This window comes from Gordonia hankookensis (genome assembly GCF_014673215.1).
GTDB lineage: Bacteria > Actinomycetota > Actinomycetes > Mycobacteriales > Mycobacteriaceae > Gordonia > Gordonia hankookensis.
The window spans coordinates 684689-914454 of sequence record NZ_JACWMS010000002.1; the positions used below are offsets into that span (position 1 = coordinate 684689).

Sequence of the window (229766 nt, forward strand, 5' to 3'; positions counted from 1 at the left end):
GGCGACGAGGCGCACCGTGACCGTGACGACGAGGAGACATCGGCCGGTCCGATCTTCGTCATCCAAGAACATCATGCGCGCCGCCTGCACTACGACTTCCGGCTCGAGCGGGACGGTGTGCTGGTCTCGTGGGCGGTCCCGAAGAACCTGCCCGACGACCCGGGTCAGAACCGGCTCGCCGTGCACACCGAGGACCACCCGATGGATTACGCCGATTTCGAGGGCGAGATCCCGCACGGCGAATACGGTGGCGGGCACGTGGAGATCTGGGACCGCGGCACCTACGAGACCGAGAAGTGGCGCGAGAGCGAGGTCATCGTCCGGCTGCACGGCGAACGGGTGCAGGGCCGCTACGCACTCATCAAGACGGGCGACAAGAACTGGCTCGCCCATCTGATGAGCGACGAGCCGCGGCCGATCCTGCCGGACAGTCTCAGGGAGCCACGACCGATGCTGGCCACCGATGAGTCGATCGACAACCTCGACGGACGCGACTGGGCGTTCGAGGGGAAGTGGGACGGCTACCGAATCCTGTTGCGCTACATCGACGGCGACTTCCGGCTGACATCGCGTTCGGGTATCGACATGACCGCCGACTTCCCCCGACTGCGCTCCATCGCCGACGATCTCGGGCTGATCGACGTCGTCCTGGACGGCGAGGTGGTCGCCCTCGATGCGAGCGGTCGGACCAACTTCACCTTGCTCGCCGCGCGCAACACCACTGACGAGGACCTCAACGTCAAGTTCTACATCTTCGACGTGCTCTTCCTGAACGGCACGTCACTGCTTCGTCGGCCGTGGTCACAACGACGGGAGCTGCTCGAGGAGCTCGCCCCGGCCTTCGCGCACTCGCCCTACGCCGAGGTCCCGCCTCTGCTCGACGGGCCGGGCCGTGCCGCCGTGGAGCACAGCCGCGAACAGGGCTACGAGGGTGTCGTCGCGAAGCGACGGACCTCAACCTATCAGCAGGGCCGGCGCACCACCCAATGGCGTAAACACAAGAACTGGAGCGACATCGAGGTAGTGATCGGCGGATACCGGCCCGGTCGCGGCAACCGGGCGGACACCATCGGGTCGTTGCTGCTCGGACTGCCCGAGGAGACCGGGCTGCGATATGTCGGACGGGTCGGCACCGGCTTCAGCGACGCCCAACTCCGTTCCCTCGCCGAAGAACTCGAACCGCTGCAGATCAAGACCTGTCCATTCGTCGACAAGCTGGACCGGCCGGTCGCGTCGAGCGCGGTGTGGGTGTTGCCCAAGATCGTCGGTGAGGTCCGGTTCATGGACTGGACCACCACCGGTCACCTGCGCCACCCGAGTTGGCGCGGCATCCGTCGTGACAAACTGCCCGGAGACCTCTGAGATCCGTCCACCGTGGAAAGGACAACCCTGTGCCGAGCGAGATGATCACGATCTCCACGCCGGATGGCGTGGCCGACGCCTATGTCACGCGTCCCGACGACGTTGCCGGGCCGCTGCCTGGTGTGCTGTTCGCCATCGACGCCATCGGGCTGCGCCCGCAGACCAAGCAGATGGCCGATCGGATCGCGTCCTGGGGATACGTCGTGTTGGCGCCCAATGTCTTCTATCGCTCCGGTGCCGCCACCGATCTCGAACCCTCCGCCGACCTCACCGATCCGACGAGCCGCGCAGACTTCTTCAAGGAGGTGATGCCGCGGGTGCGGGCACTCACCGACGACCTCTCCGCACCGGATCTGTCGGCCTACATCGACACCCTCCGCGGGCTCGAGGGCGTCTCCGACGGCGACATCGGGATAACGGGCTACTGCATGGGCGGACGCCTCGCGCTGCTGGCCGCGGCCACGCGTCCCGACGTGGTGGGCGCGATCGGCATGTTCCACACCGGCGGCCTCGTCACCGACGACGACAGCAGTCCGCATCGCCGTCTGCCCGACGTCCGCGCTGACGTGCTGGCGATCCATGCCGACGAGGATCAGTCACTGCCACCGGAGGCCGTCGCCGCGTTCGAGCACGCCCTCACCTCATGCGGTGTCACGCATTCGGCGACGGTGTACCCGGGTGCCCACCACGGCTACACCATGGCCGACACCGCGATCTACCACCACGAGGCCACCGAGAAGCACTTCGCGGAACTGCAGGAGCTGTTCGGCCGCGCGCTCCACTGACCGCCGACGATCACGCCGAGCGGGCACCGAATCCCGCTGCGCGTGCGCGCTACAGGTGTTGCCGCTCCCGCTGCGCAGCGACGAACTTCGTCGACAGCTTCTGCATCAGTCCGGGTGCGAGCCGGGAGAAGCGCCACGCCATCCGGGCCTGCGCGGGCACCACCAGCAGCGGCCGGTTGCTCTCGACGGCGTCGAGGGCCTCGGTCGCGAGCCGGTCGGCGTCGTAGGCTGTCCGGACACCCTGCCCGGACAGGTAGAAGGTCCGGCCGGTGAACCCGCCGACGCCGGGGGCATCGAGCAGCGGCGTCTCCACCGCGGCCGGGCACAACGCCAGCACGCCGACACCGTGCGCCGCGGCCTCCGACCGCAGCGCCAGGGACAGGCCGACGACCGCGTGTTTGGTCATCACATAGCTGGTGAGCAACCCGGCAGCGGTGAGCCCGGCCATCGACGCGGTGTTCACGATGTGGCCGGACCGCTGACGGATCATGTGCGGATAGGCTGCCGCCACACCGTGGACCACGCCGCGGATGTTCACGTCGATGATCGCATCCCATTGGTCGGCGGTGAGGAGTTCGGTGTTGCCGCCGAGCGCCATACCGGCGTTGTTGAACATGAGGTCGATGCGGCCCGTCGACGCCACCACCTCGTCCACCAGGTCACGGACCGCGTCACCGTCGGTGACGTCGAGGTACGCGGCACGGGCCGAGCCGGGCGCCGAACTCAGGCCGTCGACCACCCGCTGTGCCGCGTCGACGGCCCGATCGGTACACACCACGTCGGCGCCTTCGGCCACGAGCGCTCTCGTGAGCGCCGCCCCGATCCCGGAGCCGCCGCCGGTCACCACCGCGGTCGCACCCGCATATCGAGTCGTGTCCCGATCCCCGCCACCTCGTCGCCTCATCCGCCGACTTTCATATCTCCGACGACAACTGTCAACACCCGCCACGCGCGGCCGACCGGAGGGGGCAGGGCGCGCGCAGATTCGGGGGGCCTTGCCGCGCCGTCCGCGGCCGATGTGACTAGCCTCAGGTGAGTCCGTCATCGAGGAGCGCGTGTGTTCGTCGTCGCCCACATCAGCGACCTGCATTTCAACGGCACGCGGTACAACCGCAGCCGCATCGAATCGACGCTTGGCTACATCAACGCCCGCGCCGACGGCATCGACGCGCTCCTGGTGACCGGCGACATCACCGACGAGGGCAGCGAGTCCGAGTACCGCGAGGCCTACGGTGTGCTCTACAGCCCCCTGCCGATGCTCATCACCGCAGGCAATCACGACAAGCGGGAGACCTTCAACGCCCACCTGAGAGGCCGGACGACCGCTGACCCGGTCAATCAGGCGGCACTGATCGGCGGTGTGCTGTTCGTGGTCTGCGACAGTTCCATCCCCGACCGCAACGACGGTCTCCTCACCGACGAGACGCTCGCGTGGATGTCCACCGAGATCGCGGCCGCCGGCCCGACGACGCCCGTGCTGATCGCCTTCCACCATCCACCCACCACGTTGGGCATGCCGTTCATGGACTCCATCCGACAGACCGGCGAGGCGCGGCTGGCAGCGATGGTCGAGCAGCACCCGAACATCGTCGCCTTCCTCTGCGGCCACGCCCACACACCGTCGGTGACCACCTTCGCCGGACGACCACTGGCGATCGCGCCCGGAGCGGCGTCCACCCTCAACCTTCCGTTCGAGGGCACCGAGATCGTCAATCGCGGTCAGCCGCCGGGCATCGCGTTCCACTTCCTCGACGGCCTCGGCGGCCCGCCCGACGACTGGCGACTGATCACGCATTTCCGTTCGGTGATGTTCTGACCGAGAGGGTGAGCGACGGTCCGGGAACGCGCCGGACGATCAGGGCAGCGAGGTCTCCGCGCGCGCATCGGTGCCCGCGAGCCGGATCTCGGTGCCGGTGACCTCGAAGACCTGCGCGGTCGGGATGTCGAAGAACAGCCCGACGACTCGCAACCGCCCATCGGTGGCGGCACGTCCGACGACGGGGTCGCGCATGAGGTTCTCCACCTGCTTGGCCACATTGACCACGGCGAGCTGGTCGACCTCGGGGAACCCGCTCTCGGCGGCGGCCCGGCCGGCCGAATGGCCCAGGCGGTAGGCCGCCAGGCTGGGGATGGCGTGGCCGAGCCAGGAACCGATCTTGCCGTCGCCCGCGTCGGCACCGGCGAGCATCGCCTTCATCGCGCCGCACGACGAATGACCGCAGACCACAACCGAACTCACCCCGATCTCACCGATGGCGAACTCGAGTGCGGCGGCCACCGACGTGTCGGTGGACCCGTCACCGGGAACCAGGTTGCCGACGTTGCGGACGGTGAACAGGTCACCGGGGCCACTCGCCGTGATGATGTTGGGCATCAGCCGCGAATCGGAACAGGTCAGGAAGAGCGAGTCCGGGTCCTGGCCGTGGGTGAGGTCGGAGGTGGCCGCCCGCAGGACGTCGGCGTGGTCACGGTGGTACTCCGACACCCCGCCCATGATCGATTGCAGCGAGGCCGGGGTTCCGCCGAGGCGCTGCTCACCGCCGTTCCGGCGGCTACGCCACGGGGTGAGACCGATGATGCCGGTCGTGTGCCGGCGCGGCGGCGCCTCCCGCGCGTGATCGAGTCGTGCCTTGCCCCGTTCCAGTATCAGCACCGAGCCACCTGTCGCCTCGTGCGCCCACTTCCAGTCCTCGATCGCCTCGGTGGCGGCATGGTCGAGGAAGTCGACGTCGAGTTCGAGTGTGACGTGCGCGGATTCGGGCACCGCGGTGAGCGCCTTGTTGAGTTTCGGCAGTGAGAGGAAGCTGAGCGAGCCCCGGGCGCGGATCAGCCACTGGCGTGAGCCCTCGGTGCCGAACGGCTCCGAGGTGATCTCCGCCCGGACGACGCGCCACACCACCAGTGCGATCGCCAGTGCGAGGCCGATGGCGACACCCTCGAGAAGGTTGAGGAACACCACGGAGATCACCGTGACCGCGTACACCCACAGGTCGCCCGTCTTCAGCGCCGTCTTCATGTGGGCGAGCTTCACCAGCTGGATGCCGATGACCACCAGCAACCCGGCCAGAGCCGCGGTGGGGATCTGTTCGACAAGGCCGGTCAGCAGCACGGCGAACACGAGCACCCACACCCCGTGCAGTACAGCCGATGCACGGGTCTTCGCGCCGGTGGCCACATTCGTGGTGCTGCGGACGATGACGCCGGTGACGGGTAGTCCGCCGAGCAGCCCCGAGGTGATGTTCGCGCCGCCCTGCCCGAGCATCTCGCGGTTGAAGTCGCTGCGCGGGCCGGTGTGCATCTTGTCGACGGCGACCGCCGACAGCAGGGATTCGACGCTGGCGATCAGCGCGACGGTGATGATGCCCATGACCACGGCACCCCAGTTGCCGGTGGGCAGTTCGGGGAGTGCGATGGCCTCGAAGAGATTGCCGTCCAGAGAGATTCGTTCGATGTTCAGCCCCAGGATGACGGTCAGTGCGGTTGCCACGACGATCGCGACCAAGGGGCCGGGCACCTTGCGCACCGACACCGGAAGCATGGTCCAGGTCAGCATCATGACGATCACGAGACCGCCGATGACCGCACTCGCCCAGTCGATGTTCATCAGGTTGGCGGGCAGCTGGGTGACGTTGTCCCACGCGGTGCTGCCCGACTCACCGCCGAGCAGGACATGGATCTGTTGCAGGGCGATGGTGATACCGATGCCTGCGAGCATGGCGTGCACCACGACCGGCGCAATCGCCAGCGCTGCGCCTGCCTTCCTGCTGAGTCCGAACACGATCTGCAGGAGGCCTGCAGCCACTGTGATGAAACATGTGACCTTCCAACCGAAGTTGGCGACCAGTTCGGCCACGACGACCGTCAGGCCTGCCGCCGGTCCGGATACCTGGAGCGGACTACCTCCGATCAGACCCGCCACCACACCGCCGACCACTGCGGCGATCAGGCCGGCCATCACCGGCGCGTCGGACGCGATGGCGATACCCAGCGACAGCGGTAGGGCGACGAGGAACACGACCAGTGAAGCAGGGAGGTCGTATCTGAGGTTGGCGCGGAGTTCGCGCAAAGAGGACATCTCCGACATCTGCATGACTCGACCGTACCGACGGGATGTTAAGTCGAGCTTTCCCGAACGCTGTGAATCCTGTGAGAACGGACAACTACCCGGCCGCGATGTGTCTCAGTTCACCATCGAGCCGATCATCACTGAATCATGCATCGTTGCTTATGTTTTCGACGGCAATCACAGCCGGACCATTCAGTTGGCCTCCGACGATCCCGTCCCGAGCAAGGTCTCCAGCAGCTGTCCACCGAACTCGGTGATCAGCCCGGGCCCGGTGTCGGGGAGGTTCTGCGGAAGCGGAAGGCCGAGTTGTCGGGTGGCCGGGATCTTTGCCGTGCGCGTCGCCTCGAGCCGGATTCCCTTCTGCTGCTCGCGGGTCAGCGGCGAGGCAAACTTCGACAGATCCGTCGCAGTGGTCACCGTCGCGACGGTGCGGAGCCCGGCAGCGGCGAAATCTGCTGCACCACGGCGGATGTGGTTGGGCGAGGTGACGAGGATGACGTTGCTGATGCCCTGGCCGCGCAGGATCTCCGCGGTGTTCTGCGCGTTGGCGACCGTGGATCCGGATGCGCCCTCCTCGGTGATCCGAGCCGCGTCGACCCCGTTGGCGACCAACCACTTCTTCATCGCCGCGGCCTCGGTGACGCCCGCCTTGGGCACGCCTCCGGTCACGACAATCGGTGCGGTGGTGGTGGTTTCGGCCTGGGACTTGGCTGCCGTCACCCGCCGGACCAGTTCGGGAGCCATCCTGCCATCGCGATTGAGCCCGAACCCGAGGACCACGATCGCCGCCCGTCCGGCAACGGTCTTGGGCGTGGTGTCGGGGACGATCTGCGCGGCCGCGGCGACCCCGTCGTTGATGTTGCGGGCCGCGGTCGCCAGAGCGGGATTGACCCCGCGGAGCCGGGAGAGCGCAGCCTGACGCGTTGTGGCGTCGCCCGCCTGGTCGGACCAGACAGCTTGCAGAGCAAGAGCATCCGGGTCCACTGGAATGATGGCGAGCGCCTGCTTGATCGCATCGAGGCCACCCGGCACGTCTCCGGCGGCGAACTTCTGCTGCGCCGAGTTGTAGAGCGTCGCCGGGTCCACGGTGGTGGCCGCGGGCGCGACCGATCGCTCCGACACGACGGGCACCGCGCCGACGGCAACACCGCCGAGGCCGGCGAACGCGATCACGGCCAGCGCAGCAGCCCGGCGTTTAGCCACTCTGGTCACATTTGTCACTTGCGTAACACTAAGGTGCCCGCGCAACGCCACGGCACCTGTGTCATCCCAGATCGGTAACGACCGCACCCGGTGCGGTGGTCGAGATCAGGGCAGGATCGAGTCCACGTAACCGCCGTCGACCCGAACCGCTCCCCCGGTGGTCGCCGACGCGAAGTCCGAGCTCAGATACACGACCAGGTGGGCGATCTCCTCGGGCTCGATCAGGCGTTGGATCAGCGACTGCGGCCGATGCCTGCGCATGAACTCGCGCTGGGCCTCATCCCAGGGCAGATCGCGGTCGACCAGCGAGTAGACGAAATCCTCGACACCGCCGGTGTGTGTGGGTCCGGCGATCACCGAGTTCACCGTGACCCCGGTCCCCGCAGCAGCTTTGGCGAATCCTCGCGATGCCCCGAGAAGGGCTGTCTTGGAGGTGCCGTAGTGGATCATCTCCTCGGGGATCACCACGGCGGAATCACTGGCGATGCTCAGAACGCGACCCGCATTGCGCTCGATCATCCCGGGCAGATAGGTACGGATCAGCCGTACCGCACTGAGCACATTGGTCTCGAAGAATCGGCGCCACTCGTCGTCGTCGATCTGCAGAGCAGGCACCGCTTCGAAGATGCCCAGATTGTTCACCAGGATGTCCACCGACGGAAGGGTTTTCACCAGCTCGGCCACTCCACTGTCGGTGGTGACATCGGCGGGAGCCGGCAGGAGCTCGGCACCGGGTACGTCGCGCGAGATCCTTTCGATCGCGTCGGAGACGGAACCCGGAGACCTGCCGTTGACCGCGACACGGGATCCGGCACGCGCCAGTCCGGTCGCGATCGCCGCGCCGATGCCCTGTGTGGATCCGGTGACCAGTGCCGTCTTCCCGGCGAGATCGATGTGCATGTGCCCGCGTCCCTTCATCCATGTCCCGACACCACCACCCTAGCCACCGCGTGGGCCGAGAATCGGAATCCGGAGGGCTGCGCGGACGACGGGATGCCGCCGACGGTGACCGTCGGCGGCATCCCTTGCGTCACTGGATCATCGGCGCAAGCCGACCACCTTCAGCAGGCCCGGGCGACGCAGGATCAGCCCGACCCACATCAACACGCCGACGTAGACGGCGAACAGGGTGGTGCTGACCACCGGCGACTCGATGCGCATGTTGGCGGTCACGGCACCGCCGAGGTATGCGGTGATGCCGAGCGCGCCGAGCACAGCGGTACGCGGGATCGCGTACACCACAAGGCACACCAGCAGGACGGTACCCATGACGTAGGCCTGTTCGATCGGGAATCCGAGCTTGGCGGTGCCCTCGACGACGGCCTCGGGTTGCGTCAGCTTGCCGATGACGTCGAAGGCGAGGAAGGCGCCGATCACGACACTGATGACGACGCCAACGATCTGTCGCACGCCGCGGGCGCCGGCGATCTCGGGGGTGGTCGACGGGGTTGCGGTTGCGGTGACCATGACGAGCTCCTCGGGTGGTGGTGGGGTGGTGGTGTTGTGCTGAGATAGACACCACCCCCGCGGAAAACTCATCGCCGTCCCCCGGCGCCGTTGCCCAAGTGCTGTTGCCCAAGCCACCCAGAAACAGTCAATCCACCTTGGTTCAGAACCAAGGTGGATTGACCTACTGCGTGTATTTCGGCGCTGCGGATATTCGGCGCTGCGTGTGGTTAGAGCGCCTTGAGTTCCTCGATCACGCTGTCGACGCTCTTCTTGGCATCCCCGAACAGCATGCTGGTGCCGTCGCCGTAGAAGAGCGGGTTCTCGATGCCCGCGTAGCCGGAACTCATCGAACGCTTGAGCACGATGACCGAACGGGCCTCGTCGACGTTGAGGATCGGCATACCGTGGATCGGCGAACTCGGGTCGTTGCGGGCGGCCGGGTTGGTGACGTCGTTGGCGCCGATGACGATGGCGACGTCGGTGCGGTTGAACTCACCGTTGATGTCGTCCATCTCCTTCATCGCGTCGTACGCGACGTCAGCCTCGGCGAGCAGGACGTTCATGTGGCCGGGCATACGGCCGGCGACCGGGTGGATCGCGTACTTGACCTCGACGCCCTTGTCCTCGAGCAGTGCGGCCATCTCCTTGACCGCGTGCTGGGCCTGCGCGACCGCGAGTCCGTAGCCGGGTACGACGATCACCTGGTTGGCATATGCCATCTGGATCGCGGCATCCGCGGCCGAGGTGGCCTTGACGGTGCCGCCGGCATCTCCCGCGGCCCCGGCCGGTCCGGCATCGCCGCCACCGAACGAGCCGAAGATGATCGCCGGGATGGACCGGTTCATCGCCTTGGCCATCAGGTTGGTCAGGATCGAACCCGAGGCCCCGACGATCATGCCGGCCACGATCATCGCCTGGTTGTTGAGCGCCAGACCCGCGGCGGCAGCGGACAGTCCGGTCAGCGCGTTCAGCAGCGAGATCACCACGGGCATGTCCGCGCCACCGATCGGGAACACCACGAACAGGCCCATCACCCCGGCGATCACCAGCAGCAGCACGATCCAGAACCACGGCGTCGCCGACGTCGAATCCGCGCTGACGCCGATGTAGACGGCGATCGCGACCGCCGCGATGGCGAGCACGATGTTGGCGAACTGGAACCCCTTGGCCGCCTTGACGAGTGACTTCTCGAAGTTCTTGTTCAGCAGTTCCTGAAGCTTGGCGAACGCGACCAGCGAACCCCAGAACGACACCGAACCGATGATCGCCGCGAACAGCGACCCGACGATCACATGCACGTCCGGGGTCTCACCGACCGCGGTGAACCCGTCGGTCTCGATGTACTCCGACCACGCGATCAACGCGACGGTGCCACCGCCGACACCGTTGAACAGCGCGACCAGCTGAGGCATCGCGGTCATCTTCGTCTTGAGCGCCGGCGGGATGCCCAGCACCACACCCACGGCCAGCCCCACCGCGATGAGCACCCAGTTGACCGTCGGCACCCCGGCATCACCGGCGTTGTTGTAGACACCCAGCAGGGTCGCGATGATCGCGATCCCCATACCGGTCGCCGCGATCCAGTTGCCACGCACCGCGGTCTTGGGTCCGGTCAGACCCATCAGACCGTAGATGAACAACGAGAACGCGACGATGTAGAGGACGGTGACCCCGTAGCCGAGACCCGCCGAAACCTGTCCAGACGATTCCAGGGCGACGTTCAGGCTCGTTGACTGCAGGACGGGCGCGCTCACTTGGCGGTCTCCTTCTTACCCTTGAACATGCCGAGCATGCGGTCGGTGACCGCGAAACCGCCGACCACGTTGAGCGTTCCGAACACCAGCGCCACGAACGCGATGATGCGCACACCCCAGTTGGCGTCGGCGGGCAACGAGCCCAGGACCACCAGTGCACCGAGCACGACGATCCCGTGGATGGCGTTGGTGCCCGACATGAGCGGGGTGTGCAAGGTGTTGGGCACCTTGGAGATCACGGCGAAACCCACGAACCCGGCCAGCACCAGGATCGCGATGTTCGCGAGAAGTTCGTTGTACATCAGGCCTTTGCCTCCTCACGTGTGACACAGGCCCCGGCGAGTACCTCGTCGTCGAAATCCGGTGCGAAAGCACCGTTGTCGTCGAGCATCAACTCGATCAGAGCGAGCAGGTTCTTCGAATAGAGCTCGCTCGCATGCTCGGGCATCGTCGCAGGCAGATTCAGTGGCGACGTGATGGTGACGTCGTGCTTGACGACGGTCTCGCCGGGTTCGGTCAGCTCGCAGTTGCCACCGGTCTCGCCCGCCAGATCGACCACCACACTGCCGGCCTTCATGCCTTCCACCGCGGCGGCGGTGACCAGCCGCGGCGCAGGCCGACCCGGCACCAACGCGGTCGTGATGACCACGTCGAAACCCTTGATCGCATCCTCGAGAGCCTGCTGCTGGCGGGCACGTTCGTCGTCGGTGAGCTCACGGGCGTACCCGCCCTCACCGGCTGCGTCGATACCGAGATCGAGCCACTGCGCACCGACCGAGCGCACCTGCTCGGCCACCTCCGGACGCACGTCGTATCCGGTGGTACGGCCGCCGAGCCGCTTGGCCGTGGCCAATGCCTGCAGCCCTGCGACGCCCACGCCGAGTACCAGCACCGTGGCAGGTTTCACCGTGCCGGCCGCCGTCGTCATCATCGGGAAATACCGGGTGGACAGATCGGCCGCCGCGATGACCGCCTTGTAGCCCGAGACGTTGGCCTGCGAACTCAGCGCATCCATCACCTGCGCACGCGAGATCCGCGGGATCGCCTCGACCGCATACGCCTCCACACCCGCGGATGTGAGCGCGCCGATCTGGTTGTCGGCATTGCGGGGTGCCAGGAAGCCGATCAGCTTCTGCCCGCTGCGCAATCTGCCGATCTCGTCATCCGACGGTGGCGCAACCCGCACCACCACATCGGCCGAATACGGATCGCCGATGGTGGCGCCCGCCTCGACATAGTGTTCGTCGGGGATCAACGCCCCCAGACCGGCACCCGATTCGACGATCACCGGGACGCCCTTACCCACCAGCGAGCCGACCACCTTGGGGACCAACGCCACTCGGCGTTCGCCCGCGGCAGACTCGCGCACGACACCCACACTCATAGTTCTCACCCTGTCTGGTTCACACCGGGCAGACCGGACACCCCGCGGTCGATGCCTGCATCACGTCCGCGTCGGCCGTGATGCACCGGGAGCAGTGCATTTGTCACCCGGCTCACAAAAACGTGCGACGAACATAGCATGGGCTCACCTGAAGGGGGCGACGCAGTCAGATTGGTCACTTTCTCCTTGACCGAACATGTTCCACTACAACTGGACAGTTGTCCAGTCTCTTGTCCAGGTCGCACATCCGGGCCGGCAACCGCGGCTACTCCGCCGATGCGGTGAGCGAGGACGAACGCGACGGTCCGGAGGTGGCCTCGTCCGACTCCGACGCGCCTCCGGTCGACGTCGCGACCTGCGGCTCCGCGGATACGGCGTCGGGACCGTTCGTCGAACCGTCACCTGGTGACGACGTGTCGTCGACGTCGCCCACCGATGTCGGGTCCTCGCGCGCAGAGTCGGCACTCGTCGAATGCGAGGCCCGTGGGTCGTCAGCGGCGGACCCATCCGCCTCGGGTGCGGATCCGCTTGCGGCAGCTACGGTCACACCCGTCGGCGCGCCGGGTGCCGTCACATCCCGCTCCTGCGACCGCGACGACGACTCGGGTCCGGACACCGCGGCGACTCGTTCGACGCGGGACTGCGTCGTGACGGCGGTCGAGGACTGCGCCTCCAGCGCGTCCGGGTCGGTGACCGGGAGCTTCACACCGACGGCCGCGAAGATCTGCTCCTGGATCTCACGCGGGGTCGGCACGGCGAAGCCGGCGACCGTGCTCTGTTCACCCGGCATGGGCACCCTGACCAGCGCGCTGAGCACGGTGTCGAACTCGGTCGGCACCGGCACGCCGAGACCACGCAGCAGCATGCCCCACGGATTGCCTCCGTCGAGGACCACGTAGGTGGTGTTTCCCACCGTCCAACGATCGACCTCGGTGTACTGGTTCACGTAGTCGCCGTCGGCGCCGTGGATGTAGAAACCCGGCAACAGATAGAAGGCGGTCTCGAATGGGTGCACGAGCGGATTTCCGAGACCACAGGCCGAGTCGCCCCGAACGCAGTACGAGATCACCGTGACGCCGCCGGTGTCGCTCTCGTCGCGGGCGCCGTTGGTGTACAGACCGGGAATGAAACTCGGCACCACGACCTCCACACCGGTATTCGGGAATCGGGTGTCGGCGCCGAGAAGGACCACCATGTTCTCATCGGGAATCGTGCCGTCCTTGTGCAGGAGGTAGGCGGCATTCCATGCGATCGGGCCGCTTTGTGAGTAACCGTTCAGGACGAGCATCCGATCCGGATTCGCGGCGTAGGCGGCACGGGCCGCCTCGACGGTCCCGACCGTGCCCACATCCACCGATTCGTTGTAGGTTGCATCGCCGACGAGGTGGATCGGGATCCCGAGCAGGTCGAATCCGAACGCCGCCGGGTACGAGACGATCACGACCTTCCCGGCGTCATACTCGCCGGCGGCGGTGTCGTACATACCGATGTCGACGGTCCTGCGCCATTGGTCCGCGCCGTCCGCGTCGCCGGTGCCCGGCACCAGGATGACCGTCGCGTTGTCGCCGAGGCCGGTGGGCAACCACGCCGCCTTCGACCGGATCTGCGGGGCCTGGGGCCACGACGCCGGAACCTCGACGCCGGGCCGGGGCACGGGTTCGATCGACATGGCGTGCGCCGAGCCCACCTGACCCACCACCGCCAGGAAAACACAGAGCGACAACAGAACTCGACGCATGGTGACCTCGATCTCGGGAGGGTCGGTGCGCAGAGTTTAACCGTGTTCAATCACCGATGCAGCATAGTTCGACGACGCCGATCCACGTCAGTCGTCGCCGCTACCGGAATCGGACTCTCGCGACGCCGACTGCCCCGACGTCGAGCCTGTTGCCGAGGTGTCGCCTGTTGCCGAGGTGTCGCCCGCTGCCGAGGTGTCGCCGGATACCGAGTCGCTGTCCGCGCCGTTCGATTCGGTCTGCGAGGAGGTGTCGTCGGAGGCACGTCCCGCGGCGCCGTCGCCGGTTGAACCGGTCTGGTCGTTCGACGACTGGTCCTGGCCGGTCGACGAATCCTCCTCGGTCCGACCGGTGGGCGTCTCGGTGGCGCCTTCGGTCGGCTCTTCGTTCGGCTCTTCGTTCGGCTCTTCGTTCGGCACGTCGCTCGCGGTGACCGAGGACCCGTCCGGACCGTCCGATGACTCCGTCTGGCCTGCGGACTGCTGAGATCGGCCGTCAGTGTCGTCGGTGTTCGCGGCCGGGTCCGCACCTGCGCGTTCGCGCGCGTGGGTGGGCACGTCGGTCTTGTCGAGCACGTCAGGGTCGGTCGCCGGGACCGTCCAGCCGAGCCGCTGGTAGATCTGTTCCTGGAGTTCCCGCGGCGTCGGTATCGCATGGCCGCCGATCTCGGCCTGCTCCCCGGGCATCGGGACGGGGATCAGGGTGTTCAGCGCCTCGTCGACTTCCTCGGGTACGGGGATGCCGACGTCGCGCAGCATCATCCCCCACGGGTTGCCACCACCGTCGCCCTTGAGCACCACGTAGGTCGTGTTGCCGTCGTCGCTGTGCCAGGTCTTGATCGGGGTGTAGTCGTTGACATGGCTCTCGAGGAACGCGTGCGTGTAGAAGCCCGGAATCAGGTAGAAGAAGGTGCCGATCGGGTCGGCGAACGGGTTGCCGACCCCGCACGTGGCATCGCCCTGGACGCAGTAGGAGATGACCTTGATGTCACCGGTGTCGGCCGGATCCCGGTCGCCGTTGGTGTACATCCCGTCCATGAAGCTCGGGACGACGTTCTCCACGCCTGTGTGGGGGAATCGCGAGTCCGCCCCGACCACCACGACGACATTCTGATCCGGGATGGCGCCGTCGACTCCGCCGACGTAATCCTTGTGCAGTTCGTAGGCGATGTTCATCGCCACCGGCCCGCTCTGGGAGTAGCCGTTGACGATCACCGTGCCCTGTCGGCCTTGCTTCTGCCAGGCCGCGTAGGCATCTTCGACGCCCGTCGCGGTCCCGGCGTCGACCGAGTCGTTGAACGTCCCGACGCCGGCGAGATCGATCTGGAGACCGAAGACCTTGAGGCCGAACGCCGCCGGGTAGTCGACGGTGGTGATCGGGGGCGCGTAGTAACGACCGTCAGGTGCATCGTAGAAGCCGATGCCATCCGTTCGGGCCATCTGATCGGAGCCGTCGTAGTCGGTGGTTCCGGGGACCATGATCACCGACGCGTTCTCCCCGAGGCTGGGCGGCAACCAATCCGGCTTCGTGCGGGTCAGGTGCTGATCACCGATGGAAACCGGCGGATCGATGTCGGGGAACTGGATGCCCCCGATCCCGAGGGCATGCGCCGAGCCGGGCTGGAAACCCGGCTGGAGAAACAGCCCGACCGACGCAAACACCGTCAGCGACAACAGAACCCGACGCACTCGCCCTACACCCACTCGCCCTCGAACCACTCGCACGACACAAAGTGTGCAGAGTGTATCGGGCACGACCGACCGAATTGGTCCACTCGGGCAAATGCGCGGGGTCGTCATCCGCGCGGACTCGTCCGATCAGGTGATCGTGTAGGTCCGCGAGTCGAGTCCGGTGGCGCCGTCCGGGACCGGCGACGCGTACGTCTCGACCTGCGCGCGACCGTTCTTGTCGGTGGCGCGGCAGGTCACGGTGTGGTCACCCGGCGTCGCGTTCCAGGTGAACCGCCACTGACGCCAGGTGTCCACCGAGTATTCCTCTGCGAGTTGCGCGGGCTGCCAGGCTCCGTCGTCGATACGCACATCAACCGATGCGACCCCGGTGTGCTGTGCCCACGCGGTTCCGGCGATCACCACCTCGCCGCGCGCGTGTTCCGACCGGGAGTCCGGTCGGTCGATCCGGGATGCCAGTTTGATCGGGCCCAGGGCCGACCATCCGCGGGTGGTCCAGTAGGCCTTGGCGTCGGAGAATCGGGTGAGCTCCCAGTCGACCACCCATTTGGTCGCGGACACATAGCCGTAGAGGCCCGGGATCACCTGCCGGACCGGGTATCCGTGCTCGACGGGCAGCGGAGCCCCGTTCATCCCGATGGCCAGCAACGCATCTCGTCCGTCGGTGGCCACCGACACCGGCGTGCCGCAGGTCCATCCGTCGGCACTCGTCGACAAGAGCATGTCGACACCGGGCTGCACTCCGGCCCGGTCGAGAAGCGTCTTCATCGGCACTCCCAGCCAACGCGCGTTGCCGATCAGGTCACCGCCGATGACATTGGACACGCAGGTCAGGGTGACCATCCGCTCGGTCATCGGCATGGCCAGCAGCTCATCCCAACCGATCCGGATCTCGTTGTCGACCATGCCGTGAATCCGTAGCGACCAATCCCCGGTGGTGAGACTGGGGACCTGCAGGGCCGTGTCGATCCGGTAGAAATCGTCGTTCGTGGTGACGAAGGGCGTCGCGCCGGGGATCCGCAGATCGGCCGCGACGGGTACGGGTGGTGCCGCCGACCGCGGGACGGGCAGCAGCACCTTGGTGCGGTCGACGACAGTACGCGTGGTGTCGGCGAGGACACGCCTACCCACCACCCCGGCGGCAACGGCCAGGACGGCGATCCCGCCGGCGGCCAGGAGGAACCGACGGCCAACACCGTCCGGTGGTGACTGTTCGCCGACCTCGGCGCCGGTCGTGTGAGCGATGGTGTCCCCGGCCTTGCGCAGCATGCCGACCAGGATCCGCAGGACGATCACCGCCACGAGCCCTGCGACGACCGACGGGATCGCGAATGTCCACCGGGAGTCCGGACGCTCCAGAGCGGCGATGACCCCGACCACACCGAAGACGGCGACGATCACGGCACCGGTGGGCGGCCGAAGTCGTTCGGCGACACCGCAACCCGCAGCAATCGCGGCGATGATCACGCCCATGCCGACAAAGAGCGCGAGCTTGTCGGACGTTCCGAACGTACCGATCGCCCACTCACGTATCCCGTCCGGCGTGTGGTCGACGACCGCGGAGCCGACGGCGAAATAGGGCGAGGCGCCCGGAGCCACCATGACCGCGAAGAGTTCGCCGATCCCGAGCCCCGCGCCGACAGCGACAATGCCGGCCAGGGCGGCCGCCCAGAGGTGGGCGGATGAACGAGCGGTGGTGGTCACACCCCTTGATACCTCACGAGGCACACGTATGGCCCCGGTCGGACCGGGACGTCATCCTTCGGTCACAACCTCCGAACGGTGAGCCGCGTGCCGGCCGGCACGCCGGCCGAAATATGAGCCCTCTCCGAGCTGCGTTCCGCTCGCATAGCCCTTGCCGTCCTGAGCGAGATTGGCCGCGCAGGCACCCGCGGCGTAGAGCCCGGCGATCGGCGCGCCCTCGCTGTCGAGCACTTCGGCGTCGACCGACGTCGCCATCCCGCCGATGGTGAAGCACGAGTACATCGCCTTGCCGAGACTGAGATCGAAGGCACCCCACGGCCCCTGGTCCTGGGGTGCCAGGAATTCCGCCGACTTGTGGAAGTCCGGGTCCTCACCCTTCGCCGCATTCGCGTTGTACTCGGCGAGGGTCTTCTGGAGTCGACCTTCTGGGATGCCCAGGTCGGATTCCATCTCCGCGACCGTCTCCCAACCGTCGATGAGGTTGATCAGCGGGACCTCCGGGCGCTTCATGTGCGCTTCGTCGACGATCAGGAACGCGGCAGAATCCGGTTGATCCATCACGAATCCCGAGGTCCGCGAGTGGTAGGAGTCCTCGGCGACGAAGCGGTCACCGTTGCTGTTCACGACGATGCCGGTGAGCAGGATGCTCGGCGGGTAGATCGGCGCGGTGACGAACGCCTGGTCCATGTGCTTGAGCGCCGCCCCGACCGATTCGCCGAGCCGGATGCCCAGCCCGTCGTCGTAGGTGCTGCCCAGCGTGAACGGCTTCTCGGCGACATGCGGCACGTAGCGAGCCACCATCTCCTCGTTCATCACGAAGCCACCCGCGGCGATGACGACCGACCGCGCCCGGATGACACCTTCCTCACCGGGACGCTTCCACGTCGCACCGACCACGCTGCCCGACTCGTCGACCACGAGTTGCCGTGCGCCGGTCTCATAGCGGATCTCGGCGCCGAGCTCGGCGAGACGTTTGACCAGGAGGTCGACGACCATCGACGCACCGCCGGTATCGCCGGGTACGGGCACCTTGTGCCCCCGCGGGGCAGGCGTCGCGATGTTCTTGAAGGGCCACACCTTCTCGTTGCCGGTGAACATCAGCCCTTGTGTCTGTGGCTGGATGACGGCCTTCTCCGGGTAGAAGCTGCGCTCGAAAGCGAACCCGAGGCCCTCGAGCCAGTTGAAGTGCTCGACGCTGTCGAAGCAGTAGGCGTGGATCTTGTCCGGCTCGGGCTCACGGGACACCGCGGTGATGTACTTCTCCATCTCCTCCGGGCTGTCGTCGTGCCCGGTGGCGTGCTGCACCGCGGTGCCGCCACCCAGGTAGAAATGTCCACCCGCCATACAGCTGGTACCGCCTGCCGCGGCCGCGCGTTCGAGGACCAGGACCCTGGCCCCGGCTGCCGCCGCTTCCACCGCCGCGCTCCCGCCTGCGACACCACACCCGATGACCAGCACGTCGACGTCGTCGGAGAAGGACTCCACCGAGTCCAGCGCGATCGTGTCGGGGATCTCAGAACCTGCCATGCGCACAGAGTAGACGATGCACTAGAACCTGTTCTAGTTCTCCCCGGGTTCGGTGCGCGAGGGTCAGCGGGGATGAGGGTCAGCGGGGATGCGGACGGAAGCGTCGCAGTCGAAGACTGTTCGCCACCACGAACACCGACGACAGTGCCATCGCCGCGCCGGCGAGCATCGGGTTGAGCAGCCCGGCCGCGGCCACCGGAATCGCGGCGATGTTGTACGCGAATGCCCAGAAGAGATTGCCCTTGATGGTGGCCAGCGTGCGCCGGGCAAGACGGATCGCGTCGACGACGGCCCAGAGGTCGCCGCTGACGACGGTCAGGTCGCTCGCCTGGATCGCCACGTCCGTCCCGGTGCCCATCGCGAGTCCCAGGTCGGCCTGCGCGAGCGCCCCGGCGTCGTTGATGCCATCGCCGGCCATTGCCACCGAATGCCCCTGTGACTGGAGGTCTTCGATCGCGGACACCTTGTCCGCAGGTGAGACCTCGGCGATCACCCGATCGATACCGACCGCCCGCGCGACATGTCCGGCCGCGCCGGCATTGTCGCCGGTGAGAAGCACCGGTGTCAGGCCCATCCGCCGGAATTCGGCGATCGCCGCGGCCGACGACGGCTTGATGCGATCCCCGACGACGACGACACCGACCGCCCGGCCGTCGAAGGACACCACGACAGCAGTGGAACCGGTCCGGTGCGCACCGTCGACAGCACGGGAAAGTCGTTCGGGCAATGCATCTTCCAGGCGGCGCGGACTCGTGACCTCGACGCGGACACCGTCGACGAGTCCGACGACGCCGGAGCCCTCGGACGCCCGGAACCCGCTCACCGGCGGCAGCGGCGCCGACGACCGCTGCGCAGCCCCCACGACGATGGCGGTACCGATCGGGTGCTCCGAGCCCGCCTCGACGGCGGCCGCCGCGATCAGCACCCGATCCCGGCACAGCTGTTCGCCGGCATCCCCGTCGGCCACGGTGACGGATTCGACGGTCATCTCGCCCGTGGTCACGGTGCCGGTCTTGTCGAGCACGATGGTGTCGACGCGTCGGGTGGTCTCGAGTACTTCGGGTCCCTTGACCAGCACCCCCAGTTGCGCACCCCGACCGGTCCCGACCATCAGAGCCGTGGGCGTGGCCAGTCCGAGTGCGCACGGACAGGCGATGATGAGAACCGCAACCGCAGCGGTGAACGCGAATGTGACGCCGCCGGACCCACCCGACACACTGTCCGCTCCGAGCCAGAACCCCAGTGATGCAACGGCAATCGCGATGACAGCGGGTACAAAGAACGACGAGATACGGTCGGCCAGACGCTGCGCCTCCGCCTTGCCCGCCTGTGCGTCGGCGACCATCCTCGCCATCTGCGCGAGGGCGGTGTCCGCGCCGATCCGGCTCGCGCGCACCACCAGTCGGCCGCCGGCGTTCACCGTGGCGCCGGTCACGCCGTCACCTTCGGCGACCTCCACCGGTACGGATTCACCCGTGATCATCGACGCATCGACCGCCGAAGTGCCCTGGACCACCACTCCGTCGGTGGCGATCTTCTCACCCGGCCGGACGAGGAACTCGTCGCCGACCGACAACTCCGACACCGGGATTCGTCGCTCCACTCCGTCCACCACGACGGCGACATCCTTGGCCCCGAGGTCGAGTAGAGCCCGTAACGCATCCCCGGCGCGACGCTTGGCACGCTTCTCGAAGTACCTGCCCGCCAACAGGAATGTGGTGACGCCCGCCGCCGCCTCGAGGTAGATGTTCCCCGCACCGTCGCCGCGCGAGGCGATGAGGTCGAACCCGTGCCGCATCCCCGGCTCCCCGGCGGTCCCGAGGAACAGCGCGTAGAGCGACCATGTGAACGCCGCCAGCGTCCCCATCGACACCAGGGTGTCCATCGTGGTGGTGCCGTGGCGCAGATTGATCCATGCCGCGCGATGGAACGGATAGGCACCCCACACCACGACCGGCGCGGCGAGGGTGAGCGAGAGCCATTGCCAGTAGGTGAACTGCCACGCCGGCACCATCGCGAGGGCAAGCACCGGGACCGTGAGCACCGCCGACACGATGAGCCGCTGCCGCAATCCGCGGAGGTCGCGGTCCTCGGGACCGTCCCGCTGCGCGTCGTCGGTGGCGTCCGGCGGGTCCCCGAGGGCAGGGACCGGGGTCGCGTCGTATCCGGCGCCGCGGACAACCGTGAGGAGATCCGCGGAGTCGAGGGTGGACGGGAACTCGACGTGCGCCTGCTCGGTGGCGTAATTGACCGTCGCGCTGACGCCGTCGAGTTTGTTCAGTTTGCGCTCGATGCGATTCGCGCACGACGCGCAGGTCATGCCGTCGATGTCGAGGTCGATCCGCTCGATGGTGTCCGACATCTCGCTACTCCGTGTGTTGCTGGTGGACGCCCGGAGGTCCCGCGGGGGCGTCACCACCCCACGGATCGACCGCTCGTCCGACCCCGAACGCGACAGCGAAGACCGCCGCCATCGCGATCAGGAAGCCGACGATCCGGGTTCCGGTGGTCATGTGAGTCGGTAGCCGGCCTCGGAGACCGCGGCCGCGATCTCGTCCCGGTCCAGCACACGATCGCTGACGACCTCGACCGCACCGGTATCAAGGGTCACCTCGACACGATCGACACCGGAGATCTCACCGATCTCCTCGCGAACGGACGCCACGCAGTGTCCGCAGGTCATGCCACTGATGGTAAAGGTGCTGGTGGTCATGAAGAATCCCTCCTTGCGGTCGTGATGGCCGCGGTTGTGGTGGCCGGCGTCGTGATGGCTGCGGTTGTGGTGGCCGGCGTCGACGTGGCCCGGTCAGGACCGGACCAGGCGCGTGATCGCCTGCATCGCCTCGTCGACCTTTTCCTGGCCCGCGGCATCGCTCTCCTGTGCCGCATTCACGACACAGTGATTCATGTGCTCCTCGAGGAGGCCGAGTCCGACGGCCTGTAGAGCCTTGGTCATCGCGGAGACCTGGGTCAGGATGTCGATGCAGTAGGCCTCCTCGTCGACCATTCGCTGCAACCCCCGGGCCTGCCCCTCGATACGGCGAAGTCTCCGCAGGTAGTCGTCCTTGCGGCCGATGTACCCGTGCTGTGCATGCTCCATCGGTGCAATCCTCTCGACGTCGACGGGTTACCAATACCCCCTACAGGTATACCAGTCCGGGCCAGATACCGGTACCCCCATAGGGTATCCATCGATCAGCCCGGTACCGGCCGACCTCCACGGACGGCGTGTTCTATGCGTTACGCGATGCGCGCACTGCTGCGGCCAGGTTCTCCAGGGCTGCGGCGACCTCACTCAGAGCTGCGGCGAGATCGGTGTCACCCCGACCCGGCGCGGGCGTCGGCGACGTTGCCCGCGTGGCAACAGCGTGGGCGGGGGTCGCCGACGAGTCGGTCGGCTGAGACGTCGCCGCGGGCTTCTGGTCCGGCTCCTGTGCCTGAGCCGATGGAGAAGCGGGTGGCGGGGATGCAGGCGGCGGGGATGCGGGCGGTGGCGAAGCGGGCGGTGGCGACACCGACGGATTCGGGTTGAGCGGCGGACCGGCAGGCGATCGCGGCGATTGTGGAGTACCGGAGTCGGCGGCATCCGGCAGCCGGTGACGACTTCCCGGTCGGGGCCCAGCGGGGGCAGGCGGCTCGGCATCGGTGGAGCGGCGCCCCGGCCGATACCCGTCGTGCCGACCACCCGCGTTGGCGTGGGCGCCGGACACCGGGGCAGCGGGCCGCGAGGCCGGCCGTCCGCCCGTTCGGGCCGCGTCCTGCGACGGCGATCCCTGGGCGGCCGATTCCTGGCCGGCCGATGCCTGGTTGGCCGATTCGGGAGTCGCCGTCCGGACGACCGGGATATGGGTGTCGGTCGTCATCCGCATGCGGTCGGGTTGCTGCGGGACCTGTCCGGGATGCGTGGGTGGCGCGGGCGTCCGCGGCGCAGGAGGCCCTGGCCTGGGCATCGGCCGAGGGATCTCGCCGGACTGCCCGGGGCCCTGCGCCGGGGCCTGCCCCGTCGGCCGGGGTCCGCGAACCGCGGTCGGAGCGTGACCGTTGGACGGCGCGAAGAGATGCGCGCCGCCGTGACTCTCGAAGTACAGACACGCAGCACCCTGCGGCGACCGCACCGAGCACGGGTTGCGTTCGATGAGCGACTGCGCGTGATCGTCGAAGTCATTCCATTCGAGCCACAGTCGGCGGTCGGCCCGCGGACGGATGCTCGCGTCGGTCGCATGATTGCCCTGATGCCCCGCCGCGAGCCGGCAGTGCAGCAACCACTCCGACTGCCCCGTCAGCCCCAGCGCGGCACGCTCTGCGGGCGTGCATACGACCGTCGACCAGCAACCCTCGCCGTTCATCCGGCCTCTCCTTCGCGCTTCACGCGCATGTGCAATCGATCAAGACAACTTGCCCCCGTTTGTGACCGTGCCGCAGACGAGACGACTCTCGGCCAACGGTCCGTGCGCTCCCGACGCTTCCCCGGCGGCCAGTCTACGAAGGAATCGACCGTCCCCGCCATAGACGCGGCCCATGTCGCCGCGCCGGATGTCGGGCCGATGGTCACGGCGGCGGTCGATGGGGCACCACTGTCGATGGGGCACCACTAATGGTGTGCACCGATGAAGTCGAGCACGACCTGGGTGAAGGCGTCGTTGTCGTCGGCGGCGGCGGTGTGGGCGGCGTCCGCGAGTTCGATCACCTCGGCGGCCGGGACCACCTCGCGGAACCCGGCCACCGCGTCCTCGGGGACGACGTCGGAGAGCTTGCCGCGGATCAGCAGGATCGGGACCGTCAACGACGCGAGCTGCTCCTCCAGATGTTCGGCCCGCACGAATCGGTCGTCGCCCGGTTTCGACGTCACGAACGCCGGGTCCCAGTGCCAGTACCAGCGACCGTCCTCACCTGCACGCAGATTCCGTTTGAGGCCCTCCGGGTGGAAGGTCTTGGCCCGGTGCGGAAGATACGCGGCGATCGCGTCGGCCGCGTCCTCGAGCGTGTCGAATCCACCGACGTTGTCGGTCATGAAGTCGCGAATCCGGGCGCTCCCGGCCTGGTCGTAGCGCGGGACCACATCGACGAGCACCAGAGCGCGTGCTCTCTCGGAGCCGAGTTCGGCAGCCGCGCCGATGCTGCTGAGCCCGCCCATGCTGGCACCGACGAGCGTCACCGGCATTCCGATCTGCTCGACCACCGCGACGACGTCGCCGGTGAACAGTTCCAGGCTGTACCGACCGCTCGGCGACCAATCGCTGGCGCCGTGACCTCGCGTGTCGAGCGACACCACATGAGCGCCGGCAGCCGCCAGGAACTCGCCCGTCTGCTTCCACGAGTGTCTGGTCTGTCCGCCACCGTGCAGGAGCACGATCGTCGGGCCGGCCGCACCGGCGGCAGGCCGCCACTCGTCGGCTCGCAGCGTGATCCCGTCGACGCCGGTGAACGAGACCTGATCGGGCTGGACCACGGGACGCGACATGGGGTCGATTGTGCGCCGGGCCCGACCACCGGTGTGCCCCGGGGCACCGGACCCCGGTTTCACGAACCGAGGAAGCCGACGATGCGGCGATGCACCCGATCGCGCTGATCCAGATGGACGAAGTGGCCTGCGTGATCGATCCGGGCGACCTCACTGCCCGTCGGCAGCAACTCGGTCAATCCGTCGGTGAAGGCCACCTGCATGCATCCGTCCAGCACGCCGTGCAGGTAGAGCAGCGGTGTCCGAGGCGGCCGCAGCCAATCCGAGGCGTGGTCGGCATATCGGGCGTCGACGCGAGGTCGCAGCATGGCCCGGTAATACCCGAGGACCGCCGATCCGTGTGCACGGTTCGGCACCGTGGCCAGAGCGTTGTCGACGTCGTCGACGTCCGGGGACGGCCCCCACCGCCGCCAGAGGGTCGGGATGAGCCACCCGAGAACCCGCTCCGGGAGGAACGGGATCTGGTTGAAACCGATGTACCAGCTCATCGCCATCTGTCGTGGGATGAGACGCAGCTGCGCACGCACCGACGTCCCCGCCTGCCGCATGGCGGCGATCGGCGGCACGGCGATCGCGACGACGCGCCGGAACGGGTGGTCGTCGCGGGCGAGGATCGCATGCGCGGTGAGCGCGCCCCAGTCGTGTCCGATCAGGACCGCCCGATCGTCGCCGCCGAGTTCGCGATGCAGCGCGAGGACGTCGTGGGCGAGTGCCGCCACGTGGTAGTCGCCGTCGACCGGGACCTCCGACGGGGAGTACCCGCGGGTGAACGGTGCGACCACTCGATAGCCGGCCGCCGCGAGCTCGGGGGCGAGGTGTCGCCACGTCCACGCGGAATCCGGGAATCCGTGCAGGCAGATGGCGAGCGGCGCGTCGGGCTCCCCCCAGGCGAGGGCATGCAGACGGATGTGGCCGAGGTCGACGACGACTCGTCCGGGCGCGGTCATGGTCGCCGACGTTACCGCGACCGGTCGGCCGCCGGCTCAGGGCACCGGCACGTGGATGCGGGTGATGGTCTCGCTGCCGTCGCACTCGGTGAGCTCACCGTCGAGCCAGCCGAAACACCGTGTCCGCGCCTGCGGGTCGGTGTGCGGATGGTCGATGCGCGTGTGACAGCCGCGCGATTCGGTGCGCGCTCGCGCCGCCGCCACGACCACCGTGGCGGTCAACGTCAGCGCGGCGTCTTCGATGTCGGTATCGGTGATCGCCGCCCGGTCCGGGATTCGGCTCAGCGCCGTGGCGACGCGGTCGAGGCCATCGGCGTCCCGGCGCAGCGCGACGGATCGGGACATACTGTCCTGCAGCTCTTTCCGTGGCATCGTCGGGTGCATCCCCGGCATCGCGGCTGCGCCCTCACCGGCCCGCCTGCCTCGACGGCCGACGGCCACCGCGGCAGCCCGGCGGCCCATGACCAGTCCCTCCAGCAAGCTGTTCGACGCCAGCCGGTTCCCGCCGTGCAGCCCGGTCCGCGCGACCTCACCCGCGGCCAGCAAACCGGGCACGGCGGTCCGGCCGTCGACGTCGGTGAGTACGCCGCCGCACTGGTAGTGCGCACCCGGCACCACCGGGATCAGGCCGGCGGTCACGTCGAGCCCGGCGTCGGCGACGCCCTCGGTCACCGTGGGGAATCGGGTCGGGAAGTCGGCGATCGACCGGACGTCGAGATACACGCACGGATGGCCGGAGTCGGCGATCCTCGTCTCGACGGCATCGGCGACCACGTCGCGCGGCGCGAGATCACCCATCGGATGCACCCCGGCGGTCACCGGGTCGCCGTCGACGTCGACCAGACGGCCACCCTCACCACGCACGGCCTCGCTGATCAGCGTCCGCCGACCACGCGCACCCTCGACGAACAGCATCGTCGGATGGAACTGGATGAACTCCATGTCGGCGACGACGGCCCCGGCCCGCAACGCGAGAGCGATGCCGTCGGCGGTCGCGCCGGACGGGTTGGTTGTGGCGGCATAGAGGTGACCGCTGCCACCGGTGGCGAGCAGGACGGTCGGCGCATGGACGACGCGTTCTCGCCCCCGCTGCCGGTAGGCGACACCCACCGTCTGACCGTTGGCACGCAGGATCGCGGTGGCGACCGCGTCGTCGTGGCCGGTGATCGCCAGGGATCGGGACGCGGCCCGTAGCCTGCGCTCCAGAGCACGCTGCACCTGGGCACCCGTCGCGTCGCCGCCGGCGTGGATGATGCGGCGTACCGAGTGGCCGCCCTCACGGGTTCGCAGCAGGTCGCCGCCGGGCCCGCGATCGAATTCGGCACCCCAGCCGATCAGACCGGACACGGCAGACCACCCGTCGTCGAGGATGGGTCGGGCGATCCGCGAATCCGTCAGGCCCGCCCCGGCGCCCAGTGTGTCCGCGAGATGGAGGTCGACCGAGTCCGTCGGGTCACCGGGCTCGACCACGGCGATCCCGCCCTGCGCATAGAAGGTCGAGGTCGCCTGTTCGGCGCGATCGGGATGCCATGCGGGCCCCTTGGTCAGAATCACCACGCGCAATCCGGCCTCGGCTGCCCGCAGGGCCGCGGTCAGTCCGGCCACCCCGGCGCCGACCACCACGAAGTCGGCACGCGTCTCGTCACGCTGGTCACGGCTCATCTCGTTCTGGGCCATCTCGCACCTCTCGCGGGGGGAACGTCGATGTGAGGATCAACCACGGCGACCTGTTTTCGATTCCCAGTCGAAAACCATACGCCGTTCCATGCAGCGAGGGGAGCCGCGGTCAGTGCACCGACAGATCAGCCCGACGGAGCAGTTGCGCATTGAGCGCGACCACCACGGTCGAGACCGACATCAGGATCGCACCGACGGCCATGGGCAACACGAAACCGATCGGGGCCAGCACACCGGCTGCGAGCGGGACGGCGAGCAGGTTGTAGCCGGCCGCCCACCAGAGGTTCTGCCGCATCTTGCGGTACGCCTGTCCGGACAGGACCATCGCCGAGACCACGGTGCGCGGATCGTCGCCTGCCAGCACCACCCCGGCCGACCCGATCGCGACATCGGTGCCGGCACCGATCGCGACGCCGACATCGGCGCGCGCGAGGGCCGGTGCGTCGTTGACGCCGTCACCGACCATCACCACGGTGCTCCCCTCGGCCTGCAGGTCGGCGACGATGGACTCCTTGTCCTCGGGACGGACGCCCGCATAGACGCGCTCGATGCCGAGGTCGGCGGCCACCCGTTCGGCCACGTCGCGCGCGTCACCGGTGGCCATCACCGCTTCGACGCCCCGGTCGGCGAGCGCTCGGACCGCCTCGGCCGACTCGGGCCGCACCTCGTCGGCGAGCGCGATCGCGCCCACCACGACCCCGTCGGCGGCGACGTAGAGGACCGTGCTGCCGTGGCCGACGAGTTCGGCGGCATCGTCCGGCGCGGTGAGCTCACGCTCCACGAGCAAACGCGGTCCGCCCACCGCGACTTCACGTCCGTCCACCTCGGCGCGGACGCCGACCGCGGCACTCGACGAGAAGTTCTGCGCCGCAGGCACGATCACGTCGCGATCGATTGCCGCGCGTCGCACGGCCTTCGCGAGCGGATGCTCGCTGTCGGACTCGGCGGCCGCGGCGAGCGCGATCACCTCGTCCTCCGACATCGCCTGCCCGGTCACGACGCGAACCACCGCAGGCTCACCGCGGGTCAGGGTTCCGGTCTTGTCGAACAGCACCACGTCGGCGAGGCGCAAGGTCTCCAGCGCCACCCGATCGGTCACCAGCACTCCCATCGTGGCCGCCCGTTCGGTGGCGATGGCCACCACCAGGGGGATCGCCAGGCCGAGGGCGTGGGGGCAGGCGATGACCAACACCGTGATGGTGCGGATGACCGCGTTGTCGGACTGACCGACCGCGGTCCAGGCGATCGCGGTCACGAGAGCGGTCCCGAGCGCGAACCAGAACAGCCAACCCGCGGCACGATCGGCGAGACGTTGCGCACGGCTCGACGAGTTCTGGGCGTCGGACACGAGGCGCTGGATACCTGCCAACGCGGTGTCGTCGCCGACCGCACCGACCCGGATCCGGATGGCGGTGTCGGCACTGACCGTTCCCGCGACCACCCGGTCACCGACCGTGCGGCTCACCAGCGTCGACTCCCCGGTGATCATCGACTCGTCGACTTCCGCAGTGCCCGAGACGATCTCGCCGTCGGCGGGCACGCGTCCGCCGGGCCGCACGATGACCAGGTCGCCCACCCGGAGGTCGGCAGGCGAGACCGTCTGCACCACGTCGTCGACGACCCGCTCGGCTTCGTCGGGCAACAGGGCGGCAAGGGATTGCAGCGCCGAGGTCGTCTGCGATATCGACCGCATCTCGATCCAGTGACCGAGCAGCATGATCACGATCAGCAGGGCGAGTTCCCACCAGAAATCGAGTTCGTGGTGCAGCAGGTCGAGGGTGGCCCCCCACGACGCCACGAAGGCCACGCTGATGGCCAGCGCGATCAGCGTCATCATTCCCGGTGTCCGCGAACGTAGTTCGCTCACGGCGCCGGTGAGGAAGGGGCGCCCGCCCCAGACGAACATGATCGTGCCGAGGATCGGCGACACCCAGTCCAGCCACCCCCACGACGGCAATCCGTAGCCGATCAGATCGGCGAACATCGGACTCGCGAGCACCACGGGGACCGCGAGCACCGTCATGACCAGGAAGAGCCGTCGGAACATCGCGACGTGCTCGCCGTGACCGCCATGGGCTCCACCGCCGGAATGGCCGTCGTGGGAATCCGTGTGATGGGCGTGCAGGTCGTGGTCGCCCTCGGCGACACTGATCGCGCTGTGGTCGAGGTTGTGGTCCATATGCCCGTTTTATACCCCTGGGGGGTATCAGTCAAGGACGCGTCCGCCACCGCGAACAACGGAAGCCTCGGCGACTAGCGGTACGACAAGGCGTTCACGATGCGCCCACGGACGGATTGTCCAAGAACGCGGCGACCACCCGCGGCCAGGAACGGAGTCGGTGCGGGGTGTCCGCGACCGCCAATCGGGCAGTCGGCAACGTGTCGGCCAGGAGTTCTCCACTGCTCACCGGATGTGCATGATCTCCGGTCCAGCTCAGCACCAGCGTCGGGATCTCCAGGGATGCGAGTACCGAGGGCGCCGGGAGATCCGATTCGGCGGCCCCGCGCAGCACCCAGGGAAAGATGGACGCGCGCACGGCGATCGGGGCGACAAATCGCCTGGCCTCGGCCAGCGCGGGCGAGACCGGTTCGTCCGCACCCACCCGCTCGAAGGCGGCGAGACCGTGCCGATCGATCAGGTCTGCCGACTCGAGGCGCTCGGTGGCCATCGCGCGGCGAGTGCCCCAGATCGTCGGCGGAGTGACGAGGACGAGGCGCCGGAACCGATCCGGTTCGGCAAGTGCCGCATACACGATGGTCGCGGCTCCCATCGACGCCCCGATCGCATCGACGGGCTGGCCCGGCGCCGCGACGTCCAGCAGGCCCAGTAGATCGGCCCCCAGTTCCGGCCAGGTGTATTCGTGGGCCGCCGTGCCGCCCGTCGACCGCCCGTGGCCACGCGCGTCGTACCGGATGAGGCGACGCGTCGAAGAGACCGCCCGCCAGTCGAATTCGCCGGATGACTCCTGCCGGTAGGCACTCGAGCCCAGTCCATGAGCCCAGATCGCCGCGGGCCCGCGCCCGGTCTGGTTCCAGGCGATGCGGGCGCCGCGGACGTCGTCGACCCGGAACGGCGGGGTCATCGGCGGTCGGTGACCTCGACGGTCAGAGCGTCGCCGTGTCGATCACGAAGCGGTAGCGCACATCGCTCGCGACCACCCGGTCGTAGGCCTCGTTGATCTTGTCGGCACCGATCACCTCGATCTCGGCCCCGATGCCGTGCTCGGCGCAGAACTCCAGCATCTCCTGGGTCTCGGCGATGCCGCCGATCATCGATCCGGCAAAACTGCGCCGGTTGGCCGTGACCGCGAAGGCGGGCACCTCGATGGGGTGTTCGGGGAGGCCGAGCTCCACGAGCGTGCCGTTGATGGCCAGCAGTCCGAGGTACTGCTTGATGTCCAGGTTGGCCGACACGGTGTTGATGATCAGGTCGAACTCGTTGCGCAGATTCTCGAAGGTGTCCGGGTCACTGGTCGCGTAGTAGTGGTCGGCGCCGAGTCGCAGGCCGTCCTCCATCTTCTTGAGCGACTGCGAGAGCACGGTGACCTCGGCACCCATCGCGTGCGCGATCTTGACGCCTACGTGCCCCAGTCCGCCGAGCCCGATGATCGCGACCTTCTTGCCGGGTCCGGCCTGCCAATGACGCAGCGGCGAGTAGAGCGTGATGCCTGCGCACAGCAGGGGCGCGGCGACGTCGAGGTCGATGCCCTCGGGAATGCCGCAGACGTAGTTCTCGTCGACGACGATGCCGGTGCTGTAGCCACCATGGGTGGGCTCGCCGTCACGGCCCACAGCGTTGTAGGTGCCGGTCATCCCACGTTCGCAGTACTGTTCCTCGCCGCGGCGGCAGGGCTCACACTCGCGGCACGAGTCCACGAAGCAGCCGACCCCGACCCGGTCCCCCACACGGTGGCGCGTGACGTCGGAGCCGACGGCCGACACGATGCCCGCGATCTCATGGCCGGGGACCACCGGGAACGCCGTGCGACCCCACTCGCTGCGCGCGGTGTGGATGTCGCTGTGGCAGATGCCTGCGTAGGCGATGTCGATCGCGACGTCGTTAGTGCCGAGGTCACGGCGTTCGATGGTGGTGGGGCCGAGCGGCTGGTCGGCGGCGGTCGCGATGTAGGCGTTGACGGTGGTGGGCATGGAAGCTCCCTCGGTTCGACGTCGGATTCGCGGATCGGACGCGTGGTCCCGTGGTTCCGCTGCGGGTCGCCCCGCACCCCGTCCAGTGTTCCGGAGAAGCGCCGGCCTGTGGGACGACGGGCGAATAGATCACATTCGGGAATATTCATATGCGCATGGGTGCGCCGACCTGCTTCAGGTTCGGCTAACTTGCAAGTTCGGGTACCCGAACTTAGAGTTGGTCCATGTCAGCGGCCCGTCGGATCATCATCGCGACACTTGTCGTGGTCGCCGTCGCGTGCACGGCCTGCGACACCCGTGATGTCGCGGACCGCCCGCGGGTCCTGGCCACGTTCACCGTCCTCGCGGACATCGCGCGCAACGTCGCGGGCCACCACGCCGACGTCAGCTCCCTGACCAAGTTCGGCGCCGAGATCCATGGGTACGAGCCCACGCCGGGCGATCTGCACAAAGCCTCTGACGCCTCCCTCGTGGTGGTGAACGGCCTCCACCTCGATGACTGGTTCGAGCGATTCCTCGCCGACATCGACGTGCCGCGGATCGTCGCCTCCGACGGCATCGCGCCGCTGCCGATCAGGGCGGATCCGGGCGGTTCTCCCGCCACCGGTAAACCCAACCCGCACGCCTGGATGTCGCCGCTGGAAGCAAAGACGTACGCCGACAACATTGCTCGCGGGCTGGCCCGCATCGACCCCGGGCACGCCGATGCCTATCACGCCAACGCCGAACGCTATGACGCCCGCCTCGACGACGAGCGGGCTCGGCTCGTGACGGCCATCGATGCGCTGCCCGACAACGAGAGAGCACTGGTCACCTGCGAGGGCGCGTTCAGCTATCTCGCGCGTGACACCGGACTCACCGAGCACTACATCTGGCCGGTGAACTCCGAACAGGAGGCCACCCCACAGCAGATGCGACGCACTGTCGACTTCGTCCGGGACCGCCGGGTACCCGCGGTCTTCTGCGAATCGACCGTGAACAACGCGCCGATGCAGCAGGTTGCGCGTTCCACCGACGCCCGACTCGCCGGGACGCTGTATGTCGACTCCCTGTCGGAGCCCGACGGTCCGGTGCCCACCTATCTCGATCTGCTCCGGCACGACCTGACGACCATCATCGCGGGCCTCACCGGAAAGGACGCCGATCATGTCGTTCCCTGACCACCGCCCACCTCAGGACCGCCCACCTCGGGACGGCACACCCCGCGATGGCGCACCACAGGGTGATTCGGAACCGCCCGCCATCGAACTCACCGACCTCACCGTCCGATACGGAAGCGTCCTCGCCCTCGACAAGGTGTCCCTGACACTTCGACCCGGCCGGATCTGCGGATTGATCGGGATGAACGGCTCGGGCAAGTCGACGCTGTTCAAGTCGATCATGGGGCTCGTGCGCCCGTCGTCGGGAAGCGTGTCGATCGCCGGCGGGACCCCGAATCGTGCACGGGCCCGAGGACTCGTCTCCTATGTCCCGCAGTCCGAGGACGTCGACTGGGACTTCCCCATCTCGGTACGCGAAGTCGCGATGACCGGCCGGTACGGACGGCAGAACCTGTTCCGTCGGGCCTCCGCACGTGATCGGGCCGCCGTCGACGACGCGCTCGAACGAGTGGGGCTCACCGAACTCGCCGACCGTCAGATCGGCAAACTCTCTGGCGGACAACGCAAACGCGCGTTCGTTGCGCGGGGCATCGCGCAGGGTGCAGACATCCTCCTGCTCGACGAGCCGTTCGCCGGTGTCGACAAGCGTTCGGAGCGAACGATAGTGGACCTGCTCGTGGCGGAATCCACTCGCGGAGCGACAATCCTGATCTCCACCCACGACCTGTCCACCCTGCCATCGTTCGCCACCGAAGCCGTCCTGCTGATGCAACGTGTACTGGTACACGACACCCCCGAGGAGGCCTTGCGCCCCGAGCACCTCGCACTCGCCTTCGGCGTCGACGTCCTGGGTGGAGGCCGCAGCGAATCGTCGGCACCGCAACGTGATCCGAGCGGCAGTTCCGGGGTGGCACGATGATCGACTTTCTGGTCGAACCCTGGACGCTGTCCTTCATGCGCGACGCATTCCTCGCGAGCGGGGTCGCGGCCGCGGTGTGCGCACTGATCAGCTGCTGGATCGTCCTGATCGGCTGGTCGCTGATGGGCGACGCGGTCTCGCACGCTGTGCTGCCCGGCGTGGTGCTGTCCTACATCGTCGGGGTGCCCTTCGCGATCGGCGCGGTGATCTTCGGATTCCTCGCGGTCGCATTGATCGGAACCGTCCGCGACACGAGCCGGGTGAAGGAGGACGCCGCGATCGGCATCGTGTTCACCACCCTGTTCGCGCTCGGGCTGGTGCTCGTCTCGGCAACGCCGAGTCAGACCGATCTGAACCACATCCTGTTCGGGAACGTCCTCGGCGTCTCCGGCGCGGACCTGTGGCAGTTGCTGATCCTGGCCGCGGTGGTCGCGACGGTGCTGGTGGTCAAGCGGCGAGATCTGACGCTCTACGCCTTCGATCCCGTCCACGCACACGCGATCGGGCTGTCCCGGCGATGGCTCGGCGCCCTGCTGCTCGGTCTGCTCGCCCTCACCTGCGTGCTGGCGCTCCAGATCGTCGGCGTCATCCTGGTCGTCGCGATGCTGATCATCCCCGGAGCCTCGGCGCACCTGCTCACCGACAGGTTCGGTCACATGCTGCTGATCGCCCCCGCGATCGCCGTCGCGGCCACCGTCGTGGGCATCTACATCAGCTACGGCGCCGACGTCTCCCCGGGCGGAATGGTGGTGGTGACACAAGGTGTGATGTTCACCTTGATCTACCTCTTCGCACCCCGAAACGGGCTCCTGACCAGGTGGATCGACAGCCGCCGGACGTCGGCGACCGCCGCCTGAGGCGCCACGCCCCCGGTGCCGGACACGCTCCGTCGTTACACTTGCCGATGGTGACGATGCAGAACTCCGCAGACGACGACCTACGCAGACAGCTGCCCACGGTGTCGCCGATCGCCGAGATCACCCGATTCGGCACGGCGACGGCCCATACGGCGGCGGGCGTCGGGCGCTTCGTGTTCCACACCCTCGGTGACGCCGTCCACGGTCGCCGCCCGACCGCGCAGCGCGTCGCCCACGAGATCCGGACCACGTTCGAACATCTCGGCCCCACCTACGTCAAACTCGGCCAGCTCATCGCGTCGAGCCCAGGGGTGTTCAGCGAGACACTCTCGGCCGAGTTCGAATCGCTGCTCGACCGGGTTCGTCCCGCCGACCCCGCGGACATCCGGCGGCTGTTCATCGAGGAGTTCGGCCGCGGCCCCGAGGAGGTCTTCGCGGCCTTCGACGTCGAGCCGATCGCGTCCGCCTCGATCGCCCAGGTCCACACCGCGACCCTGCACAGCGGCGAAGAGGTCGTGGTCAAGATCCAGCGTCCGGGAATCACCGAGCGTCTCGCACCCGACGTCGCCCTGCTCGAGCGATTCGCGGGACTCGCGGAGATCTCCGAGTACGGCCGGATGCTGAGCGCCAGGCACGTCGTCGAGGACTTCGCCGACGGACTGTCGGCGGAACTCGATTTTCGCAACGAGGCGGACACGATGCGGGAATGGTACGAGTGCCTGCGAGACGGCCCGTACGGCAGCCGTGTCCGGGTTCCCGAGGTCCACGACGAGTTCACCACCTCTCGGGTGCTCACGATGGAACGGGTCTACGCGATCCGCATCGACGACGCCGAGGCCGTCCGAGGGGCGGGCCATGACGGTGTGGCGCTGTGCCGCAATCTGCTGCTCTCCCTCCTCGAGTCGGCGTTCCACGGTGGACTCTTCCACGGCGATCTCCACGCGGGGAACGTGCTCGTCGACGCGAACGGCACGCTTGTCCTACTCGACTTCGGCATCGTCGGGCGGTTCACCAAACGGACGCGACGGATTCTCCGCCAGCTCGTCGTCGACCTCATCGTGCGCGGCGACTACGAATCGGCCGGTCGCGCGATCTTCCTGCTGGGAGCCGTCCACAATCCGACGTCGTCGACCAGCCGCGGCGCCGAGGACATCAAACGGGTTGCGATGCCGCTCTCGTCGACCGATCTCGGGTCGATGTCGTATGGGGATCTCGGACGCCAGCTGGCCGCGGTCGCCAAGGCACACGACGCCCGACTGCCGCGCGAACTCGTTCTCGTCGGCAAACAGCTCCTTTACGTCGAGAAATACATGAAGCTGCTCGCACCCCGCTGGAAAGCCATGTCCGACAAAGAGATCTACGCATATATGGCCGGGATCATGAAAGAGGCCGAACGGGACAGGCGGTCCGATCGCAGCCAGTCGGGCTGACCGTCGGACGGCTGGGGGGAGGCGTATGGCACGGTCGTTGCCAGGAATGTCCGAGACCTCCGTCGGGTGACGGCACGGCGCCGCTACTGTTGTCACGTTGAGTCCGGATTACAGGAGTGGAGAGAATGAGACGACTTTGGCTGGCGCTGCCGGCGTTCCTCGGCGCCGCATGCATCGCCGCTGCCATAGCCATACCGCTGTTCCTCGTACCGCAGCTGCGCGTGGTGCCACTCGACCTGGACATCACGTCGGTCGCCACGACGGTGCCCGAGGACGGATCCAGCGGTGACCGGTTCCCCGCCGAGATCTTCGATCGCTGTTCGGTGAGTGAACGCAAGGCACGCGTGCTCGACGCCCATCTCACCCAGCAGCGCCGCTCGGTCATCGTCGACCCCTCGGACAAGCGCCAGGCGACCCTGCAGTCGGCGCAGACCGTCCAGATCGACCGTGTCCGCGACGCCGCGGGCAACGAGACCGATCCGTCGATGGCCGCCGCCGACAGCGAGCGCAAGTGCGACGACGGCCTGCTCACCGCGAACATCGACCGGGTGTCGGTGAATCGCAAGTCGTCGGTGCCGAACGGGACCGTCAGCTCGCTGCAACTCGAGGCCGCACCCGAAGGTGTGAACCCGAAGGACGTCTCGGTCGACCTCCCCGATCGCAAGGGCTTCCAGTACAAGTTCGGCTTCGATGTCGGCAAGCGCGCGTATCTCTACTACGACACGAACACCCGCCAGGACATCCCGGTCAACTTCAAGGGCGAGAAGAACATCAACGGGGTCACGACCTACGAGTTCGTCGGCGACGTGCCCGAGACCGACGTCTCGGGCCTGCCCAACGCACAGGGCGAGGCGGCGCTTGGCACGATGCTGACCATGCCCGCGAGCTGGTGGGGCATCAGCGGACGTGGTGTGAAGCCGAACGACAAGATCACGATGCACCGCTACGCCACCGCCACCCGGCACGTGTTCGTGGAGCCGAAGACCGGCACCATCATCGACGGTCTCGAGGATCAGCATCAGTACTTCCGGTCGCCCGATCAGAGTTCCGACACCCCGGCACCGGTGCGGGACTTCCGGATGGACGTCCTCAAGGCGCGATTCAAGTGGTCCGATCAGACGGTCAAGAACCAGGCCGAGAAGGCCGACCACTACAAGGGGCTGTTGACCCTCGGCAGTTTCTGGCTGCCGCTGATCCTCGGCATCGTCGGCGTGTTGCTGCTGGCCCTGTGGGGCTTCCTGATGTGGCGTGCCCGCCGCGACCGGGACGGCGACGACACCCCACCGGCCGACGACACGGCCGCATGGGACGAACCCGACACCACGGCGAACACCGGCGCGGGACGACATGAGGTCGATCCGACGGTTCCGGCCGCCGGGGCAGCCGGGGCGGCCGCAGGCGCCTCCCTCGACCCGTGGGACCGGCCGACCGAGCAGATCCCCCGAGTGGACCCGCCGGGCGAGTCTCCCGCCGACGACACTGCGACGCAGACGTTCACCCCGCCCACGGCGGACGACGACTCCGCGACGCAGACGTTCCGGCCCACCGACGAGTTCCGGCCGTCGGACGACGACGACACCCAGCACTTCCGTCGTCCGCCGGGCGAGTAGCCTGCCGTAGCTCTCCGCACAGGGCCCCCACCACACGCTCTCCGAGCACCTGGTGGGGGCCCTGTTCGTTCGGCGGGGCGGTCGGTTCGACAGGGCGGTCGGTTCGACAGGGCCGTCCTCGCCCGCCTTGCTTTCCCTCCCCGCGGGGTCAGGGCCGGTGGGAGCGGGGCCCGCGGGGTCAGGGCGGTGGGAGCGGGGCCGCGCGGGGCACCGGACGCAACGACAAACGCGGCCGGTGACCCTGAGGTCACCGGCCGCGTCGGTCGGAGATCAGTCCGCAGCGATCAGAAGAACGCCGGGCGGAACGTGGTGTTCCACGACTGCTTGAAGTCGTTCTGCCAGTAGTCCCACCAGTGGACACCGTCCGGGGTGACGTGGGTGGTCAGCTTGACGCCGGGGACCAGGGCCACGCGCGGGATGTACAGCTGGGTGCTGACCGACGCCGCGGTCTCCAGCGGAACCATCTGCGAGAACTTGACCGGGTCGAAGTTCGGGCTCGACGGGTTGACCGAGCTGTCGTACTTGCTGCCCAGACCGCTGCCGGACGAGAGATAGACATGCTTGCCGGCCAGATTGTTGGCGCTCAGGAACGGATCGTTCGCGAACCACTCACCGAACGGGAAGATGCCCCACATGTTGCTGGCATTACCACCGGTCTGTGCGACCGCGACCTGGATGCCCTGCGTGAAGCCGGGGGTGGTAACGGTCGGGTAGCCGCTGTACGAGGCGACCGCGTCGTAGAAGCCGGGATGGCGCGATGCGAGGTTCAGTGCCGAGGTGCCCGACATCGACAGACCGGCGATGCCGTTGCGGCGGTTGTCGCTGTTGTGACGGGCCTTCATGTACGCGGGCAGTTCGCGCGTCAGGAAGGTCTCCCACTTGTTGACGCCCAGCTTGGGATCGGAGCGCTCCCAGTCGGTGTAGAAGCTGCCGGCGCCACCGAACGGCATTGCGACGTTGGTGCCCTTGCCGACCATGAACCGGTCGACGTTGGTGTTGATCAGCCAACCGCTGTTGTTGTTCGGCGCACGCAGTCCGTCGAGGACGTACAGAGTGGGCTTCGGCCCACCCCCGCCACCGTCGACGATGCGAACCGGGATGTTGCGGTGCATGGCCGCGGAGTAGACGTACTCGGTAGTACCGGCCGCCTGAGCCGTCGGTGCAGCGACCATGGTCACGCCCGTCGCGGCCACCACGGCCACAAGTCCGGCGACCAAGCGCTTACGGGCGCGTGTCAGCATTGATTTTGTCCTTATCGATCTTGACCACGAACTGGGCCACGTCATATCACGGGGGTCATCTCACGGGATTCTATGGCTCGTCGGCCCTGCGCATACCCGTCGTCAGGCAGTGTAACGGCTCGATAACACACCGGCAAAGGCAAGGACGGACGCCGTGACCGGCGACAACCCGACATAACGTCCCACCGGATGGCGCCACCTGCGCAAACCCGAGCGGAATCGGCGCACGGATCGGATGAGTCAGTGGGACGGTCGTACAGCGTTATGGCGTCGTTACGGCATTGCTCGATGAACAGTGATCATCACCGATTCGCCGCCGAGATCCTTTCGACCGGACACCGCGGCGCCGTAGTGTTTGCCCGGTGAACCTGAGCGAGTATCTCCACCTCGACGCCACCTCCCTCGCAGACCTGGTCACCCGGGGCGAGGTCACCCCCGCCGAACTGCTCGCACTCGCCAGGCAACGCGCCGACGCGGTGAATCCCCGACTCAACGCGATCGTCCGCCGGATGGACGAGGAGGCCGACGCGCGGGCGGCGGGCCCCGACCTGTCGGGTCCGTTCGCGGGCGTGCCGTTCCTGATCAAGGATCTGGCTCAGGAGTACAAGGGCTACCCGACCTCGAGCGGCTCGCGCTCCCTGGCACGCCACATCGCCCCCGAGCACTCCCATGTGGTGCGTCGGTTCCTCGACGCCGGGCTGGTGATCTTCGGCAAGACCAACACCCCCGAGTTCGGCGCGAAGGGCATCACCGAATCCGATTTCTGGGGTCCGGCCCGCAACCCCTGGAACACCGACCACACGCCCGGCGGTTCGTCCGGCGGTTCGGGCGCGGCGGTCGCCGCAGGCATCGTGCCCGCGGCCGGCGCCAACGACGGGGGCGGATCGATCCGCATCCCGGCGGCCTGCAACGGACTCGTCGGACTCAAACCGACGCGCGGCCTGTCACCGTTCGGCCCGGCCACCGGAGAGGCGATGTTCGGGATGGCGGTCCAGGGAGTCGTGTCCCGGACGGTCCGCGACGCCGCCGCCCTCTACGACGCCATCGTCGGGCCGACACCCGGCTCGGTCTATCCGACCCCGACGCCGAGCACGCCGTTCGCCACCCGGATCACGGACCGGCCGGCACGGCTGCGTATCGGTTACTCGGTGTCGTCGGCGATCAATCCGAACCCGGATCCCGAGGCGGTCGCCGCCGTCGAGCACGCCGCGAAGGTCCTCGATGAACTCGGCCATCACGTCGAGGAGGTCGCACCGCCCTACGACGACGCCGCGCTGGCCCGCGACTTCCTGACCGTCTGGTTCGCGGTGCTCGCCACCGAGGTCGACGAGACCCGGGCACTCACCGGCGCGACCGACCGTGACTTCGAGGCCGACACCCTCGCGATGGCGGAGCTCGGACGGTCCGCCGGTGCGGTCGCGGCGCTGAGCGCACTGAACAAGGTGAACGACTACGTGGTCTCGCTGGAGGCGTTCCACCAGACCTACGACCACTTCCTCACGCCGACCCTCGCCACCCCGCCACTGAGGATCGGTGCCACCACCACGCCCCCGCCGCTGCAGGCCGCCTCCCGGGTGATCGCCAAACTGCACGCGGGAAACCTGCTGGCACGCAGCGGAATCCTCGACGACCTCATCGAGCAGAGCCTCGGCTGGGTGCCCTACACCCAGCTCGCCAACCTGACCGGACGCCCGGCCATCAGCGTGCCACTGCACTGGACGGCCGATGGCCTGCCGCTCGGTGTGCAGTTCGTGGGCCGCCTGGGCGCCGACGGCGACCTGCTCGCGCTGGCGGCCCAGCTCGAACAGGCCGATCCCTGGGTGCATCGCTACGCCGACATCCGGCTCTGAGAGCGTCAGACGGTCACACGGGGCAAGTCGAGGTGCCCATCGCATGGCGGGGGCTAGTCTCGACGTCAACAGATACGAGGGAGGGTGCGGTGAGCGAGCAGCAAGCCGATGCGGTGGTGGTCGGATCGGGGTTGGCCGGACTGGTCGCGACCTACGAGCTCACCCAGGCAGGCCGCAAGGTCGTCGTCGTCGATCAGGAGAATCGCAACAACCTGGGCGGCCAGGCGTTCTGGTCGCTCGGTGGGCTGTTCCTGGTCGACACCCCCGAGCAGCGGCGGCTGGGCATCAAGGACTCGCCCGAACTCGCGTTGCAGGACTGGATGGGGTCGGCCGGCTTCGACCGTGACGACGAGGATTTCTGGCCGCGGCAGTGGGCCCGCGCCTACGTCGACTTCGCCTCCTCGACAAAACGGCAGTACCTGCACGACCTCGGGCTACGGATCACCCCGGTCGTCGGATGGGCCGAACGCGGCGGAGGGTTCGCCGACGGCCACGGCAACTCGGTACCGCGATTCCACCTCACCTGGGGCACCGGCCCAGAGGTGGTGCGTGTGTTCGCCGAACCGGTCCTCGAAGCCGAGAAGCGTGGCCTGGTGGAGTTCCGGTTCCGGCACCGGGTGGACGACATCCTCATCGAGGGTGATGCCGCCGTCGGCGTCACCGGATCGGTGCTGGCACCGACCGACCTCGACCGGGGCGTCGCGTCGTCGCGAGATGTGGTCGACGACTTCGAGATCCGTGCGGGCGCCGTGATCGTCACGTCCGGGGGCATCGGGCACAACCATGATCTGATCCGCGAGAACTGGCCGACCGACCGCCTCGGCCCGGCCCCGAAGACGATGATCTCCGGTGTCCCGGCCCACGTCGACGGCCGCATGCTCGGCATCACCGAGGCCGCAGGGGCCAGCCTGGTCAACCGGGATCGTATGTGGCACTACACCGAAGGCATCCACAACTGGGATCCGATCTGGCCGGACCACGCGATCCGGATCATCCCGGGACCGTCGTCGCTCTGGCTGGATGCGAATGGGAATCGTTTGGCGCCACCGAATTTCCCCGGCTTCGACACGAATTCGACGATGAAGGCGATCCTGTCCACCGGATACGACTACTCGTGGTTCATCCTGACCCAGAGCATCATCGAGAAGGAGTTCGCACTCTCCGGCTCGGAGCAGAACCCCGACATCACCAACAAGGACCTCAAGTTCGCCGCCAAGAGCCGCTTCGCCAAGGGCGCCCCAGGGCCGGTGGACGCGTTCACCAAGCACGGCGTCGATTTCGTGGTCAGCGACTCCCTGCCGGAACTGGTGGCCGGGATGAACGCGATCACGCGAGGCCCGAAGCTGGACCTGCAGCACGTGGAACGCGTGGTGTCGGCGCGCGACGCCGAGATGGACAACAAGTTCTCCAAAGACGCCCAGCTGATGGCGATCACCAACGCCCGTCAGTACCTGGGCGACAAGCTCGTACGGGTCGCCAAACCGCACCGGATCCTCGACCCGGAGTTCGGGCCGTTGATCGCCGTGCGGCTCAACATCCTGACCCGCAAGACGCTGGGCGGCTTGGAGACCAATCTCGATTCACAGGTGATGCGCCCCGACGGCACCGCGTTCGACGGACTGTTCGCCGCAGGCGAGGTCGCCGGGTTCGGCGGCGGCGGTGTCCACGGCTACAACGCGCTCGAGGGGACCTTCCTCGGTGGCTGCATCTTCTCCGGCCGCGCCGCAGGCCGCGCGATCGCCCGCCGATGACCGTCGTCGCGGCCTAAAAGGTTTGCCTCGCCTCCCCATTCGGGGCGCGGGCGCTGAGCTCATGGCCCCTCGGCGGTCCGCTAGAGTGAACTGGTGCCGGTCCCGCAGACGATTCTGACACGCAAGACGAAGGCGGCCGTGTTCCTCGTCCTCACGATCGACGACGGCGGCGAGGGAGCGGTCCGCGACCTCTTGGCGGATCTCCCCACCCTGGCCCGCGCGGTCTCCTCCCGCGCTCCCGAGGCCGCACTGTCGGCGATCGCCTCTGTCGGATCGCAGGCGTGGGACCGACTCTTCGAGGGCCCCCGGCCCGGATCCCTGCGTCCGTTCGTCACCTACGAGGGTGCGGTGCACACCGCACCCTCCACCCCCGGCGACATCCTGCTGCACATCAAGGCCGATCAGCTGGATCTCTGTTTCGAGGTCGGCCGCCTGGCCATGGACGCGCTCGGTGATGCGGTGACCGTCGTCGACGAGGTCCACGGCTTCCGCTACTTCGACCTGCGCGACCTCATCGGATTCGTCGACGGCACCGAGAACCCGGTCGGCCAGGCTGCCATCGACGCCATCACCGTCGGTGACGAGGATCCCGACTTCGCCGGCGGGAGTTACGTCGCGATCCAGCGCTACGTCACCGACCTGGAGGCCTGGAACGGGCTGACAGTCGAGGACCAGGAAGCGGCGATCGGACGCACCAAGACCGACAACGTCGAGATGTCCGACGATGTGAAGCCGACCAACTCCCACATCGCGCTCAACGTGGTCGAGGACGACGACGGCGAGGAGATCGACGTCGTCCGCGACAACATGCCCTACGGCGACGTCTCGGCGGCCGGCGAGCGCGGCACGTTCTACATCGCCTACTCCGCGGGTCCGGACGTGACCGAGGAGATGCTGCGGAAGATGTTCATCGGCGATCCGCCCGGGAACCACGACCGACTCCTCGACTTCACCACCGCGGTGACCGGCGCGCAGTTCTTCACGCCGACGATCGACTTCCTCGAGGATCTGCCGGACCAGCCCCCCGCACCCCCCGCCGCTCGAGTAGCGACACCCTCCGCTGATCGAGTAGCGACGCCCCCCGCCGCTCGAGTAGCGACACCCTCCGCTGGTCGAGTAGCGACGCCCTCCGCTGGTCGAGTAGCGACGAGCGAGCGCAGCGAGCCCGACGCGTATCGAGACCCCCCCGCCGACGGCTCCCTCGGCATCGGCTCCCTGGCTTCAGCCCCTCTCCCACCCGACCAGACCCACACCTGACCGACCCCGAGGAGACACCAATGAGCAATCTGCATCGCGAACTCGCACCGATATCCGAGGCCGCTTGGGCCGAGATCGAGGAGGAGGCGACCCGCTCGTTCAAGCGCAACAGCGCAGCCCGCCGCCTCGTCGATGTCAAGGGCCCGCTGGGCAACGACGTCGCGTCGATCACGCTCGGGCATCGCACCAAGATCGATTCGCCCGCCGACGGCATCCTCGCCTTCGCCCGGCAGTCCCAGTCACTGGTGGAGCTGAAGGTGCCGTTCACGGTCACCCGCGAGGCCATCGACGACGTCGACCGTGGCTCCAAGGACTCCGATTGGGATCCTGTCCGCGACGCCGCCGCCGAACTCGCCCGCGCCGAGGACCGCGCGATCTTCGAGGGGTACCCGGCCGCCGGGATCAGCGGAATCCGTGCCACCGCGTCGGCCACGCCGATCGCGCTGCCCGCCGACGTACGCGACTACCCGGAGGCGCTCGCTCAGGCAACCAGCGCACTGCGGCTCGCATCGGTCGAGGGCCCCTACTCGCTGGCGCTGTCGGCGGACGTCTACACGCTGGTCAACGAGACCTCGAACCACGGCGTCCCGATCCGCGACCATCTGCAGCGGCTCCTCGTCGCCGGCGGCGAGATCGTCTGGGCACCCGCGATCTCCGGCGCCTTCCTCCTCAGCACGCGTGGCGGCGACTTCGAGCTGAACATCGGCCAGGACGTCTCCATCGGATACGACTCACACGACGGCGACACGGTGACCCTCTACTTCAAGGAGTCGTTCACCTATCTCACCTACACGCCCGAAGCCGCGGTTCCGTTCACCTTCGCCGGCTGAGCACGGCACTCGGCGCCGCCCGGCCCCGGGGGAGTCAGATATATCCGGTCGCAGGCGGTCGGTCGGAGTTGCTAGCGTCATCGGAGTGATCTCGTCATGTTGAGTCGACTGATCCGCACGTATCTGTCGAACTACCCCCGGAACATGGTCGCCGTCGTCGCGCTCCAACTCGTCGCGACCGCGGCGATGCTCTATCTGCCGACGCTCAACGCCGACATCATCGACGATGGCGTCGCGCGTGGCGACACCGACTACATCCTGCGCACCGGCGGCTGGATGCTCGTCGTCTCCGTCGCCCAGGTGATCTGCACGATCGCTGCCCAGTATTTCGGCGCGCGCGCCGCGCTCGGCGTCGGCCGCGACATCCGCCACGACCTCCTGCACCGGGTGAACAGCTTCTCGGCACGCGAGATCGGCGGATTCGGCGCACCGTCGCTGATCACCCGGACCACCAACGACGTCCAGCAGGTGCAGTTGCTGGTGGTGATGAGCACGGCGATCCTCGTGATGGCCCCGATCATGTGCGTCGGCGGCATCGTCATGGGAATCCACGTCGCGCCCGGACTGTCGTGGGTGCTGGCCATCGCGGTCCCGATCCTCGGCATCACCATGGCATTGATCATCGGCCGGATGATCCCGGGATTCCGCGCCATGCAGGAGCGCATCGACGCGGTCAACCGTGTGCTGCGCGAGCAGATCACCGGCATCCGGGTGGTCCGTGCGTTCGTGCGCGAACGTCACGAGATCCAGCGCTTCTCCGTCGCCAACGACCGCCTCGCCGACGCGACTCTGCGCGTCGGCCGCCTGATGGCCCTGATGTTCCCGGTCGTCATGCTCATCACCAACGTGACCATCGTCGCGATCATCTGGTTCGGTGGGCACGCGGTGTCCGACGGCAGCGTCGAGATCGGCGCGCTCACCGCGATGATGAGCTACGCGATGCAGATCATGATGTCGGTGATGATGGCCTCGTTCCTGGCGATGATGGCGCCCCGCGCCACGGTCTGCGCCGAACGCATCTGCGAGGTCCTCGACACCGACACCTCGGTGCAACCGCCGACCCAGGCGATCGGGTTCGCAGGCGATCCCGCAACCGTGGAGTTCCGGGGTGCCGAGTTCCGTTACCCGGGAGCCGACGATCCGGTGTTGCGCGACATCGGCTTCCGCGTGGAACCGGGCACCACGACCGCCATCGTCGGGTCGACCGGCTCCGGCAAGACCACGGTCCTCGGGCTCATCCCACGCCTCATCGACGCCACCGACGGTGAGGTCCTCGTCGGTGGGACCGACGTCCGCCGACTCGACCCGGACGAACTCCGTTCGGTGGTCGGGCTGGTACCTCAGCGGCCCTACCTCTTCTCCGGGACCATCGCGTCCAACCTCCGCCACGGCAAACCCGACGCCACCGACGACGAGATCTGGGCCGCACTGCGCATCGCCCAGGCCGAGGATTTCGTGTCGCGGATGCCCGACGGCCTCGAGACCACGGTCGCCCAGGGCGGCACCACCGTGTCCGGTGGCCAGCGGCAGCGGCTCGCGATCGCCCGCGCACTGATCCGCAAACCCGCCGTCTACCTCTTCGACGACTCGTTCTCCGCCCTCGACCTGACCACCGACGCCCGGCTGCGTGCCGCGCTCCGTCCGGCCACCCGCGAGTCCGCGGTGATCGTGGTCGCGCAGCGGGTCTCGACCATCGTCGACGCCGACCAGATCGTCGTGCTCAATCGCGGCCGGGTGGTGGGGCTCGGTCGTCACGACGACCTCGTCGAGAGCTGCGAGACCTACGCCGAGATCGTCGAATCCCAGCTCGCGATCCAGGAGGCGTCATGACGCGCCCCGGCGGGCCGGCGCTCGCAGGCGCACCCGCGGAGAAGGCTCGGTCCTTCGGCCCGTCGGTGAAACGACTGATCCGCCTGCTGCTCGCCTACCGGGCCTTCACCGTGACCGTGCTGGCGTCCATCGTCGTCTCGGTGATCCTCGCGGCAGTGGCACCCCGGGTACTCGGGCACGCCACCGACCTCGTGTTCGACGGCGTGATCGGCGCGACGCTGCCTGCCGGACTCACCAAGGACCAGGCGATCGCCGGCATGCGCGAGAGCGGCCAGAACACCTTCGCCGACATGGTGAGTTCGATGGACGTCACCCCGGGTGTCGGGGTCGACTTCTCCGCGGTCGGCCGGGTGCTGATGATCGTGCTCATCCTGTACGTCGGGTCGTCGCTGCTGGCGTGGCTGGCCGCGTATCTGCTGAACATCGTCGTCGTCGGGACCATCCGGCACCTGCGCGCAGAGGTCGAGGAGAAGGTCCATCGGCTGCCGCTGCGCTACTACGACGCCTCGGCGCGTGGCGATCTGCTGAGCCGGGTCACCAACGACCTCGACAACCTCTCGCAGAGCTTGCAGCAGACCATCGCCCAGTTCCTCAATTCGGTGCTGACCGTGATCGCGCTGCTGGTCATGATGATCTGGATCTCGCCGCTGCTCGCGCTCATCGCGGTCGTGACGGTACCGCTGGCGATCATCGCCACCACCCAGATCGCCAAGCGGTCCAAACCCCACTTCATCGCGCAGTGGTCGTCGACCGGAGCGCTCAACGCGCAGGTCGAGGAGGCGTTCACCGGGCACGAGCTGGTCAAGGCGTTCGGGCGACAGCACGAGATCGAGGCCACCTTCGACGACCGCAACTCACAGCTCTACGAATCGAGCTGGCGGGCCCAGTTCATCTCCGGGATCATCATGCCGACCATCATGTTCCTGGGGAACCTGAACTACGTCGCGATCGCCGTCGTCGGCGGCCTGCGCGTGGCGTCGGGCGCGCTGAGTCTCGGCGAGGTGCAGGCGTTCATCCAGTACTCACGCCAGTTCACACAACCTCTCACGCAGATCGGGTCGATGTTCAACCTGATGCAGAGCGGCGTGGCCTCCGCCGAGCGGATCTTCGACGTCCTCGACGCCGAGGAGGAATCAGCCGATCCCACCGACCCGGAGTCGCCGGAGCACGGCCACGGCCTGATCGCCTTCGAGGATGTGTCGTTCCGCTACACCGACGACAAGCCGCTCATCGAGAACCTCTCGCTGGTGGCCCAGCCCGGCCACATGGTCGCGATCGTCGGGCCTACCGGTGCAGGCAAGACGACCCTGGTGAACCTGATCATGAGGTTCTACGACGTCGACGACGGCACCATCCGGGTCGACGGGGTCGACTCGCGACGGATGACCCGCGACGACCTGCGGGAGCGGACCGGCATGGTGCTGCAGGACTCGTGGCTGTTCGGCGGCACGATCTACGACAACATCGCCTACGGCGATCCGACGGCGTCGAGGTCCGAGGTCATGGAGGCGGCCGAACTCAGCCACGTCGATCACTTCGTGCGCACCCTCCCCGACGGCTACGACACGGTCCTCGACGAGGAGGGCGGCGGCGTGAGTGCCGGTGAGCGACAGCTGATCACCATCGCCCGCGCGTTCCTGGCCAAGCCGACGATCCTCATCCTCGACGAGGCCACCAGCTCGGTGGACACCCGCACCGAACTGCTCATCCAGAAGGCGATGGCCAATCTTCGCACCGACCGCACGAGTTTCGTTATTGCACACCGTCTCTCGACGGTCCGCGACGCCGACGTCATCGTTGTGATGGAGGACGGGCGGATCGTCGAACAGGGCAATCACGACCAACTGCTCGCCGCGCAGGGCGCCTACTGCCGGCTCTACAACTCGCAGTTCGCCGGACCGGCCGAGGTCGAGGCAGATCACGCACACGCAGAACTCCCCTGAACACGGAATGCATCGCGTGCTCGTGGTGGTTCTGCGTGTTCTGCCGGAGCTCTGAGGCCTCAGAATTCCCGACCGGGCTCGAGCGCGGCGGCGATCCGGCCCTCGAGTCTCTCGCTCGCGGCAGGCGGGACCGCGATGAGGCCGTCGAGCTCGGCGCGCGCCTTCCGATAGGCGGCCTGGCGCTCCGCCGGTGTCGCGGCACTATCGGCGGCCACCGCCACCAGCCGGCGGGCGCGCTCGAGACGCTCCCGCTCGACCGGGGAGAAGTCGGCCTGCTTGCGTCGCCGCGCCTCGCGCTCGGCGGCGTCGAAGGCCGTCGCGTACTCGCCGACGGCATCGCGGTACTCGGCGAAGACGGCGGGGTCGAGGAGTTCGCCGGGATCGGCGGGGCGCAGGTCGTCCGCGCGCACCTTCGCCCGATGGAAGGCCAGGGTCAGCGGCTCGCGCAGGTCGGTCATCATCGGATACTCGATGAGGGTGGCCAGATCGAGTTCGTAGCCGAACCAGCGGGCATCGACGTCGTCGTGCCGCGCGAACACCTTGCTGATCGCGGCCTTGCTGGTCTGGGTGATCCGCAACTGCTCGGTGTGTGCCGACGCCTTGATCCGCGCGAGCTCGATCTTGTCCCGGCGGCGCTTCTCGTTGTAGGCGGACACGCGCGCGGCCCAGCCACCCGTCACACCCATGATCGGGAAGACCAGCCACCAGTGGCCACCGATAAACGCGAAGACGTCGCCCACTCCTCAACTGTACCGAGATCACCTAGGCTTCTTCCATGGCCGACCCCGACGCCGAGCACCTGCATCCAGGTTCCCTCGACGAGTGGCACAGCTGGCTGCGCGCGAACCACGACAAATCTGGCGGTGTCTGGTTTGTGTTCTGGCGCAAGGAGTCCGGCAACCAGCCCCTCGACTACGACGAGGTGGTCCGCGAGGCGCTCTGCTGGGGTTGGGTGGACGGCCACACCCGCACCATCGACGATGCGCGGAGAGGCATGTGGTTCACGCGCCGCGGGCGCAACAGCGCCTGGGCCGCGTCCAACAAGGCACGGGTCGCGGACCTGATCTCCCAGGATCGGATGCAGCCCGCCGGCCAGTCGGTGATCGACGACGCGAAGGCGCGCGGCCTGTGGACCCTGCTCGACGACGCCGAGGCACTCGTCGAGTCCCCGGAACTCGCTGCCGCGCTCGACGCCATCCCGCAGGCCCGGGCGAACTGGGACGCCTTCCCGCCCAGCGCCCGCAAGTTCGGGCTGAGTCAGATCGCCTTCGCCAGACAACAGGCGACCAAGAGCAGACGGATCGCGACCATCGTCGAGAAGGCAGCACGTAACGAACGGCCGTGAGCAGCGCACTCACCACCGCCGCTGGTCGACCAACCGCACCACCCCAACCGCCGGTCGACCAACCGCACCACCCCAACCGCCGGTCGACCAACCGCACCACCCCAACCGCTGGTCGAGTAGCCCGCGAGCTTGCGAGCCGGCGTATCGAGACCCCCCGTCGCCCCTACAGATCCGGGATCGGCAGATCGAGATTGGGCGTCACGATGCCGCCGTCGACCTCGAGGATCTTGCCCGTGACATACGCACCTGCAGGCGAGGCGAGGTAGAGCGCCGCCGCCGCGACGTCGTCGGGATCACCGAGCCGCTGCAACGGGGTGGCCGCCTCGATCTCCGACCGCATCTTCTCGTCATCGGCGACGATGTCGAGCGCCGATGTCAGGATCGCGCCGGGGGCGATGCCGTTCACCCGAATCCTCGGGTTGAGGTCCATCGCGGCCAGTCGGGTGTACTGCGCGAGAGCACCCTTCGCGGTGCCGTACGCCGCATACGCCCGTCCGGGCGACCGCCCGACCATCGACGTGATGTTGATGACCGACCCGCCGTCGGCGTTGGCGAGCAGATGCGGCACCGCCGCAACCACCAGCGCGTGCGCATTCGAGACGTTGAAGTCGAACGCCTGCGAGAGATGCTTGGGCTTGGTGTCCATCAGCGGCCTGGGCAGCGCACCGCCGACGTTGTTGACGACGATGTCGAGCCTGCCGAATTCGTCGACCGCGGTCTGCGCCAGCGCGGCCGCGGCGTCGAGGTCGCTGAGGTCGGCTGCCACCACCTTCGCCCGCCTGCCGACCTCGCGGATACGAGCGGCGACCTTGTCGAGCTCGGCCTCGCTACGAGCGGAGATCACCAGGTCGGCACCCGCCTCGGCGAACGCCACCGCTATGGCGGCACCGAGGCCACGTCCGGCGCCGGTCACCACGGCCACTTTGTCATCGATACGGAATCTGTCGAGAATCACTCCTCGAGGATGCCACCGATCCCGCAAAACTGGAACATGTTCTAGAGACTCCGGCCTATCCCGACCGCCCCGACACCCATTCCATGTCGGGGTACCGCTCGCCCGCCGGACGCAGCGCGGCCAGCCGATCCATCTGATCGGCCGACAGTGAGAGTCCGACGGCACCGACGTTCTCGTCGAGATACCGGCGACGCTTGGTGCCGGGGATCGGGACGACGTCGTCGCCCTGGGCCAGCAACCACGCCAGCGCCACCTGGCCCGGCGTCGCCCCGACCTCGCCGGCCACAGCGCGGATCTCATCGACGAGCGTGAGATTCTCGGTGAGGTTGGCACCCTGCCACCGAGGCAGGGTCTGACGGAAGTCGTTGTCCGGCAGCGCCGTCGGCGCCGAACCGGTGAGCATGCCCCGGCCGAGCGGACTGTACGGCACGATCGCGGCACCGACCTCGCGGGCGGCGGGCACATCCAGATCCTCGATGTCACGACTGAACAGCGACCACTCCGACTGCAACGCCGCGATCGGATGGACCGCCGCAGCACGACGCAGCGTCTCGGCGTTCGCCTCGGACAGTCCGATCGCACGCACCTTGCCCGCCGCCACCAGTTCCGACATCGCCTCCACGGTCTCCTCGATCGGGCGTGCGGGATCCACCCGGTGCAGGTAGTAGAGGTCGATGACGTCAGTACCGAGGCGGCGCAGCGACGCGTCCACGGCCGCCCGCACGTACTCACGAGAACCGTTCACCTCGCCGGTCGGATAGCCGGTCTCCGGATCGGTGATGATGCCGAACTTGGTGGCGAGGACCACCTCGTCGCGACGTTCCGCCAGAACCCGTGACAGAAGCCTCTCGTTGGCTCCGCCGCGGCCGTACATGTCGGCGGTGTCGAGGAAGTTCACCCCGGCGTCGATCGCGTGACCGAGGGTCGCGAGCGCTTCGGCCTCGTCGACCTCGCCGTAGGCGAAACTCATTCCCATACAACCCAACCCGATGGCCGAGACATCGAGGTCGCCGATGCGCCGTCGCGCGATCCCGGTGCTGTCCGATGCGGTGTTCTTCGGTGCGGCGTTCTTCGGTGCGGCGTCCTTCGGTGCGGCGTCCTTCGGTGCGCTGCTCACGGCTGCGTCTTCCCTCCGTAGGTGGCGATCTTGTATTCGGTTGCGGCCAGCGACAATGTCAGCTCCGCGATCTGCCGCCGAACCGTGTCACGGTGCTCGAGCAACATCTCCAGCCGCTCCTCGACCGTGTCGTCACCGCGGTCGACGAGTTCCACATAGTGCTGTAGGTCGCGGATGGCCATGCCCGACAACCTCATCCGCGTGAGAAACACGAGGCGACGGATGGCCGCGGCGTCGTAGGTCCGGTTGCCGACACCGTCACGCGGAACGTCCACCAGGCCGATGCGTTCGTAGTAGCGGAGGGTGTGCGCGGAGACGCCGAGTAGGTCCGCGGCCTCCGCGATCGTGCGGACGCCGTCGGCCTCGTCGACCTCCACCAGTTGATGGATGACCTCGACGGACAGCGGTCCGTCCTGTTCACCCAGCGCCGCCAGCGCCTTCTCCATCAGGTGATCTGTGCTCATGGAGATGACGCTAGGCCTTCGAGCGCACTCCAACGCAAGGACGAGCCGTCGACGGGTTCGCGGTCAGTAGTCGCTGCCGGGCGTGACGACCGCCAGGAGCTCCTCGCCGGCCAGGAATCGCCGGATGTTCTCGGCCAGCCACGGCGCCATCGTGCGGGTGAGTCCCGACGACGGATTCGCGACGTGGGGCGTGATGATGACATTCGGCAACGACCAGAGCGGGTCGTCGGGGGCGGGCGGCTCGGGGTCGGTGACGTCGAGTGCAGCGCCGGCAATCCGCCCCTCACGCAGCGCGGCCACCAGCGCGGACTGATCGACCAGCGGTCCCCGCGCGACGTTCACGACCCAGGCATGGGCGGGGAGCGCTGCCAGCGAGTCCGCGTTGATGAGGTGGCGCGTCTGCGCCGTTGCCGGTGCCGCGAGCACCACATGGTCGGTCTGCCCCCACACCTCGCCGGTGCGGTCGGCAGGCAAGGTCAGGGCCGCACCGTCGACGGGCCGGCCGGACCGGTTCACCGCGATCACGTCGGCACCGCACGCGGACAGGCGCGGGATCAGCGAGTCGGCGATCCCGCCTGCACCGATGATCGCAACTGTCGAACCGTGCAGCGAACGGACTGCGGTGTCGATCGGCTCCTTGTCCCAGTGCCTGAGCACCGCGGTATTGACCTGCCGCAGGCCGGCGAGCAGCAGAGTCAGGGCGTGCTCTGCGACGTTCTCGGCGTAGAAACCGGACGCATTCGTCCAGACCCGGCGGTCGTCGATGACCCCCGCGGAGACGAACTCCTCGATGCCGGCAGTCTTCAGGGCCACCCATTCGACGTGGTCGGGCAGGTCCGGGAACTCCGCACCGGTGCCGATCCACACCAGCACGCGAGCCTCATCGATCCCGACCACCCGCCCACCGGCGCCCTCGACCGCCGCCACCAGGTGCCGATCGGGCGTGGGTTCGACGGCGACCGACAACGGCTCACTCATCGCCTGTCCTCGGCGATCTGCCGGGCAGCGGTGGTCGCGAGCTCGTCGGCGATCTCGTTGTAATGGTCGCCGGCGTGACCCTTCACCCATTTCCAGGTGACCTGGTGCCGCTTCTCCTCGTCGATCAGGCGCCGCCACAGGTCGGCATTCTTGACCGGCTTCTTGTCGGAGGTCTTCCAGCCGTTCCGCTGCCAGCCCGCGACCCATTTGGTGATGCCGTTGCGGACATAGCTCGAGTCCGTGTAGAGGATCACCGTCGACGGTTTGGTGAGCGCGGCCAGTGCCTCGATGGCACCGGTGAGCTCCATCTTGTTGTTCGTGGTGTCCGGATCCGACCCGGAGATCCGCTTCTCGTGCTGCCGGTATCGCAGCACCGCGCCCCAGCCGCCCGGACCCGGATTGCCCAGGCACGCGCCGTCGGAGGAGATCTCCACGACGTCGGTCGAGCCGGGCGTCACGGTGTCGCTCGGGGTCACGATCTGCGGGTCGTCGAACACGGCGTCTGTCACCCAACGAAGGGTACTGCACCCCGCTTCGCGGTCGCGCCGACCGCATTTGTCATCCTTCGACCCTGCTCGTCACGGCCCGCGCGCACTACCCTGGGGTCATGCAGACCTGGGATCCGGACCGCTACCTGCAATTCGCCGACGACCGTGCGCGCCCATACCTCGACCTCATCGCGCAGGTCCCGACCGCACCGTCGACAATCGTCGATCTCGGTTGCGGTCCAGGTCATCTCACCCGCCACCTGCGCGCGCTCTGGCCCGAAGCGCAAGTCCTCGGCATCGATTCGTCCGCCGAGATGATCGACAAGGCGATCCGGGAGAACGCCGACGCGCTGGCCAACTACGACATCGCGGAGGCGTCCGAGTGGGCGCCGAATCAGCCCGTCGACCTGATCGTCTCCAACGCGATGTTCCAGTGGGTGCCCGACCAGTTCGACGTCATCGAGCGCCTGCTGGGGCACCTCACCGACGGCGGCGTCTTCGCCCTGCAGGTTCCCGACAACGGTGAGGCACCCACCTACCGATCGCTCCTCGAGCTCGCCGACCATCCGCGATTCGCCGAGCAACTCTCCGCCGTCCGGCGCGTTCCGCGCTTCGGTCCGCTCGAATACCTGACCTTCTTCACCGAACGCGGTTACTCGACGAATGCCTGGTCGACGACCTACCTGCATGTGCTCCACGGCGACGACCCGGTATACGACTGGATCTCCGGGACGGCCGCGCGACCATTCCTCAAGGCGCTCGACGACGACACCCGGGAGGTCTTCGTCGCCGAGGTCAAGGATCGGCTGCGGGCCGCCTACCCGGCGAAGGACTGGGGGACGGTCCTGCCGTTCCAGCGGACGTTCGCGGTGGCGGGGCCGTCGGCCTGAGTGACTCAGGCCGCACCCCGGCGTAGACGCCCTCGGGCCGGAAGCGCAGGCGGCGCTCGTCGTACTCCTCGAGGGCATGGGCGGTCCAGCCGGCCATCCGGGCGAGCGCGAAGATCGTCTCCGCGGCGTCTCGCCGCATCCGATATCGGAGCGCGAGGGCGGCGAGTGCCAGATCCGAGTTGGGGAATGCCGACTCGGGCAGTTGACGGCGGATCGCCTCGACGGCGGACACCACCCGAAGATCACCGCCGTCGGTGTGTGCGAGCAGATCCAGGAGAAGATCGGCCCTCGGGTCGCGATGCCGGTACACCACATGGCCGGTGCCCGGTATGTCGTTGCCCATGTAGAGGTGCTCGGCCACTGCCCCGGCGGGGTCGTCGAGCGCGGCCGCGAGAAAACGGTGGGCCAGGGTCGTCGCACCACCGTGGACCGGTCCGTCGAACGCGCCGAGTCCCGCGCCCAGCACCGCGTAGATGCTGCCGCGCGCGCTCGCCGCCACCCGTGCCGCCACCGTGCCCGCCGACATGTCGTGATCGGCGAGCAGCACGAGGGCCGCGTCGAGTTGTGCGGTCTTCTGCGGCGACGACGGGTCGTCGGTGAGGCATGGCCACAGGCGCTCGGCGATCGATCCCGCGTGCCCGGTCCCGTCACCCAGGACGTCCACGCAGGCATCGATGACCCTGGCCGCCGTGCCGGTGACCGTTGCCGGATCGCGACGGTGCCGGTGGGGATCACGCGCGCCGAGCACGTCGACCGTCAGCCGGATCAGGTCGAGGCCCCTGGCCCGCGGTCCGCCTGCAGTACGGATCACCGCCGTCGTCGTGGTGTCCACACCGGCCGATGGCCATGGATTCTCGTTGTCCCACAACAGATTCGCCGCCTGTTCGAAGCCGCGATCGGCCAGCTCGACGACGTCGTGGCCGCGATAGTAGAGCCGATCGTCCTGCAGGAGGGTCAACCCGGTCCGAATCCGCTCGACGGCCCCCGCGGGAGCACGCCGGGGCCTGCCCTCGAGCACACCCTCGACCTCCTCCACCGCGAACACACTCCCGTCGACGCCGTCGATGCGCACGCTCGTCATCCGCCCTCGGCTCACGTACGCGTAAACGGTGGCCACCTTGACACCGAGGAGCCGCGCCACCTGCTCGGTGGTCAGGTAGTCGCGGCCGTCATGGTGGATCGGCTTCGGGAATCGTCGCGTGTGCGTCCGTGCCATATGTTGATCAAATCAACATTGACCACATCGATCAACATCGCGCATCGTGAGCGCATGGCACACCGAACGGGGTTGCCAGGCAGGAGAGGTGGTGTCGTGATGGACACGTTGATCGCACCGGAGGGGCTGGCCAATGTCGTCGTCGCCGACACCGAGATCGGCGATGTGCGCGGGGACGAGGGTTTCTACCACTATCGCGAACACTCGGCGATAGACCTCGCACGGACGCGGACCTTCGAAGAGGTCTGGTACCTGTTCGTACACGGCACGCTGCCAACGCGCGACGAATTGTCCCGATTCCGTTCCGCGACCGCGCCTCTGGCCGCCCTGCCCGACGAACTCACCGGCCTGCTCCGCACCGTCGCGCTGCTCGGCGACGAGCGTGACGCGCTCGCCGGTCTGCGCACCGTGCTGTCGGCCGCAGGCCCCGCCGTGCACGCCGCCCCACTGTGGGACAGCGACCCGGAGTCCATCCGGCAGGAATCGATGCGGGTGGCCGCCCTGACCCCGACGATCCTGGCCGCGTTGCATCGAATCCGCATCGGCGAGGAGCCGATCGCTCCCGATCCCGATCTCTCCGTGGCCGCGAACTGGCTTCATCAGGTCACCGGGCGTCGACCCGAACCCGTCCATTCCCGGGCGATCGAGCAGTACCTGATCGCGACCGTCGACCACGGTTTCAACGCCTCCACGTTCACGGCCCGGGTGATCGCGTCGACCGGCGCAGACGTCCATGCGGCGGTCTGCGGCGCGCTCGGTGCCTTCTCGGGCCCCCTGCACGGGGGCGCGCCCGACCGCGCACTCGACGCCCTCGACGAGATCGCCCGCCACGGTGACACGGCCGCGTGGGCCCGCGACCAGGTGTCCGCGCATCGTCGGATCATGGGTTTCGGTCACGCCGTCTACCGGACCGTCGATCCACGGTCGGAACTGCTGCGGTCCATCGCCGTCGAACTCGGCGGGCCGACCGTCGAGCAAGCCGTCGACGTGGAACGCGAGGTGGTCGAGGTGTTGCGCGAGGCCCATCCGGATCAGCCGCGATACGCCAATGTCGAGTTCTACGCGGGTGTCGTGATGGACGCCTGCGGGGTGCCGCGATCCATGTTCACCCCGACCTTCGCCGTGAGCCGCGTCGTCGGGTGGTGCGCCAACATCGCCGAACAGGCCCGGTCCCGCAAGATCATCCGGCCACGTGCGCGATACGTCGGGCCGCCGCCGCGCTGACCGGCGATCCGGCGAAGCCGCGGTGACATCGAGTTCGCCGTGATCGGCGACGGATCATTACCGATGCCGCTGTCGGGCCGGCGGCGTAACGTCGGCAACAGACGACACTCAGTGAGGAGTGTGATCATGGGTCAGCCTGTCCCACCTCCGCCGCCGCCACCGGAGCCGGTCCCGGCGCCCGAGCCGGTCCCCGAACCACCCCCGGAGCCGCCGATCCCGGTACCGGAACCCGAGCCGATCCCCCAGCCGGGTCCCGAACCTGAGCCGGGACCAGGGCCGGAACCCGGGCCGAATCCAGGACCCCCGCAACCGGATCCGCCGCCGCGTCCGGTCATCATCTGACCGTGCCCACCCACCGAGGAGAACGATGCCGCGACGAGTGGTACTGATCCGTGCGATCAATGTGGGCGGCGCGAAACTCCCGATGGCCGACCTACGGGCAATGGCAGCCGAACTCGGCGCCACCAAGGTGTCCACCTACATCGCGTCGGGCAACCTGCTCTGCGATCCGCCCGGTGCTGTCGACGAGTTCGACCGGGCCCTGGAGGCAGCGATCACCGAACGCTTCGGCTATGCGCGGGAGGTGATCAGCCGGTCCCGCGACGACCTCGCCGCCGCCCTGGCGGACCATCCCTTCGCTGTCGTCGACCCGAAGTACTCGTACGTGTATTGCCTCACCGGCACACCCGACGCCGCGAAGATCGCCGAGTTCGAGAAGCGCCCGTTCGGCGACGACGAGTTCACCGTCATCGGCGACAACCTGCACATCAGGTTCGACGGGGGCGCAGGTGGCTCGAAGCTGACCGCGCCCGTGATCGCCAAAGGCCTGGGAGTGCAGGGCACGGGCCGCAACCTCAAGACGGTCCGCACGCTCATCGATCTGGCCGACGAGGAGTGAGCCCCCGGCGCCGGATCACCGATCAGGTCGTCGACGGTGGGTGTTCCGGCACAACCTGTTTCCGCAACATCCGCACCCGCAGGGCGTCGTAGATGGGCTGCGAGCGCATCAACGAGGCGACCACCACCGCCATCGCCCCCGACATCAGCATCGGGATCGTGACGGTGGTGACCGCGGTCATCTCGATGACGAGCACCAGTCCGGTGAACGGCGCCCGCACGATGGAGGCGAACAGCGTCGACATGCCGACCAGCGCGAACGCGATGGTCAGGTCCGTGTGCAGTCCCGGCACCACCACCTCGGTGACCCGACCGGCGATGAGTCCCATCAGGGCTCCGAGCGCCAGAATCGGCGCGAAGATGCCACCGGGAGTGCCTGCCGCGTACGACACCGGACCCGCGATGAAACGCACTGCGACGTAGAGGATGACGACGGGCAATGCGAAACGCTGTCCCGCCAGGATGAGATCGGCGAGCCCGTCGCCGCCGCCCACCACCACCGGCTCGGCGAAGAGCAGCGCCCCGACGGCGGCACCGATGAGTCCGGCCTTGACGATCGCGGGTACGCGCCGGATTCTGTCGAAGCCGTCGAGACACGCCAGGATCAGCTTGTTGTAGACCACGCCGAGCAGACCCACCACGAGGCCGAAGACGGCGAAGATCGGCAGGGTGGTCAATGACGGCGTCGCGACCGATCCGACGTGGGTGAAGTCCGGCTCGTTTCCGAGGACCAGCCGACTGGCACCGACACCGATGGCGACCGCGACCATCGTCACGATCGCCTCACGCAACCGGAAGGTCTTGGTGACCTCCTCGAAGATGAAGAACACAGCGCTGATCGGCGCATTGAAGGCGACCGCGAGTCCGGTCCCCGACAACACCGTCTGCAGCAGCCGGATCTCGTCCTGTGCACGGTGCGCGAACCGTCCGGCGGCGGCACCGATCGCAGCGGCCATGTGCACGGTGGGGCCTTCACGTCCGAGGACCATGCCCGCCACGCCGACCGAGAGCAGTCCACCGACGAACCGGGCAGGCACCACCGACAGCGGCGGCGGGTCGGATTCCCCGCGGTCGACGGCCTCCACATGCTGGATGCCGCTCCCCGCGGAGAGTGGTTGCCATCGGGCGATCGCGGCCGCCCCGGCCGCGGCGACGGCCGACACCGCGATCGGGATCAGCCACCCCCACGCCGAATGTCCGTGCGACCAATCGACCACGTCACCACGCCATCGATCGGTGTGTTCGAGGAGCCACCGGAATGCACCCCCCACGAATCCGGCGAGCGCGCCGGCGATGGCGGCGAGGACGAGGATCACCCAGAGCGTGCGGCCGGTGAGGATGTCCTCGGTGACTCCGGCGTGGGCGGACGGCTCGTGGTCGGGATCGCCCGCATCGTGCTGCGCCGTCATGCGCCGACGAGTGCCGACGTCACCTTCTCGAGGTCGGCGAGCTGAGTCTCCTTCGGTGCCTCCCAGAGCTTCCGAGGGAGTTCTTCGAGTACCAGGATGGCCGATTCGGCGGCCTCCAGCCGGGCCGACCTGTCCTCCTGGTCGGCGACCTCCGCGGTGGCGATCAGCTTGTCGTCGAGGTCGAACACGGCGTCGTCGAGGCGATCTCGGGCCGCGACGAGGTCCTGATCGTGTGGGATCGCCGGATTGGCGTGCACATCGGCGATCGCATACCGCACACGCTGATGCAGCAGGGCTTCCTTGGAGGTCGCAGACGTCCACTCGACGGGTGCGCGACCGGGCTTGCCAGGGATCAGATCCGTGGAGCGAGCGAACTTCTTGACCCGTTTGTCCGAATCCCAGGCGAACCACGCTGCACCGCCCAGGATGAACAACGCCACCACGACGGTGATCACGATGACCAGGATCGCAATCACGCCGCTCACCTCGTCTCTGCGATCGTCGGCTCAGCCATGTGTCGACCTTAGCCGCCGGTGCCCGGACGACGTCAGCGGCGCGGCACCTGGCAGTACCGCTGGACCGGCAGCCACGGACCGAGCGATCCGAGATCCGGCAAAGTGCTGCTGGTGGTCAGATAGCGGTTCTGCACGGCCAGCTTCGCACCGAGGAATCCGCCTCGCAGTCCCCAGAATTCGACGACGTGGGCGATTTCCAGTCGGGCACGCCGGTCACCGGTCCACACACTCGCTCCCCGGAACTGCACCGGCTTGCTCGGCAGGAGTTCCTGCCAGCCCGACCAGGTGACGCCCGCCATCGGCACCGCCCGTCCATTGATCAGGCGAATCGGCCGGGTGCGGATGTTGGCACCCGGGCTCCGATCGGGCGACAGGACGGTGAACGACGTGTCGCGCGCGGTGAGGCCGTTCGGTGACACACGACAGTCCGCCTGTTTGGCCAACAGCACCTGTCCGGTCTGACCACGCTTGATATCGATCTGGGCATTCGCCACGGAGCCCGCTGCGAGCACCGTCGCCAGCAGAACACCGAGGGTGATCAACACGGCACGGGATCGAGAGTTGCTCATGATCCGCCTCCTCGCGGCGATCGACGACAACTGGTTCGACGCTAACACCGCCGGGCCCACCGCGTGACCTGTCTCGACGACCCTTCCGCGGCCTCGATTCGTCACCCGTCCGACTCGGCGCGCAGAGCTGCGGCGTTCACCCGGGTCAGGACCGCATGTAGTTCCTCGAGGTCGGTCATGTCCGCCCCGAGTGCCGAGACCACGGCCTGCGGGATGTCGAGGGCCTTGGTGCGCAGATCACGGCCAGTGTCGGTCAGCGCGACGTCGACGTTGCGCTCGTCGTCGTCGCGACGCCGGCGGATCACCAGCCCGGAAGTTTCGAGCCGCTTCAGCAAGGGCGACAACGTCGCCGAATCCAGTTGCAGCACATGGCCGATGTCCTTGACCGCCCGGGGCGACGTCTCCCAGAGTGCCAGCATCACGAGGTACTGCGGGTGGGTGAGACCCAGCGGTTCGAGCAGTCGGCGGTAGATCTTGAGGACCGATCGATTGGCGACGGCGAGGGCAAAGCAGACCTGACGTTCGAGGAGTAGTGGATTCTCGTCGACCGTCACCCTGTCGCCCATTCGCCTCACCTCTCGACTGCACGTACTCACCCGAGTCTAGAGCAATTTCGGTCGTGCACGATCGGTTTGCGTGTCTCGTCAGCTGGTCGGCGTCTGGAACTCCGGCTGGTCGATGATCCGCACCCACGAGCCGTCGTCCTGCCGTGCGACGACCTGTGCGCGCGCACCCGCACCATCGCGGGGAGGTGTCGACGTCAACGCCAGGTCGTCGCCGAAATACAGCGTCGGCAGGGGCTCTTCGGGCACGAACGTCGGGTTGTGGGCCAGTACCGAGGCCCATAGCTCCCGGATGGCCGCTCGACCACGCGTGACCTCGCCCGGCGGGTAGGCCATCACGGCATCCGGGTGGTAGAGCGATGCCACGGCGTCCGCCGCACCGGCGTTCGAGAACTCGACGAACAGCCGAGTGATGTCCTCGGGGGTGGCGGCCTTCTCGGTGGTGCGTCCATCGGACATGTGACTCCTCCTGGCTGTCGTTTCGTGTCACTCCACCATCGCGACGTCCACCTAAGAAGTCCAACTGATTGTTGATATAGGAACTATGATTTCCAGTTATGGAACTCCGTCAGCTCGAGTACTTCGTCGCGGTCGCCGCCGAGTCGGGTTTCACCACCGCCGCGGCGCGGGTACGCACCACCCAGCCGAATATCAGCGCCCAGATCCGCGGGCTGGAACGTGAACTCGGCGCCCGGTTGTTCGATCGGTCGGGACGCCGGGTGACACTCACCGACGCGGGCCGGGCCGCACTGCCTGCCGCACGTGACGCACTGACCGCCGCGGAGTCGGTGCGACAGTCGGTGGCCGAGGTGAACCAGGTGGTGCGCGGCCACTTGTCGGTCGGGATGGTCGACGGGTGCACGGTCCGACCACTCTTCGCCACACTCGGGCTCTTCCGCGATCGCCACCCCGGAGTGGGACTGTCGCTCACCGAGGACGCCTCGGACGGGCTGGTCGCGCGGGTGCTGCGCGGCGAGCTCGACATCGCGCTCGCCGGCTATGCCGGCGACCTCCCCGCCGGTGTCGACGAGCTGCCCGTGGTGCGCGAGCGGGTGGTCGCGGCGATTCCCCGAAACCATCCGCTCAGCTCGAAAAAGACTCTGTCCCTTCGCGATCTGCGCGACCACCCGTTGGTGGGTCTACCGCGCGGCGCCGGCATCCGGACCGCGTTCGACCGGGGCGCAGGCGACATCCGGATCTCCCTGGAGGCGTCGTCGCCCGATGCCGTCGTCGAACTCGTCGCGAGCGGGCTGGGCATCGGGGTGCTGAGCGAGTCCATCGTCGCCGACCGTGCCGACGCCGTGGCCGGTCGCCCGATCCGCGGGGTGAACGACCAGGCCTCGCTTGGCTTCGTGTGGCGCACATCCGCCGGACCCGCGGTGCACGCTTTTCTCGCACTCGCCCGCCGAGAGTTCGGGTTCGACGTCGATCAGGCCGTGTCGTGACCGGGACCGGTGGGCCGACCGGCGACGAGGTCCTCGACGTCGAGTCCCCATGAGCCGTACCGGGCGTCGAATGTCGTCGCGCGCTGCGTCGCGCGGGCCAGCTTCTCCGGTGAATAACGTCTGCGCGCCCACCTCGATCGCGGCCGCGCGAGCCGGATCGCACCGATCCACGCCACCGGAGCGATGAATGCCCCGATGGCCGCCGTCGAGTACTTGCCTTTCGCGACGCAGATCAGCAGACAGGCGATGGCGATCGGCAGGTTCACCGACAGCACCAGGGGTCCGACGGAGACCTTGTCGTCGTCATCGGACTGCAGCGGGTTCACCCCGAGTACCGACAAACCCAGTGCCGCGATGGTGAGGCACACGACCTGGACCGAGAGCTGCCCCTCGCGCGCCCAGTAGACGTCCTGCATGTGCAGGATGAGCGCGAACTCGTCGAGCACCAGCGACGTCCCGATGCCGATCAGTACCGCGCTGATCTCGGCGCCCGGCGAGGACCCGTCGACCGCCACCGAGACGAAGGCGCCACCCACCGTCAGGACTATGCCCGGCACCGCATGATGGATGTGGACTCCGCCACGCACGTTGTTCTTGAACGGACCTCGTCCGGCCCGGATGAGCCGGGTGATGAGACGCGTGACGACGAACGTGACCACGAACGACAGGAAGAGCAGGAACAGCGGCAGCCGCGCCCCGGTGATGTCTGCCATGTCGAAATGCATCGCGATGCGGGGCGCGCGTAGGTCAGGACTTCGGCGCCACGAGGCCGGTACGTCGTTGCTCGATGATCAGGCAGCGGTCCTCGACGTAGAGCAGCCCGGCATCGTCGGCGATCGCGCGAGCCTCCTCCGAGGAGATGCCCAGCTGCAGCCAGAGCGCGGTCGCGCCTGCCGCCACTGCCTGCCGCGCGACCTCGGCGGCGTCCTCGGCGGGACGGAACACGTCGACCAGGCCGACCTGCTCGGGGACGTCGGCCAGGGTGCGGTAGACCTTCTCGCCGACGATCTCGTCGGCATGCGGATTCACCGGGATGATCCGCCATCCGTGCTCCGCCATGTACGCGGGAACCTCGTTCGCAGCCTTCGACGGATTGGCGCTCGCACCGACGACGGTGATGGTGTCGTAGGTGCGCAGGATCTGTTCGACGACGTCGTCGGTTGTGCTCATGGGGCGAGTCTAGTGTCGCGTGGCGCCACCCCGGCGACATCGGGACATCGCCGACAGGGCACTCTCGTCTGGGTGACGACCTGGGAACTGCTCGCGGTGCTGGTGGCCGGCGTCGGGGCGGGGGCCATCAATGCCGTGGTCGGCAGTGGCACCCTCATCACCTTCCCCACCCTCGTCGCGTTCGGGGTGCCACCGGTGAGTGCGACGATGTCCAACGCGATCGGTCTGGTCGCAGGCGGGGTCTCGGGCACCTGGGGGTATCGACGCGAGTTGTCGGGCCAATGGCCGCAGCTCCGCTGGCAGATGCCGGCATCCTTCTTCGGGGCCATTCTCGGTTGCTGGCTTCTGCTGCATCTGCCCGAGACGGTGTTCGAGGCGATCGTGCCGGTGCTGTTGGTCGCCGCACTCTTCCTTGTGGTCGCGCAACCGCGAATCCAGAAATGGGTCGGACATCGTTCCGTCGGCCCTGATCACCCAACCGTGGCCCTCACCGGACCCCGGATCGCCGTGATGGTCACCGCCACTTTCGCGGTCGGCGTGTACGGCGGGTATTTCACTGCCGCCCAGGGCATCCTGTTGATGGGCGCACTCGGCGTGATCGTCCCCGACGACCTGCAGCGGATGAACGCCGCGAAAAACCTTCTCTCGCTGGTGGTCAACGTGGTGGCCGCAGTCACCTACACATTGGTGGCCTTCGACCGGATCGACTGGGCCGTCGCCGGGCTGATCGCGATCGGATCACTGTTCGGCGGAGTCCTCGGCGCACGCTACGGTCGACGGCTGTCGCCTGCTGCATTGCGCGCGGTGATCGTCGTGGTCGGTCTCATCGGTTTGTGGCGGTTGCTGACGACCTGAGTGTCGCGCCCCCTCCGCCGGTCAAGTAGCCCGCGCCCCCTCCGCCGGTCAAGTAGCCCGCGCGCCCCCTCCGCCGGTCGAGTAGCCGCGAACGAAGTGAGCGGCGTATCGAGACCACCCACCCCACGCCCACACTTGCCAGCCGATCTTGTCGGTGCTCCCCGATACGCTGTTGTCGGTTGATGGTGATGCGGGTTGTCGTTTCCGATGACGGGCAGATGTTGGTGGTGTCCTGTCGGTGTCGATCTGTGAAGGCCTCGCTGTCGTGTTCGTGTGTTCTGATCCCGCTGCCGCCGATGCGGCGATCACCTCGGCGGCATCGACGGTTGTCGGTGCTGGCGCGCGTGATCATCTGCGGGCGAGTCGCCAACACGAAGCCCGCTCACTGCTGGCGGCGTATCGGTTGGGCCGGTCGGTGTATGAGGACATGCTGGTGTCGTTGAGCACCACCCAACGGATGCGGGTGCGGGGCGCCGCCGACAAAGCCGCGATCGGTGAGATCTCCCTACAGTTGGGATTCTCCCGCACCAAGGCCGGCACCTGGTTGCACCTGGGCGACGCGCTGCAACGACTGCCCAAGATCCGGCTGGCCTACCTGGCCGGCGATTTCAGCACCCACCGCATGTCGCGGATGGTCTATGCCGCACAACTGGTGCCCGACGATCTGGTCATCGACACCGACCCGACACCCGGTGCGGCGTGCACTCTCGATTTCGAAGACCTCGCGTTGGAGTTGCAGGCGCGGCCCACCACCGACACGGTGTTGCAGGATCAGTTGGCCGAGGTGGTGATCAGCCTCGACCCCGACGGCGCCGCCCAGACACGCGAACAGTTCGCCGAGGTGTGGCAGAACCTGACCGTCACCGCCGACTCGTCCGGGCACATGACCCTCGACGGCTGTGTACCCGCCGAAGACGGCGTGCACCTGTCCCAACGGATCGCCGCGTTGATTGCCGAACGCCTGTGTCGCCGCGACCCGCGGCGCATCGGAGGACAACGCGTCGCTGCCCTCGCCGAGATCACCGGCGTCCCCGGCACAACACTCACCTGCCACTGCGGACACCACGACTGCCCGCAACGCCCCACCCCCAACCCCACCGATCCCACCGAGCCGAGCGATCCGAGCGAGCCGAGCGAGCATGGCACCGAGGCTGTTTCGGCGGACACCAATGTGCCCGAGGCCAAGCCAAGCAGCCAAAAACCGTCGTCGTCTGCCTGGACACTGGTCCTCGACCCTGCGGGCAGCGTGGTCCCCCGACTACGCGGCTACGGGGCCATCGACCCCGCACTGGCCGAGACGCTGACCGAGAACTCCACCCTCATCGCCGTTCCCGACACCACCGAACGCCCACCATCGGGGCTGATCGTGACCGGCGAGCGCGGACCCGCACCACCGGTCGATCCCACCGGCCACGGTGGCCACCGGCATCCACCACCAGGAGCCCTGACCTACACACCATCCCGGCGACTACGCGACCAGATCCTGCACACCGACCTGCGGTGCCGATACCCACTGTGCGCCACACCATCCCACGACTGCGAACTCGACCACCTCGTCAAGTTCAACCATGCCGACCCACAGGCCGGCGGCTGGACCGTGCCCGACAACATCATCCCGCTCTGCCGACCCGACCATCACCGCAAACACCTCGGAACATGGCTACCCACCATGCACACCGACCGCACCATCACCTGGCACAACCCGACCACCAGACAGCAGATAATCACCCACCCGCGATGAGCCCGACCCTACCGAGACGCCGGCGGAGGCTTGCCCAACAGCGACCACCAGTACTCCTCGGGAATCTCCTCCCCCGCGCGGAGCACCTTGGCGAGTCCGATCGCCATGAAGATCCCGAGAATCCCCAGCCACAGGCCGGACAGCGAGATCAGCGTCCACGCGATCGCGACCGCAAACGACCACGGAGCGAGGATCAGCAGAATCGGCGCGAAGAAGAACCCGACCGCCACGAACCAGTACGACCCCCAGCGGTCACAACGCATGACGACCGTCAGCCAGCGTGGGCTCGACGCCGTCGGTGCTGCGGTGGGAACCGGGACAGAGTGCGGGACAAGTTGCGGGACAGAGTGATTGTGCGATGTCATGGGGACCTCCTCGATGCCCTGCCCCAATCCTCCGCCGAGGCCTGCACCGAATCCACTACCTGTCAGGTAATCAATCCGCGACCGCTGACCCAGATGGCACCTCAGCGCGACCCTGAGCCCCCCCACGACGTCGCGCCTCGCTCCGGTGTCATCTGGGACACGGCTGCTCGGTGATCTGAGTGGTCAAGCGAGATGAGTGGTCAGCGATACGGCTGCCGAGCTGTCTCCGGATCGCCGTACGTGATGGCCCGCTCCCTTCGGGAGTCGGTCAGCAGAGTCGCACTCCAATTCATCACGGTGCCCATGCGATTACGCATCCCGGCGAGAAAGGCGATGTGGATGACGCCCCATGCCAGCCAGCCCAGGTATCCGGACAGCTGCAGCTTCCCGGCCTGCACCACCGCATGCCGGCGAGCGATGTATGCCGCACTGCCCAGGTCGTGATAGCGGAATGCGGCTCGGTCGGTACCGCCGCCTGCGAGGTGGGCGATCACCGCACCGACGTGGCGTCCACCCTGCATCGCCACCTCGGCCACACCGGGCAGCTCGTCACGAGAACTCATGTCCCCGACCACCCACACCTCCGGATGCCCCCGCACCGAGAGGTCCGCCTCGACCGGAACCCGCCCGCCGTGATCCTGCTCCACACCGAGGGCACGGGCGAGCGCCGCGGCAAACGGCACCGCTTCCACGCCGGTCGTCCACAGGGCGGTCTTGGCCTCGTAATGGGTGATCTCGTGCGGCTCCGACTTGGTGGTGGTCTCCACCTGGTCGGCGGTCACACCGGTCACGTGGACGCCGAGGTGCGTCTCGACGCCGAGGTCGTCGAGGGTCTTCTGCGCACGTCGCGACAGGGCAGGACTGAACGACGGCAACACCCGGTCGCCGCCGTGCAGCAGGAGGACCCGCGCCTCACCGGGATCGATACTGCGGAACTCGTTCTCGAGCGCCAGCGTCGCGAGCTCGCGGATCTGTCCGGCGAGCTCCACCCCGGTCGGACCGCCGCCGGCAACCGCGAACGTGAGCCACGGACGCCGCTGCGTCGCATCCGGGAGGGATTCGGCGAGCTCGAATGCGCCGATGATCTTGCGGCGGATGGCCAACGCATCGTCGAGGGTCTTCATGCCCGGAGCGAACTCCGCGAAGTCGTCGCACCCGTGATAGGCGGTACGCATCCCGGCCGCGACCACGAGGTGGTCGTAGGGGATGGTCATGGTCGATCCGTCTGGCCGCTCGACCGCAACGGTCCGTGCCGCCACATCGACGTTCTTGGCCTCGCCCAGCACGACCTTGGCATTGCGTTGACGTCGCAGCAGGTGCCGGATCGGACTCGAGATCGCACCCTGCGACAGCAGCCCGGTCGCACATTGGTAGAGCAACGGCTGGAACAGATGGCTCGTGCCGCGGTCCACAACGGTGACCTCGACATCGGCCTTCTTGAGGCGCCGAGCGGCATGCAGGCCACCGAATCCTGCACCGATGATCACGACATGGGTTCGGCCGGTCTCGCTACGAGTGCGCACAACTCACGATTGTTCCAGAACGCAGGCGCGGGGATCGGTCGATCCTGGTTGTCGACTCACCCCTTGCGGGTCACCGCATAGGTGCTCGCGGCGGTTGCAGCGGTCACGGCGAACACCGATGGCCAGGCCCCGACCTTCTTGGCGAGCGGATGCGAAGCGCCGAATGCACCGAGGTACCCCGTCAGCAGACCCGCCGCGGCGACCGGGCTCTGCCGCGCCCATTCCCGCGTGCACCAGGCCCCTGCAGCGGCAAGCACCACTCCGCCGAGTTCGCGGCGACCGGTGAATCGCGCTGCGGCATAGCCACCGACAAGGCCGGCGGATGAGACCAGGACTGTTGGGTTGACGCTCATGGCGGCCAGAGTAGGCCCACAATGTGGTCATGACCGAACCAGGTGCCCCTGATCCGACCAGCCCGGGCAGCCCAGTCGACATCCCTCCACACATGGCGGTGAGTTACCTCAAGGAGCGCGTCTACGCAGCCTTCACGGGATTGGCGATCGTGCTCGTGATGTACCGGGGATCAGACCACTACGACCCGCCATACGCATTCGAGATCCTCGCCCTGGGTGTGGTCGCGGTGGTCCTGGCCGGTTTCGCCGCCGATGGCATCGCCTACCTCGCGGTGCACCGGCACTTTCCCGTCGGCGACGACCTCCGGATCATCGTCGGCATAGCCACCGGCGCTCTCGGCACGCTGATCTTCCCACTGATCCTGATCACCCTCGCGTGGCTCGACGTCCTGCAACTCAACACCGCGCTGCTGATCGCCGCTTACATCTATCTCGCGACGCTTGCCCTCATCGGCTGGCTGGCGGTTCGCAAGGCCGAGATCACCTGGTGGCAGAAGCTGGCCGCGCTGGTCACGCTCGTCCTGATCGGCTTCGTGGTCCTCGCGATCCAGGTGCTGGCACACAGCCACTGAGTTGCACAGCCGTCGAGTAGCACAGTCGTCGAGTTGCACAGCCGCTGAGTTACGGTCCGATCACACGCCGACCGACTTGCCCGCACGATCGCGTGCACCGGAGAAGTGCAGGTGTTCGTCCTCGACGTCGCCGCGCAGCAGCCGCCGATCCGCGTAGTAGCTCATCGACATCACCCACGGCGCCTCCGGCCCCTGCTTGGGCAATGTCGCCAGCGCGCGTTGCACATAACCCGCGCCGAAATCGAGGAGCGGTCGGGTCGGCATCGCCGGGTCGGCGACGGCCCAGACATTGTCGTATCCGTGGCGGTCCATGTAGGTGAGGAGCTGGCAGAAGTACTCACACAGCAACCCGATCTTGAGCGTCCACGACGCGTTCGTATAGCCGATGGCGAGCGCGAAATTGGGGACTCCCGAGAGCATCATGCCGCGGTAGACCACCGTGTCGGGCAACGAGACCGGCCTGCCGTCGACGGAGAGGTCGATGCCGCCGATGATCTTGATGTTGAGGCCGGTGGCGGTGACGACGATGTCGGCCTCGAGTTCTTCACCGCTCTCGAGCAGCACGCCCGTCTCGGTGAACGTCGCGATCCGGTCGGTGACGATCGACGCCTTGCCCTTGCGGATCGTGCGGAACAGATCGGAATCGGGCACCACGCACAGTCGCTGGTCCCACGGGTTGTACGGCGGATTGAAATGCGTGTCCACCGGATAGCCCTCGGGCAGCTGGGATGCATTGATCTTGCGGATCATCCGGCGCGCGACGGACGGGAACCGTTGACACAGTTCGAAGAGCAGGCGCTGCTGCGCGACATTCTTCTGGCGCGTCAGCGCGTATCCGCGCTTGTCGCCGAGGACCTTCTTGAGGGCGTTGGCGATCGCGTCCTCACGGGGTAGCGGGATGATGTAGGTCGGCGTCCGCTGCAACATCGTGACGTGTTCGGCGTCGTCGGCCATCGCCGGGAGCAAGGTCACCGCGGTCGCGCCACTGCCGATCACCACGACACGCTTGCCCGCGTAGTCGAGGTCCTCCGGCCAGTGCTGCGGGTGCACGATCTGTCCCTGAAACCGCTCTCGGCCTTCGAATTCCGGGGTGAAACCCTCGTCGTAGTCGTAATAGCCCGAGCCGCAGAAGATCCAGCCGGCGCTGATCCTGACCCGTTCACCGGTGTCCCCACGATCGATCTCGACGAGCCAGCGCGCGTCGTCGGACGACCACGCAGCCGACACGACCCGATGCTGATACCGGATGTGCTCGGTGAGGCCGTTCTCGTCGATGGTCTCGTGGAGGTAGTCGAGGATGCGCGGGGCATCCGCGATCGCCTGCTTGTCCGTCCACGGCTTGAACTCGTAGCCGAACGTGTGCAGATCCGAATCCGACCGGATGCCGGGATAGCGGAACAGATCCCAGGTGCCGCCGGCCACGGCGCGTGCCTCGACGATCGCAAACGACTTCGCCGGGTGCTCGGTGCTCAGATATCGGGCCACGCCGATACCCGAGATCCCGGCACCGACGATCAGGACGTCGATGCTCTCGGTGGTGGTCGAAGTGGTCACCCGGTGCTCCTGTGGTCGCTCGCGGTCATGGTGCTCCTACCAGCATGCGCAGCCACACAGCCCAACGCCAGGGGCAAAGTGCAACAACGAGGGGAGGGTGGTGGTGCAGAATTGTGCGCATGACAGTCGGTATGTCGGACTGGCCGCGACCGTCCGAACGGATTCGAGAGCTGTTGAGACGGGGCGCCGAGACCGCCCTGAACCCACCGGACGAGTGGATCGAGGAGATGCACGCGGCCGCGCTGGGAGGGGTCCGGATGACGATGGTCGCCGACGACCCGGTACTCGCCGAAGGCGCACGTCGCACCAACCTCGCCAACATGCTGCACTGGGCCGCCGCGAACATCCACGAACCCGGCCGCCGGGTCCCGGTGAACCTCACCGCCGACATCCTCGACACTGCGCGCGACCTGGTACGACGTGGGTTGGGGGAATCCTCGCTGGACTCCTACCGGACGGCCCAGACCGTGGCGTGGCGCCGCTGGATGGACATCTGTTTCGGCCTCACCGACGATCCGGCCGAGCTCCGCGAACTGCTCGAACTGTCGTCGTTGTCGATCTCGACGTTCATCGACGACACCGTCGCGGCGATGTCGGCACGGATGGAGGTGGAGCGGGCGGATCTGACCCGGGGCACCCACGCCGAACGCCGGGCGACGGTCGCATTGCTGCTCGAGGGCGCCCCGATCCCGGCGAGTCGGGCACAGACACAACTGGGTTACCGTCTCGGCGGTCCGCACACCGCGGCGGTGATCTGGAGCGATGCGGGCAGCGGCGCCGCCCATGACCTCGAGGCGGTCGCGGATGCGGTCACCAAGGCCACCGATCACCGGGAGCGACTCACCGTTGTCGCGAGCGCCGCCACCCTGTGGATCTGGTTGCCCACGAGGTCCGTGCCGACGATCCGCACGATCTCCGATCACCCGCGGGTCCGCGTCGCGTTCGGACGACCCGGCCACGACCTCGACGGATTCCGCCGTAGTCATTTCCAGGCACTGGCGACGCAGCGCCTGGTCGCACAGTTGGCCTCCCCACAGCAGGTGGCCCGTCACGAAGATGTCCGGCTGGTCGCCTTGCTGACCACCGACCCGACCGCCACCGAGGAGTTCCTCACCGACACCCTCGGCGACCTCGCCGCCGCCGACATCGACGTGATCGAGACGGTGCGCACCTGGATTGCCGAGCAGTGCAACACCTCTCGCACCGCCGAGCGGCTGTATGCCCACCGCAACACCGTCATCCGACGTCTGGCACGAGCCGATGAGCTCCTGCCCCGACCGATCGGCGAGAATCTCGTCGACGTGGCTGCCGCCCTGGAGATCCTGCGCTGGCGCCCGAACGACCGCTGACGGCAACCCTCACCCCGCAGTGCCCAGCCGATCGTCGGGGGTGAATCCCGGCGGCACCCGCCCGTCGCTCACCGCAGCTGCCGCGGCCTCTCCGATCACGGGCGCATGCTTGAACATGTTGTGACCGGCCACCGCGAACACCCGGCCCTCCTGCCAGATCGCCACTCCGTCATCACCCCAGGGCAGACCGGTCACCCAGCAATGCACGACATCGCGTGGCGTCGGGTCCATCCCGGGCAACGCCCGCTCGACGTATTCGGCTGCGGCAGCGGCCAATCGAGTGAGACGAGGTCCGTCGTCGATGGCGCCGTCATCATGCGCTGCGACGTTCTCCGACAGTCCCAGCCCATATCCCGATCGGTCCGGGTACGCAGCCGCGTACACACCCGTCGCTCCGAACGCACCGCTCCCGTCCTGCAGCGTGGGGAGCCGATCCACGCGCCCGCGAGTCGCGAACGACACCCGCACGTGTGCGCCCAGGCGCACCGGCAATGCCAGGCCGACGCCTCGAGCCAGGGCAGCGGTACCACGACCGGCACAGATGACCACTGCGCCGTGCTCACCGAGCATCGTCGGAGCATGCACGGTGACGCCGTCACCGTGGTGATGAAGGGAGATGACCTGTTCGGCGACGATCCGGTCCGCGAATCGCGACCGCAGCACCGCGATCGCCGCACGGGTGTCGATGGAGCCGCCGCCGGGATCGAGCATCGCGTCACCGTCGAAGTCGGCAAGTGCCGGAAGAAGTTCGCGTAACGTTCCGCGGTCGATCGCCTCGGCGGCAACGCCCTCCTGTCGGAGCAGGGCCAGCCGTCGGGGGACCGTGCCACCGAGCGCGAGCGCACCATCGTCGGACACCAGCCGCGTGCCGAACGCCTCCGACCAGTTCCGCCAGTGCTCACGTGCCCGCACCGCCAACGCGATCAGGCGCGGATCGTCGTGGGCATGGCGAAAGATCCTCGACTGCCCGGCGGACTGACCTCGACCCGGCACGCCCGTCTCGTACACGGCGACCGAAAGACCTTGTTCGGCAAGGTGATATGCCGTCGACAGACCGATGATCCCGGCTCCGACGACGGCGACGTCGGATGTGACAGACATGGCGACCACGCTACGCCCGTGGTCATCGCTCGACAGCCCACGCGAGCGGAGTACGGTCGAGATCAGCAGGGTCTGTCCAACAGCGCGGCAGGCGGTCGGGGTCTCCCCCCTCCCCACTCGCGCCGAGAGGACACAGTCATGCCCGAAGAACTCAGCGGAATCACCGTCGCCTTCCTGGTGGCGCCCGAGGGTACCGAACAGGTGGAACTCACCGAGCCGTGGAAGACAGTCCAGGCGACCGGCGGAACACCGAAGCTGGTCTCGACGGCAAGCGGAACCATCCAGGCGTTCGATCACCTCGACAGGGCCGACACCTTTCCGGTCGATGCGACAACCGACACCACCGAGTCCGACGAGTACGACGCGCTCGTCCTGCCCGGCGGAGTGGCCACCCCGACTTCCTGCGCACCGACGAGGGCGCGGTGGCATTCATCAAGAGCTTCTTCGACGCCGGTAGACCCGTCGCCGCGATCTGCCACGCGCCGTGGACTCTGATCGAGGCCGACGTCGTCCGCGGCCGGACCCTCACGTCCTACCCGAGCGTGCACACCGACCTCACCAATGCCGGCGCCACATGGGTCGACGAGGAGGTCGTGGTGGACAGATCAGGACCGAACACGCTGATCACCAGCCGACGGCCGGACGACCTGCCCGCCTTCAACGCTTCGCTGGTGACAGAGTTCGCGAAGGCGCGCGCCTGACAGGATTCGGACACTCCGAGGTATCGGCCCTCAGCCGTCCTGCTCGTCGAGTCTGGTCGCGACGTCGGCCGGGAACCCGCCGGTGGCCACCGGCCCCCAACGGGTCGGCGTGACCCGGATCAACGACTTGCCCTGCAACCGCATCGCGGCACGATATTCGTCCCAGTCGGGGTGCTCACCGGAGATGCTGCGGAAGTAGTCGACGAGCGCGTCCTCGGCCTCGGGCATGTCGAGCACCTCGGCATCGCCGTCGACCTGCACCCACGCGCCGTTCCACTCATCCGACAGCACGCACACGCTGACCACCGGGGTGTGCCGGACGTTGGCCGCCTTGGCCCGTCCCGGATATGTGGAGATCACGATCCGGCCCTCCTCGTCGACGCCACCGGATACCGGCGACAACTGAGGTGTGCCGTCGCTGCGGACGGTGTTCAGCATCATCCGATGTCGCGGGCGGATGAAATCGAGGAGAGCGGAGCGGTCGACGGAATCGGACGTCGCGACGGTTCTGGCCATGGCTTCGACCCTACGCGCGGGCGCACCCCTCAGAGTTTGAACCGGCCCGCGAATGCCCGCAACGGCATATCCGCGCTGGTGATGATTCCCGGTCGTGCCGCCACGACGGAACTGATGGAGTTCAGCGCGGGCAGACCGGTCACCGTCATGCCGATCGACGCGAACGACGACGGATCGGACAGGTCGACGCCCGCTTTCGGGAAGATCATGTGCTTGCTGTAGATCGACGGATCGCCGGTGACCTGGGTGATGTAGCAGCCCTTGATGTCCCACGACGGATCGGTGTAGGGAGTCATCTGCCATTCCAGGTGCGACTCGACCCGCGCCACGCCGTCGACCATGCCCTGGTACTTGATGTAGCTGCCGCCGAGCGATCCCTGCGGCAGGCTGTACCACCCGAGATCGATGTCCTTCGTGCATGCCCCGAGTTCGTAGCTGAAGGTCACCTCGTCGAGGTCGAGGTCGAAGCAATCGGCCATCAGGTACACGGAATCGGCGAAGACCTCGGTGTACTTTCGCAGCGAGTCCGGGATCGTCGGATCGTCCACCGGGCGTCCGTACCCGACCGCCTTCCACGTGTCGACCGAGTGGTGGCACGAGACGTCGACCGACTCGGTGACCGTGACGTTCTCGATGTCGGCGACGTCCATCGACCCGACGATGCCCAGCACCTGGCAGGCACCCGGATTCATGCCGGTCCCATAGAATGTGGAACCGCCTTTCTGACAAGCTTCTTCGAGGATCTCGGTGGTCTTGCGGCCACTGGGATGCGGATGGTTGGTGTTGCGATGGAAACCGGTGATCCAGTCCGCCGTGGTGACGATGTCGATGCCGGCCTCGAGCACCTGAACATAGAGATCCTCGTCGGGAAACACGCCGTGGAAGGTCAGCACATCGGGCTTCGCGGCGACGATCTCGTCGACGGACCCCGTCGCGATCACCCCGATCGGGTCGAGTCCGACGATCTCGCCGGCATCACGACCGATCTTGTCCGCTGTGTAGCAGTGCAATCCGACCAGCTCCAGGTCGGGATGGTTCCGGATGCGCCCGATCATCTCGGTGCCCAGATTTCCGGTGGCCACCTGGAACACGCGGATCTTGTCGGGAGTACTCATCTGGTCATGCCTTCCTGTCGTGATGAAGCCGCCGCGAGAACAGCGCCACTCTCGGGCCGTACGGGATCGACACCGGCGGGTCCTCCGTCGGGGTAGAACTGCTTGGCCCACTCGCGCAGCGCGGTGAACCCTTGATATTCCTTGCGCGACAACGCCGGCGGGTCCGAGTAACGCTGGTGCGACCAGATGTGGATGTCGGCGGCGAACTGTTCGATGACGAAGTCGGCCATCGTCTTGGCGTACTTGGTCATCGGCCCGTCCTCCTCGCCCGCCTTGCGGCCGATCCACACGGTGAACCTGACGTCCGAGGTGTATTCGTCGACCGGCGTGACCGCCGGCATGGTGCGGTTGTCCACCATCCCCCAGCTCTTGGTGACCGAGCAGCCGAGGCCGGCGTTGATCGATTCGACACCGCTGGTGGCACTCTCGAGCGTGGCACCTTCGTCGAACGCGATGGTGAAGTCGACATAGGACACCGGTCCGGAGAAGTCATGGCGTGTGAATTCCGGCATGAACGGCGTCTTGTGTACGAACTTGAAGTGCGCGAAGTCGACCCCGTTCTCCATCACGTACTGCGGATGCATCTCGAGCCCCTCGCGAAACAACGTCGCGTCCGGCACCGGCGGGTAGTAATCGGCCGCCGTCCGTCCGTCGCCGAAGTCCGCGAAGATGTCCGGCACCTCGAAGTACGGTGCGCCGCCCTCGACGTCGTACCAGATCCACACCGCCTCGTTCCGCTCGACGACGGGATAGCTGCGGATCCGCCTGCCCTTGTTGGGACGGTTCTCATACGGGATGCACACATTGCGGCCGTCGCCGTTCCACTCCCAACCATGGAAGGGGCACACGAGGTTCTCGCCGTCGACGTGCCCGCCGAAGCCTAGGTGTGCACCGAGGTGTTCGCAGTAGGCATCGAATACCGACACGACGCCGGACGCGGACCGCCAGGCGACCATCTCCTTGCCGAAGTACTTCATCGTGCGCACGTCACGTTCGGTGATCTCCGCCGACCACGCAACCTGGAACCAGCCTGTCGGCTCCATGGACAGGGGCGGTTTCGCCATGTCGATCGTCCTTTCCCGCACGGCCGAGTTCTGGGCATCCAAAATGGTAGTGGGTTCTACGAAAGAATGACAGGGGGCTCTACGAAACATCTTCGAGCCCGGCTAGGATCGTCAGGCATGACCACCCGAGCGGGCGTCAGCGGTCGACGGACCAACCGCCGTGGCGACGCGACCCGTCAGGCAATGCTCGACGCCGCGCTGAGATCGCTGGCATCGGGCGGCCCCGGCTCGGTGTCCGCAAATCGCATCGCAAAAGACATCGGCGCCACCTGGGGCACCGTCAAATACCAGTTCGGCGATGTCGACGGACTGTGGGCGGCCGTCCTGCGACGCAGCGCGGAACGACGGGGCGAGCTGCCGTATCGCGAGAACAACACGGCGCCGCTGCACCAACGTGTCGCGGAGATCGTCGAGATGCTGTTCGTCGGTCTGACGACATCGGTCGACGCCCGCGCGATCGAGAATCTGCGGGCGGCCCTGCCGCGTGACCACGCCGAACTCGAGCGCCTCTACCCGAACACCGCCGCCGAGCTCGCCTCCTGGAAGGAGAGCTGGGCGCGGTCCTGCCAGAAGGCGTTCGCGGACCTCGATGTCGACCCGGTCCGGGTCCGCGAGGTCGCCGCGTTCATCCCCGGCTCGATGCGGGGCATGGTGTCCGAGGCGCAGCTCGGTACGTACTCGGATCTCGACGAGGCCCGTCGGGGTCTCACCAATGCGATCGTCGCGTACCTCGAACAGCCACGGAAGGACTGAAAACCCTCTGTGGACAACGGTTGTGGAGGTATTGCCCATCGACACCGGCCGATGCCCTAACGTCGGACGGTGTTCATCACCATCAAGATCTACGCAAGGAGTCATCCCGCATGTCGCCAGTGATCGTCGTCGCCACCATCTCCCCCAAACCCGGTGAGGAGGCCGCCGTCAAGGATGCCGTTCTCGCCGCGATCCCGAAGGTCCACGCGGAACCCGGGTGCGTGAAGTACTCGCTGAACGAGGCAACCGGCGACTCGACCGACCTGGTCATGATCGAGAAGTGGGAGTCGATGGACGCCCTCGCCACCCACGGCGGTGCGCCCGCCCTCACCGAGCTCGGTGCCGCCATCGGCAACCTCCTCGCCGGCCCGCTGGACGTGAAGACCTTCACGGCGGTACCTGCCGGGGATGCGGACCGCGGCGCGATCTAGTCCGACCAGCGCCATCAGTTCTCACCGCGCGAACTGTCCCGACCACGCGAACGGAACCCGCGGAAGTATTGATTCCGCGGGTTCCGCCGTGCTAGACACGTAGAACGAGCGTTAGATCGGTGCCTTGTTCGTGTTGCCCCGGCGCCGCGTGCAGATCCGTACACATCCTTTCCGGGAGGAACTCTCATGCCTGAAGCCGTCATCGTCGACGTGGTCCGCCTCGCCTCCGGGAAAGGCAAGCCGGGAGGCGCTCTCTCGGAGACCCAGCCGGTCGAGTTGCTCGCCCATGTCCTCCGCACCCTGGTCGAGCGCAACGACATCGACCCGGCGCTGGTCGACGACGTCATCGGCGGCTGCGTCGGACAGGCCGGTGAACAGGCCCTCAACATCTCCCGCACCGCGCTGCTGTCGGCGGGCTTCCCGGAGTCGGTGCCCGCCACCACCGTCGACCGTCAGTGCGGCTCCAGCCAGCAGGCCGCCCACTTCGCTGCCCAGGGCGTCATCGCGGGCGCCTACGACGTGGTGATCGCGGCAGGCGTGGAGTCGATGAGCCGGGTGCCGATGGGATTCACCGTCGCCGGCCAGAACCCGTACGGCCCCAGCATCGCGGCCCGCTACCCCGACGGCCTGGTCGGACAGGGCATCTCCGCAGAGCTCGTCGCCGCGAAGTGGAAGTTCGATCGCGACACCCTCGACGCCTTCGCCGCCGAGTCGCACCGCCGTGCCGCCCAGGCCGCCGACGACGGCTTCTTCGATCGGGAGATCATCCCCATCGACGTCGCGAACGCCGACGGCGAGAAGACCACCCACACCATCGACGAGACCGTCCGCGCGTCCACCACTGCCGACAAGCTGTCCGGGCTCAAGCCGTCCTTCTACTCGGCGGAGTACGCGCAGCGGTTCCCGGAGATCAACTGGCACATCACGCCGGGCAACTCGTCACCGCTCACCGACGGCGCATCGGCCGCGCTCATCATGAGTGACACGATGGCGTCCAAGCTGGGCCTGACCCCACGCGCCCGGTTCCACTCGTTCTCCCTCGCAGGCGACGACCCGGTCTTCATGCTCACCGCACCCATCCCGGCGACCCGCAAGATCCTCGAACGGTCCGGCCTGTCCATCGACGACCTCGACGCCTACGAGGTCAACGAGGCCTTCGCGTCGGTACCGCTCGCATGGGCGCAGGAATTCGGTGCCGATCCGGCCAAGCTGAACGCGCGCGGCGGGGCGATCGCCCTCGGACATGCCCTCGGCTCGTCGGGCACCCGCCTGCTCAGCACGCTGGTCAATCACCTCGAGGCGACCGGCGGCCGCTACGGACTGCAGACGATGTGTGAAGGTGCAGGCATGGCGAATGCCACGATCATCGAACGTGTCTGAGACCTCGGCCGAGGCCGAGGCGGCCCCTGGGGATTGGCGACAGATCGAGCCCATCGCGCTCCCGGGCACGCTCGCCGCGGCCAAGGACGCCTTTCACGATCGTGGCTTCCACGGCACCTCGATCCGCGATATCGCGGCTCGCGCCGGTGTCTCACTGCCCACCCTCTACTACCACCACGAGAACAAGCAGGGCATCCTCGTCGCGCTCCTCGAAGCAGGTATGAGTTCGGTGCTCGGTCGGGTCCGCGCAGCGATCAGCGACGCCACCACGCCGCCCGAGCAACTGTCGAATGCGGTCGAGGCCATCGTTCTGCACATGACGGCAGACCTCGAACTGGCAAGTGTCGCTCGCGAACTCCGGTACCTGGATCACGACAATCCGCATCGGCAACACTACGTCGGCATGCGTACCGAGGTGGAGGATCTCCTCGAGGACATCCTGCGACGTGGCATCGACTCGGGCGACTTCCAGATCGAGGGAGATGTCAAGGAGTCGCTGCGCTATCTGCTCGGCGCCTGCCAGGAGGTCACCACCTGGTACCACCCGTCCGGCACCCGATCTCCCGCCGAGGTGGCGGGCTCCTACGCCGTGACCTCATTGCATGCCGTCGGCGCCCGACCGTCCACACAACCCGGAACATCCACCCGAACCACACCGAGGAGTTGAGGTAACACATGAAACGCACCGTCTTCGAGTCCGAGCACGAACAGCTGCGCGCCACCGCTCGCGAGTTCCTGGCCCGTGAGTGCGCCCCCCACGTGGAGAAGTGGGAGGCCGACGGGCAGGTCGATCGTGAGGTCTACAAGAAGGCGGGCGACGCCGGGCTGCTCGGCTTCAACATCCCGGAGGAGTTCGGCGGCGGAGGCACCGACGACTTCCGGTTCAATGCCGTGGTGGTCGAGGAGTTCGCCCGCTTCGGCGGCGCCGCACCCGGGCTGAGCCTGCAGAACGACGTCCTCGTCCCGTACTTCCTCAACCTGGCCGACGACGAGCAGCGGAAGCGGTGGATGCCCGGGATCGCCACCGGCGAGACGATTCTCGCGGTCGCGATGACCGAGCCCGGGGCAGGCAGTGACCTCGCAGGCATCAAGACCTCGGCCAGACTCGACGGCGACCACTACATCCTCAACGGCAACAAGACCTTCATCTCGGCGGGCATCAACTCCGATCTCGTCGTCGTGGTCTGCCGGACGAATCCCGATCCGGCCGCCGGGCACAAGGCCTTCTCGCTGCTCGTCGTCGAACGCGGTATGGAGGGCTTCGAGCGCGGGCGCAAGCTCGACAAGATGGGCCTCAAGGCTCAGGACACGGCCGAGCTGCACTTCAGCGATGTGCGCGTGCCTGTCGAGAACCTTCTGGGCGAAGAGGGTCGGGGCTTCTACCATCTGATGGCGAATCTGCCGTCGGAGCGACTCTCCATCGGCCTCGGCGCGATCGCCGGCGCCCGCGCAGTCTTCGACGAGACTCTCCAATACGTCAAGGACCGCAAGGCCTTCGGGCAGCCGATCGGCAGCTTCCAGCACAATCGGTTCACCCTCGCCGAGATGTCCACCGAGCTCGACATCGCCGAGCAGTACATCGACCGCTGCCTGCGCGCAGTGGTCGACGGCGAACTGACCGCCGTGGATGCCGCCAAGAACAAGTGGTGGTGCACCGAGCTGGCCAAGAAGGTCATCGACCAGTGTGTGCAGTTGCACGGCGGCTACGGCTACATGAACGAGTACCGGGTTGCCCGCGCCTACACCGACTCCCGTATCCAGACCATCTTCGGCGGGACGACAGAGATCATGAAGGACCTCATCGGCCGCGACATGGGACTGTAGGCACCCCTGCAGCAGTCAGGTCAGATGCCGGACGAAGAACCTCGCCGCGTCGTCTCCCGCAAACCGGGGGACGCCCGTATGGCCGCCCATGTTGGCCTGCAGGGTCTTCTCCCGGGAGCCGAAGGCGTCGAACAGGTCCAGTGCCATCTGCCGGTCGTTCCCTTCGTCGTCCCACTGCAGCAGGACGTGCAGGGGAATCGTGACCTGACGGGCTTCGTCGATCATGACGCGGGGAACGAAGCTCCCGGCGAAGAGGCCGGCAGCGGCGATGCGTGGTTCGACCACCGCCAGCCGGACACCGATCGCGATCACCCCGCCGGAGTACCCGACCGGCCCGCGGATCTCGGGCAGTGACAGAAGCGCGTCGAGGACGCGCTGCCATTCCGGAACCGCCTTCTCGACGAGCGGGAGTATGAGCCGGTCGACGATCTCGTCGACCGGCTCTCCGGTCGTCAGTGCCCTGCGCAGATCAGCGCGGGCCTGTTCGGCCTCCGCCGATGGAGGCCGGTCACCGCTGCCGGGAAGTTCGATGGTGGCCGCGGCGAATCCGTTCGACACGGAACTCCGGGCTCGCCCCACCAGGCGCGGGTACATCTTCCGCAGTCCACCGGGGTGGCCGAGCAGGATCAGCGGCGCTGGTGAGGCCGCGGGAGTCCACAGGGTCCCGGGGATCTCACCGAGGGTGAAATCGCGCTCGAGAGTGCCGCCGTCAAGGCGCTTCTCGGATATGAAGTGCATGGTCATCCTGAGCTGTCTGGCACGGACTCCGGGAGGTTAGCAGTGGCTGTCATGCCTGCGCCACCGAATTCACAGATGTTCTCCCCGGGCTCCGGCACCGAGCAGCAGGTGTGCACGCTCCTGCCCGTCGAGTGCTCGACTCGTCCGGCACCCGATCCGCCAGCCGTCGGCGGCCCGGTCGAGGGTGAAATGGTTGGCCGTCGCGCGGTGGACCACAAAGCCATGGTCCCCGTGTCGGATGAGCAGTGAATGACACACCGCCACAGCACTGTCCCCGTCCACGTGGACGCGCACCGGCCCGAGCAGATGGGCACAACCTTCGGCGATAAGTCCCTGGTGGGGACGCGATCGCACCATCGCGGCGATGTCGTCTCGACCCGTCATCGACAGGCCGTCGACGTCGTAGGAGCCGCGTCGGTCCCAGAGTTGCGCGACACTCTCGGCATCGCCGTCGTCGACCAGCGGTCCGTACGAGGCGATGAGCTGGGCGATCTCCTCGGAATCCTCGAGTCGGCGCACCCGTGCCTCGAGTGCTGCCAGCCGGTCCTGCACGGCCCGATCCTCCACGGCGATCTCCATCTTGTCACCCGAATCCATGTGCCACAGCTTAATTCGTCTCGAACAACTCGGCCGCCGCCTCGAGTTGTTCGAGGTAATGGTCGGCCGACGACGCCCGGATCGTGATGTCCACGATCGTCGCACCCGCTTCCACCATGCGCGCCACGGCTTCGTGCGCGGCCTCCGGTTCGGCCATGGGGTCCACCGTTCCCGCCGCGAGCACAACATCGAAGCCGTCGCGTCGATCGGTGATGTCGAGCATCTCGCGGAGTCTGCGACTGCCGAGCCCGAACGGCATCCAGCCGTCGCCGAGCTCCACGGCCCGTCGTAACGACCTGCCGGTTCGTCCGCCGACCCAGATCGGCACGCGCGCCGCCATCGCCGCCGGACGGACCACGATGTCCGAGAAATCATGGTGCACGCCATGGTATTCCGGACGCTCTGACGAGAGGACCGCCCGCAGCGCGCGCAAGGAGTCGTCGGCGCGGACCCCGCGGTCGGCGAATGACGCACCGAGCAAGTCGAATTCGGACTCCAGCGAGCCGACCCCGACACCCAGGACCAGCCTGCCACCGCTGATCGCATCGAGGGTTCCGTATCTCTTGGCGATTTCCAGCGGATGATGGTAGCCCAGCACCAACACCTGCGTCGCGAGTCGAATCCGCTCGGTCCGGGCGGCCAGGAAACCGAAGGTGGCCAGCGGATCCCAGTAGGTGCCACCTCGCTCGTCGGCCACGGCGACCGGCACGGCCACGTGCTCGCTGCACGTGAGGTGATCGAAGCCGAGCTGATCGGCCGCGACGGCGATGCGCGCGAGATCGTCGATGCCGGCATCGACCTCCCACGGCGAGTGTGCACCCGGGACCTGCGTCACGATGGGACTGTTGACGCCGATCGGTACTCTCATCGGTTGGACCGTTCGCGCGGGAGCATTCGCCGCATCGCCTCGTCCGCACCGAGTACCAACTCGGCCCGCTCCACCCCGTTTCGTTTCTCGACGGCCCGCCCGTTTCCGCCCGCGACCCAGACCGGTCCGTCGGACAGATGCGCCAGCCCCTCGGCCGCGACGTCGTCTGGCTCGGCCACCCGCATGCCCGGGATATCGAAGTCGAGTCCGGCACGTCGCATCGCCGGCGTTCGAGTGACGCCGAGAACCACGTGCAGGACGTCGATCCCGTGCTCGCGGAGTTCCAGCCAAAGCGATTCCGCGAAGATGCGACCGAACGCCTTGACGCCGCCATAGACGCTCTGCTCACGTGATCCGAGATAGCCGCTCATCGACCCGACCAGGATGATGCCGCCCCGTCCGGCACTGCGCATCCGCCCACCGAACCGATGGACCAGCGCCAGTTGGCCGGAGATGTTCAGGTCCAGAACCGAACGGAAGCCGTCGAGCTCACCGTCGAGAAACGCCCGGCCGTAGCTGTTCGCGCCCGCGTTGTAGATCAGCAGTCCGACGTCGATGTCCTCGGTCGCCGATGCGATCTCCTCGATCGACGACGGTTGCGTCAGATCGAGCGCAACAGTGCGGACCTCGACGCCGCGCCGGCGCATCTCCGCCGCGGTGTCCTCGAGCGGTCCGGACGTGCGCGCGATGAGGACGAGATTGATGCCGGCGTCGGCGAGGTGACGTGCGAATCCTGCTCCGACACCCTCGGATCCGCCCGCGATGACGGCCCACGGCCCGTAGCGGTCCACATCGATCATCGGCAACCTCCTCGTGGCCGGCGCCGGTCTCGCGATCTGCCACCACGGACCGGCCTGCGGTTCTACAGTCAGCATAGGTGTGGCGGCCCCGCCACCACCTGCAAGGAGGCCATCATGTCCGACGTCGTCGGGGTCCACGGACACACCGAGCCACGATTCGACCGGGTGCGCGACGAGCTCGCGGCGCAACTCGCCGCAGGCGAGGAGGTGGGGGCGGCCATCGCGGTCGACATCGACGGCGACGTCGTGGTCGACATCTGGGGCGGCCACCGCGACGCCGCACAGACCCTCCCGTGGGAGCGCGACACGATCGTGAACGTGTGGTCGACGACCAAGGAGATCACCGCGTTGTCGGTGCTGATGCTCGTCGAGCGCGGGCTCGTCGACCTACACGCCCCGGTCGCCACCTACTGGCCGGAGTTCGCCCAGAACGGCAAGGAGTCCATCGAGGTGCGCCACATCATGGCGCACACCTCCGGCGTCTCGGGCTGGGAGAAGCCGTTCACCGTCGCCGATATGTACGACTGGGACACGGCGATCGAACACCTTGCGCGCCAGGCCCCGTGGTGGGAACCCGGTACGGCGTCGGGCTATCACGCACAGGACTACGGACACCTGCTCGGGGAGATCGTGCGACGGGTGACCGGAAAACATCTCAAGCAGTTCGTGGCCGACGAGATCGCCGGACCGCTCGGGGCCGACCTGCAGATCGGTGCCACGCCGGCCGACGACGATCGCATTGCCGAGATCATCCCACCACCACCACTGGAGATCGACGTCGCGGCGCTGCCGACCGATTCCCCGATGTTCAAGACGTTCACCGGACCGGTCGCCGAGGCGAATGCGGCCAACACGATCCCATGGCGTCGCGCGGACATGGGCGCCCTGAACGGTCACACCAATGCCCGTGCCCTGGTGCGGGTGATGTCGGCGATCTCCCGCGGTGGAACCGTTGACGGCGTGAACCTGCTGTCGGACAAGACCATCGACCAGATCTTAGACGAGCAGGCACGCGGTGTCGACCTCGTGCTCGGCGTCCCGTTGCGCTGGGGTATCGGCTACGGGCTGCCCGAGCCCGCGACGCTGTCGTATATCCCCGACGACCGGATCTGCTTCTGGGGTGGTTGGGGTGGATCGATGACAGTGATGTTCCCCCGTCAGAAGATGACTGTCTCGTACGTGATGAACAAGATGGCACCGGGCATCATCGGGTCAGACCGCTCGGAGGCCTACGCCAGGGCGATCCTGGCGGCTGCCGACGAGTGATCCCGTCGTCCGCGGTGATCAGCGCCGCGCGGCGCCGTCGTGACCGATGTCGTAGCGGTGGAACAGTGACTCGGAGATGACGGCCACGACCACTGCCACCAGGTAATACACGCTTCATCCTCCCCGCGCATGCTGTGCCGTCGGACACGTCGACATCCCCTATCGGCATCCCCCGTAGGATCGCACGACGTGACCGACTCGACAGTGGAACCCGCCCATGTTTGACGGCGTTCGCACCCTGTACCGGTTGACCCGCGGTGAACGCGTCGTCGACGATCAGCCGACCCCGCACACACTCATCGCCGACGGTCCGCATCGCCGGCTGGTGCGATACGGATCCGACGCCGATCTCGCGGCTGCGCGATCGGCGGGCCGGCCGCCAGTGCTTCTCGTGCCGCCGCTGGCCGTCCCGGCCCGCTGCTACGACCTGTCACCGGACATGTCGCTGGTCGCCTACCTGCTCTCCACCGGCCGCATACCGTATCTGGTCGACTTCGGCGAGATGCATTACGCCGATCGGCATCTCGGGTTCGAGCACATCTTCGACGACATCGTGCCCGAGGCGATCGGCCGCGTGACCGACGATTTCGGGGCGGCGGCCGAAGCGCTCGACCTGGTGGCGTGGAGCCTCGGCGGCACCGTGTCCCTGTTCACCGTGGCCGCCCATCCCGAACTGCCCGTCCGGTCGGTCACGGCGGTGGCCACCCCGTTGAACTATTCGGTGATACCGCCCTATCCCCTGGTCAAACAGGTGACCCGGCCGATCGGAGCCGGACCGGTCCGGCTCGCACTCAAGGCCATGGGCGGAATCCCCGCACCGCTGGTTCGCGGTGCCTACCGCGCCACGGCATGGCAGCGGGAACTCAAGAAGCCCGGCTACATCCTGCGCAACGCCGACAACACCGAGGCCTTGGCCCGCATGCAGGTGATCGACTGGTTCCAGGACGCGATGCCCGGTTATCCGGGCAGGTTGTCCGAACAGATGTGGGAGAACCTCGTCTACCGGGACGAGATCGCCCGCGGCGTACTGGACTTCGACGGCCGGATCGTCGATCTCACGTCCATCGCGGTACCGATCCAGCTGTTCGGCAGCCATCGCGACGCGATCGTCAGCTGGTCCGGCGCGCACCATGGAGTCGAGTTGTTCGGCAGTTCACCGCACGTCCATTTCACCACCGTAGAGACCAGCCATCTGGGTCTCATCGCCGGTTCGGACGCCGCCGCCCAGACATGGCCCAGGATCGACGAGTTCCTCAGCGCACTCGATCAGCCGCGGACCTGACTCGGCGGCTGGGCGCGCTTCTCCCGCTCGTCGTGGCGCGGCGATCGCCGATCGTCATGGCGAGGTCTCTGGCAGCATTCTGCCGACACCTCGCGCTGCCACCTGTGCCGCCGCGACCAGAGTCGGCCGGTTGCGACCGAGCGTCGGGACCACCACACCGAGAGCGGCGACGACGGTGTCGCCCCGGCGCACCGGGACGGCGACCGAGCACGCTCCGAGCGTCATCTCCTCCACCGTGGTCGCATAGCCCTGCTGGCGGATCTGCCGCAGCTGCCGGTCGAGGACACCAGCCGCGACGATCGTGTGCCGTGTCATCGGCGTCAGATCCTCCATCGCGGTGCGACGGATGTCGTCGGGAGCATGTGCCAGGAGGACTTTGCCGACGCCGGTGCAGTGCAACGGCAAGCGGCTCCCCACGCGACTGACCACCGGCACCGACGCCCGGCCGGAGAGCCGATCCAGGTACAGCACCTGAGCCTCGTCGCGGACCGCGAGATGCACCGTGGCCAGGGTCGCGGCGTAGAGATCCTGCAGAAACGGCGCCGCGATCTCACGGATCCCCGATTGGATCGGCGCGAGCAGACCCAGATCCCACATCCGCCGACCGACGACGAATCGGTTGTCCGGGCGTCGGGTCAATGCGCCCCACGTCTCGAGTTCCCGGACCAGCCGATGTGTCGTGGGCATCGGGAGTCGGGCCCGTTCAGCGATCTCCGTCAGGGTGAGCGCGCGGTGCTCGCGGTCGAAGGCACCCAGCACCGCGAGTGCTCGCGCCGCGACCGACTGGCCTGGACTCCCGGTGTTGCCCGCCATCGTCGTACCGCCTCCGTCGTTTCACTCAGTGAAACTCAGACTAGCCGATCAGCGAGATGCCCCGTCTACCTCAGCGAACACACCGACCGCGATCCGGAATGCCGTGTTGGCGTCCGGCACCCCGCAATAGATCGCCGACTGCAGGATGACCTCCTTGATCTCGTCGCGCGACAACCCGTTGCGCAATGCCGCGCGCAGATGCATCGCCAGCTCCTCGTGGTGCCCGCGGGCGATGAGTGCGGTGAGGGTGATCATCGACCGGCTCCGACGGTCCAGTCCCGGCCGGGTCCAGATACTGCCCCACGCGTATTCGGTGATGAGTTCCTGGAATTCGCGTGTGACATCGGTGATCGCCGCGGTCGCCTTGTCGACATGTGCGTCGCCGAGGACCTCGCGGCGCACCGCCATTCCGTCGTCGTACTTGGACATCAAGCCCCTTCTGTCGTGACGCGCCGAGCCCGTGCGAGTTGGGCGTCGATGTAGTGCTGTGTGGCACCGAGGTACTCCGGTGTCGGTGTGTGCCCGGCGATCCTCGACATCGATTCCTGTTCCGATGTCACCGCCGCCCCCGCATCCGCCAGGTTCGCCTGCATCCGATCGCCATGGACGTGCAGTTCGGCGACGAGCCGACTGGTCTGCCGCGCCGCGACGACGGCTCTCCGGACCAACGTCCGCAGCGCATCCCACTCGACGTGCCACGCACCCGCCGTGCGCTCATCGGTGGCATCCGCGGCCGCCTGGTGCAGAGTGGCTCCGAGCGGTGGGGCGCTCAACGCTGCTCGCCGGATGAGAACCGACAGAACGGGATTGGCCTTGTGCGGCATTGTCGACGACGAGCCGCCGGAACCTTCGGAGAGCTCGCCGATCTCGGGACGCGACAGCACCAGCACGTCGTTGGCGATGTGCCCCCACGCGTCGGAGCAGCCGACTGCCGCATCCCCGCTGCGTGTGACCGCGGTGCGGACGGAATGCCATGGCGCCACCGGGGCGAGGCCGAGGATGTCCGCGGCGATCGCTCCGGCCCGGACCGCGACCGGAGCCGCATCCGCCCCACGGCCCGAGAGTTCGGCGGCGGCCGCCGATGTTCCTGCCGCGCCGCCCATCTGAACCGGGAACGCCAGGCCCGCGACCTGTTCGCGGGCCTCGAGGACCCCGCGCAACCATTGCGCCGCCTTGAGGCCGAAGGTCATCGGGACGGCGTGTTGGGTGAGCGTGCGTGCCGGCATCATCGTGCGGCGGTGGCCGTCGGCGAGCTGTCGGAGCACCTCGACCTGAGCGTCGAGTTCGATCCGAACCGCATCGAAACCCTCTGCAACACAGAGCATCAGCGCGGTGTCCATCACATCCTGGCTGGTGAGCCCGCGATGGAGCCACATGCCGGCTGCCGACGAACCGAGCCCGTCGCGTAGGCGGCGGACGAGCGGGATCACCGGATTACCACCGGATTCCGCCTCCTCGGCGATCCCCTCGAGGTCGCCGTCGGCGATCAGGCCACGCAGCGCATCGGCGGAGAGTACGGCATCGGCGGGGGCGATCCCGGCTGTGACGAGCGCCGCCGACCAGGCCGATTCCACCTGCACCATGGCATCGAGAATCGTTGCATCGGTGAGAATCTCACCGGCATGGTGATCGCCTGGCCAGAGGATGTCAGGCACGGATCATCGTCCACCGTGATCGAGGAAGACGGTCTCACCCGCACCCTGGAGATGGATGTCGAAGCGGTAGCCGTTGTCGTCGGCGGTCGCGATCAGGGTCGACCTCCGTTCCTCCGACACCGAGGTGAGCAAGGTGTCCGACGCCAGGGCGCGGGCACTGTCGGGCAGGTAGGCCCGCGTGAAGAGTCGATCGAGCAGGCCGCGCGCGAAGACGCAGACCGCGAAGAACGGCGCCCCACCCGCCGACACCGGACCGGGAGCGACCGTCGCGAAGGTGTAGTGGCCGGTCCGGTCCGTCTGCACGCGGCCGAAGCCGGTGAAGGTGAAGCCGTCTCGCCGCAGGGATCCGGGCTCCTGACTGACGTTGCCCGCGCCGTCGGCCTGCCATATCTCTATCAGGGCGTCGGGCACCGGATCGCCTGCTCCGTCGAACACGGTGCCGTGCAGCCGAATCCGATCGGGGTGGCCGGCCGGCACCAGCTCCGCACCACCGTCGAACGGCAGGGCGTAGTGGAAGAACGGGCCGACCGTCTGGCCCGGTGTGGGTGCGAGGGTCACTGGTCCTCCTCCATCGGGGTCTGACGGCTGCCGGTGAGCACGATGTCCCAACGGTATCCGGTGGACCATTCGTGCTGGGTCAGATCGTGGTCGTAGGTGGCGACGAGCCGGTCGCGGGCCCGCTGGTCGACGATCGCCTGATAGATGGGATCGAAGGCGAACAGCGGGTCACCTGGAAAGTACATCTGGGTCACCAGCCGCTGGGTGAAGGCCGTACCGAACACCGAGAAATGGATGTGGGCGGGGCGCCAGGCGTTGTGGTGGTTCTTCCACGGGTACGGACCCGGTTTGATGGTGGTGAACCTGTACCAGCCGTCGTCGTCGGTGAGGCAGCGACCCACGCCGGTGAAGTTGGGATCGATCGGGGCGGGATGCTGATCGCGTTTGTGGATATAGCGTCCGGCCGCATTGGCCTGCCAGACCTCGACGAGCTGGTGGCGGATCGGTCGTCCGTCACCGTCGAGCACGCGACCGGTCACCACGAGGCGCTCTCCGATCGGATCGCCGTTGTGCGCAATCGTGAGGTCGGCCTCGAGCGGGTCGACGTCGCGGTGTCCGAAAGCCGGCGACCAGAGTTCGATGCCTTCCGGGTCGGAGTGGTGAAAGTTCTTGGTGGGGTGGCGCAGCAGGCTCGACCGGTAGGGCGGGTAGTCCAGCCTCGGTGCGGTCTCCGGCGCCTCACCCGCCGACAGCGACGACGCGTGATCCGTACCGATGCATGCGATCTCGTCACTGATCTGCTGTTGCGTGCCCTGCCCCGCGTCCGACGAGATCTGCCCGTGCTCGTCGAACACCTCCGACTCCTCGTCCGCTCCCGTGATCAATGGTGTGGCCATCCTGTGTACCCTTCTGCGAGATAGGTGGAGCCGGCCTCCGAGGAGACCAGTGACTGAAGCTCTCCGAGTTGGCGCTGTTCGTCGAATTGCGATGCATCCGAAGAATTGTGGAGCATCGTGGTCATCCAGTAGGAGAAGTGCTGGGCCTTCCACACCCGCGACAGCGCGCGGTCGGTGTAGTTGTCGAGAGCATCGTCGTCGCCCTTGTGCACGGCACGCTCGATCTCCTCGGCCAGCACCCGGACATCGGACAGTGCGAGGTTGAGACCCTTGGCACCCGTCGGAGGCACCGTGTGTGCCGCATCGCCGGCGAGCACGAGGTTGCCATGGCGCATCGGTGACTGCACAAAGCTCCGGAACGGCAACACTGTTCGCTCGATGACGGGTCCGTCCTTCAACCGGAATCCGTCCGATCCGGCGAGCCGGGTGTGCAGCTGCTCCCAGATCCGGTCGTCGGACCAGGCGGCGGGATCTTCGGTGGGTTCGCACTGGAAGTACATGCGCTGCACGGTGTCGGTCCGTTGGCTGATCAGCGCGAAACCCTGGGCCGAGCGGGTGTAGATGAGCTCCGGGGCGCTCGGCGGCGCCTCCACCATGACGCCGAACCACGCGAAGGGGTATTCGCGGTAGTACTGATGCGCGTCGGCGACGAGGGCCCGACAGATGCTGCGCGAACCGTCGGCACCGACGACGAGCTCGGCCGAGATCTCGTGCCGACTGCCGTCGGCGTCGGTGTAGCGGACGGTCGGGGTGTCGAGTACACCGTCGACCTCGGTGTCGGTGATGCCGTATCGCAGGTCGCCGCCGTCGCGCGTGCGTGCGCGATGCAGGTCGACGAACACCTGGGTCTGCGGGTAGAGCCAGCACGACGCCCCGGCCAGCTTCTGGAAGTCGATACGGTGGCTGACCCCACCGAACCTCAGCGAGATCCCCTCGTGCTCATGCCCCTCGGTGAGGACACGGTCCGAGACACCGGAATCGACGAGTAGACGGACGCTGTCGCGCTCGAGGATGCCGGCACGGTGCGTCGTCTCGATCTGCTCGACCGTACGATTGTCGACGACCACGCTCTCGATCCCGGCGATGTGCAGCAGATGCGACAGCATCAGCCCCGCCGGTCCACCACCGACGATGGCCACCTGGGTCGTGGTCGTAGTGCTCATCTCGTCTCCGCTCAAGTGATCTGTTGCGATACTCGGAACGGTATGAGTCCGCGCTCACAAATGTCGACCCGCGGCTTTCACTCAGTGGAATTCACGCCCCAGAATTGCGAGGGCAGTTTGCTGGGCTGCCCCGGCAGCGTGCGCGTGCTTGTCGATCGGCCGCCGTATCGAGCAGGGCCCGCGCCGGAACTCGGCCACGGGTCCGGGGACGGGAGGCGGAGGCGGGGCTGTGGAGCGGAGAGCGGAGAGAGCGCTGGTCAGCGCATCTCGCCCGCACCCACGTACGGGAACCGGGTCGAGAGCGGATCCCCCTCGGCGAATCGTGACAGCCGGAAGTCGGTCTCCGGGACCCTCGGGTCGGTGCTGTGCCCGTCGATGACGATGTCGGCGACGAGACGGCCGACCGCAGGCGAGATCTTGAAGCCGTGCCCGCTGAATCCCGCAGCGATGACCAGGCCGTCGAGCGGACCAGCCGAGATGATCGGGTTCCAGTCGGGAGTCACGTCGTAGCATCCGGCATAGCTGCTGGTGATGGCCGCGTCGGTGAACGCGGGGAACCGCGTGCCGACCTTGTCGACGGTGAGATCGAGGAATCTCTCGTCGGCGCGATTGAGGTAATTGTCCGGGTCCGCGCCCTCGAGTTCGGCCAGGTCGCTGTTGCCGAAGAGGATCTCACCACGAACATCCGGCCGAACGTATTGCAGCGAGACCAGGTCGGAGAAGACCGGCACCGCACCCAGTTCGATACCCGGATGGATCATCACGATCTGCTCCCTGTGCACCTCGATCGGGACATCGATGCCGTGCGCCGCCAGAAACGGCCGCGTCCACACACCGGTCGCGACGACGACGGTGTCCGCGCTGATCGTCGAACCGTCGGCGAGCTGCACACCGGTGACCTTCTCGCCGTCCACGAGCAGTTCCGTCACCGCGGTGGACTGCCGGATCCGGATGCCTGCGGCACGCGCCGACGCCGCGAACGCCTGGGCGGTCTGATAGGCGTCGCCGTAGCCTCCGCGCTCCTCCCACCCGAACGCGGCGAACGGGTCGAGATCGGCGGCCGGCCAGAGCTCAGCGACGACGGAACGGTCGATCTCCTCGGTTTGCACCCCGACCTCACGCTGCGCCGCAAGGCTCTTGCGGAGATTGTCGACGTTGGCCGACCCCACCCCGACAACGTAGCCCGTCTGACGGAACCCGATGTCGGTACCGAAGATCTCCTCGGCCTTCTCGAACACCTCGAGCCCCGTCGCCGCCATCGCGGCAAGCGAACTCACGCCGTAGTGGCAACGCACGATCCCCGACGACTTGCCGGTCATGCCTGCGCCGACCGTGTCGCGTTCACACACCACCACGTCGGTGACACCCCGCTGACCGAGCGCCCACGCGGTCGCGACTCCTTCCAGCCCACCCCCGACGATGACGATCGATGCGGTGTCACCACCGCGCGCGTTCACAGCCCCGCCCCGGGAATCCAGCTGGTGCCCGCCAGCGGAACCCTGGCCATCGCCGACGCCTCGATCGAGATCGCCACGAGGTCTTCGGGTTCCAGATGCCGGATGTGTGCCTTACCGCATGCGCGGGCGATCGTCTGGGCCTCCATGGTCATCACCCGCAGGAAGTTGGCGAGCCGTCGCCCGCCATCGACCGGATCGAACCGTGCGGCCAGTTCCGGGTCCTGCGTGGTGATCCCTGCCGGATCACGGCCGTCCTGGAAATCGTCGTAATAGCCTGCGGCCGATCCGATCTGTTCGTATTCGGCGGCATGGCGAGGGTCGTTGTCGCCGAGTGCGATCAATGCCGCGGTGCCGATCGCGACGGCGTCGGCGCCCAGGGCCATCGCCTTCGCGACGTCGGCGCCGTTGCGGATACCACCGGAGACGATGAGCTGGACGCCACCGTTTCCGTTCTCGCCGGACCTGTGCACACCGAGTTCCTGAAGAGCCTGCACCGCCTGCGGGATCGCGGCGAGGGTGGGGATGCCCACATGCTCGATGAAGACGTCCTGGGTGGCGGCCGTACCCCCTTGCATACCGTCGACCACCACCACGTCTGCTCCCGAATGGACGGCGAGCTTCACGTCGTAGTAGGTGCGACTGGCACCGACCTTCACGTAGATCGGCTTCTCCCAGTCGGTGATCTCGCGGAGTTCGTTGATCTTGATCGCGAGGTCGTCGGGACCCGTCCAGTCGGGATGGCGCGACGCGCTGCGCTGGTCGATCCCCTCGGGCAGGGTCCGCATTCCGGCGACCCGTTCGGAGATCTTCTGTCCCAGCAACATTCCTCCGCCGCCGGGTTTGGCGCCCTGACCGAGCACGATCTCGATGGCGTCGGCGCGACGCAGGTCGTCGGGGTTCATGCCGTAGCGCGACGGCAGATACTGGTAGACCAGGTTCTTGGACTGACCACGCTCCTCGGTGGTCATCCCGCCGTCACCGGTGGTGGTCGAGGTGCCCACCTCCGACGCACCGCGCCCGAGCGCCTCCTTGGCCCTCCCGGACAGAGCACCGAAGCTCATACCCGCGATGGTCACCGGGATGTCCAGGTGCAAAGGATATCTCGCGTTGCGGCTGCCCAGGATGACGTCGGTGTCACACTTCTCGCGGTAGCCCTCGAGTGGGTATCGCGACATCGATGCACCGAGGAAGAGCAGGTCGTCGAAATGCGGCAGCTTCCGTTTGGCGCCCCATCCGCGGATGTCGTATATGCCGGTCTCGGCGGCGCGCTGGATGGCGGCGATCGTGGTGCGGTCGAACGTGGCGGACTCACGCAGGCCGCGCTGTTCGACGGTCAGGTTGTCGATCATGGTGTTCTCCGGTGGTTGGGGTGATCTCGATACGGCGCCTCGCTACGCTCGGTGCCTACTCGATCAGCGGTCGGGGGTGAGGTGATCTCGGGCGGTCGGGATCAGCGGTCGGGGGCGGGGGATCTCGATACGGCGCCTCGCTACGCTCGGTGCCTACTCGATCAGCGGTCGGGGGCGGGGTGAGGGGTGATCTCGGGCGGTCGGGATCAGCGGTTGTGGCCGCCCATTCCGCCGGTCGAGTAGCCGCGAACGGAGTGAGTGGCGTATCGAGACCACCGCACGGTCAGTACGCCGACGAGTTGTCGACGCGGAAGTGATAGAGCTCGCGGGCGGAACCGTATCGGGTGTAGTCCGCGGGGTCGTCATCCTTGAATCCCGCCGCCTTCAGCAGGCCGGCGAGTTCCTCGAGGTGTTCGGCGCGCATCGGCTTCGACACACAATCCGCACCGAGCGACCCGACCTCCCCGCGGACGTAGATCCGCGTCTCGTAGATCGAATCACCCAGTCCGTCAGCGGCATTCCCTCGGATCACCAGACGGCCCGCCTGCGCCATGAAGGCACTGTTGTGGCCGACGTTCCCGCCGATGACGATATCGGCACCCTTCATCGAGATGCCGCATCTCGCCGCGGCGTCGCCCTCGACCACGAGCAGACCACCGTGCGCGGTGGCCCCCGCGGACTGCGAGGCGTTGCCCTTGACCACCACGGTTCCGCTCATCATGTTCTCTGCCACACCGGTTCCGGCGTTGCCGTTGATCACGACCTCGGCCTTCTGATTCATCCCGGCGGCGTAGTAGCCGACATGACCGTTGACGGTGATCTTCACCGGCGCGTCGACCCCGGCCGCCACGCTGTGCGCACCCGACGGGTTCTCGACGACGATCTCGCCGGCGATCTCGTCGCTGTGCAACGCCGAGTTGACATCGCGCAGCGACATGATGGCGAGATCGAAGATGCTGTTGGGATTCAGCGTGTCCATGCGTAGACCACCTCCGGCTCGGGTTCCCAGATACGTGCGTTCTCGACACCGGGCAGATCTGCCAGCGCGCGGTACTCGCTGGCCATGGCGACCCAGTCGTCGGTCTCGGCGATCACCGCCGGCTTGCACGCGATGGCGTCACGTACCACCGCGAAGGAATCGTGATTGGACACCAGCAACGTGTAGAAGCCGTCGAAGGTGGCACACAACTCCTTCAGCGCGGTCTCGACGTCCCGGCCCTGCGCGAGCTGATGCGCGACGAAGCGGGCTCCCACCTCGGTGTCGTTCTCGCTGTCGAATTCGATTCCGGCGGCGCGCAACTCGCGGCGGATACTTGCGTGATTGGCAAAGGAGCCGTTGTGGACCAGGCATTGTTCCGGCCCGACGGCGTAGGGGTGTGCACCCGACGGTGTCACCGCGGATTCGGTCGCCATCCGGGTGTGCCCGACGCCCTGCCAACCCGTCGCATTCGGTAGATCCCAGGCGCGCACCAGGTCACGGGGTGCGCCGACGCCTTTGAGGACGGCGAGGTCGGCACCGAATCCGGCGACGAGACCGTCCGGGTAGACCGATCTCGCCGCCGCGAGGATCTCCTCCGAGTCCGACGCAGCAGTCAGCAGAAGGGTGTTGTCCACCAGCTGGGCGGCCACCGGCGTGCCGAGTGCCTCGCTCACGGCAGCTGCCGCACCGGTGATATCGGCGACGCCGGTCTCGAGCATCGAGACGCAGCCCTGACCAGGTGGGGACCAGGTCGGATCACCGTAGACGGCGATGCCCGCCGAGTCTGCGCCTCGGTCCTGCATCTCGCCCAGCATGCCGCTGAGCAACTCCCCCAGCCGGGGATGGAGTTCGGGGTTGCGTAGGTGCAACCCGACGATTCCGCACATGTCTTGTCTCTTCCTCGTCTCAGAAGGCGGTCAGGTAGTTGTCGATCTCCCACGGCGACACCGTGGCATGCCAGGCGAAGAACTCCTCTCGCTTGAGACGAGAGAAGTACTCCGACACAAGAGTTTTGCCGTCGGCCCAGTCGTCCGGGACCGCGGCGTCCAGAACACCGCTGACCACCGCATCGTCGTCGAGTGCTTCGACGGCGTGTAACAGGGTGAGCGGCAGGGCTCCGACATGGTCGGGGCAGGTACCGATCGCACCGGGGTCGAGACTGCGCTTGATGCCGTCGAGCCCGGCTCCGAGTGCGGCCGCGATGGCGAGATAGGGGTTCGCCGAGCCGTCCCCACCACGCAACTCGACACGCTGGTCGTCGGGGACCCGGACGTAGTGCGTCCGGTCGTTGCCGCCATAAGTCGGCCGACGAGGCGCCCACGATGCACCCGAACGGGTTGCGGTGGCACCGGTTCTCTTGTACGAGTTGACCGTTGGTGCCATCACCGCCTGCAGGGCACCGGCGTGTTCGAGCACTCCCCCGACGAACCCGTATGCGGTTGGCGAGAGGCCGAGACCCCGCTCGTCCTCATCCGGCGAGCCGGCGAACACCGGCGCACCGCCCGAGGTCAGCGAGAGGTGGAGGTGCAGCCCGGAGCCGGTTCGTTCGGCGAACGGCTTGGGCATGAAGGTCGCGACCATCCCGCGTTCGGCGGCGATGGTCGAGAGGAGGTAGCGCAGCGTGATGACCCGGTCAGCGGTGGTCAGAGCCTCGGCATACGTGAAGTTCTGCTCGAACTGACCGTTGCCGTCCTCGTGGTCGTTGGCGTAGTTGCCCCAGCCCAGCTGATTCATGGCGGCCGACACGGCGGTCAGGTGGTCGTACATGCGGGTCAGGCCGCGAACGTCGTAACAGGGCTGGTCGGAGTCGTCGGCGGCGTCGGCGGTACTCAGCGAACCGTCGGTGCCGCGCTTGAGGAGAAAGTACTCGACCTCGGCTCCGACCCACGGCTCGAACCCGGCGTCGGCGGCCTGTGCCACCAGCGACTTGAGGATGTTGCGCGGCGCGAACGGCCACGGCTTGCCCTCGACGTGCGGATCGCAGTGGACGATCGCGAGCCCCTCCTTGATGAACGGGATGGGCAGGAACGACGAGGTGTCCGGGATCGCGATGAGGTCGGGATCCTTGGGCTCCTGGCCGATCGCCCCGACCGCGTAACCGGCGAAACCCACACCATCGGTGGCGAGTTCGTCGACCGCCTCGACCGGCACGAGTTTGGCGCATGGCTTGCCCCGGAGATCGACGAAGAGGGCCAGGATGAACTTCGTACCGGATGCCGCACAGAGGTCGGCGAGGTCGTGGGTGTCGGTCATGGTGATGTCTCTCCAGGTGAGGGCGATGCGTTCATCATGTCTACTGTTGTGAACCTTTGTCTAGTTCTAGTAGACCGCCACGATGTTTCGACCCCGTTACACCGGCGTGAGCTGTTGGTGTCGCTTGCGAGGGCCGGAACGAGAAAGCACCCCTCCCTCCCGGCGAGGGAGGAAGGGGTGCTGTGGACCGGTCACTCAGGAGGTCGCGAAGCCGCGGGAAGGTTGCGTGACATCCTCCGGCTCGGCCGCCACCGCCCGCCCGACCATGGCCTCTGTCAATCCGGAACCGTGTCCGACACCGGCTGCCGGGATCTCATATGCCGTCTCGGCATGAATGGTCGAGTCCAGGCCGGTCATCTCGGTTTCCTCGTCCACCCGCAACCCCATGACCTTGTCGAGCGCCTTGGCGATCAACCAGGTCATCACGAACGAGTAGGTGCAGGTGATGACGATGCCGGCGAGTTCGCGCCACAAGACGCCGAAGTCGCCGCCGAACAGGATGCCCTGGACCCCCGCCGGTGCAGATCCCGACGCGAACAGGACGATGCAGAGAGTGCCGACGATGCCGCCGATACCGTGCACGGCGAAAGCATCGAGCGTGTCGTCGACCTTGAACGTGCTCTTGAAGCTCAGGCACAGGGCGACCACCGCACTCGCGACGATCCCGACGCCGAGCGCTCCGACAGGGCTCATCGTGTTGGCCGACGGCGTGATTCCGACAAGCCCGGCGATGGCACCGGTCATCATGCCAAGCGATGTCACGTGACCTTCACGGATGCGCTCGATGATGCAGAAGCCGATCATGCCGGCCCCGCCCGCCAGCAACGTGTTGAGGATGACGAACTGGGTGAGGAAGTTTGCACCGCCGGCGCAGCTTCCGTTGAAGCCGAACCAGCCGAACCACAGGATGCCGCCGCCGAGCAGCGCCAGTGGGACATTGTGCGGCCGTTCCATTCGCCGATGCCGCGCACCGAGCACCAGAGCCAGCGCGAGGGCCGCGACCCCGGAGTTCATGTGCACCGCGGTCCCACCGGCGTAGTCGTGGATCTTGATGTCGTTCAACAGGAAACCGCCGCTGTAGCCGTCACCGTCGGCGGCGAACACCCAGTGCGCGACCGGGAAGTAGACCAGCGTCAGCCAGATCGGTACGAACACCAGCCACGCGGTGAACTTCATCCTTCCGGCGGCACCGCTGGCGACGATCGCCACGGTGATCGCGGCGAACAGGATGAACCAGGCCGCGACGTAGAGGACCTGGATACCCCCGGACCCGTCGTCGGACATCCACTTGCCCAGTCCGATGTAATCGGCCGGGTTGCCGATGATCCCCCAGCCCTTCACCGACGGTCCGGAAACCAGCCCGTACCCGAACAGGACGTAGAGGACACAGGTGATACCGAGGGTTGCCAGCACCATCGTCATCATGTTGAGGACGTTGCGCGCGCCGACCATGCCTCCGTAGTACAGCGCCAGGCCGGGAAACATCAGCAAGACGAAGACGAATGCGGCGAGCATCCAGGACAGGTCCGCGTGCGCGGAGAGAACTGCTTCCATGAGTGTGTCTTTCGGTGTGAGTTGACGGTGGACCGGGTGGACGGATGGTTGATGGGTTTCGGGCGTCAGCGCCCGCGGAGGTATGCGACCACGTCGTCGCGGTAGTCGAGGAATCCCTTGTAGGCGGCGATGGATTCACTCAGGGTCTCGATCACGGTGGCGAGTTGCTCGGCCCACGCCGGGATACGCCTGATCTCTTCCAGCGACGCCATGAAGGTGCGGATGTTGAAGGTCACGGCGCCCGTCATCGGGAGCCGGATGAAGTGTTCGAGCTCGATCCGCAGACGTGCGCGCCCGAAGTCCTTGTCGCCGAGCATCCGTGGGATGTCGCCCTGCCACTGCGGCAACTCTTCGAGACTCACGTCGAGCGTGGGCGAATCCGACGCCGACAAGGTCCAGTTCACCCGACGGTAGACCTGATCGGCGGGCAATCGCCGCAGGAACTGCTCGGCCCGCGCCACCACTCCATCTCCGATCAGCCCCGGCACCGGTGCGTGGATCTCGTACATGTCCATCCCGACGTCGAAGGAGACCGACCATGCGGCGGCGAATGTGACGGCGCCGGCATCGAAATACAATCGTCCATCGCGCTCGATCACCAGCAGCAGGTCGTCGGGAACCTCGCGCGCCAGGAAGTCGAGCGGGCCGCGGGGCAGAGACGCATCGTCGTTCAGCACGAAGTACTGGCTCGTTCCGAGCAGGTCGTTGCGCCAATGGAATCGGGCATCACCGTACTCGGTCAGTTCCATCACACCGGGATGACCGATCGAGAGATCACGCAGGTAGTAGAGCAGCAGATCCCAGCAGGCCAGCCCCATGCCGCGGCGGATCTTGACGCGGTGCGGGTCGGCGTCGAGGATGCGGCCGCGTTCGGCCATGATGGCCGGGTATTCGGCTCCACCGAGATCGACGATGTGCCGTCCCCATTCACCGGCCCGGGTGGTCCGAGGGACACGAGCGGGCTCCACATTGACGCTGTACCGGAACTCCGCGAGGTCGTCGGGGAACGGCCACGGAAGATTGGCCAGGTGGTCGACAGGGCCCGAGAGATTCTGGCGTGCAACGATATCAGATCGTCCGTCGGTGACGGTCACAGGTCCACCTCGATGTCGTGGCCACGAGAGACACAACACAGCATGCTGTCGCCCGCGACTCGCTCGTCGGCGCCGAGCACGAAGTCCCGATGCTCGACGGTGCCGGATCGGACACCGATGCGGCATTCGCCGCACACGCCCTGACGGCAGAGGTTGGCGACGGTGACGCCGTGGTCGAGGAGGCGCTGGAGGAGCGACACACCGGCTGGCACGTCGATCACCGCACCCGTACTCCTCACGGTGACCTGGAAGGGTTCTCCAGGGGACCGCTCCGGCGCCGAGAATCGTTCGAGATGCACCCTGGCGGAGGTCCACCCGGCGGCCCGGGCGGCGCCCTGATAGGCCTCGAGCAGCGCGGCCGGTCCACAGGCGTAGGCATGGGTACCCAAGGGCTGGTTAGCGAGACGGTCGGCCAGCAACCATTGCGTGTCCTGCGCCCCGGTGACCTCGAACAGGGTGACCGACGAACTCTGCGCCAGCGCCCGGATGTCGGGCAGGTGCGCCGCGCTGCCGGATCGGTAGGAGTAGACCACGTCGCACGTCCCTCCCAGACGGGCGATCGATCGAGCATGGGACAAGATCGGTGTGATGCCGATGCCGCCCGCCACCAGCAGCGCGTGCCGCTGATCCCAGATGGGCGCGAACATCGACCGGGGCCCCTCTGCGTAGAGCACATCGCCTTCGGATACGTTGTCGTGCAACCAGTCCGAACCCGCATCGGACCCACGGCGGAGCACCGAGATCCCGTAGCTGGTCGGCAGCATTCCGTCGTCGACGAGGGAGTAGGCGTTCCGATGGTCACCCGCGGTGACGATCAGATGGCTGCCGGGGCGGTACGGGGTGAGCGGACCTCCGTCCGCCGGGACCAACCGGTAGTGCCTGATCGACGGCGTCATCGGCACGACACCGACCACTCGCATCGCGCGTGTTCCCGTCGCATATCCGGCGTGCCGATGTGCCGACGCACTCGGGTCGGCGATGACCGTCACTCCGGGTCCCCGACCGATGAGGCGAGAAAGCTTCCTTGCGTGGCCGAATGGTGTGCGTGCACCTCGAGTCGTCGCTCACAACCGGGGCACTCCACAACGCCGCCCGGCACAGCCTCGACACGATGGGTGTCGCGGCAATGTGCGCAGTAGAGCGGCAGGTCACGAGTATGGCTCGCGAACGCCGAGAGCTCATCGGGCAGGGCGCCTGCCGCCCGGGCGAGCGCGAGACCTGTGAGCACGTCGTACTGGCCGCCCACGATGTGGATGCGGATCCCGTTGCGACTGGCCGCCAATGCGGCCGCCAGCGTCCGGCGATCCTCCTCGGCGACAAGGGAGTCGAGCACCAGGAGTTGCGTCGGAGCGAGCGCCTCGGCCGCCGAGACCCAACCGCGAGCAACCTCCCCGACGGTTCCCTCGTCTCCGATCGCGACCACCAGGAACGACGTCCCCGTCGGATCGATCGCGTCCGGTGCCGTCGGCCATCTGGGTAGTCCGTGACCGCTCGGATCGGCCGCGGTGGTCGCGGGGACCGCATCGGCCCGCCGCAGCCAGTCGGCCGCCCGGTCCTTGTACTTGATGATGCCCTTGTAATCGGCCATGTCGTCGGGGAGTTCGTCCATGACCTCCGCAGCGCGGAGCCGCCACGATTCGACGGTGGCGACGGTCTCGAGAGGCAGCATGTACGTGCGGATGAGGAACATCACCGCGCCGGAATCAGGAAGCCGGATCAAGTGCTGGACCTCGACGCGCAGGTGGACGAGCCGACCAAAGGTGTCGTCATCGACGTGCTGGATCATCTCGCGGTCCGGCCCCCACTCGGGATAGCGCTCGGTGGAGACGTCGAGGCGCCGGCCGATCGTCAGGGTCCAGTTGGTCCGGCGATACGGCTCGTGGGGTTGCAGCCGCTTGAGGAACTCGTGTGCCCGGGTGATGACCCCCTCGTCGCGCACTCGGGGCACCGGGCCATGGATCTCCAGGAAGCTCATGCCGACGTCGAATCCGAAGCTCCAGTCGGCCGCGAAGGTGACCACACCCGCGTCGGCGAACAGTTGCCCGTCCCGCTGATCGAGCAGCACCACATCCTCCTGGATCTGGCCGCAGATGTACCTCAGAGGTTCGACGGGAAGAGTCGAGTCGTCGCCGTAGACGAAAGTGCTCTCGACATCGAGCAGTCCGTTCCGCCAATGCCATTCACCATGGCCGGCAGTGAGCGTGAAAGCGTCGGGGTAGGCCGTCGCCAACTCCCGCATGATGGTCAGCATTGCGTCCCAGGCCGCGGGCCGCATGTGCGCCAGCACCGCGTGGCGTGTGCTGTCGGCATCGAGTACCGCAGCACGTTCGGCGAGTTCGCGGTGATACTCGTCGTCGATGTCGACGACGCTGTCGCCCCACTGGCCGGCGGCTGTGGTGACCACCTGGCCTGCGGGCTCGACGTTGGTGCTGTAGCGATACCGATCCTCGACGAACGGGAACGGGAATCCGGCGACCAGCGACGGCGCGGGAAGTGCGAGGGTCACAGTGGTACCTCCAGTGTGGAGCCTTCGGATGCGCGCGAGACGCATGGCATGAACGCGTCCCCGAGCCCCTTCTCCTCGTCGGTGAGGTAGAGGTCCCGGTGGACAGGTGTTCCGGCCGACAGAGGCAGGCGGCATTCGCCGCACACACCCTGGCGGCAGCGGTTGGGAATGGTCAGCCCGTTGTCTTCCAAGGCCTCGAGCACCGAGATACCCGATGGGACATCCAGTGTCGTACCCGATTCGGTCAATCGCACGGCAAACCGGTCACCGGCATCGAGCACATCCGCTCCGAAGCGTTCGAAGTGAATCCTCGACTCCGGCCAGCCCACGGTGGCCGCCGTTTCGACCACGTGGTCGATCATGCCCGCCGGGCCACAGGTGTACAGATGGGTCCCGATCGGCTGGTCGGCGAGTACCAGGTCCAGTCGTTCGGTGAACGACCTGCGATCGGAGAACAATTCCGCCTGCCGACCTGCCAGGGCCACCACCTCGTCGACGTGCGCGGCGTGTCCCTCTCGGAAGGTGTACAGCACCTGCACCTTCCGCGCCCAACGGCGTGCAGCCCGCAGATGCGAGAGGATCGGCGTCACGCCGATGCCGCCCGCGACGAGAAGATGTTTGGTGGCGCGTGCCGCAGGCGGAAAAGCACTACGCGGCGGTTCGACGTCGACGACGTCGCCGATCGACACCCGGTCGTGTAGCCATCGGGAACCGCCGTCGCCATCCTCGATCCGCAACACCGAGATCGAATAGTTCTGCGGTGCAATGCCATCAGAGGTCACACTGTAGGCATTTGTCCGCTCGCCCGCTGTCACCACGAGATGACTGCCCGGCACGAAGCCCGGCAACTCGCTGCCGTCGGGGGCGGCGAAAGCGATGTCCCGGACTCCGGTGGCGGCCTCGGCGATCGAGGTGACGACCAGCTTCATGATGCGGACTCCCGTGGCAGCACCGCTGTCTCCGCGTCGACCAGATAGCCGAGATACCGGCCGGATCGTCGTGAGACATGGTGGTAGATGAGCAGATCACGGCCACAGCCGGCGCAGATGACGGTGTCGCCGACCGACGACGACGTCGCAGTCACGTCGCGACAGTGCGTACAGAAGACCTCGATGTCACCGACCTCGGTCGTGGTCACGTAGATCTCGTCGTCTTCGAGGCCCGCGGACACGGCGACTCCGCGCAGGGCGAGCGCCGCACCGACGGACCCGATGATGATCACCCGTAACCCGACGCGTGCATCGGACAGCTCGGTCCGCAGCGCGGACGCCGCCCGATCGGGCTCGGTGAAGGTCAACACCTGGTGGTCGACGTCATCCGGCAACACGCCCTTCCACCGCGTGATCTCGACCAGGGCGGCATCCCCTACACCGATGAGGAGGAACGATCTGCCCGACACCTCGGGCAGATCGCCTCCGATCGGTGCCGCGGGTCGCGCCCAGACGGGAATGCTGGATACTGCGATCTGCGACATGGGCGTCAGAGCAGGTCGGCGTCACGATGGCCGGCGTAGAAGGCCAGTGCGTGACTCGGCGTGCTGAAGTAGATCTTGGAGCCCTTGGGGAAGAAGATCGCATCTTTGGCCTTGGCGACCATGGTCTGCCCGGTTTCCTTGTTCTCCAACAGGAACTCGCCCTCGAGAACGACTTTCATCTCGTCGTACTCGTACTCGTAGTAGAGCGGATCGTCGGTGTGGCGCAGCTCGAAGTAGCCGGAGCACATCACGCTGCCCTGCGGGTTCTCGTAGACGTCGCCGATGAATCCCTCGGTGCCCGGGTACTCCGCGTCGGGCATCTTGGGCAGGTTCTGCCAGGCGTCGCTGGTGACCAGGAACGGTGTCGCGGTGTCGGTGCTCTCGACGGTCATCTGCATCCTCCGTGATCGAATGGGTTCGGCCCCTGCCTGAGTAACAGCAGTAGACCTTGTTCGATCCGATGAAACCGGGTGCGTGTTACCGCCCGATGACGACGTCGTTTATTGTTGTAACACTCTGTCCACCATCAGTGAACCCAGGTGGCGCGACGAACCCGTCCGGTTCCGGCGGCAAGACGGGGATACTCGGTGCCATGGAATCCTCGTCACCGATCGACGTCGCGGTCGTCGGGACCTTGAACATGGACGTGATCGTGCGGGTCGCCCGTATGCCGCGCGCCGGCGAGACCATCCTGGGCACCCGGCTCTCCGAGCGCCCCGGCGGCAAAGGCGCCAATCAGGCCCTGGCCGCGGCCGGGGTGGCTCGCACGGCGCTGATCGGGGCGGTCGGCAACGACGACGCGGCGCACCGTCTGATCGCGAACCAGCATGATGGTGGGGTCGAGCTCGGCCATCTCCATCACGTCGACGGCATCAGCGGTCGGGCGATCATCGAGGTGGACGACCGGGGAGACAACCGGATCATCGTCCTGACCGGTGCCAATGCGGCGCTCACAGCCTGCCATGTGGAACGCGCGCTCGACGCGTTGATGCCGAAGGTCGTTCTCACACAACTCGAATCGCCGCACGACGTCACCGACTGCGCAGCGGCGTGGGCCCTTGCGAACGACCGTCGGTTCCTGCTGAACCCGAGCCCGGTGTGCCGCCTCGACGAGCACGTCATCGGCGCCGCGGACCCGTTGATCGTCAACGAGAACGAGGCGGTGTTCTACGCCGGCGGCGACTCGGCCGACGATCCCACGGGTCTCGCCCGTCGCCTGCTCGTCCACTCACGATCGGCGGTCGTCACCATGGGCGGCGACGGAGTCGTCGTCGCGACTGCCGACGAGATCCGGCGCGTAGAGGTCGAGCAGGTGCGGGCCGTCGACACCACCGGTGCGGGAGATCTGTTCGCGGGAATCCTGGCCGGCCACCTCGCGCGCGGTGCGACGCTGATCGACGCGGTCGCACCGGCGGCCGCCGCAGCGACCGAATTCGTTGCGCGACCGCGTGATCGCTAACGACGTGCGTAACGGAACAACACCGGGCCGGACTCGAACGGCCGCGTCTCCACCAGCTCGAGATCCAGTCGCGCACCTGCCGGGAAGAACGGGATGCCACCGCCGATCGCCACCGGATACACGACCGGACAGAACTCGTCTATACGGTCGAGCATCGCCGCGGCCAGTGTCGCGCCGCCGATCTGTACGTGGCCGTCGCGGTCGGGGATTTCGCTGATGTCGCGCACCAGGTCGGCGCCGTCGACGTGCTGCAGCGTGCTCGAGACGACGATCCGCGGTGTGTTCTGCCAGGCTTCGGCATACTCCAGTTCGGCAGGCGACGACTCCGGCGGCGGTGCCACCCAGTACTGCATCGTCTCCCACAGGTTGCGTCCGTAGACATCCAGCGCGGACTCCTGCTGGGTGCGCACCCAGTACGCGAACACATCGTCGGCCGGTTCGGACCAGTCGAAATTGCCGTCGGCGTCGACGACATAGCCGTCGGCCGAGATGTTCATGCCGTACACGATCACTGCGCTACCTCATCCGGATGTCGCGACGTCGGTCCTCACGATTGTCGCGCGTCGGTCCCGAAACCGGAAGAGGTCATCGCTTCGACCAGCGCGCCACCCGCTCCTTGTGGTCACTCGTCTGATGCGCGAGTGGCTGCATCGCGGCCGCGAGATTCAGCACCGTGTCGAGCGATCCGGTCCGCGATTCGGTGAGCAGACGTTTGGCCATACGCAGCGCATGCGGCGGATTCTTTGCTATGCGTCCCGCCAGTTCCCGTGCTGCGTCGAGGAGCTCGCCGTCGGGTACGACGCGGCTCACCATGCCCCACTCGAGGGCCTTCGCGGCGTGGACACGGTCGCCGGTGAAGGTCATCTCGGCGGCCCGTTCGTAGCCGATGGCGCGCTGCAGGAACCAGGAGCCGCCATCGCCGGGTATCAGCCCGATCTGGACGAAACTCTCGGCGAAAAAGGCTGATTCGGCGGCGATACGCAGATCGCACATCATCGCCAGATCGCAGCCTGCACCGACCGCGGCGCCGTTGACCGCGGCGATCACCGGCACCTCGCATCGCAGCATTGCTCTCGGAATCCGTTGTATCCCATCGGCATAGCCGAACCTCTGCTCGGCGCCGCCGAGGCCGAACAGTCCTTCCTCATCCGCCATTTCCCGGACATTCCCGCCGGCAGAGAAGATGTGACCCGCGCCGGTGAGGATCACCGCGCGAACATCGGTGTCGGCGTTCGCCGCGTCCACGGCATCCTCGAATGCGGCGACCAGATCTGCTCCGGTGATGGCGTTGCCGACGTCGGGGAGGTCGATCGTCCACACCGAGACGCCGCCGTCGGTGTTGATGTCCAGAGGGTGGTGCACGGTGGTGCCGCCTTTCGTCAGGATCGCTGATTGCACCCTACGACGCCAGATGGGAATCCCCCATCACCCGAGTTGCCCTCCCCTCGTCGCGACGTACCGTTGCACCATGACGAGCACTCGTGACCACATCGGGCCCCCGAGCCCGCTCGCAGGCGATCCGCAACGTCACCTGCTGCGCTACGGCGGCACGATCTCGCCGGAGTTGATCGGGCGCGCGGCGGGTACTCACGTGTACACGGTGGCGGGCCGCGCCCTTCTCGACTTCACCTCGGGCCAGATGTCGGCAATCCTCGGCCATTCACATCCGGACATCGTCGAGACGGTGCAACGGCAGATCGGCACGCTCGACCACCTCTTCAGCGGGATGCTCTCCGAGCCGGTGGTGGAGCTGTCGGCGCGGCTCGCCGATTCCCTGCCCGACCCGTTGGACAAGGTCCTGCTGTTGACCACCGGGGCAGAATCCAACGAGGCCGCGATCAGGTTGGCCAAGCTCGTCACCGGCAGGCACGAGGTCGTGTCGTTCGCACGTTCGTGGCATGGCATGACCCATGCCGCGGCCGCCGCGACCTACAGCGCAGGCCGGAAGGGCTACGGTCCGGTGGCGGCGGGCAATCTCGCACTACCGACCCCGAACGCGTACCGCCCCGACTTCGTGGCGGCCGACGGATCATTCGACTGGCAACGCCAACTCGACTACGGATTCGAGATGATCGACGCCCAGTCGGTCGGCTCGCTCGCCGCCTGCATCGTCGAGCCGATTCTCTCCTCCGGCGGCGTCATCGACCTGCCCCTCGGCTATCTGCGCGCACTGAAGGACAAGTGCACCGAGCGCGACATGCTGCTGATCGTCGACGAGGCCCAGACCGGGTTGTGCCGCACCGGGAACTGGTACGCCTTCGAGCGCGACGGCGTGGTCCCCGACATCCTCACCCTCTCGAAGACCCTCGGCGCAGGCCTCCCCCTCGCCGCGACCATCACGTCGGCGGAGATCGAGGCGATCGCGCACAAACGTGGCTTCCTGTTCTTCACCACCCACGTCTCCGATCCGCTACCGGCCGCCGTCGGCAACACCGTTCTCGATGTGCTCATCCGGGACGGACTCGATGCGCGGGCCCGAGAAGCGGGCGTAGTCCTGCGAGACGGCCTTCTCGCAATCGCGGACCGTCACGCGGTGGTCGGCGATGTCCGTGGACGCGGACTCATGCAGGGCATCGAATTGGTCACCGATCGCGAAACCAGAACCGGTGCAGACGAACTCGGTGCAGCAGTGACAAAACGCTGCTTCGACCTCGGGCTTCACATGAACGTGGTCCAACTTCCCGGCATGGGTGGCATCTTCCGCATCGCACCTCCGCTGACCGCCACCGACGACGAATTGCGATCCGGACTCGCGATACTCGATCAGGCCATCGGGGAGTGCGCCGCCACCTGACGTCCGGCGACCGAGAGCCCCTACCGCACCGAATCCTGCGCGGCGTCCGGCTCCGACTCCTTCGACGCCCAGTTCTGGGTCCACCTGTACAGCCCGGCGACGACCAGGACGAACAGCACGACGCCGAGGATCTCCGAGCCGGTCTCCCAACCGTCACCGATGAACGGGAGGTTGAGCACGGCGTCGTTGCCGGTCGCAGCGACGATCGCGGCGAACACCACGTTCCACAGGCTCTCACCGACGATCAGGCCGGTGGCGAGCAGCACACCCATGCGCTTCTTGCGCTCCACATTCCGGCCGGTGCGCTCGGCCCAATTGTTGTAGGCGCGACCGATGAAGGCGCCGATGGGGATGACCAGGGTGACCGACATCGGCAGATACATCCCCATGCCGACCGCCAGCGGAGGAACCCGAAACCTGGTCGTGGTCTTGCCCAGCACCTCGTCGACGATGATGACCGCCGCCCCGATCAACGCACCGACGCCGATCAGGGCCCAATCGAGATCGCCACCGAACACACCTTCGGCGAGTGACGAGATCAGCCCGGCCTGCGGTGCCGGTAGCGCGTCGTCGCCTGCTCCCGGCGCCCCCACGAAGCCGAACGCCGTCTGCATCAGCTGCAGCACAGGCGGGATGACCACGGAACCGAACACGACGCCGATCACCAGTGCCACCTGCTGCTTCCACGGTGTCGCGCCGACGAGCTGACCGGTCTTGAGGTCCTGCAGATTGTCGTTGGAGATCGTCGCCACGCCGAAGACGATGGCCGCGGTGAAGAGCGTGTAGGCGACCAGTGCGGTGGACTGTGAATCGTCTGCCGACCCGAAGGTGATCTTGATCAGGACGGCGGCGACCAGCACCACCACGATCCCCACCCCGGAGATAGGGCTGTTCGACGATCCGATCAGCCCGGCCATGTACCCGCAGACAGACGCGACGACCAGGCCGATGACAAAGACGAAGACGATGCTCACGGTGACGATCCCGGCGGCACTGCCGTGAAGCACCGTTCCCGTTGCGAAGTCCCAGAGCATGAACCCGATGGGGATCAAGGAGGCAAGGATGACACCGGAGACGATGGTGACCGGGATGTCTTGTTCGGTGAGATCGACCTTCGAGCCGGCCCGCCGCGCCCGCGTCGAGACCACCGCCGCCCTGATCCCCCGCACAATCGGTCCGATGATCTTGATCAGCGTCCAGATCGCCGCCACCGCAATCGCACCCGCGCCGATGAATCGGACATCGTTGGTGAAGGCATCGCTCACCACGTCCTCGATGGAACCGGTGGCCGGGACATCGCCCCAGGTCCGGATCGGCAGCAGCACACCGTAGGAGATGATCAGCCCGATCAGCATCGAGATGCCGACAGTGATGCCGACGAGGTGACCGACACCGATCAGCGAGAACAGCAGTCCGGCACCGAACATGGTTCCACCCGAACCGACCCGAATGGCGCCGGAGATCGTGCCGGCGATCAGCTTGGTCTGGGTGAGCAACGAGAAGACCGCGGAGACAACACTTCCCACCACGATCACCCGTAGGCCGCGCCGGTTCTCCTCGGCACCCTGTGCGGTGTCACCGACTTTCAGGACCTCGGCTGCAGCCGCCCCTTCCGGATATGGGAGATCTGATCCCGTCACCAGGGCACGGCGCAGTGGGATCGAATACATCACACCGAGGATGCCGCCGATCAGGCACACCGCCACGGTCGTCCAGTACGGGAAGCCCGTCCACCAACCGATCATGATGAGTCCCGGCAGGACGAAGATGATCGCCGAGAGCGTTCCGGCTGCCGACGCGATCGTCTGCACGATGTTGTTCTCGACGACGGAGTGATCCGCGAAGTACCGCAGCAGGCTCATCGATATGACAGCAGCGGGAATGGCGGTGGCGAAGGTCAGTCCCACCTTGAGACCGAGGTAGACGTTGGCCGCAGTGAACACCAAGGTGATCAGACCACCGAGGACGATCCCGCGGATGGTGAGCTCTTTGAGCCCCGCGGAGGGGGCACCCTTCACGACGGAGCCTGGCGTGGACATGGCGGCGACCCCTTACCCGACTGTTCGGCGTTGTGGACTCACACAACTGTAGGAGGGGGGTCGGTGATCCGCAGGGATTCCGTCCAGCGTCGGCCGCGCCGGAATCCCGGGCGGTCCGAATCACCCGACTCGGTATCGGGTCAGACGTGATGCTCAGTCGTCCGCAACCGCACACCCGTCCGGCCCGCAGGTGTCTGCCGACTCCACGCCCACCGGGAGGAGCTGATCGCCCCAGGCCAGTTGCAATGCCCTGGCGAAGGTTTCGGACGGTTGCGCACCCGAGACCGCATACTTGCCGCCGAAGACGAAGAACGGAACGCCGGTGGCGCCGAGAGAAGCAGCCTCGCTCTCGTCCCGACGGACGGCGTCCGCGTAGGCATCCGGATCGTCGACGACCGCGCGCACGCCTGCCTCGTCGAGTCCGGCGCGCACCGCGATCTCGACCAATCGCTCGCGATCACCGAACAACGGCTCGTCCTCGGCGAAGTTCGCCTCGTACAGGGCGTCGAGCAGAGCTTCCTGCCTGTCCTGCGCAAGGGCGTGATGGAGCAGGCGATGCATGTCGAAACTGCTGCCGAAATCGCGACCACTCGTCCGGTAGCCCAGTCCGAGGTCGTCGGCCTGGGCAGCGATGCCCTGCTCGTTCGCGGCCGCCTGCTCCACCGGAATCCCGTACTTCTGGGCTATGTGTTCGACGACGGGAGCGCTCGTTCCCGGTGCAAGCGTCGGATCGAGTTCGAACGAACGGTGCACCACCGTGACGCCGTCACGCTGCGGAAACTCCTCGAGCGCCGCCTCGAAACGTCGCTTCCCCAGGTAGCAGAAGGGGCAGTTGATGTCGGTCCAGATGTCAACCGTCACGGTCATGGCAGGCAATCCTCTCCGTCCGTCGGCTCCTGACCTCGGACACCTTGGCTCCAACGCATCGCGCGCACCCGATGTTCCGTCGCGGATCGGACAGACCACCGGCCGGCGTTCGTGCATCTCGGTACTGTCTGAGCATGTCGGAACCCGCCGACCGCGCCGAGGGGGAAGGTACGACTGCGACCATGGGCCCGGATCCCATCACCGACCTGGAGGCCGAACTCGTCGACATCTGGCGGCGTGGTCGTATCCAGATCCGGGACCGCGTGCGCGCGATCCACCCGAAACTGGATCCGACCTGTTACCCGCTGCTGGTCCTGCTCTCTCGCAACGACGCCGTGCCGATGTCTGCCCTGCTGGGCGAGCTGGGACTGGAGAAGTCGACATTGACCCGGCAGATCGACTCCGTGGTACGCCTGGGTCTCGTCGAGCGCCATCCCGATCCGGACGATGCGCGGGCACGCGTGGTGGCCATGACGGACACCGGACGCGCCCGCTTCGACGACGTGACCCTTGCTGCCCTGGCGGAGTGGCGAGATCAACTGTCCCGATGGGATCCCGACGACGTCCGACAGCTCGCCCACCTGCTCAGACGTCTCGCCGAGAGCACAACCTGACGATCCCGCAAAGGGAGCGTCGCGGATCATGTGTCGCCACGTGTCGCCCGGTCGAAAAGGGCGACCAGCTCTCGTTTTTCGTGTTCGGCATCGCCACCGACGGCGATGCGGGCAAGTGCGGCGTCGAGCCCTGCTCGGATCGTCCCCGCCACGATCGTCGGATCACAATCGGCGAACTCACCCGTCCGGATCCCGGCCGACAGGATGCTTTCCAGTTCGAGTAGTTCCGCGGCGTGCTCACCACGGCCGGAGCGTGGGTGATCTGGTGACCGATAGATCGCCGTCAGCGCCGCCATCTCCGGAGCATGACGCGCGTAGAAGCCGATGCTGCCGCCGATGAAGATCGACAGCGCCGCCCGCGGCGATCCCGCGGCGCGAACGCGGTCGCCGAGTATGTCTGTCGCGAGCGAGTACACATGTTCCACAACCGCACTCAGCAACGTGTCGCGATCGGTGAAGTGATAGGTGATGACCCCGCGACTGATACCGGCCCGGTCGGCCATCCGGGACAGACTCGCCCGCTCGACTCCGACGTCGTTGATGACGGCGATCGCTGTCTCGATCAGTTGCGCGCGGCGCGCCTCGTGGGTGAACGTGGTATTCGATGTGCGTGCAGATGGCATGGTCGTCTATCCCCAGAAGTCGCACTGGTGTTCGGTGGCGAAGTCGGCCGGCCGCGTCGACGTCGTGCCGAATCGGAGAACGTCGCGCGCGTCCCCGGTTGCCTGGATCATCTCGGTCGCGCCATCTGCATGGGGAGTCTCATTGCGGGCGAACGACGTCCAGTAGTCGATGAACTGGTCGGCGATCTGCCGACGGCGCGGTGAGGTCAACAGATTCTTGCCACCGAGGTCGAAATAGTACGGTGTGTCCGTCGCGTGCGCGGCGGCCTGTGGGATCGTCGTGATACCGCTGACGTCGGGAGCGGTCTCGTCGGCGAACTCATAGGCGAATGTCGGTGCGGCAGAGGACATCAGACGTGCGCCTCGGAGAGTGGGGCACGCCCACGCGGCGTCGGTGACCACCGTGGCCCACGCCACGCCCGGGCTCGGATATCGATCGAGCGGATACCGTGTCATCACGCCGGGAGCGCGACTACCGAATGACTTCTGTACCAGTGCAGGATAATTCGCGGCGGTCACCGCGTCCGGTTGCATCGCGAGCAACCCACCGACGAATGATCTGTGCTCGTCGTGGTTGCCCCCGGTGATCACCGGGATGGCCAGGCGCTGCCCGTCGGCAATTGCCGCAGCCGGATCACGGGGAAGAAGTGGCGTCCCGTAGGTGAGTTGGTTGGAGAAGTTCTCGTTCTGCGTGAGGAGCCGTTCTGCGGGCAGGGTTCGCAGACACTCGACCACGGCCGTGCCGGTGCAACCGAGTTGTTCGGCCGCGCCGACGCCCGTGGCCTGGCTGTCGGGTTGTGAGGCATACGGCGTCTGTGCCGGCACCTCGGGATACAACGTCCCTGCCGGCCAGTTCAGCATGCACGAACCCGACGCCAGGATCGCGCGGTCGACCAGTCCGCGCGCGGCGGGAGAGGTCAGCAGCGCGCACGCCGACATCGCACCGGCCGATTCACCGAAGACGGTCATATTGCCCGGATCACCGCCCAAGGCCCGCGCGTTGGCCTTGACCCAGCGCAAGCTCTCGACCTGATCGGCGAAGCCGAAGTCACCGCCCCCATCCAGACCGGGCGTATTCAGGTAGCCCATGATGCCGAGACGGTAATTGACCGTCACGACGATCACATTGCCGCGGTCGGCCAGTCGCTGTGCGTCATAGGCGCTGCCTGCGCCGGTGGTGTAGCCACCACCGTGCCACCACACCATCATCGGCAGACCGGTCGGATCGTCGATCGTCCGGGGTGTGGTGATGTTGAGCGTCAGGCAGTCCTCGGAGGGCGGCGGATGATCGCCCGGCACCGGAAACGTCTGCATACACGGACTCCCCGCCCTGGTGGCATCGACCGGCGCCGACGACCTCGTGACGGGCTCCGGCACGGTCCATCGCCGATCGCCGACCGGCGGTTGCGCATACCGGACCCCCAGGAACTCGCGGACGTGGGCCGTCCGGATGCCGTGGAGGTCGCCGCTCGTCGTGGAGATCTCGATCGGCCCGGTGGCCGAGCCGTCCGACGTGGCCGAACAGCCGACCATGACCGAGAGCACCAGGGAAATCGACACGATCAGTGCATACGCGCCGACGGTTCTCGTGCTCGGCGCGCGCAGGACAATTCCGGGGTCGTCGCGATGCATGTCACCAACATAGGCGAAAATTTCCCAGGGCCGGGAAATTGATCGGGAAATTGGTCACCGCGGCGGCGCCGTGGTTGCCCGGATGACCAGTTCCGGCACGAGCGTGGTCGCGACGCGGGTGATGCGCTGTCCGTCCAGCCGCCCGACAACAGCCTCGACGGCTTTGGTCGCCTGGTCACGTGGCTGCTGACTGACTGTGGTGAGGTCGACATTGCTCAGCCGGGCGAGCACGCTGTCGTCGTAGCCCGTCACCGAGACATCTCGCGGCACATCCACGCCTGCCCGCCTGAGCACGTCGAGGACGCCGACTGCTTGCCGGTCGTTCGCGCAGACAACGGCGCTCGGCCGGTCGCCGCGAAGGATCTGACGGGCCGCCGCCATTCCGGCCTCCTCGGTGAAATCCCCCGCATCGACCACGGCGCCCTCTCGCTGGAGTCCGTTGCGCTGCATGGCGCGGAGAAACCCCGTGCGACGATCCGCGGCGATGGCCCCTGGCCCGGCCGCGACATGGGTTATCCGCCGGTGACCCAATCCCACGAGGTGGTCGACGACCCCGCCAATCCCCTTTCCGTCGTTGGTGCGGACCACATCGACTGATGCGGCACCCACGCGTCGCCCGATCACCACGGTCGGCAAGCGTTCGCCCAACATCGAGATCACCCCGGTCTCCAGCTCCGGTCCGACGAGAAGCATTCCCTCGCAGCGGAAATCGATCAGGGTCTCGATTACCCGGGATTCGTCGTGGGTCGGAGTGACCGCCCCGAGCACCACTTCATAGCCGGCGACATCAGCTGCCGCGACAATGCTCTCGACGATCTCCGCATGAAAGCTGTTGCTGATCTGGGCAACTGCGCCGATGAGGTGCGACCGACGCGCGGTCATCAGGGCGGCCGCGCGATTCATGCGATATCCGAGGACCTCGGCCGCGCGCAGGACTTCTTCCCTGGTCTTGTCGCCAACCCCCGGCGCCTTGCGGAACACCAGCGACACCGTCGCCTTGGACACCCCGACCCGGTCCGCGACATCCTGCATGGTCGGCCGTTGCGATGCGTTCGCCACCGATCCCCTCTCCTGGACAGCTCCGCCACCGAAGGCTTGACAAGCTGTGTGACTCGGCTCATAGTACCTGAATCAAGCCGAAACTAGACCGGTTTAGTAGACCGGACAAGTTGAGACCTCGAACACGCCGGCCGGACGGCCGGCACCACAGAAGGAGCTGGTCCAGTGACCGAGAAATCGATCGGAGTCGCCGTCATCGGTGGCGGTATGGCGGGACGCGCCCACGCTGCGGGATACCGGATGGCGAGCACCCTGTTCGGCACCGATCGTCCGGATGTGCGTCTGGTGGCGATCGCCGATGCGAATCGGGCCGTCGCCGACGACACCGCGAAGCGATACGGCTACGAGCGCGCGGAGTACGACTGGAAGGCCATCGCCGATGCTCACGACATCGATGTCGTGAGCGTGGTCGTGGCCAATCACCTGCACCGGCAGATGGTCGAAGGTCTGTTGGCCGCTGGTAAGCACGTCCTGTGCGAGAAGCCGCTCGCGGGTTCCCTGGCCGACGCCGAGGCGATGGTCGAGGCCTCCGCGGCTGCCAAGGACAGCGTGGCCGCCGTCGGTTACACCTATCGGCGCTCCCCGGCCGTGGAACAGATCCGACGCGAGCTGACCGCAGGCACCATCGGCGACCTCGTCCACTTCAACGGCCACTACTGGTGCGACTACGCCCTCGATCCCACCTCGCCGATCACCTGGCGTTACCAGGGCGGCCCCGGTACCGGCGCCCTCGCCGACGTCGGCAGCCACATGATCGACCTCTCCGAGTTCATCTGCGGTCCGATCGCCGAGGTGTCCGGAGCCAAGTTCCACACCGTCATCACCGAACGACCGATCCCGATCGGCACCACCTACGGCCACACCAAGGGCGAGGTCAGCAACGAGAAGGCACCCGTCGAGAACGAGGACATCGCCACCTTCACCGCCACCTTCGACAACGGTGCCGTCGCCACCTACTCGGCCTCACGCGTGGCCCACAGCCTGCCCGACGGTCTCGGCTTCGAACTCTTCGGCACCGGCGGTTCGGCGTCGTGGGAACTCGCACGCATCGCAGAGTTCGCACTCGTGGCCGACGACGTTCTGTCGGTCCCTGAGGGCCGGAGCGCCTGCGTGGGTTCACGAAGGGCCATCAATGGCCCTCGGCGCATCACCATCGGCCCGGAGCACCCGTACATTCGCGGCGGCCTGCCGATGGATGCGGGCGGCGTCGGGCACGGCAAGGCCGAGCTCTTCGCCTACCAGGCCCGCGCGTTCCTCGACCAGGTGGCAGGCATCGACGCCCTCGGGCCGCTACCGGGCTTCGACGTCGGCCTACACAGCATGCGCGTGGTTGCCGCGATCACCGAATCCGCACTCGACGGCGGAGCAACCGTCAAGGTCATCTGATCGCCCCGCCCTATCCGCTGATCCAACCGCTGATCGTTCCAACCCGCTGATCGAGTAAGCCCGCGAGCCTGCGACCGAGCGCATCGAGATCGACGCAGAACGCGATCTCGATGCGCTCGTCGCAAGCTCCTCACTAACTCGATCAGCGGGGCTACACCCCCAACCAAGGAGCCACACCCATGAAACTCGGTGTCTACACCGCCATCCTGCACGACCGTCCGCTCCCCGAGGCGCTCGAGGTCATCGCCTCCGTGGGCCTGACCGGCGCAGAGATCAATGCCGGCGGATTCCTGCCTGCCCCGCACCTGCCCGTCGACGACCTGCTCTCCGGTGCCGTCACCCCGGCGGAGTACCTGTCGAACTTCGACGGCACCGGCGTGTCCATCGCAGGCCTCAATTGCAACGGAAACCCACTTCATCCCGATCCCGAGGTCGGACCCGAAGACGCCGAGGACCTGCGCAAGGCGATCCGGGTCGCCGGGCTGCTCGGCGTCGACCGGGTGGTCACCATGTCCGGCCTGTCACACGCCCACCCCGGTGGCCTGTGGCCGGCGTGGCACGTGAACACCTGGGACTCGGGTTATCTCGATTCGCTCGACTATCAATGGGATGAGGTCGCGGTGCCGTTCTGGACCGAGATCGACGCCCTCGCCCGCGAGAACGGGGTGAAGGTCGCCATCGAGATGCACCCGCAGAACCTGGTGTTCAACCCGCCGACCCTCAAACGTCTGGTCGACAAGGTCGGCGCCACCAATGTCGGCGCCGAGATGGATCCGTCGCATCTGTTCTGGCAGGGCATCGACCCGGTCGAGGCCGTCGAATGGCTGGGCCCGTTGGTGTTCCACGCCGCCGCCAAGGACACCCGCATCAACGACAACTGCCGGATATACGGTGTGCTCGACGAGCGCTTCACCCGGATCCCCCTGTCGGAGAATCCCACCGGACTGGGCGGCAAGCATGTCGTGAACAAGTGGCCCGAGGATTCGGCATGGGACTTCGTCGCCGTCGGCCGCGGCCACGACGTCGACTTCTGGGCCCGCTTCCTGCAGGCGCTGGAGAAGGTGGACCCCGAGATGTGGGTCAACATCGAACACGAAGACGTCGAGTTCGACGCGCTCGAAGGCCTGCAGGTCGCCGCCGGCACCCTGCGATCAGCCGACTCCACTCTGGTTCCCTGAGAGCCGGCCCGAAGAGAAGAGATCACCATGCCCTCCACCGGAAGCCGGTCACACGGCAGAACATTCACGATCGCCTGTGCTGTGGCCGCGGCAGTCGCACTGATGACCGCCTGCTCGAGCACCGGCGGCAAACCCGACTCCGGCGGTGGCGGCATGAACGCCGGGTCCGCCGACACACCACGGTTCTCCGTCGCGATGGTCACCCACGGACCTCCGGGTGACACCTTCTGGGATCTGATCCGCAAGGGTGCCGAGACCGCTGCGGCCAAGGACAACATCGACCTCAGGTACTCCTCTGAGTTGGAGGCACCCAATCAGGCCAACCTCATCCAGAATGCGTTGGACAGCAAGGTCGATGCGCTCGCAGTCACCCTGGCCAAGCCGGAGGCGCTCGCGCCGAACGTCAAGAAGGCCACCGACGCCGGGCTACCGGTGGTCGCGTTCAACGCCGGTATCGACGCCTGGAAGGCGATGGGCGCGAAGTCCTTCTTCGGGCAGGACGAGCAGGTCTCCGGCGAGGCAGCCGGCAGGCGACTGCACGATGAGGGTGCGAAAAAGGTCGTCTGCGTGATCCAGGACCAGGGCAACGTCGCACTCGAGTCCCGCTGTGCCGGAGTCAAGGCCGGAATGGCCGGGGGCGTCGTGGAGAACCTGAACGTCAATGGCACCGACATGCCCGGTGTGCAGTCGACCATCGCGGCCAAACTGCAGGAGGATCCGAGTGTCGACCACATCATCACGCTGGGTGCACCCATCGCGTTGACCGCGGTCAAGTCCGCCGACAACGCCGGTAGCGACGCGAAGATCGCCACCTTCGACACCAACGCGGCCCTGGTCACCGCGATCAAGGACGGCTCGGTGCAGTGGGCGGTGGATCAGCAGCCGTTCCTGCAGGGCTACCTCGCGGTGGATTCACTGTGGCTGTATCTCAACAACCGCAACGTCATCGGCGGTGGCCTGCCGACGCTGACCGGACCGGCGTTCATCGACAAGAGCAACATCGATGCCATCGCCGACTACGCGAAGAAGGGCACGCGCTGATGAAACTCGCGCTCGACCCGACTCCGTTCCACCACAGTCACGACCTCCTGGAGTTCCCGGCGCTCGTCGCCGACCTCGGCTATGAGTACCTCCAGCTGACACCGCATCGTGACTTCATCCCCTTCTACAACCATCCTCGCGCCGACGACGATCTCGTCGGCCGCTTCCGCAGGGCGTGCGCCGACGCGGGTGTCGAGATCGCCGCGGTGCTCCCGGTGATGCGGTGGTCGGCGCCCGACGAGGATGCGCGAGAAGCCGCGGTGCGCAACTGGAAACGCATCATCCAGATCACCGTGGACCTGGGGGTGAACGTCATCAACACCGAGTTCTCGGGTCGCCCCGAGCGGGCCGAGGAGTCCGAGCGTGCGTTCTTCCGGTCGATGGACGAGCTCCTGCCGATCATCGAGCGTGAGGGCATCGACGTCCGGATCGATCCGCACCCCGACGATTTCGTCGAGGACGGTCTCGAGGCCGTGCGCATCATCCGCGGGGTGAACTCCCCCAACATCGGGATGGTCTACGTCGCGTGCCACACGTTCCACATGGGTGGGAACATGTCGGAGATCATGGCCGCCGCAGGCGACAGGCTGCGTCTGGTGCATGTGGCCGATTCGATGGATCACCGTCGGTCACACGGTCTGCGTTACATCAGCAATCCGCCGGGTAACCCGGTCCGGGTGCACCAGCATCTGAAGATCGGCGACGGGGACGTCGACTGGGACGAGTTCTTCGCCGGGCTGAGCCGACTCGGCTTCTTCGATCGCGACGACACCGTGATGGTGTCGTCGGTGTTCGCGGAGGACGAGAATGCCGACGAGGTATCCCGCTACCAGCGATCGACCATCGGCGCGTACCTCGAGAAGCACCGGCCGGCTTGACGTCGCCGGACGATGTCGGTGTCACGTCGTAGGGTGGACCCACGCGATCTGGGAGTGCGCAATGGAGACGGTACGACATGCGGTGATCGAGACGTCGCTGGGCGACGCGACCCTCGTGGCCGACGACGATGTCCTGGTCGGCTGCTATCTCGAGATCGCGGACACCTCGGCATTCGGCGAACGGGTCACCCCGCACCACGATCCGGTGCTGACCCTGGCGGTGACCCAGTTCGAGGAGTACCTCGCCGGCGACCGAACCGACTTCGATGTGCCGTTGCACGCCGAGGGTGACGCGTTCTCCGAACGCGTCTGGTCCCTGCTGCACGACATCCCGTATGGGCGGACCACCACCTACGGCGGACTCGCGCTACGCCTCGGCGACAAATTCCTGGCGCAACGCGTCGGCCGGTCCCTGGGGCAGAACCCGATCAGTGTGTTCATCCCCTGCCACCGGGTCATCGGCGCCGACGGCGCCCTGACCGGATATGCCGGCGGCCTGGAGCGCAAACGTCTGCTCCTCGAACTGGAAGAGCCACCGGAGGTGCGGGCGGGCCGGTTGTTCTGACCGACTTCGTCAGCCGTGCCTGCCGACCGGCAGAGAACCGATCTCTGCTCCGTCATTGCCGAAGTGACGGTAGCGGGCGCGATCGCGGGCGCGCTGTCCGCGCCACTCCAGATATCGACCCCCGACCGGCGTCGGACCGATCAGCCGGTAACTGATCGTGTTCCGGACCCATGCGGTGCCGAATGCCCACGGAAGCCGTTGCGGCAGAGTCAGATCGCGCATCCCCTCGGCGCCGAGGAAGCCTTCGAGCATGCTGAGGAGACGTTCCCGGGTGTAGCGGGCCGAGATGGCGTGAACGAACCGGTAGTGCAACTCGCCCTGCACGTCGACGAGCGCCCGAGCGAGCTGGCCACCGGCGTCGGTCACATCGGTCTGCGACAGCAGGATCGCGTAGCTGAGTTGATGTTGGTCGCGCTCGTCGTCGAACAACCAGTCGTCGTCCACACCGATGAGCCATCCCACGTACTTCCAGAGATGCATCAGCGCGCGTGAATCGTCCCTGCTGATCGGCACACCGAGGGCTCGCACACCCATCATCAGTGCACCGCTGAACAGATTCAGGGTCGACGCGAGATCGGTCTGGTTGATCGGTAGCCCCCACTCGGTGCTGTCCCATCGTCCGTTGCGTTCGAAGGCCTCGTTGACGAGCGCGTGCATCAGCCGTACGTGGACGGTGAGTTTCCATCCCGTACCGTCTCGGACCATTCCGTCCCGTTGCCCGACCGCGATCGCCCAGGTCTGCGTCTCACCGAGGCGACGCCTCGTGGTGCTCCCCGAGAGCCCACCGGTCTCCGCGAGGAGATCGACCGGCCCACCGAACCGATAACCACCGATCAGCGAGAGCTGCAGGAGAACATCGTCGGCGTTCTGACCGAAGCGTCGGAAGACAGTGGCACCGCGTTCGCAGAGGTCGGGATCGACCCAGTCCGGCGTGTCCTCGACCACGGAGAAGAAGGACCGCAGGGCCGCCGGGCTCTCATCCGTGACACCCGTTTCGAGCGCGGCCTGGAACTGGGCCATCGTCACGCGTGCCGCGTCCTCCTTGGGCAGCCGCATCGCCCGCACCAACGCAGCCGCGGGCTCGTCGCGCATCATCAGGCGACGGCCGAGGAGCTCGAGGTCGTCCTCGCTCGGCTCTGACAACCGCCAGTAGATGCGGAGGAGTCGTCCCATCCGGCGTCCGCGTGCATCCGCAGAACGATGCCGCCTGGGCGGCATGAGCGCAGGCGGGGTCTGCGTCGTCGATGACATGAGACTATTCTAATGATTCGTCTCACCCGGGGCAATCCGTCCGGCGGTTAGGCTCGGGCCATGGCGGATGACCGACTGACGACTCTGGCCGGGCGACGCGTCGTCGTGACCGGTGCGACCAATGGTTTGGGCATGGCAACCGCACGTGCTCTGGCACGGGCAGGCCTCCGCGTGGTGCTGGCGGTGCGCGACGTGGAACTGGGCGAGCAACGGGCTCGTGAGTTCGGGGGCGAGTGCGAGGTGGCCACCCTCGACCTCGCCGACCTGGCGTCGGTGCGCGCCTTCGCCGACAACCTCGAGGGACCGATCGACTATCTGATCAACAATGCAGGCGTCTTTCCCCATCAGCACCGAACAACCGCCGACGGCTTCGAGATGGGTATCGGCACCAATTTCCTCGGCCCGTTCGCGTTGACGAATCTCTTGCTGCCGCGCATCGAACGGCAGATCGTGTCGGTGGCCTCCGACGCACACCGCGGTGCCAGACTCGACCCCGACGATCTCGATTTGGCCAGCGCCAGATGGAGTCCGCCGCGCGCATACGCGCGGTCGAAGCTGGCGGTCATGCTCTGGGGCCTCGAACTCGATCGACGCCTTCGCGTCGAGGGTTCGCCTGTCACCGCGATGCTCACCACCCCCGGGTGGGTCGCGTCCAACATCTCGAACAAACCGGGCCTGGGCTTCGCGCACAAGGTGGTGCAGAGTACGGCGTCTGCCTTCGCCAATGATGTCGATGCAGGGGCACAGACCACGCTGTACTGCCTGACCGAACCGATCGCACCGGGCAGCTATGTCGGCGTGGACGGCCTCTGGGCACTCCGAGGCGACCCGGTTCTCTTCGGAAGATCCTCGGCTGCCTGCGATTTCGATGTGGCGGGTCGGTTGTGGACGAAAGCCGAGGAACTGACCGGGGCCACGTGGCCGCGGTGAGCAGCTGAGCCTGCGCCGCTGCTCGACCAGCGGGAAATCGCACGGATCAGAGATCGAATTCCGCGCGGTACCGCGCGTAGACCGTCTCGACCTCGGCGACAGAGAGGCCGAACTCTTCGAGGGTGTAGGTGTGCACGCCGTGCGCGTGCTGGCTGTGCCCGGATCGATGGTGCTCCATCCGTGTGCGGATGGAGCCGGTGAGTTCGAGGTCAACCGCCGCGTAGATGCGCTCCACCTGTCCGATCGGGTCCTCGACCAGATCGTCGTAACCGACGTCGAGAAAGGCGTCCGGCCGCCGCGCCCGCACGTCCAGCGCACGGTTCACCATCTCGCCGTTGAGTGACAGCCAATGCCGTGCAACCCTTTCCGCGTCGACGCGGTCGCTGAACATCGAATGGCCGTGCGCCAGCATGCTCGAGAACGATGCCGTGGTGCGCAACGGATCACGATGGGTCTGGACGATGAGCGCGTCGGGGAAGACATCGAGCAGGGTGTCGAGATGTTCGAGGTGAGCGGGCGTCTTGAGTACCCAGTTCGGTCGCGGGTTCTGGAGGTGCAGGATCTGCAGCAGGATCTTGAGGTACTCATACGAGCCGTGCATGTCCTGAGTGCGCAGCCATCGTGCGTACGAGGGGACGTCGAGCATCGCCTCGGGCACCTGCGACAGCAGCGAATACTCCTGCAGCAGAACATCTTCTTCGGGTCCGTCGGCCTCGACGGCGTGGATCGCGAAGAATTTCGGATTGAGATAACGCAGTGCCCATTCGGCCACCGTGGTCTGCGCGACGCGCATCGTGGGCCGGCCGGGTTTCTCCCACTTGGGTGGCAGGAGGTGGATGACCTCCCACGACCCCACTGCCCGGATCCCCGGATCCGCCGCGATGAGGCGGTGCAGCATGGTGGTGCCGCTGCGTTGCAGGCCCGCGATCACGACGGGCGGTGTGATCGTCACGGCGGTGATCTCCGGATGGGTGCGGATCAACTCCGCGACACGCAGCCGCGTGGTGAGCAGGCCGTGCAGGCGGGCACGGATGACCAGAGCGCCGAACGTACTGAGACGGGCCTCCTCGGTGATCGACGCACACAGGACGTCGAGCGCTTCCTCGGCCTGGGCATCAGCCACCCACGACAGACCGGTGCTGTCGGCCGCGCGCCGCCGCACGGTGTCCGCCGACAGATCAGCGCTCGGCACGCCATGCCCCTCGAGCAGTTCACCGATCCGGTTGATCGCGCGGATCGGCCTGCGCTGGAACGGGACGAAGGTTGCGGTCATGTCGTGCCACGGATTCCGGCTCAGTCCAGACGGGACAGCTCGGAGACCGCCACCACGCGGGTATGCGGCTGCGGATGCGCGGCCGCGCGAATCCACCGAAAGGTCATCGCACCGCAATCGTGGCCGGTGGTGTCGATCCAGTTCGGCAGCCCGGGGTCACGATGGGTGACCACGATCCGTACCGACCCGTCCGGCCGGTACGTCGCGGTGTGTTTGTTGACATGGATCGGGTGATACCGGTAGTCGAGGGACTCGAGCCAGTGGTTGTCCAGCTGGAAGTTCCAGCCGTCGCATTCCGGGACCTCGCTCTCGATCACCAGCGCCTCGTCTGGCCCCAGCCTCCAATAGCTGTGGTAGTAGATGATGTTCGGATCGCCGCCGGCCTTGGTGGAGCGCTCCGGGTCGAACATCGGCAACTCGTTGGTGTGCTTCTGGAAGTCGCGTGCCCATTTCGCGAAGAGCATCGACGCCCCTGCGACGAGGAGGCTCGCCTTGCCGAGTCCGGCGTCCAGCTGAGCCGAGGTCAGCGGCGCTGGTGACGCCGAACCATCGAGCAGTTCGATGTGCAGCTCGGCCGGAATCTCGGTGGCTCGGTCGGCGAAGGTCTGACGGACGATCAGCAAACCGGTCCCGGACGTCATCGGGAGCCAGTTGCCCTCGCGCTCGGTGGCGCTCAGGACGAGTTCGAAACGACCGTCGGGACCGATGTCGAGGTCTGCCGCCTCCACGTATCCGGTGGTCGGCATCTGGCCGCCCTCGCCGTAATTGCCTTCCTGGGTGCCGAATCCGAGGTAGTCGACAGTGCCGCGGGTGCCGGTGATGCGATAGTCGAGCGCGCCGTCGATGGTGGCGTTCAGGTAGTGGTTGTCCGGGTTGTCCGATCCCATCTTGGCGGTCTCGTGGATCATCCGTCGCAACACCGGCGCCCGCGGATCGGCGTACTCGACGAAGGCCTCCAATCCCGCCCGCGTCAATCTGCTCAGGTAGCGGTAGCCCTCGGCCTGGGTCAGTGGGTCGGAGGGCGTGCCGGGGAACACGATCGCCGCACCCGCCGATTTCAGGGTGTCGCAGAACTCGTCCCACGAGGTGCCGGCGGCCACACGCTGTTCGGCCACGCTGTCGGGTGTCTGTCCACGCAGCTTGAGATAGGCCACCCGTGCCTTCTTGAACTGACCCAGTGCCGCTGTCGCGATCGTTCGCCCGTCCATCGCCAGCCTTTCGTGATCGGTGCCTCCATGATCCACCCCACCCTCACCGCCGGTCGAGTAGCGGCGAACGAAGTGAGCCGCGTATCGAGACCCCCGCCCCACCCTCACCGCCGGTCGAGTAGCGGCGAACGGAGTGAGTCGCGTATCGAGACCCCGCCCCCACCCACACCCGTTATCGTGCAGACCATGCCCGATCAGCGTCTGGTCCCGCCGAGCATCGACGATCCCTCCGAACACCACGCGCTACGACTCGAGGTGCGGGAGTTCGTCGACGAGCAGCGGACCGCCGGTCGGATCGACCGCGACGTCGACAGTTGGCTCACCGGTTGGGACGAGGACTTCACCCGTGCCCTGGCCGCGCGCGGATGGCTCGGCATGACCGTGCCGGTCGAGTACGGCGGCCACGGCCTCGACGCGACGCACCGGTTCGTCGTCACCGAGGAACTCCTGGCCGCGGGCGCACCGGTCGCGGCTCACTGGATCGCCGATCGGCAGATCGTTCCATCACTGCTCAAGTACGGGACAGAGGAACAGAAGCGTGACTATCTCCCGAGGATCGCCGCAGGAACCTGCTTCTTCGCGATCGGGATGAGCGAGCCCGACTCGGGTTCCGACCTGGCGAGTGTCCGCACCCGGGCGACCCGGGTCGACGGCGGTTGGTCCATCAGCGGGACCAAGGTGTGGACCTCCGGCGCCCATCTCGCCGAAGCGTTCATCTGTCTCACTCGTTCCGAGCCGCTCGACACCTCCCACCGGCATCGCGGACTGAGTCAGTTCATCGTCGACCTCGATCGCACCGGCGTCGACATCCGTCCGATCCGGTCGATGGATGGACGGCACCATTTCAATGAAGTCCTCCTCGACGACGTGTTCGTCCCCGAGTCGAAGCTGTTCGGCACCCTCGGCGAGGGGTGGACTCAGGTCACCTCCGAACTGGCCTTCGAACGCAGTGGGCCGGAACGGTTTCTGTCGACGTTCCCACTGCTGGCCGAAACTGCCGCACAGATGCGCGACGGGACGCTGCCCCGCCACCCCGATCTCGGAAGGTTCGTGGCACGGGTCGCCGGTTTGCATCAGATGTCCACGGCCGTCGCCGGCGCCCTCACCCGTCGCGAACCCGCCGACACCGCTGCCGCGGTCGTCAAGGTGCTGGGCACCACCACCGAGGGCGACATCGCCGACTGGGCCGATGTGCTGACCGACGACGCCGATCCCGTACTCGCCGAACACCGTCGGATGGTCGATGCCGCCGTCGTCCAGAGGCCGGGATTCACTCTGCGCGGGGGTACCAACGAGGTGCTGCGCGGGGTCATCGCCCGCGGATTGGGGCTGCGCTGATGTCCGGGTCCGCCGTCGACCGGGAACTCGCGGACCTGCTGTCCGCGGTGTTCGCCACACACCGTCAGCGGGCGGCCACCGACGAATCCGCGGACCGGGATCCGAGCGCTTGGGATCCCGATTTGTGGCAACAGCTCTCCGAACTCGGACTCGCCCGCCTCACCGGCCGAGAGGAGAACGGCGGGAGCGGAGCCGATTGGTTCGCGGCCGCAGCACTGCTGCGCGCCGCAGCCGCCCACGGGGTTCGGACGCCGGTCGTCGAACATGACCTGCTGGCAGGATGGCTGCTGTCGGAGGCGGGTTCCCCCGTCGACGATGCGCGCCGATCGGCGTGTGTCCTCGACCGGCACGGGACCGCACGGAATGTGGGCTGGGCCGCAGGCGCGGAGCGAGTGGTGGTCGCCTGGCCGTCCGGTGGCGGTTATCGGGTTGCCGACGTCAACACCTCGGACCTCGACATCGCCGCTGGGACCAACGTGGCCGGCGAACCGCGGGATACCGTTGTTGCGCAACTCGATTCCCTCACCGGAGCCGATGTCGACACCAGCGTCATCGACCGATTCCGACTACGCGGCGCGATGGCGCGCGCCGTCCAGACCTGTGCATCCCTCGAGCGCACGCTCGACCTCACGAGCAGCTACGCCGTGGAGCGTGAGCAGTTCGGTCGGCCCCTCGCCCGATTCCAGGCCGTCACGGGCCTGGTTGCCGACATCGCCGCAGAGACCTCGCTGGCCGAGGCGGCGACCGAGTCCGCTCTCACCGCAGCCGTGCGATCCGATTGGTCCGCACCGAACCTGCGCTTCCTCGTCGCCGTGGCGCGCTCGTGCACCGGCCGCGCGACGTCCACGGTGGTGCGCAACGCCCACCAGGTCCACGGCGCCATCGGGACGACGCTCGAACATCCCCTGCACGAGGTCACGCTTACGGCACTCGCGTGGCGTTCGGAGTTCGGATCGGTCCACGAATGGGAGGAGATCGTCGCCGATGCCGCAGTCGCTGCGGGCGCCGACGGACTGTGGCCGCTCATCAGCGGGTGAGTGACGAGCCGGCCACACGGTGATCGCGCACGGCACGATCCATCCGATCGGTCGTCGGTGACGAACAACGGGTGTCCACACAGTGTCCACACCACACAGTGGCCAGACCCATGTCTCGTGGGCAGTGCAAGGGAGGCAGTCACATGAACGACGACCTGGTCGTGCTCGTCGATGCCGACGGACGACCGGACGGGACAGCACCACGAAGTAGCGTCCACGGCTCCGACACCCCACTTCACCTGGCGTTCTCCTGCCATCTCATCGACCACGCGGGCCGCATCCTGATGACTCGCCGGGCATTGACCAAGCGCACGTGGCCGGGTGCCTGGACGAACTCGTTCTGCGGCCATCCGCGCCCCGGCGAAGACATCGAGGAGGCGGTGCGACGCTACGCACCGCGCGAACTCGGCCTCGACGTCACCGACATCGTCGCGGCTCTCCCCGACTTCCGCTACCGGGCAGTCGACGCCGGGGGCGTCATGGAGAACGAGATCTGCCCGGTGTTCCGGGCGCGCCCGGTCGGGACGGCGCGACCGAATCCGTCCGAGGTGATGGACATGGTGTGGGCGCCGGTCGCCGACGTGTGGGAATCCGCCCGACGCACTCCGTGGGTGTTCAGCCCCTGGTTTGTCGACCAGGTCGATGCCCTCGGTCCGCGACCATATCGCGCAGAGGAGTCGTGAATCCGGTGTTGCGTCTCGGTCGAGCCGACGAGTCGGCGACGCCTGCCTTCCGCCACTACGACGACGTGGCCACGCAGAGCGCCGCACTCGTCATCCGCTCCTACTCGAGTTCGTTCGGACTCGCCTCGCGGCTGCTCGCGCCCGCGATCCGACGCGATGTCCACAACATCTACGCACTCGTCCGGCTGGCCGACGAGATCGTCGACGCACCCCGGCCCGACCAATCCGTCGGACAACGTCGCCACGCGCTCGATGCCCTCGGTGACGACGTCGCGGCAGCGCTGGCCGCGGGCTGGAGCACCAACCTCGTGGTGCATGCGTTCGCGGGGACCGCCCGGCGCACCGGGATCGACGCCGCTCTGATCGACCCGTTCTTCACGTCGATGCGAGCCGACCTCGACTGCACCGTGCACGACGAGAACAGTCTCGCCGACTACATCTACGGTTCAGCGGAAGTCGTCGGACTGATGTGTGTCCACGCATTCCTGGCGGATCAGCCACACCGGAAGGCGCGCTACGACCAGCTGGCACCGGGTGCTCGTCGGCTCGGAGCGGCATTCCAGAAGATCAACTTTCTCCGCGACCTGCCCCAGGACGATCACGATCTCGGCCGCCGGTACCTCATCGGGTTGGACGCCGACCATCCGTCGGACGATGCCTGGAGACGGTGGCTCGACGACATCGACGCAGACCTCGTCGCAGCGGCGCAGGCGATCCCGCTTCTCCCCAGCGGCACCCGCGTCGCGGTCTGCACCGCCCACGATCTGTTCGCCGAGCTCGCGCGACGACTGCGCGCCACCCCGCCGCACGTGGCCTGCCGCAGCCGTGTCCGTGTGCCTGCCCCGACCAAAGCGCGCATCGCCGCTGTCGCCGCCGCGCGGCGCGGCGTCCCCTCGACGGCGGGCCCGGGGACGTGACCGATACTTCCGCCCGGCGCATCGTCGTCATCGGCGGCGGGGTCGCCGGTCTGGCCACCGCGGCGCTGCTCGCCGAGGACGGTCACGACGTGACGGTGGTGGAGAAGAACGACGGCGTCGGCGGCCGTGCCGGCTCATGGGAAAAGGACGGATTCCGGTTCGACACCGGCCCGTCCTGGTGGTTGATGCCGGAGGTCTTCGACCGCTTCTTCCGGCTGCTGGGCACGACCACCGAGGAACAGATCGACCTCATCCGTCTCGAACCCGCCTACCGGGTGTTCTTCGAGGGCTTCGCCGGCAGCATCGACATCACCGGCGACGAGGCCCGCAACCGCTCGCTCTTCGAGTCGATCGAGTCGGGTGCCGGTACCGCTTTGGCCGACTACCTCGCGTCGGCGCGCGAGGTGTACGACCTCGCCGTGCGACGATTCCTGTACACGAACTTCGACACCATGGGCGCCTATGCCGGCCTGCCGGTACTGAAGCAGGCGAGAACATTGATCCGGCTGCTGACAACCACCCTCGACAGCCATGTGGCACAACGATTCTCCGACATCCGGCTCCGGCAGATCCTCGGATACCCGGCCGTGTTCCTCGGCTCATCGCCCGACCGGACACCTGCGATGTACAAGCTGATGAGCTGGCTCGACCTGGCCGACGGGGTCCGCTACCCCGAGGGCGGCTTCGTCCGGCTGCCGGAAGCGTTGGCGGCGTTGGCCGCCGAGCGTGGCGTCAAGATACACACCGGTTGCGCTGCCACCGCCATCCTCACCACACCGCGCACCCGTGTCCTCCCCCGGCGACCGCGGGCAACCGTCACCGGGGTCCGCATCAGTGACACCGACGGGGTCGAGCAGGAACTGCCTGCCGACATCGTCGTGGGAGCGGCCGACCTGCATCACGTGGAGACCGGACTCCTCCCGCGACCCCTGCAGACCTTCCCCGACGCATGGTGGGAGCGTGCGGTATCCGGTCCGGGGGCGGTGCTCGTGTTCCTCGGCATCCGCGGTGCGACGCCGAACCTGGGCCACCACACGCTGTTCTTCTCCGCCGACTGGACCGGAAACTTCGACGCGATCTTCGAATCACCCACCCGGATACCCGATCCCGCGTCACTGTACGTGTGCCGACCGTCGGCGACGGACGCGACAGTTGCGCCAGATGGCCACGAGAATCTGTTCCTTCTGGTACCGATCCCGCCGGACCCCGGCTTGGGATCGGGCGGTGTCGACGGGCATGGTGATCGCCTGATCGAGGACATCGCAGACCGGGCCATCGACCTGGTCTCACGCTGGGCCGACATACCGGAGCTCGCCGAGCGGATCGTGGTACGGAAGACAGTTGGCCCGGCCGATTTCGTCGAGGATCTGAACTCGTGGTCGGGTGGCGCACTCGGGCCGGCCCACACCCTCGGGCAGAGCGCGTTCTTCCGTGCATCGAACCGGTCACGGATGGTCGACGGGCTGTTCTACGCCGGATCGAGCACCACTCCGGGCATCGGCATCCCGATGTGCCTCATCAGTGCCGAGTTGGTGCGCAAAAGGATTCGCGGTGACCGCTCGGTGGGCCCGACGGCCTGACGCGTTTCGGCGGTGCGTGCTCACGCCGGCCCGATGAGATCGGCGACGATCTCCGCGGACAGCATGACCAACGGCAGACCGCCGCCCGGGTGCGCCGACCCTCCGACGAGGTACAGCCCGGTGACGGGAGACGCGTTGGCCGGACGGAGAAATGCCGCACGCGGCCCGTTGGACGATGATCCGTAGATGGAGCCTCCCGGTGTCAGGGTGCGGCGTTCCAGATCGGCCGGGGTCAGGATCGTGCGATGCCGAATGCGATCACGGACGTCGAGTCCGCGGTCGGCCATCACCGACAACACCCGATCTGCGTAGGACGTCGCGAGTCCCGGAGCGTCCCAGTCGACGCCGTTGCGGGGGTCGTGCCGGGCGGCGTTGACGAGGACGAACCACGATGCCGTGCCGGGCCCGGGCACGATCTCGGGATCGTCGGGCGCCGAGATGTACACCGTCGGACGATCGACCGGCTGCGCGTCACCACGCCTGCCGAACGCCCCGCGTCCGAACACGCCGTCGAACTCGGCGTCGTAGTCCTCGGCGAACAGGACCCGGTGATGCGCGTGATCCGGTGGCGGGTCGTCGAGTCCGAGCAGGATGACGAAACCCGACAGGGACGGTGTCGCGCGCCTGATGCGTGCCGACACCCGCTGTGCCGCGCGGGTGTTCAGCAGGCGGCCGTACACCTCGGCGGCGTCGGCGTTGGCGACCACGAGATCCGTCTTCCGGCTGCGGCCATCGGCCAACCGCACCCCGTCGATGCGCCCGCCACCATCCACGGTGAACTCGGCCACCTCGGAGTCGAGGCGCACGGCGCCGCCGAGCTCGGTGAACCGATCGCGGATGGCGGTTGCGATGCGGCCGAGACCGCCCGGCACATACCAGGAACCCCACGACTGCTCGGCCCAGGGCACCGATGCGAGCGCGGCGGGAGCTCGCCGCGGATCCGATCCGGTGTAGGTGGCGTACCGGTCCAACAGCATTCGCAGCCGAGGATCGGACAGATACGTCCGGCCGAGGCCTCGCAGCGAACGCCACGGGGCGATGGTCGCGATGTCGCCGGGCCGGGACCGGCTCAACATGGCTCGCACGTCGAGGGGCGACTCGAGGAACGCCTCGTGGGTGAGATCCCAGATCTGTTCTGCGCGAGCGAGGAACGCCGCCCACTGGGCGCCGGCTCCGGCGCCGAGTGCGGCATCGAGCGCATCGGGGATCGCGGTCAGCTCACCCGGGAGATCGAGCCGGGTGCCGTCGGGGAACCGATACCGCGCCGCCACTTCGAGCCTGGCCAGCGGAAGAGAGTCCGCGAGCGAGACGCCGGAGGATTCGAAGAGGTCCGCGAGGACGTGTGGCATGGTGACCAGGGACGGGCCGGTGTCGAACCGGAAACCCTCTGCCTCGATCACTCCGAGCTTCCCGCCGATCTCACCGGATTGTTCCATCACCGTGACGCGGTGTCCGCGGGCCTGAAGACGCAGGGCGGCGGCCAGACCACCCACACCCGCACCGACCACGATGATGTCGCTCATCGGCGCACCGCCACGCTGCGTCCGCGCCAGGTCAGCGAACCTCGTCGATGCGCCACAACAGAATCGGCGGTCAGCGCGGTGAAGGCCAGGATCGACAACGGGTGGGCGAGGACATCCGGCCAGACCCTACCGGCGGTGGTGCGTGCCACGATCACCCGCGACGCCACTCCCGCGAGGTAGCCGATGAGCCCGACACGCGACCCCCGGAGCATCGCGACCGCGGGCACCACGTAGGCGACGTTCAGCAGCGCCACCACGGCGATCGTGCCGGGCAACGATCCGAACGCCGACCACAGTGATTTGCGATAACCATTGCGCACCTGCCGCCATCCGTTGTACATCGCACAGGACGCCACCGCACTGCCCTCGACGACGACTCCATGCCCGCCGGAACGCTTGACCGCGCGTAGCAGGGCGATGTCCTCCAAGATCTCCGCGCGCACGGATGCATGGCCCCCGGCCCGACGGTAGGCGTCGGCATCGCACACCAGAAGTTGGCCATTGGCTGCCGAGAGCGACGGCCGCGCAGAACGTTCGGCCAGGCGGAGCGGGAGGGTGCTCATCCATGACCACTGGAGCAGCGGCTGGACGAGCCGCTCGACGGGACCGTGCGTCTGTTGGCGCGGATACGGGCTGACGAGCTGGAGTCCGGTCTCGCGCAGCAGCGCGACCGATGCGGCGAACGCATCCGGTTCGACCCGCACGTCGGCATCGAGAAAGATCAGTACTCCGCCGTCGTCGTCGGCGCCCAAGCGCGACAACTGATGACACGCCCACGTTTTTCCGAGCCAGCCCGGTGGAATCGGTTCGCCGGCCACCACCCGAACCCGATGGTCGCGAACGGCGATGTCGGCCAGCGCCTCCGATGTGCCATCCGTCGAGTCGTCATCGAGGACGACGACTCGTGCCCGACCGGGCCAGGCGTCGCACGCGTCGAGCACGGCGGCCATGCAGCCGGCGACGTGACGGATCTCGTCTCGCATCGGGATCAGCACCGTCAGCGCTTCGGTTCGCGGCACTGCTCCCGAGACCGGGCGTCTGATCACGGACGCATTGTGCAGGGTCTGCAACAGCGCCGCGACCGCGATGCCGCTCCCCGAACGCACTGCCGTCTCCCACATCTCACGACGCCGCACGCCGGCCTCCCCCCGCACGTGCACGCAGCACCGACACCAGCAACGGGATGGCCACCGCGCCCATCAGGAGGCCACCCACGACCGCGACGGGCGGGCGCCCGAAGAACACGGCGTGCGCAAGCATCGAGGAGAAATAGGTCCACAGGTACAGCGCGACCGGCAACGCATCGGACGGCGAGTGTCCGATGAGATGATCGAGAACGGTGATCAGGAGAAACGACACGACGAACCATCCGGCGAAGTTGGTCAGCGGGATCCCGTCCACCCCGGGCGGAGCGGGGTGCGGAAACCGCCACGCCCAGTGGCCCTGATCGACCATCTGCGGATCGAGAAAGATGTCCCACGCGGTGAGCGCACAGGCCCCGACGACCGCTGTCGCCCAGCGGCGGCGCGGTCCAACCAGGCGGCGGGCCACCGCAAGTGCGGGCCAGGCCATCATGACCCAGGCGAACGGGATCACGATCGGAACATCGAGAAACTCCGGGCCCAGATTTCCGGTGTACTCATAACTGCCGAAGGGGAATCCGGTGCGGACACCGACCGATTCGGCAAGAAGACCGCCTCCACCGGCGACGAGCAGCACGATCACCGCAGCCGTCCATCCACGGGTGCTCGCCGCATCCGCGAGTACCGCGGCGGCGAGACACGCGACGCTGGCCACCGTGAGTGCAAGGGTGCCGCCGTCGGTGTACGGGAAGGCGATCTGAGCCGCCACACCCGCCGCGAGCATTACCCATGCGACCGTTGACAGTCGCTTCCCTACTGTCGACATTCGTGTCCCGACGGCGGTGACGCGGCGTCCGGAGACCGCGGCGGATATCGGCCTCCGTCGAAAGGTCAAGGGGATCATGGCTTCTGGCCCCGGTAGGTGCCACTGATGTCGGTCACCGCGAGTCGCGTGAACAGTTCCTCCGCGTACCAGCGGGCGGGGTCGGTCCGCTGCACGACGGCACGATGCCGGGGTGAGCGGTAGGCGAATCCGGTGAGGTCGTCGCTCGAGTCCCACACCGAGAAGGTGCCCTGTAATCCGATGGGCGCCTCGCCGATCCCCAGCGCCATCCGGAGGCCTGGCGAGCGATCGAGCTCGTCGACGACGGGTGGGACAGCTCGCCAGAACGACATCGCCCGCGTCGGGCGCAGACGCGCCCGGGTGATCGCGGCAACCGGTCCCGTCCACGGGTGGTGGGAGAGCTCCGTCTGCGGGCCGAAAGGCTCCTGGCGTGCCCATCGGCCACGGGAGGCGAGCGGGCGCATCGTCACGTGCAGCCGCTCGGAACACGCCGAGTCCCACGATCTCGTGATCCCGGCCGACGCCGACGCTGCGGCGGATGCATCCGACCACACCGTCAACAGCGCCCAATGGTGCAGATCGGCGTCGCGCGGCGTGAAGGTGCGCGCCGATCCCGTACCCATGACCTTCCCGAATCCGAGTTCGGGGAGACGTCGCATCGCCGACCGGGTGCGCGCCACCCGACCCAGCGCGGGAAGTACATGATCCACACCCCATATCCGCATCTCGACAATCGGCCGCTCGTCGTCTTCCGTCACCCCTGACCGTCCCGTCCTGGCACAGATCTCATGCACGCCGCCACGCGCAGCGCTCGATCAGATCCCTGAGTGCGAGCCGCGTGACCTCGTCCGAGGTCGATGCGTCCACGATGCGAAGCGATTCGTGCGTGAGCTGCTCGATCCGGTGCTCGACGAAGTCGACCGCGCCGGTGTCGGCGAGGATCTCGCGCACCGTGCGGAGGTCGTCCTCCGTCAGTCCCGGATCGCCGAGATGACGGTCGAGCTGCTGCCGCTGAACAGGATTCGCGCGCTCCGACGCGACCACGACAAGCAGAGTGCGCTTGCCCTCGCGGATGTCGTCGACGACGGGTTTTCCGGTCACCTCCGGATCGCCGAAGACACCGAGCACGTCGTCGCGCAACTGGAACGCCTCGCCGGCCGTGAGTCCGATCTGCTCGTACGAGTCCATCAATTCCTCGTCCGCACCGCCGAGTACACCACCGAGCCGGAGGGGATGGCCGACGGTGTACCGCGCGCTCTTGAAGCGCAGGACGACGCGCGCCCGCTGCGTCGACGTGGTCGGCTGCACCTGCCCGAGGACATCGAGGAACTGACCGCCGATGGTCTCGTCCCGCATCTGCGACCACACCGCCCGCCCGGACATACGTGTTCGTCGGTCGTGGTCCGCGAAGCCATGGTCGACGAGGTCGTCCGCCCAGGACAGGCAGAAGTCGCCGACGAGGATCGCCACGGCCTCCCCGTAGGCGTCGGCGTCGCCGGTCCATCCCGCACGACGGTGTTCGGCGGCGCAGCGACGATGGACGGTCGGCAGCCCGCGCCGCTGTTCGCTGTGATCCATCACGTCGTCGTGCACCAATGCGGCGAGGTGGAACAGCTCGAGTGCGGACGCCACGTCGGCCGTGCCCGGTGGCAGCGGTCCGCCCGCGGCACCGCGTGCACCGGCCAGGCAGAATGCGGCGCGAAGTCGCTTTCCGCGCGAAGCCATGTCTCCCAGCAGTTCGGTCACCGGGACGAGATCAGGGTCGATCCGCGCCAGCCGGCGGGCATGGTCGGCGACGTGGGCGCGCACGATCGTCTCCACGCTCGTCAGATCCTGGCGCGTTCGCTCTCGACCAGCGCATGCAGCCGGCCCGGTGAGTGCCTCGGAAGCTCGCACGCAGAGTATTTCGGAGCCGTGCGCGAGGTGGATGGGTCAGCGATGTCCGAACCGTGGAAGACGACCGACACGCCCGCCGCGGTTCACCCCGGAAACCCCCGTCGTCCCCGGACCGCAACAACCAACCCGGCGACCACGAACGCCGCACCGACACAGGCGAGGTGGAGCGTGGCCGAATCCGACGCGAGCAGCGAGCCGCCGATCAATGCGCCCAGTGCGATGCCGATGTTGGACGTCGAGTTGATCCACGCACCGGCGACCTCGGGCGCGTCCGTCAGCGCGCGGACCGCGGCGGACTGGTACATCGACGGCACCCCGCCGAACAGACCGTTCCACAAGGCCACCGCGATCACCAGCAGCACCAACCACTGGTGCGACAGACCCACCGCGAGGATGGTGACCGCCAGCAGCACCAGGACGGTGAGAACCGTGGTCCGCGGACGACGATCGATCGTGCGGCCCACGCACGCGAGTCCGAACAGACCGCAGATGCCGCACAGCAGCAGGAGTGGTCCGATCCACGACTCCTGCGCACCGGCGGCCAGCAGTACGACGCTGATGTAGGTGTAGAGCGTGTACTGACCGATGAAGGTCAGCGTGTTCGACGTGACGACCACACCGAGATCTGTGCGCGCACCGGGCTTCTCGATCCGACGGCCGGCGGCGGCACCGCTCACGGCGGGCAGGAGACGGACGATCAGGACGACGGCGATGAGCGCGACGACGGCGAGCGTGACGAATGCGTTGCGCCAGCCGATCGCCGAACCGAGCGCCGTCGACAGCGGCACGCCGAGGACGAACCCCGCCGTGGTACCGCCGGCGACGACGGCAAGGCCCCGACCGACCTGACGATGCTCGACGAGCCGCGGGACATAGCCGATGCACACCGAGAAGAACAGGGCGTGCGCCAGCCCACCGACCACCCGCCCGGCGGCGACGACGGCGAAACTCGGCGCGGTGGCGATCAGCAGGTTGCTGATCAGGTAGCCGACCACTGTGGTGAGGATCAGTCTCTTGCGGGCGAACCGTTTGGTGGCGATGGTCAGTGGCACCGCGAAGACGGCAACCATCACCGCGAACACCGTCACCAGCAGACCGGTGACCGAGTCGCCCACCCCGAACGCATCCCCGATCGCGGGCAACAGACCCACGGGCAGCATCTCGGTGGTCACCGCGAGGAACCCGGCGACCGCCAAGGTCAGCAGGGCAGGCGCGTTCTGCCGGACTCCGTGCCGGGAGTCGGCCATATCGGTGCTGGTCGCGGACATCCGACGAATATACTCGTTATACGATTTTATTGGAAATGCGAAGATGACCCGATGTCCATCCCGTCCGCCGGTCCCACCGCCGCCCGCTGGCTGACGGCCGCCCGGCTGATCGACGTGGTGCGCACCCAGCCGGGTGTCACCCGCGCCTCGGCAGCTCAGGAGCTCGGCATCCGCAGCGGCGCCGCGACCGAGCTGCTGGCGCGACTGCGCCGCGTCGCACTGCTCGACGAGAGCCCCGCCCCGGCCCAGGGGCGGGGGCGACCCACCACCGTTCTGCATGCACATCCGTCCGGTCCGCTCGTGATCGCCGTCGAGCTCAGTCTCACCGGATGGCGGGTGGCGACCGCAGACCTCGACGGTGTCCCGCGCGTGGTGGCGAGCACCACGCGGATGGGCCGTGACCCGATGCCTGTGCTGGCCGAGATGGCCGATGTCGTCGGCGCGATCCTGGCGCACCACGGCGAACGAATCCGTGCGGTCTCCGTGTCGGTTGCCGGTGCGGTCCGCGACGACCGTCTGGTCCAGTTCACCCCGCTCGACTGGTCGGACGTCGACCTGTCACGCCTCATCGCCGAACCACCCGCCGACGTCGAGCTCCCGATCCTGGTCGGCAATGACGCCACCCTGGCGGGTCTGGCCGAGGCACGCACCGGATCGGCGCGCGGCGACGGGACCGCGCTGCACCTGATCATCGCCGTCGGGCTCGGTGGCGCGCTGGTGGTCGACGGTGTGCCGGTGATCGGCGCACACGGCGGCGCAGGCGAGTACGGCCACGTGCCGTTCGGCGACCCCACAGAGTTGTGTCCGTGTGGCGCCCATGGATGCTGGGACCTCACCGTCGACGGCCGGGCCCTCGCCCGCCATCGCGGCGACCCGCCGCCGGACAACCCGCTGCGCTACGCCTACGACCTCCTCGATGCGCGCCGCACCGCAACCGGGCCAGAGATCCAGCGCGCCTTCGATCTGGTCGGCTCCTCCCTCGGTCGCGGGATCGCCGGGCTGGTCAACATCCACGATCCCGACGTGGTCACCCTCGGCGGACTGGCCGCACCCCTCCGGACGGCGGCCCGCGAGCCCTTCGACGCCGCGTATCTCGGTGGGCTGATGTCGTTCCGTAAGCATCGGCCCCCGGAGGTGATCGACGGAATCCACGGCGACGACGGTCCGTTACACGGCGCGGCACTGCGCGGCGTCGACCACATCACCACCGTCGACGCGCTCGCCGAGTGGGCGGACCGCTGATCGCACAACACCTCTGATCACGCCTCTGATCGCACGTCGTCGCGAGTAGAGTCGGGCCAGACGCACGAACCCGAGAGCCGGTGCAGATCATCGTCTGCGCCAGATGCAAGACGGAGGCGATGCTCGTGACCACCATCGTGATCGTCGGAGGCGGCCTGGCCGGTGCGAAAGCCGCCGAGGCGCTACGCGCACAGGATTTCGACGGCGAGGTGATCCTGTTCGGCGCCGAAGAGCGTCTGCCCTATGAGCGACCGCCGCTGTCCAAGGAGTTCCTGGCCGGGAAGAAGACCTTGCCCGACTTCACCGTGCACGACGGAGATTGGTATCGGGACAACAGAATCGACGTGCGCCCCGGCACCGACATCGACGACCTCGACGTCTCGGAGAAGTCGGTGCGGCTTCCGGACGGCAGCACCGTCGCCTACGACAAGCTCTTGCTGGCCACCGGTTCTCGATCACGTCGTCTCGACCTCCCCGGCGCCGACGCGGACGGTGTCCACTACTTGCGGACCATCGACGACGCGCAGCGGTTGAGCGATGCGATCACCGACACGACCCGCGTCGCCATCGTCGGCGGCGGCTGGATAGGTCTCGAGGTCGCAGCGAGCGCCCGTGAACGTGGCGCCGAGGTGACCGTCGCCGAGTTCGCCCCGCAGCCCCTGCTGGGCGCCCTCGGGCCCGAGGTCGCGGAGGTGTTCGCCGACCTGCATCGTGACCACGGAGTGGACCTGCGCACCGGGGTCGAGGTCGCCGAGATCATCACCGAGGGCGGCGCCGCGCGTGGCCTCCGGCTGGCGGGCGGCGACACCGTCGACGCCGACGTGGTGCTGATCGCGGCGGGAGCCGTCCCCAATCTCGAACTCGCGGAGGCAGCCGGGCTGGCGACGGCCGATGGCGGCGTGCTCGTCGGCGCAGGCCTTCAGAGCAGTGATCCCGATGTGTTCGCGGTCGGCGACATCGCCAACGCCGAGCACCCGCTCCTGCACACGCGGGTGCGTACCGAGCACTGGGCAAACGCGCTGAACCAGCCGGCGGTGGCGGTCACAAACATGCTCGGCGGCAGCGAGGAGTACTCGAATCTCCCGTATTTCTTCACCGACCAGTTCGACCTGGGCATGGAGTACACCGGACTGTCGACGGGCTATGAACAGGTGGTGTTCCGCGGCGACGTCGCGGGTCGGGAGTTCGTCGTGTTCTGGCTCGACGGCGACGCACACGTGCTGGCGGGCATGCAGGTCAACATCTGGGATCAGCTCGAAGGGATCAAAGAACTCATCACGGCGCGGGCCACGGTGGACACCGCCAGGCTCGCGAACCCGGATGTGACGCTCGCCGAACTCATCTCGTGATGCCTGATCGCGGCTCCTGCCTGCGCTTCCTGGTCGAATCCGTCGTATCCGGCGGTACTCAACCCACCGCCACCGCGGCCCCATCCGTCGTCGTAGCCTGATCGGCCGGCTCCGAGTCGCGTTTGCGCCGTGCTCGGACGATGCCTGCCCCGTAGAGCGCGAGACCGAGAACCAGCCAGAAGCACAGCACCATGATCGACCGCGCGATGCCGTGCCCCTCGAAGAAGACGACGTCACGCAACAACATTCCGGTCGCCCCAGGCGGCAGCAACTGACCGAGCGTCCCCCACGGGGCGGGAAGCAGTTCGGGAGCGCTCTGCAATCCCGACAGCGGATTGCCCAGGAAGATCAAGAGCACAGCGGCGATGCCGAGACCGATGCCGCCCAGGAGCTCACGCAGACCGAGAACCATGAAACACGTGGCGGCGATGCCCAGCATCGCGGCGAGGCTGGTCACCCAGTAGTTGCCGTCGAACGTGCCGATCACGAACTGCAGCGTCGCCACCAACGCCAGGCCCCCGGCCACCGACACACCGGCGGCGGCCACCAGCCGGGCACCGTTGCCAGGGATCAGCAGCATGATCACCATCGCACCGATCCAGCCACCGAGCGCCAGCGGCAGCGCACCCGCCGCGAGGCCCGCACCCTTCGGGTCGTCGGCGGGAAACCCTTGGACGTCAACGGGTTGCGTCGTGATACCCATCCGCTGGCCGACGGTCCCCAACAGGGTGGCAACCGCCGGACTGGCAGCACTGGACACCACCACCGTCTCCGGTCCGTTCGCGCCGAAGACGACCGCGCCGTATATCTCCCGGTCGAGGATCGCGTCTGTGGCGGCGGCCTGGTCAGGGTAGGCGGTGACCGCGAATCCGTCTGCGCCCTGCTCGAAGTGGGCCGCCTGTGCCGCCGGGGCGACCACGCCGATCGGGACATCGTGGGGCGCCGACCGCGAGGCCGGCAAGGCGAACGCGATGACCATGAGGGTCAGCAGGATCGCGATGCCGACGATCAGACCGATCATCGTGCGTGGGGACATCTGGCCGGCCCGATCCGATGCTGGCAGTGCCATGAGACCCCACTCCTAAGAGACGCTTCGTTTCCTATCGCGAGAAGTGTAAGGTCCTCCGATAAGAAACGCAACGTTTCCTCTGTGGAGGTGGAGATGCCTGCTCACCGACGGCGAGGCGCCGAACTCGAGCGCGCGATCCTCGCAGCGGTCCGTGACCAGGTGGATCGGCACGGGTACGCGAACACCACGTACGAAGGCGTCGCGGCGGCGGCCGGCACGGGAAAGGCAGTCCTCTACCGCCGCTGGGCCACCAAGGCGCACATGGTGCTCGCCGCGATGGCGGCCGACGAGCAGATCGACCTGACCTTCACCGTCGACACCGGCAGTCTCGCCGACGATCTGAATCTCGCGCTCAGGGGCGGACGAGACATCCTCGACCACCGGCGGGAGATGGTCGTCGGCCTCCTGGCCGACCTCGACCCCGGCGACCCCGGCTGGGGACAGTCACTGTTCTCGAACCGGATCAGCGTGGTGCTCGGCCCGATCGTCGATCAGGCCCGTGCGCGTGGCGAACTCGGTGACGCGCCGCTGCCACCACGCGTTCTGGCAGTGCCCCTGACCATGCTGCGCCATGACACCCTCGTCTATGGGCGCGTCTCCGACGACGACATCGCCGAGATCGTCTCCACCTGCATCGTTCCGTTGTTCATCACCGCGAGCCGGTCACCGGCAGGTGCTTTCGATAGCTGATGAGCACCACCAGGGTCGAGATGATCAGCAGCACGACGAGTGCCGTCAGCAGCTCCATGGTGGTGAACGGCGGCGTCAGCGCCGCAAGGATCGTCGGGACGATGAACCCCAGGTAGGCAACGGCATAGAAGACTCCGGTGAGCTTTGCCAGGTCCGCAGCCGGCGCGATGCGCTGGACTTCGAGAAGGCCGGAGACGAGACCGATCCCGAAGCCTGCCCCGAAGACCACGCTCGCCACCGCACCGATGAGCAACTGATCGGTCGCCACCGCTGCCATCATCACCAGCATGCCGACGGTCAGCGTCGCGAGCGAGACGACGATCCCACGTGCGCTGGAGGAGGAGTCGATCCGCTTGGCCACCGGCTGGATGAGCGCACCGGAGACCAGCGCGATCACACTGAGCACCGTCGCGTAGGCGAGCCCGAGGCCACCGGCCGCATCCCCGAGCAGCACCGGAAGATACCCGTAGGACAGTCCGCACGCAACGAAAAGCCAAGGGCCGCAGACGATCACCACACGGAGGAACCGTCGGTGCCGAGCCGACGGCACCGACAGGCGGGTCCGCAGGGGCGGGCGGACCGCGTCGGGCGTGCTCGTCTCGGGCGGGCGCCGGACGAGCCAGAGGAACGGCAGCGTCACAGCCACATGGATCGCGTAGGGCAACACCTCGGGCCACGGTCCCCATTGCGCGATGCTGCCCGCCACCAGAGCTCCCAACGCCGACCCGAGGGTGAAGGCGAGCGATGCACGGCGCGCGCCGGCGCCGGCGTCGGCGGTCATGTCGTACGGCTCTCCGGACATCTCCTTGAGCCACGTGGTCCCGACCGCCATCGCCGTCCCGACCGTCATACCCGACACCAGACGGCCGAGATAGATCGGGACGGAGCCGAGTTCGCCCAGCGAGAGGAGCACGCTCCCGGCGAGACCGAAGCAGACGGCCCAGAACATGGGAATCCGTCGGCCGACATGGTCGGAGACCGCGCCCGCGATGATCAGCGCCGGCGCGAGCCCGGCCACATAGACGCCCAGGAAGCTCGTCACCGTGCCGGCCGAGTAGTGCTCGGCCTCCTTGTACAGCAACAACATCGGACTGAACTGATTGCCCGCCCACGAACAGACGAACACCGCCCCGAACACGAGCACCCACGGCGGCACCGCGCGGCGAGACGCACGGTCGACGGCCGTCGGGCGCTGTTGGGTTCCCAGGCTCATATCGCACCCTGGTAACGATCGAGGTGGGCGTCGAGCGCGTCGGCGAATCGCGCCGCATCACCGCGCAGGAAACAGTCCGCGAGTTCGCGGTGGTCGTCGTAGGACGACATCAGATTCGCCGGGTCCACGCGGAGCAGCAGATTACGCAGACGCTGCTGACGACTCCGCAGCTCCTCATAGAAGTGTCGGGCCACCGGATTGCCCGAGGCCTCCACCATCAGCGCGTGGAAGTCGTCGTCGGCAGCGACGAACCCGGACACGTCCCCGGCGTCGACGTGGCGACGCTGCCGTTCCAGGTTCTCCGCGAGCAGGGCGGCACAAGGTTCGGCGGGACCACCGGCCGCGAACACCTGGGCCGCCGACGCCGATTCGATGCCCTTGCGCATGGCCAGGACGTCCTCGGCCTCGCGGTGGGTCATGGGCCGGACGATCGCACCCTTACGGGAGACGAGTTCGATCAGTTGCTCGGCGCTGAGCAGGAGGAACGCCTCATGGACCGGGGTCCTGCTGATCCCGAGCTCGGCGCCGATCGCACCCTCGCTCACCAGCGCACCCCCGGGCAGGTCTCCGCTGATGATCCGTGCCTTGGTGTGGGCATACGCGCGCTCGGCGGCTACGGGCCCGGTGGTCGTGGTCATGCGGGCACCCTACCCCTTGCATACAAGCTTGTATGCAAGGGGTTGATCTCAGAGCAGTCCGCCGATCGCCCCGGTCAGCTTCTCGGGCTTGGTGGTCGGCGCGAACCGATCGACGACGGTGCCGTCACGGCCGATGAGGAACTTGGTGAAGTTCCAGTTGATCCGCCCGCCGAGCAGCCCTCGCTTCTCGGACCGCAGCCACGCATAGAGCGGATGCGCTTCGGGTCCGTTGACGTCGATCTTCGCGAACATCGGGAACGTGACGTCGTAGGTCAGCGAGCAGAAGTTCTTGATCTCGTCCGCATCGCCCGGTTCCTGATGCGCGAACTGATCACACGGGAATCCGAGTACCCGCAGCCCCTGGTCGGAGTACGTGCGGTGCAAGGCCTCGAGCCCTTCGTACTGCGGTGTGAAACCGCACTTCGAGGCGGTGTTGACGACGAGGAGCGGCAGCCCGGCATATCCGGACAACGGAACCGGGTTGCCGTCGATGTCGTCGGCGGTGAAGTCGTAGGCGGTGGTCATGAATCTCTCCCCGTGGTCGCGCATCGGAGGACGCAGATGCGTCTAGGTGTAGGCGGACCGGCCCAGTATCGCATCGCAGGCCGCCGCCCCCTCTGCGATCCCGCGCTCGAAGGCCCGTCCGCGCTCGGCGCCGGTGCCGTGCGTGGGCCGGCCGGGCAGCGAGTACATGAACTCCACCGCCTCGGTCAGATCGGCAGGCGACAGGTAGCCCTCACCGATCAGCCAACTCCACCCGGCACCCGACCAGCAGTCCGAGGCGAACTCCAGGCGCCGCACCTCATCGACCGGGCCGAAGACGGTGGTGGACACCGGCTTCAACCCGACGCTCTCCTGCACACCATGACCCGACTCGTGGACGAAGGTGGTCACAGTCCGGCTCCGCGTCGAGATGAGTGCGGCATCGGTCTCGAGATTGACGAACGTGGTCTTGTCACAGTGGTGGAGCCCGAGATCGATCAATCTCCCGAGTTCGGCGTAGACGCAGACGTCACCGTTCGCACGGTTCCACGACAACCCCGCGCCCGGGTTCTGAACCATCACCGTCTCTCGGACCACCGAAGCCCGCTCCCGGTGACGGAGCCACCGATCGGTCAGCGCCACTGCGCACGACGCGTTCTTCACTTCGGTCTGCTCACCGTGGCAGGCCGCGAGGTCGGGCTCGACAACCACCGTCCGGAACGGTGCCGCGTGGGCGCTCGTCTGATACCCGAGGAGGATCGTGGTGACGCACACCAACACCGGCACGACCACCGCGCAACCGCGCCTCATCGAAGCCTCGTTCCCGCCGGCGACCAGGCCATCCTCGGCAGTGCCGGACGTCTCAACGGTAGTGCGGCGCACGATCGTCGCACTAGAGTCTGACCATGCGATTCGGCATCTGCATCCTGCCCGAGGCGCCCTGGCGCCACACCCGTCCCCGGTGGCAGCGTGCCGAGGAGATGGGTTTCGACCATGCCTGGACCTACGACCACCTCGTGTGGGGTGGCCTGCCCGATTCGCAATGGTTCTCCTGCATCCCGACGCTGACCGCCGCTGCCGCAGTCACGTCCCGCATCGGCCTCGGCGCCTTCGTGATGTCCCCGAACTTTCGGCATCCGGCGTCGCTGGCGCGTGAGGTGCAGACCGTCGCCGACATCTCCGATGGGCGCCTGCTGGTCGGGCTCGGCGCGGGCGGGTCACCGGACGACACGATCCTGGGTCAACCCGACGTCACCGTTCGCGAGCGGGTCGACCGGCTGCAGGAGTTCACCCGCCTCCTCGACCGCATGCTGACCGACGATCATGTCAGCGACCACGGCGAGTTCTTCTCGGTCCGGGACATGCGACTCGTCGGCGGTCCCGTCCGCGATCGCATCCCGCTGATCCTGGCCGGTAACGGCCCCCGCTCGGTCCGATTCGCAGCGCGACACGGAGACGGATGGGTGACTACCGGCGCGGGTGCGGACAACCTCGACGACTGGTTCGGCGGAGTGGCACGTAGTTGCCGGATCTTCGAGGAGTCCGTGGCCGATCGACCCGATGGCAAAGCCGTCGACCGGTACCTCAGCGTGGACTCATCCCCCCGGAACTCACTGGAGAGCGTCGGACTGTTCGACGAAATCGTCGGCCGGGCAGGAGAACTCGGATTCACCGACGTGATCGTGCACTGGCCGCGGGACACCGAACCGTACCGCGCACGCCTGGAGGTGCTCGAGGTGATCGCCCAGCGGGGCCTCGCCTGATCTGTCGTGCGCACGGCCGGACAACCGGAATCGGCACGGCACCGTCGACCCGGTTGTGACGTGCCACACAGATCCAGTATCGTCGGCGGTAAGTCAAGTGACTCAACTTTCCGACGTGCTCAGGGGAGGGCAGCATGGAAGCGGAACTCACGACGAATGAACTCGTCTCGATCCTGGTACGACAAGCGGTCGCCGACGTGCTGGGGGTACCGCCTACCGCACTCGACGCCACCACCCAACTGTCCGAGTACGGCCTCGACTCGATCTCGTCCGTCGACCTGACCGTCCAGCTCGAAGAGGTCTTCGACATCCGGATTCCCCATCGGGACACCCGGATGCTCGCCACTGTCGACGGCATCACCGACTACATCCAGCGGATCGGTTTCTGACTGCCGCCCATTCACGGCAACCCGGTTACCGCGGCCCGAACGGCACGGCGTTGTTGTCGGGATTGTCACCCTCGGCCGTCCGGGATGCGCTCGGCGAGCGCCTCGAGTCGTTCACCCCGAGCACGATCACCCGGTTCGACGAGTTGGACGCCCAGCCCAGTCGCGCACGTGACTGCGGATGGTCCAGCGTCCGTGAGGATCCGCGGTGCTGTGGCCGCCCGCAGGCGATCGTGACAGTAGGCTCGGTGACGTGAGTGTTCGCGCAGGAATACTGGTGACGGGAACCGAGGTCCTGACGGGCCGGGTGACGGACCTGAACGGCCCGTGGGTATCGACCCGGTTGCTGGCGCTGGGTGTCGACGTCGCGCACATCACGGTCTGCGGTGATCGCCCCGCCGATCTGATGGCGCAATTGCGTTTCCTCGCGGATCAGCGGCTCGATCTCATCGTCACCACCGGCGGTCTCGGGCCGACCGCCGACGATCTCACCGTCGCGACGGTCGCCGAGTTCTGCGGACTCGAGTTGTCCGTCGACACCGAACTCGAGGCCCACATCGCCGAGATCATCCGCCGCTGGCAGCGTCTCCCCGCCGGTGCCGCAGAGTCCGGACCGACCCGCGCCGGGATTCGCAAGCAGGCCCTGGTACCCGAAGGCGCACAATCGATTCCGCCGACCGGAACCGCCCCCGGGGTCGCGATCGCAGGTAGTGCGGAAAGGCCGGCGATCCTGGTACTTCCCGGTCCACCACGCGAGCTGCAGACGATGTGGGCCGATGCGTTGCAGACGGCCGCGGTGACCGCGGCGCTGTCTGCACGGACCGAGTTGAGGCAGGAGACGATCCGCGCATACGGACTGTCCGAAGCCGAGCTCGCCGAGTCCCTGCGGACCGCCCAGCACCAGATCTCCGGGTTCGACGGACTCGAGATCACCACCTGTCTCCGGCACGGAGAGGTCGAGATGGTCACCCGGTTCGCGGCCGACCACGCGCCCGCCTACACCGAGCTCGCGGAGCTGATCAGGACAGGCCACTCGCGACAGGTCTTCTCGACCGACGGTGCGACAATCGACGACCAGGTGGCGACCGCACTCGCCGGTCGCCGGATCGCGACCGCGGAATCCTGCACCGGGGGGATGATCGCAGCACGGCTCACCGACCGGTCCGGGTCGTCGGCGTATGTCGTCGGCGGCGTCGTGTCGTACGCGAATGAGGCAAAGACCGGCCTCCTCGACGTCCCGGCCGCGCTGATCGCCGAGCACGGTGCCGTCAGCGAACAGGTCGCCTCGGCGATGGCCGAGGGTGCGCTGCGTCGCCTCGACGCCGACACGGCGGTGTCGACGACCGGCGTTGCCGGCCCGGGCGGCGGCACCGATCTCAAGCCGGTCGGCATGGTCTGTTTCGGTGTCGCGATCGCCGGACGGCCCACGGTGACCGTCACCCGACGGTTCCCGGGCGATCGTGCGGCGGTCCGTGCACTCGCCACCACTGCGGCGATGCACCTGATCGCCGACGGTGTGGCCGGGACCGCGGCGGGCGAACGGCCCGCGGCCGACAGCGCCCCCCGAACATGAGGCATCATCATGTTCGTGGTGGTATCGCGTAGTGACCAGACGGCACGGACCCGGGAGCGGTTACTCGAGACCGCCGAGCGGTTGTTCGCGCTGCACGGGATCGCGTCCGTGTCGAGTCGACAGATCAGCAAGGCCGCCGGGCAGGGCAACAACTATGCGGTCGGGCACCACTTCGGTGACAAGACAGGCCTGATCCGAGCAATCCTGGAGACGCACAACGCTCGGATCGACGTGATCCGGGGCCAACGACTCGGCGATCTCGCCGAGGCCGCCGACGTTCGCGACTGGATCGAATGCCTGATCCGCCCCGAGATCGAACACCTCGTCAGCTTGGGTGCCACGTCGTACTACGCGCGGTTCTGCGCGCACATGGCGGCCGATCCGCAGACCGGGTACCTGCTGTACGAGTCCGTCGCGGTGTCGCACCCGCTCACCGAGGTGATGACCGGGTTCTATCGGGTCCTTCCGACGATCCCCAAACGCGTCATGGATGCGCGGGTGAGCATGTCCCAGAACATGATCATCCATTCGTTGGCCGACATCGAGAGATCGATCGAGGAATCGCCTGCGGAAGCATCGACCATCGCCGACAGGTGGTCTGATCACTGCGATCTCCTGATCGACGCCGCCGTCGGCCTCTGGCTCGCTCCCACCAAGAATCCCTGACGACTCAGCTGCCGGGCTCGTTCGAACTGTGAACCGGGTCACAGTATCGCCCCAAAGGCTTTTTTATCTCAGTCACATGACTGATCATGTTTCGGGTTGGTCGTCGCGGATTGCCGGTCGCGGAGGGGGAGGACATCACCGTGCCGGGCGAGATCAACAGACGATCGGCCGAGACGAATCCGCATGGGGGGCACACGCGGTCCTGATGCCGAACGCGGTTCGTGGATGGCCGGGATCGCCACGGGAACGTCGAACCGCCCTTGGCACACCCAGGCGTAGACCCGTCGGCCACCACCACACGGTGGAACGGCCCCTTCACTCTGCCCGCATGACCACTCTGCCCGCATGACGTCACATCCTGGCGCGATCAAGGAGTTTTCACCGATGACTGTGACCCGACGTTCCTTTCTCACCGGCGCGGCCGTGGCCGGGGCCGCGAGCCTGCTCCCTGCCACGGCCACGGCGGCACCCGGCGCCGGCCGTGGCGTTCGGCTGACGCGGGAGAATCATCGGGCGATCGTGGTCGGTTCGGGTTTCGGTGGCGGTGTCACCGCCCTGCGACTCACCGAGGCGGGTGTTCCGGTCCTGATGCTGGAGCGCGGAAAGCGCTGGCGAACGGGCCCCAACGCGGAGACCTTCCCGCATGCGACCGCGCCGGACAAGCGGTTTCTGTGGCACAAGTCGACTGGCCAGATCCTCGGGAGAAAGTTCGACTTCGAGCCCTATCTGGGTCTCGTCGACGCGGTCGTGGGAGACAACATGACCGCACTCGCCCCGGCAGGCCTCGGCGGTGGATCGCTGGTCTACCAAGGGATGACACTGCAGCCGGCCGAGCACGTGTTCAACGAGTATCTGCCCGAGCAACTCGACTGGCAGACGCTGAACCGGGTGTACTACCCGCGCGTGGCCCGCATGCTGCAGATCGAGACTGCGCCGGACGCCTTGATCCGCAGCGAGAACTATCGCGCCGCGCGGGTGTTCGCGCGAAATGCGCGCCGCGCAGGGCTTCCCGTGTCCAAGATCCCGATGCCGATCGACTGGAACTACGCGCTCGCCGAGATCCACGGCAAGATGAAGCCGTCGTACACCAACGGCGACGGTGCCATGGGAGTGAACAACGGCGGCAAACACAGTGTGGACGTCACCTATATCAAAGCCGCCGAGGCGACCGGTCTGCTGACGATCGCCACGATGCATGAGGTCACCGATGTGGCTCGTGCGGCGAACGGCCACTGGCAGGTTCACGTCGATCGCACGGATCTCACCGGCAAGGTCCTCGAACGGAAGATCCTCACCACCCCCACCCTGGTCATGGCCGCGGGCAGCGTGCACACCACCCGCCTGCTCGTGCGAGCCGCCGCGAACGGCGGTATCCCCGATCTGCCCGACGCCGTCGGACGCGGATGGGGCACCAACGCGGACCGGATCTACGTCTGGAACAGCCTCACCGACGGGTTCGGCGCACAACAGGGCGGGCCGGTGGTCTACGGATCGCTGAACTGGAAGAACGCGAGCACAGCCCACACCGTCATCCAGGCATCGATCCCACCGATGCCCATCGACGCACACAGCACCATGATGGTCGGCTACGGCGTCAGCCGAGACCGCGGACATTTCGCCTTCGACTCGGGGCGGGGCGACGCCTTCCTGAAGTGGCCGAAGAACGGCGATGCCACCATCCACCTCAAGAGCATCGAGCCCACCGCCACACGCATCGCCGGCCCGACCGGGCGGCTCATCGACACGAATGCGGTCGTCAACACCACCTGGCACAGCCTGGGCGGTGCGTGCATGGGATCGGTCTGCGATCTCGACGGCCGGGTGCACGGCCAGCGTGGCCTCTACGTGATCGACGGGGCACTGCTTCCGGGTACCACGGCCGCGTGCAATCCGTCGATGACCATTGCGGCGCTCGCCGAGCGCGCGCTCGACAACATCGTCGCCAAGGACGTCGGGACCACGATCTGATCGGGATCGGGCCACAGGAATCGGGCGACAGGAATCGGACGACAGGAGGAGGGCGGGAATAACACCTCCGCCCTTCTCAACTTATAGCGCGGACCCGGGCTTGCCGCAAGGGCCTCTGTGGCGGGCACAATGGTTGCCTCCCCACCTGCCGGGGAGATGGAATCCGCCGCAGCGGGAGAAGCCGTCACCGTCGACGGTGTCGAGATGCGCACGTACACAAGGTAATTGCCATTCAACGCTCCCCCGCGGCGGTCTCACCGACCTCCGGAGCCGCCACACATGCCGCCCAGCACCACCAGTGCCTTCGATCTGACCCGTCATCCTGCCAAAGCCGAACCCACACTCATCGCCGACGACGAGCGGCACTTCGCCGCGATGTCACGCAGCCTGGAGCAATCGACGGCCGACCTGTCCGCACGCCTCGACGTCCTGCGTCAGGCACCCGGAGGTCACGGCCGCCAGGCGTTGGACCGCGACCTCGAGGTGCACGAACTCGGCAAACGGTTGCGGACACTGCGCCGTCACAGCCTGGACCTCTGCCTCGGCAGGGTGATCGTCGATGGTGACGAGCCGCGATACATCGGCCGGATCGGCCTCACCGACGCGACGGGCCGTCAGCTGCTCATCGACTGGCGCACGCCCGCCGCGGCACCGTTCTTTGCCGCGACCCACGCCGACCCAATGGGTGTGGTGAGCCGCCGACGCTACCGGTGGGCACGCGGCAAGATCAGCGATTACTGGGACGAGGTGTTCTCCACCGAAGGCCTCGACGGCCACGTCGTCCTCGATGACGACTCGGCGTTCATCGCAGGCCTCGGCGCCAGCAGGTCGCCCCGGATGCGTGACGTACTCGGCACGATCGCCGCAGACCAGGACGCCATCATCCGCGCGAGTTCGCGTGGAGCGCTCGTCGTCGACGGCGGCCCGGGAACCGGAAAGACGGTCGTCGCGCTGCACCGGGCGGCCTACCTCTTGTACGCGGATCCGCGTTTCGCCGGCAACCGGGGAGGTGTGCTCGTCGTCGGACCGCACGAGCCCTATCTCGCCTATGTCGCGGATGTGCTCCCTGCTCTCGGCGAGGAGAGTGTGCAGACCTGCACGCTGCGTGATCTGTTGCCCGAGGGCAGGTCGGCGTCTGATGAGACGAACCGCGAGGTCGCCCGTCTCAAGGCGTCGGCGGACATGGTCGCGGCAATCGAACCCGCTGTCCGGTTCTACGAGGAGCCGCCCACCGATCCCCTTCTGGTCGAGACACCGTGGTCCGAGGTCTGGGTCACCACACCCGACTGGGCCGAGGCGTTCGGAGCCCCCGAGCCGGGCACTCCGCACAACGAGGCCCGCGACGAGGTGTGGGAGTCGCTGGTCTCGATCATCCTCGACAAGCACAGCGGCGGCGACGTGCCCAAGCCACGACTGCGTAAGTCGTTGGCGCAGAACGATGAACTCGTCACGACCTTCAACCGATCCTGGCCGATGCTCGACGCGGCCGATCTCGTCGGGGACCTGTGGTCGGTACCCGCCTACCTGCGCATGTGCGCTCCCCATCTGTCCCCCGGCCAGGTGCGGACACTGCAGCGCCGGATTCCGAACGCGTGGACGCGGTCGGATCTGCCACTCCTGGACGCGGCACGGCTGCGTCTCGGCGATGCCACGGCCTCGATCCGTCGACGGCGGCGGGAGTCGGTGCTGGCCGCCGAGCGGGAACGAATGGATCAGGTGGTGACCGACCTTCTCGACGCCCACACCCATGACGACGGCGAGGGGGTGATGCCGATGTTGCGGGGCGCGGACATGCGCAACAGTCTGGTGGATGAGACTGCCTCTCCGACAATGGATGCCGATGAGCTCGCCGGGCCCTTCGCCCACATCATCGTCGACGAGGCCCAGGAGCTGACCGACGCGGAATGGCAGATGCTGCTGTCCCGCTGCCCTTCCCGGAGTCTCACGGTGGTCGGTGACCGCGCCCAGGCGCGGCTCGGGTTCACCGAGAGCTGGCAGGATCGGCTCGAACGGATCGGGCTCCGCGAGGTCACCATGGCGTCCCTGTCGGTGAACTATCGGACGCCTGAGGAGGTGATGGCGGTCGCCGAACCGGCCATCCGCGCGGAGCTCCCCGACGCGAATGTTCCCACGTCCATCCGTCGCAGCGGCATCCCCGTCATCGAGGGCCCCGTCGCCGACCGCGACGCGATTCTCGATCGATGGCTGGCCGCGCACGACGAGGGAACCGTCTGCGTCATCGGCGATCCCACGTTCACCGAGCGGCCACGAGTACGCTCACTCACACCTGAACACGCGAAGGGCCTCGAGTTCGACCTCGTCGTCATCGTCGATCCAGAGAGGTTCGGGAGCGGCATCGCAGGGGCGGTCGATCGCTACGTCGCGATGACGCGGGCCACGCAGGAGTTGGTGATCCTGCGCGACCCGTCATGAACGATCGGGCGCGCGACGCCGTCCAGGTGACCCCCGGACGACAGCTACCGGGCCAGGTCGAAGTCGTCTGGCATGAGGATGTCGACCGTGATCCCATCGCGCACCAGTCTGCGCAGCCGCACCGTGCCGGCGAAGCGGTACTCGGGCCAGGCGACCTGTTGCGGGCGTGTGGGAATGTCGCCGCCGACGAGTCCGGTGTCTTTCAGGTGGCGTCGGAAGGTGTCGGCGATGTGGTTGCGCCGGTTGATGCGTGGCGGGTTGGGTGGTCCGGTGCCGTCGGTGTTGCGGGTCCAGGCGGGTCGGCCGGCGTCGGGTCCGTCGGCGACGATGTGCGTGGTGAACTGTCCTGGTTTGTGCCCGACCATGCGGTTGTGGGTGGGGCAGGCGGCGGCGAGGGCGTCGATGTCGGTCCGGCCGCCTTCGGCCCAGTCTTGTTCGGCGTGGTGGATGTCGGAGTGACTGAAGGGCATGTCGCAGTCGGGGTGTGTGCAGTGGGCGCCGTCGCGGGCGAAGAGCGCGAAGCGTTGGGCTCGCCCGGCCAATCGTTTGGCGGTGCCGAGGTGCAGGATCTCGCGGGTGTGATCGGCGAACACCGCCAGGTGCAGGTCGGCGGTGGCGGCGAGTTCGACGATGTCAGCGATGGGCAGTGTTGCACCGGTGGTGGTGTGGCCGAGGCCGGCCCGTTCTCGCAGTTCGCTCTCGGTGATCGCGATGATCAGATGTGGCGGTAGTCCGCGATGACTGTCGCCGAGTCCGCCGTTGTTCAGGATGTGGTCGAGCAGGGCCCGGAAGGCGTCGTGGTTGCGCTGTTCGGGGGTCCGGACATCGCGGGTGACGGCCTCGGCGAGGGTGTCGGGGTCGGCGTGCTCGCGCTGTCCGGTGGGTGAGCGGTCGTCGTCGGGGTTGTTCATGCCGGGTGCGGCCCAGGCGGCCAACACGACGTCGAACATCGCGCGGGTGGTCGGGTCGAGGGTGGCGGTCAGGCGGCTCATCTGTTGGGCGTCTTGTTTGCTCAGCAGCAGGCGGCGTTGGCGGGCGCGGTCACGCTGGTCGGTGAGGGCACCGTCGGGGTCGAGGTGGCCCAGGATGCGGGCGCCGAGGTCGGTGAGTGTTGCCGGCGAGAAGTCGCGGGCGAAGTAGGCCAGATTGGCTTCGGCCGCCTCGACCAGCTCGGGTGCCACCGCGGCCGGGATGCGTCTCATGGTGTTCACGATGGTCTGCACGTGGTCGGGTCCGATGGCCCCCTCGGCCAAGGCCGCGGCGGTGCGGGGATAGCGCGGGGCCAGCGGTTCGCCCTGCAGGTTGTACATCCTCGAGACCACGGCCATCTGCTCTTTGCGGTGGCGCAGGTCGCCGATGCGTAGCCGTTCGGCCATGAAGTTGTGCAGCGATCGATAGCCGGCGGCGGTGTGTGCGTCACGATCGGAGACATCCATGATCCGACGATGCCCGATCGAACTCATCCGCCGGGCGGCGCGTTCGTGTTCGGCGGCCACCGCCACCAGATCGGCAGGCGACGAACCGGTGGTGTCGACGCGGGCGATGCGGTCGAGCAGAGAATGGAACTCCCGGTAGAGCTCGACAACATCACTGCCCGCGGCCACATCACCGACCCCTGGCAATTCACCGCCCGCCGCCGCGGCCATCTCGGCCTGCCGCTCGATCAGTTCGGCATGAGTGTGCGGATGATGTTCCTGAAACAGACCGTGCGGCAACCACTGATCCGCCACCGCCGCCACATCGACCTCACCACCGTCATCGGTGGGCGCATGATCGGCGTCGGACTCGCCCATGTGGCAGACCCCCCGATCGCTACAATTCGAACGTGTGTTCGAAGTCTAACAGGATTCGGAGGCAGTGCGCAAGAGCTTCGGTCAGAGGATTTTCACCTCCACGCCCCGCCCGGTCACCGTTCCGCGGCGCCGAGTTCGGCAAACGTGTCGGCAACCCAATTCGCGACGAAGTCGCTCACATGGCCGAGATCGTCGAGGCCGATGTGTTCGGCACCTCCCTCATCCGCGGTGAAGATGCGCAATTCACGCTTGGGACTGCTGGTCGCCTGATCGAATGAGCGTCGCGCCAACTCAACCGGGATCTGTCGATCATTGGCGCCGTGCGCGATCAGGAAGGGGACGTCGATCTTCTCGACGACACCGTCGAGGTGGATACCGTCGGCCATCTCGAGGAAGGCATCGAGGTCGGTCTCGCCCCAGACCCACAAGACGTGATCCCAGTAGTGCGGCACCGGGCGCTCGCCCTCACGCTCGACACGGCGCCGTTGCACCTGCCCCCAGTTGTGGTTGGCACCCCAGGCGACACACAGCGCGAGTCGCTTCTCGAATGCGGCGGCACGCGGCGCGTAGTAGCCACCGAGCGACCAGCCGACGATACCGATGCGCGAGGCGTCGATGGCGGGGTCCTCCTCCAGGAAATCGATGCACGCCGCCGCCCACTCCTCGGTGTTCACCTGCGAGGTGAGCCCCTGCTTGCGTAGTGCCTCACCCGATCCCGGGGTGTCGACCATCAGGGTCGCGATGCCGCGGGCGGCCAACTCCTGGTTGTGCTCCGAGACGTACATGTGTTCCTTGGTGCTGTCCAGGCCGTTCCACTGGATCATGACCGGGGTCGGCCGGCCGTCGGTGGTCGCGGGCCTGGTGAAGTACGCCGGAAGCGTGGTGTCGCGGAACGGGATCGCCACACGACGTGTCAGCGGGTCGTTCAGCTCGAAGGAGAGTTCCATCAGATCCAGGCACCGCTGATAGGTTGCCTCCCGCTCCGGGGTTCCCGCCTGCTGCATACGTTCCGCAGTGATCAGGTAGTTGGCGGCCCGCACATACGCCTGCCCGGCCGTGCGCGCGTGCCCCTTCTTGGCGTCGTCGTCGGCGGCGGACACCAACTGATCGACCATCGCCGTCCATGAGTTCAAGAAGTCGACGGTGCCGACGTCCTCGTTGCCCTTGGCGATCTCGCGGAGCGGGCGGCAGGCCCGGTCCACCTCGTCGATCCGCCCGCCGCTGTTGAGCGCGCCGACCACCGCGAAGTTCCATACGTAATTCTTGCCGGTGAAATATTCGAACATCGTCTACTCCTGGAGGTGGTACTGAAAAGTGCTGTTGTGGAGGTGGTCTCACCTGATGGCCATCGGATTGATCGGTGACCCGACGGCGCCGGTGATCGGCAACGGCGGCGCGACGAGCATGAACTCGAAACGACCGTCCTTCCGGCATGCGGCGGCGAGTCCGTCGAGGTTCCACATCTCGCCGATGTAGAGCCCGATGTGCGGGATCACCACCTGATGCAACGGCTGGAAGGCGACGTCGAACTCGTTCGGTCGCACCTCGAATCCCCATGTATCGGTGGCAATCCCGGCGATATCGTGTTCGTGCAGCCAATCCGCGGTGGTGAACGACAGACCCGGAGCAGGGCCTCCGGCGTAGTCACCCCACCCGTCGCGCAGCGCACGGGCGAGTTGCCCGGTGCGCACGCAGACGAAGTCTGCTCGCCCGACCGCCGAATCCGGCCCCTGGGCCTCGATGGTCCGGTCCAGGTGCTCGGGCAGGATCGCGAAGCCGTCGGGAAGTTCTCCGTCGTCGCCGATCTCCCGCCCGACATCGAGGAGCACTCCGCGGCCCACCATGCGCCCGGCCGCGGTCTCGATGCCGGTGACCCGATCGCCTTCGGAGGTCACCACCTGACCGGATCGCCTACCGTTCCAAGCCCGGCCGTGATCGAAGATGTGGCCGAGCCCATCCCACTGTGTCGAGCATTGCAGCGGCATGGCGACCACGTCGTCGGCACCACCGAGGCCGTGTGGGAATCCCTGTATCCCCGCCTCCGCCTCGATGCCGGTGTCGAGCATGGTGTGCACCGGATTGGTACGTCGTCGCCAGCCCTTCTGCGGTCCGTCCATATCGAACGGCAATGCAAGACTGAGGGTTTCCCCGCTTCGCACCAACCCCGCCGCCCGCAGGCGGTCGGCGGCGGTGATGTGGTTGAGGGTGCCGTGGACATCGTCCTCACCCCACCGGCCCCAGTTCGAGCATCGTGCGGCCGCGGCGGCGATCGCACCCTCGGGGTCGGTTCGATCCGGGGCCGCCGACGACGGCCTGGTGATCTCAGCGGTCACGTGTCGTGCCTCCTGTCGTGGTCATCACCGTCGGGCGTGCTCGGACCGACGGCGTTGCTGATCTGTGGTGCGTGGTGCCGGCAGCGGCACACCGGCCGGCCGTGGCGAGCCGATGGTGTTGCGCAGGGTTCCGATGCCCTCGACAGTCAGCTCGACGACGTCACCGCGCTGCAGCGGCGACGGGTCGAGAGTGCCTCGGCGGCCCCACAGTTCGGCCAGGCAGCCCCCGTTGCCGATGGTCCCGGAGCCCAGCACGTCACCGGGGCGCACCGCGCTGTCGCGCGAGGCGAAAGCCACCATCGCCGCAAACGACCAGCCCATGTTGGTGGTCACGTCGGAACCGATCTCCTCGCCATTGACGCACACGGTGCAGGCGAGCTCCAGGAACCCGTCGCCGTCGACGCGATCGGTGAACTCGTCGGCGGTCACGATGACCGGGCCGAGTGAGTTCGCGAAATCCTTGCCCTTGGCCGGGCCGAGTCCGATCTCCATCTCCCGTCGCTGAAGGTCCCGCGCCGACCAGTCGTTCAGGATGGTGTAGCCGAAGATGAGTTCGGCGGCCGCACCGACCGCGACGTCGCTGCCCGCGGTGCCGACGACCGCTGCCACCTCGAGCTCGAAGTCGAGTTGCCCGGAGCCACCCGGCGCCCTGACCACCGCGTCCGGCCCGACCACCGCATACGGGTTGGTGAAGTAGAAATGCGGTGCGTCACACCAGGCCTCAGGTACGCCGCCGGCACCTTGCATGGATGCACGGACACCTTCGACGTGTTCGGCGAACGCGACGAAGTCCCGGATGCTCGGCGGTTGCACGGGAGCCTCGAACGCAACGTCCGAGTGGTCGATGTGACGGCCACGCGCAATGGCGCGAGCACCTTCGGCCAATGCACCGTCGAGGCCTTGCCCGATCACATCGATCATCTGGCGGCCCCGACCGAGCAGGTACACGGCATCGTCGGTGACCACCGCGGCGCTCGTGTCGCCGTCGACGGTGACGGTCGCGAATCTCATGCTGTTGCCCTCTCTCTGACGTCGTTCTCGAGGTGTCGTGTCACACCGGCGGTGCCACGAACAGCCCCTTGTCCGGATCGTTGAACGACCGGCTCGCGACGAATTCGTTCATGGCATTCGCGGTGCCCCACTGGTCGGCGACCTCGGGCCGGGTGAAATCGAGCAGGTGGGGATGCCAGGTGTCCTCGTCGAGAACCTCGAGCTCGGTGGTGTACTCCATCGTGTTCCCGTTGGGATCCAGGAAATAGGAGAACGTGTTGTTACCTGCCATGTGTCGTCCTGGGCCCCAGATCTTCTCGGTCCCGGACCGCAGCAGCCGTCCGGTACCTCGCAGGTACTCGTCGATGCCGCGCAACTCGAACGACGCGTGGTGCAGAGCGACGTGCGGTCCGCGCGCGATGGCGAGCGAATGATGCATGGCATTCGTGCGCAGGAACCACATCATCCGGCCCATCCGAGGGTGCATGAGTATGTCCGACACGCGGAATCCGAAGTGGCGCTCGTAAAATGCGACCGTCGTCTCGGGATCCGGGGTGTTGATCACGACGTGCGACAGTTTCACCGGGATGGATTCGCCCGCTTCGATCTTGCGATGCTCACGGACAGCCACATCCGCCGATACCTCGATCGTCCTGCCATCGACGTCGAAGAAGCGGAAGCCGTAGCCACCCCCGGGTGTCTGCAGCGTGCCGGGTTCACCGATCAGGTCGACGCCCGAACGGCCCAGGCGTGCCGCGAGGTCGTCGACGGCCTGGTTGTCGGCAGCACCGAAGGCGATGAGGTCGAGCCGCTTGTCCGCGGATCGGCGAACCCGTACCGCGTACCTCTCGGGTGAGCCTGCAGCGGCCAGATAGGTGACGTCACCGTCGGTGCCGACCTCGGAAAGGCCCCAGTTCTGCGTGTAGAACTCGACCTGCTTGTCGTGGTCGGGTACGGCGAGGCCGATGTGTCGCAGATGGGTGAACGCGTACTGGGCCGGCGCGTCGGGGTCGGGGTCGTGAATGGTGTCGGTGGTCATGATGATCTCCATATCGTCGGCGGCAGAGGTGAATCAGGCGGGGGTGGTGAGCATCTCGCTGATTCGGTGCATGAGGCCGGGGACGTCGCCCTGTTCGTGGTCGAGCATCCAGCGGCCGAGTTGGACCGACGAATCGACGACGGTCTTGGCGCGCTCGAGCCTGCGGTCGGTGAACTCCTGCCACATGGCATCGTCGATGTCGTGGTGCTTCGCGACCACGTCGGCCAGCACGGCCGCATCCTCCAATGCCTGTGCCGCACCTTGCGCCAGGGTGGGCGGACAGCTGTGCGCGGCGTCGCCGATGAGCACGACCCGACCCCGATGCCACGGGCCGTCCACCACATGGGATTCGAAGCGGGTGTAGTTGATGCGCGAGGAGTCGGTCATTCCATCGCGGATGTCGTCCCAGGGGCCGTGATAGTCGGCAGCCAACGTCCGCATCGTCTCCAGCGCCTCGTCCGGTGTCAGCGCACTGCGGTCCTGGGCATCTTCGACCAGATAGGCGTACAACGTGTCCCGGCCCGTCGGGCAGTATCCGGCGATGTAGCAGCTGCCCCCGTACGTCAGGTCGGTACGGGTCACCGTGTCCGGTCGCGGTGCGAAGACCCGCCAGATGCCCATGCCGGTGCCCTCGGGTCCGACGTCGATCCCGATCTGGGACCTGGTCCGGGACCGGAGCCCATCGGCACCGACCACGAGGTCGTAACGGCCGGTCGTCTGGTCCTCGAAGGTGGCGGTCACACCCGCGTCGTCGTGGTCGAGTGCGTGGACGCAGACACCGAACCGCGCCTTCACTCCGAGCGACGCCGCGCGCTCGAGCAGGATTCGTGCAAGCGTCGGCCTGTGCATTCCCATGGTCGCCGGCAGGTCCTGGCCGCCGGTGCGAGCATCGGGCAGTTCTGCGAGCAGGGTTCCGTCGGGCGCACGGAAGCCGACTGTGTCGAAGCAGTAGCCGTGCGAACTCGCCTCGTCCCAGACGCCCAGATCACGGAGGACGCGCAAGGCATTGCCCTGCAGCGTGATCCCCGACCCTGAGGTCGACACATCTGCTTTGACATCGACGAGGTCGACGTCGATCCCGCGCTCGGCGAGCAGGATCGCGGTCGCGGTCCCGGCGACTCCGGCGCCGATGACGAGAACGTTCAGTGGTGACATCGCAGCAACTCCTGTTGGTGTGGTGCCAACCACACTGAGGCGTGGCTCACTATTTGGGAACACCGAGTTGCCGATACGCTGTATAGCCATGGGTGATAGCGGTGGGCACGCAGGGACAACTGGGCACGCAGGGACAACAAGGCAGCTGCGCAACCTGGACCTGAACCTGCTCGTCGCACTGGACGCATTGCTCGATGAGCGCAACGTCTCGCGAGCCGCGCAACGCCTGGGCGTGAGCCAGCCGAGCGCCAGTGCCGCCCTGGGACGACTACGCAGGCACTTCGACGATCCACTGCTGAGACGATCCGGGAATCGATACGAGCTCACGCCACTCGCAGCTCATCTGAGACCGCTTGCCGTCAGTGCGATCCAATCCGTACAGCGCGTGTTCGACGCCGCCCCGACGTTCGATCCAGAGACCGCCGATCGCACCTTCACGCTGGTGGTCACCGACTACGGTGCGCTGCGGGTGGGCGAACCACTCGCCCGATTGCTGCACGAACGCGCGCCCGGCGTGCAGTTGCGGCTCGAGCAGAACACGCCGTACGCGGTCGATCACGCCGATGACACACTCCGCGCTGTCGACGGCATCGTGATGCCACACGGATTCATCACCGGCATGCCCGCGATCGATTTCCCGACCGACGACTGGGTCTGCGTCTGTTCGGCAGACAACGCCGAGATCGGGGATGAGCTGACCCTCGACGACCTGAGGCGATCGCCGTGGGTGGTGACCTTTCACGGCCCGACCGCGTTCACTCCTGCGCTGCGTCAACTCCAGATCCTCGGCGTCGAACCGAGGATCGACGTCGTCGTCGAATCCTTTCTGGCCGTGCCGTTTCTGGTCACCGGCACCCGCCGAGTCGCCCTTTTGCAGAAGTCGCTCGCCCAACGCCTTCGACCGATCGACGGCGTGCGGGTGATGCCGTGCCCCGGCGATGTCGCTCCGCTGAAGGAAGCGCTGTGGTGGCATCCGATTCACGCTGCCGATCCGGCGCACGCCTGGTTGCGAGGTGTGGTCGAGGAGGTAGCGGACCGCTGACGGGTCGAATCACCTATAGGCCGTCTCGATATCGCCCATCAGGGATTGCCACTTCCCGAGCATCGGCGATCGCCGCGATCCTGAGTGCCGATCAGGAGGACTCGATGACAGATCTGACAGGCCGGACCATCGTGGTGACGGGTGCCGGTGGCGGCATCGGCGCCGCGATCAGCCGCCGAATCGCCGACTCGGGCGCCCGAGTCGTCGGACTCGACTCTGCCCGAAGCGACGGTGTGCGCGACTTTGACGTGACCGACCCCCGCCTGTGGGCCGCCCTGGCCGACGAGCTCGGGACCGAAGGCGTCCACGGACTGGTCAACTGCGCGGGCATCACTCGACGTACGCGCCTGGACGCCGTGACGGTCGATGACATGAACGCCGCCTATTCAGTGAACGTGGTCGGTCCCATGCTCGCGATCCAGGCTCTGTCCCCACTCATGCCGCCAGGCGCCTCGATCGTCAACATCGGCTCGATCGCCGCCCTCACCGGTCACTATCCGATCGCGTACACGACCAGCAAGTGGGCACTGCGGGGCCTCACGCATACTTCAGCACTCACCCTCGGCGAGAAGGGGATTCGAGTCAACATCGTGCATCCCGGCTTCATCGACACCGCGATGTCCGCGTCCGCCCCAACCGAATTCCGTACATCGTCGATCGCCGAGACCGACCTCGGCCGGGCCGGTACGCCCGACGAGGTCGCGGGAACAGTCGAGTATCTCCTGGGAGATGTCGCCACGTATACCACCGGGGCCGAGATCACTGTGGACGGCGGCGCGACGTCGCATGGCGGCGTCAAGTCGATCTCCGATGCCCTCCTACGTTCCGCGGTGCGCCGATGACAGCGGCGCGAGGACGCCTGGATGGCAAGGTCGCGGTGATCACCGGAACCGCGAGCGGGCAGGGCCGAGAGGCCGCCCGGCGCTTTGCCGCCGAAGGCGCGACCGTGTACGGATGTGACATCGACAGAGCGCGAGGTGCGGAGACCGTCGACCTGGTAACTGCTGCGGGTGGGACGATGATCGGTGCGCATCCGATCGACCTCACCGACGACGACGCGGTCGCCCGTTGGATCACCGGCATCGGCGAGATGACCGGACACATCGACATCCTTTATGCCAACGCCGGATTCACCACGTTCGCCTCGATCGACCAGATCACCATCGAGGATTGGCATCTCACGATGTCGCACGAGGTGGACTTGGTGTTCCTCCCGGTCAAGCACGCGTGGAAGTATCTGTCCGCCAGCAGATCCGGCTCGATCATCCTCGTCGGTTCGACGGCCGGGGTGACCGGATCGGTCACCAACTCCCGCCTCGCACACACGGCGTCGAAAGGGGCCGTGATCGCGATGACGAAACAGATTGCGGCCGAGGGTGCGCCGGCGGGAATCCGCGCCAATTGCATCAGCCCGGGCATGATTCGCACCGCTCAATCGGAGGCGACGCTTCTCGATGAGCGCCACCCGATGCACCGGATCGCCTCCGCCATCCCACTCGGACGGATCGGCACACCCGCAGACGTGGTCAACTACGCCGTCTTCCTCGCGTCAGACGAATCCGGTTATGTCACCGGAACAAATCTCATGGTCGACGGCGGCTGGTCGGCGGTACTGCCGCACTGATCATTGCTCCCCCGAAACGGGACCGCCTGCGGAGACGACTCTGGCCGCACCTTCTGTTCGTCTCGGAACAGAAGGTGCGGCCAGTCATTCGTCGAGGCCTGTCGCGCGGCTCGGATCAGTACGCCGAGTTGACGTTGTCCATCGATCCATATGTCTGCGCTGCGTAATTGCAGGCGGCGACGATGTTCGCGACCGGGTCCCACACGTCGAACTTGGTGCCCTCCACGTGGTAGGTGGCGAAGGTCGGATCGATCACCTGCAGCAGACCCTTGGACGGGATGCCTGCGGCGGCATTCGAGTCATAGAGGTTGATGGCCTGCGGGTTACCGGTCGACTCGCGCATGACGTTGCGCATGATCCCGTCGTAGCTGGCCGGGATGTTGTTCTTGGCCAGGATGTCGAGGGACTGGCGGATCCAGCCGTCGAGGTTGTCGGCGTACACAGGCGCGGGCGCCGGAGCAGGGGCTGGGGCGGGCACCGGCTTGGGGGCCACCACAGGTGCCGGAGCAGGGGCAGGCGCGGGCTTGTTCGCCGTGCTGGTGTCGGCGACCGCTTCGATGTGCTTGTCTGACGCCGCTGCCGAGGCATGGTGCCGCTTCTCCGCCTGAGCGGGCTCCGCGTTGCTGATCGAGCCGACGGTGGCCACAGCGGTGACCGCGAGGGTGGCAGCGCCGACCGCATGAGCGAAGCGCTTACGAGACATGCTGCGGGCATGCTTCAACGATGTGGAGATGACGAACATGAGATTGAATTCCTGATGCGTTGTGCGGCCGGTCTGTCGGCCGACAGCGGACAACCTCCGACGCGCGAGGGCGCATCGGCGACGTGGACACCGCTGTGAATGGACTTGTTTGACTGCGGGACGATGCCGTCCCGGACGCATGACGCAACCGACCCGTCTGGATTCTGGGTCTGGCCCGAGCTTCGCTCAGACGGCCACGGTCGCGGTCTTGGCCCCGATAGCCGACGCGAGACCGCGGGCTGCGCATGCGGGCTTGATCCGCATACCTACTCGACTTTCTCGTGCTGCACAGACTCAACGTCTGTTGTCGTGGCAGATAACAGATTGATATACAAACCTGAGAAACGCCAAAATACGGACACCCGAAAGTCGCCTCATGCGCACCATCGATCTGTGTCACCCAGTGTCAAAAGCGGCTGTGCGCTGGCATTACATCGTTTCAGGGAGCAGTGAGCCGTCTCACAAAACTTGTCAAGAGAAAACGCTGTTTCGAGGCGAATTCGTTACTGTGGGCGCGCTGTCGCGCCCCCTAGAGAGGCTCCGTCAGCCCTGCTGAGGCAGCGCCTGCATGACCCTGGTGACTCGCGCTGCGGCGTCGAGCACGCCCTCTACCTTTTCATCGAGAGCCGCGCCTCGAAACGACTCGACCCGGCCGCCGATGCTGATCGATGCCACGATCGCCCCGGCGCGGCCGAAGATCGGCGCGGCCACTGCAGCCACACCGGCCAGATAGTCGGAATCGCTCACCGAGTACCCCGCCTCACGCACACTGTCGAGGTGCGCCGTGAGCCCATCGACATCCGTGAGTGTCCGGTCGGTGAAGGATTGGAGATCATCGCGAATCCATTGCGCGCGAATATCTTCCGAGTTGGCAAGCATGACAATCGGACCGGCGGCAGCATGATACGGCATCACCGATCCGATGTTGATCCCGGCAACGACGAGCGGATTGTTGCCTTCGAGGCGGTCGATGCACACCGCCCCCTGGTCCGCAGGGACCATCAGATAGGCCGTATCCCCGAACGCTTGGGCCAACTGGACCATCAATGGCCTTGCCGCCGAACGTATGTCGAGCTTGATCAGCGCGGCAGACCCTACCTCGAAGACCGGCATCGCAACCCGATATGAGCCCTCGCCGGTCCGATCGACCCAGCCGGCGTGGATCAGTGTCGCCATGAGGCGGTGCACCGTCGTCTTGTTCATGCCACTGGCCGCGGTCAGCTCGTTCAGCGTCCACACCGGACGGTCGGCACCGAAGTGCTCGAGCAGTGCGCAGGCTTTGAGAACAGCTCCCACGACTTCCCTGCCGGCGCTGGATTCTGGCTCGATTGGCGAGGCCACTGACGGTGCTCACTTCCGTTGGACGTGGATCGGTGTCGACATCATACGAACAGAGTCAGAACCGAACGGGTTGACATGTGACCCATGCCACCCTACCGTCCATATCGAGATGCGAAACGCATTCCGCATTACGAAACGGAGACGATCACGTTGAACACTCCAACTCTCAAAGACCTCACCTCACGCGGCATCGTCTATGCACCCGGAGTGTGGGACGGGCTGACCGCACGTCTTGCGGATCAGGCAGGATTCAGTGCTCTGTGCGCATCCGGGTTCGCCATCTCCGCCGCGCTGGGACTACCCGATGCCGAGCTCTATACGATGTCCGAGAACCTGCAGGCCGTCCGCACCATTCGAGAAGCGTCACAGTTGCCGCTCGTCGCGGACATCGACACCGGGTACGGCAACGCCGTCAACGCGGCGCGGACCGCCGGCAAGTTCGTCGATGCGGGAGTACAGGGAATGTTCATGGAGGATCAGGTCTCCCCCAAGTCCTGCCCGATCTGTGTCGGCGACCCTGTCGATCTCATCAGCGTCACCGAAGCGACCGGCAAGATCCGGGCGGTCCGCGACTCGATCCCGGACCACGTTCTGCTCATCGCCCGCACCGATGCCCGCGGAGACGAGGCCATACACCGGGCACAGGCATATGTGGATGCGGGAGCGGACATGATCATGCCGGTCACCAAGACGTTCGAGACCATCGACGACTGGGAACGCTGCCACGAGGAGGTGGGTGTGCCGCTGATGGCCACACTCACCGCGTCGACCTGGACCGAACGTGACTTCACTCCCGAGGTACTCGATCGCGTCGGCGTGCGTCTGGCGCTGTTGCCGACCCAGGTCCTGATGGCGACCGCCGGCGCCGCACGAGAAGCGCTCCGTCGACTCGCATCGGGCGAACCGCCCGCCGAGGTGAGCAATGACGCTCTCGCACACCATGAGTTCGTCGACCTGATCGGCTTTCCCGAGGTGGAAGCGATGCAGCGCAAGTACCTCCCGACCGAAGCGAGCCGGTGATCTGCATGGCCCAGACGATGACCGAGAAGATCCTCGGACGCACCACCGGTCGGGAGTCGGTGCGCTCCGGCGACAATCACGCGGTACGCCCCGCGCGGATGATCGCCTATGACTTCCCCGGATACACCGACGTCATGTTCCGGCAGATGCGCGATGACTTCGGCATCACTGAATTGGCCGACCCGGATCGCTACATCGTGTTCATCGACCACATGTTGACGAAGAACAACGACAAGGAAGCCGAGGTCCATCAGGTCACCCGCGACTGGTGTGAATTCTACGGCATCGAGTTGCACGAGGGACGCGGCATCGGTCACCAGCTCACAGCCGAACTCGGACTGGCGATTCCGGGTGAGTTCTTGGTGCATTTCGACGGTCACATCAGCGGGATCGGCGCGTTCGGCGCCCTCGGATGGGGAATCCGCCGTGATCTCATCGAAGCCTGGGTCACCGGGCAGCTGTTCGTCGACATACCGGCGACGACGCGCTTCGATCTGATCGGCGAGTTCCCACCCGGGGTGGACAGCCGCGACCTCGTCCACTCGATCATCGAGCTGGTCGGCGCCGACGGGTGCGCGCATCAAGTGATGGAATTCGGTGGACCGGGTGCGAGATCGATGAAGATCGACCACCGGCAGGGACTGTGCGGCATGGCGATGTTCACCGGCGCGGTGTCGGCGATCTTCGAACCGGACGAGACCTCTTTGGCGTACGCGAAAGACGTTGCACGACACGACTTCGACCCCGTCTATCCCGACATCGACGCATCCTACGCGGCACGACACACAATCGACCTCGCCACCCTGACCCCTCGAGTCGTCGAACCGGGCTCCGCACGAGTCTCGAACACCAAGACGGCCAGAGAACTGGCAGGGACGCCGATCACGAAGGCCTTCATCGGTTCGTGCGCAAGCGGTCGGATCGAGGACTTACGCGCCGCCGCAATGGTTCTCGATGGACAGACCGTGGCACCCGGCGTCGAACTGAATGTCGTACCGACGTCACAGCGGGTCTATGAGCAAGCCGAGAAGGAAGGCATCTTGGACGTACTCAGGGCCTCGGGAGCGAACATCGCGGTTTCCAGCTGCGACTTCTGCTTCGGTTATCAGAAGCCACTGCAGCCCGGAGAGAACTGCATCTCGACCGGCGTGCTGAACATTTCCGGACGCATGGGGAGCTCTGACGCCAACATCTACATGGGCTCACCGTTCACCGTCGCAGCCAGCGCGCTGCGTGGCTCGATACAGGAGTCCGTTCAATGAGTGCTTATCCACCGCCTCCCGACATCATCGAGGGCAAGGTCGCCTGGATCTTCGGCGACGACTTCGACATCGACCTCGTGGTCGGCGTCTCCAACATCAAGTCGTACGACACCGATCATCTCCGGTCGGTGTGCATGACAGCGTACGATCCGACGTTCGCCGATCGCGTTCGGCAGGGTGACATCATCGTCGGTGGCCGCAACTTCGGATACGGGCATCCCCACTACCCGCCGATGGTCGCGCTCCGCAATGCCGGCATCGCGGCCATCGTCGCCGAGTCGTTCTCCCCCGGCTTCTGGCGCGGTGAGACGTTCAATGGGATGCCACTCATCACGATCCCCGGCGTATCGGCCGCCGTGGCGATCGACGATGCGGTGACGCTGGATTGGCGCGCCGCCACGTTGCGGACGTCGGGCGCCGAATTGGTCGGGACGCCGCCGAATGCCCGAACCGTCCAGGTCATCGAGGCCGGCGGCTCGTATGAACTCCTCCTCGCCGAACACTCCCGCGAACATCAAGGACAGATGCAATGACCAACGTAGAGCAACCCATTCGCACCCACGGGGGTGCCGGTGGGACGTCGCCACAGAGATCGAAGACGATGGCCCGGCGTGCTGCCATTGCCGGAGGCGTCGGCACGCTCATCGAGTACTACGACTTCGCGGTGTACGGATTCCTCGCCGTCACCATCGCGCCGCTGTTCTTCCCCTCGGAGACCTCCGGTGCATCGATCCTGGCCACCCTCGCCGTCTTCGGCGTCGCCTACGTCGCACGCCCCCTGGGCGGCATCTTCTTCGGGCGGCTCGGGGACCGGCGCGGACGTAGGTCGGCCCTGGTCATCACCGTTGTCTGCATGGGTGTGGCGTGCGGCATCCTCGGCCTGCTTCCCACGCACTCCTCCGTCGGCGTGATCGCGCCGATACTGCTGGTGATCGTGCGTCTCGCACAGGGTTTCTCGGCGGGCGGCGAGGTCGGGGGCGCGGCCACCTACATCGCCGAATCCGCACCGCCGAACCGTCGCGGATTCTTCGGTTCGTTCACACCGATCGGGTCGACTCTGGGATTTGCCGTCGCCGCCTCGGTCGTCGGCATCGTCGCCTTCCTCACAACCGATGAGCAGATGGACGCGTGGGGATGGCGCATCCCGTTCCTGCTCGCGCTGCCCCTCGCACTGATCTGCCTCCGCGTGCGGTTGAAGCTGGAGGACACCCCTGAATTCGAGGAGATGGCGGACAAGGAGGAAGTCACCAAGAGTCCGCTTCTCGACGTCATCAGGAAGAATCCGGTCTCCGTTCTCCAAGTTGTGGGCGTGGCGATCGCGATGAACGGCTCGGGCTACATCGGGTTGACGTACTTCAGTGTCTATCTCATCAACGATCTGGGCTTCTCGAAGGATGCCGTCTACTGGACGTCCGCGATCAGCATTGCCCTGGCGTGCGCCACATTCCCTCTCAGTGGGATGTTGACGGACAGGTTCGGGCGTAAACCCGTTCTGGCAGGGGGCTATATCGCCTACCTCGTGCTAGCGGTGCCGGCGTTCATGATCTTGGGCGCCACGGCGAGCGTCGTCGTCGTCGGATTGGTGTACTTCGTGTACATGGTCCTCAACGGTGTCGTCCAAGTACCGGCATTTCCGTTGTTCACCGAACTGTTTCCGCGCACGGTCCGATACACCGGCGTGTCATTGGGATTCAACATCGGAACCATCGCCGCAGGCGGGACCGCGCCGTATGTGGCCGCTCAGCTGGTCGAATCCACCGGAAGCGGTATGTCCCCGGCCTACTGGGTGATCGGCGTGTGCATCATCGGACTCCTGACGGTCCTGACGATCCGCGAGACCGGCAAGACCGCACTCCCGACGTGACCGGATTCTGAGGCACCGGCACACCTGTCAGGCAACGTTGGAGAAGAAGATGAGCAGTGACGTGACACCGGACCATGAGCCGCCGTGGTTCGCTCTCCACCCGAACGAACTCTCTCCCGATCTCGAGCCACGTTTCGCCACGCTCACCGAGGCGTGGGAGTGGCGCGTGAACGAGGAACCCGAGGCGGCGGCTCTGGTGTATTTCGATGCGGTCCTCAGTGTCCGAGAGACCGACGCGCTCGCCGACGCGCTCGCCGCCGTGTTGTCCGATCGCGGGGTGGGCCACGGCGACCGGGTGGGCATCCACCTGCAGAACATCCCCCAGTACGCGATCGTCCTGATCGCGCTCTGGAAGCTGGGTGGGGTCGCATTGTTGCTCAATCCCATGTACCGGGGCCGCGAGCTCACCACCCTGCTCGGCGACGCCGAGCCCGTCGGGATCATCACCACCGATCGCGACGTCGAGGCTGTGCACGACAGCGCCGTCGGGACACCGGTTCGGTGGGTGTTGGGCACGGCCGAGTCGGATCTTCAATCACGCAACGATCCACGGGTCTTCCGGCCGGGGACGAACGATGCCGCGCCCTCCGACAACGACTTGATGACGTTGATCGGCGAGCGGATCGGAAGCCGCCCACCGACGGTCGCGGTGAGCGGCGACGATCTGGCGTTCCTCGCCTATACGTCCGGCACGACCGGACCGCCGAAAGGCGCGATGAACTCGCATGCCAATGTGCTCGCGGTGACCACGAGCTTTTCCCGAATCGCCGGTATCAGCCCCGGTGACGTCGTGTTCGCACTCGCACCGCTGTTCCACATCACCGGAGCGGTCATCATCGGTTCGCTGGCATTGTCCGAGCAGACCGCGCTGGTGTTCACCGGCCGCTTCCAGGTCGAGACCGCACTAGACGCATTGCGCGAACACTCGGTGACCTACACCATCGGCTCCATCACCGCCTTCAACGCCATGATGAACTCCGAGCACGCCACCGCCGACCACTTCGCCACCATCAAAGCACTGTTCAGCGGGGGAGCCCCCGTTCCGCCCAGCACGGTCGCGAGGTTCCGCGAACGATTCGGCCCCTACATCCACAACGCATACGGGATGACCGAGACGTCGTCCGGAGTCATCGCGGTACCGCCCGGAACCATCGCTCCCGTCGATGAGACCAGCGGCACGTTGTCGATAGGTGTCCCGCTCCCCGGCGTCGAGGTGCAGATCGTCGACACCTCCGGCCGCCCGCTGCCGCCCGGCGCACAGGGCGAACTCGTCCTCGTCGGCCCACAGGTGATTCGCGGATACTGGCGCAACGCAGAAGCCTCGGAGGCGGCCATACCTGCAGGTCGGCTCCACACCGGAGACAGCGCGATCGCTGATGCCGAGGGCTGGATCTACCTAGTCGATCGGATCAAGGATCAGATCAACGTGTCCGGGTACAAGGTGTGGCCGCGCGAGGTGGAGGACGTCCTCTACGAGCATCCCGCGGTACTCGAGGCCGCCGTTGTCGGGATACCCGACGAGTATCGGGGCGAATCCGTCGCCGCGTACGTGTCCCTCAAGGACGGACAGACGGTCGAGGCCGACGAGCTCGTGGCCTTCGCACGAGATCGACTTGCGCCCTACAAGAGACCCCGAGCGGTGCAGATCATCGCGGAGCTGCCGAAGACGCAGTCCGGAAAGATCCGACGGCGGGCACTACGCGACAAGATCGCCGGACAACACGGTGTCGTCTCCGCGACGTCGACACCGCGGCGTACGTCGACGGTCCTCGACGACACCGCCTGATCGTCGGGACCTATGTCGTTCACAGATCTGTTGCGCGGGTCCGTTCCGGTGGCGGACCGACGAATTCGAGGTCGAGATCAGCTGCCGCGGCGCCGAGTTTCGCCATCATGTCACCGGGGTTGATCAGTCCCTGAGTGTGCACCACGTCGTCGGTGTCCTCACCTGTCACGTCGAAGAACTTCTCGAAGATGTCGGAGGTGAGCATGCCGAGCATCTTGGTGTTGTGGGCGTCGAAAGCGAAACTGTGGATGGTCCCCGCCGGTGCATGCACGTAGTCGCCTGCGGTCAGCAGGGTCTCGACACCGTTGGCGTACAACCAGACTCGACCGGACAGCACAAAGAAGTTCTCGGTGTGCTGCCGGTGGAAGTGCTGCGGGATGTACGGGAGTTTGCCTCCGAGCGTCAGTACCGAGAAGTATCGGCCACCGGTGGTGCGGCCGCGCGCACCGTAGGCGTTGATGGAGTCGGGCCAGGCACGACGGTCGCCGGTATGCGCACGGAGAAAATATCCTTCGACGCCGGCAGGCAAGACGTCGTCCCACGCGTCGCTCGCCGATACCAGCGGCAGATCGTGCGCAGACGCGGCCGATGGCGCGAACAACTGCTCCGGCGACCGGTGCACCCCCGCCGTTCCGTCCGCCGAGTACACGCGGGACGCCACTTCGCCACCCGAGTTCGTCAGTGCGTCAAGCGCTCCCCCGGGAGCAGACCAGAACAGGAGCTTGGTCATGTGGCCGAGCATCCGATACGCAACGGGTACACCGGGTGGCACGTGGACCGAGTCTCCCGGCGTGAGGATGCGGCTCTGACCCGGCAGCCAGAACTGGGCGCAGCCGTCGAACACGTAATAGGAGCGCTGATGGTCCGGCAGGCTGTGGAATCCGGCTGCCGCACCGCGCGGCCCGAGAACGAAAGCGGCATCGAACAATCCGCCGGTGTCGGCGGCGCGCGCGATGACCGTCCACAGTTGATTGTCGACCTCGTACCGCAGCCCCTCCCCGTCGGCGAGACGGTATGGCACGGCCTCGCCGGGGAGGGAATCGATCACCGGGGCAAGGCCGTGGATGGCGCTGAGGTCTGCTGGCGAGGTCATCGGTTGCCTCCTGAGATGGTGGTGGTCAGGTCCGTGCTGATGGCGAGGTGGCGGGTGAAGAAGTCACCGATGTCGTCAAACCCGAAGCGCGTGCGCTCATCGGTGCGTTGCGCTCCGCGCGCCGACAGGTGGCGAGCCGGCGCAGGTCCTTGCGAGTCGAGCCGACCGTCATCCATGACGGGCGGCGATGGTACGTCAGATCTGTTGCAGGGATTGAGGAATCCATGCTGATAGCCATCGATCAAGTACAGGTCGACCTCACTTCCGGCTTCTGCCAGTGCGTCGTACAAGAGCAGGCTGTGCCGGTGATCGACCAGCACGTCACCCGTGCCATGGGAGATCTGGAACGGCGGGGCGTCAGAGGTGACGAAGTACAACGGGCTGGCCTCGCGCGCGGCGGCAGGACGGTCGGCCGGATCGCCGCCGATCAGTCGGCCCTCGGGCGAGTCGGCCGCCGACGTGACCCCCGGTAACGGCACACCCGGCTCCACATCACCATCGACCAGAGTCGACGGCCCATACGACTCGGCGACGGCCTGGACAGCGGCGTCCCCGGTGACGGCGCCCTCACCGGGGAGCTCCGCGACCGAGGAGAGCAGGCCTACCAGTGCGGCGAGGTGACCGCCGGCCGATGCCCCCCAGACACCGATCCGGGCAGGATCGAGTCCGAGTTCCCCGGCGTTCGCGCGGAGATGACGAATGGCAGCACGCACGTCATGGAGTTGGGCCGGGAACAACGCATCGCCGGACAAGCGGTAGTCGATACTCGCCATGGCGAACCCGCGTGCGCAGAAATGAGCGCTCAGGTCGGGGCACAGCGCTCGGTCGCCGGTGAACCAACCGCCACCGTGGACGAATACGATGACCGGCGCGGGTGCGGACTGCACCGGCGTGACCAGATCGAGGTGTAGGTCGCCGGAGGCACGCTGCGCGTAGATCACGTCGCGTCGGTTGCCGGACTCAGAAGTGGGACTCACGTCGTCCAGTCTCCGAGCAGAGCCCGATCAGAGTCCACATGGAAATGTCACACGATCATTCGGGCCGGCCTCATGATCGATGCGAACAGCGCCCTCACGGGGTGCGCTGTCACTGTGCCGCAGGCGCCGGTGGATCATCCCGATGCGCGGAGACCTCCACCGCGAGTCGTTCGAACGCGCCGACCAGTTCGTCGGCCCGGGATGCCTGGTAGCACAGGAATGTCGTCACCGGTGGAAGGTCGGCGACGGGTATGTAGCGCAGACCGGGCCGGGCGTACGTCTTTGCGGCACCGGAGCCGCAGATGTTCACACCGACGCCGGCGGCGCAGAGTTGCAGGACCTCCTCGAAATGCGCGGCGAGCGGGAGGATCTGGGGGCGTTTGCCGCCCGGGCGCGGATCGACGAACCACTCCTGGGTCCCCTCGAGGTCGCGGATACCGATGAAGGTCTCGTCGTCGGTCTCGGCCAGACTCAGTGACTCGCGGTCAGCGAATCGATGCCCCTCGTGAACCACCAGGTCCCGGTCTTCCGACCACAGCGGCGTGACCACCAACCCGTCGACGTCGGGGATCTGCGGACTGAACATCAGCGCGACGTCGACCTGCCCGTCCTGCACCGCGGAGAGCGGCTCGGTCAGTCCGAGGCTGCGGATCTGCCATTCGACGTCGGGATAGCGCTCGACGACGGCTGCGAGCAATGCATTGCTGAGTTCACTCGCTGCTGCGATGCCGATCCGAAAGGTCCGTCGTGGTTCGCGCCCCCGGTCGATCCACCCGACGACGTCGTCCATCGCGGCCACCGCGGCACGTGCCATCGGCAGCAGTTCCGCCCCTCGCGCGGTGAGCGCGACGTGCCGAGAGGTCCGCTTGAACAACGGCTCGCCCACGCGGCGCTCGAGTTGCTGGATCTGCTGGCTCAGCGACGGCGGCGAGATGTGCAGCCGCTCGGCGGCGCGCGCGAAGTGAAGCTCGTCGGCAACTGCGAGGAAGTACCGCAGGTGCGCGGCGGTGAGATCCACGATGACCTCCTACCTGGGCGGACACCGAACAGTGTGGCACATCGGCCGTCCGGCGACGGTTGCCGTCCACGGTTGCCGTCCACCTCGCGAATCTCACGATTCCGCCTGTGCGATTGGTGCAGAGTGGTTGTCACACGCACTCGTCGAGGAGCAGCCATGGTCAACTGGGACGGCGATCGTTATGCGGATGTCAGCGCGCTGCAGCGCATGGTGGCCGAGGCATCGATCGGCGGGCTCGACCTCGCGGGCGACGAGAGGCTCCTCGACGTGGGCTGCGGTGACGGGTTCATCACCATGCAGCTGGCCGAGCGGCTGCCCGCGGGATCGGTGGTCGGCGTCGACGCGTCGCGACGGATGATCGACAAGGCCCGCAGCCGCGTCCCACCCGACGAGCTCCGTGTCCAGTTCCACGTCGACGACGTCCTGGCACTGCCGTTCGAGCGCGACTTCGACATCGCGGTCTCCTTCAACATGCTGCACTGGGTCCACGATCAGCCCGCGGCATTGACGCAGATCGCGCGCAGCCTGGACGCCGGCGGACGGGCGGTGATCCAGATCGTCTGTGCCACCGAGCGCCGCAGCATCGAAGACGTGGCGATGGACGTGGCCGCCCTGCCACGCTGGCAGCAGTACTTCGTCGACTTCGATCCGCCCTACCTACACGTCACCCCGGACCGGTTTCGCGAGTCCGCCACGTCGGCGGGATTCGCGGTCTCCGACGTCGAGATCAGCGACCTGCGTTGGCAGTTCGAGTCGATCGATGCCTTCACCCAGTGGTTCACCGTCGGCGCCACGGATTGGACCGGCCGCCTACCCGACAACTCGGTCGGCGCCTTCGCCGACGACGTCATCGAGCGGTATCAGGAAACGATCGGCGAGAAGGCGGTGTTCTTGTTCGGTCAGATGCGGGTGGGGTTGGAGCGCGTCTGATCGGCGCGCTCGCGCAACGGCCCTTTCACGACCTTTCCCACTCCGGTGCGAGGCAGAACATCCACGGGATACACGTCCTTCGGATGCTCGGCATCACTCCCTCGATCTCGGCGGGATGGCGAGCTCTCGCGTCCGGACCAGCCTCGTGAGCGTTTCGTTCACCGGCGCCTCGAGCCCCACCCTGGCAGCCTGCACCGGCACCGCACCGTTGATGACACCGATCTCGCTCACTCTGCCGGACTCGACGTCCAGAAGTGCCGACGGTTTCGCGGCGGGCATCGCGGCTCCGAAGTCCTGGACATGGGCCACCGGGTCGTCGACCGTGATGGCGATTCCGAGCGCCCGGGCGACCTCCCAGGCCTCGCGCGCAGCGGATCGGCTGACCGGCCCACATTCCGGATGCGTCATCACTTCGCCGACGGTGAGGCCGGTCAGCGCGCACGGCGCGCTGTAGGCCACATTGCAGATCAGCTTCTCCCACTGCATTGCCACGATGTCGGGCACGGATTCGGTCGCGAAACCCGCTGCCCGCCAAGCATCAACCACCGGATCCAACAGTTCGGGGGGCAGTCCTGCGTACGCACCCAGCCGCACTGCCTTCATCGCGTTGTGATGGACCCGTCCAGGCGCGGGACGCGATGCGCCGAACCCACTGGCGATCCCCACCGCCAGGCGGTCAGCACCGACGACATCCGCGACCTCGTCGGCGGACCCGAGTCCGTTCTGGATCGTGACGACAACGGTGTGCGGTCCGAGCGACCCCGCCACCGTTCTCGCCGCGGTACCGACATCGGCAGCCTTCACCGCGAGGACGACCATGTCGACCGGACCGACGTCCAGGGTCGTCGATGCCGACCTCACCCGTACGGTGTACTCGCCGTCGGGTCCGGACACAGACAGTCCCGATCGCGCGATGGCGTCCATGTGCTCGGCCGAGCGATCCAGCATGTGGATATCGTGGCCAGCGGCCGCAAGTCGCGCGGCGTAGACCGATCCCATCGCGCCGCACCCGACAACCAGAGTGGAGAGTTTCGCTGCCACTGCGTCATCCCACCAATCTCGAGATCAGCCCGGACAGTTCGACCTTCGCCTCGAGGCCGAAACCCGGATGCTCAGCAGGCGTGACGGTACCGTCCTCGATGGCGCAATCCGTGCTGTATCCCCCGAATGGTTGGAACACACCCGGATACGCCTCACACCCACCGAGCCCGAGTCCGGCGACGATGTGGAGATTGATCAGGTGACCACCATGCGGGACCGCGTGCGCGCGACCGATACCGGCCGACTCCATCACGTCCAGCATCCCCCGGTACTCGGTCAGTCCATAGCTCAGTCCGGCATCCATCTGCAGGATCTCGCGGTTCGGTCGGATACCGCCGAACTGCAGAAGATTTGCCACTTCCTGCCGGGAGAACAGATTCTCACCGGTGGCGATTGCACCGTCGTATGTGGCGGTCAGCTCGGCAGTCGCCCCGTAGTCGAGCGGATCCACCGGTTCTTCGAACCACCGTAATCGATAGGGCTCCAAAGCCTTTGCGTACGTCAGCGCCAGCTCACGACCGAATCGGCCATTGGCGTCCACCGCCACCGCGCCACCCGATCCGACGGTCGACACCACCTCGTCGACCCGCCTCAGGTCGTCGTCGAGCGACAGCCCACCGACCTTGATCTTGACCGCCCGGTACCCGCTCTCGAGATACCCCGAGATCTCCTCACGCAACTGTGCGATGTCGTCGCCGGGCCGGTAATAGCCGCCGGCCGCGTACACCGGAGCCGGCCGCCTGGTGGGTGTCCGTCCGTCCGTGCGCGCGATGGTGACATACGCGGGCTCGCCGGCCAGCTTGCCGAGCAGATCCCAGCAGGCCAGTTCGATTGCCGCGGCAGCGCTGGCGCGATCGCCATGGCCACCGGGCTTTTCGTCGGCGAGCGCCGCCCGCAACACACGTTCGGGATCAAGAATCCCGGTGTCTGGGTCCAGCAGTTCATCCGGTGGTGCGTCGAGCACCCGCGGGATCATCCGGTCCCGGAGCAGCCCGCTCTGGGCAAACCGCCCGATCGAGTTGAAGGCCACACCGTAAACCGGTACGCCGTCCCGGGTCACGTCGGTGATGACGGCCACGAGCGAGACGGTGTGACGGGTGAAGTCGACGACGGCGTTGGCCACCGAGCCCTCCAGGGGCACCGCCATCTCGCGGATTTCTACGATGCGCATCTCATCCTCACGCGATCGATCGAGGGTGCTGTGACCAATAGACCTTACGCAGTTCGCGTTTGAGAATCTTTCCGCTCGGGTTACGCGGCAGCTCATCGCGCAGGTCGATCGAGGTCGGGCACTTGTAATGCGCGAGGCGTTCCCGACAGAATGCCGTGAGTTCTCCCGGGTCCAGCGAACCCCTCACGACGACGACGGCTTTCACGGTTTCGCCCCATTTCTCGTCCGGCACCCCGATCACCGCCGCCTCCAGTACCTGTGGATGTTCGAGCAGGACATTCTCGACCTCGACCGGATAGATGTTCTCGCCACCGGACACAATCATGTCCTTGATGCGGTCACAGAGATAGAGGTACCCGTCGTCGTCCACATAGCCGGCATCGCCCGTGCGAAACCAGCCGTCGGGGGTGAGGACCTCGGCGAGTTCATCGGGCTGATTGCGGTACCCACTCATGATGAGGGCGCTCCTTGTCCGCACCTCGCCGGTCACGCCGGGCGGGCACACCGCGCCGTCGACCGGATCGGCGATGACGAGTTCGACTCCTGGTACCGCCCGACCCGCCGCCGCCAGTCGCGCGCCGCCGGCGCGATGATCGTTGGGCGTGAGAAAGGTTATGGGCCCACAGGTTTCGGTCATGCCGTAGCTTTGTACCAGATCACAGCCGAAGATGGTCATCGCATCGCGGGCCGTGGTGGGAGCCATCGGCGATCCCCCGTAGATCAGGGTCCGCAGGTTCGGATACTCCCGCCCACGCGCGTCCGGGTGGGACACCAGCATGTGGACGACGGCAGGCACCGTCAGCGCATGGTCCACTGCGCCGCCGGCAAGCACGTCGAGAACGGCCGACGGCTTGATGTCGGTGGTGTAGAGCGCCTCCGCACCGATACCGAGACAGTAGAAGAGCCAGCCGGTTCCGGAAACATGGAACAGCGGTGCCGGGATCATCACCGTGTCACCGGGTTTGATGTCCCAGGGTGCCGACGACCCGATGTTTGCCGCGATGGCGCGGTTCGGGAGTTCGACTCCCTTGGCCTGCCCCGAGGTTCCCGACGTGTACACGATCATCGCAACGTCGCCGGGCTCCGACGTCACCTCGAGTTCGAATCCCCGCAGCCCTTCGACCCAGACGTCATACGCGATCGGGGCCGCGTCGCCGACCAACACCCGCGTCACACCGTCACCCGGATCGTCATGCCCGACGAGCGGCAGGAATGCCGACTCGACGACAGTCACGGACGGTGCGGCGTCTGCCACGGTCTCGGACATCTCTCGCCGGCTCAGCCGCCAGTTGAACGGCACCCCGGCAGCACGGACATACGAGGCGGCGACCAGTACCTCTCCCCACACCACCGCATCCTTGCCGATGAACCCCACCGTGTCACCGGCTCCGATGCCGAGATCATCGAGGCCGCAGGCAATCCGCGAGCTACGTCGAAACCACGACCCGAAGGTGTGCGACCGGCCGTCGACGACGCCGATCGCGGGGCGCTCGGCCGCCACGTCGGCCCAGTGTCGGAGCATGGCGCCGAGCGACCGGCGGTGATACGCATCCATGGTGGCCTTACCCGCGTCAGGCGTTGATCTGGAGACGACGCTCGGCCGCGGTCCGTGGCGCGTGTCCGACGTCGTGCGGACCGAAACTCCGCAGCCAACAGGCGAACTCCAGCAGAATCCCGTCGGGATCCTGGAAGTAGAAGGATCGCACGTAGACCCCGTCGTGCATCTCGGTGGCGACCTGACTGGGGCTGTCGTCGTGATTGACGATCGGCCCGACCCGGACGCCCGCTGCCTTGAGCGACCGACGGTACTCCTCGAACCGGTCGGCAGGCACATCGAACGCGATGTGGTTGAGCGAGCTCACCGCACTGATCCACTCGCCGAAGCCCGGCTTCTCCTCGGGAGCGGAGATGCCCGGCACCCCGTCCTGGGCATCGACGAACCAGAAGAACGCCAGCGAATTGCCGTTGCCGGCATCGAAGAAGAAGTGCTGGCCCATTCCGCCCGGCAGCTCCACCGTCTTCACCAGTTCGAATCCGAGCACATTGCGGTAGAAGTCGACCGTGCGCTGCATGTCGGAGCACACCAGCGCGACGTGGTTGAAGCCTCGGACGTCGAACCTCGGACTGTCTGTCATATCGTATCTCCTCACTGGGCAGAAAACGAATGTAACATCAGATTCGTATCCTGTGAACAGGCTGCCGCCCCCGACTCCGGAGCACCCCGATGGACCAGAATGAACCCGTGGCACCACACCAGACCCGGCCGACCAAGCGCGGCCGCGAGACCCTCGAGGCAATTCACACGGCCGCCCGCAAGGTGATCGCGGAGAAAGGATTCCTGAAGACGACGGTCGCCGACATCGTCAGCGCGGCCGGAAAATCGCCCGCATCCTTCTACAACTACTACGACTCGAAGGACGCATTGCTCGAACACTGGGCACGCGAGTTCCAGCAAGAGGCCCGCAACCGAGTCGAGCGGGCAATCCACGACTCACACCCCGATCAGTACGAACAGATCGTCGCGTCGGTCCGCGCCCATTGGGAGACCTACCGCGACCGACTCGCCGAGATGGTCGGCGTCTTCCAGCTCGCGATGGTCAACGACGAGTTCGCGCGCGTATGGGACACCCTCTGCGGAGAACTGGTCACGGTGGTCGCCCGGGCGATCGGACGTGCACAGACCGACGGCTACTGTCCCGGCGTCGATGCGGAGCTCACCGCGCGCGCGATCGTGTCGATGCTCAACATGTTCTGTTACGACAGTCTCGCGAACGGCCGCGCAGCGGAAGCCGACGACGAACGGTGCATTCGCACTCTCGCCGACGCCTGGTACCACGCCGTCTACTGGAAACCCGAGTCCGTGTGAGATCTGGGTCTCGACGCTGGCAATCGAACCGGCTAGCATCCGAACCTGACATCAGATTCGTATACGAGGAGAATCGCCGTGCCCATCGAGCAAACGTTTGTCGGTCTCGAATCCCCCGCCGTCGGCCGTGCAGGCGCGGGCGGTCATCCGTGCCAGGGCCTGTATCACACTCCGTCCCAACGCAAGCCGCGAACTGCCGTGATGGCGACGCATTACCAGATCGATTTCTCCGAGCACTATCTCGCCGAGCATCTGGCGCGGCGGGGCTACGGGTTCCTCGGCTGGAACACCCGGTTCCGGGGTGACGAAGCACATTTCCTGCTCGACCATGCCCTGGTCGACATCGGTGTCGGTGTGCACTGGTTGCGCGAACAGGCAGGCGTGGACACCGTTGTGCTGCTGGGCAACTCGGGTGGCGGATCGTTGATGGCCGCCTATCAGTCGCAGGCGTCGCAACCATCCATCACAGCGGTCGCAGGCTCACGACTCGCCCGCGGCGTCGAGGACCTCCCCGCCGCCGACGGATACATCTCGAGCGCGGCCCACCTCGGCCGGCCGGATGTGCTGACCGCATGGATGGACGGCTCCGTCGTCGACGAGAACGACCCGCTGGCCACTGATCCCGCGCTCGACCTGTTCAATCCCGACAACGGGCCGTCGTATTCGACCGAGTTCGTACAGCGATACCGCGACGCGCAGTCCGCGCGCAATCACAAGATCACCCGATGGGTCAAGGACGAACTCGCACGACTGGCAGCGGCGGGATACCACGACCGTCCATTCTCGGTGGCGAGGACCTGGGCCGACCCACGCATGGTGGATCCGACCCTGGAACCGACGAAGCGGGAGCCGAACCGGTGTTATGCCGGAACACCGGAGCGCGCCAACAAATCGGTGTTCGGGATCGCCTCGGCCACCACGCTGCGGACGTGGCTGTCGCTGTGGAGCCTCGAGGATTCACACACGCGCGCCCACACGCACCTGCCGCGGATCACGGTGCCCTCCCTGGTGGTGAATGCCGATCGCGACACCGGAGTGTTCCCCAGTGATGCCATCGCGATCCGCGATGGCCTGGGCGCAACGGACAAGACCTTCCACGAGTTCGACACCGACCACTACTTCCAGGAGAACAACGGCCGCGACGACGTCGCCGACCTCATCGACGCATGGATCGCTCAGCGGTTTTGATCGCGACCTGACCCGAATGGTCCACTAGGGCTGCATCAGTACCGATGCCGATGGGTAGCTCTCGGCGAAGTGATCGGGCAGAGGGGCGATGAAGACGTTCTCGGTACGGGTGCGACTCACCCGCCACCGTCCGTCCTCCTTGCGGAAAGTGTTGTTCAGGCGACTGGATCGCAACAGTGACCTGCCGTCCGAGAACAGCCAGGGCTGCATGTGGACCCACTGCCCGTCGGCCTCGGCGCCGTCGACATGGATCTGTTCGGATGTCAGGTAATGGACGTTGAGCAGGAGCGCCGGATCCCGCTTCTCACCCCAGAACGACTGGAAGTGTTGCCGGATGGCGTCTTTGCCCTCCGCCCGGCCGAACTGGCCGGTGTAGTACTCCCCGACGCCCTCCCAGACCGCGTCGTCGGTGTACAGGTCGAGAATACGGTTGATCCGCTCGGCGTCGTCCTGCACGCCGAACTCCGGACACGGAGTGTCGCACAGGAACATGTAACGGGCCTGCACACGCCGGATCTCGGCCTCTGCCTCCAGTACCTCGATACGTGCGGTCAATGCGGCGATGGCGTCTGCGGTCATCGTTCCAGAACCTCCACTACTGTTCGTGCCTGACGGATCCACTCGTTGATGCGCGCACCGGTCTGCCGGGAGGGCAACTGCCCCAGGCGAAGTGTCATCGAATGGCCGCCCTTCGGATCTCGGATCGGGAGAACCAGCGAGCCCACGTCGTAGATCTCGTGATCGACGAGATCACGTATGCGGTAGTCAACCGATGAGCTCTCGATGGATGCGCGAATGCTCCGTTCCTCCGACGGCGTCAACCGACCACTTTCGTAGCGGCGGGTCGCTTCCCGCATCTCGTCGTATGCAGCACTGCCCTCGGCCGGCAGGAACGAGATCAGGTAGCCGTTGTCCCGGACGAATGCGAGTCGGGCACGGTGGACCTCCTTGACCGTCTCGTCGGCGCCACGCAGTTTGGCGATCCAGCGTTCCTGGGTGTCGCCGTCCTGATCGAAGACATACGAGTCACCGATCGGTGGGACCATCGGAATGCGGTGCGCGAGCCCCTCTTCGCGATCGACGCCTGCGCCGGTCGCCGAAAGCACGGTGGCCATCTCGTCGGCGCTGACCGCGGTGAACACCGTCACCTCGCAACCGATCGACGACGCCAGCTCTTCGACCTGCGGGCGCGCGGAGTGGGCCGCGTGAATGGCAGGCAGGATCTCGTGATCCATGCGCGCCATGAGTGATGTACACACGAAGCTGCCATAGCCGCCCTGGAAGAAGAGCAGGGGCGAGACGGGATTGGTGACCGCCAGATCGCGTACCTCGCACAGCGCGATCCAGTGATCCCCTGCCTCGACCGTGTCCCACAATGTGGTGTCGATCCAGGCCACCGAATCACTCAGGACCGGGTCACCGGACGGTGATGGGAACCAGTCGATCCCGTCGAGCTTGTTCTCCCATCGCTGGGCGACCCGCAGGACGATTTCCTCCTGTTCGCCGCCGAGGATGTTGATACACAACGACGAGCATTTCTGCATCCTGTCGAACGTGCGGGAGGTCTTCATCGGCATGAACGACACCAGCGGAGGGTCGAGGGAGACCGAACTGAAGGTACCGACGACCATCGCCAGGATCTCCCCGGCGGCGTCGCGACCCGTCACCACCACGACTCCGGTCGGGTAATGACCCAGAACGTCGCGGAACAGCTTGGGATCTACGGCGGCAGGGGCGTTGGCAGACATGGCTTCTCCTGGATTCACTGGACGTGTCACCCTGGTGGTCACACGACCGGGCGACCTGATCCGGTCATCTGATGGTGCGAAGCTATGTCGTCACGTCCCTACGGCGATAGGAGGGAAATCTTTACTGTCGCGGACGATGCAGAGCGGGCAGACTGGACTCACCGGAAGAAGGAGGAACGGTGAGCTCGGCCTACTCGACACAGCCCGTCAGTGACCAGGCAACCGCGGTACACGAGAGTACGGTGACCGCGGAGTCGCTCGTGACACAGGTGCGTGAGGAGATCCTCCGCACCGAACCCGATCTGTCCGCCTGGGTCGAGTTGTCGACGACGTACCTCGACGACGCACGCACCGAAGACCGCACGCCCGGCCGACGGCCGTTGCGCGGGGTCTCGGTCGGCGTCAAGGATCTGATCGACGTCGCGGGATTGCCGACCAGGGCCGGCTCGACGGTGGCCTCGGATCGGCCTGCGGCGGCGGACGCGCCGTGTGTCCGGCGACTTCGCGAGCTCGGCGCGGTGGTCCAGGGCAAGACGGTGACCACCGAATACGGCTATTTCTCACCCGGTCCCACCCGCAATCCACACGCATCCGATCACACCCCCGGCGGTTCCTCGAGTGGTTCGGCGGCCGCGGTGGGCGCAGGCACCATCCCGCTGGCGCTCGGGACACAGACCGCCGGATCGCTCACACGCCCCGCCTCCTACTGCGGCGCAGCGGGGATGGTGCTGGCACACGGCACAACCGATCTCGCAGGCATCACCGGCCTGAGCCCCTCACTCGACTCACTCGGATTGCTCACCCGCACCGTCGCCGACCTCGAATACGTCTACACCGCGTTCTCGGGGCGGCCGGCCCGTACCCCCCAGCGCCGCCTGGTGAGTGGCGTACTGCTGTGGGAGGGCAGCGAACTCGCCGCCATCGACCCGCCGATGCGCGAGCTGCTCGACACCCTCCCGGGAATCCTCATCGAGGCGGGCGTCGAATGCCATGATCTCGACTGGGACGACCATGTCCGCACCCTCGCCGACGATCACGTCACCGTCATGGGTCACGAGGCGGCCGCCACCCTGGACGAGATCGTCGACGCGCACGGTGATGCCCTCAGCCCACAATTGCGCTCACTCGTGGAGGACGGGCGTCAGGTCGCCGCCGACGATCACACCGCCGCACTCATCCGTCGCGACCGGTCGCGCGAGCTGTTGTCCGAGATCCTCGGCGCGAACGCCGTCATCGTCGGTCCGGCCGCCCCCGGCCCGGCACCGAAGGGCCTCGGTGCCACCGGTTCCCCTGTACTCAGCCGCCCGTGGCAGCTCCTGGGTTGTCCCGTGGTGGTGGTTCCCGGCGCACGCACCGGCGACGGCCTTCCGCTCGGCGTGCAGATCGTCGGTCTGCCCGGCCACGAGTCGAACCTGTTCGAATTGGCGAGCACACTGGAGCCACTGCTGCATGCGTCGCCGACCCGGTCGGCCTGAGCCGCCTGCCCTGAGAGAAGTCGATCACCATGGTCATCAAACCGCGTCCCGTCACCCACCATCGCATGTTCCTCACCTGCTATGAGGACACGTTCAACTACGGATGGCATCACGTTGACCTGTTCGTCCACGACGAACTCGGGCGTGAGGTGAACTGGGTGCACTGGACGGTCGAGGCCGACGGGCCCGAAGCCGCCGACGAATCCGTCCGCAACGAGGAGCCGTGGCTACAGCGGACGTCGGAATGGGAGCATCGGGTCAGTGCGGTCGGCATGAACTATTGGACAGCGGACGCCACCTGGGACGACGAGCCCGACCGGGCTACCCTCGATTCGAGGACAGGGCGAGCGCAGCGACGGGAAAATGCCACCGATGACCCAGGAACCAGCTGATACCGCATCGTCGACGACCGTGTACGTGGTCGACGACGATCCCGCGCTGTGCGAATCGGTCGACTGGCTGCTGGGGAGTATCGGCATCTCGCCGCACATCTGTCACAGCGCGGACGAATTCCTCGAGGCGTACAGCGGTGACCACCCGGCCTGCATCATCCTCGACGTGCGGATGCCCCGGATGAGCGGTCCGCGTCTGCAGGAGAAACTCAACGAGTTCGCCCCCCACGTCGCCATCATCTTCGTCTCGGCACACGGAGACATCCGCATGTCGGTGTCCACGCTGCAGGCCGGCGCTCTCGACTTCCTCGAGAAGCCGTACGACCCGCAGCGGTTGCTCGACGCGGTGCAGGCCGGTATGGAGAAGGCGAGCGAACGCTTCCACACCCACGCGCAACGGCGGTCCATCGAGGCCAAGGTTGCGCTGCTGACACCACGCGAACGAGACATCCTGGCCCTGGTCGTCGAAGGCCTGCCCAGCCAGAACATCGCCCGTCGTCTGCAGATGAGTGTGAAGACCGTGGACGTCCACCGTGCGCGCATCAAGAGCAAGACCGATGCCGACAGCATCAGTACCCTCGTCCGCGACATCCTGAGATTCGATGTGGCGGTGCCGACGGACACCGCCACGTGACCCACGGTCGCCGCGCGTGGTGACTCAGTAGTAGTCCAGCACGATGCGGGAGCCCTTCGCCCGCGACACGCAGACCGCGATGACCTCACCGGATTCGCGTTCGGCCTTGGTCAGCACATTGTCGCGATGCTCGGCGTCGCCCTCGAGCACCTGCATGATGCAGGTGCCGCAGATGCCCTCCTGGCATGAGGTGTCGACGTCACATCCGTTCTCCTCCAGCACTTCCACGATGCTCTTGTCGGCCGGTACGGGGTACGTCTCGCCCTCGAGTTCCACCTCGAATGCGGCGTTGCTCTCCGCCGACGGCTGCTCGGTGGCGTGGAAGTTCTCGAAATGCACGGCGTCGGCCGGCACGAAACGCTCCGCCAGTGCGACGACTTTCGTCATGAAACCATCAGGGCCGCAGACGTATACGTGCGTTCCATCGACCGTCCCCGCCAGCGCGGCTTCCAGCAGGGCGCCCTGCCGGTCTCGAGCGACACCGACGTGTGCATGCAACTTCTCCGGGCATCGCTCGCGCAGCAGCGGCAGGAATGCGGCCTCCTCTTCGGTCCGGGAGAAGTAGTGCAGTTCGAAGCTGATGCCCTGCACATCCATGTACCGCGCCATGCTCAGCATCGGTGTGATGCCGATGCCCGCGGCCACCAGGACGTGATGGGACGCATCGGACCCGATCGTCAACAGATTGCGCGGCTCGCTGATCTTGAGTGCGTCACCGACCTCGACCTCGTGCAACGCCACCGAGCCGCCGCGCGAGTTCGTCTCGCGTTTGACGGCCACGGCGAACGACTCTCGTCCGTCCGGGCGGCTGCACAGCGAGTACTGCCGGGTGATGGCGGTGGGCCCCACGACGTCGATGTGTGCGCCGGGTGAATACGAACCGATCGGCGTCCCATCGGATTTGGACAGATAGAAGGTCTTGACGGTCGGTGTCTCCTGGACGACGTCCGAGACGATCACGTCGATCAGCGACATGGTTGTTCTCCTGATAGAGCGACTGGGTCAGCGAACGTAGAGTCCGCCGTTGACGTCCCAGCAGGCGCCGGTGACGAAGTAGGCGTCGTCCTTGGTGAGCAGGCCGACCATATCCGCGATGAATGAGGGACTGCCCAGGCGACCGACCGGGATACCGGCGATCACCGCATCGAGTCGATCGGGCGGCACGGTCGCCTTCACCACCGGCAGATCGTGCGGTCCGGGTGCGATCGCATTGACCGTGACACCGCTGCCCGCGAGCTCCCGGGCGAAGATCTTTGTGACGGTGAGGATCGCACCCTTGGAGGTGGCGTAATGGGCGCCCGTCGCCGTACCGCCGTTCTGGCCGGCCAGCGAGGCCATGTTGACGATGCGTCCGTAGCCGCGCTCGGCCATCGCCCCGCCGAACACCTGGCACCCGAAGAAGATGCTGTTGACGTTGGTGTTGAGCACCTCGGTGAACTCGTCCTCCGCCAACGTCATGAGATCGGCTGCCTGGGTCCGGGCCGCGTTGTTCACCATGATCGTCGGAGCGCCCCAGATGGATCGGCACTCCTCCAGCGCGGCCTCGAAGTCGGCCTTGTGCCCGACGTCGAGTGTGATCGCGCGCGCCGTGGAGCCATCCGGCGAGAGCTCGGTCGCAATGTCGCGGGCGGCGTCCACGGCGATGTCGGCGAGCAGGACGCGATGTCCGTCCGCGTGCAGCCGGCGGGCGATGTGGCCGCCCATCCCGCCTGCCGCGCCGGTGACCACGGCGATCCCCGATGCAGATGATGCTGATGTCATGGAATCATGCCTCACAGAAGATATCCGGACGCGCTCACCGCGTCCTCACTGTCGATCAGACGTGCCACCTTGAGTGCGATCTTGTCGCCGTCGTCGGAGAGCACGACCTTGTGGGTCATCTCGGCGCCCACCGTGGAGAAGGTGTCGCGTTTGAACGCGTTGAGGATCTGCGCCGAGCGCAACGTGACCGATTCGTCGTCGATCTCCTCGACGGTGAATCGCGACACGATCCGCACGGTGCGGGCCGCCGCGACCGCGGACGGGGCATAGCCCTGCATCATCCGCTGGACACGCAACTGCCGCATGCGCTTGTCGTCGTAGACCATGTTGAGCGACGATTCGAAATCGTCGGTGTCCGGGTCGATCGGGATCACGTAGAGCGCGTCGTCGGTGTACATCGATTCCCACGCCGCGTAGTCCTTGGCGTCGAGGAGGGCCGCCTCGTGCCAGACGAGCTGGATCGCACGCAGGACCCGGGTGTCGGTGAAGGTGATTACGTCAGACATCGCTCATCATCCTCTTCCACATGTCGTAGGACTCACGCATACCGGTCTCGTCGGTGACATGCGAAGTCGGCCAGCCCTCTTCGGTGGTGTACTCACGGCTCTGCCCGCGGTTCACCAGGATCGGCATGTTCGGATTGCCGCCTGCACCGATCTGCACGCGGTCCCAGCCCTCGGCGTCATCGGGGCTGCCGAAACCGAACGGCCCCTGGAAGTGCTCGTGGATGCGCAGGCGCTCCCGGTTGATGTTCTCCGGGCCGCCGTCCATACCGATCGCCATATGCCACACCTCGGTCACGTCCACGCTGATCGGGATGAGGACGCGGAAGAACGACGACGACATCGCGATGTTCGGGAACATGTTGAGGTTGAAGCCGCAGCCGTGCATCGAGCGCATGTACCTGCGGATACGTTCCGGGCTCTCGCCTGCCTCTTCGAGCTCGTCGACGAGATGCTGGAAGCGAGGCTGGATCTCTTCGTCACCGGTGTCGACGTCGAGGTCGGCGTGCGCCGCAGCCATGATCGCGACGCTGTGGCCGTTACCCAGGGCGTGGGTCTCGGCGGCCGGATCGTCCATGAACGACATCATGTTCGCGGTCTCGGCATCCACCGAGGCCATCCACGACTTGTGCACCATCGGGAAGTGATAGCCGTCGGTGGTGTTCTCCAGCTGGATCTTCCAGTTGCCCTTGAACCGGAACTTGTGAGTGCCCAGCACCTTGGTCGGGAATCCGTTGGACTGCTTCAGGAAGCGCTCCATCCAGATCTTGGCGTCACCGAGAAAGTCCTCCAGCGGCTCGATGTCCTGATCGAAGGTCGCCCAGATCATGCCGAGATAGCTCTCGGTTCGTAGCTTCTGCAGTGGGAAGTCGTTCTTGTCGACCACTCCCTCGTAACCGTCCGGGTACGGGATCCCACGCAGCCGGCCGTCCAGGGTGTACGACCAATTGTGGTACGGACACGTGAAGCCGTTGGCCTTGCCACTGCGTTGGTCGCATACCGTCGCGCCGCGGTGGCGGCACCGGTTGAGCAGAGTATTGAAGTTGCCCTTGCGATCTCGAGTCACAATGACCGGCTGGTCGCCGACCTGGGTGGTCTTGAACGACCCGGCCTCGGGGATCTCGCTCTCGTGAGCGACCCATACCCAGGTCCGGTAGAAGATCTTCTTCATCTCCTCGTCGAAGATCTGCGGGTCGGTGTAGAGCGCACCCGCGACACGGTCCTTCTCGGCCAGGTCGGAGAATCCGCGGGTCGGCCTCTCAATGGTGGTCATTGCTGTCCTTCACTGTCATCGCCATCGGGTGAGCGGGGCTGGAATGAGTCGTCAGACGTCGACGTCGACGTCGTCTCGGATCGTGAGTTCGCGACCCATCCGCGCTTCGATCTTGAAGTACTTCCAGAGCGCGAACTCGCCGACCATGGTGGTGCGCAACAGGTTGCACGCCGCCGCGACCGTCGGCTGGTCGCGCACGTCGGCCAGGACATAGAACGTCCACGGCCACCCGTCGGACGGTCCCACCATGTGCGCATCGTCGTCGAAGGTGCCGATGATGTCGACGCCGTCCATCTTCTTCAGAGCGGACAGGAACCGAACGGTGGCTTCCCACACCGGGCCGATCTCAGCCTTGGGCAGGTCGAAGAAGTTCTGGTTGTTGCCGACACAGAACAGAGTGCGCAGGGGCGCGGCGGCCATGAAAGACTCCTGTTTCGTTGAGAATTGCGGGCTGGTCGGTTCGAGAGATCAGGGAAAGCTGGGGATACCGGCATCGAGGCCGAGCATCAGTGCGCCGGCCGCCTCATAGGTGTTGGTCTGCAGCATGGCGTGCTGCGCGGGAACCAATGCGTCTTGCAGATAACGCTGCAGCGGGTGCGTCTCGTAGATCGCACCGGTACCTGCGAGGTCGAAGGCCTGCAACACCACTCGACGTCCCGCATGCGCGGCATGAGTCGCACCCAGGCGAAGAAGCGCCTTGTCGTCGGTCGAGATGTGCTCATCGGCAACTGCTTTGGCCCATACCGAATCGGTGGTCTCGTAGAAGAAGGCGCGCGCGGAACGCAGCTCGGCCTCGGCCTCGGCGAGTCCGGCCTTGTAGGCCGGACGGTTGCCCTTGCTCGACCCACCCGTGATGGAGGTGCGTGCGGCTCCGACCTCCAGCGCGTAGTCGAGCGCGCCGCGGGCGGCGCCGAGAGTGACCACCGCGAGGACCTGCGCCGCGTAGGCCAGCGAGGGATAGCGGGTCAACGGCTCGTCGACCTGCGGCGCACCACCACGGACGAACGTCATCTCCTCGGGGACGAAGAGCCGGTCGGCCCGCACCGCATGGGACCCGGTGGCCTTCATCCCGGCGACGTCCCAGTTGTCGACGATCTCGACATCGGCGGGATCGACCAGCGCGGTCAGCGGCTTGCCCTCTGTCTGTGGTCCGCCGGCCAGCCCGACACCGATGATGTCGGCCCCCCGGCAGCCACTGGCGAACTGCCAGACGCCGGAACACACGTAGCCGCCGTCGACCTTCTCGGCCTCCTGCATCGGGAACAGTCCGCCCGCGTAGGCGATGTCCGGCCCGTCGGCGTAGATCTTCTTCTGCGTCGCCACCGGCAACGCCGCGAAGTAGACCAGGGACGAACCGAAGCTCGAGACCCATCCGGTCGCGGGATCGACCGCCGAGACGCGCTCCACCATCGTCATGAATTCCGACGGCGGCATCGGCTCTCCACCGAACGCGGCAGGCGTCGATGCCCGGTACATGCCGGCACGCTTGAGCAGCGCGACGAAGTCGCGTGAGACGTACCGCTGCGCATTGAACTCGTCACGACGATCCCGGAGGACATCGAGGGCGTGATCGAATGCGGCGTCACGCGCGGCACCGGCCGGTTCCGCCACCACCCGCGCAGTCAGGCTCTCCGTGGTCATCGCTGTCTCCGTTCAGATTCGACATTCGCTCTGGGCGCTACACTATGGACGCGTGCGCACCGCCGGTATCGGGATTTCCTGCGCTGTCGCTAAGCATTTCCCTTACTTGCGCCGCACCACGAGACGGTCGATGCTGGGTGTCCGGCGAAGGCGAGGTGATGACGTGTTCCCCGAGCGTCGCGACTTCGAGCAGATGATCCTGAACACCGGCACCGGGATTCTCATCCACGAGGCCAGTTCGAAGAACATCCTCTGGGCCAACCCGGCCGCGTGCCGCATGTTCGGATTCACCCTCGAGGAACTCAAGCCGCTCAAGGCCCACCACATGAGCGCCCAGGAGCGGCAGTATCGCCGCGAGGTCGGCGTCGCGTGGCTGCAGTCGGCCGTGGTGTACGGCTCGAGCCGGAAGCAATGGAAATACCGTGCAAAGGACGGCACCGACTTCCTGACCGACGCCCGCGCGACCCTGGTGCGCTGCGAGGACGGCCCGGTCGTGATGGTCGAGTTCCGCAACATCTCCGAAGAGGTCGAGCTGCAGGAAGAACTCAGCTGGGTGTCGGAGTCGCTTCAGCGCATCATGACCCACACGTCGGCCGGGCTGGTGGTCCTCGATGACGACAACTGCATCGACGACATCTCCCCACTGGCCGCACAACTGTTCGGCAGTACGCCGGCAGCACTCTCCGGCGTCCACCTCGAAGACCTGGGTCGGTGCGAACCCCGCCTCAACAGCGAGCATGTCGTCGAACGTCTCGACGGCCGGGCCGGCTCGGTGAGCATTCAGCAGGAGATCATCAAGGACGACCGCACCACCGTCTGGCTGGCAGGCGAGCTGGAGATCGTGGCCCACGACGGCATCCGATCACGCGTCCTGACGATCCGCGATGTCACCGACCGGGTGGAATGGGAACGTCGCAACGCCTACCAAGAGGCGAATCTCCAGTATCTGAGCCGATATCACGCGATGGGTGACATGGCGATGATCCTCGCCCACGAGCTGGGCCAGCCCCTTGCCGCGTCGACGAACTATCTGAGCGGGCTCAAGGCCCGGCTGTCATCGGAGACCGTCGACGCCCGCAGCCTCGAATACGGGATCGACCAGATCGAGAAGCAATTACATCGTGCGGCCGACATCGTGACGTCGGTCAAACGCTATGTCCGGCGCATCGAGAGCACCACCACCCTGATGGATCTCAACGAGACCGTCCAGGAGAGCCTGTACTTCGTGCGGCTGCGTGCGGCCGAGAAGGGCATCCGTGTCTTCGCCGACATTCCCGACCGCAATCTGTTCATCCAGGGCGAGAACGTCCTCATCGGGCAGGTCATCATCAATCTCTGCGTGAACGCGCTCGACGAGATCGCCCAGCCGACAACCGAGGTCAAGGAGCTGACCGTGGAAACCGGCGACGAGGACGGCAGCGCATGCGTGTGGATCCGGGACCAGGGACGTGGCATGACGGGTGTTCCCACCGACCGGCTGGCCACCGGCGCCTTCTCGGCCAAACAGGACGGGTCCGGCATCGGCCTCATCATCTCCGAGCACATCCTCGAGCGCCACGGCGGCACGATCGAGTACCTGCCGAACGAGCCGTCGGGGACGGCGGTGAAGGTGACTCTGCCGCTGGCCGACGCGCCGGAACCCACCCGACCTGCGGAGACCGGGTAAAGGATCCTGTACCCCGACGTTGGCAAGACCCAGTAGTGCAGCGTCGATGCGCTGGATAGCTTGGTCAGCAAGCGGCCACGACGATGGCCGTCGATCGAGACCGACAGCGCCGTCACGTCTCCCCCGCGAATCGAAAGTGTCAGTGCGGACAGGTGTTTCGTGACGGTCCAGGTGCACCCGCACCCATCGGGTCCGTCGGCAGCCCCGCGTCGTCCGCACCAAGGAGGAACACATGCCCACTCCCGACGTTCTCGTGCTCGGCGCCGGTACCGCCGGCTCGATCATCACCCGTCGCCTGCTGGATGCCGGTCTCACGGTGACCCTGGTCGAGGCGGGCGGCGCCGACACCAACCCGGCGATCCATGACATGTCGCGCGTCGGTGAACTCTGGCTGGGACCGGAGGATTGGGGATACTTCTCGGCTCCTCAGCGCAACGCCATGGATCGTCGACTGCACATCCCGCGCGGCAAGGTCGTCGGCGGCTCCAATCAGCTCAACGGCACCATCTGGGTGCACGGTTCGCCCTGGGACTACGACCAGTGGGCGGCCGCAGGCAACACCGGCTGGGACTGGGAGTCCGTGTCGCCGCTGTTCAAGCGGATCGAGAGCGCACAGAGCCCCGAGGGCCTGATCGACACCGTCGAACCCGATCTGTCGCCGATCCAGCAGGCCATCCTCGACTCCGCGGTCGCCCACGGCCTCCCGCTGAACTCCGACTACAACTCCGGTGACCAAGAGGGTGTCTCCCGGATGAAACTCAACCTTCGCGACGGACAACGACTTTCGACGTGGGCAGCATACATGCGGCCGGTGATCGACCACGCCCGCCTGACCCTGGAGACCGACGCACTCGTCCATTCCCTCATCGTCTCCGACGGCACGGTCCGCGGCGTCCGGATCATCGACGCCGACGGTCGACGGCGAGAACTGCACGCCGGACTCGTCGTCCTGTCCGGTGGCGCGATCGGATCACCGACGATACTGCTACGCAGCGGAATCGGCCCGGCCGATGAACTCCGGCAGCACGGTATCGACGTCGTCGCCGATGTCCCCGGGGTCGGCAAGAACCTGCAGGATCATTTCCTGGTGCCCGTCATCTTCGGGACCGACAGACCGATCGATCCGCCGCTGCCCTTCCAGCCGGTGACCCAGACACAGTGGTTCTGGAAGAGCGATCCCACCCTCCCGGTGCCGGATACTCAGCCGATCAACTTCAGTGTGCCGTTCTACTACGACGACGGGATGACCGGCCCGGCTTCGGGTTTCACATTGCACGCGGGTCTCATCAGGCCGCACAGCATCGGAAGTGTCACGCTGCGCGACACCGACCCCGCGTCGGAGCCGATCATCGATTTCAACCTCTTCGACGACGAGCGCGATCTGCGGGCACTGGTCCGGTCGGTTCGCCAGTGCCGCGAAGTCGGACGTCAGGGACCGCTCGCCGACGAATGGGGCGCGTACGAGGCGCTGCCCGGTCCCGACGCCGACGACAGCGACGAGGCACTCGCCGCGTGGGTCCGCCGTGCCGTGAACACCTACCACCACCAGGCGGGAACCTGCCGGATGGGCACCGACGCCGAGGCCGTGGTCTCGCCTGGCTTGCGCGCCATCGCGGTGGAGAACCTGATGATCGCCGACGCATCGGTGATGCCCTCTGTCACAACAGGAAACACGAACGCACCGACGGCGATGATCGCCGAGCGCGCAGCCGAACTGATCACCGCGGGGTTGACAAGCAACCCACGCAGCACCAAGGAGTAGTCCCGATGATCGACATTTCCACCCTCAACACCGGTCTCTACATCGGCGGCGAATGGCACGACGCCCGCGAGACCTTCACCACCCTCAACCCGGCCACCGGGCAGCCACTGGCCGAGCTCGCCGCAGCGGACGCGAGTGATGTCGATGCCGCGGTGTCGGCGGCCACGACGGCGTTCCGCGGCGACTGGGGCGCCCTGGCACCGTCTCGTAAGGGCGCCTTGCTGAACAAGCTGGCCGACCTCGTCGAGCGCGACGTCGAACAGCTCGCAGCGTTGGAGTCCCTGGACATGGGTCGTCCGGTCGGCATGAGCGCCGCGATGATGATCCCCAACCTCATCGCGACGTTGCGCTACTACGCGGGCTGGGCGGACAAGATCAACGGCGAGCTGATCGCCAACGACGGGTACCTGGGCGGACCGGTGCCGACCCATGCCTACACACGTCGTGAGCCGCTCGGTGTGGTCGCGGCGATCGTGCCGTGGAATGCCCCGCTGATGATCCTCGGCTGGAAGCTCGCCCCAGCCCTGGCCTGCGGTAACACCGTCATCATCAAGCCGGCCGAGGACGCTTCCCTCTCGATCCTGCGCCTCGCCGAACTCGTCACCGAGGCGGGTTTCCCGCCCGGCACCGTCAACGTTCTCCCGGGCGTCGGCAAGGTGGCAGGCGAGGCGCTGGCGCTCCATCCGGGCATCAAGAAGATCTCGTTCACCGGCTCCACCGCGACCGGACGCGCGATCCTGCAGAACTCCGCCGTCAACTTCAAGCGCACCGCGCTCGAACTCGGCGGCAAGGCTCCGCAGATCATCTTCGACGACGCGAACCTGGAAGCCGCGATCCAGGGCACCGCGATGGGCCTGTTCTTCAATCAGGGCGAGGTCTGCGCTGCCGGCACCCGGGTGATCGTTCATCGGAAGGCCTACGACGCCGTCATCGACGGCCTGAAGGGCGCCGCCCAGGCACAGGTGATCGGCGACCCGTTCGATCCGTCGACCACGATGGGCCCCTTGGTGAACGAGCGCCAGCGCGATCGGGTGCTCGAGTACATGAAGACGGGCGCGGGCGAAGGCGCTGATGTGATCACCGGCGGTTCGGCGCCCGAAGGCCCCGGATTCTTCGTCGAGCCGACCGTGCTCGCCGGCAGCAACGACATGACCGTCGCCCGTGAGGAGATCTTCGGCCCGGTCGGCGTGGTCATCCCGTTCGACACTGACGAGGAGGCCATCGCGTTGGCGAACGACAACCAGTACGGCCTGTCGGCGACCGTGTGGACCAGTGATGTGACTCGCGCACACACGATCTCGGCGAAGATCGAGGCCGGAGCGATCGGCGTCAACGGCTGGTCGCCGCTGGCACCCCAGCTGCCGTGGGGCGGCGTGAAGGCCAGCGGCGTGGGTCGCGAACTCGGCTACGAGGGCATCCTGTCCTACACCGAACCCAAGACGGTCACCGTCGTCTTGTGATCGACTCCAGCCGGTGACCACCGGGGTGGCCGATGTGCGGTTTCGTCATCGGCACCCCGGTTCGTCACATGGTGACCGAGGCGCGGCCGGCCAGAATGGTGTCGAGAAGTGCCAGCTGTGACTCGCGGGACGTGCTCGCCGGGTCGAGGACGGCATTGACCTGCAGCCCGATGATCGTCGTCATCAGTACCTCGACGCCTGCATGGACGTCGACCGCCGGCAGTTCGCCACCATCGATCGCTTGCCGCCAGTACGTCGCCATACGCTCTTTCCACGCCGCCACGGCCACGTTGTTCACCTTCGCCATTCCCGGGTCGGTCATGGCCCGCTGCCACAGCGACACGGCGATCCGCGCCTCGAGCTTGGCCTCGTCGGTGAGCGGCATGATCTCGATGCAGAGTCCGCGCAGGGCCCGGCCTCCCCGCCGGCGCCCGACGGATGTGTCGATGCGCTGGTTGGTGGCGTCGATGACGTACTCGAACGCGGTGCGCAGGATCTCGTCCTTGCCCGAGAAGTAGTGACTCAGCGCGCCGTTGGTGTAGCCGGCCTCGGTCGCGAGGTCGCGCATGTTGATGCCGTCGATGCCGCGATCGGCGATGATCCGCCAGGCCGCGGCCACGATCGTCCGACGACGTTCGTCGTGGTCCACCAGTCTCGGCATCAGAACTCCGTTCTCCCGGCCACCCGGGGTAAAGGTTTCCCCGATGTCGGGCCCCAAGCGCTCGCTGTAACCTCCATCACAGCGTTTGATTCTACGTATGTTGAATCAAACGCACGCAGGCAGCCCACCCACGTCGCGCGATTGTCGCGGGCGACGTCCAGACAGAGGACGATCATGCTAGAGAATCCCATGGTCACATCGCCGGTCACCGGCGAGAGTGGATCGCGATCGTTGAAGGGGTCGATCGGTGTCGCCGGCATCGTATTCCTGGTGATCGCGGCCGCCGCGCCCCTGACGGCCGTCGCCGGTTCACTCCCGGTGATGATCGCCATCGGCAACGGCGCCGGCGCACCGATGGCATACATCGTTGCCGCGCTCGTGCTGCTGGTGTTCAGCGTCGGATACGCGGCGATGAGCTCGTCGGTCACCGACACCGGCGCCTTCTACGCATACGTCACGAAGGGGCTCGGCCGTCCCACCGGTCTGGGTGCCGCGGGCCTGGCCCTCCTCGCGTACACCACCATCCAGGCAGCAATCTACGGGCTCGCCGCATCCACGTTGAAGGATGTGGTCATCCGGTTCGGCGGCCCCGATCTGCCGTGGTGGCTCTGGGCCTTCGTGCTGATGGCGATCGTCGCGGTCCTCGGCTATCGCAGTATCGACCTCGGAGCCAAGGTGCTCGGCGTCCTGCTCATCGCCGAGATCGCGTTGATCGTCGCGCTGTCGGTGGCGGTGCTGGCCAAGGGCGGCGCGCACGGTGTCGACTTCGTGTCGTTCACCCCGTCCGCGTTCTTCTCCGGATCACCCGGTATCGCACTGATGTTCGCGATCGGTTCGTTCGTCGGCTTCGAAGCGACCGCCATCTACGGTGAGGAAGCGCGGAATCCGAAACGCACGGTGCCCATCGCGACCTATGTCGCGGTGATCACGATCGGCGTGCTCTATGCGGTCGCCAGCTGGGCAGTGGTCCTCGCGTTCGGCAGCGACAACGTCCAGGCGGCCGCACAGGGGAACACCGCAGATCTCACGTTCATCGCCGCATCCCAGTTCCTCGGCAGTGTCACCTCAGACATCATGATGGTGATGCTCGTGACGAGCCTCTTCGCGGCTCTGCTCGCCTTCCACAACGCGATCGCCCGCTACACTTTTGCACTGTCCCGCAATGGATTCGCTCCTCGACGTCTGACGAACGTGCACCCTCGGCACGGCTCCCCGCACGAGGGATCTGCCCTCCAGACGGCCACCGCCTTCGTTCTCGTCGGCGCCTTCGCCGTCGCAGGCGCGGACCCGGTCCTGCAGCTGTTCACGTGGATGGCCGGTGTGGCGATCGTCGCGATCCTCGTCCTGATGGTGCTCACCAGCATTGCGATCATCGCCTACTTCCGCCGCTCGAAGGTCGACAACCGGCTGTGGCACACCAAGATCGCTCCTGTTCTGGGGACTCTGGGACTGCTCGGGATCACCGCACTCGTGATCGCCAACTTCACCACGCTGATCGGCGGTTCACAGGTGTTGGCCGTCATCTTCCTGATCGTCATCGCGGCCACCTTTGTCGGCTGCTGGGCAGCGGGGCGCGCGCTGGTGTCGCGCCGCGCCGACGCAGGCGCCACGGACCTCCCACTGCCCTGAACCACCGAGACCTCAACTGACAGGAGACACTTCGATGTCTGACACACCGACCACACCGACCACACCGAAGGTCATCGTCGTCGGCGCCGGATTCGCCGGGCTCATCGCCGCTCGCGAACTCGAGGCGGCCGGAATCGACGTGCGGATCCACGAGGCCCGCGACCGCATCGGCGGTCGCGCCTGGACCGACGAACGCCTCGGCGGTCACGCCCTGGAGATGGGCGCCACGTGGGTCCACTGGATGCAGCCGTTCGTCTGGACCGAGATCACGCGGTACGGACAGGAGATCTACCCCAGCCCCGACATCGACGATGCCTACTGGGTCAGCGAGGGAACGGTGCGCAAGGGTACCGAGCACGACCTCGACGAAGCGCTGAGCAGGTTGCAGGAGAAGATCTTCGAGGGTTCTCGGGAGTTCTTCCCGTATCCGCACGATCCGTTCGCAATTCTCCGCGACGAGTCCACCGACCCCGACCTGATCGAGCGCTTCCGGCAGGCCGACAAGGGCAGTGTGCTCGACTGCCTGCGCGACGGCAGCTACACGCAGGAGGAGATCGACCTCGCCGACTCGTACTGGTCCGCGGGCTACCAGGGTCCGACTGCGACCGCGTCGCCACTGATGGCGAAACACTGGGCGTCGCTGAGCGATCATCGGAGCTCACTGATGGACGAGCAGACCCTGCGGTTCAAACTGACCGCCGGCATGCGCGGTCTCTACACCTCGATCGCGGGCGACCTGCGCGCCGACATCGCGCTGAACTCGCCGGTCGCGGGCATCGAGCACTCGACCGACGGGGTCCGTGTGACCCTTTCCGACGGCTCGGTCGAGACGGCCGATGCGGTGATCGTGACCGCGCCGATCGGCGCCCTGGGCAACGTGGACTTCCGTCCTGCCCTGCCCGCACCCGCGCAGAGCGTGATCGAGGAGGGCACCAACTCCGTCGGTTTCAAGATCTGGATCAAGGTCGCGGGCCGCCACTCGATCATCGCCGGCGCTCCGGGGAACCACCCCATCTCGCTATTGCGCAGTGAGTACTTCCTCGACGACGAGGACGCCACGATCCTCGTCGGGTTCGGCTCCGACCACACGAGGATCACCCTGGATGACGTCGCGTCCGCGCAGCAGGCGATCGACGTATGGCGCGACGACCTGACCGTTCTCGACTGCGGTGGACACGACTGGGTGGCCGACAAGTGGTCGGGCCAGACCTGGGCGACGCTGAAGTCGGGTCAGTTCTTCCATGGCTGGAGCCAGTTCCACACCACCGGCACCCGGCTGCGCTTCGCCGGCGCGGATTTCGCCAAGGGATGGAACGGCGTCGTCGTCGACGGCGCCATCGAGTCCGGCATCGTGAACGCCCGCGCCCTGATCAACGAGTTGGCGGTCGATCGGCGGCGCTGAGTCGGGTACCGGTCACGGGCGCTGCTCGAGCTGAGCGACGACATTCCCGCAGCTTGGGTACGCTCGTGACCGACACCGGACAACGAAAGACACGCCATGGATGCATCGCTCACCCCGGAAGCCGAGAGCGCCGTCGCCGACGTCGCGCAACGACATGGACTCTCCCGCGAGGCGGTGCTGGCCATGTTGCTCGCGGTGAACAACGGGGGCGGCACGATGGCCCAATTCTCCATTCCCGAACTCGGCGGTTCCGGACAATGGATGCGCGGCGGCATGACGATGGTCGGCAACATGTTCGACAACGCGCTCAAGGCTCGCGTCGATGCACTGTGTGGCGAACTGTCGCGCCTGCTGGCCACCACGACCGTGTTCCCGACCACCTCCGCGTCGCCGCAGGGTCAATTCACCGCCGACAACTGGTGGCCGGGTGACCTCGGCATCCCGAGCTCATCGGGCGGGCAGAACGACGCCCGTTACGCAATCTTCCCCAGCACCCGGCGGCTCGCGATCCAAGTCAATGGTGTCACAAGGGTTTTCGATACGGGCGACCATCACATCGGCGGTGTCCAACAGCAGCAAGGCGGCAACACCTACGGATCGGTGACCTTCACGAGCCAGTTGGGCACCTTCGATGTGTCGAGCCTGCGAGAGCTCGGGAGCCGGCAGGTGGCCGAAACGCCGGTTGCCGCGCCCTCCTCACACGAGATGCGCGATCAGGCGCCGCCGCCGTCCGCACCGGCCCAGCCCGAACCGGTCATGGCAGCCCCATCCGACGACGCCGCCGCGATCATCGCAGCGATCGAGTCGCTGGCAGGCCTGCATCAGCGCGGAATTCTGTCCGACGAGGAGTTCGCGACAAAGAAGGCCGAGTTGTTGTCACGGCTCTGAACACAGCCGACACTCAGGCGAAGCGTGCGGCCAGTCCTCGAAGCGTGCTCTCGATACCCGCACCGTTCTTCTTGTCGTAGCCGAGGATCTCGATGATCTTGGGCACCTTGATCGTCGAGTAGTCGAAGGTCTCCGTGACCTCGGTCGTGGTCGGCGACGTCTCGTTCAGCTCCCACCGCCAGCGGTGTCCCATCGGATGCTGCCACTCGACGACCTTGCCGTCGTCGAAGTCCGTCACGGTGGAGGTGATCTTGTACGGAACTCCGAACTGCTTCATGCCCACGCCGAATCGCGCACCGAGGCTCAGGGCATCAGGCCCGGTCACCGGGGTGTCGCGCACAGTGCCCGACCCGTCCAGTTCGGGATGCCGATGAGGGTTCGCGACCAGGCCGAAGATGTCGGCGGCCGGAGCATTCACGACCACCCGGCGTGAGACCTTGTGGGGGCCGGAATCGACGGTTGTGACGATTGTGTCTGCCATGGTGACAAATCTACGCTCCGGCGTCCGCACGGAGTGTCGATGTGAATCGATACAGTGAACCGATGGATGACGAGTTCAGCCTCCTGGGAGAAGCCGCCGACGAACTCGGATTACGGGTCCCGATCCCGACCGTCACACGCATCGACACGACGATCGACGAGCACAGTGTGAGCGCACTGGTCTGGGGTGCATCGAGTCCGCGGGCAGTGTTCCTGCACGGTGGCGGACAGAATGCGCACACCTGGGACAGCGTTCTCCTGGCGCTGGGGATATCTGCCGTCGCGATCGACCTTCCCGGGCATGGCCACTCCTCCTGGCGTGCCGACGGCGATTACACGCCTGCGCCGAACGCCCGAGCTCTCGCCCCGGTCGTCGCGAAGCTGGCTCCCGACGCCGAGGTGATCGTCGGAATGTCACTCGGCGGACTCACCGCCATCAGCCTCGCCGCCGCGGTCCCAGACCTGGTGCCACAGGCCGTCATCGTCGACGTGACTCCGGAATCCCCCCACCGTGCAGCAGAACTCGAGAAGCAGGCACGCGGAACTGTGGCCTTGATCGAGGGACCACAGGAGTTCGACAGTCGTGACGAGATCATCGAACTCACCGCCGCGGCCGCACCCACCCGGTCGCCGGCATCGATCCGTCGGGGCGTCATCCACAACACCCGCAGGCGCGCGGACGGTCGCTGGGTGTGGCGGTACGCCAGATTCCGGGAAGCACCTGAAGCGCAACCGATCTGGGATGATCTCGCCGCGACCGCCGCACCCATGACGCTGGTTCGCGGTGGCCGATCCCATTTCACCACAGACGAAGACGCAGAACGCTTTCGGGACCGGCCCGGACCCACCGACATCATCACGATCGCCGAGGCCGGTCACTCGGTACAGAGTGACGCACCGCTGGAACTGGCGGATGTGATCTCACGCGTGCTGACCCAGAAATGAATGCCCGCGAACGACTTGCGTGTTCACGCAACAACGTGAAAGCGGGAATCAGGAAGCTCTTTAGTAGGGTGTAAAGGCTCGACAACCGAAAACCGCTGACAACGACGATTGGTGAGTCATGGCCAAAGTAGAACGTGTGGAGTTCATCGACGACCTCGATGGCAAGCCGATCGATGCTGATGATCTCAACCGCGTCGAGTTCGAGGTCAAGCTGCCCGGACGCCAACCGGTCAGATATGGCATGGACCTCCGCACGGCCAGCGTCGCCAGATTCGAGCGGGACATGGGCAAATACATCGCCAAGGCCGACAAGATGCCGCGCAACGGCAGAGCGACCAGACCCGTCCGCTCCTCCGTCGACACCACCCCATCCCCGGCACCTGCCGCCCCAGAGCAGAAGCGCACCATCCGTGAGTGGGCGATCGACAACGGTTACGAGATCTCCGATCGCGGTCGGGTGCCGGCCAGGATCGTAGAAGCCTACGAGGCCGCGCACTGAATGGATCTCGCTCTATGAATACTGCTGTTCGACAACCCATTCCGCAGAGTCAGTGCGTGATCGCAGACACCGTCGGCAATCGTTCACCCGGTATGCGAGCTCGCCGAGATGGCCATCGCGATTGCCGCACCGTAGAACACGACCATGACGACCAACAGCACCGCCCATACGACCAGCGCGATCTTGCCGAGTGCCTTGGCGCGCTCGGATGCGTGTTGGGCGGCGACGTAGTCGCCGGTCGACCACAAGCTGAACACCCGCGATGAGTGGTTGGCTGCCGCAAACGCCACCGGCCAGAAGAAGATGACCGCAGCCACCACCCAGCCGGCGTTGGTGGGAGGCACCGGTGGGGTGGACGGAATCCGCGGCGCGGGGGCGGCATCCCGATGGTGGGCGGGCATCGGATACGGGTACATGGCATCTCCTCGTGACTGGTGGTGTTCCGCCTCAATTCGCGGTCACAGGTTGGATGCGATGACCGGACCAAAAGGTTCCCGGCCGGATACCTCGGTGACGTGATTTCCACGGACCCGGAGGCATCGGAGTCAGACGCGAACGACGACCTTGCCACGCACGTGGCCGGACTGGCTGCGCTCGTGCGCACCGGCAGCGTCGACCAGGTCGAACACCTCGGCGATCTCTGGCTTCAGCTCGTCTGCGTCGCCGAGCCGGGCGAGCTGGGCAAGGTCTGCCGGGTCGGGCCGCACCCAGACGTACTGTCCGCCGAACTCGTCGCGGGCCCGTGCATCCGTGATGGAGGCAACTGTGCCACCGTCGCGCAGGAGGTCCGGCACCGAGTCGAGGGCGTCCCCACCGACGTAGTCGAGGATGACGTCCACACCAGCAGGCTCGAGTGCACGTACGCGGTCGATCAGACCTTCTCCGTAGGTCACGGGCTCGGCGCCGAGTGTCCGAAGGTAGTCGTGATTGGCTTCCGATGCCGTGCCGATCACCCGCGCGCCCAGGGACCGCGCGATCTGCACCGCGAATGATCCCACTCCGCCCGCGGCCGCATGGACCAGCACCGTGTGGCCTGATTGCAGGCCCGCCCGGCGAATCGTCTGGAAGGCAGTGAGCCCCGCGAGCGGAGTCGCCGCGGCTTCCTCGAACGACCACCCGGCCGGCTTGTGCGCGAGTGTGCGCACCGGTGCTGCGACGAACTCGGCCAGCGTTCCCCCTGCCACTTCCCCACCGACCACGTCTTTCCGGACGTAACCGAACACCTCGTCGCCCACCTGGAACTCGGGGGTGTCCAAGCCGACCTGCTCGACCACCCCGGCAACGTCCCAACCCGGTACGACCGGGAACACGGTATCCATGACCTCGGCGAGATACCCCTCGCGGACCTTCCAGTCGACCGGGTTGACACTCGAGGCACGGACGCGCACAAGGACGGAGTCGGGCCCCACCTTGGGCGTGGGGAGATCCGTGAGGGTCAGGACGTCGGAGCCGCCGAAGCGGTCATAGGTGATTGCTCGCATATCTGCACCAACAGGTTCTTCAACCGATTGATTCCACCGGCATCGCGCCCATCGACCATGCCAAGAGCCGCGATATCGGTCGGTCGATCATGAATACAACTGCTTGACAACCCATTTCGCAGTGTAAGGGCTTGATCGCAAGCTGGAGTGATCCACGACCGGACGACCGGGGAACACGTCTTCGTAGAAGACGTTCGTGACGCCTGGTTCCCGGATGAACGAGCAGGTGCCCGCGGGGGTTGCGAGCTTGTCGTTCTTTGTTGCCATGATCGCGTAGTGAACGCCTTTCTGCGTGACGGGGCCGTCGATGAACAACTTCCGGTAAACATCGGATCCCGGTGCCAGCTGCAAGGCGACAGCCATGCTCGGCAGGATCCGGGCCAGGATCGGCGACATCAACGGAAGCGCCTGCAAGACTTGGACGGGCGTGATCGGGGGATGTGTGATCCCGTACTGTGCCAGAGATCCGACACCATCGCAGCCGCCTCCTTCGGGGGCGAGCAGGACCGCGGCGCCCACGTTCGGTGCACCGTGACGTACCTTCAGGTAGTAGTTCGCGACCACGCTCCCCGCCGAGTGGGCGACGATGTCGACCTTGGTGGCTCCCGTGGAGCCCCTGACCTTCCGCACAAATCTCTCGACCTGGACAGCCTCGCCGGGAATATCACCGGCCCAGCGTTTCTCGTCGATGATACCGCCCTGGAAGACGAACGCACATGCGCCGGAGCGCCGCAGGGCCGAGGTCACAACGCGCCACTGAGCACTGGTCTGGCCGGTCGTACCGTCAGCACCGGGTAGCACGACGACCGGATCGGGATGTGACTTCGTGGGTCGACAGTCGAGCGGCGGCTCGATGGTCGACCCCGCCGGAACCGCGGTCGGAACAACCGGGCCGCTGAGTGGAGCAGCGGCGGCCGGTGCGGCCGACACCACCAGCGTCCCGGCGAGGATCGTCAGCAACAGACCGAGCCGCGCTGTGGACCGTGTTGACCGTGACACAGCCATGCTTCCGTCCATCCAATCGTCGTGGTACCTGCCATGGGTGCGTCGAGCGCACTGTCGTCTTCGCGAACCGACTGCGTGTCGGCGGCGAGAACTCACAACCATGTGTCGATGGCCAGCGCTCGAGCCGGAACACAGTCGACGACAGCGGCCGCGGCACCGGGCAGCGTGTACGCCTCATGTGGGCTGCCGCCGTGGCCCCGGAAGATCGGGGGCGACGACACGGTAGCCGCGAGCAGCGAGGGCAGGCCCGACCGCCCACCACGATCCCGAATCAGTTGTCATGCCGTGCAGCAGAACCGCGACGCGGTCGCCCTCGCCCCACCATCGAGTGCACAGACCACCCATGGGAGCAGCGTACCTGTACACGGCGCACTCACAGACGACGTTTTCGTCAGCCGACATTCGTCGCCGACGTATCGTGGGAGCACGGCCATGGGAGAACTCGGCAGAACAACGAACCTGGTGATGCTGATCGTCATCATCACCGTGGGCGTCGCCGCATCGGGGTGCGCCGTCACGGCGGCCTACCTCTACCTCCACGTCCGACCCGATCGCGACCACATGACCCGGGATCGCCTGGCTCGACGATGGCTCGTCGCCACTGCAGCGCTCGGCTTCACGGTCATCGTCCTACGATTCGTCTGGGTGTTGCTCTGATCTGACCGTGCCCGACGCCTCCCACGCAGATGTTGATCCAGCGCGGCGTCGCGCCCTGCCACGACGACGGTCGGCCCGTCCGAGTGGACGGGCCGACCGCTGTGAGAGGGGTAACCACCGAGGTGGTCGAGAACTACGACTTCTTCTTCGCCGGCTGGTTCAGCAACTGGATGAACGGCCCGACGTTGGCCGCGATCGAACCCAACCCGCCGATCGCGGTACCGGCCAGCGAAGCACCGGAACCGAGCAGCAGTGCCCCGCCGATGCAACCCGCGAGCGGTCCGGCACCGAACAGCAGGACTGCGGGTGCCGAGACGACGCCGGCAGCCACCGCACCGAGGAGGCATCCACCGACCAAACCGGCTGCAGCACCGAGGAACCCGCCAATCGCAGCGGTCAGCGTGATGTTGTCCTTGACGCCTGCGACGGCCGCCGACAGGTCGACCTTGTGCGGAACCGGCTGGAAGCGGGCGAGCAGAGGGTTGGTGTCCAGTGCCAACGTTGCCGTCTTACCCGCGACCTGCGCATTCACCGGATGTGTGAAGTCGTCGACTGCCACCGTCAATGGCACCGACTGGACCACAGCACCGTGTGCGTCGTGCAGCACCAGTTGGTTGTTGACCTTGGCAAACGAACCGTTGTCCGTGGACACCACGACTGACGCACCGTGGCGAATGACGTTCCATTGTGTCGATGCCTTGGCCGCTGCAGGCGCGGCATCGGCCGCACCTGTGGCGATGCCCATCGAAGCGATCGCCATGACGGCGATGGCCAGCAATCTATTCAGGTTCATGAATTCCGTTTTCCCCCTTGAAATCCCAGATTGGTCCGGGCCGAACGTGGTCAGGATCAAACTAGGTGGATCAGGGGATCGCCATCAGAACAATTGCCGGAGCCTGGGGGTACGGAAGGTGAACAACTGCTCGTAAACGGACGAACAGGACGTCGTCACGAGAATGACGTCGAGTGCTCGGATTGCATGGACGGAGACCGTCGAGCTTCTCGGACTCCGTCCCGGGTTCCGACTTCGACTGCGACCGCGCTTGCGCAGCTTCCTCGGCCGCCCAGCGACTTCTCCTCACTTCAAACTCCACATGAAGAGTTCGCACCGTGACACAGCCTGCACCCACACCGATCCTCGCCGATGCGGTAGCGGCCGAACTCCAGATGTTCACGCTTGTGGGCGAGCCGTTCACGATGCGGATCGAGCAGACCGAAGCAACATATCGCTCGGTGGGCGACGGAGCACGACTTCACCGATGAGGTCCGCCCAGCCACCCCGAAAGCGGTCACAGCCCTTCTCGACAAGCACGGGCACGGTGGCGCCGGCTACTATCTGCTCGAGTTCGCGAACGGTGAATGCTATGTCGGGGCAATCCATATCAATCGGCAAGCGACTGGCACAGCATCTTCTCGTACACTCTGACACGGTCAGCATCCGCGTCAAAGTCGATCCAGACGCACCACTCGCCGGCGACACCTTGCGGCGCCTTCTTCGCGAGGAACGCACGCTGATCCACGCCCTCAATGACCTCATCACGATCTCCGAGCAGACCGAGTGGCTCGCCGATCCTTTCACCGAAGACCGGCGGGACATCGATGGTGATCGCCAGTTGAACCTTTGCGAATCCTGCGTTCACGGGTCGGCCAAGAACTTCGAAAATCTCAATACAGTTGCTGGAAAAGATGGTTTGTCGATGGTCCACCGTCTCTTGGGTGAGTACCTCAGCAATTGCATCGCCTATCCCAATGCCACCGAGGGGCACTACTGGAACATCAGTGCACCACTCAAAGCCGGCCACGGCGGTCCACCGGCACGCCGGCGCACCGTCTGCTGCCTGACGGTCGGCATGGTCGAGACCTTCGTCATCCTCAAGAACCGGAAAACCGATGCATTAGAAGGATTCTTGCAAGTCAATGGTTCGGTGTTGTACGGCGACCTCGACCCCGACACCGCCTACATTCGACTCAAACGCCAGCACCCTGGCATCGAGATCAGCGCCGCGAACTACCACGACTCCGGGCCTGACAACCTGACTATCGACTTCCCCAACATCAAAGCCCTGGTACGCCTTCTCAACGATCCACACATCACCCTCGCGGCGGCGACAGCAACGTTGCTCTTGATGCGCGTGCGCAAGGCACCGGCGACACGTCAGATCACTCATTGCCCCGAACTGGTATCAGCGGCGTGGCGAGCCCTTTGAATGGCTCTGCGCCGATGGTGGCGGCGCCGCGTCCAGCCGTGGACTCTATGCGCAAACAACGACTGTCTTGCAGACACGGTCAGCGACCGATTTGTGCTGCGCGGCGTCGCCGGCCGCAATGAAGAGTCCGATCAGCGCGATGAGGTCAACGACGTGGACGATCAATCGCAGCAGCCCGCGACCAGCTCCGATGTGACTGCCATCAGCGTCATCCACGACTTCGATGTGGACGATGCGTTTGCCGAGCGACGCGCCATTGGTGCCCTGCAGAATGCCGATGTTGTAGACGCCGAGAAGGAACAGGACGAGCAGTTGGATCGGCCAGACGTAGCCAATATTGTCGTTGAATGCAGCAGCAACAAAGATTGCCACCACACCAGTCACGAAGAAGGCGGCAAGGAACAACGCGACGTCGATGAGGACGGCAGTCAAGCGCAGGCCGATGGACGCAATCATGCCTACGGGCCGCGACGGCCTGTAGCCAGCTTGTCCTGGAGCCACCAAGGTTTTGAAGCCTTCCATCAGTCGAACGGATTCAGTTTCTCGAGTATCTTATGCGGGTTGACGGTCAGCTCACTCTGCACTCCCGCACCCAGCCCGACAGGCCGGCTGATCTCCTGGGACAACGACGACGATTCTGCCGCCACTCTTATTGAGGTGTTTCAGAGCCTGGGGCTCGATCGATCACGGTGTGTCACGTGGAACATGTACCCGGTTCACGATCGCTCAGTTCGATCCGAGCGACCGGGAATCCTCAAGGGCCGAGAGGACTTCGACGCGTTCGTCCGACTCCTCGCACATCCACGTGTCGTCGTCGCACTGGGCAACAAGGTTCGGGAAGGTTGGATCAGGCACTCTTCAACGAACTCATTCCCCACGCCGAGGTAATCTTCGGCCCGTCGCCGGCTGCACCAGGCATAGACCGACCCGGAAACCGGGAGCCAGCTGAAAGTCTGATGGAAGCTCCTTGGACACTGCCCTTCACTATTCTTGCCGAGCGGCGTGGCGCCAGTCATATCCAGGTGGATTCGGCCTTGGCGCACAACTTACTACCGCCGCCGAAGGAGCCTGTGGCCGAAACACCAGATTGCCAATTCACCTGGGGCGCAACGTCACGTGACCAATCACAGGCTGACATCCATCAGGCGCCGGGCCGGTCTCAACATTCCTTCGCTGCCAGACTTGCCAGTCTCAACGCCGCCCAATCGACCTCGATCTGTCTCAACACTCCGCGATAGCAGAAGCGATCAGCCCCGCGCCATGTCCACGAACTTACTCAGATGCAGTTGATGCGCAACGGTTATCGTCGCTGTCGGGCCATTACGGTGCTTACCCAGAATGATGTCGGCCTCGCCGGCACGCGGGTCGTCACGTTCGAAGGCGTCAGGTCGGTGCAAGAGGATGACCATGTCGGCATCCTGTTCGAGCGATCCCGACTCGCGCAGATCCGACACCTGCGGCTTCTTGTCCGTCCGCTGTTCGGGCCCACGGTTCAGCTGACTGATCGCGACCACCGGAACCTCGAGTTCCTTTGCGAGAAGCTTCAATTGGCGGGAGAACTCGGAGACCTCCTGCTGGCGGGACTCCACCTTCTTACCCGATGTCATCAGCTGCATGTAGTCCACCACAACGAGTTTCAGATCCTGGCGCTGCTTCAGCCGGCGAGCCTTGGCCCGGATCTCCATCATCGTCAGGTTGGGTGAGTCGTCGATGAACAGCGGCGCCTCGGAGATCTCACCCATCCGGCGCGCGAGCCGGGTCCAGTCGTCGTCGGTCATCGTGCCGCCGCGCATGTCCCCGAGCTTGACCTTCGCCTCCGCCGACAACAGGCGCATGACGATCTCGGTCTTGCTCATCTCCAGCGAGAACATGGCACTGGTCAGGTGATTGGTGATGGAGCACGAACGCAAGAAGTCCATGGCGAGCGTCGAGTTGTGCGTGGGCACCATCGCCTCGCCTGCCAGGTACATGTGCTCGTCGTTGTCGACCTGCACGCACCGCACCGGCACGCTGCCCACCGGCCGCACGGAGATCAGACGCCGCACACCGGCCCGGCGGCGGAGTTCCTTGTGCCGGATGGCCTTGTGATGGACGGTGAAGACGTCGTCGTCGGCATCGACCCGCAGCCAGCCGGTGACCGACCGCTTGTAGTTGTAGCCGAGGCCGGCCACCAGGTCGGCGACGACGGCGGTCATGTGCCGCGTGGCGGCAGGCACGGTGATCCAGCCGTCGTCGTCGACCGTGGCGCGGGCGTCGAGCAACCCCGCGAGCAGTGCTCGACGCTGCGCGATCGACCCCCGAAGATATTCGAATGGGATGCGGCCACCCAGGTCGGCCATCAACGTCATCACGTCAACGGGACCCTCCGCATCGATCCGCATGGCGATCTCGGGATCGTTGAACGCCATCCCGGCAAGCGCCGCGACCGTGTACGGGCCGTATGCGAAGCGCTTCCGCGGCAATTCCAGCGGTCGGGTGTTGCGGATCACCGCGCAACCGACGTGCGCGCGCATCGCGTCGGTGGTGACGGTCTGTCGTTTGCCGTCGATGTCGGCCACCCACTGGTGCTGTTCGTCGGCGACGAGGATGGTGCCGTCGTTGAATTCGACCTCGTAGCACGGGCGTTCGGTCATCACCTCGGTGGCGGCGACCACCTTGGTCGGTGTGCCCTGGGCGTCGAGCAGCAGATCGCCGACGCCGACCTTGCCCATCGTGGTCCAGCCGGTCGGTGTGGGCAGCGGGGTGTCGAGGGCCAGCGCCTTGCCGACACCGGGACGCGCGGCGACGATGATCATCTGGCCCGGGTGCAGACCGTTGGTGATCTTGTCGAGGTCGACAAAGCCGGTGGGCACCCCGAGCGAGATACCGCCGCGCGAGGCGATCGAGTCGATCTCGTCCATGGTCGGCTGGAGCAGCTCTTCGAGCGGCACGTAGTCCTCGGCGGTACGGCGCTCGGTGACCTCGTAGACCTCGGCCTGCGCGCGGTCGACCACCTCGGCGACGTCCTGGCCGTCGGCGCCCGCGTAGCCGAACTGGACGATGCGGGTCCCCGCCTCGACCAGCCGCCGCAGGATCGCCTTCTCGGCGACGATCTCCGCGTAATAGCCCGCATTGGCGGCTGTCGGCACCGTGGAGATCAACGTGTGCAGATAGGGTGCCCCGCCCACCCGACGGAGCTCACCGGCACGCTCGAGCTCGTTGGCGACGGTCACCGCGTCCGCGGGTTCGCCCTTGCCGTAGAGCTCGAGGACCGCCTCATAGACGGCCTGGTGGGCAGGACGGTAGAAGTCGGCGGACCTGAGTTTCTCCACGACGTCTGCAATCGCGTCTTTCGACAGCAGCATGCCGCCCAGCACCGACTGCTCCGCAGCCAGATCCTGAGGCGGCTGCCGGCCGAAATCCTCGGCGGGGACACCATCGTCCCCTCGACCCGCTCGCCCGCCGGCAACCGACTCCAGGTGTCCTGGATCGTGCCCGCGGTCATCGACAACTGCCACGCGTGTCAAACCTCTCGCAGTACTTTGCACCACTCGACTTCGAGTGGGTCCGACTCTGTGTGGCGTCCACGGCGTTCGCCGCCGACGTCGGTCGTGCTGGCTCCGTGATAGCGACGACCACCGACACAAAGAGTCCGGCGGCGCGCCCACAGCTATCGCAGAGGCACTGTCGGAGCACACTAGAGCGACCTTCGTGTCCGGTTCAAACGGAGCTGTGCACAACATTGTCAGCAAACTGTGGACCGTCTGTGGACGCTGGCGAGTGGCTTGTGCACCCCCTGTGTACAGCGTGGGGATTTGTTCTGTGAGCAATTAAGTAACTGCAGGTCAGTGCCCTGAAAGTTTTCCACAGCAGGTCAAAGAATTCGTCTCGGCGTGTCACGCTGGACGCGTCATTCGGCGTGTTGCAGGTCAAGCCCGAACCACCTGCAACCAACAACTCGGTAAACATTCGATGTGACTTGGGTTACACCTGCTCAGAGGCGGTACCGATCTGCGGTTGTGGACAAACGTCCCACAATCTCGGAAGTTTCGGCCACACCGACGCGGGTCGTGTTCCAATGGTGGCCATGGGGCGGTTTCTGGCGACACGAGGTCGACATCATCGGTGGCAGCAACTCGTGGTGGCCGGAGTCGCCGTCGTGTTGGCCACGGCCGCTCCGCTGGCTACGGCTCCCGCTTCGGCAGCACCCTCGCCGGGACCGACGATGCCGATCGAGTTCGATCTGTCGAGATACGCACCGGTCAACCCGGCCACCTACCGTCCGCTGGCGTACGCCGACAACGGTCGCGGATTCCTGCGCGCCGGCCGATGGCTGTGCCAGATCGGTCCGACGTACCGCTATGTCGGCTGCCAGGGCACGCCCGCGACCGCACCGCCCGACGTCCGCGGTGCAGCGATCTCAGGCGACCAGCAAGGGCCCTGGTGGGTACCCAACTGGTCGAACTACCGATTCGGTGCGCCGTCGGGTTTCCGCGCACCGACCCTGCCCGTCGGAAAGCGGGTCACCATCGGCGGGGTCACCTGCACCGCTCCCCGACCCGACACCGTCGCCTGCCGCACCGGCTCCCGGGCGCTGATCTTCACCCCGGGCTGGCACAAGTTCTTCTTCCCCAGTGGCGACAGCGCGCACAGCAACAACCCGCCACCCCGGAATCTGCCGCCACGACTGCAGTACTGGAATCAGCTACCGGCAACGCCGACTCCACCGCGCTGAGCACGGCGCCGGTGTCGTTGCGGCTCACTGCAGGTCACCGACCGCCGGCCGGTCCTCAGAGAAACGATCTCATCTGAGTGGCGAACTCGAATAGCCAAGCGCGCGAAGGGGCTTCGGCGGGACGAGCGGCCCGGTCTGCCTGGGCGGCCTCCCTGGCCGTCAGCCTCGCTTGTTGTCGAGCGGCCTTCTCGAGTGCCCGCTCCCGCGTCGCAATCGCCTGCCGCGCTTGATAACCCTGAATGTCGAGGCTGGGCAGTCGCAAGAACAGCAAGACGAATGCGACGGCGCTGGTGATGACGAAGATGATGAACATGGCGAACGCCTCCTGGTGTGAACATGATCGGTTGTTCACGAGTCCTGTGGACGTTGCGCTCCTCTGCGGTCGATCCGGCCCCCCGGATCTGATGAACTCGTAGCACCGAAACTACGACTCGGCAGCACGTGCGAAACGCGTAGTCGACTACCCGAGTCGCGAGGTCGTCCCCCACGCATACGCCCCGGGATTACTCGAGGTTGCGCGTGCATGCCCTGGAGAGACGACGAGGCCGGGCGGACCATGTCCGCCCGGCCTCGTGCCAGGTACTGCGTCGGTGTGCTCAGCCGGCGACGACGGCGAGCTCGACAGTGGCCTCCACGTCGGGGTGCAGACGCACGACGACGGGGTAGCTACCGGTGGCCTTGATGTGGCCCTGCGGCAGTTCGACCGAACGCTTGTCGACGACCGGTCCACCCGCCGAGCGGATCGCGCCTGCGACGTCGGCAGCGGTCACCGAACCGAAGAGCTTGCCCGAGTCATGGGTCTTGACACCCAGCGAGACCGCCGTGAGGCCCTCGAGGGCCTGCTTGAGCTCGTTCGCGTGCTCGAGACCGCGGACCTCGCGGGCCTCCTGGGAACGGCGGATGCCGTCGACCTGCTTCTGCGCACCGCGAGTGGCCTTGATGGCCAGGCCGCGGGGCAGCAGATAGTTGCGGCCGTAGCCGTCCTTGACCTCGACGGTGTCGCCTGCTTCGCCGAGGTTCTCCACGGCGGCGGTAAGGATGAGTTTCATGTCAGCTCCCTTTCCGCTCAGCGACCGGTCGAGGTGAAGGGCAGCAAGGCCACCTCACGCGAGTTCTTCACGGCCACAGCGACATCGCGCTGGTGCTGGACGCAGTTGCCCGTGACGCGACGCGAACGGATCTTGCCGCGGTCGGACAGGTAGCGCCGCAGCAACGCGGTGTCCTTGTAGTCGATGACAGCCTTCTTGTCCTTGCAGAAGTTGCACGCCTTGGTCTTGGTGACCTTCTCGACGCGCGGCTTCCGGCTGCTTTTTGCCTTTGCCATTGGTACTCCAGTGTGTTTCTAGAAAGGTGGTTCGTCGTCGCCCCCGCCGAACGATCCGCTCGCGGGCGCGCTGCCCCACGGATCGTCGGCGACCTGCTGGCTTCCGCCGCCTCCCCCGCCGCGGCTTCCGCCGCCGCCCGAGGAGAAGCCTCCACCGCCGCCTCGCGAGGCCTTGTTGACCTTCGCGGTTGCGTACTTCAGTGAGGGGCCGATCTCGTCGACCTCGAGTTCCACCACTGTGCGCTTCTCGCCCTCACGGGTTTCGAAGGATCGCTGCTTGAGGCGACCCTGCACGACGACCCGGGTTCCCTTGGACAGACTCTCGGTCACGTTCTCCGCGGCATCGCGCCAGATGTTGCAGCGGAGGAACAGCGCTTCGCCGTCCTTCCACTCGTTGGTCTGACGATCGAAGGTGCGCGGCGTGGAGGCCACCGTGAAGTTGGCCACCGCGGCTCCCGACGGCGTGAACCGGAGTTCCGGGTCTGCCGTCAGGTTGCCTACAACGGTGATGACCGTGTCGCCTGCCATGTGTCTCCCCTTGGGTCGTGGTTGGGCACTCGCTGATCGACGTGCACCGGGCAATGTGTCAACGCTATGCGTTCAACCCTAGAGCCCGGCACCGACTGCTTACGTGTCGATCGAGGAACTGTGGATTACTTCCGCAGGACCTTGGTGCGCAGGACCGACTCGTTGAGCTTCAGCTGACGGTCGAGCTCGGTGACCGTCTTGGGCTCGGCGTTGAGATCGATGACGGCATAGATGCCCTCGTTGTGCTTCAGGATCTCGTAGGCGAGACGTCGCTTGCCCCAGATGTCGACATTGTCCACCTTGCCGCCGTCGTTACGGACAACGTTGAGGAAGGTATCCAGTGAGGGTGCAACGGTGCGCTCGTCCAGATTCGGATCGAGAATGACCATCAATTCGTAGTGACGCATAAGACCACATCACCTCCTATGGGCTAGTTCGGCCACGGACTGTCCGTGGCAGGAGGGTCGCCTGCGTCGGCAACCGCTCCAAGATACACGACGTACCCCTGACCAGCGAAATCGCCATCCGCACCCGCGACGGTTCCCATCATCCGCGACGGTCATCCGGGGGCGCGGCTGACGGGAACCGTCGCGGCTGGGGATAGGGGGTCGGTGAGTGGGTGTGGGACCACTTAGTCTGTAGCGCATGTCCGACGTCCGCCGAGCGCCATCGCGGGCGTCACGTATCTCCACCACCATCGCGGGCCGCGGCCAGATGGCCGTGATCCTGCTGACCTCGCTGCTCACCACCTGTCTGTGCATGTTCTGGAGCTATTCGGCCAAGATCGTGTGTGGTGGGCCGCCGTTCCTCGCCGAGGGCCGGAGTTCGCATTGGCCGGTCGGTGACCCGGACGCAGTCATCCCCTGTTACTCGGACCTGATGTACCTGTGGGTCGGACGCGACATCAACAATCACGTCTTCCCGTTCATCCACGGCGGCATCACCCCGGACGGCAAGCTGTTCGGCGGCGTCGTCGAGTATCCGGTGTTGTCGGGCATGTTCATGTGGCTGGGCGCGATCGGAGCGCACACGGACACCGAGTTCTTCCAGCACTCGGTGTGGTTGCTCGTCCCGTTCGGCCTCGCGGTCACGGTGATGCTGGCGCTGATGACCCGCTGGTCGGTTCTCTGGTGGGCCGCGACCCCGCCACTGGTGCTCTACGCCTTCCACAACTGGGAACTGCCCGTGGTGGCGACCGCGGTCGGAGCGGTGGCGGTGATGGCCTGGGGTTCGACGATCAGCCCACGCACCGGCGAGCGACGCCTGTCCGTGCGGACGGCCGCGATCCTCGCCGCGATCCTGCTCGGCATCGGGTTCTGCCTGAAGCTCTATCCCGGCTTCTTCGTGCTGCCGTTGGCGATCTATGTGCTCACCTACGGGACGGCGCCGGGCCACGACGACGAAGCCCCGATCCGTAGGACACTCGACTGGGCCGGCGCGGTGTGGGTGGCGGCCGCGGCGACACTCACGGTCATCGCGATCCAGCTGCCGTTCATGGTCCTCGGATTCGACGGGTGGAAGGCCGCTCTCTCGTTCCAGGGCAAACGCAAGTCCGACGTCGACACCAATTCGATCTGGTACTGGGGGCTGCGTCACTTCACGGGCGGCCAGACCGACACCTACAACTCTCTGGTGGGTCTGCTGTCGCCGATCCTGATCGGCGCCGCGTTCGCGACGGCGGTCTACCTGGGCTGGCGGGAGTACCGGCGCGATGGGCTGTACCCGTGGATCGGGGTCTCGGCGTCGATGCTCGCCGGGTTCATGCTCTTCCACAAGGTGCACTCGCCGCAGTACACGTTGTGGATCCTCCCGTTCTTCGTGCTGCTGAAGATCCGCTGGCCGGTCATTCTCGGCTATCTGGTCGCCGACTTCATCCTCGATACGACGATCTTCCGATTGTTCGGCATCTACACGTCGGGGTCGCCGATGAAATGGTGGGTGATCACCGGTGTCAACGTCGGCGTGTGGGTGCACGCGGTGTTGTTGGCATACCTGCTCGTCGCGTTTGTCCGCGCGCCACTCCGAGAACCGTTGGCGTCCTTCGGTCGTCGCCCTAGCTCGCCGGAACCCGAACTGGCCCTCGCCCGCTCATGAGCGGGTGGTTGGGCACCGGACCCCTGTCGATGGGACGGGTGACCTTGCGGCCGTTCACCTTCGACGACGTCGACGCCCTCGCCGAGGTGGTTGGGAACCCCGAGGACTACAGGTGGACGACGGTACCGACGGACCCCGGTTCCGCCCGGTCATGGATCGAGTCAGCGCTCGCCGACCCGTCGCGCCGCGTGGCCTACGCCGTCGTCGACAACGCCGACGGGCGATTGATCGGATCGACGAGCTACTACGACATCGATGCCGACAACCTCACCACCGCAATCGGATACACGTTCTATGCGGAGAGCGCCCAGGGCACGGTGATCAATCCGACGGCGAAGTTCCTGCTGATGCGGCACGCGTTCGAGGAATGCGGGGCGGTGCGGCTGGTGTGGCACACCCACGAGAACAACGCACGGTCGCGGGCGGCGATCGCCAAGCTGGGCGCCACCTTCGAGGGATCGTTACGCAAGCATCGACGCTTCGCGGACGGTTGGCGCACGACGGCTCAGTACGCCCTCGTCGACGACGACTGGCCCGCGGCGAAACAGGTCTTACTGGAGCGGATCTCGACCGAAGAGCGCTGACACGTCAACGCCACGCCTCGGATTCGACGAGGTCGGGCGGGTCGAGATCCTCGGGTTTCCCCGCTGTCGTCACGGCGCGCAGCCGTCTGAGGAATGCCTCTTCGTCGAGACCTTTCCGCCGCATCCACGCGGTGACCTCCGCATTACATTTGCTGGCGTTGCAGGAACGGCAGGCCGGCACGACGTTGAGCACGGTGTACCTGCCGCCCACCGACAACGGCTGCACGCAATCCCGCTGCAGCGGGGTGCCGGATCGCCCGCAGTAGGCGCACCCGCCCCACGCCGCCTTGATGTCGAGCCATTGTTCGGGGCTGAGGTCGTTGTCGGCGTTGCGCATCCGGCGCTGCCGTTTGCGCCCGGCCCGCGCCCGCCTGGAGTTGCTGCTCGCCATGTGCCGATCGTAGGCGGAGGAGTGCGGCCGGATCGTGAGGCACGACGTGAACGTTGCTGTCGGCGGGAATCAGGTTGCTGTCGACGGGTGGGCGGGTTCCGTCGGCGGTCGGGCGGCGCGTGGTCGCGATGGGATGGTGATCCGGTCGGGCGCGCCGTCGAGGACGCCGCCTGCCGGGTCGTCGAGCATGCCTGCGGGCCGTGCGCGGAATCCGTCGCCCGAGCGTCTGCGGACCAGGTCGTCCTCGGGGTGCCAGATCTGCCACAGCACGACGGCACACAGTGCGAGCACCATCGCGGCCCGTAGCAGGATCGCCGCGGTGAACCATTGTTCCGGTAGCCATCGGCGGTCGGGATCGAGGTACAGGGTCATCCGTGGGATCCAGACCAGCGCGTCGACGACCATCCAGGCGAGCAACAGACGCGTGTGCGGGATGGCCAGCACCGCAAGCGGGACCAGCCACAGCGAGTACTGCGGACTCCACACCTTGTTGACGAGGAGGAAGCCGGCAACCATCAGGAACGCCATCTGGGCGAGCCGAGGGCGTCGGGGTGCGGAGAACCCCACGGCACCGAGTCCGACGACGACCAGTACCACCAATCCCAGCGACACCAGATTGAGCACGTCGGTGTTCCAGGTGACCCCGGCCGCATCACCGATGATGCGATAAAGACTGTCCTGCTCGGCCGCACGATCGCTGTTGTACCGGAAGAACTCCCACCATCCCTGCGGATAGAGGATCAGGATCGGGAGGTTGACGGCGGTCCAGGTGAGCACCGCCGCCGCCGCGGCCGCAGCGAACTCACGAACCCGGCCCGCGCGCAGACAGAGGATCAGCAACACGACCAGCACCAACACCGGATAGAGTTTCGCCGCGGTCCCGAGGCCTATGAAAACACCTGCCAGCCAGGGTTTGCGGCGCGCCCAGAAGAGGATGGCCAGTGCCACCATCGCCATCGCGATGGCATCGAAGTTGGTGAAGATGTGCACGATCACCAGCGGCGACAACGCCGCCAACCAGGTCGCCCAGACCCGAGTGCGTGCGGTGAGGGCGGTGGCCCAGATGGTCACCAGCCAGAACAGGGCGAGACCCAAGGCGGCGAGGTCGAAGAACAGCACCACTTCCAGCGCGCCCGGCACACCCCACTTCGCGTGCGCCGAATCCCATTGATGCGCAAGCCAGGACACGCCGTACATGTACATGCCGGTCACCACGGGGTACTCCATGTACCGCTTGACCTGCTGCCCGTCGGCGCCCTTCTCGAACCAATAGGTCCGGTACGGGAGAGCGCCGTCGTCGAGCTTCTCGGCCCCGAAGAGACCGATCACGTCCGAGTAGCACAGATTCGTGTACTGCCGCTGGTTGTCCCAGTCCAGGCGCAATTGTGTGCCGGTCGCGGTGTTGCCGTCGGCGGGCGCCTGCTGGAGGCAGGCGGCCTTGCCGAACCAACCGAACGCCATGGCGCAGAGGGCGAGGAGGAACAGCACCCGGATCGGCGTCCACAGCCGGCTGCGGCCGATGGCCGCATGTCTGCCCACCGGACCGCCGACCACGTCGGAGGCCTCCCGCACCACCACGTCGGTACGGCTCGGCAGGACCCGATCGCTGTCGATGCGCCGATCGACCGCAGGCGCGCCGGCAGCATCCCAGGACTCTGGCGCTTCCGGATCATGCTCGACGAGCACCGGATTCGTGTCCGGGGATTCCGGACCTGTCGAGTTCTCCTCCGCCACGGCGACTGTCGGCTCAGCCGACCGGAGGGGGCTCCGGAACGTCTCCGCCGCCGGTATCCCCACCGCCGGTGTCTCCGCCGCCGGTATCGCCGCCGTCGCCCGTACCACCACCGGTGTCACCGCCGCCGGAGTCACCGCCGCCCTGGCCGCTGTCGCCGCCTCCCGGTGCCGCGTTGCCCGGCAGCGGGATCGTCACGCCGGGGGCGAGCGTGATGCTGCCACCACCGCCACCGCCGCCGCCGGGGAATCGCTGGGTCGGTCCTTCGTCGCCGGTGCGTGGCGAGCGCGTCCGCGGTGAGTCGTCGTAGGTCACCGGCGGTGGCTCATAGGGGACACCTGCCTGACCGCCGACGGCCTCGGGCTCGGGGAACTGCTGGATGGGCTTCCCGTCGAGCGCACCGTTCATCGTGGCCTGCCAGATGTCGGACGGCAGCATGCTGCCGTAGATCGGCGAGCCGCTGTAGTTCTTGAGCGCGCTGCCGTTATCGGTGCCGACCCAGACAGCGGTGGACAGCTGCGGCGTGTAGCCCACCATCCAGGCATCCTTGTTCTGGCCGGTGTCGCCGAGCTGGGCGGTTCCGGTCTTGGCTGCCGAGGGCCGCGAGCCGAGGCTCGGGTCGCTGAGAGCGTGCCCGTTGGAGTACGAGGCGATCGGCTCGAGGGCGGCGGTCACGTTGTCGGCGACCTTGGCCGGGAAGACGCGTTCGCCCTGGCTGGCCTGATGGTCGTAGAGGACCTCGCCGTCGGAGGTCTCCACCTTCTGCACGAAGTAGGGATCGTGCTTGACACCCGACGCGGCGAGCGTTGCATACGAGGACGCCATGTCGAGCACGCGCGACGGATACTGACCGAGCACCACGCCACCCTCGATGTTGCCGTCCTTGCCCTGCAGGGTCTGCTGGATGTCACCGAAGCTCTGCGCGACACCTGCCTTGTGCGCGGCGGACGCCACGGCCTTCGCCTGTCCGTCGAGATCCATCATCAAGCGGTAGTAGACGGTGTTGAGCGACATCTTCATCGCGGTGGCGAGGTTGCACGATCCGCAGCTCTCGCCGTCGGAGTTCTCGACGGTCAGCCCGCCGGGCGCGTCGTACGGCGCCGAGCTGTAGACCTTCGAGAGCGGGATGCCCTGCTCGAGGGCGGCGACCAGCGCGAAGACCTTGAACGACGAGCCGGTCTGCAATCCGGCCTGGGCGTAGTCCCAGCCGTTGGCATCGTTGCCGCCGAAGTAGCCACGGATACCGCCACTACGCGGATCGACCGACACGACGGAGGTCCGCAGGTCCGAGGGCTCACCCTTGAGCTGATCGTTCGCGGCCTCGACGGCGGACTTCTGCGCCTGCGGATCGATGGTCGTGGTGATCTTCAGACCCTCGGTGCGCACCTGCTGCTCGGAGATGTTCAGCCGGCCCAGCTCGGCGAGGACCTGCTGCTTGATGAGGCCGTTCGAACCGGGGGTGTCGTCGGACTGGGCCCGGGCGTTGGGCACCTTCGGGTACTTCATCGCGGCGCGATCGCTCGGTTTGATCGACCCGATGGCCACCATGCCGTCGAGCACGTAGTTCCAGCGCGCCTCGGCGGCCTCGGGATTGATCTCCGGGTCGTAGTACGAGGGAGAGCGGATGGCTGCGGCGAGAACCGCGGATTCCTCCGGCGTGAGGTTCTTGACGTCCTTGCGGAAGTAGGCCTGCGACGCCGCGGACACGCCGTAGGCGCCACGACCGAAGTAGATCGTGTTGAGGTACGCGGCCATGATGTCTTCTTTGGACCACTCGTTCGACATCTTCGTCGCGAGCGCGAGTTCCTTGAACTTGCGCTCGTAGCTGTGTTCGTCACCGACGAGCGCGTTCTTCACGTACTGCTGGGTGATCGTCGAACCGCCGCCGGCCTCACCACCGTTGCCGGTCACCTGACCGATCGCGGCGCGGGACAGACCACGGACCGAGAAGCCCGAATTGCTGCGGAATTCGCGGTCCTCGGCAGCGATCACCGCATCCTGCATCGATTTGGGGACGTCGGAGATCTTGACGTCGCTGCGGTTGCCCTCGGGCGGGACCACTCGGGCAAGGGTCTTGCCGTTGTCATAGGTGATCGTCGCGACCTGGTTCTGCTTGATGTCCCCTGGCGCGGGCACCGACGCACCGAAGTACGTCAGCATGAACGCCAGGATGCCCACCAGCGCGATGGCCGGGACGACGGCGCCGATGATCCCGAAGCCCCACGCGAGCCGCTTGTGACGTCGGCGCACGGGGTCATCGGCCTGCGCGCGGGGCGTCCGGCCACCGCCGCGTGGGGCGGACGACGTTCCGCGTGTGCTGCTCATCGACCAACCTTCCTATCGTCGCGACCGACCAATTCAGCGCTTTTCACAGACCTTCTCCGTCGTTATTCGTTATCCCACTGTGACCCACGCAGACGTGTCCAAGCAAAAAGGACGTCCGGGGGTCGATGGGTGATCCGCGGCGGGGCGGGCACCCGGAGGTTACTTCGCCACCCGTCGCGTGCGCGTGGAACGTGGTGGCAAACCCGTAACGTACGACTGCACGAGATGGTTCCAACTGCACGTCCGGCACACCTCGACCACGTGCACCGAGAACTCTTCGGCGGTGGCGGCCAGACCGGCGATCTCGTCGTTGGTGCGGGCCGAACCCGACACCTGCCCGAGCTTCTCGCCGAACACCCAGGAAACGAGGGTGACCTGCTCTTTCCGGCAGATCGGGCAGAGCGCATCGGAGGGGCGGCCGTGGAACTTGGCCGCACGCAACAGATACGGACTCGCGTCGCAGACGTCGGCCATGGCGGTCCGTCCGGAATGGACGTCGGACAGCCGTGACCTCCTCTGCAGGGCGTAGTCGACGATCTGGCGTTGCACGAGTTCAAGGGTACGTGGTCGGTCCGGCGGCTGTCGGTGTGACGGTCATCCCGAGAGAGCGTGTCGAACGGGTCGCCCACACGGTGCACCCGCTGTAGACGCGAGTTATATCGCTGCGATACATTGGTGATCACATCAGAGCGACGTGTCGAACGGGAAGGAGTGAGCACCGATGTTGGAGCTCGCGATTCTCGGATTACTCCTCGAATCCCCGATGCACGGCTATGAACTGCGAAAACGCCTCACCGGGCTACTCGGCGCGTTTCGTGCGTTCTCCTACGGGTCGCTCTATCCGACGCTGCGTCGGATGCAGGCCGACGGCATCATCGACGAGGCGACAGCGCCGACCGGGGTGAAGGTGCGACGCGGTCGGCGGGTCTATCAACTCACCGACGTCGGCCGGGAACGCTTCAGCGAGCTCGTCGCCGACACCGGGCCGCAGAACTACACCGACGACGGATTCGGTGTGCATCTCGCGTTCTTCAGCCGGACACCGGCCGTCGCGAGGATGCGGATCCTGGAAGGTCGCCGCCGCCAGGTGGAAGAGCGTCGCGAAGGTCTCCGGGAGATCGTCGGCCGTTCCAATCGCGCCGTCGACCGCTACACCCGCCAGCTCCATCAGCTCAGCCTCGAATCCAGTGAGCGTGAGGTGCGGTGGCTCAACGAGCTGATCGCGGCAGAGGCATCGGAGAACGAGGCCGACGCCGAAAACCGACGGGATCCGCTCACGGACACCGTCGACAGTGACTTCCACGTTGCGGGCTCAGAGCAGAGCCGCGACGGGGGGCAAGAAGAAACCGAACACCAGAGAACACCGGTGGCGCAGCGATCTGCGACGCCCCGAGTAGAAGGAGAACCCGACCATGGGTGAGCCAAATAAGGTGCGCGTGGCCATTGTGGGCGTAGGAAACTGCGCTTCATCCTTGGTCCAGGGCGTGCAGTACTACAAGGACGCCGACGAGAATGCCTCGGTGCCCGGCCTGATGCACGTGAAGTTCGGGCAGTATCACGTCCGCGACGTCGAGTTCGTCGCCGCGTTCGACGTCGACGCCAAGAAGGTCGGCTTCGACCTCTCCGACGCGATCTTCGCGAGCGAGAACAACACCATCAAGATCGCCGACGTCCCGCCGACCGGCGTGACCGTGCAGCGCGGTCAGACCCTCGACGGTCTCGGCAAGTACTACCGCGAGACCATCACCGAGGCCGAGGGCAGCGGCGTCGACGTCGTGCAGGCGCTCAAGGACGCCGAGGTCGACGTACTGGTCTCCTACCTCCCGGTGGGTTCCGACCAGGCCGACAAGTTCTATGCGCAGTGCGCCATCGACGCGAACGTCGCGTTCGTCAACGCCCTGCCGGTGTTCATCGCCTCCGACCCCGAGTGGGCCAAGAAGTTCACCGACGCCGGTGTCCCGATTGTCGGCGACGACATCAAGAGCCAGGTCGGTGCCACCATCACCCACCGCGTGATGGCGAAGCTGTTCGAGGATCGCGGCGTGACGCTGGACCGCACCTACCAGCTCAACGTCGGCGGCAACATGGACTTCAAGAACATGCTCGAGCGTGAGCGTCTGGAGTCCAAGAAGGTCTCCAAGACCCAGGCCGTGACCTCCAACCTGACCGGCTCGCTGGCCGGCAAGGTCGAGGACAAGAACGTCCACATCGGACCGTCGGATCACGTCGCATGGCTCGACGACCGCAAGTGGGCCTACGTGCGCCTCGAGGGTCGCGCCTTCGGTGACGTACCGCTGAACCTCGAGTACAAGCTCGAGGTCTGGGACTCCCCCAACTCGGCAGGCATCATCATCGACGCCGTGCGCGCCGCGAAGATCGCCAAGGACCGTGGCATCGGCGGACCGATCCTCCCGGCCTCGGCTTACCTGATGAAGAGCCCGCCGGAGCAGCTCGCCGACGATGTCGCCCGCCAGCAGCTCGAGACGTTCATCCAGGGCTGATCACTGCACTGAGTTCACCGAGATCGTCCCCGTGAGCGGGGTCCGAGGGTATCACCCCGGACGAGGCTCACGGGGACGATTTCGTCGGTGCCCCCAGGTCGGCCGGCGCTAGCCTGGGTTCATGCAGGTTCGACGCTGGGTGGCGACCGGGTTCGGTGGTCTCGACGATTTCGCGTTCATCGACGACGACCTCGGTCCGCCGGGGCCTGGTGAGGTGACCATCGGCGTGCGGGCGGCAGGCGTCAACCCCGCCGATCTCAAACACGCACAGCGCGGCACCGACCCGTCACAGCTCCCGCTCCCCATCGGCTACGAGGTGTCTGGTCAGATCCTCGCGATCGGCCCCGACACCGAGATCGCCTCGGGTGGCGGTGCCGTCGGCGATGCCGTACTGGCCTTCCGAGTCCAGGGTGGCTACGCCACCGCGCTGACCGTGCCTGCGGAGAAGGTGTTCGCCAAACCGGCATCGCTCGATGAACCGTCCGCCGCCAATCTGCTGCTCGCCGGCTGCACCGCCGCTGACATGCTGCGCGCGGCGCGCGTGGAGCGCGACGAGACCGTCCTCCTGCACGCCGCATCCGGCGCGGTCGGTGTCGCGGTGCTACAGCTCGCCAGACTCCGTGGCATCACGGTGATCGGCACCGCTCGGCCCGAGAACTTCGAACGCATCCGCGAATTCGGCGGTGTCCCTGTCCAATACGGCCCCGGACTGGCCGACCGGGTGCGCGCCGCCACGCCCCGTGGAATCGCGGCCGCCCTCGACGCCGTCGGCACCGATGAAGCCGTCGACACCTCGCTCGAACTGGTGGCCGATCGCTCCCGGATCGTCACGGTCGTGGCTGCGCAGCGAGCCTCCGCAGAGGGTTTCATCGCGCTGGGCGGAGGGCAGCCGGAAAGCCTCGAGTTCCGCGATGCGGTGCGCTCGAGCCTCGTACGACTAGCCGCCGCAGGCGATCTCGTCGTGCCTGTGGCGCGCACCTTCCCACTCGCGGACGCGCGTGCTGCGCTCGAGTTCGTCAGCGGTGGCCATCCGGGCGGAAAGGTCGCGCTGATCCCCTGATCTTCAGCTGATCTCGCCACTGTGCTGCAGAACGGTCTCCTTCGCCTCCTGCACATCGGACTCCCCCTCGGCCGCCAGCCGCGGGATGAGTCCGCCCGCGAGGACGTCGGCGACCTGCCGAGGCGACAGGCGGTGCCGAACCGGGAATGTCGTTCCCTTCGTGACGTTCTCGATCCTCATCTCGTCGGTCGACCCCAGGCTGTCCCGAATGCCGGTCACCTTCAGGATGTCGTCCTGATCGATCGCATCGTGGTCGGCGGGATCGCCGAACTCGACGGCCAGCACGCCGAAGTTGGCGAGGTTCTGCCAATGGATGCGAGCAAAGGATTTCGCGATCACCATCCTCAGGCCGAGATGTCGCGGAGCGATGGCCGCGTGCTCGCGCGACGAACCCTGACCGTAGTTCTCGCCGCCGATGATGATGTGACCGTCCTCGGCCGCGGCGGCCCGCTCCGGATAGGTCTCGTCGACCTGGGTGAAGCTGAACTGCGACAGCTTCGGGATGTTCGACCGGAACGGCAGCGCCCGCGCACCGGCCGGTGAGATCTCGTCGGTGGAGATGTTGTCGCCGACCTTCAGCAGCACCGGCGCCTCGATGACGTCGGGCAACGCGTCGAGATCCGGCAGACTGGAGATGTTCGGGCCCTTGATCGGTTCGACTGTCGCAGCGGCCTGCGCGTCGATCGGCGATACCAGCATGGCGGTGTTGATCGAGTGTTCACGGGGGAAGTCGAGCTGCGGGTACGTCATGCCGACGTCGGCTGCCCAGTCGCGGGGATCAGTGATCACGCCGGTGAGCGACGATGCCGCCGCGGTCTCGGGCGAACACAGCCACACCGAGTCCTCGCGGGTGCCCGAGCGGCCGGGAAAGTTGCGCGGCATGGTGCGCAACGAGTTCCGGCCGGTCGCCGGCGCCTGCCCCATCCCGATACATCCCATACAGCCGGCCTGGTGGATGCGTGCACCACCGATCACGAGCTGGGTGGTCGAGCCCATCGTGGTGAGGTCGGTGAGGATCTCCCGCGACGTCGGGTTCACGTCGAAACTCACCTCCGGCGCGGTCTGTCGGCCATCGATCATCGCAGCCGCGATGGCGAAGTCACGGAGCCCCGGGTTCGCGCTCGACCCGATGACGACCTGCGAGATCTCCTCACCGGCCACCTCGCGGACGGGTACGACGTTGCCCGGCGACGACGGCTTCGCGATCAACGGCTCGATCGTCGACAGGTCGATGGTGTCGCTGATGTCGTAGTCGGCACCGTCGTCGGCGACCAACTCGGTCCAGTCGTCCTCGCGGCCCTCGGCACGCAGGAAGTCACGCACCTCGTCGTCGCTCGGGAAGACCGTTGTGGTGGCGCCGAGTTCGGCGCCCATGTTGGCGATGACGTGACGGTCCATCGCGGTCAACGACGCCAGACCCGGTCCATGGTACTCGATGATCCGATTGACGCCGCCCTTCACGTCGTGACGACGCAGCATCTCGAGGATCACATCTTTGGCCGAACACCATTCGGGCAGTTCACCTTCCAGCCGCACACCCCAGATCTCGGGCATTCGGATGTTGAGCGGGTGCCCGGCGATCGCCAGGGCGACCTCGAGCCCGCCGACGCCGATCGCGAGCATGCCGAGAGATCCGGCGGCCGGGGTGTGCGAATCCGAACCGACCATCGTCTTGCCCGGTGCACCGAACCGTTGCATGTGGGTCGGGTGCGAGACCCCGTTTCCGGGTTTCGAGAACCAGAGCCCGAATCGTTCGCATGCCGTGCGGAGATACTCGTGATCCTCGGCGTTCTTCTCGTCGGTCTGCAGCAGGTTGTGGTCGACGTACTGCACGCTGACCTCGGTGCGGGCCCGGTCGAGACCGAGCGCCTCGAGTTCCTGCATGACCAGCGTGCCGGTGGCGTCCTGGGTGAGGGTCTGATCGATCCGGATCGCGATCTCCTCGCCAGGTGTCATCTCACCCTTCTCGAGATGCGAACCGATGAGTTTCCGGGCCACGTTGTCCGGCATGACGCACTCCTCGCCGCAGAATCGTCTGCAGCGGCGACGTCTCCCGACAGCTCGAGTCCGAGCAGATGGGCTGTCGTCGAACCGTCGGTGGGGCCCGTCTCGGGCCGTGCCGCTGCGACGCGATCTGACGTTGTGCTCGGACCGACTCCATGGTTCCAGCCCGACGGCCCGCCCGCCACGAGATCGGGGTGATCGGGCGGCGGATCGGTGACGTTGGGCCCACGACACGCGCCCCCGACGAGCGCATGCTGAGGACATGAACACCGCAGTTGCCCTCACCGTAAGCGCGTTGGTGACTGGCGCCGCCGCGGTGGGATATCGACGACTACTGCGGCAGCCGATCCTCACCTGGGGCGCCACCGACGACGAGGCGGCGGCGCCGCTGCCCGGTGGCGACCTGCTGCCCGACGCCGACGGCATGTCCACGCGCGCAATCACCATCCACGCGCGCCCCGAGCACGTCTACCCGTGGCTCGCGCAGATGGGACCTGCCCCCCCGGGGCGGCGCCTACACCTACGACTGGATCGAGAACCTGCTCGGCCTGCACATGCACAGCACCGATCGGGTCCTCGACGAGTTCCAACACCCGGCGATCGGTGAGGTCATCGCGCTCGGACCGAACCGGATGCGGATCGCCGTCGCGGACCCGGGACACGCGTTCGCAACCCGGTCAGACGACGGCAACTGGGTCTGGGCGTTCACGATCGTCGAACCCGGCGACTGCACGACACGACTCATCAGCCGCAACCGCTTCCGCCTGCCCCGTCTGCGCGACCGGATCGGCATGCTGCCGATGGAGCCGGGATCACTGATCATGGAGCGCAAGATGCTGCGGGGAATCCGGGAGCGCGCCGAGACGCTGGCGCGTCGCGAGCAGGTGGGCTCCGCCTGAACCCCGCCGCGGACGTCATAATCAGCGCATGAACTCCTACGTGCTGGTCGTCGTGGGGCTGGCCGCGCTGATCGTCGGCGCGGAGGGGCTGGTGCGTGGCGGTTCGGCGATCGCGGCGCGACTGGGGATCTCGCCGATGCTCGTCGGCGTGACGGTGGTGTCGATCGGCACGAGCCTCCCGGAACTCGCCGTGGGCATCGACGCCGCGGTGCACGATGCGGGTCCACTCGCCGTCGGCAACATCGCGGGCACCAACATCGTCAACATCCTTCTCATCCTGGGTCTTTCGGCGGCCATGGTGCCGTTGACGCTGCGCAGGCAGACCATTCGGCTCGACCTACCGGTCATGGTGGTGAGCGCGCTGCTGCTGTGGGCGCTCGCTGCCAACGGATCGATGTCGCGGCTCGACGGCACCATCCTGCTGGTGCTCGCGATCGCCTACACCATCACGGTCGTCCGGGCCGAGATCTCCGGCGACGACGCACCGCTTCCCGAAGTGCTCGACACCGCGCCGGCCCCCGACCGGACCGGTTGGCGGATCGTGCAACTCGTCGGCGGGATGGCCGTGGTCATCGTCGGCGCCGAGTGGCTGGTGACCGGTGCGGTCGACGTCGCGGGCGACCTCGGTGTCAGCGAGGCCGTCATCGGCCTGACCGTGGTGGCGATCGGGACGTCGGCGCCGGAGCTGGCCACCACGATCATGTCCACCATCCGTGGCGAACGCGACCTCGCGATCGGTAACCTCATCGGGTCGAGTATCTACAACGTGACGTTCATCCTCGGCGCAACGTCGTTGTTCCGGCCGTTGGAGGTCACCGACGAACTCATCCGGATCGACCTGCCGCTGATGGCCGCGGTGGCACTTATCTGTGTGCCGGTGTTCCTGACCGGACGGCGGATCACGCGGCTCGAGGGGGTGGCGTTCGTCGTCGGGTACGTGGTGTACCTGGTGCTGGTGATCGCGTTGCGTACGTGAGTGTTTGGTGGTCTGGGTGGGGTGGTCTCGATACGCCGGGCTCGCAAGCTCGCTCGGCTACTCGACCAGCGGACGGGGGGCGGCTCGCAAGCTCGCTCGGCTACTCGACCAGCGGACGGGGGCGGCTCGCAAGCTCGCTCGGCTACTCGACCAGCGGATGGGGCGGCTCGTGACATTCACCCGGCTACTCGACCAGCGGACGGGACGGTTCGCAAGCTCGCTCGGCTACTCGACCAGCGGATGGGGGCCGTTCATGACGCTCACCCGTCGACCAGCGGACGGGGCGATTCGCAACTTCGCCCGGCTACTCGACCAGCGGACGGGGGCGGTTCGTGATCACCCCTCGATGCGATTGCCCTTGTCGTCCCAGTGTGCGGCGACCTTCTTGCTGGGCTGCACCCGCGGTGGTTCGCCGGGCATCTTGGGATAGCTGGGCGGATACGGCATGTCGCCGAGACCGTTCGCGTCGTCGCGCTGCACCATCTCCAGCAGCGGTTCGAGACCGCGTCGATGATCGGCGATGTCGGCCATCGGATCTCCCCGTCGCGCAACGAGTTCGGGAACGTTCGCGATCGTGCAGTCGTCGGGATTCACGTCCGCCAACTCATCCCAGGTGACCGGGGTCGACACCCGCGCATTGGGGCTTCGGCGCGCCGAGTAGGGCGAGGCCATCGTGCGGTCCCGGGCATTCTGGTTGTAGTCGATGAAGATCCGCTCACCGCGTTCCTCCTTCCACCATGACGGGGTGACGCCCTGGGGGTCGCGACGTTCCATCTCACGCGCGATCGCGATCACGGCTCGTCGGCCGGCGATGAAGTCCCACTTCGGCTCGATGGGCACGTAAACGTGGATACCGCGCCCGCCGGAAGTCTTCGGAAAACCCTTGTACCCCAACTCCTCCAGCAACGGCGCGAGCACCTCGATCGCGACGCGGCGGACGTCGTCGAAGTCGGTTCCGGGTTGCGGATCGAGGTCGATCCGTAGCTGGTCGGGGTGATCATTGTCCGGCGCCACCTCATTCGGCCCGCTCGCTACCGCTCCCGGCGCCAGGGTGGGCCACGTGTGGAAGGTGAATGTGCCCAGGTTCGCGCCCCACACGATGTCGGCGGGAATGGTCGGCTTGATCGCGTCACCTGTTCTGCCGGAAGGGAACACGATGCGCGTCGACTGCACGTGGTCGGGACGCTTCTTCGCGATGTGCTTCTGATAGATCTCTTCACCGTCGACGCCGTCGGGGAATCGCTGCAGGAAGGTCGGCCGATCCCGCACGGCGGTCATGATCGCACCTTGAAGGGCGATCTCACGGTAATAGCCGACGAGATCCCGCTTGCGCCCACCGTTCTCGCCGAGTTCGGGGAAGTAGATCTTGTCGGGATTGCTCAGCCGGACGGCGATTCCGTCGACGTCGAGTTCCTCGGCGGGTGATCGGGATGCCATGTCAGGAGTCCCCTTCCAGCACATCGTGCAGGTCGTAGGTGAGGGGCACCTCTAGTTGGTCGTAGGTGCAGCTCTCCGGTTCGCGATCGGGTCGCCACCGCAGGAACTTGACGGTGTGCCGGAATCGGTGGTTCTCCATCTGGTCGTAGGCGACCTCGACGACGAGTTCGGGGCGGATCGGGATCCATTCGCCTGACTTCTCCGAGCGCCACCGCGTCGGCTCACCCGGGCTTGGCTTGTCGGGGTCGGTCCGCATGGGCTCGAACATCTCTTGCAGTTCGATGCGTTTGGCGTCGGAGAACGCGCCGGCCCCGCCGACCATGCGCAGCTCGCCGTCGGCGTAGAGCCCGAGGAGCATCGATCCCAGCCCGGTGCCACTCTTGTGCACGCGGTAGCCGAAGACCACGCAGTCGGCGGTGCGCTTGTGCTTGACCTTCACCATCTCCCGTTTGCCCTCGACGTAGGCACCGTCGAGTCGCTTGCCGACGACACCGTCGAGGCCTGCCCCCTCGAATGCGGTGAACCAGTCGGTGGCGGTTACGGGGTCCGCCGTCACCCGGCTGACCTTGAGGAGTCGTTCGCCGCGGCCATCCGGATCGATCGCCTGCAGCAAGGCCTCGCGCCGGACGGGGAACGGCTCACCCGTGACGCTCGCCTTGCCCAACGCCAGCGCGTCGAACCCGATGAAGATCGCCGGCGTCTTCTCCGCCAGCATGGTGACCCGCGATTCGGCGGGGTGGATGCGCTGCGCGAGCGAGTCCCAGTCGAGCCGGTGCGTGTCGCCGATGAGGGCCGGCACGCCGATCTCGCCGTCGACGACCGCTTTGTCCGGCAGTTCGTCCTTGGCCGCGGCGACGAGCTCGGGAAAGTAGCGGGCCAGGTCCTTTCCGCCCCTCGACCCGATGGTGACCTCGTCGCCGTCACGAAAGATCAACGCACGAAAGCCATCCCATTTCGGTTCGTAGGACCAGACCGGATCGCCGTCCGGCTGATCGGGCACGGCCGTGACGGCCTTGGCGAGCATCGGGGCAACAGGCGGCATCACCGGGAGGTCCACGGGTCTCATGGTACGTCGGGGGTGAGTCTCGGTACGCTCATCCGCACATGGACATCGGACCCGG

Annotated in this window: 219 protein-coding genes and 3 pseudogenes (2 of these 222 running past the window's edge); 88 read left to right on the top strand and 134 right to left on the bottom strand. The window is 66.7% G+C overall.

The window, feature by feature from the left end:
• Positions 1 to 1362, top strand: the 3' portion of a protein-coding gene (locus IDF66_RS10415) for an ATP-dependent DNA ligase (RefSeq protein WP_190266779.1). It extends 1026 nt beyond the left edge of the window; the window shows 1362 of its 2388 coding nt (coding positions 1027–2388); its start codon lies beyond the left edge, outside the window; the stop codon is at positions 1360 to 1362.
• Positions 1363 to 1391: 29 nt separating this feature from the next.
• Positions 1392 to 2147 (top strand): dienelactone hydrolase family protein, encoded by a 756-nt coding sequence (locus IDF66_RS10420; protein WP_387998803.1) that lies wholly within the window; start codon positions 1392 to 1394, stop codon positions 2145 to 2147.
• A 49-nt stretch (positions 2148 to 2196) separates the two neighbouring features.
• Here IDF66_RS10420 and IDF66_RS10425 read toward each other — a convergent pair whose 3' ends face one another.
• Entirely contained in the window at positions 2197 to 3051 is an 855-nt protein-coding gene (locus IDF66_RS10425; protein ID WP_190266780.1) for an SDR family NAD(P)-dependent oxidoreductase, read from the bottom strand.
• A gap of 153 nt (positions 3052 to 3204) precedes the next feature.
• Between IDF66_RS10425 and IDF66_RS10430 the strand changes: the two genes are divergently transcribed.
• Positions 3205 to 3963, top strand: a complete 759-nt coding sequence (locus IDF66_RS10430) for a metallophosphoesterase (protein WP_190266781.1) — start codon at positions 3205 to 3207, stop codon at positions 3961 to 3963.
• A 39-nt stretch (positions 3964 to 4002) separates the two neighbouring features.
• Here IDF66_RS10430 and IDF66_RS10435 read toward each other — a convergent pair whose 3' ends face one another.
• From IDF66_RS10435 to IDF66_RS10540, 22 genes are all read right to left on the bottom strand, one after another.
• Positions 4003 to 6237 carry a SulP family inorganic anion transporter gene (locus IDF66_RS10435; RefSeq protein ID WP_223309410.1) on the bottom strand — a complete coding sequence of 745 codons (2235 nt, stop codon included), beginning with the start codon at positions 6235 to 6237 and terminating at the stop codon, positions 4003 to 4005.
• Between the two features lie 168 nt (positions 6238 to 6405).
• On the bottom strand, positions 6406 to 7425 hold the full coding sequence (locus IDF66_RS10440) for a YdcF family protein (RefSeq protein WP_190266782.1): 1020 nt from the start codon (positions 7423 to 7425) through the stop codon (positions 6406 to 6408).
• A 96-nt stretch (positions 7426 to 7521) separates the two neighbouring features.
• Positions 7522 to 8316, bottom strand: coding sequence for an SDR family NAD(P)-dependent oxidoreductase (locus tag IDF66_RS10445; protein WP_190266783.1), 795 nt, complete (start codon positions 8314 to 8316; stop codon positions 7522 to 7524).
• Between the two features lie 138 nt (positions 8317 to 8454).
• Positions 8455 to 8883 (bottom strand): DoxX family protein, encoded by a 429-nt coding sequence (locus tag IDF66_RS10450; protein ID WP_190266784.1) that lies wholly within the window; start codon positions 8881 to 8883, stop codon positions 8455 to 8457.
• A gap of 209 nt (positions 8884 to 9092) precedes the next feature.
• Complete coding sequence (locus IDF66_RS10455) at positions 9093 to 10589, bottom strand: NAD(P)(+) transhydrogenase (Re/Si-specific) subunit beta (RefSeq protein ID WP_387999238.1); 1497 nt, start codon at positions 10587 to 10589, stop codon at positions 9093 to 9095.
• 26 nt (positions 10590 to 10615) lie between these two features.
• Positions 10616 to 10921 (bottom strand): NAD(P) transhydrogenase subunit alpha, encoded by a 306-nt coding sequence (locus tag IDF66_RS10460; RefSeq protein WP_124708935.1) that lies wholly within the window; start codon positions 10919 to 10921, stop codon positions 10616 to 10618.
• Positions 10921 to 12003: a Re/Si-specific NAD(P)(+) transhydrogenase subunit alpha gene (locus IDF66_RS10465; protein WP_164308140.1), complete on the bottom strand. Its 1083-nt coding sequence runs from the start codon at positions 12001 to 12003 to the stop codon at positions 10921 to 10923. Before IDF66_RS10465 ends, IDF66_RS10460 begins: the two co-directional genes overlap by 1 nt.
• Before the next feature lie 265 nt (positions 12004 to 12268).
• Positions 12269 to 13741 (bottom strand): PE-PPE domain-containing protein, encoded by a 1473-nt coding sequence (locus IDF66_RS23775; RefSeq protein WP_223309411.1) that lies wholly within the window; start codon positions 13739 to 13741, stop codon positions 12269 to 12271.
• Between the two features lie 87 nt (positions 13742 to 13828).
• Positions 13829 to 15427, bottom strand: coding sequence for an alpha/beta hydrolase family protein (locus IDF66_RS10475; protein WP_190266785.1), 1599 nt, complete (start codon positions 15425 to 15427; stop codon positions 13829 to 13831).
• A gap of 129 nt (positions 15428 to 15556) precedes the next feature.
• The gene (locus IDF66_RS10480; RefSeq protein WP_317628652.1) at positions 15557 to 17131 is read right to left on the bottom strand and encodes a molybdopterin-dependent oxidoreductase; all 1575 of its coding nucleotides are present in this window, start codon (positions 17129 to 17131) and stop codon (positions 15557 to 15559) included.
• A 51-nt stretch (positions 17132 to 17182) separates the two neighbouring features.
• Positions 17183 to 18658, bottom strand: coding sequence for an FAD-binding protein (locus IDF66_RS10485; protein ID WP_164308137.1), 1476 nt, complete (start codon positions 18656 to 18658; stop codon positions 17183 to 17185).
• A 79-nt stretch (positions 18659 to 18737) separates the two neighbouring features.
• A complete protein-coding gene (locus IDF66_RS10490) occupies positions 18738 to 21020 on the bottom strand; it encodes a heavy metal translocating P-type ATPase (protein ID WP_190266786.1) in 2283 nt (760 codons plus the stop codon).
• A gap of 4 nt (positions 21021 to 21024) precedes the next feature.
• On the bottom strand, positions 21025 to 21171 hold the full coding sequence (locus tag IDF66_RS10495) for a hypothetical protein (protein WP_164308135.1): 147 nt from the start codon (positions 21169 to 21171) through the stop codon (positions 21025 to 21027).
• Positions 21168 to 21371, bottom strand: coding sequence for a heavy-metal-associated domain-containing protein (locus tag IDF66_RS10500; protein ID WP_190266787.1), 204 nt, complete (start codon positions 21369 to 21371; stop codon positions 21168 to 21170). The genes IDF66_RS10495 and IDF66_RS10500 overlap by 4 nt, the downstream gene beginning before the upstream one ends.
• 93 nt (positions 21372 to 21464) lie before the next feature.
• The gene (locus IDF66_RS10505) at positions 21465 to 21758 is read right to left on the bottom strand and encodes a metal-sensitive transcriptional regulator (RefSeq protein ID WP_161060733.1); all 294 of its coding nucleotides are present in this window, start codon (positions 21756 to 21758) and stop codon (positions 21465 to 21467) included.
• Positions 21759 to 21891: 133 nt separating this feature from the next.
• The gene (locus IDF66_RS10510; RefSeq protein WP_190266788.1) at positions 21892 to 23004 is read right to left on the bottom strand and encodes a hypothetical protein; all 1113 of its coding nucleotides are present in this window, start codon (positions 23002 to 23004) and stop codon (positions 21892 to 21894) included.
• A gap of 245 nt (positions 23005 to 23249) precedes the next feature.
• Positions 23250 to 24119: an alpha/beta fold hydrolase gene (locus IDF66_RS10515; RefSeq protein ID WP_190266789.1), complete on the bottom strand. Its 870-nt coding sequence runs from the start codon at positions 24117 to 24119 to the stop codon at positions 23250 to 23252.
• 59 nt (positions 24120 to 24178) lie between these two features.
• The gene (locus tag IDF66_RS10520; protein ID WP_190266790.1) at positions 24179 to 25066 is read right to left on the bottom strand and encodes an alpha/beta fold hydrolase; all 888 of its coding nucleotides are present in this window, start codon (positions 25064 to 25066) and stop codon (positions 24179 to 24181) included.
• Positions 25067 to 25102: 36 nt separating this feature from the next.
• Positions 25103 to 26743, bottom strand: a complete 1641-nt coding sequence (nadB, locus tag IDF66_RS10525; RefSeq protein WP_190266791.1) for an L-aspartate oxidase — start codon at positions 26741 to 26743, stop codon at positions 25103 to 25105.
• A gap of 109 nt (positions 26744 to 26852) precedes the next feature.
• On the bottom strand, positions 26853 to 28922 hold the full coding sequence (locus IDF66_RS10530; RefSeq protein ID WP_190266792.1) for a copper-translocating P-type ATPase: 2070 nt from the start codon (positions 28920 to 28922) through the stop codon (positions 26853 to 26855).
• A gap of 94 nt (positions 28923 to 29016) precedes the next feature.
• Positions 29017 to 29826 (bottom strand): alpha/beta fold hydrolase, encoded by an 810-nt coding sequence (locus IDF66_RS10535; RefSeq protein ID WP_190266793.1) that lies wholly within the window; start codon positions 29824 to 29826, stop codon positions 29017 to 29019.
• Between the two features lie 22 nt (positions 29827 to 29848).
• Positions 29849 to 30892 (bottom strand): NAD(P)-dependent alcohol dehydrogenase, encoded by a 1044-nt coding sequence (locus IDF66_RS10540; protein ID WP_190266794.1) that lies wholly within the window; start codon positions 30890 to 30892, stop codon positions 29849 to 29851.
• Positions 30893 to 31116: 224 nt separating this feature from the next.
• Here IDF66_RS10540 and IDF66_RS10545 point away from each other — a divergent pair, with 224 nt between their 5' ends.
• The 5 genes from IDF66_RS10545 to IDF66_RS10565 all read left to right on the top strand — a co-directional run bounded on the left by IDF66_RS10545 (position 31117) and on the right by IDF66_RS10565 (position 36808).
• Positions 31117 to 32052: a metal ABC transporter substrate-binding protein gene (locus IDF66_RS10545; protein ID WP_190266795.1), complete on the top strand. Its 936-nt coding sequence runs from the start codon at positions 31117 to 31119 to the stop codon at positions 32050 to 32052.
• Positions 32039 to 32911, top strand: a complete 873-nt coding sequence (locus IDF66_RS10550) for a metal ABC transporter ATP-binding protein (RefSeq protein ID WP_190266796.1) — start codon at positions 32039 to 32041, stop codon at positions 32909 to 32911. The genes IDF66_RS10545 and IDF66_RS10550 overlap by 14 nt, the downstream gene beginning before the upstream one ends.
• Complete coding sequence (locus tag IDF66_RS10555; protein ID WP_190266797.1) at positions 32908 to 33768, top strand: metal ABC transporter permease; 861 nt, start codon at positions 32908 to 32910, stop codon at positions 33766 to 33768. The genes IDF66_RS10550 and IDF66_RS10555 overlap by 4 nt, the downstream gene beginning before the upstream one ends.
• A gap of 56 nt (positions 33769 to 33824) precedes the next feature.
• Positions 33825 to 35198 carry an ABC1 kinase family protein gene (locus IDF66_RS10560; RefSeq protein ID WP_203588895.1) on the top strand — a complete coding sequence of 458 codons (1374 nt, stop codon included), beginning with the start codon at positions 33825 to 33827 and terminating at the stop codon, positions 35196 to 35198.
• Between the two features lie 125 nt (positions 35199 to 35323).
• Entirely contained in the window at positions 35324 to 36808 is a 1485-nt protein-coding gene (locus IDF66_RS10565; protein ID WP_164308123.1) for a DUF3068 domain-containing protein, read from the top strand.
• A 284-nt stretch (positions 36809 to 37092) separates the two neighbouring features.
• Here the strand turns inward: IDF66_RS10565 and IDF66_RS10570 are convergent, their stop codons facing one another.
• Positions 37093 to 38049, bottom strand: coding sequence for an alpha/beta hydrolase (locus IDF66_RS10570; protein ID WP_190266798.1), 957 nt, complete (start codon positions 38047 to 38049; stop codon positions 37093 to 37095).
• A 362-nt stretch (positions 38050 to 38411) separates the two neighbouring features.
• Between IDF66_RS10570 and IDF66_RS10575 the strand changes: the two genes are divergently transcribed.
• From IDF66_RS10575 to IDF66_RS10600, 6 genes are all read left to right on the top strand, one after another.
• Positions 38412 to 39899 (top strand): amidase, encoded by a 1488-nt coding sequence (locus tag IDF66_RS10575; RefSeq protein WP_190266799.1) that lies wholly within the window; start codon positions 38412 to 38414, stop codon positions 39897 to 39899.
• Between the two features lie 89 nt (positions 39900 to 39988).
• Positions 39989 to 41650 carry an FAD-binding dehydrogenase gene (locus IDF66_RS10580; protein WP_190266800.1) on the top strand — a complete coding sequence of 554 codons (1662 nt, stop codon included), beginning with the start codon at positions 39989 to 39991 and terminating at the stop codon, positions 41648 to 41650.
• A gap of 93 nt (positions 41651 to 41743) precedes the next feature.
• A complete protein-coding gene (locus tag IDF66_RS10585; RefSeq protein ID WP_190266801.1) occupies positions 41744 to 42907 on the top strand; it encodes a Dyp-type peroxidase in 1164 nt (387 codons plus the stop codon).
• 20 nt (positions 42908 to 42927) lie between these two features.
• Complete coding sequence (locus IDF66_RS10590) at positions 42928 to 43737, top strand: family 1 encapsulin nanocompartment shell protein (RefSeq protein WP_164308118.1); 810 nt, start codon at positions 42928 to 42930, stop codon at positions 43735 to 43737.
• A 96-nt stretch (positions 43738 to 43833) separates the two neighbouring features.
• Complete coding sequence (locus IDF66_RS10595; protein ID WP_190266802.1) at positions 43834 to 45567, top strand: ABC transporter ATP-binding protein; 1734 nt, start codon at positions 43834 to 43836, stop codon at positions 45565 to 45567.
• Positions 45564 to 47510, top strand: a complete 1947-nt coding sequence (locus tag IDF66_RS10600; RefSeq protein WP_190266803.1) for an ABC transporter ATP-binding protein — start codon at positions 45564 to 45566, stop codon at positions 47508 to 47510. Before IDF66_RS10595 ends, IDF66_RS10600 begins: the two co-directional genes overlap by 4 nt.
• Before the next feature lie 59 nt (positions 47511 to 47569).
• Here IDF66_RS10600 and IDF66_RS10605 read toward each other — a convergent pair whose 3' ends face one another.
• Complete coding sequence (locus IDF66_RS10605) at positions 47570 to 48250, bottom strand: hypothetical protein (RefSeq protein ID WP_203588894.1); 681 nt, start codon at positions 48248 to 48250, stop codon at positions 47570 to 47572.
• A gap of 35 nt (positions 48251 to 48285) precedes the next feature.
• Between IDF66_RS10605 and IDF66_RS10610 the strand changes: the two genes are divergently transcribed.
• Positions 48286 to 48855 carry a YdeI/OmpD-associated family protein gene (locus IDF66_RS10610; RefSeq protein ID WP_164308115.1) on the top strand — a complete coding sequence of 190 codons (570 nt, stop codon included), beginning with the start codon at positions 48286 to 48288 and terminating at the stop codon, positions 48853 to 48855.
• Between the two features lie 163 nt (positions 48856 to 49018).
• On the opposite strand, the gene IDF66_RS10615 is transcribed toward IDF66_RS10610, so the two are convergent.
• The 5 genes from IDF66_RS10615 to rnhA all read right to left on the bottom strand — a co-directional run bounded on the left by IDF66_RS10615 (position 49019) and on the right by rnhA (position 52827).
• Positions 49019 to 49810 carry an SDR family oxidoreductase gene (locus IDF66_RS10615; RefSeq protein WP_164308114.1) on the bottom strand — a complete coding sequence of 264 codons (792 nt, stop codon included), beginning with the start codon at positions 49808 to 49810 and terminating at the stop codon, positions 49019 to 49021.
• A 55-nt stretch (positions 49811 to 49865) separates the two neighbouring features.
• Entirely contained in the window at positions 49866 to 50840 is a 975-nt protein-coding gene (locus IDF66_RS10620; protein ID WP_317628707.1) for an aldo/keto reductase, read from the bottom strand.
• 83 nt (positions 50841 to 50923) lie between these two features.
• The gene (locus IDF66_RS10625) at positions 50924 to 51391 is read right to left on the bottom strand and encodes a MerR family transcriptional regulator (RefSeq protein WP_164308113.1); all 468 of its coding nucleotides are present in this window, start codon (positions 51389 to 51391) and stop codon (positions 50924 to 50926) included.
• Between the two features lie 63 nt (positions 51392 to 51454).
• Positions 51455 to 52369 carry a D-isomer specific 2-hydroxyacid dehydrogenase family protein gene (locus tag IDF66_RS10630; RefSeq protein WP_190266804.1) on the bottom strand — a complete coding sequence of 305 codons (915 nt, stop codon included), beginning with the start codon at positions 52367 to 52369 and terminating at the stop codon, positions 51455 to 51457.
• On the bottom strand, positions 52366 to 52827 hold the full coding sequence (rnhA, locus tag IDF66_RS10635) for a ribonuclease HI (protein ID WP_387999235.1): 462 nt from the start codon (positions 52825 to 52827) through the stop codon (positions 52366 to 52368). Before rnhA ends, IDF66_RS10630 begins: the two co-directional genes overlap by 4 nt.
• A gap of 149 nt (positions 52828 to 52976) precedes the next feature.
• On the opposite strand from rnhA, the gene IDF66_RS10640 reads away from it, so the two are divergent.
• Positions 52977 to 53747, top strand: coding sequence for a methyltransferase domain-containing protein (locus IDF66_RS10640; RefSeq protein ID WP_190266805.1), 771 nt, complete (start codon positions 52977 to 52979; stop codon positions 53745 to 53747).
• On the opposite strand, the gene IDF66_RS10645 is transcribed toward IDF66_RS10640, so the two are convergent.
• The gene (locus IDF66_RS10645) at positions 53653 to 54963 is read right to left on the bottom strand and encodes a citrate synthase (RefSeq protein WP_190266806.1); all 1311 of its coding nucleotides are present in this window, start codon (positions 54961 to 54963) and stop codon (positions 53653 to 53655) included. The two genes, IDF66_RS10640 and IDF66_RS10645, sit on opposite strands and share 95 nt — an antisense overlap.
• A gap of 99 nt (positions 54964 to 55062) precedes the next feature.
• Here IDF66_RS10645 and IDF66_RS10650 point away from each other — a divergent pair, with 99 nt between their 5' ends.
• Both IDF66_RS10650 and IDF66_RS10655 read left to right on the top strand, forming a co-directional pair.
• On the top strand, positions 55063 to 56187 hold the full coding sequence (locus IDF66_RS10650) for a citrate/2-methylcitrate synthase (RefSeq protein ID WP_190266807.1): 1125 nt from the start codon (positions 55063 to 55065) through the stop codon (positions 56185 to 56187).
• 367 nt (positions 56188 to 56554) lie between these two features.
• The gene (locus IDF66_RS10655) at positions 56555 to 57085 is read left to right on the top strand and encodes a DUF1697 domain-containing protein (RefSeq protein WP_164308108.1); all 531 of its coding nucleotides are present in this window, start codon (positions 56555 to 56557) and stop codon (positions 57083 to 57085) included.
• Between the two features lie 22 nt (positions 57086 to 57107).
• Here IDF66_RS10655 and IDF66_RS10660 read toward each other — a convergent pair whose 3' ends face one another.
• The 5 genes from IDF66_RS10660 to IDF66_RS10680 all read right to left on the bottom strand — a co-directional run bounded on the left by IDF66_RS10660 (position 57108) and on the right by IDF66_RS10680 (position 60599).
• Positions 57108 to 58493 (bottom strand): ClC family H(+)/Cl(-) exchange transporter, encoded by a 1386-nt coding sequence (locus tag IDF66_RS10660; RefSeq protein ID WP_164308107.1) that lies wholly within the window; start codon positions 58491 to 58493, stop codon positions 57108 to 57110.
• On the bottom strand, positions 58490 to 58969 hold the full coding sequence (locus IDF66_RS10665; RefSeq protein WP_164308106.1) for a hypothetical protein: 480 nt from the start codon (positions 58967 to 58969) through the stop codon (positions 58490 to 58492). Before IDF66_RS10665 ends, IDF66_RS10660 begins: the two co-directional genes overlap by 4 nt.
• A gap of 71 nt (positions 58970 to 59040) precedes the next feature.
• Positions 59041 to 59577, bottom strand: a complete 537-nt coding sequence (locus tag IDF66_RS10670) for a hypothetical protein (RefSeq protein ID WP_164308105.1) — start codon at positions 59575 to 59577, stop codon at positions 59041 to 59043.
• Between the two features lie 101 nt (positions 59578 to 59678).
• A complete protein-coding gene (locus IDF66_RS10675) occupies positions 59679 to 60143 on the bottom strand; it encodes a MarR family winged helix-turn-helix transcriptional regulator (RefSeq protein ID WP_190266808.1) in 465 nt (154 codons plus the stop codon).
• A 78-nt stretch (positions 60144 to 60221) separates the two neighbouring features.
• Positions 60222 to 60599, bottom strand: a complete 378-nt coding sequence (locus IDF66_RS10680; RefSeq protein WP_190266809.1) for a YybH family protein — start codon at positions 60597 to 60599, stop codon at positions 60222 to 60224.
• Positions 60600 to 60697: 98 nt separating this feature from the next.
• Here IDF66_RS10680 and IDF66_RS10685 point away from each other — a divergent pair, with 98 nt between their 5' ends.
• Positions 60698 to 61585 carry a LysR family transcriptional regulator gene (locus IDF66_RS10685; RefSeq protein WP_190266810.1) on the top strand — a complete coding sequence of 296 codons (888 nt, stop codon included), beginning with the start codon at positions 60698 to 60700 and terminating at the stop codon, positions 61583 to 61585.
• Here the strand turns inward: IDF66_RS10685 and IDF66_RS10690 are convergent.
• Both IDF66_RS10690 and IDF66_RS10695 read right to left on the bottom strand, forming a co-directional pair.
• Complete coding sequence (locus tag IDF66_RS10690) at positions 61570 to 62298, bottom strand: hypothetical protein (protein WP_321189408.1); 729 nt, start codon at positions 62296 to 62298, stop codon at positions 61570 to 61572. The genes IDF66_RS10685 and IDF66_RS10690 overlap by 16 nt on opposite strands.
• Before the next feature lie 34 nt (positions 62299 to 62332).
• Complete coding sequence (locus IDF66_RS10695) at positions 62333 to 62755, bottom strand: CoA-binding protein (protein WP_190266811.1); 423 nt, start codon at positions 62753 to 62755, stop codon at positions 62333 to 62335.
• Between the two features lie 72 nt (positions 62756 to 62827).
• Between IDF66_RS10695 and IDF66_RS10700 the strand changes: the two genes are divergently transcribed.
• On the top strand, positions 62828 to 63610 hold the full coding sequence (locus IDF66_RS10700; RefSeq protein ID WP_190266812.1) for a sulfite exporter TauE/SafE family protein: 783 nt from the start codon (positions 62828 to 62830) through the stop codon (positions 63608 to 63610).
• Between the two features lie 238 nt (positions 63611 to 63848).
• Complete coding sequence (locus tag IDF66_RS10705) at positions 63849 to 65351, top strand: HNH endonuclease signature motif containing protein (protein ID WP_223309412.1); 1503 nt, start codon at positions 63849 to 63851, stop codon at positions 65349 to 65351.
• An 8-nt stretch (positions 65352 to 65359) separates the two neighbouring features.
• Here the strand turns inward: IDF66_RS10705 and IDF66_RS10710 are convergent, their stop codons facing one another.
• The 3 genes from IDF66_RS10710 to IDF66_RS10720 form a co-directional block, all read right to left on the bottom strand.
• Positions 65360 to 65716: a hypothetical protein gene (locus IDF66_RS10710; RefSeq protein WP_190266813.1), complete on the bottom strand. Its 357-nt coding sequence runs from the start codon at positions 65714 to 65716 to the stop codon at positions 65360 to 65362.
• 200 nt (positions 65717 to 65916) lie between these two features.
• Entirely contained in the window at positions 65917 to 67239 is a 1323-nt protein-coding gene (locus IDF66_RS10715) for an NAD(P)/FAD-dependent oxidoreductase (RefSeq protein WP_190266814.1), read from the bottom strand.
• A gap of 56 nt (positions 67240 to 67295) precedes the next feature.
• A complete protein-coding gene (locus IDF66_RS10720; protein WP_190266815.1) occupies positions 67296 to 67592 on the bottom strand; it encodes a hypothetical protein in 297 nt (98 codons plus the stop codon).
• Positions 67593 to 67621: 29 nt separating this feature from the next.
• Here IDF66_RS10720 and IDF66_RS10725 point away from each other — a divergent pair, with 29 nt between their 5' ends.
• Positions 67622 to 68164 (top strand): hypothetical protein, encoded by a 543-nt coding sequence (locus IDF66_RS10725; protein ID WP_190266816.1) that lies wholly within the window; start codon positions 67622 to 67624, stop codon positions 68162 to 68164.
• Between the two features lie 60 nt (positions 68165 to 68224).
• Here IDF66_RS10725 and IDF66_RS10730 read toward each other — a convergent pair whose 3' ends face one another.
• On the bottom strand, positions 68225 to 69718 hold the full coding sequence (locus IDF66_RS10730; protein WP_190266817.1) for a flavin-containing monooxygenase: 1494 nt from the start codon (positions 69716 to 69718) through the stop codon (positions 68225 to 68227).
• Between the two features lie 119 nt (positions 69719 to 69837).
• On the opposite strand from IDF66_RS10730, the gene IDF66_RS10735 reads away from it, so the two are divergent.
• Positions 69838 to 71067, top strand: coding sequence for a PucR family transcriptional regulator (locus tag IDF66_RS10735; protein WP_223309413.1), 1230 nt, complete (start codon positions 69838 to 69840; stop codon positions 71065 to 71067).
• Between the two features lie 9 nt (positions 71068 to 71076).
• On the opposite strand, the gene IDF66_RS10740 is transcribed toward IDF66_RS10735, so the two are convergent.
• Entirely contained in the window at positions 71077 to 72168 is a 1092-nt protein-coding gene (locus IDF66_RS10740; protein ID WP_190266818.1) for an NAD(P)/FAD-dependent oxidoreductase, read from the bottom strand.
• Between the two features lie 138 nt (positions 72169 to 72306).
• Here IDF66_RS10740 and IDF66_RS10745 point away from each other — a divergent pair.
• Positions 72307 to 72869, top strand: a pseudogene (locus IDF66_RS10745) (type 1 glutamine amidotransferase domain-containing protein).
• Between the two features lie 30 nt (positions 72870 to 72899).
• Here the strand turns inward: IDF66_RS10745 and IDF66_RS10750 are convergent.
• From IDF66_RS10750 to IDF66_RS10760, 3 genes are read right to left on the bottom strand one after another with little or no spacing between them, the layout of a single operon-like run.
• Positions 72900 to 73385, bottom strand: a complete 486-nt coding sequence (locus IDF66_RS10750; protein ID WP_190266819.1) for a PPOX class F420-dependent oxidoreductase — start codon at positions 73383 to 73385, stop codon at positions 72900 to 72902.
• A gap of 29 nt (positions 73386 to 73414) precedes the next feature.
• The gene (locus IDF66_RS10755) at positions 73415 to 74500 is read right to left on the bottom strand and encodes an NAD(P)H-dependent amine dehydrogenase family protein (RefSeq protein WP_190266820.1); all 1086 of its coding nucleotides are present in this window, start codon (positions 74498 to 74500) and stop codon (positions 73415 to 73417) included.
• Positions 74497 to 75564 (bottom strand): Rieske 2Fe-2S domain-containing protein, encoded by a 1068-nt coding sequence (locus tag IDF66_RS10760; RefSeq protein ID WP_190266821.1) that lies wholly within the window; start codon positions 75562 to 75564, stop codon positions 74497 to 74499. The genes IDF66_RS10755 and IDF66_RS10760 overlap by 4 nt, the downstream gene beginning before the upstream one ends.
• Positions 75565 to 75681: 117 nt before the next feature.
• Between IDF66_RS10760 and IDF66_RS10765 the strand changes: the two genes are divergently transcribed.
• The 5 genes from IDF66_RS10765 to IDF66_RS10785 all read left to right on the top strand — a co-directional run bounded on the left by IDF66_RS10765 (position 75682) and on the right by IDF66_RS10785 (position 79952).
• Positions 75682 to 76317, top strand: a complete 636-nt coding sequence (locus tag IDF66_RS10765) for a TetR/AcrR family transcriptional regulator (protein WP_190266822.1) — start codon at positions 75682 to 75684, stop codon at positions 76315 to 76317.
• A 110-nt stretch (positions 76318 to 76427) separates the two neighbouring features.
• Positions 76428 to 76748, top strand: coding sequence for a putative quinol monooxygenase (locus tag IDF66_RS10770; protein ID WP_164308087.1), 321 nt, complete (start codon positions 76428 to 76430; stop codon positions 76746 to 76748).
• A gap of 186 nt (positions 76749 to 76934) precedes the next feature.
• Positions 76935 to 78128, top strand: a complete 1194-nt coding sequence (locus IDF66_RS10775; protein ID WP_190266823.1) for a thiolase family protein — start codon at positions 76935 to 76937, stop codon at positions 78126 to 78128.
• Positions 78103 to 78795, top strand: coding sequence for a TetR/AcrR family transcriptional regulator (locus tag IDF66_RS10780; protein WP_190266824.1), 693 nt, complete (start codon positions 78103 to 78105; stop codon positions 78793 to 78795). The genes IDF66_RS10775 and IDF66_RS10780 overlap by 26 nt, the downstream gene beginning before the upstream one ends.
• Before the next feature lie 8 nt (positions 78796 to 78803).
• The gene (locus tag IDF66_RS10785) at positions 78804 to 79952 is read left to right on the top strand and encodes an acyl-CoA dehydrogenase family protein (protein WP_164308084.1); all 1149 of its coding nucleotides are present in this window, start codon (positions 78804 to 78806) and stop codon (positions 79950 to 79952) included.
• A gap of 15 nt (positions 79953 to 79967) precedes the next feature.
• On the opposite strand, the gene IDF66_RS10790 is transcribed toward IDF66_RS10785, so the two are convergent.
• From IDF66_RS10790 to IDF66_RS10805, 4 genes are all read right to left on the bottom strand, one after another.
• On the bottom strand, positions 79968 to 80690 hold the full coding sequence (locus tag IDF66_RS10790; protein ID WP_190266825.1) for a dienelactone hydrolase family protein: 723 nt from the start codon (positions 80688 to 80690) through the stop codon (positions 79968 to 79970).
• Between the two features lie 69 nt (positions 80691 to 80759).
• Positions 80760 to 81287 carry a nuclear transport factor 2 family protein gene (locus tag IDF66_RS10795; RefSeq protein WP_223309414.1) on the bottom strand — a complete coding sequence of 176 codons (528 nt, stop codon included), beginning with the start codon at positions 81285 to 81287 and terminating at the stop codon, positions 80760 to 80762.
• A 10-nt stretch (positions 81288 to 81297) separates the two neighbouring features.
• Positions 81298 to 82155, bottom strand: a complete 858-nt coding sequence (locus tag IDF66_RS10800; protein WP_190266826.1) for an LLM class F420-dependent oxidoreductase — start codon at positions 82153 to 82155, stop codon at positions 81298 to 81300.
• Entirely contained in the window at positions 82152 to 82955 is an 804-nt protein-coding gene (locus IDF66_RS10805; protein WP_190266827.1) for an SDR family NAD(P)-dependent oxidoreductase, read from the bottom strand. Before IDF66_RS10805 ends, IDF66_RS10800 begins: the two co-directional genes overlap by 4 nt.
• 114 nt (positions 82956 to 83069) lie before the next feature.
• Here IDF66_RS10805 and IDF66_RS10810 point away from each other — a divergent pair, with 114 nt between their 5' ends.
• Entirely contained in the window at positions 83070 to 84221 is a 1152-nt protein-coding gene (locus tag IDF66_RS10810) for a serine hydrolase domain-containing protein (RefSeq protein WP_190266828.1), read from the top strand.
• Positions 84222 to 84438: 217 nt separating this feature from the next.
• The gene (locus IDF66_RS10815) at positions 84439 to 85503 is read left to right on the top strand and encodes an alpha/beta hydrolase (protein WP_190266829.1); all 1065 of its coding nucleotides are present in this window, start codon (positions 84439 to 84441) and stop codon (positions 85501 to 85503) included.
• A gap of 54 nt (positions 85504 to 85557) precedes the next feature.
• Here the strand turns inward: IDF66_RS10815 and IDF66_RS10820 are convergent, their stop codons facing one another.
• From IDF66_RS10820 to IDF66_RS10905, 18 genes are all read right to left on the bottom strand, one after another.
• Complete coding sequence (locus tag IDF66_RS10820) at positions 85558 to 86316, bottom strand: IclR family transcriptional regulator (protein WP_190266830.1); 759 nt, start codon at positions 86314 to 86316, stop codon at positions 85558 to 85560.
• 48 nt (positions 86317 to 86364) lie between these two features.
• Positions 86365 to 86745 (bottom strand): 4-carboxymuconolactone decarboxylase, encoded by a 381-nt coding sequence (gene pcaC, locus IDF66_RS10825; RefSeq protein ID WP_190266831.1) that lies wholly within the window; start codon positions 86743 to 86745, stop codon positions 86365 to 86367.
• Positions 86745 to 87971 carry a lyase family protein gene (locus IDF66_RS10830; RefSeq protein WP_190266832.1) on the bottom strand — a complete coding sequence of 409 codons (1227 nt, stop codon included), beginning with the start codon at positions 87969 to 87971 and terminating at the stop codon, positions 86745 to 86747. The genes pcaC and IDF66_RS10830 overlap by 1 nt, the downstream gene beginning before the upstream one ends.
• A gap of 3 nt (positions 87972 to 87974) precedes the next feature.
• Entirely contained in the window at positions 87975 to 88529 is a 555-nt protein-coding gene (pcaG, locus tag IDF66_RS10835) for a protocatechuate 3,4-dioxygenase subunit alpha (protein ID WP_317628653.1), read from the bottom strand.
• Positions 88526 to 89365, bottom strand: coding sequence for a protocatechuate 3,4-dioxygenase subunit beta (gene pcaH, locus IDF66_RS10840; protein ID WP_190266834.1), 840 nt, complete (start codon positions 89363 to 89365; stop codon positions 88526 to 88528). Before pcaH ends, pcaG begins: the two co-directional genes overlap by 4 nt.
• The gene (locus IDF66_RS10845) at positions 89350 to 90528 is read right to left on the bottom strand and encodes a 4-hydroxybenzoate 3-monooxygenase (RefSeq protein ID WP_190266835.1); all 1179 of its coding nucleotides are present in this window, start codon (positions 90526 to 90528) and stop codon (positions 89350 to 89352) included. Before IDF66_RS10845 ends, pcaH begins: the two co-directional genes overlap by 16 nt.
• 257 nt (positions 90529 to 90785) lie before the next feature.
• Complete coding sequence (locus tag IDF66_RS10850) at positions 90786 to 91985, bottom strand: NAD(P)/FAD-dependent oxidoreductase (protein ID WP_190266836.1); 1200 nt, start codon at positions 91983 to 91985, stop codon at positions 90786 to 90788.
• Entirely contained in the window at positions 91982 to 93334 is a 1353-nt protein-coding gene (locus tag IDF66_RS10855) for an FMN-binding glutamate synthase family protein (RefSeq protein WP_164308070.1), read from the bottom strand. Before IDF66_RS10855 ends, IDF66_RS10850 begins: the two co-directional genes overlap by 4 nt.
• Before the next feature lie 283 nt (positions 93335 to 93617).
• Positions 93618 to 94313, bottom strand: coding sequence for a protein glxC (locus tag IDF66_RS10860; RefSeq protein WP_190266837.1), 696 nt, complete (start codon positions 94311 to 94313; stop codon positions 93618 to 93620).
• Complete coding sequence (locus IDF66_RS10865) at positions 94301 to 95200, bottom strand: class II glutamine amidotransferase domain-containing protein (RefSeq protein ID WP_190266838.1); 900 nt, start codon at positions 95198 to 95200, stop codon at positions 94301 to 94303. The genes IDF66_RS10860 and IDF66_RS10865 overlap by 13 nt, the downstream gene beginning before the upstream one ends.
• A gap of 19 nt (positions 95201 to 95219) precedes the next feature.
• Positions 95220 to 96566, bottom strand: a complete 1347-nt coding sequence (glnT, locus tag IDF66_RS10870; RefSeq protein ID WP_164308067.1) for a type III glutamate--ammonia ligase — start codon at positions 96564 to 96566, stop codon at positions 95220 to 95222.
• Between the two features lie 195 nt (positions 96567 to 96761).
• Positions 96762 to 98120, bottom strand: a complete 1359-nt coding sequence (locus tag IDF66_RS10875) for an ammonium transporter (RefSeq protein WP_164308066.1) — start codon at positions 98118 to 98120, stop codon at positions 96762 to 96764.
• Between the two features lie 65 nt (positions 98121 to 98185).
• Entirely contained in the window at positions 98186 to 99214 is a 1029-nt protein-coding gene (locus IDF66_RS10880) for a heme-dependent oxidative N-demethylase family protein (protein ID WP_190266839.1), read from the bottom strand.
• Entirely contained in the window at positions 99211 to 100203 is a 993-nt protein-coding gene (locus IDF66_RS10885; RefSeq protein ID WP_387998744.1) for a PDR/VanB family oxidoreductase, read from the bottom strand. Before IDF66_RS10885 ends, IDF66_RS10880 begins: the two co-directional genes overlap by 4 nt.
• On the bottom strand, positions 100200 to 101720 hold the full coding sequence (locus IDF66_RS10890; RefSeq protein WP_317628654.1) for a DUF3445 domain-containing protein: 1521 nt from the start codon (positions 101718 to 101720) through the stop codon (positions 100200 to 100202). The genes IDF66_RS10885 and IDF66_RS10890 overlap by 4 nt, the downstream gene beginning before the upstream one ends.
• The gene (locus IDF66_RS10895; protein WP_190266841.1) at positions 101717 to 102649 is read right to left on the bottom strand and encodes a PDR/VanB family oxidoreductase; all 933 of its coding nucleotides are present in this window, start codon (positions 102647 to 102649) and stop codon (positions 101717 to 101719) included. The genes IDF66_RS10890 and IDF66_RS10895 overlap by 4 nt, the downstream gene beginning before the upstream one ends.
• The gene (locus IDF66_RS10900; protein WP_190266842.1) at positions 102646 to 103194 is read right to left on the bottom strand and encodes a dimethylamine monooxygenase subunit DmmA family protein; all 549 of its coding nucleotides are present in this window, start codon (positions 103192 to 103194) and stop codon (positions 102646 to 102648) included. Before IDF66_RS10900 ends, IDF66_RS10895 begins: the two co-directional genes overlap by 4 nt.
• Before the next feature lie 5 nt (positions 103195 to 103199).
• The gene (locus IDF66_RS10905; protein ID WP_164308061.1) at positions 103200 to 103586 is read right to left on the bottom strand and encodes a cupin domain-containing protein; all 387 of its coding nucleotides are present in this window, start codon (positions 103584 to 103586) and stop codon (positions 103200 to 103202) included.
• Positions 103587 to 103786: 200 nt separating this feature from the next.
• On the opposite strand from IDF66_RS10905, the gene IDF66_RS10910 reads away from it, so the two are divergent.
• Positions 103787 to 104653, top strand: coding sequence for a ribokinase (locus tag IDF66_RS10910; protein WP_190266843.1), 867 nt, complete (start codon positions 103787 to 103789; stop codon positions 104651 to 104653).
• Here the strand turns inward: IDF66_RS10910 and IDF66_RS10915 are convergent.
• Both IDF66_RS10915 and IDF66_RS10920 read right to left on the bottom strand, forming a co-directional pair.
• Positions 104650 to 105150 carry a dihydrofolate reductase family protein gene (locus IDF66_RS10915; RefSeq protein WP_190266844.1) on the bottom strand — a complete coding sequence of 167 codons (501 nt, stop codon included), beginning with the start codon at positions 105148 to 105150 and terminating at the stop codon, positions 104650 to 104652. The genes IDF66_RS10910 and IDF66_RS10915 overlap by 4 nt on opposite strands.
• Positions 105151 to 105238: 88 nt before the next feature.
• Positions 105239 to 106015, bottom strand: coding sequence for a crotonase/enoyl-CoA hydratase family protein (locus IDF66_RS10920; protein ID WP_190267444.1), 777 nt, complete (start codon positions 106013 to 106015; stop codon positions 105239 to 105241).
• Between the two features lie 106 nt (positions 106016 to 106121).
• Between IDF66_RS10920 and IDF66_RS10925 the strand changes: the two genes are divergently transcribed.
• Positions 106122 to 107447 carry an aspartate aminotransferase family protein gene (locus tag IDF66_RS10925; protein WP_190266845.1) on the top strand — a complete coding sequence of 442 codons (1326 nt, stop codon included), beginning with the start codon at positions 106122 to 106124 and terminating at the stop codon, positions 107445 to 107447.
• 20 nt (positions 107448 to 107467) lie between these two features.
• Here IDF66_RS10925 and IDF66_RS10930 read toward each other — a convergent pair whose 3' ends face one another.
• Positions 107468 to 109486: an OPT family oligopeptide transporter gene (locus IDF66_RS10930; protein ID WP_190266846.1), complete on the bottom strand. Its 2019-nt coding sequence runs from the start codon at positions 109484 to 109486 to the stop codon at positions 107468 to 107470.
• Between the two features lie 153 nt (positions 109487 to 109639).
• Positions 109640 to 110353 carry a DsbA family protein gene (locus IDF66_RS10935; protein WP_190266847.1) on the bottom strand — a complete coding sequence of 238 codons (714 nt, stop codon included), beginning with the start codon at positions 110351 to 110353 and terminating at the stop codon, positions 109640 to 109642.
• A 182-nt stretch (positions 110354 to 110535) separates the two neighbouring features.
• On the opposite strand from IDF66_RS10935, the gene IDF66_RS10940 reads away from it, so the two are divergent.
• On the top strand, positions 110536 to 110967 hold the full coding sequence (locus tag IDF66_RS10940; protein WP_190267445.1) for a MarR family winged helix-turn-helix transcriptional regulator: 432 nt from the start codon (positions 110536 to 110538) through the stop codon (positions 110965 to 110967).
• 26 nt (positions 110968 to 110993) lie between these two features.
• Here the strand turns inward: IDF66_RS10940 and IDF66_RS10945 are convergent, their stop codons facing one another.
• Genes IDF66_RS10945 through IDF66_RS10955 form a run of 3 tightly spaced genes read right to left on the bottom strand, consistent with a single transcriptional unit; the run spans position 110994 to position 114254 of the window.
• On the bottom strand, positions 110994 to 111590 hold the full coding sequence (locus IDF66_RS10945; protein WP_164308055.1) for a TetR/AcrR family transcriptional regulator: 597 nt from the start codon (positions 111588 to 111590) through the stop codon (positions 110994 to 110996).
• 6 nt (positions 111591 to 111596) lie between these two features.
• Complete coding sequence (locus tag IDF66_RS10950) at positions 111597 to 113222, bottom strand: carboxylesterase/lipase family protein (protein WP_190266848.1); 1626 nt, start codon at positions 113220 to 113222, stop codon at positions 111597 to 111599.
• A gap of 54 nt (positions 113223 to 113276) precedes the next feature.
• Positions 113277 to 114254, bottom strand: a complete 978-nt coding sequence (locus IDF66_RS10955; protein ID WP_190267446.1) for a LacI family DNA-binding transcriptional regulator — start codon at positions 114252 to 114254, stop codon at positions 113277 to 113279.
• A 192-nt stretch (positions 114255 to 114446) separates the two neighbouring features.
• Here IDF66_RS10955 and IDF66_RS10960 point away from each other — a divergent pair, with 192 nt between their 5' ends.
• The 5 genes from IDF66_RS10960 (at position 114447) to IDF66_RS10980 (ending at position 119329) form a co-directional block, all read left to right on the top strand.
• Entirely contained in the window at positions 114447 to 115667 is a 1221-nt protein-coding gene (locus IDF66_RS10960; RefSeq protein ID WP_190266849.1) for a Gfo/Idh/MocA family protein, read from the top strand.
• A 179-nt stretch (positions 115668 to 115846) separates the two neighbouring features.
• Positions 115847 to 116845 (top strand): sugar phosphate isomerase/epimerase family protein, encoded by a 999-nt coding sequence (locus tag IDF66_RS10965; protein ID WP_190266850.1) that lies wholly within the window; start codon positions 115847 to 115849, stop codon positions 116843 to 116845.
• Between the two features lie 102 nt (positions 116846 to 116947).
• Entirely contained in the window at positions 116948 to 117886 is a 939-nt protein-coding gene (locus IDF66_RS10970) for a substrate-binding domain-containing protein (RefSeq protein ID WP_223309569.1), read from the top strand.
• Positions 117886 to 118764 (top strand): sugar phosphate isomerase/epimerase family protein, encoded by an 879-nt coding sequence (locus IDF66_RS10975; RefSeq protein ID WP_190266852.1) that lies wholly within the window; start codon positions 117886 to 117888, stop codon positions 118762 to 118764. Before IDF66_RS10970 ends, IDF66_RS10975 begins: the two co-directional genes overlap by 1 nt.
• Positions 118765 to 118825: 61 nt before the next feature.
• Positions 118826 to 119329 (top strand): methylated-DNA--[protein]-cysteine S-methyltransferase, encoded by a 504-nt coding sequence (locus IDF66_RS10980; protein ID WP_190266853.1) that lies wholly within the window; start codon positions 118826 to 118828, stop codon positions 119327 to 119329.
• Between the two features lie 9 nt (positions 119330 to 119338).
• Here the strand turns inward: IDF66_RS10980 and IDF66_RS10985 are convergent, their stop codons facing one another.
• Entirely contained in the window at positions 119339 to 120580 is a 1242-nt protein-coding gene (locus IDF66_RS10985) for an oxygenase MpaB family protein (RefSeq protein ID WP_190266854.1), read from the bottom strand.
• Positions 120581 to 120640: 60 nt separating this feature from the next.
• Here IDF66_RS10985 and IDF66_RS10990 point away from each other — a divergent pair, with 60 nt between their 5' ends.
• On the top strand, positions 120641 to 121510 hold the full coding sequence (locus tag IDF66_RS10990; protein WP_190266855.1) for an SDR family NAD(P)-dependent oxidoreductase: 870 nt from the start codon (positions 120641 to 120643) through the stop codon (positions 121508 to 121510).
• A gap of 46 nt (positions 121511 to 121556) precedes the next feature.
• On the opposite strand, the gene IDF66_RS10995 is transcribed toward IDF66_RS10990, so the two are convergent.
• Both IDF66_RS10995 and IDF66_RS11000 read right to left on the bottom strand, forming a co-directional pair.
• Entirely contained in the window at positions 121557 to 122783 is a 1227-nt protein-coding gene (locus tag IDF66_RS10995; RefSeq protein WP_190266856.1) for a sulfotransferase family protein, read from the bottom strand.
• 20 nt (positions 122784 to 122803) lie between these two features.
• Positions 122804 to 123991, bottom strand: coding sequence for a hypothetical protein (locus IDF66_RS11000; protein ID WP_190266857.1), 1188 nt, complete (start codon positions 123989 to 123991; stop codon positions 122804 to 122806).
• Between the two features lie 186 nt (positions 123992 to 124177).
• Here IDF66_RS11000 and IDF66_RS11005 point away from each other — a divergent pair, with 186 nt between their 5' ends.
• From IDF66_RS11005 to crtI, 5 genes are all read left to right on the top strand, one after another.
• A complete protein-coding gene (locus IDF66_RS11005) occupies positions 124178 to 125329 on the top strand; it encodes an acyl-CoA dehydrogenase family protein (protein WP_190266858.1) in 1152 nt (383 codons plus the stop codon).
• Entirely contained in the window at positions 125329 to 126366 is a 1038-nt protein-coding gene (locus IDF66_RS11010; protein WP_387998731.1) for an acyl-CoA dehydrogenase family protein, read from the top strand. The genes IDF66_RS11005 and IDF66_RS11010 overlap by 1 nt, the downstream gene beginning before the upstream one ends.
• 143 nt (positions 126367 to 126509) lie before the next feature.
• Positions 126510 to 127049: an isopentenyl-diphosphate Delta-isomerase gene (gene idi / locus IDF66_RS11015; protein ID WP_190266859.1), complete on the top strand. Its 540-nt coding sequence runs from the start codon at positions 126510 to 126512 to the stop codon at positions 127047 to 127049.
• On the top strand, positions 127046 to 127966 hold the full coding sequence (locus IDF66_RS11020; RefSeq protein WP_317628656.1) for a phytoene/squalene synthase family protein: 921 nt from the start codon (positions 127046 to 127048) through the stop codon (positions 127964 to 127966). Before idi ends, IDF66_RS11020 begins: the two co-directional genes overlap by 4 nt.
• The gene (crtI, locus tag IDF66_RS11025) at positions 127963 to 129546 is read left to right on the top strand and encodes a phytoene desaturase family protein (RefSeq protein WP_190266860.1); all 1584 of its coding nucleotides are present in this window, start codon (positions 127963 to 127965) and stop codon (positions 129544 to 129546) included. The genes IDF66_RS11020 and crtI overlap by 4 nt, the downstream gene beginning before the upstream one ends.
• A gap of 20 nt (positions 129547 to 129566) precedes the next feature.
• Here crtI and IDF66_RS11030 read toward each other — a convergent pair whose 3' ends face one another.
• The 6 genes from IDF66_RS11030 to IDF66_RS11055 all read right to left on the bottom strand — a co-directional run bounded on the left by IDF66_RS11030 (position 129567) and on the right by IDF66_RS11055 (position 136159).
• A complete protein-coding gene (locus IDF66_RS11030) occupies positions 129567 to 131069 on the bottom strand; it encodes a phytoene desaturase family protein (RefSeq protein WP_190266861.1) in 1503 nt (500 codons plus the stop codon).
• Positions 131066 to 132205 (bottom strand): glycosyltransferase, encoded by a 1140-nt coding sequence (locus IDF66_RS11035; protein WP_387998727.1) that lies wholly within the window; start codon positions 132203 to 132205, stop codon positions 131066 to 131068. The genes IDF66_RS11030 and IDF66_RS11035 overlap by 4 nt, the downstream gene beginning before the upstream one ends.
• Positions 132192 to 132977 carry a carotenoid biosynthesis protein gene (locus IDF66_RS11040; protein WP_223309415.1) on the bottom strand — a complete coding sequence of 262 codons (786 nt, stop codon included), beginning with the start codon at positions 132975 to 132977 and terminating at the stop codon, positions 132192 to 132194. The genes IDF66_RS11035 and IDF66_RS11040 overlap by 14 nt, the downstream gene beginning before the upstream one ends.
• Before the next feature lie 74 nt (positions 132978 to 133051).
• Positions 133052 to 133720 carry a monooxygenase gene (locus IDF66_RS11045; protein WP_190267451.1) on the bottom strand — a complete coding sequence of 223 codons (669 nt, stop codon included), beginning with the start codon at positions 133718 to 133720 and terminating at the stop codon, positions 133052 to 133054.
• A gap of 61 nt (positions 133721 to 133781) precedes the next feature.
• On the bottom strand, positions 133782 to 134816 hold the full coding sequence (locus tag IDF66_RS11050; RefSeq protein ID WP_317628657.1) for a polyprenyl synthetase family protein: 1035 nt from the start codon (positions 134814 to 134816) through the stop codon (positions 133782 to 133784).
• 158 nt (positions 134817 to 134974) lie between these two features.
• Positions 134975 to 136159 carry an MFS transporter gene (locus IDF66_RS11055; RefSeq protein WP_223309416.1) on the bottom strand — a complete coding sequence of 395 codons (1185 nt, stop codon included), beginning with the start codon at positions 136157 to 136159 and terminating at the stop codon, positions 134975 to 134977.
• 51 nt (positions 136160 to 136210) lie between these two features.
• Between IDF66_RS11055 and IDF66_RS11060 the strand changes: the two genes are divergently transcribed.
• Positions 136211 to 137401 carry an ROK family transcriptional regulator gene (locus IDF66_RS11060; protein ID WP_190266862.1) on the top strand — a complete coding sequence of 397 codons (1191 nt, stop codon included), beginning with the start codon at positions 136211 to 136213 and terminating at the stop codon, positions 137399 to 137401.
• A 119-nt stretch (positions 137402 to 137520) separates the two neighbouring features.
• Entirely contained in the window at positions 137521 to 138750 is a 1230-nt protein-coding gene (locus IDF66_RS11065; protein ID WP_190266863.1) for an NAD(P)/FAD-dependent oxidoreductase, read from the top strand.
• A gap of 58 nt (positions 138751 to 138808) precedes the next feature.
• Here IDF66_RS11065 and IDF66_RS11070 read toward each other — a convergent pair whose 3' ends face one another.
• Complete coding sequence (locus IDF66_RS11070) at positions 138809 to 139819, bottom strand: hypothetical protein (protein ID WP_190266864.1); 1011 nt, start codon at positions 139817 to 139819, stop codon at positions 138809 to 138811.
• Between the two features lie 93 nt (positions 139820 to 139912).
• Here IDF66_RS11070 and IDF66_RS11075 point away from each other — a divergent pair, with 93 nt between their 5' ends.
• On the top strand, positions 139913 to 140509 hold the full coding sequence (locus IDF66_RS11075) for a TetR/AcrR family transcriptional regulator (protein WP_190266865.1): 597 nt from the start codon (positions 139913 to 139915) through the stop codon (positions 140507 to 140509).
• On the opposite strand, the gene IDF66_RS11080 is transcribed toward IDF66_RS11075, so the two are convergent.
• Genes IDF66_RS11080 through IDF66_RS11095 form a run of 4 tightly spaced genes read right to left on the bottom strand, consistent with a single transcriptional unit; the run spans position 140469 to position 143653 of the window.
• A complete protein-coding gene (locus IDF66_RS11080) occupies positions 140469 to 141722 on the bottom strand; it encodes an MFS transporter (RefSeq protein WP_190266866.1) in 1254 nt (417 codons plus the stop codon). The genes IDF66_RS11075 and IDF66_RS11080 overlap by 41 nt on opposite strands.
• Positions 141719 to 142360 (bottom strand): GntR family transcriptional regulator, encoded by a 642-nt coding sequence (locus IDF66_RS11085; protein WP_190266867.1) that lies wholly within the window; start codon positions 142358 to 142360, stop codon positions 141719 to 141721. Before IDF66_RS11085 ends, IDF66_RS11080 begins: the two co-directional genes overlap by 4 nt.
• A 48-nt stretch (positions 142361 to 142408) precedes the next feature.
• Positions 142409 to 142885 (bottom strand): glutathione peroxidase, encoded by a 477-nt coding sequence (locus tag IDF66_RS11090; RefSeq protein WP_190266868.1) that lies wholly within the window; start codon positions 142883 to 142885, stop codon positions 142409 to 142411.
• Between the two features lie 42 nt (positions 142886 to 142927).
• The gene (locus IDF66_RS11095) at positions 142928 to 143653 is read right to left on the bottom strand and encodes a hypothetical protein (RefSeq protein WP_190266869.1); all 726 of its coding nucleotides are present in this window, start codon (positions 143651 to 143653) and stop codon (positions 142928 to 142930) included.
• 95 nt (positions 143654 to 143748) lie between these two features.
• On the opposite strand from IDF66_RS11095, the gene IDF66_RS11100 reads away from it, so the two are divergent.
• The 6 genes from IDF66_RS11100 (at position 143749) to helR (ending at position 151632) form a co-directional block, all read left to right on the top strand.
• Positions 143749 to 144606, top strand: coding sequence for an LLM class flavin-dependent oxidoreductase (locus tag IDF66_RS11100; RefSeq protein ID WP_190266870.1), 858 nt, complete (start codon positions 143749 to 143751; stop codon positions 144604 to 144606).
• Between the two features lie 134 nt (positions 144607 to 144740).
• Positions 144741 to 144995, top strand: coding sequence for an acyl carrier protein (locus IDF66_RS11105; RefSeq protein WP_190266871.1), 255 nt, complete (start codon positions 144741 to 144743; stop codon positions 144993 to 144995).
• A 250-nt stretch (positions 144996 to 145245) separates the two neighbouring features.
• Positions 145246 to 146565, top strand: a complete 1320-nt coding sequence (locus tag IDF66_RS11115) for a competence/damage-inducible protein A (protein ID WP_190266873.1) — start codon at positions 145246 to 145248, stop codon at positions 146563 to 146565.
• Between the two features lie 15 nt (positions 146566 to 146580).
• A complete protein-coding gene (locus IDF66_RS11120; protein ID WP_190266874.1) occupies positions 146581 to 147231 on the top strand; it encodes a TetR/AcrR family transcriptional regulator in 651 nt (216 codons plus the stop codon).
• A 384-nt stretch (positions 147232 to 147615) separates the two neighbouring features.
• Positions 147616 to 149199, top strand: a complete 1584-nt coding sequence (locus tag IDF66_RS11125; RefSeq protein ID WP_190266875.1) for a GMC family oxidoreductase — start codon at positions 147616 to 147618, stop codon at positions 149197 to 149199.
• A 279-nt stretch (positions 149200 to 149478) separates the two neighbouring features.
• A complete protein-coding gene (gene helR / locus IDF66_RS11130) occupies positions 149479 to 151632 on the top strand; it encodes an RNA polymerase recycling motor ATPase HelR (RefSeq protein ID WP_190266876.1) in 2154 nt (717 codons plus the stop codon).
• A gap of 44 nt (positions 151633 to 151676) precedes the next feature.
• Here helR and IDF66_RS11135 read toward each other — a convergent pair whose 3' ends face one another.
• The 6 genes from IDF66_RS11135 to IDF66_RS11160 form a co-directional block, all read right to left on the bottom strand.
• On the bottom strand, positions 151677 to 153425 hold the full coding sequence (locus IDF66_RS11135; RefSeq protein WP_223309417.1) for an HNH endonuclease: 1749 nt from the start codon (positions 153423 to 153425) through the stop codon (positions 151677 to 151679).
• A 113-nt stretch (positions 153426 to 153538) separates the two neighbouring features.
• Positions 153539 to 154711 (bottom strand): alpha/beta hydrolase family protein, encoded by a 1173-nt coding sequence (locus tag IDF66_RS11140; protein ID WP_190266877.1) that lies wholly within the window; start codon positions 154709 to 154711, stop codon positions 153539 to 153541.
• Positions 154712 to 154759: 48 nt separating this feature from the next.
• Complete coding sequence (locus tag IDF66_RS11145) at positions 154760 to 155758, bottom strand: cyclase family protein (RefSeq protein WP_317628658.1); 999 nt, start codon at positions 155756 to 155758, stop codon at positions 154760 to 154762.
• A 24-nt stretch (positions 155759 to 155782) separates the two neighbouring features.
• Positions 155783 to 156769, bottom strand: a complete 987-nt coding sequence (locus IDF66_RS11150; protein WP_190266878.1) for a fumarylacetoacetate hydrolase family protein — start codon at positions 156767 to 156769, stop codon at positions 155783 to 155785.
• 40 nt (positions 156770 to 156809) lie between these two features.
• Positions 156810 to 157787, bottom strand: coding sequence for a VOC family protein (locus tag IDF66_RS11155; protein WP_190266879.1), 978 nt, complete (start codon positions 157785 to 157787; stop codon positions 156810 to 156812).
• A 33-nt stretch (positions 157788 to 157820) separates the two neighbouring features.
• Positions 157821 to 158942 carry an FAD-dependent monooxygenase gene (locus tag IDF66_RS11160; RefSeq protein ID WP_190266880.1) on the bottom strand — a complete coding sequence of 374 codons (1122 nt, stop codon included), beginning with the start codon at positions 158940 to 158942 and terminating at the stop codon, positions 157821 to 157823.
• An 88-nt stretch (positions 158943 to 159030) separates the two neighbouring features.
• On the opposite strand from IDF66_RS11160, the gene IDF66_RS11165 reads away from it, so the two are divergent.
• From IDF66_RS11165 to IDF66_RS11175, 3 genes are all read left to right on the top strand, one after another.
• Positions 159031 to 159984 carry a LysR family transcriptional regulator gene (locus IDF66_RS11165; protein WP_190266881.1) on the top strand — a complete coding sequence of 318 codons (954 nt, stop codon included), beginning with the start codon at positions 159031 to 159033 and terminating at the stop codon, positions 159982 to 159984.
• 104 nt (positions 159985 to 160088) lie between these two features.
• The gene (locus IDF66_RS11170; RefSeq protein ID WP_190266882.1) at positions 160089 to 160826 is read left to right on the top strand and encodes an SDR family NAD(P)-dependent oxidoreductase; all 738 of its coding nucleotides are present in this window, start codon (positions 160089 to 160091) and stop codon (positions 160824 to 160826) included.
• Positions 160823 to 161608, top strand: coding sequence for an SDR family NAD(P)-dependent oxidoreductase (locus tag IDF66_RS11175; RefSeq protein ID WP_190266883.1), 786 nt, complete (start codon positions 160823 to 160825; stop codon positions 161606 to 161608). Before IDF66_RS11170 ends, IDF66_RS11175 begins: the two co-directional genes overlap by 4 nt.
• A gap of 115 nt (positions 161609 to 161723) precedes the next feature.
• Here the strand turns inward: IDF66_RS11175 and IDF66_RS11180 are convergent, their stop codons facing one another.
• The 3 genes and pseudogenes from IDF66_RS11180 to IDF66_RS23780 all read right to left on the bottom strand — a co-directional run.
• Positions 161724 to 162311 (bottom strand): transglycosylase SLT domain-containing protein, encoded by a 588-nt coding sequence (locus IDF66_RS11180; RefSeq protein ID WP_223309419.1) that lies wholly within the window; start codon positions 162309 to 162311, stop codon positions 161724 to 161726.
• Positions 162312 to 162893: 582 nt separating this feature from the next.
• Entirely contained in the window at positions 162894 to 163463 is a 570-nt protein-coding gene (locus IDF66_RS11185) for an IclR family transcriptional regulator (protein WP_223309574.1), read from the bottom strand.
• Positions 163464 to 163502: 39 nt separating this feature from the next.
• Positions 163503 to 163691 (bottom strand): annotated as a pseudogene (locus IDF66_RS23780) (helix-turn-helix domain-containing protein); the annotation flags it as partial.
• Positions 163692 to 163835: 144 nt separating this feature from the next.
• Here IDF66_RS23780 and IDF66_RS11190 point away from each other — a divergent pair.
• Genes IDF66_RS11190 through IDF66_RS11210 form a run of 5 tightly spaced genes read left to right on the top strand, consistent with a single transcriptional unit; the run spans position 163836 to position 169623 of the window.
• Complete coding sequence (locus IDF66_RS11190) at positions 163836 to 164711, top strand: isocitrate lyase/PEP mutase family protein (protein WP_317628708.1); 876 nt, start codon at positions 163836 to 163838, stop codon at positions 164709 to 164711.
• Positions 164712 to 164716: 5 nt separating this feature from the next.
• The gene (locus IDF66_RS11195; RefSeq protein ID WP_190266887.1) at positions 164717 to 165973 is read left to right on the top strand and encodes a 3-isopropylmalate dehydratase large subunit; all 1257 of its coding nucleotides are present in this window, start codon (positions 164717 to 164719) and stop codon (positions 165971 to 165973) included.
• Positions 165970 to 166506, top strand: coding sequence for a 3-isopropylmalate dehydratase small subunit (locus IDF66_RS11200; protein WP_190266888.1), 537 nt, complete (start codon positions 165970 to 165972; stop codon positions 166504 to 166506). The genes IDF66_RS11195 and IDF66_RS11200 overlap by 4 nt, the downstream gene beginning before the upstream one ends.
• Positions 166503 to 167837 carry an MFS transporter gene (locus IDF66_RS11205; RefSeq protein WP_190266889.1) on the top strand — a complete coding sequence of 445 codons (1335 nt, stop codon included), beginning with the start codon at positions 166503 to 166505 and terminating at the stop codon, positions 167835 to 167837. The genes IDF66_RS11200 and IDF66_RS11205 overlap by 4 nt, the downstream gene beginning before the upstream one ends.
• A gap of 49 nt (positions 167838 to 167886) precedes the next feature.
• On the top strand, positions 167887 to 169623 hold the full coding sequence (locus IDF66_RS11210; RefSeq protein WP_190266890.1) for a class I adenylate-forming enzyme family protein: 1737 nt from the start codon (positions 167887 to 167889) through the stop codon (positions 169621 to 169623).
• A 19-nt stretch (positions 169624 to 169642) separates the two neighbouring features.
• On the opposite strand, the gene IDF66_RS11215 is transcribed toward IDF66_RS11210, so the two are convergent.
• The 3 genes from IDF66_RS11215 to IDF66_RS11225 all read right to left on the bottom strand — a co-directional run bounded on the left by IDF66_RS11215 (position 169643) and on the right by IDF66_RS11225 (position 172711).
• A complete protein-coding gene (locus tag IDF66_RS11215) occupies positions 169643 to 170716 on the bottom strand; it encodes a quercetin 2,3-dioxygenase (RefSeq protein WP_190266891.1) in 1074 nt (357 codons plus the stop codon).
• Positions 170713 to 171693, bottom strand: coding sequence for an alpha/beta hydrolase fold domain-containing protein (locus IDF66_RS11220; RefSeq protein ID WP_190266892.1), 981 nt, complete (start codon positions 171691 to 171693; stop codon positions 170713 to 170715). Before IDF66_RS11220 ends, IDF66_RS11215 begins: the two co-directional genes overlap by 4 nt.
• Before the next feature lie 109 nt (positions 171694 to 171802).
• On the bottom strand, positions 171803 to 172711 hold the full coding sequence (locus IDF66_RS11225) for a LysR family transcriptional regulator (RefSeq protein ID WP_190266893.1): 909 nt from the start codon (positions 172709 to 172711) through the stop codon (positions 171803 to 171805).
• Between the two features lie 156 nt (positions 172712 to 172867).
• On the opposite strand from IDF66_RS11225, the gene IDF66_RS11230 reads away from it, so the two are divergent.
• On the top strand, positions 172868 to 173641 hold the full coding sequence (locus tag IDF66_RS11230; protein ID WP_190266894.1) for a class I SAM-dependent methyltransferase: 774 nt from the start codon (positions 172868 to 172870) through the stop codon (positions 173639 to 173641).
• Positions 173642 to 173734: 93 nt separating this feature from the next.
• On the opposite strand, the gene IDF66_RS11235 is transcribed toward IDF66_RS11230, so the two are convergent.
• Genes IDF66_RS11235 through IDF66_RS11250 form a run of 4 tightly spaced genes read right to left on the bottom strand, consistent with a single transcriptional unit; the run spans position 173735 to position 177988 of the window.
• Positions 173735 to 174661 carry a ketopantoate reductase family protein gene (locus tag IDF66_RS11235; RefSeq protein ID WP_223309577.1) on the bottom strand — a complete coding sequence of 309 codons (927 nt, stop codon included), beginning with the start codon at positions 174659 to 174661 and terminating at the stop codon, positions 173735 to 173737.
• 25 nt (positions 174662 to 174686) lie between these two features.
• On the bottom strand, positions 174687 to 175853 hold the full coding sequence (locus IDF66_RS11240; protein WP_190266896.1) for an enolase C-terminal domain-like protein: 1167 nt from the start codon (positions 175851 to 175853) through the stop codon (positions 174687 to 174689).
• 7 nt (positions 175854 to 175860) lie between these two features.
• Positions 175861 to 177408, bottom strand: a complete 1548-nt coding sequence (locus IDF66_RS11245) for an AMP-binding protein (protein WP_190266897.1) — start codon at positions 177406 to 177408, stop codon at positions 175861 to 175863.
• Between the two features lie 16 nt (positions 177409 to 177424).
• A complete protein-coding gene (locus tag IDF66_RS11250) occupies positions 177425 to 177988 on the bottom strand; it encodes a VOC family protein (RefSeq protein ID WP_190266898.1) in 564 nt (187 codons plus the stop codon).
• An 89-nt stretch (positions 177989 to 178077) separates the two neighbouring features.
• On the opposite strand from IDF66_RS11250, the gene IDF66_RS11255 reads away from it, so the two are divergent.
• Together IDF66_RS11255 and IDF66_RS11260 are read left to right on the top strand one after the other, a co-directional pair.
• Complete coding sequence (locus IDF66_RS11255) at positions 178078 to 178719, top strand: TetR/AcrR family transcriptional regulator (RefSeq protein ID WP_190266899.1); 642 nt, start codon at positions 178078 to 178080, stop codon at positions 178717 to 178719.
• 78 nt (positions 178720 to 178797) lie between these two features.
• Positions 178798 to 179907 (top strand): alpha/beta hydrolase, encoded by a 1110-nt coding sequence (locus IDF66_RS11260; protein ID WP_190266900.1) that lies wholly within the window; start codon positions 178798 to 178800, stop codon positions 179905 to 179907.
• A 24-nt stretch (positions 179908 to 179931) separates the two neighbouring features.
• On the opposite strand, the gene IDF66_RS11265 is transcribed toward IDF66_RS11260, so the two are convergent.
• On the bottom strand, positions 179932 to 180486 hold the full coding sequence (locus tag IDF66_RS11265) for a nuclear transport factor 2 family protein (RefSeq protein WP_190266901.1): 555 nt from the start codon (positions 180484 to 180486) through the stop codon (positions 179932 to 179934).
• The gene (locus IDF66_RS11270) at positions 180483 to 181655 is read right to left on the bottom strand and encodes a flavin reductase family protein (protein ID WP_190266902.1); all 1173 of its coding nucleotides are present in this window, start codon (positions 181653 to 181655) and stop codon (positions 180483 to 180485) included. The genes IDF66_RS11265 and IDF66_RS11270 overlap by 4 nt, the downstream gene beginning before the upstream one ends.
• A 179-nt stretch (positions 181656 to 181834) precedes the next feature.
• Between IDF66_RS11270 and IDF66_RS11275 the strand changes: the two genes are divergently transcribed.
• The 3 genes and pseudogenes from IDF66_RS11275 to IDF66_RS11285 all read left to right on the top strand — a co-directional run bounded on the left by IDF66_RS11275 (position 181835) and on the right by IDF66_RS11285 (position 184156).
• Positions 181835 to 183130: an amidase gene (locus IDF66_RS11275; RefSeq protein ID WP_190266903.1), complete on the top strand. Its 1296-nt coding sequence runs from the start codon at positions 181835 to 181837 to the stop codon at positions 183128 to 183130.
• 29 nt (positions 183131 to 183159) lie between these two features.
• Positions 183160 to 183435 (top strand): annotated as a pseudogene (locus tag IDF66_RS11280) (hypothetical protein); the annotation flags it as partial.
• 67 nt (positions 183436 to 183502) lie between these two features.
• On the top strand, positions 183503 to 184156 hold the full coding sequence (locus IDF66_RS11285; RefSeq protein ID WP_164306497.1) for a response regulator transcription factor: 654 nt from the start codon (positions 183503 to 183505) through the stop codon (positions 184154 to 184156).
• Positions 184157 to 184180: 24 nt separating this feature from the next.
• On the opposite strand, the gene IDF66_RS11290 is transcribed toward IDF66_RS11285, so the two are convergent.
• Genes IDF66_RS11290 through IDF66_RS11315 form a run of 6 tightly spaced genes read right to left on the bottom strand, consistent with a single transcriptional unit; the run spans position 184181 to position 189334 of the window.
• A complete protein-coding gene (locus IDF66_RS11290; protein WP_190266904.1) occupies positions 184181 to 185131 on the bottom strand; it encodes a PDR/VanB family oxidoreductase in 951 nt (316 codons plus the stop codon).
• 27 nt (positions 185132 to 185158) lie between these two features.
• Entirely contained in the window at positions 185159 to 185917 is a 759-nt protein-coding gene (locus IDF66_RS11295; protein WP_190266905.1) for an SDR family NAD(P)-dependent oxidoreductase, read from the bottom strand.
• Positions 185918 to 185928: 11 nt separating this feature from the next.
• Entirely contained in the window at positions 185929 to 186423 is a 495-nt protein-coding gene (locus IDF66_RS11300) for an aromatic-ring-hydroxylating dioxygenase subunit beta (protein ID WP_190266906.1), read from the bottom strand.
• Positions 186416 to 187693 (bottom strand): aromatic ring-hydroxylating oxygenase subunit alpha, encoded by a 1278-nt coding sequence (locus IDF66_RS11305; protein ID WP_164306501.1) that lies wholly within the window; start codon positions 187691 to 187693, stop codon positions 186416 to 186418. The genes IDF66_RS11300 and IDF66_RS11305 overlap by 8 nt, the downstream gene beginning before the upstream one ends.
• Positions 187694 to 187744: 51 nt before the next feature.
• Positions 187745 to 188113 (bottom strand): hypothetical protein, encoded by a 369-nt coding sequence (locus IDF66_RS11310; protein WP_190266907.1) that lies wholly within the window; start codon positions 188111 to 188113, stop codon positions 187745 to 187747.
• Positions 188114 to 188161: 48 nt separating this feature from the next.
• Positions 188162 to 189334 (bottom strand): acyl-CoA dehydrogenase family protein, encoded by a 1173-nt coding sequence (locus IDF66_RS11315; protein WP_190266908.1) that lies wholly within the window; start codon positions 189332 to 189334, stop codon positions 188162 to 188164.
• Between the two features lie 193 nt (positions 189335 to 189527).
• Here IDF66_RS11315 and IDF66_RS11320 point away from each other — a divergent pair, with 193 nt between their 5' ends.
• The 3 genes from IDF66_RS11320 (at position 189528) to IDF66_RS11330 (ending at position 194222) form a co-directional block, all read left to right on the top strand.
• On the top strand, positions 189528 to 191000 hold the full coding sequence (locus tag IDF66_RS11320; protein ID WP_164306532.1) for a PAS domain S-box protein: 1473 nt from the start codon (positions 189528 to 189530) through the stop codon (positions 190998 to 191000).
• 232 nt (positions 191001 to 191232) lie between these two features.
• Complete coding sequence (locus tag IDF66_RS11325) at positions 191233 to 192762, top strand: GMC family oxidoreductase (RefSeq protein WP_190266910.1); 1530 nt, start codon at positions 191233 to 191235, stop codon at positions 192760 to 192762.
• A gap of 5 nt (positions 192763 to 192767) precedes the next feature.
• Positions 192768 to 194222, top strand: a complete 1455-nt coding sequence (locus IDF66_RS11330; protein ID WP_190266911.1) for an aldehyde dehydrogenase family protein — start codon at positions 192768 to 192770, stop codon at positions 194220 to 194222.
• 64 nt (positions 194223 to 194286) lie between these two features.
• Here IDF66_RS11330 and IDF66_RS11335 read toward each other — a convergent pair whose 3' ends face one another.
• Positions 194287 to 194883 carry a TetR/AcrR family transcriptional regulator gene (locus IDF66_RS11335; protein WP_190266912.1) on the bottom strand — a complete coding sequence of 199 codons (597 nt, stop codon included), beginning with the start codon at positions 194881 to 194883 and terminating at the stop codon, positions 194287 to 194289.
• A 174-nt stretch (positions 194884 to 195057) separates the two neighbouring features.
• Between IDF66_RS11335 and IDF66_RS11340 the strand changes: the two genes are divergently transcribed.
• The 3 genes from IDF66_RS11340 to IDF66_RS11350 all read left to right on the top strand — a co-directional run bounded on the left by IDF66_RS11340 (position 195058) and on the right by IDF66_RS11350 (position 198802).
• On the top strand, positions 195058 to 196512 hold the full coding sequence (locus tag IDF66_RS11340; RefSeq protein ID WP_190266913.1) for an APC family permease: 1455 nt from the start codon (positions 195058 to 195060) through the stop codon (positions 196510 to 196512).
• Positions 196513 to 196546: 34 nt separating this feature from the next.
• The gene (locus tag IDF66_RS11345) at positions 196547 to 197914 is read left to right on the top strand and encodes an NAD(P)/FAD-dependent oxidoreductase (protein ID WP_190266914.1); all 1368 of its coding nucleotides are present in this window, start codon (positions 196547 to 196549) and stop codon (positions 197912 to 197914) included.
• Between the two features lie 96 nt (positions 197915 to 198010).
• A complete protein-coding gene (locus IDF66_RS11350) occupies positions 198011 to 198802 on the top strand; it encodes an SHOCT domain-containing protein (protein ID WP_190266915.1) in 792 nt (263 codons plus the stop codon).
• Positions 198803 to 198815: 13 nt separating this feature from the next.
• Here IDF66_RS11350 and IDF66_RS11355 read toward each other — a convergent pair whose 3' ends face one another.
• Positions 198816 to 199283 (bottom strand): SRPBCC family protein, encoded by a 468-nt coding sequence (locus IDF66_RS11355; protein ID WP_164306510.1) that lies wholly within the window; start codon positions 199281 to 199283, stop codon positions 198816 to 198818.
• 62 nt (positions 199284 to 199345) lie between these two features.
• Here IDF66_RS11355 and IDF66_RS11360 point away from each other — a divergent pair, with 62 nt between their 5' ends.
• Positions 199346 to 200227 (top strand): alpha/beta fold hydrolase, encoded by an 882-nt coding sequence (locus tag IDF66_RS11360; protein ID WP_190266916.1) that lies wholly within the window; start codon positions 199346 to 199348, stop codon positions 200225 to 200227.
• Positions 200228 to 200345: 118 nt separating this feature from the next.
• Positions 200346 to 200726 carry a histone-like nucleoid-structuring protein Lsr2 gene (locus IDF66_RS11365; RefSeq protein WP_190266917.1) on the top strand — a complete coding sequence of 127 codons (381 nt, stop codon included), beginning with the start codon at positions 200346 to 200348 and terminating at the stop codon, positions 200724 to 200726.
• An 83-nt stretch (positions 200727 to 200809) separates the two neighbouring features.
• On the opposite strand, the gene IDF66_RS11370 is transcribed toward IDF66_RS11365, so the two are convergent.
• The 4 genes from IDF66_RS11370 to IDF66_RS24035 all read right to left on the bottom strand — a co-directional run bounded on the left by IDF66_RS11370 (position 200810) and on the right by IDF66_RS24035 (position 203614).
• Positions 200810 to 201142, bottom strand: coding sequence for a CD225/dispanin family protein (locus tag IDF66_RS11370; RefSeq protein WP_164306513.1), 333 nt, complete (start codon positions 201140 to 201142; stop codon positions 200810 to 200812).
• A 129-nt stretch (positions 201143 to 201271) separates the two neighbouring features.
• Positions 201272 to 202207 carry an NADP-dependent oxidoreductase gene (locus tag IDF66_RS11375; protein WP_190266918.1) on the bottom strand — a complete coding sequence of 312 codons (936 nt, stop codon included), beginning with the start codon at positions 202205 to 202207 and terminating at the stop codon, positions 201272 to 201274.
• An 87-nt stretch (positions 202208 to 202294) separates the two neighbouring features.
• Positions 202295 to 202954 carry an esterase/lipase family protein gene (locus IDF66_RS11380; RefSeq protein WP_190266919.1) on the bottom strand — a complete coding sequence of 220 codons (660 nt, stop codon included), beginning with the start codon at positions 202952 to 202954 and terminating at the stop codon, positions 202295 to 202297.
• A 432-nt stretch (positions 202955 to 203386) separates the two neighbouring features.
• A complete protein-coding gene (locus tag IDF66_RS24035; RefSeq protein ID WP_317628661.1) occupies positions 203387 to 203614 on the bottom strand; it encodes an alpha/beta fold hydrolase in 228 nt (75 codons plus the stop codon).
• A 30-nt stretch (positions 203615 to 203644) separates the two neighbouring features.
• Between IDF66_RS24035 and IDF66_RS11390 the strand changes: the two genes are divergently transcribed.
• Positions 203645 to 203869 carry a hypothetical protein gene (locus IDF66_RS11390; protein ID WP_190266920.1) on the top strand — a complete coding sequence of 75 codons (225 nt, stop codon included), beginning with the start codon at positions 203645 to 203647 and terminating at the stop codon, positions 203867 to 203869.
• A 133-nt stretch (positions 203870 to 204002) separates the two neighbouring features.
• Here the strand turns inward: IDF66_RS11390 and IDF66_RS11395 are convergent, their stop codons facing one another.
• Positions 204003 to 204662, bottom strand: a complete 660-nt coding sequence (locus IDF66_RS11395; RefSeq protein ID WP_190266921.1) for a hypothetical protein — start codon at positions 204660 to 204662, stop codon at positions 204003 to 204005.
• Between the two features lie 317 nt (positions 204663 to 204979).
• On the opposite strand from IDF66_RS11395, the gene IDF66_RS11400 reads away from it, so the two are divergent.
• Both IDF66_RS11400 and IDF66_RS11405 read left to right on the top strand, forming a co-directional pair.
• Positions 204980 to 205132: a hypothetical protein gene (locus IDF66_RS11400; protein WP_190266922.1), complete on the top strand. Its 153-nt coding sequence runs from the start codon at positions 204980 to 204982 to the stop codon at positions 205130 to 205132.
• A gap of 101 nt (positions 205133 to 205233) precedes the next feature.
• Positions 205234 to 206076 carry a hypothetical protein gene (locus tag IDF66_RS11405; protein ID WP_190266923.1) on the top strand — a complete coding sequence of 281 codons (843 nt, stop codon included), beginning with the start codon at positions 205234 to 205236 and terminating at the stop codon, positions 206074 to 206076.
• Positions 206077 to 206121: 45 nt separating this feature from the next.
• Here IDF66_RS11405 and IDF66_RS11410 read toward each other — a convergent pair whose 3' ends face one another.
• Positions 206122 to 206598 carry an RDD family protein gene (locus tag IDF66_RS11410; RefSeq protein WP_190266924.1) on the bottom strand — a complete coding sequence of 159 codons (477 nt, stop codon included), beginning with the start codon at positions 206596 to 206598 and terminating at the stop codon, positions 206122 to 206124.
• Between the two features lie 725 nt (positions 206599 to 207323).
• On the bottom strand, positions 207324 to 209573 hold the full coding sequence (dnaB, locus tag IDF66_RS11415) for a replicative DNA helicase (protein ID WP_190266925.1): 2250 nt from the start codon (positions 209571 to 209573) through the stop codon (positions 207324 to 207326).
• Between the two features lie 569 nt (positions 209574 to 210142).
• Here dnaB and IDF66_RS11420 point away from each other — a divergent pair.
• Positions 210143 to 210790 carry a hypothetical protein gene (locus tag IDF66_RS11420; protein ID WP_387998685.1) on the top strand — a complete coding sequence of 216 codons (648 nt, stop codon included), beginning with the start codon at positions 210143 to 210145 and terminating at the stop codon, positions 210788 to 210790.
• 55 nt (positions 210791 to 210845) lie between these two features.
• On the opposite strand, the gene IDF66_RS11425 is transcribed toward IDF66_RS11420, so the two are convergent.
• The 5 genes from IDF66_RS11425 to rpsF form a co-directional block, all read right to left on the bottom strand.
• On the bottom strand, positions 210846 to 211103 hold the full coding sequence (locus IDF66_RS11425) for a hypothetical protein (RefSeq protein WP_190266926.1): 258 nt from the start codon (positions 211101 to 211103) through the stop codon (positions 210846 to 210848).
• A gap of 283 nt (positions 211104 to 211386) precedes the next feature.
• A complete protein-coding gene (rplI, locus tag IDF66_RS11430) occupies positions 211387 to 211839 on the bottom strand; it encodes a 50S ribosomal protein L9 (RefSeq protein WP_164306522.1) in 453 nt (150 codons plus the stop codon).
• Positions 211840 to 211856: 17 nt separating this feature from the next.
• The gene (gene rpsR, locus IDF66_RS11435; RefSeq protein WP_161060863.1) at positions 211857 to 212114 is read right to left on the bottom strand and encodes a 30S ribosomal protein S18; all 258 of its coding nucleotides are present in this window, start codon (positions 212112 to 212114) and stop codon (positions 211857 to 211859) included.
• An 18-nt stretch (positions 212115 to 212132) separates the two neighbouring features.
• Entirely contained in the window at positions 212133 to 212642 is a 510-nt protein-coding gene (locus IDF66_RS11440; protein WP_164306523.1) for a single-stranded DNA-binding protein, read from the bottom strand.
• Between the two features lie 125 nt (positions 212643 to 212767).
• Positions 212768 to 213049, bottom strand: a complete 282-nt coding sequence (gene rpsF, locus IDF66_RS11445) for a 30S ribosomal protein S6 (RefSeq protein WP_161060865.1) — start codon at positions 213047 to 213049, stop codon at positions 212768 to 212770.
• 238 nt (positions 213050 to 213287) lie between these two features.
• Here rpsF and IDF66_RS11450 point away from each other — a divergent pair, with 238 nt between their 5' ends.
• Entirely contained in the window at positions 213288 to 214736 is a 1449-nt protein-coding gene (locus IDF66_RS11450) for a hypothetical protein (protein ID WP_190266927.1), read from the top strand.
• Positions 214733 to 215320 (top strand): GNAT family N-acetyltransferase, encoded by a 588-nt coding sequence (locus tag IDF66_RS11455; protein ID WP_190266928.1) that lies wholly within the window; start codon positions 214733 to 214735, stop codon positions 215318 to 215320. The genes IDF66_RS11450 and IDF66_RS11455 overlap by 4 nt, the downstream gene beginning before the upstream one ends.
• Before the next feature lie 4 nt (positions 215321 to 215324).
• Here IDF66_RS11455 and IDF66_RS11460 read toward each other — a convergent pair whose 3' ends face one another.
• From IDF66_RS11460 to IDF66_RS11475, 4 genes are all read right to left on the bottom strand, one after another.
• On the bottom strand, positions 215325 to 215711 hold the full coding sequence (locus IDF66_RS11460; protein WP_190266929.1) for an HNH endonuclease: 387 nt from the start codon (positions 215709 to 215711) through the stop codon (positions 215325 to 215327).
• A 69-nt stretch (positions 215712 to 215780) separates the two neighbouring features.
• Entirely contained in the window at positions 215781 to 217397 is a 1617-nt protein-coding gene (locus tag IDF66_RS11465; protein ID WP_190267457.1) for a glycosyltransferase family 87 protein, read from the bottom strand.
• Positions 217398 to 217458: 61 nt separating this feature from the next.
• Positions 217459 to 219768, bottom strand: a complete 2310-nt coding sequence (locus tag IDF66_RS11470; RefSeq protein WP_190266930.1) for a transglycosylase domain-containing protein — start codon at positions 219766 to 219768, stop codon at positions 217459 to 217461.
• A 159-nt stretch (positions 219769 to 219927) separates the two neighbouring features.
• Positions 219928 to 220317, bottom strand: coding sequence for a DUF5318 family protein (locus tag IDF66_RS11475; protein ID WP_190266931.1), 390 nt, complete (start codon positions 220315 to 220317; stop codon positions 219928 to 219930).
• A gap of 172 nt (positions 220318 to 220489) precedes the next feature.
• Here IDF66_RS11475 and IDF66_RS11480 point away from each other — a divergent pair, with 172 nt between their 5' ends.
• The 3 genes from IDF66_RS11480 (at position 220490) to IDF66_RS11490 (ending at position 223329) form a co-directional block, all read left to right on the top strand.
• Positions 220490 to 221188 (top strand): PadR family transcriptional regulator, encoded by a 699-nt coding sequence (locus tag IDF66_RS11480; RefSeq protein ID WP_164309610.1) that lies wholly within the window; start codon positions 220490 to 220492, stop codon positions 221186 to 221188.
• On the top strand, positions 221181 to 222269 hold the full coding sequence (locus IDF66_RS11485) for an inositol-3-phosphate synthase (RefSeq protein ID WP_164309609.1): 1089 nt from the start codon (positions 221181 to 221183) through the stop codon (positions 222267 to 222269). Before IDF66_RS11480 ends, IDF66_RS11485 begins: the two co-directional genes overlap by 8 nt.
• Positions 222270 to 222390: 121 nt before the next feature.
• Entirely contained in the window at positions 222391 to 223329 is a 939-nt protein-coding gene (locus IDF66_RS11490) for an NADP-dependent oxidoreductase (protein ID WP_190266932.1), read from the top strand.
• A 3-nt stretch (positions 223330 to 223332) separates the two neighbouring features.
• Here the strand turns inward: IDF66_RS11490 and IDF66_RS11495 are convergent, their stop codons facing one another.
• Positions 223333 to 225339, bottom strand: a complete 2007-nt coding sequence (locus IDF66_RS11495) for an aconitate hydratase (protein WP_190266933.1) — start codon at positions 225337 to 225339, stop codon at positions 223333 to 223335.
• A gap of 548 nt (positions 225340 to 225887) precedes the next feature.
• Here IDF66_RS11495 and IDF66_RS24040 point away from each other — a divergent pair.
• Both IDF66_RS24040 and IDF66_RS11505 read left to right on the top strand, forming a co-directional pair.
• The gene (locus IDF66_RS24040) at positions 225888 to 226232 is read left to right on the top strand and encodes a hypothetical protein (RefSeq protein ID WP_317628662.1); all 345 of its coding nucleotides are present in this window, start codon (positions 225888 to 225890) and stop codon (positions 226230 to 226232) included.
• 28 nt (positions 226233 to 226260) lie between these two features.
• Positions 226261 to 227208, top strand: a complete 948-nt coding sequence (locus IDF66_RS11505; protein WP_190266934.1) for a calcium/sodium antiporter — start codon at positions 226261 to 226263, stop codon at positions 227206 to 227208.
• 336 nt (positions 227209 to 227544) lie between these two features.
• Here the strand turns inward: IDF66_RS11505 and IDF66_RS11510 are convergent, their stop codons facing one another.
• The gene (locus tag IDF66_RS11510) at positions 227545 to 228645 is read right to left on the bottom strand and encodes a DNA polymerase domain-containing protein (RefSeq protein WP_190266935.1); all 1101 of its coding nucleotides are present in this window, start codon (positions 228643 to 228645) and stop codon (positions 227545 to 227547) included.
• 1 nt (position 228646) lies between these two features.
• Positions 228647 to 229702, bottom strand: coding sequence for an ATP-dependent DNA ligase (locus tag IDF66_RS11515; RefSeq protein WP_190266936.1), 1056 nt, complete (start codon positions 229700 to 229702; stop codon positions 228647 to 228649).
• Positions 229703 to 229749: 47 nt separating this feature from the next.
• On the opposite strand from IDF66_RS11515, the gene gluQRS reads away from it, so the two are divergent.
• On the top strand, positions 229750 to 229766 hold the beginning of the coding sequence (gene gluQRS, locus IDF66_RS11520; protein ID WP_190266937.1) for a tRNA glutamyl-Q(34) synthetase GluQRS. Its footprint extends 916 nt past the window's final position; the window shows 17 of its 933 coding nt (coding positions 1–17); its start codon is at positions 229750 to 229752; the stop codon falls past the right edge of the window.

Excerpts from the sequence above, each read along its gene's own strand:
- IDF66_RS10460 (WP_124708935.1), bottom strand. The coding sequence starts at position 10,921 with ATGTACAACGAACTTCTCGCGAACATCGCGATCCTGGTGCTGGCCGGG.
- IDF66_RS10695 (WP_190266811.1), bottom strand. The coding sequence starts at position 62,755 with ATGAGCACAACCGACGACGTCGTCGAACAGATCCTGCGCACCTACGAC.
- IDF66_RS10755 (WP_190266820.1), bottom strand. The coding sequence starts at position 74,500 with ATGAGTACTCCCGACAAGATCCGCGTGTTCCAGGTGGCCACCGGAAAT.
- IDF66_RS10915 (WP_190266844.1), bottom strand. The coding sequence starts at position 105,150 with ATGAACATCTCGGCCGACGGCTATGTCGTCGACGCCGACGGCAATTTC.
- IDF66_RS10860 (WP_190266837.1), bottom strand. The coding sequence starts at position 94,313 with ATGGACACGCTGAATCCCAACAGCATCTTCGATCTCGCCATCATGTCG.
- IDF66_RS10995 (WP_190266856.1), bottom strand. The coding sequence starts at position 122,783 with ATGACCGCAACCTTCGTCCCGTTCCAGCGCAGGCCGATCCGCGCGATC.
- IDF66_RS10570 (WP_190266798.1), bottom strand. The coding sequence starts at position 38,049 with ATGCTGACACGCGCCCGTAAGCGCTTGGTCGCCGGACTTGTGGCCGTG.
- IDF66_RS10965 (WP_190266850.1), top strand. The coding sequence starts at position 115,847 with ATGAAACTCGGTGTCTACACCGCCATCCTGCACGACCGTCCGCTCCCC.
- IDF66_RS10865 (WP_190266838.1), bottom strand. The coding sequence starts at position 95,200 with ATGTGCGGAATCGTCGGGTTGCACCTACGCAACCCCGAACTCCATCCC.
- IDF66_RS11245 (WP_190266897.1), bottom strand. The coding sequence starts at position 177,408 with ATGGATGCGTATCACCGCCGGTCGCTCGGCGCCATGCTCCGACACTGG.
- idi (WP_190266859.1), top strand. The coding sequence starts at position 126,510 with ATGAACGACGACCTGGTCGTGCTCGTCGATGCCGACGGACGACCGGAC.
- IDF66_RS10980 (WP_190266853.1), top strand. The coding sequence starts at position 118,826 with ATGGAGACGGTACGACATGCGGTGATCGAGACGTCGCTGGGCGACGCG.
- IDF66_RS10450 (WP_190266784.1), bottom strand. The coding sequence starts at position 8,883 with ATGGTCACCGCAACCGCAACCCCGTCGACCACCCCCGAGATCGCCGGC.
- IDF66_RS24040 (WP_317628662.1), top strand. The coding sequence starts at position 225,888 with ATGCACAGCACCGATCGGGTCCTCGACGAGTTCCAACACCCGGCGATC.
- IDF66_RS11080 (WP_190266866.1), bottom strand. The coding sequence starts at position 141,722 with ATGAGCCTGGGAACCCAACAGCGCCCGACGGCCGTCGACCGTGCGTCT.
- IDF66_RS10535 (WP_190266793.1), bottom strand. The coding sequence starts at position 29,826 with ATGACCCCGCCGTTCCGGGTCGACGACGTCCGCGGCGCCCGCATCGCC.
- pcaC (WP_190266831.1), bottom strand. The coding sequence starts at position 86,745 with ATGTCCAAGTACGACGACGGAATGGCGGTGCGCCGCGAGGTCCTCGGC.
- IDF66_RS10765 (WP_190266822.1), top strand. The coding sequence starts at position 75,682 with ATGACCACCCGAGCGGGCGTCAGCGGTCGACGGACCAACCGCCGTGGC.
- IDF66_RS11470 (WP_190266930.1), bottom strand. The coding sequence starts at position 219,768 with ATGAGCAGCACACGCGGAACGTCGTCCGCCCCACGCGGCGGTGGCCGG.
- helR (WP_190266876.1), top strand. The coding sequence starts at position 149,479 with ATGCCGCCCAGCACCACCAGTGCCTTCGATCTGACCCGTCATCCTGCC.
- IDF66_RS10540 (WP_190266794.1), bottom strand. The coding sequence starts at position 30,892 with ATGCCCACCACCGTCAACGCCTACATCGCGACCGCCGCCGACCAGCCG.
- IDF66_RS11160 (WP_190266880.1), bottom strand. The coding sequence starts at position 158,942 with ATGTCACCACTGAACGTTCTCGTCATCGGCGCCGGAGTCGCCGGGACC.
- IDF66_RS11420 (WP_387998685.1), top strand. The coding sequence starts at position 210,143 with ATGGGGCGGTTTCTGGCGACACGAGGTCGACATCATCGGTGGCAGCAA.
- IDF66_RS11405 (WP_190266923.1), top strand. The coding sequence starts at position 205,234 with ATGTCGGGGCAATCCATATCAATCGGCAAGCGACTGGCACAGCATCTT.
- IDF66_RS10515 (WP_190266789.1), bottom strand. The coding sequence starts at position 24,119 with ATGTCGCGTCCCGTGGTCCAGCCCGATCAGGTCTCGTTCACCGGCGTC.
- IDF66_RS11295 (WP_190266905.1), bottom strand. The coding sequence starts at position 185,917 with ATGACATCAGCATCATCTGCATCGGGGATCGCCGTGGTCACCGGCGCG.
- IDF66_RS11440 (WP_164306523.1), bottom strand. The coding sequence starts at position 212,642 with ATGGCAGGCGACACGGTCATCACCGTTGTAGGCAACCTGACGGCAGAC.
- IDF66_RS10510 (WP_190266788.1), bottom strand. The coding sequence starts at position 23,004 with ATGAACGGCGAGGGTTGCTGGTCGACGGTCGTATGCACGCCCGCAGAG.
- IDF66_RS11205 (WP_190266889.1), top strand. The coding sequence starts at position 166,503 with ATGACCAACGTAGAGCAACCCATTCGCACCCACGGGGGTGCCGGTGGG.
- IDF66_RS10550 (WP_190266796.1), top strand. The coding sequence starts at position 32,039 with ATGTCGTTCCCTGACCACCGCCCACCTCAGGACCGCCCACCTCGGGAC.
- IDF66_RS24035 (WP_317628661.1), bottom strand. The coding sequence starts at position 203,614 with ATGTCGGCTGACGAAAACGTCGTCTGTGAGTGCGCCGTGTACAGGTAC.
- IDF66_RS10780 (WP_190266824.1), top strand. The coding sequence starts at position 78,103 with ATGCCACGATCATCGAACGTGTCTGAGACCTCGGCCGAGGCCGAGGCG.
- IDF66_RS10485 (WP_164308137.1), bottom strand. The coding sequence starts at position 18,658 with ATGGCAGGTTCTGAGATCCCCGACACGATCGCGCTGGACTCGGTGGAG.
- IDF66_RS11480 (WP_164309610.1), top strand. The coding sequence starts at position 220,490 with ATGTTGGAGCTCGCGATTCTCGGATTACTCCTCGAATCCCCGATGCAC.
- IDF66_RS11030 (WP_190266861.1), bottom strand. The coding sequence starts at position 131,069 with ATGAGCGACATCATCGTGGTCGGTGCGGGTGTGGGTGGTCTGGCCGCC.
- IDF66_RS11135 (WP_223309417.1), bottom strand. The coding sequence starts at position 153,425 with ATGGGCGAGTCCGACGCCGATCATGCGCCCACCGATGACGGTGGTGAG.
- rplI (WP_164306522.1), bottom strand. The coding sequence starts at position 211,839 with ATGAAACTCATCCTTACCGCCGCCGTGGAGAACCTCGGCGAAGCAGGC.
- IDF66_RS11410 (WP_190266924.1), bottom strand. The coding sequence starts at position 206,598 with ATGGAAGGCTTCAAAACCTTGGTGGCTCCAGGACAAGCTGGCTACAGG.
- IDF66_RS11495 (WP_190266933.1), bottom strand. The coding sequence starts at position 225,339 with ATGCCGGACAACGTGGCCCGGAAACTCATCGGTTCGCATCTCGAGAAG.
- IDF66_RS11150 (WP_190266878.1), bottom strand. The coding sequence starts at position 156,769 with ATGAGATTCGCGACCGTCACCGTCGACGGCGACACGAGCGCCGCGGTG.
- IDF66_RS10690 (WP_321189408.1), bottom strand. The coding sequence starts at position 62,298 with ATGGCAGACATCACCGGGGCGCGGCTGCCGCTGTTCCTGCTCTTCCTG.
- IDF66_RS10955 (WP_190267446.1), bottom strand. The coding sequence starts at position 114,254 with ATGCAGGATGTCGCGGACCGGGTCGGGGTGTCCAAGGCGACGGTGTCG.
- IDF66_RS10490 (WP_190266786.1), bottom strand. The coding sequence starts at position 21,020 with ATGTCGGACACCATCGAGCGGATCGACCTCGACATCGACGGCATGACC.
- IDF66_RS11290 (WP_190266904.1), bottom strand. The coding sequence starts at position 185,131 with ATGTCGCTGATCGACGTGATCGTCTCGGACGTCGTCCAGGAGACACCG.
- rpsF (WP_161060865.1), bottom strand. The coding sequence starts at position 213,049 with ATGCGTCACTACGAATTGATGGTCATTCTCGATCCGAATCTGGACGAG.
- IDF66_RS10520 (WP_190266790.1), bottom strand. The coding sequence starts at position 25,066 with ATGACCGCGCCCGGACGAGTCGTCGTCGACCTCGGCCACATCCGTCTG.
- IDF66_RS11325 (WP_190266910.1), top strand. The coding sequence starts at position 191,233 with ATGCCCACTCCCGACGTTCTCGTGCTCGGCGCCGGTACCGCCGGCTCG.
- IDF66_RS10530 (WP_190266792.1), bottom strand. The coding sequence starts at position 28,922 with ATGGACCACAACCTCGACCACAGCGCGATCAGTGTCGCCGAGGGCGAC.
- IDF66_RS11360 (WP_190266916.1), top strand. The coding sequence starts at position 199,346 with ATGGATGACGAGTTCAGCCTCCTGGGAGAAGCCGCCGACGAACTCGGA.
- IDF66_RS10660 (WP_164308107.1), bottom strand. The coding sequence starts at position 58,493 with ATGACGGCGCAGCACGATGCGGGCGATCCCGACCACGAGCCGTCCGCC.
- IDF66_RS11365 (WP_190266917.1), top strand. The coding sequence starts at position 200,346 with ATGGCCAAAGTAGAACGTGTGGAGTTCATCGACGACCTCGATGGCAAG.
- IDF66_RS11335 (WP_190266912.1), bottom strand. The coding sequence starts at position 194,883 with ATGCCGAGACTGGTGGACCACGACGAACGTCGTCGGACGATCGTGGCC.
- IDF66_RS11510 (WP_190266935.1), bottom strand. The coding sequence starts at position 228,645 with ATGGCATCCCGATCACCCGCCGAGGAACTCGACGTCGACGGAATCGCC.
- IDF66_RS11095 (WP_190266869.1), bottom strand. The coding sequence starts at position 143,653 with ATGAGGCGCGGTTGCGCGGTGGTCGTGCCGGTGTTGGTGTGCGTCACC.
- IDF66_RS11055 (WP_223309416.1), bottom strand. The coding sequence starts at position 136,159 with ATGTCCGCGACCAGCACCGATATGGCCGACTCCCGGCACGGAGTCCGG.
- IDF66_RS23775 (WP_223309411.1), bottom strand. The coding sequence starts at position 13,741 with ATGCGTCGAGTTCTGTTGTCGCTCTGTGTTTTCCTGGCGGTGGTGGGT.
- IDF66_RS10875 (WP_164308066.1), bottom strand. The coding sequence starts at position 98,120 with ATGGAAGCAGTTCTCTCCGCGCACGCGGACCTGTCCTGGATGCTCGCC.
- pcaH (WP_190266834.1), bottom strand. The coding sequence starts at position 89,365 with ATGGCCACACCATTGATCACGGGAGCGGACGAGGAGTCGGAGGTGTTC.
- IDF66_RS10595 (WP_190266802.1), top strand. The coding sequence starts at position 43,834 with ATGTTGAGTCGACTGATCCGCACGTATCTGTCGAACTACCCCCGGAAC.
- IDF66_RS10815 (WP_190266829.1), top strand. The coding sequence starts at position 84,439 with ATGTTTGACGGCGTTCGCACCCTGTACCGGTTGACCCGCGGTGAACGC.
- IDF66_RS11350 (WP_190266915.1), top strand. The coding sequence starts at position 198,011 with ATGGATGCATCGCTCACCCCGGAAGCCGAGAGCGCCGTCGCCGACGTC.
- IDF66_RS10425 (WP_190266780.1), bottom strand. The coding sequence starts at position 3,051 with ATGAGGCGACGAGGTGGCGGGGATCGGGACACGACTCGATATGCGGGT.
- IDF66_RS11210 (WP_190266890.1), top strand. The coding sequence starts at position 167,887 with ATGAGCAGTGACGTGACACCGGACCATGAGCCGCCGTGGTTCGCTCTC.
- IDF66_RS11125 (WP_190266875.1), top strand. The coding sequence starts at position 147,616 with ATGACTGTGACCCGACGTTCCTTTCTCACCGGCGCGGCCGTGGCCGGG.
- IDF66_RS11300 (WP_190266906.1), bottom strand. The coding sequence starts at position 186,423 with ATGTCTGACGTAATCACCTTCACCGACACCCGGGTCCTGCGTGCGATC.
- IDF66_RS10940 (WP_190267445.1), top strand. The coding sequence starts at position 110,536 with ATGGGCCCGGATCCCATCACCGACCTGGAGGCCGAACTCGTCGACATC.
- IDF66_RS11085 (WP_190266867.1), bottom strand. The coding sequence starts at position 142,360 with ATGACCACGACCACCGGGCCCGTAGCCGCCGAGCGCGCGTATGCCCAC.
- IDF66_RS11425 (WP_190266926.1), bottom strand. The coding sequence starts at position 211,103 with ATGTTCATCATCTTCGTCATCACCAGCGCCGTCGCATTCGTCTTGCTG.
- IDF66_RS10630 (WP_190266804.1), bottom strand. The coding sequence starts at position 52,369 with ATGAGTGAGCCGTTGTCGGTCGCCGTCGAACCCACGCCCGATCGGCAC.
- IDF66_RS10905 (WP_164308061.1), bottom strand. The coding sequence starts at position 103,586 with ATGACCGTCGAGAGCACCGACACCGCGACACCGTTCCTGGTCACCAGC.
- IDF66_RS11090 (WP_190266868.1), bottom strand. The coding sequence starts at position 142,885 with ATGACCACCGCCTACGACTTCACCGCCGACGACATCGACGGCAACCCG.
- IDF66_RS10775 (WP_190266823.1), top strand. The coding sequence starts at position 76,935 with ATGCCTGAAGCCGTCATCGTCGACGTGGTCCGCCTCGCCTCCGGGAAA.
- IDF66_RS10855 (WP_164308070.1), bottom strand. The coding sequence starts at position 93,334 with ATGATCGACAACCTGACCGTCGAACAGCGCGGCCTGCGTGAGTCCGCC.
- IDF66_RS11390 (WP_190266920.1), top strand. The coding sequence starts at position 203,645 with ATGGGAGAACTCGGCAGAACAACGAACCTGGTGATGCTGATCGTCATC.
- IDF66_RS10500 (WP_190266787.1), bottom strand. The coding sequence starts at position 21,371 with ATGACCACCAGCACCTTTACCATCAGTGGCATGACCTGCGGACACTGC.
- IDF66_RS10770 (WP_164308087.1), top strand. The coding sequence starts at position 76,428 with ATGTCGCCAGTGATCGTCGTCGCCACCATCTCCCCCAAACCCGGTGAG.
- IDF66_RS10805 (WP_190266827.1), bottom strand. The coding sequence starts at position 82,955 with ATGATCGATGTGGACCGCTACGGGCCGTGGGCCGTCATCGCGGGCGGA.
- IDF66_RS11355 (WP_164306510.1), bottom strand. The coding sequence starts at position 199,283 with ATGGCAGACACAATCGTCACAACCGTCGATTCCGGCCCCCACAAGGTC.
- IDF66_RS10645 (WP_190266806.1), bottom strand. The coding sequence starts at position 54,963 with ATGGCACGGACGCACACGCGACGATTCCCGAAGCCGATCCACCATGAC.
- IDF66_RS10495 (WP_164308135.1), bottom strand. The coding sequence starts at position 21,171 with ATGACCACCGGAACCCGGATCGTCGGCTTCCTGATCGCGATGGCGGCG.
- IDF66_RS10465 (WP_164308140.1), bottom strand. The coding sequence starts at position 12,003 with ATGAGTGTGGGTGTCGTGCGCGAGTCTGCCGCGGGCGAACGCCGAGTG.
- IDF66_RS10990 (WP_190266855.1), top strand. The coding sequence starts at position 120,641 with ATGGCGGATGACCGACTGACGACTCTGGCCGGGCGACGCGTCGTCGTG.
- IDF66_RS10975 (WP_190266852.1), top strand. The coding sequence starts at position 117,886 with ATGAAACTCGCGCTCGACCCGACTCCGTTCCACCACAGTCACGACCTC.
- IDF66_RS10930 (WP_190266846.1), bottom strand. The coding sequence starts at position 109,486 with ATGTCCACGCCAGGCTCCGTCGTGAAGGGTGCCCCCTCCGCGGGGCTC.
- IDF66_RS10600 (WP_190266803.1), top strand. The coding sequence starts at position 45,564 with ATGACGCGCCCCGGCGGGCCGGCGCTCGCAGGCGCACCCGCGGAGAAG.
- IDF66_RS10590 (WP_164308118.1), top strand. The coding sequence starts at position 42,928 with ATGAGCAATCTGCATCGCGAACTCGCACCGATATCCGAGGCCGCTTGG.
- IDF66_RS11200 (WP_190266888.1), top strand. The coding sequence starts at position 165,970 with ATGAGTGCTTATCCACCGCCTCCCGACATCATCGAGGGCAAGGTCGCC.
- IDF66_RS10560 (WP_203588895.1), top strand. The coding sequence starts at position 33,825 with ATGCAGAACTCCGCAGACGACGACCTACGCAGACAGCTGCCCACGGTG.
- IDF66_RS11345 (WP_190266914.1), top strand. The coding sequence starts at position 196,547 with ATGTCTGACACACCGACCACACCGACCACACCGAAGGTCATCGTCGTC.
- IDF66_RS10845 (WP_190266835.1), bottom strand. The coding sequence starts at position 90,528 with ATGAGCACTACGACCACGACCCAGGTGGCCATCGTCGGTGGTGGACCG.
- IDF66_RS10680 (WP_190266809.1), bottom strand. The coding sequence starts at position 60,599 with ATGTCCGATGGACGCACCACCGAGAAGGCCGCCACCCCCGAGGACATC.
- nadB (WP_190266791.1), bottom strand. The coding sequence starts at position 26,743 with ATGGCCCAGAACGAGATGAGCCGTGACCAGCGTGACGAGACGCGTGCC.
- IDF66_RS10675 (WP_190266808.1), bottom strand. The coding sequence starts at position 60,143 with ATGGGCGACAGGGTGACGGTCGACGAGAATCCACTACTCCTCGAACGT.
- IDF66_RS10670 (WP_164308105.1), bottom strand. The coding sequence starts at position 59,577 with ATGAGCAACTCTCGATCCCGTGCCGTGTTGATCACCCTCGGTGTTCTG.
- IDF66_RS11155 (WP_190266879.1), bottom strand. The coding sequence starts at position 157,787 with ATGACCACCGACACCATTCACGACCCCGACCCCGACGCGCCGGCCCAG.
- IDF66_RS11175 (WP_190266883.1), top strand. The coding sequence starts at position 160,823 with ATGACAGCGGCGCGAGGACGCCTGGATGGCAAGGTCGCGGTGATCACC.
- IDF66_RS11075 (WP_190266865.1), top strand. The coding sequence starts at position 139,913 with ATGCCTGCTCACCGACGGCGAGGCGCCGAACTCGAGCGCGCGATCCTC.
- IDF66_RS11450 (WP_190266927.1), top strand. The coding sequence starts at position 213,288 with ATGTCCGACGTCCGCCGAGCGCCATCGCGGGCGTCACGTATCTCCACC.
- IDF66_RS11195 (WP_190266887.1), top strand. The coding sequence starts at position 164,717 with ATGGCCCAGACGATGACCGAGAAGATCCTCGGACGCACCACCGGTCGG.
- rpsR (WP_161060863.1), bottom strand. The coding sequence starts at position 212,114 with ATGGCAAAGGCAAAAAGCAGCCGGAAGCCGCGCGTCGAGAAGGTCACC.
- IDF66_RS10910 (WP_190266843.1), top strand. The coding sequence starts at position 103,787 with ATGGAATCCTCGTCACCGATCGACGTCGCGGTCGTCGGGACCTTGAAC.
- IDF66_RS10610 (WP_164308115.1), top strand. The coding sequence starts at position 48,286 with ATGGCCGACCCCGACGCCGAGCACCTGCATCCAGGTTCCCTCGACGAG.
- IDF66_RS10800 (WP_190266826.1), bottom strand. The coding sequence starts at position 82,155 with ATGAGAGTACCGATCGGCGTCAACAGTCCCATCGTGACGCAGGTCCCG.
- IDF66_RS11255 (WP_190266899.1), top strand. The coding sequence starts at position 178,078 with ATGGACCAGAATGAACCCGTGGCACCACACCAGACCCGGCCGACCAAG.
- IDF66_RS11305 (WP_164306501.1), bottom strand. The coding sequence starts at position 187,693 with ATGACCACCATTGAGAGGCCGACCCGCGGATTCTCCGACCTGGCCGAG.
- IDF66_RS11370 (WP_164306513.1), bottom strand. The coding sequence starts at position 201,142 with ATGTACCCGTATCCGATGCCCGCCCACCATCGGGATGCCGCCCCCGCG.
- IDF66_RS10760 (WP_190266821.1), bottom strand. The coding sequence starts at position 75,564 with ATGGCGAAACCGCCCCTGTCCATGGAGCCGACAGGCTGGTTCCAGGTT.
- IDF66_RS11100 (WP_190266870.1), top strand. The coding sequence starts at position 143,749 with ATGCGATTCGGCATCTGCATCCTGCCCGAGGCGCCCTGGCGCCACACC.
- IDF66_RS10640 (WP_190266805.1), top strand. The coding sequence starts at position 52,977 with ATGCAGACCTGGGATCCGGACCGCTACCTGCAATTCGCCGACGACCGT.
- IDF66_RS10445 (WP_190266783.1), bottom strand. The coding sequence starts at position 8,316 with ATGCACATCGATCTCGCCGGGAAGACGGCACTGGTCACCGGATCCACA.
- IDF66_RS10720 (WP_190266815.1), bottom strand. The coding sequence starts at position 67,592 with ATGAGCGTCAACCCAACAGTCCTGGTCTCATCCGCCGGCCTTGTCGGT.
- IDF66_RS10735 (WP_223309413.1), top strand. The coding sequence starts at position 69,838 with ATGACAGTCGGTATGTCGGACTGGCCGCGACCGTCCGAACGGATTCGA.
- IDF66_RS11330 (WP_190266911.1), top strand. The coding sequence starts at position 192,768 with ATGATCGACATTTCCACCCTCAACACCGGTCTCTACATCGGCGGCGAA.
- IDF66_RS10505 (WP_161060733.1), bottom strand. The coding sequence starts at position 21,758 with ATGGAGCATGCACAGCACGGGTACATCGGCCGCAAGGACGACTACCTG.
- IDF66_RS11490 (WP_190266932.1), top strand. The coding sequence starts at position 222,391 with ATGCAGGTTCGACGCTGGGTGGCGACCGGGTTCGGTGGTCTCGACGAT.
- IDF66_RS10790 (WP_190266825.1), bottom strand. The coding sequence starts at position 80,690 with ATGCACTTCATATCCGAGAAGCGCCTTGACGGCGGCACTCTCGAGCGC.
- IDF66_RS11000 (WP_190266857.1), bottom strand. The coding sequence starts at position 123,991 with ATGGACGGGCGAACGATCGCGACAGCGGCACTGGGTCAGTTCAAGAAG.
- IDF66_RS11455 (WP_190266928.1), top strand. The coding sequence starts at position 214,733 with ATGAGCGGGTGGTTGGGCACCGGACCCCTGTCGATGGGACGGGTGACC.
- IDF66_RS10650 (WP_190266807.1), top strand. The coding sequence starts at position 55,063 with ATGGACACGTTGATCGCACCGGAGGGGCTGGCCAATGTCGTCGTCGCC.
- IDF66_RS10970 (WP_223309569.1), top strand. The coding sequence starts at position 116,948 with ATGACCGCCTGCTCGAGCACCGGCGGCAAACCCGACTCCGGCGGTGGC.
- IDF66_RS11040 (WP_223309415.1), bottom strand. The coding sequence starts at position 132,977 with ATGTCGACAGTAGGGAAGCGACTGTCAACGGTCGCATGGGTAATGCTC.
- IDF66_RS10685 (WP_190266810.1), top strand. The coding sequence starts at position 60,698 with ATGGAACTCCGTCAGCTCGAGTACTTCGTCGCGGTCGCCGCCGAGTCG.
- IDF66_RS10725 (WP_190266816.1), top strand. The coding sequence starts at position 67,622 with ATGACCGAACCAGGTGCCCCTGATCCGACCAGCCCGGGCAGCCCAGTC.
- IDF66_RS11310 (WP_190266907.1), bottom strand. The coding sequence starts at position 188,113 with ATGGCCGCCGCGCCCCTGCGCACTCTGTTCTGTGTCGGCAACAACCAG.
- IDF66_RS10900 (WP_190266842.1), bottom strand. The coding sequence starts at position 103,194 with ATGTCGCAGATCGCAGTATCCAGCATTCCCGTCTGGGCGCGACCCGCG.
- IDF66_RS11270 (WP_190266902.1), bottom strand. The coding sequence starts at position 181,655 with ATGTCTGCCAACGCCCCTGCCGCCGTAGATCCCAAGCTGTTCCGCGAC.
- IDF66_RS11010 (WP_387998731.1), top strand. The coding sequence starts at position 125,329 with ATGTCCGGGTCCGCCGTCGACCGGGAACTCGCGGACCTGCTGTCCGCG.
- IDF66_RS11045 (WP_190267451.1), bottom strand. The coding sequence starts at position 133,720 with ATGCGGATATGGGGTGTGGATCATGTACTTCCCGCGCTGGGTCGGGTG.
- IDF66_RS11005 (WP_190266858.1), top strand. The coding sequence starts at position 124,178 with ATGCCCGATCAGCGTCTGGTCCCGCCGAGCATCGACGATCCCTCCGAA.
- IDF66_RS10565 (WP_164308123.1), top strand. The coding sequence starts at position 35,324 with ATGAGACGACTTTGGCTGGCGCTGCCGGCGTTCCTCGGCGCCGCATGC.
- IDF66_RS11170 (WP_190266882.1), top strand. The coding sequence starts at position 160,089 with ATGACAGATCTGACAGGCCGGACCATCGTGGTGACGGGTGCCGGTGGC.
- IDF66_RS11105 (WP_190266871.1), top strand. The coding sequence starts at position 144,741 with ATGGAAGCGGAACTCACGACGAATGAACTCGTCTCGATCCTGGTACGA.
- IDF66_RS11265 (WP_190266901.1), bottom strand. The coding sequence starts at position 180,486 with ATGACCGCAGACGCCATCGCCGCATTGACCGCACGTATCGAGGTACTG.
- IDF66_RS10985 (WP_190266854.1), bottom strand. The coding sequence starts at position 120,580 with ATGTCATCGACGACGCAGACCCCGCCTGCGCTCATGCCGCCCAGGCGG.
- IDF66_RS10625 (WP_164308113.1), bottom strand. The coding sequence starts at position 51,391 with ATGAGCACAGATCACCTGATGGAGAAGGCGCTGGCGGCGCTGGGTGAA.
- IDF66_RS10545 (WP_190266795.1), top strand. The coding sequence starts at position 31,117 with ATGTCAGCGGCCCGTCGGATCATCATCGCGACACTTGTCGTGGTCGCC.
- IDF66_RS11240 (WP_190266896.1), bottom strand. The coding sequence starts at position 175,853 with ATGCGCATCGTAGAAATCCGCGAGATGGCGGTGCCCCTGGAGGGCTCG.
- IDF66_RS10655 (WP_164308108.1), top strand. The coding sequence starts at position 56,555 with ATGCCGCGACGAGTGGTACTGATCCGTGCGATCAATGTGGGCGGCGCG.
- IDF66_RS11505 (WP_190266934.1), top strand. The coding sequence starts at position 226,261 with ATGAACTCCTACGTGCTGGTCGTCGTGGGGCTGGCCGCGCTGATCGTC.
- IDF66_RS11060 (WP_190266862.1), top strand. The coding sequence starts at position 136,211 with ATGTCCATCCCGTCCGCCGGTCCCACCGCCGCCCGCTGGCTGACGGCC.
- IDF66_RS10555 (WP_190266797.1), top strand. The coding sequence starts at position 32,908 with ATGATCGACTTTCTGGTCGAACCCTGGACGCTGTCCTTCATGCGCGAC.
- IDF66_RS11485 (WP_164309609.1), top strand. The coding sequence starts at position 221,181 with ATGGGTGAGCCAAATAAGGTGCGCGTGGCCATTGTGGGCGTAGGAAAC.
- glnT (WP_164308067.1), bottom strand. The coding sequence starts at position 96,566 with ATGACCGACACCCACGACCTCGCCGACCTCTGTGCGGCATCCGGTACG.
- IDF66_RS10950 (WP_190266848.1), bottom strand. The coding sequence starts at position 113,222 with ATGCATCGCGACGACCCCGGAATTGTCCTGCGCGCGCCGAGCACGAGA.
- IDF66_RS11230 (WP_190266894.1), top strand. The coding sequence starts at position 172,868 with ATGGTCAACTGGGACGGCGATCGTTATGCGGATGTCAGCGCGCTGCAG.
- IDF66_RS11070 (WP_190266864.1), bottom strand. The coding sequence starts at position 139,819 with ATGGCACTGCCAGCATCGGATCGGGCCGGCCAGATGTCCCCACGCACG.
- IDF66_RS10795 (WP_223309414.1), bottom strand. The coding sequence starts at position 81,287 with ATGGATTCGGGTGACAAGATGGAGATCGCCGTGGAGGATCGGGCCGTG.
- IDF66_RS11285 (WP_164306497.1), top strand. The coding sequence starts at position 183,503 with ATGACCCAGGAACCAGCTGATACCGCATCGTCGACGACCGTGTACGTG.
- IDF66_RS11165 (WP_190266881.1), top strand. The coding sequence starts at position 159,031 with ATGGGTGATAGCGGTGGGCACGCAGGGACAACTGGGCACGCAGGGACA.
- IDF66_RS10935 (WP_190266847.1), bottom strand. The coding sequence starts at position 110,353 with ATGACCGTGACGGTTGACATCTGGACCGACATCAACTGCCCCTTCTGC.
- IDF66_RS10895 (WP_190266841.1), bottom strand. The coding sequence starts at position 102,649 with ATGAAGCTGGTCGTCACCTCGATCGCCGAGGCCGCCACCGGAGTCCGG.
- IDF66_RS10945 (WP_164308055.1), bottom strand. The coding sequence starts at position 111,590 with ATGCCATCTGCACGCACATCGAATACCACGTTCACCCACGAGGCGCGC.
- IDF66_RS11340 (WP_190266913.1), top strand. The coding sequence starts at position 195,058 with ATGCTAGAGAATCCCATGGTCACATCGCCGGTCACCGGCGAGAGTGGA.
- IDF66_RS10785 (WP_164308084.1), top strand. The coding sequence starts at position 78,804 with ATGAAACGCACCGTCTTCGAGTCCGAGCACGAACAGCTGCGCGCCACC.
- IDF66_RS11320 (WP_164306532.1), top strand. The coding sequence starts at position 189,528 with ATGATCCTGAACACCGGCACCGGGATTCTCATCCACGAGGCCAGTTCG.
- IDF66_RS10820 (WP_190266830.1), bottom strand. The coding sequence starts at position 86,316 with ATGGCGGGCAACACCGGGAGTCCAGGCCAGTCGGTCGCGGCGCGAGCA.
- IDF66_RS10810 (WP_190266828.1), top strand. The coding sequence starts at position 83,070 with ATGTCCGACGTCGTCGGGGTCCACGGACACACCGAGCCACGATTCGAC.
- IDF66_RS11375 (WP_190266918.1), bottom strand. The coding sequence starts at position 202,207 with ATGCGAGCAATCACCTATGACCGCTTCGGCGGCTCCGACGTCCTGACC.
- IDF66_RS11215 (WP_190266891.1), bottom strand. The coding sequence starts at position 170,716 with ATGACCTCGCCAGCAGACCTCAGCGCCATCCACGGCCTTGCCCCGGTG.
- IDF66_RS10750 (WP_190266819.1), bottom strand. The coding sequence starts at position 73,385 with ATGGCCAGAACCGTCGCGACGTCCGATTCCGTCGACCGCTCCGCTCTC.
- IDF66_RS11185 (WP_223309574.1), bottom strand. The coding sequence starts at position 163,463 with ATGCCGGTCTTCGAGGTAGGGTCTGCCGCGCTGATCAAGCTCGACATA.
- IDF66_RS11180 (WP_223309419.1), bottom strand. The coding sequence starts at position 162,311 with ATGTCTCGTAAGCGCTTCGCTCATGCGGTCGGCGCTGCCACCCTCGCG.
- IDF66_RS11065 (WP_190266863.1), top strand. The coding sequence starts at position 137,521 with ATGCTCGTGACCACCATCGTGATCGTCGGAGGCGGCCTGGCCGGTGCG.
- IDF66_RS10740 (WP_190266818.1), bottom strand. The coding sequence starts at position 72,168 with ATGTCTGTCACATCCGACGTCGCCGTCGTCGGAGCCGGGATCATCGGT.
- IDF66_RS10925 (WP_190266845.1), top strand. The coding sequence starts at position 106,122 with ATGACGAGCACTCGTGACCACATCGGGCCCCCGAGCCCGCTCGCAGGC.
- IDF66_RS11250 (WP_190266898.1), bottom strand. The coding sequence starts at position 177,988 with ATGACAGACAGTCCGAGGTTCGACGTCCGAGGCTTCAACCACGTCGCG.
- IDF66_RS11315 (WP_190266908.1), bottom strand. The coding sequence starts at position 189,334 with ATGACCACGGAGAGCCTGACTGCGCGGGTGGTGGCGGAACCGGCCGGT.
- IDF66_RS10710 (WP_190266813.1), bottom strand. The coding sequence starts at position 65,716 with ATGACATCGCACAATCACTCTGTCCCGCAACTTGTCCCGCACTCTGTC.
- IDF66_RS10435 (WP_223309410.1), bottom strand. The coding sequence starts at position 6,237 with ATGCAGATGTCGGAGATGTCCTCTTTGCGCGAACTCCGCGCCAACCTC.
- IDF66_RS11140 (WP_190266877.1), bottom strand. The coding sequence starts at position 154,711 with ATGTTCGAATATTTCACCGGCAAGAATTACGTATGGAACTTCGCGGTG.
- IDF66_RS11395 (WP_190266921.1), bottom strand. The coding sequence starts at position 204,662 with ATGAACCTGAATAGATTGCTGGCCATCGCCGTCATGGCGATCGCTTCG.
- IDF66_RS11460 (WP_190266929.1), bottom strand. The coding sequence starts at position 215,711 with ATGGCGAGCAGCAACTCCAGGCGGGCGCGGGCCGGGCGCAAACGGCAG.